Annotated in this window: 219 protein-coding genes, 4 tRNA genes and 7 pseudogenes (2 of these 230 running past the window's edge); 116 read left to right on the top strand and 114 right to left on the bottom strand. The window is 63.2% G+C overall.

The window, feature by feature from the left end:
• From mdoH to BHD08_RS07180, 6 genes are all read right to left on the bottom strand, one after another.
• Window positions 1-1720: the 5' portion of a glucans biosynthesis glucosyltransferase MdoH gene (gene mdoH, locus BHD08_RS07205; RefSeq protein ID WP_125021510.1), read on the bottom strand. Its footprint begins 839 nt before the window's first position; 1720 of the gene's 2559 nt are visible here — the first part of the coding sequence; it begins with the start codon at window positions 1718-1720; its stop codon lies off the left edge, out of view.
• A gap of 10 nt (window positions 1721-1730) precedes the next feature.
• Entirely contained in the window at window positions 1731-3257 is a 1527-nt protein-coding gene (locus tag BHD08_RS07200) for a glucan biosynthesis protein G (protein ID WP_041756540.1), read from the bottom strand.
• Between the two features lie 174 nt (window positions 3258-3431).
• Entirely contained in the window at window positions 3432-5723 is a 2292-nt protein-coding gene (gene bglX / locus BHD08_RS07195; protein ID WP_125021508.1) for a beta-glucosidase BglX, read from the bottom strand.
• 100 nt (window positions 5724-5823) lie between these two features.
• A complete protein-coding gene (locus tag BHD08_RS07190) occupies window positions 5824-6603 on the bottom strand; it encodes a PhzF family phenazine biosynthesis protein (protein WP_125021506.1) in 780 nt (259 codons plus the stop codon).
• Window positions 6604-6747: 144 nt separating this feature from the next.
• Window positions 6748-7458: an LrgB family protein gene (locus tag BHD08_RS07185; RefSeq protein WP_125021305.1), complete on the bottom strand. Its 711-nt coding sequence runs from the start codon at window positions 7456-7458 to the stop codon at window positions 6748-6750.
• Window positions 7455-7820 carry a CidA/LrgA family protein gene (locus BHD08_RS07180; RefSeq protein ID WP_125021304.1) on the bottom strand — a complete coding sequence of 122 codons (366 nt, stop codon included), beginning with the start codon at window positions 7818-7820 and terminating at the stop codon, window positions 7455-7457. Before BHD08_RS07180 ends, BHD08_RS07185 begins: the two co-directional genes overlap by 4 nt.
• Before the next feature lie 300 nt (window positions 7821-8120).
• On the opposite strand from BHD08_RS07180, the gene ccoG reads away from it, so the two are divergent.
• Both ccoG and mapR read left to right on the top strand, forming a co-directional pair.
• Window positions 8121-9539 (top strand): cytochrome c oxidase accessory protein CcoG, encoded by a 1419-nt coding sequence (ccoG, locus tag BHD08_RS07175; RefSeq protein WP_125021303.1) that lies wholly within the window; start codon window positions 8121-8123, stop codon window positions 9537-9539.
• 34 nt (window positions 9540-9573) lie between these two features.
• The gene (mapR, locus tag BHD08_RS07170) at window positions 9574-10983 is read left to right on the top strand and encodes a GntR family transcriptional regulator MpaR (RefSeq protein ID WP_125021504.1); all 1410 of its coding nucleotides are present in this window, start codon (window positions 9574-9576) and stop codon (window positions 10981-10983) included.
• 13 nt (window positions 10984-10996) lie between these two features.
• Here the strand turns inward: mapR and BHD08_RS07165 are convergent, their stop codons facing one another.
• The gene (locus BHD08_RS07165) at window positions 10997-12337 is read right to left on the bottom strand and encodes a bifunctional diguanylate cyclase/phosphodiesterase (RefSeq protein ID WP_125021302.1); all 1341 of its coding nucleotides are present in this window, start codon (window positions 12335-12337) and stop codon (window positions 10997-10999) included.
• A gap of 146 nt (window positions 12338-12483) precedes the next feature.
• Window positions 12484-13293 (bottom strand): Zn-dependent hydrolase, encoded by an 810-nt coding sequence (locus BHD08_RS07160; protein ID WP_125021502.1) that lies wholly within the window; start codon window positions 13291-13293, stop codon window positions 12484-12486.
• A gap of 237 nt (window positions 13294-13530) precedes the next feature.
• On the opposite strand from BHD08_RS07160, the gene BHD08_RS07155 reads away from it, so the two are divergent.
• Window positions 13531-14091, top strand: coding sequence for a TetR/AcrR family transcriptional regulator (locus tag BHD08_RS07155; protein WP_125021301.1), 561 nt, complete (start codon window positions 13531-13533; stop codon window positions 14089-14091).
• Window positions 14092-14123: 32 nt separating this feature from the next.
• Here BHD08_RS07155 and BHD08_RS07150 read toward each other — a convergent pair whose 3' ends face one another.
• Together BHD08_RS07150 and BHD08_RS07145 are read right to left on the bottom strand one after the other, a co-directional pair.
• Complete coding sequence (locus BHD08_RS07150) at window positions 14124-17204, bottom strand: efflux RND transporter permease subunit (RefSeq protein ID WP_125021300.1); 3081 nt, start codon at window positions 17202-17204, stop codon at window positions 14124-14126.
• 5 nt (window positions 17205-17209) lie between these two features.
• Window positions 17210-18310: an efflux RND transporter periplasmic adaptor subunit gene (locus BHD08_RS07145; RefSeq protein WP_125021299.1), complete on the bottom strand. Its 1101-nt coding sequence runs from the start codon at window positions 18308-18310 to the stop codon at window positions 17210-17212.
• A gap of 93 nt (window positions 18311-18403) precedes the next feature.
• Between BHD08_RS07145 and BHD08_RS07140 the strand changes: the two genes are divergently transcribed.
• A complete protein-coding gene (locus tag BHD08_RS07140) occupies window positions 18404-19039 on the top strand; it encodes a TetR/AcrR family transcriptional regulator (RefSeq protein WP_125021298.1) in 636 nt (211 codons plus the stop codon).
• Between the two features lie 33 nt (window positions 19040-19072).
• On the opposite strand, the gene BHD08_RS07135 is transcribed toward BHD08_RS07140, so the two are convergent.
• The 7 genes from BHD08_RS07135 to ppc form a co-directional block, all read right to left on the bottom strand.
• Window positions 19073-19849, bottom strand: coding sequence for a class I SAM-dependent methyltransferase (locus tag BHD08_RS07135; RefSeq protein ID WP_125021297.1), 777 nt, complete (start codon window positions 19847-19849; stop codon window positions 19073-19075).
• Between the two features lie 63 nt (window positions 19850-19912).
• A complete protein-coding gene (locus BHD08_RS07130) occupies window positions 19913-20605 on the bottom strand; it encodes an extensin family protein (RefSeq protein ID WP_125021296.1) in 693 nt (230 codons plus the stop codon).
• Between the two features lie 73 nt (window positions 20606-20678).
• A complete protein-coding gene (locus BHD08_RS07125) occupies window positions 20679-21476 on the bottom strand; it encodes a DUF72 domain-containing protein (protein ID WP_125021500.1) in 798 nt (265 codons plus the stop codon).
• Window positions 21477-21550: 74 nt separating this feature from the next.
• The gene (locus BHD08_RS07120; RefSeq protein WP_125021498.1) at window positions 21551-21895 is read right to left on the bottom strand and encodes a hypothetical protein; all 345 of its coding nucleotides are present in this window, start codon (window positions 21893-21895) and stop codon (window positions 21551-21553) included.
• A gap of 64 nt (window positions 21896-21959) precedes the next feature.
• On the bottom strand, window positions 21960-22637 hold the full coding sequence (tsaB, locus tag BHD08_RS07115) for a tRNA (adenosine(37)-N6)-threonylcarbamoyltransferase complex dimerization subunit type 1 TsaB (RefSeq protein ID WP_015276417.1): 678 nt from the start codon (window positions 22635-22637) through the stop codon (window positions 21960-21962).
• A 144-nt stretch (window positions 22638-22781) separates the two neighbouring features.
• Entirely contained in the window at window positions 22782-23429 is a 648-nt protein-coding gene (gene adk / locus BHD08_RS07110; RefSeq protein ID WP_015276416.1) for an adenylate kinase, read from the bottom strand.
• A gap of 245 nt (window positions 23430-23674) precedes the next feature.
• Window positions 23675-26314, bottom strand: a complete 2640-nt coding sequence (ppc, locus tag BHD08_RS07105) for a phosphoenolpyruvate carboxylase (RefSeq protein WP_015276415.1) — start codon at window positions 26312-26314, stop codon at window positions 23675-23677.
• Between the two features lie 250 nt (window positions 26315-26564).
• Between ppc and BHD08_RS07100 the strand changes: the two genes are divergently transcribed.
• The 3 genes from BHD08_RS07100 to BHD08_RS07090 all read left to right on the top strand — a co-directional run bounded on the left by BHD08_RS07100 (window position 26565) and on the right by BHD08_RS07090 (window position 28412).
• Complete coding sequence (locus BHD08_RS07100) at window positions 26565-26915, top strand: pilin assembly protein (RefSeq protein ID WP_125021295.1); 351 nt, start codon at window positions 26565-26567, stop codon at window positions 26913-26915.
• Window positions 26916-27190: 275 nt separating this feature from the next.
• On the top strand, window positions 27191-27583 hold the full coding sequence (locus BHD08_RS07095) for a DUF4398 domain-containing protein (RefSeq protein WP_125021294.1): 393 nt from the start codon (window positions 27191-27193) through the stop codon (window positions 27581-27583).
• Between the two features lie 46 nt (window positions 27584-27629).
• Window positions 27630-28412 (top strand): OmpA family protein, encoded by a 783-nt coding sequence (locus BHD08_RS07090; RefSeq protein ID WP_015276412.1) that lies wholly within the window; start codon window positions 27630-27632, stop codon window positions 28410-28412.
• Window positions 28413-28500: 88 nt separating this feature from the next.
• Here the strand turns inward: BHD08_RS07090 and BHD08_RS07085 are convergent, their stop codons facing one another.
• The 11 genes from BHD08_RS07085 to BHD08_RS07035 all read right to left on the bottom strand — a co-directional run bounded on the left by BHD08_RS07085 (window position 28501) and on the right by BHD08_RS07035 (window position 41017).
• Window positions 28501-28827, bottom strand: a complete 327-nt coding sequence (locus BHD08_RS07085; RefSeq protein ID WP_015276411.1) for a hypothetical protein — start codon at window positions 28825-28827, stop codon at window positions 28501-28503.
• A 59-nt stretch (window positions 28828-28886) separates the two neighbouring features.
• Complete coding sequence (locus BHD08_RS07080; protein ID WP_125021293.1) at window positions 28887-29633, bottom strand: TIGR00266 family protein; 747 nt, start codon at window positions 29631-29633, stop codon at window positions 28887-28889.
• A gap of 56 nt (window positions 29634-29689) precedes the next feature.
• Window positions 29690-30349: a Bax inhibitor-1 family protein gene (locus tag BHD08_RS07075; RefSeq protein WP_125021292.1), complete on the bottom strand. Its 660-nt coding sequence runs from the start codon at window positions 30347-30349 to the stop codon at window positions 29690-29692.
• A 43-nt stretch (window positions 30350-30392) separates the two neighbouring features.
• On the bottom strand, window positions 30393-31688 hold the full coding sequence (locus BHD08_RS07070; protein WP_125021291.1) for a flavohemoglobin expression-modulating QEGLA motif protein: 1296 nt from the start codon (window positions 31686-31688) through the stop codon (window positions 30393-30395).
• A 95-nt stretch (window positions 31689-31783) separates the two neighbouring features.
• Complete coding sequence (gene lysS, locus BHD08_RS07065) at window positions 31784-33286, bottom strand: lysine--tRNA ligase (protein ID WP_125021290.1); 1503 nt, start codon at window positions 33284-33286, stop codon at window positions 31784-31786.
• A 64-nt stretch (window positions 33287-33350) separates the two neighbouring features.
• Window positions 33351-34446 (bottom strand): peptide chain release factor 2 gene (prfB, locus tag BHD08_RS07060; RefSeq protein WP_125021289.1). Its coding sequence is split into 2 segments (ribosomal slippage): window positions 33351-34373 and window positions 34375-34446, totalling 1095 coding nucleotides; the frame shifts between segments, so codons are not numbered across the junction.
• Window positions 34447-34571: 125 nt separating this feature from the next.
• Entirely contained in the window at window positions 34572-35288 is a 717-nt protein-coding gene (locus BHD08_RS07055) for a tellurite resistance TerB family protein (RefSeq protein ID WP_015276405.1), read from the bottom strand.
• Window positions 35289-35320: 32 nt separating this feature from the next.
• Window positions 35321-36430, bottom strand: coding sequence for an NADH:flavin oxidoreductase/NADH oxidase (locus BHD08_RS07050; protein WP_125021288.1), 1110 nt, complete (start codon window positions 36428-36430; stop codon window positions 35321-35323).
• Window positions 36431-36525: 95 nt separating this feature from the next.
• On the bottom strand, window positions 36526-38619 hold the full coding sequence (locus BHD08_RS07045) for a molybdopterin oxidoreductase family protein (protein ID WP_125021287.1): 2094 nt from the start codon (window positions 38617-38619) through the stop codon (window positions 36526-36528).
• 128 nt (window positions 38620-38747) lie between these two features.
• A complete protein-coding gene (gene recJ / locus BHD08_RS07040) occupies window positions 38748-40463 on the bottom strand; it encodes a single-stranded-DNA-specific exonuclease RecJ (protein WP_125021286.1) in 1716 nt (571 codons plus the stop codon).
• Between the two features lie 26 nt (window positions 40464-40489).
• Window positions 40490-41017 carry a winged helix DNA-binding protein gene (locus BHD08_RS07035; RefSeq protein WP_015276401.1) on the bottom strand — a complete coding sequence of 176 codons (528 nt, stop codon included), beginning with the start codon at window positions 41015-41017 and terminating at the stop codon, window positions 40490-40492.
• Between the two features lie 179 nt (window positions 41018-41196).
• On the opposite strand from BHD08_RS07035, the gene BHD08_RS07030 reads away from it, so the two are divergent.
• The 4 genes from BHD08_RS07030 to BHD08_RS07015 all read left to right on the top strand — a co-directional run bounded on the left by BHD08_RS07030 (window position 41197) and on the right by BHD08_RS07015 (window position 44899).
• Window positions 41197-41946 (top strand): 5-oxoprolinase subunit PxpA, encoded by a 750-nt coding sequence (locus tag BHD08_RS07030; protein WP_125021285.1) that lies wholly within the window; start codon window positions 41197-41199, stop codon window positions 41944-41946.
• Window positions 41943-42650, top strand: a complete 708-nt coding sequence (pxpB, locus tag BHD08_RS07025; RefSeq protein ID WP_125021284.1) for a 5-oxoprolinase subunit PxpB — start codon at window positions 41943-41945, stop codon at window positions 42648-42650. The genes BHD08_RS07030 and pxpB overlap by 4 nt, the downstream gene beginning before the upstream one ends.
• The gene (locus tag BHD08_RS07020) at window positions 42647-43558 is read left to right on the top strand and encodes a biotin-dependent carboxyltransferase family protein (protein ID WP_125021283.1); all 912 of its coding nucleotides are present in this window, start codon (window positions 42647-42649) and stop codon (window positions 43556-43558) included. Before pxpB ends, BHD08_RS07020 begins: the two co-directional genes overlap by 4 nt.
• A 120-nt stretch (window positions 43559-43678) precedes the next feature.
• On the top strand, window positions 43679-44899 hold the full coding sequence (locus tag BHD08_RS07015; protein WP_125021282.1) for an NRAMP family divalent metal transporter: 1221 nt from the start codon (window positions 43679-43681) through the stop codon (window positions 44897-44899).
• 42 nt (window positions 44900-44941) lie between these two features.
• On the opposite strand, the gene BHD08_RS07010 is transcribed toward BHD08_RS07015, so the two are convergent.
• Window positions 44942-45484, bottom strand: coding sequence for a YaeQ family protein (locus BHD08_RS07010; protein ID WP_125021281.1), 543 nt, complete (start codon window positions 45482-45484; stop codon window positions 44942-44944).
• Between the two features lie 201 nt (window positions 45485-45685).
• Between BHD08_RS07010 and BHD08_RS07005 the strand changes: the two genes are divergently transcribed.
• Window positions 45686-45904: a bacterioferritin-associated ferredoxin gene (locus tag BHD08_RS07005; protein ID WP_125021280.1), complete on the top strand. Its 219-nt coding sequence runs from the start codon at window positions 45686-45688 to the stop codon at window positions 45902-45904.
• A gap of 191 nt (window positions 45905-46095) precedes the next feature.
• On the top strand, window positions 46096-46566 hold the full coding sequence (gene bfr, locus BHD08_RS07000; RefSeq protein WP_015276394.1) for a bacterioferritin: 471 nt from the start codon (window positions 46096-46098) through the stop codon (window positions 46564-46566).
• Window positions 46567-46637: 71 nt separating this feature from the next.
• Here bfr and BHD08_RS06995 read toward each other — a convergent pair whose 3' ends face one another.
• The 3 genes from BHD08_RS06995 to BHD08_RS06985 all read right to left on the bottom strand — a co-directional run bounded on the left by BHD08_RS06995 (window position 46638) and on the right by BHD08_RS06985 (window position 47803).
• Window positions 46638-47375: an FKBP-type peptidyl-prolyl cis-trans isomerase gene (locus BHD08_RS06995; RefSeq protein ID WP_177412654.1), complete on the bottom strand. Its 738-nt coding sequence runs from the start codon at window positions 47373-47375 to the stop codon at window positions 46638-46640.
• A gap of 262 nt (window positions 47376-47637) precedes the next feature.
• Window positions 47638-47714: transfer RNA gene (locus BHD08_RS06990), tRNA-Asp, on the bottom strand.
• A 13-nt stretch (window positions 47715-47727) separates the two neighbouring features.
• Window positions 47728-47803: transfer RNA gene (locus BHD08_RS06985), tRNA-Val, on the bottom strand.
• 214 nt (window positions 47804-48017) lie between these two features.
• Between BHD08_RS06985 and rdgC the strand changes: the two genes are divergently transcribed.
• Window positions 48018-48938 carry a recombination-associated protein RdgC gene (gene rdgC, locus BHD08_RS06980; protein WP_015276392.1) on the top strand — a complete coding sequence of 307 codons (921 nt, stop codon included), beginning with the start codon at window positions 48018-48020 and terminating at the stop codon, window positions 48936-48938.
• 43 nt (window positions 48939-48981) lie between these two features.
• Here rdgC and BHD08_RS06975 read toward each other — a convergent pair whose 3' ends face one another.
• From BHD08_RS06975 to BHD08_RS06960, 4 genes are all read right to left on the bottom strand, one after another.
• Window positions 48982-50394 carry an MFS transporter gene (locus BHD08_RS06975; protein ID WP_125021278.1) on the bottom strand — a complete coding sequence of 471 codons (1413 nt, stop codon included), beginning with the start codon at window positions 50392-50394 and terminating at the stop codon, window positions 48982-48984.
• The gene (locus BHD08_RS06970) at window positions 50391-50717 is read right to left on the bottom strand and encodes an AzlD domain-containing protein (RefSeq protein ID WP_125021277.1); all 327 of its coding nucleotides are present in this window, start codon (window positions 50715-50717) and stop codon (window positions 50391-50393) included. The genes BHD08_RS06975 and BHD08_RS06970 overlap by 4 nt, the downstream gene beginning before the upstream one ends.
• Window positions 50714-51430 (bottom strand): AzlC family ABC transporter permease, encoded by a 717-nt coding sequence (locus BHD08_RS06965; protein WP_015276389.1) that lies wholly within the window; start codon window positions 51428-51430, stop codon window positions 50714-50716. Before BHD08_RS06965 ends, BHD08_RS06970 begins: the two co-directional genes overlap by 4 nt.
• Window positions 51431-51587: 157 nt before the next feature.
• On the bottom strand, window positions 51588-52148 hold the full coding sequence (locus tag BHD08_RS06960; RefSeq protein WP_125021276.1) for a GNAT family N-acetyltransferase: 561 nt from the start codon (window positions 52146-52148) through the stop codon (window positions 51588-51590).
• 278 nt (window positions 52149-52426) lie between these two features.
• Between BHD08_RS06960 and BHD08_RS06955 the strand changes: the two genes are divergently transcribed.
• Both BHD08_RS06955 and BHD08_RS06950 read left to right on the top strand, forming a co-directional pair.
• Window positions 52427-55894: a PAS domain-containing hybrid sensor histidine kinase/response regulator gene (locus BHD08_RS06955; protein WP_125021275.1), complete on the top strand. Its 3468-nt coding sequence runs from the start codon at window positions 52427-52429 to the stop codon at window positions 55892-55894.
• A gap of 106 nt (window positions 55895-56000) precedes the next feature.
• A complete protein-coding gene (locus BHD08_RS06950) occupies window positions 56001-57248 on the top strand; it encodes an MgtC/SapB family protein (RefSeq protein WP_125021274.1) in 1248 nt (415 codons plus the stop codon).
• Window positions 57249-57257: 9 nt separating this feature from the next.
• On the opposite strand, the gene rmuC is transcribed toward BHD08_RS06950, so the two are convergent.
• The 3 genes from rmuC to BHD08_RS23160 form a co-directional block, all read right to left on the bottom strand.
• The gene (gene rmuC / locus BHD08_RS06945; protein WP_015276385.1) at window positions 57258-58730 is read right to left on the bottom strand and encodes a DNA recombination protein RmuC; all 1473 of its coding nucleotides are present in this window, start codon (window positions 58728-58730) and stop codon (window positions 57258-57260) included.
• A 62-nt stretch (window positions 58731-58792) separates the two neighbouring features.
• Entirely contained in the window at window positions 58793-59140 is a 348-nt protein-coding gene (locus BHD08_RS06940; RefSeq protein ID WP_125021495.1) for a tetratricopeptide repeat protein, read from the bottom strand.
• A 588-nt stretch (window positions 59141-59728) separates the two neighbouring features.
• Window positions 59729-60160: a hypothetical protein gene (locus BHD08_RS23160; protein WP_256678601.1), complete on the bottom strand. Its 432-nt coding sequence runs from the start codon at window positions 60158-60160 to the stop codon at window positions 59729-59731.
• Between the two features lie 69 nt (window positions 60161-60229).
• Here BHD08_RS23160 and BHD08_RS06935 point away from each other — a divergent pair, with 69 nt between their 5' ends.
• From BHD08_RS06935 to BHD08_RS06925, 3 genes are read left to right on the top strand one after another with little or no spacing between them, the layout of a single operon-like run.
• On the top strand, window positions 60230-62248 hold the full coding sequence (locus BHD08_RS06935) for a YdbH domain-containing protein (protein WP_256678600.1): 2019 nt from the start codon (window positions 60230-60232) through the stop codon (window positions 62246-62248).
• Between the two features lie 37 nt (window positions 62249-62285).
• Window positions 62286-62477, top strand: coding sequence for a YnbE family lipoprotein (locus BHD08_RS06930; RefSeq protein ID WP_003282484.1), 192 nt, complete (start codon window positions 62286-62288; stop codon window positions 62475-62477).
• An 8-nt stretch (window positions 62478-62485) separates the two neighbouring features.
• A complete protein-coding gene (locus BHD08_RS06925) occupies window positions 62486-62830 on the top strand; it encodes a YdbL family protein (RefSeq protein WP_125021272.1) in 345 nt (114 codons plus the stop codon).
• Between the two features lie 57 nt (window positions 62831-62887).
• On the opposite strand, the gene BHD08_RS06920 is transcribed toward BHD08_RS06925, so the two are convergent.
• The 6 genes from BHD08_RS06920 to dapA form a co-directional block, all read right to left on the bottom strand.
• Entirely contained in the window at window positions 62888-63196 is a 309-nt protein-coding gene (locus tag BHD08_RS06920; protein ID WP_125021271.1) for a hypothetical protein, read from the bottom strand.
• Between the two features lie 70 nt (window positions 63197-63266).
• A complete protein-coding gene (locus tag BHD08_RS06915; protein ID WP_125021270.1) occupies window positions 63267-65630 on the bottom strand; it encodes a DNA polymerase II in 2364 nt (787 codons plus the stop codon).
• Between the two features lie 178 nt (window positions 65631-65808).
• Window positions 65809-65898: transfer RNA gene (locus tag BHD08_RS06910), tRNA-Ser, on the bottom strand.
• A gap of 127 nt (window positions 65899-66025) precedes the next feature.
• Complete coding sequence (locus BHD08_RS06905) at window positions 66026-66895, bottom strand: phosphoribosylaminoimidazolesuccinocarboxamide synthase (protein ID WP_015276379.1); 870 nt, start codon at window positions 66893-66895, stop codon at window positions 66026-66028.
• Between the two features lie 95 nt (window positions 66896-66990).
• A complete protein-coding gene (gene bamC, locus BHD08_RS06900) occupies window positions 66991-68088 on the bottom strand; it encodes an outer membrane protein assembly factor BamC (RefSeq protein WP_125021269.1) in 1098 nt (365 codons plus the stop codon).
• A 16-nt stretch (window positions 68089-68104) separates the two neighbouring features.
• The gene (gene dapA / locus BHD08_RS06895; protein WP_015276377.1) at window positions 68105-68983 is read right to left on the bottom strand and encodes a 4-hydroxy-tetrahydrodipicolinate synthase; all 879 of its coding nucleotides are present in this window, start codon (window positions 68981-68983) and stop codon (window positions 68105-68107) included.
• A gap of 227 nt (window positions 68984-69210) precedes the next feature.
• On the opposite strand from dapA, the gene BHD08_RS06890 reads away from it, so the two are divergent.
• Together BHD08_RS06890 and BHD08_RS06885 are read left to right on the top strand one after the other, a co-directional pair.
• The gene (locus BHD08_RS06890; RefSeq protein WP_125021268.1) at window positions 69211-69771 is read left to right on the top strand and encodes a glycine cleavage system protein R; all 561 of its coding nucleotides are present in this window, start codon (window positions 69211-69213) and stop codon (window positions 69769-69771) included.
• A gap of 21 nt (window positions 69772-69792) precedes the next feature.
• Window positions 69793-70266 (top strand): peroxiredoxin, encoded by a 474-nt coding sequence (locus tag BHD08_RS06885; RefSeq protein ID WP_125021267.1) that lies wholly within the window; start codon window positions 69793-69795, stop codon window positions 70264-70266.
• Between the two features lie 33 nt (window positions 70267-70299).
• Here the strand turns inward: BHD08_RS06885 and BHD08_RS06880 are convergent, their stop codons facing one another.
• Together BHD08_RS06880 and BHD08_RS06875 are read right to left on the bottom strand one after the other, a co-directional pair.
• Window positions 70300-71376 carry an AI-2E family transporter gene (locus BHD08_RS06880; protein ID WP_015276374.1) on the bottom strand — a complete coding sequence of 359 codons (1077 nt, stop codon included), beginning with the start codon at window positions 71374-71376 and terminating at the stop codon, window positions 70300-70302.
• 21 nt (window positions 71377-71397) lie between these two features.
• The gene (locus BHD08_RS06875; protein WP_015276373.1) at window positions 71398-71649 is read right to left on the bottom strand and encodes a sulfurtransferase TusA family protein; all 252 of its coding nucleotides are present in this window, start codon (window positions 71647-71649) and stop codon (window positions 71398-71400) included.
• Window positions 71650-71759: 110 nt separating this feature from the next.
• Here BHD08_RS06875 and BHD08_RS06870 point away from each other — a divergent pair, with 110 nt between their 5' ends.
• Window positions 71760-73190: a M48 family metalloprotease gene (locus tag BHD08_RS06870; protein WP_125021266.1), complete on the top strand. Its 1431-nt coding sequence runs from the start codon at window positions 71760-71762 to the stop codon at window positions 73188-73190.
• Between the two features lie 41 nt (window positions 73191-73231).
• Here the strand turns inward: BHD08_RS06870 and nadA are convergent, their stop codons facing one another.
• The 17 genes from nadA to aspS form a co-directional block, all read right to left on the bottom strand.
• Window positions 73232-74290, bottom strand: a complete 1059-nt coding sequence (nadA, locus tag BHD08_RS06865; protein WP_015276371.1) for a quinolinate synthase NadA — start codon at window positions 74288-74290, stop codon at window positions 73232-73234.
• Between the two features lie 244 nt (window positions 74291-74534).
• Complete coding sequence (locus BHD08_RS06860) at window positions 74535-76031, bottom strand: acetyl-CoA hydrolase/transferase family protein (protein ID WP_125021265.1); 1497 nt, start codon at window positions 76029-76031, stop codon at window positions 74535-74537.
• Window positions 76032-76231: 200 nt separating this feature from the next.
• A tRNA-Lys gene (locus BHD08_RS06855) sits at window positions 76232-76307 on the bottom strand.
• A gap of 95 nt (window positions 76308-76402) precedes the next feature.
• Complete coding sequence (gene queC, locus BHD08_RS06850) at window positions 76403-77077, bottom strand: 7-cyano-7-deazaguanine synthase QueC (RefSeq protein ID WP_125021264.1); 675 nt, start codon at window positions 77075-77077, stop codon at window positions 76403-76405.
• Between the two features lie 51 nt (window positions 77078-77128).
• Complete coding sequence (queE, locus tag BHD08_RS06845) at window positions 77129-77770, bottom strand: 7-carboxy-7-deazaguanine synthase QueE (protein WP_041756942.1); 642 nt, start codon at window positions 77768-77770, stop codon at window positions 77129-77131.
• 122 nt (window positions 77771-77892) lie between these two features.
• Window positions 77893-78708 (bottom strand): tol-pal system protein YbgF, encoded by an 816-nt coding sequence (gene ybgF / locus BHD08_RS06840; RefSeq protein ID WP_125021263.1) that lies wholly within the window; start codon window positions 78706-78708, stop codon window positions 77893-77895.
• Between the two features lie 6 nt (window positions 78709-78714).
• A complete protein-coding gene (pal, locus tag BHD08_RS06835; protein ID WP_011913905.1) occupies window positions 78715-79218 on the bottom strand; it encodes a peptidoglycan-associated lipoprotein Pal in 504 nt (167 codons plus the stop codon).
• Between the two features lie 48 nt (window positions 79219-79266).
• Window positions 79267-80568 (bottom strand): Tol-Pal system beta propeller repeat protein TolB, encoded by a 1302-nt coding sequence (gene tolB / locus BHD08_RS06830; protein ID WP_125021262.1) that lies wholly within the window; start codon window positions 80566-80568, stop codon window positions 79267-79269.
• Window positions 80565-81566, bottom strand: a complete 1002-nt coding sequence (tolA, locus tag BHD08_RS06825) for a cell envelope integrity protein TolA (protein WP_125021261.1) — start codon at window positions 81564-81566, stop codon at window positions 80565-80567. Before tolA ends, tolB begins: the two co-directional genes overlap by 4 nt.
• Window positions 81566-82006, bottom strand: coding sequence for a protein TolR (gene tolR / locus BHD08_RS06820; protein ID WP_015276364.1), 441 nt, complete (start codon window positions 82004-82006; stop codon window positions 81566-81568). Before tolR ends, tolA begins: the two co-directional genes overlap by 1 nt.
• A gap of 11 nt (window positions 82007-82017) precedes the next feature.
• Window positions 82018-82710 carry a protein TolQ gene (tolQ, locus tag BHD08_RS06815; RefSeq protein WP_015276363.1) on the bottom strand — a complete coding sequence of 231 codons (693 nt, stop codon included), beginning with the start codon at window positions 82708-82710 and terminating at the stop codon, window positions 82018-82020.
• Between the two features lie 2 nt (window positions 82711-82712).
• A complete protein-coding gene (gene ybgC / locus BHD08_RS06810; RefSeq protein WP_125021260.1) occupies window positions 82713-83156 on the bottom strand; it encodes a tol-pal system-associated acyl-CoA thioesterase in 444 nt (147 codons plus the stop codon).
• Window positions 83157-83207: 51 nt separating this feature from the next.
• A complete protein-coding gene (gene ruvB / locus BHD08_RS06805; protein WP_015276361.1) occupies window positions 83208-84260 on the bottom strand; it encodes a Holliday junction branch migration DNA helicase RuvB in 1053 nt (350 codons plus the stop codon).
• Between the two features lie 3 nt (window positions 84261-84263).
• Window positions 84264-84869 (bottom strand): Holliday junction branch migration protein RuvA, encoded by a 606-nt coding sequence (ruvA, locus tag BHD08_RS06800; RefSeq protein ID WP_125021259.1) that lies wholly within the window; start codon window positions 84867-84869, stop codon window positions 84264-84266.
• A gap of 72 nt (window positions 84870-84941) precedes the next feature.
• Window positions 84942-85466, bottom strand: coding sequence for a crossover junction endodeoxyribonuclease RuvC (gene ruvC, locus BHD08_RS06795; RefSeq protein ID WP_015276359.1), 525 nt, complete (start codon window positions 85464-85466; stop codon window positions 84942-84944).
• A gap of 155 nt (window positions 85467-85621) precedes the next feature.
• The gene (locus tag BHD08_RS06790) at window positions 85622-86371 is read right to left on the bottom strand and encodes a YebC/PmpR family DNA-binding transcriptional regulator (RefSeq protein ID WP_015276358.1); all 750 of its coding nucleotides are present in this window, start codon (window positions 86369-86371) and stop codon (window positions 85622-85624) included.
• A 150-nt stretch (window positions 86372-86521) separates the two neighbouring features.
• A complete protein-coding gene (gene aspS, locus BHD08_RS06785) occupies window positions 86522-88297 on the bottom strand; it encodes an aspartate--tRNA ligase (RefSeq protein WP_015276357.1) in 1776 nt (591 codons plus the stop codon).
• 345 nt (window positions 88298-88642) lie between these two features.
• Here aspS and BHD08_RS06780 point away from each other — a divergent pair, with 345 nt between their 5' ends.
• From BHD08_RS06780 to BHD08_RS23055, 3 genes and pseudogenes are all read left to right on the top strand, one after another.
• Window positions 88643-89113 (top strand): Dps family protein, encoded by a 471-nt coding sequence (locus BHD08_RS06780; RefSeq protein ID WP_125021258.1) that lies wholly within the window; start codon window positions 88643-88645, stop codon window positions 89111-89113.
• Between the two features lie 264 nt (window positions 89114-89377).
• A pseudogene (locus tag BHD08_RS23330) lies at window positions 89378-89692 on the top strand (cold shock domain-containing protein membrane protein); the annotation flags it as partial.
• An 81-nt stretch (window positions 89693-89773) separates the two neighbouring features.
• Window positions 89774-89992 (top strand): annotated as a pseudogene (locus BHD08_RS23055) (cold-shock protein); the annotation flags it as partial.
• A 48-nt stretch (window positions 89993-90040) separates the two neighbouring features.
• Here BHD08_RS23055 and BHD08_RS06770 read toward each other — a convergent pair.
• Window positions 90041-90247 carry a SlyX family protein gene (locus tag BHD08_RS06770; protein WP_125021257.1) on the bottom strand — a complete coding sequence of 69 codons (207 nt, stop codon included), beginning with the start codon at window positions 90245-90247 and terminating at the stop codon, window positions 90041-90043.
• Between the two features lie 2 nt (window positions 90248-90249).
• On the bottom strand, window positions 90250-90672 hold the full coding sequence (locus BHD08_RS06765; RefSeq protein ID WP_125021256.1) for an HIT domain-containing protein: 423 nt from the start codon (window positions 90670-90672) through the stop codon (window positions 90250-90252).
• Window positions 90673-91101: 429 nt separating this feature from the next.
• On the opposite strand from BHD08_RS06765, the gene BHD08_RS06760 reads away from it, so the two are divergent.
• The 4 genes from BHD08_RS06760 (at window position 91102) to BHD08_RS06745 (ending at window position 95754) form a co-directional block, all read left to right on the top strand.
• Window positions 91102-92358: an OprD family porin gene (locus tag BHD08_RS06760; RefSeq protein WP_125021255.1), complete on the top strand. Its 1257-nt coding sequence runs from the start codon at window positions 91102-91104 to the stop codon at window positions 92356-92358.
• Window positions 92359-92518: 160 nt separating this feature from the next.
• Entirely contained in the window at window positions 92519-94234 is a 1716-nt protein-coding gene (locus tag BHD08_RS06755; RefSeq protein ID WP_125021254.1) for a proline--tRNA ligase, read from the top strand.
• 9 nt (window positions 94235-94243) lie between these two features.
• Entirely contained in the window at window positions 94244-95176 is a 933-nt protein-coding gene (locus BHD08_RS06750; RefSeq protein WP_125021253.1) for a hypothetical protein, read from the top strand.
• 5 nt (window positions 95177-95181) lie between these two features.
• Window positions 95182-95754, top strand: a complete 573-nt coding sequence (locus BHD08_RS06745) for a lytic transglycosylase domain-containing protein (RefSeq protein WP_015276349.1) — start codon at window positions 95182-95184, stop codon at window positions 95752-95754.
• Between the two features lie 10 nt (window positions 95755-95764).
• On the opposite strand, the gene BHD08_RS06740 is transcribed toward BHD08_RS06745, so the two are convergent.
• Window positions 95765-96223 (bottom strand): TlpA disulfide reductase family protein, encoded by a 459-nt coding sequence (locus tag BHD08_RS06740; protein WP_015276348.1) that lies wholly within the window; start codon window positions 96221-96223, stop codon window positions 95765-95767.
• Window positions 96224-96444: 221 nt separating this feature from the next.
• Here BHD08_RS06740 and BHD08_RS06735 point away from each other — a divergent pair, with 221 nt between their 5' ends.
• Window positions 96445-96837 (top strand): hypothetical protein, encoded by a 393-nt coding sequence (locus tag BHD08_RS06735; RefSeq protein WP_125021252.1) that lies wholly within the window; start codon window positions 96445-96447, stop codon window positions 96835-96837.
• A gap of 2 nt (window positions 96838-96839) precedes the next feature.
• On the opposite strand, the gene BHD08_RS06730 is transcribed toward BHD08_RS06735, so the two are convergent.
• Complete coding sequence (locus BHD08_RS06730; protein ID WP_015276346.1) at window positions 96840-97037, bottom strand: hypothetical protein; 198 nt, start codon at window positions 97035-97037, stop codon at window positions 96840-96842.
• A 139-nt stretch (window positions 97038-97176) separates the two neighbouring features.
• The gene (locus tag BHD08_RS06725; RefSeq protein ID WP_125021251.1) at window positions 97177-98409 is read right to left on the bottom strand and encodes a YihY family inner membrane protein; all 1233 of its coding nucleotides are present in this window, start codon (window positions 98407-98409) and stop codon (window positions 97177-97179) included.
• A gap of 160 nt (window positions 98410-98569) precedes the next feature.
• On the opposite strand from BHD08_RS06725, the gene arsC reads away from it, so the two are divergent.
• The 3 genes from arsC to BHD08_RS06710 are packed head-to-tail and all read left to right on the top strand — an operon-like array spanning window position 98570 to window position 99928.
• Window positions 98570-98923: an arsenate reductase (glutaredoxin) gene (arsC, locus tag BHD08_RS06720; protein ID WP_041756940.1), complete on the top strand. Its 354-nt coding sequence runs from the start codon at window positions 98570-98572 to the stop codon at window positions 98921-98923.
• Window positions 98920-99525 carry an NAD(P)H:quinone oxidoreductase gene (gene wrbA / locus BHD08_RS06715; protein ID WP_125021250.1) on the top strand — a complete coding sequence of 202 codons (606 nt, stop codon included), beginning with the start codon at window positions 98920-98922 and terminating at the stop codon, window positions 99523-99525. Before arsC ends, wrbA begins: the two co-directional genes overlap by 4 nt.
• Window positions 99518-99928 (top strand): DUF2069 domain-containing protein, encoded by a 411-nt coding sequence (locus tag BHD08_RS06710; protein WP_125021249.1) that lies wholly within the window; start codon window positions 99518-99520, stop codon window positions 99926-99928. The genes wrbA and BHD08_RS06710 overlap by 8 nt, the downstream gene beginning before the upstream one ends.
• 50 nt (window positions 99929-99978) lie before the next feature.
• Here BHD08_RS06710 and hda read toward each other — a convergent pair whose 3' ends face one another.
• Genes hda through BHD08_RS06695 form a run of 3 tightly spaced genes read right to left on the bottom strand, consistent with a single transcriptional unit; the run spans window position 99979 to window position 102880 of the window.
• Window positions 99979-100683, bottom strand: coding sequence for a DnaA regulatory inactivator Hda (gene hda / locus BHD08_RS06705; protein ID WP_125021248.1), 705 nt, complete (start codon window positions 100681-100683; stop codon window positions 99979-99981).
• On the bottom strand, window positions 100680-101777 hold the full coding sequence (locus tag BHD08_RS06700; protein ID WP_015276340.1) for an AI-2E family transporter: 1098 nt from the start codon (window positions 101775-101777) through the stop codon (window positions 100680-100682). Before BHD08_RS06700 ends, hda begins: the two co-directional genes overlap by 4 nt.
• A 53-nt stretch (window positions 101778-101830) precedes the next feature.
• Window positions 101831-102880, bottom strand: a complete 1050-nt coding sequence (locus BHD08_RS06695; protein ID WP_125021247.1) for a DUF2066 domain-containing protein — start codon at window positions 102878-102880, stop codon at window positions 101831-101833.
• A gap of 370 nt (window positions 102881-103250) precedes the next feature.
• On the opposite strand from BHD08_RS06695, the gene purM reads away from it, so the two are divergent.
• From purM to dapC, 5 genes are read left to right on the top strand one after another with little or no spacing between them, the layout of a single operon-like run.
• A complete protein-coding gene (purM, locus tag BHD08_RS06690) occupies window positions 103251-104309 on the top strand; it encodes a phosphoribosylformylglycinamidine cyclo-ligase (protein WP_125021246.1) in 1059 nt (352 codons plus the stop codon).
• Window positions 104309-104956, top strand: a complete 648-nt coding sequence (gene purN / locus BHD08_RS06685; RefSeq protein ID WP_125021245.1) for a phosphoribosylglycinamide formyltransferase — start codon at window positions 104309-104311, stop codon at window positions 104954-104956. Before purM ends, purN begins: the two co-directional genes overlap by 1 nt.
• A gap of 8 nt (window positions 104957-104964) precedes the next feature.
• Window positions 104965-105675, top strand: coding sequence for a DUF3108 domain-containing protein (locus tag BHD08_RS06680; protein ID WP_125021244.1), 711 nt, complete (start codon window positions 104965-104967; stop codon window positions 105673-105675).
• Between the two features lie 58 nt (window positions 105676-105733).
• Window positions 105734-106399, top strand: a complete 666-nt coding sequence (locus tag BHD08_RS06675) for a COG3650 family protein (RefSeq protein WP_125021243.1) — start codon at window positions 105734-105736, stop codon at window positions 106397-106399.
• 50 nt (window positions 106400-106449) lie between these two features.
• Window positions 106450-107646, top strand: a complete 1197-nt coding sequence (dapC, locus tag BHD08_RS06670; RefSeq protein ID WP_125021242.1) for a succinyldiaminopimelate transaminase — start codon at window positions 106450-106452, stop codon at window positions 107644-107646.
• Between the two features lie 38 nt (window positions 107647-107684).
• On the opposite strand, the gene BHD08_RS23050 is transcribed toward dapC, so the two are convergent.
• Together BHD08_RS23050 and BHD08_RS06665 are read right to left on the bottom strand one after the other, a co-directional pair.
• Window positions 107685-107846: a hypothetical protein gene (locus BHD08_RS23050; RefSeq protein ID WP_177412644.1), complete on the bottom strand. Its 162-nt coding sequence runs from the start codon at window positions 107844-107846 to the stop codon at window positions 107685-107687.
• 14 nt (window positions 107847-107860) lie between these two features.
• On the bottom strand, window positions 107861-108106 hold the full coding sequence (locus tag BHD08_RS06665; RefSeq protein WP_015276332.1) for a hypothetical protein: 246 nt from the start codon (window positions 108104-108106) through the stop codon (window positions 107861-107863).
• A gap of 128 nt (window positions 108107-108234) precedes the next feature.
• On the opposite strand from BHD08_RS06665, the gene BHD08_RS06660 reads away from it, so the two are divergent.
• The 5 genes from BHD08_RS06660 to BHD08_RS06640 all read left to right on the top strand — a co-directional run bounded on the left by BHD08_RS06660 (window position 108235) and on the right by BHD08_RS06640 (window position 111844).
• A complete protein-coding gene (locus BHD08_RS06660; protein ID WP_125021241.1) occupies window positions 108235-108564 on the top strand; it encodes a thioredoxin family protein in 330 nt (109 codons plus the stop codon).
• A 130-nt stretch (window positions 108565-108694) separates the two neighbouring features.
• On the top strand, window positions 108695-109066 hold the full coding sequence (locus BHD08_RS06655) for an ArsC family reductase (RefSeq protein WP_015276330.1): 372 nt from the start codon (window positions 108695-108697) through the stop codon (window positions 109064-109066).
• A 43-nt stretch (window positions 109067-109109) separates the two neighbouring features.
• Complete coding sequence (gene dapD / locus BHD08_RS06650; RefSeq protein ID WP_125021240.1) at window positions 109110-110144, top strand: 2,3,4,5-tetrahydropyridine-2,6-dicarboxylate N-succinyltransferase; 1035 nt, start codon at window positions 109110-109112, stop codon at window positions 110142-110144.
• A gap of 75 nt (window positions 110145-110219) precedes the next feature.
• Window positions 110220-111425, top strand: coding sequence for an aminotransferase class V-fold PLP-dependent enzyme (locus BHD08_RS06645; protein WP_125021239.1), 1206 nt, complete (start codon window positions 110220-110222; stop codon window positions 111423-111425).
• Window positions 111422-111844, top strand: a complete 423-nt coding sequence (locus BHD08_RS06640; RefSeq protein WP_015276327.1) for a SufE family protein — start codon at window positions 111422-111424, stop codon at window positions 111842-111844. Before BHD08_RS06645 ends, BHD08_RS06640 begins: the two co-directional genes overlap by 4 nt.
• 3 nt (window positions 111845-111847) lie before the next feature.
• Here BHD08_RS06640 and BHD08_RS06635 read toward each other — a convergent pair whose 3' ends face one another.
• The 3 genes from BHD08_RS06635 to BHD08_RS06625 all read right to left on the bottom strand — a co-directional run bounded on the left by BHD08_RS06635 (window position 111848) and on the right by BHD08_RS06625 (window position 114794).
• Window positions 111848-112969 carry a beta-ketoacyl-ACP synthase III gene (locus BHD08_RS06635; RefSeq protein ID WP_125021238.1) on the bottom strand — a complete coding sequence of 374 codons (1122 nt, stop codon included), beginning with the start codon at window positions 112967-112969 and terminating at the stop codon, window positions 111848-111850.
• A gap of 254 nt (window positions 112970-113223) precedes the next feature.
• Window positions 113224-114147 (bottom strand): c-type cytochrome, encoded by a 924-nt coding sequence (locus BHD08_RS06630; RefSeq protein WP_125021237.1) that lies wholly within the window; start codon window positions 114145-114147, stop codon window positions 113224-113226.
• Entirely contained in the window at window positions 114144-114794 is a 651-nt protein-coding gene (locus BHD08_RS06625) for a cytochrome c (RefSeq protein ID WP_125021236.1), read from the bottom strand. Before BHD08_RS06625 ends, BHD08_RS06630 begins: the two co-directional genes overlap by 4 nt.
• Before the next feature lie 247 nt (window positions 114795-115041).
• Between BHD08_RS06625 and BHD08_RS06620 the strand changes: the two genes are divergently transcribed.
• Window positions 115042-115572 carry a hypothetical protein gene (locus tag BHD08_RS06620; RefSeq protein WP_125021235.1) on the top strand — a complete coding sequence of 177 codons (531 nt, stop codon included), beginning with the start codon at window positions 115042-115044 and terminating at the stop codon, window positions 115570-115572.
• 25 nt (window positions 115573-115597) lie between these two features.
• Here the strand turns inward: BHD08_RS06620 and BHD08_RS06615 are convergent, their stop codons facing one another.
• Window positions 115598-115816 carry a DUF3820 family protein gene (locus BHD08_RS06615; protein ID WP_015276322.1) on the bottom strand — a complete coding sequence of 73 codons (219 nt, stop codon included), beginning with the start codon at window positions 115814-115816 and terminating at the stop codon, window positions 115598-115600.
• Window positions 115817-116118: 302 nt separating this feature from the next.
• Between BHD08_RS06615 and BHD08_RS06610 the strand changes: the two genes are divergently transcribed.
• Window positions 116119-116643, top strand: coding sequence for an ankyrin repeat domain-containing protein (locus BHD08_RS06610; protein WP_125021234.1), 525 nt, complete (start codon window positions 116119-116121; stop codon window positions 116641-116643).
• Window positions 116644-116724: 81 nt separating this feature from the next.
• Window positions 116725-117117 (top strand): DUF2892 domain-containing protein, encoded by a 393-nt coding sequence (locus BHD08_RS06605; RefSeq protein ID WP_125021233.1) that lies wholly within the window; start codon window positions 116725-116727, stop codon window positions 117115-117117.
• A 39-nt stretch (window positions 117118-117156) separates the two neighbouring features.
• On the opposite strand, the gene BHD08_RS06600 is transcribed toward BHD08_RS06605, so the two are convergent.
• Entirely contained in the window at window positions 117157-118245 is a 1089-nt protein-coding gene (locus tag BHD08_RS06600; protein WP_125021232.1) for a diguanylate cyclase, read from the bottom strand.
• Between the two features lie 126 nt (window positions 118246-118371).
• Window positions 118372-118842 carry a Cys-tRNA(Pro) deacylase gene (ybaK, locus tag BHD08_RS06595; protein WP_015276318.1) on the bottom strand — a complete coding sequence of 157 codons (471 nt, stop codon included), beginning with the start codon at window positions 118840-118842 and terminating at the stop codon, window positions 118372-118374.
• A 72-nt stretch (window positions 118843-118914) separates the two neighbouring features.
• Here ybaK and glpD point away from each other — a divergent pair, with 72 nt between their 5' ends.
• On the top strand, window positions 118915-120459 hold the full coding sequence (gene glpD / locus BHD08_RS06590) for a glycerol-3-phosphate dehydrogenase (RefSeq protein ID WP_125021231.1): 1545 nt from the start codon (window positions 118915-118917) through the stop codon (window positions 120457-120459).
• A gap of 48 nt (window positions 120460-120507) precedes the next feature.
• On the opposite strand, the gene metE is transcribed toward glpD, so the two are convergent.
• Complete coding sequence (metE, locus tag BHD08_RS06585; protein WP_125021230.1) at window positions 120508-122817, bottom strand: 5-methyltetrahydropteroyltriglutamate--homocysteine S-methyltransferase; 2310 nt, start codon at window positions 122815-122817, stop codon at window positions 120508-120510.
• A gap of 160 nt (window positions 122818-122977) precedes the next feature.
• Between metE and BHD08_RS06580 the strand changes: the two genes are divergently transcribed.
• Complete coding sequence (locus tag BHD08_RS06580) at window positions 122978-123568, top strand: exopolysaccharide biosynthesis protein (protein WP_125021229.1); 591 nt, start codon at window positions 122978-122980, stop codon at window positions 123566-123568.
• A gap of 155 nt (window positions 123569-123723) precedes the next feature.
• Window positions 123724-124650, top strand: coding sequence for a transcriptional regulator MetR (gene metR, locus BHD08_RS06575; protein ID WP_014821082.1), 927 nt, complete (start codon window positions 123724-123726; stop codon window positions 124648-124650).
• A gap of 8 nt (window positions 124651-124658) precedes the next feature.
• Here metR and BHD08_RS06570 read toward each other — a convergent pair whose 3' ends face one another.
• The 3 genes from BHD08_RS06570 to BHD08_RS06560 form a co-directional block, all read right to left on the bottom strand.
• Entirely contained in the window at window positions 124659-125633 is a 975-nt protein-coding gene (locus BHD08_RS06570; protein ID WP_015276313.1) for an SDR family oxidoreductase, read from the bottom strand.
• A gap of 80 nt (window positions 125634-125713) precedes the next feature.
• Window positions 125714-126169: a VOC family protein gene (locus tag BHD08_RS06565; protein ID WP_125021228.1), complete on the bottom strand. Its 456-nt coding sequence runs from the start codon at window positions 126167-126169 to the stop codon at window positions 125714-125716.
• Window positions 126170-126244: 75 nt separating this feature from the next.
• The gene (locus BHD08_RS06560; protein ID WP_125021227.1) at window positions 126245-126880 is read right to left on the bottom strand and encodes a LysE family translocator; all 636 of its coding nucleotides are present in this window, start codon (window positions 126878-126880) and stop codon (window positions 126245-126247) included.
• A 245-nt stretch (window positions 126881-127125) separates the two neighbouring features.
• Here BHD08_RS06560 and BHD08_RS06555 point away from each other — a divergent pair, with 245 nt between their 5' ends.
• From BHD08_RS06555 to BHD08_RS06505, 11 genes are all read left to right on the top strand, one after another.
• Entirely contained in the window at window positions 127126-127776 is a 651-nt protein-coding gene (locus BHD08_RS06555) for a response regulator transcription factor (protein ID WP_125021226.1), read from the top strand.
• Window positions 127773-128156: a curli production assembly/transport protein CsgE gene (gene csgE, locus BHD08_RS06550; RefSeq protein ID WP_015276309.1), complete on the top strand. Its 384-nt coding sequence runs from the start codon at window positions 127773-127775 to the stop codon at window positions 128154-128156. The genes BHD08_RS06555 and csgE overlap by 4 nt, the downstream gene beginning before the upstream one ends.
• Window positions 128153-128566, top strand: coding sequence for a curli assembly protein CsgF (locus BHD08_RS06545; RefSeq protein ID WP_015276308.1), 414 nt, complete (start codon window positions 128153-128155; stop codon window positions 128564-128566). The genes csgE and BHD08_RS06545 overlap by 4 nt, the downstream gene beginning before the upstream one ends.
• 21 nt (window positions 128567-128587) lie before the next feature.
• Entirely contained in the window at window positions 128588-129418 is an 831-nt protein-coding gene (locus BHD08_RS06540; RefSeq protein WP_125021225.1) for a CsgG/HfaB family protein, read from the top strand.
• Between the two features lie 230 nt (window positions 129419-129648).
• Window positions 129649-130146 (top strand): curlin associated repeat-containing protein, encoded by a 498-nt coding sequence (locus BHD08_RS06535; RefSeq protein WP_015276306.1) that lies wholly within the window; start codon window positions 129649-129651, stop codon window positions 130144-130146.
• Between the two features lie 47 nt (window positions 130147-130193).
• A complete protein-coding gene (locus BHD08_RS06530) occupies window positions 130194-131480 on the top strand; it encodes a hypothetical protein (RefSeq protein ID WP_125021224.1) in 1287 nt (428 codons plus the stop codon).
• Window positions 131481-131847: 367 nt separating this feature from the next.
• The gene (locus tag BHD08_RS06525; protein WP_125021223.1) at window positions 131848-132645 is read left to right on the top strand and encodes an outer membrane protein OmpK; all 798 of its coding nucleotides are present in this window, start codon (window positions 131848-131850) and stop codon (window positions 132643-132645) included.
• 260 nt (window positions 132646-132905) lie between these two features.
• On the top strand, window positions 132906-133577 hold the full coding sequence (locus tag BHD08_RS06520) for a TetR/AcrR family transcriptional regulator (RefSeq protein WP_125021222.1): 672 nt from the start codon (window positions 132906-132908) through the stop codon (window positions 133575-133577).
• 4 nt (window positions 133578-133581) lie between these two features.
• Entirely contained in the window at window positions 133582-134541 is a 960-nt protein-coding gene (locus tag BHD08_RS06515; protein WP_125021221.1) for a LysR family transcriptional regulator, read from the top strand.
• A 56-nt stretch (window positions 134542-134597) separates the two neighbouring features.
• Complete coding sequence (locus tag BHD08_RS06510) at window positions 134598-135116, top strand: RimK/LysX family protein (RefSeq protein ID WP_125021220.1); 519 nt, start codon at window positions 134598-134600, stop codon at window positions 135114-135116.
• Between the two features lie 135 nt (window positions 135117-135251).
• Window positions 135252-135704 (top strand): DUF305 domain-containing protein, encoded by a 453-nt coding sequence (locus BHD08_RS06505; RefSeq protein WP_125021219.1) that lies wholly within the window; start codon window positions 135252-135254, stop codon window positions 135702-135704.
• 3 nt (window positions 135705-135707) lie between these two features.
• Here the strand turns inward: BHD08_RS06505 and BHD08_RS06500 are convergent, their stop codons facing one another.
• Together BHD08_RS06500 and BHD08_RS06495 are read right to left on the bottom strand one after the other, a co-directional pair.
• On the bottom strand, window positions 135708-136646 hold the full coding sequence (locus BHD08_RS06500) for a class I SAM-dependent methyltransferase (RefSeq protein WP_125021218.1): 939 nt from the start codon (window positions 136644-136646) through the stop codon (window positions 135708-135710).
• Between the two features lie 62 nt (window positions 136647-136708).
• Entirely contained in the window at window positions 136709-137719 is a 1011-nt protein-coding gene (locus BHD08_RS06495) for an NAD(P)-dependent alcohol dehydrogenase (RefSeq protein WP_125021217.1), read from the bottom strand.
• A 253-nt stretch (window positions 137720-137972) separates the two neighbouring features.
• On the opposite strand from BHD08_RS06495, the gene BHD08_RS06490 reads away from it, so the two are divergent.
• Window positions 137973-139505 carry a phosphate ABC transporter substrate-binding protein gene (locus tag BHD08_RS06490; protein ID WP_125021216.1) on the top strand — a complete coding sequence of 511 codons (1533 nt, stop codon included), beginning with the start codon at window positions 137973-137975 and terminating at the stop codon, window positions 139503-139505.
• Window positions 139506-139519: 14 nt separating this feature from the next.
• Here the strand turns inward: BHD08_RS06490 and BHD08_RS06485 are convergent, their stop codons facing one another.
• Complete coding sequence (locus BHD08_RS06485; protein WP_125021215.1) at window positions 139520-141451, bottom strand: sigma-54-dependent Fis family transcriptional regulator; 1932 nt, start codon at window positions 141449-141451, stop codon at window positions 139520-139522.
• 396 nt (window positions 141452-141847) lie between these two features.
• Between BHD08_RS06485 and BHD08_RS06480 the strand changes: the two genes are divergently transcribed.
• The 10 genes from BHD08_RS06480 to BHD08_RS06435 all read left to right on the top strand — a co-directional run bounded on the left by BHD08_RS06480 (window position 141848) and on the right by BHD08_RS06435 (window position 152807).
• On the top strand, window positions 141848-142351 hold the full coding sequence (locus BHD08_RS06480) for a gluconate 2-dehydrogenase subunit 3 family protein (protein WP_125021214.1): 504 nt from the start codon (window positions 141848-141850) through the stop codon (window positions 142349-142351).
• A 49-nt stretch (window positions 142352-142400) separates the two neighbouring features.
• Window positions 142401-143978 carry a GMC family oxidoreductase gene (locus BHD08_RS06475; protein WP_125021213.1) on the top strand — a complete coding sequence of 526 codons (1578 nt, stop codon included), beginning with the start codon at window positions 142401-142403 and terminating at the stop codon, window positions 143976-143978.
• Window positions 143979-144002: 24 nt separating this feature from the next.
• The gene (locus BHD08_RS06470; RefSeq protein ID WP_125021212.1) at window positions 144003-144992 is read left to right on the top strand and encodes a thiamine pyrophosphate-dependent dehydrogenase E1 component subunit alpha; all 990 of its coding nucleotides are present in this window, start codon (window positions 144003-144005) and stop codon (window positions 144990-144992) included.
• 49 nt (window positions 144993-145041) lie between these two features.
• Window positions 145042-146112, top strand: coding sequence for a 2,3-butanediol dehydrogenase (locus tag BHD08_RS06465; RefSeq protein WP_125021493.1), 1071 nt, complete (start codon window positions 145042-145044; stop codon window positions 146110-146112).
• A 13-nt stretch (window positions 146113-146125) separates the two neighbouring features.
• Window positions 146126-147148, top strand: a complete 1023-nt coding sequence (locus BHD08_RS06460) for an alpha-ketoacid dehydrogenase subunit beta (protein ID WP_125021211.1) — start codon at window positions 146126-146128, stop codon at window positions 147146-147148.
• A gap of 5 nt (window positions 147149-147153) precedes the next feature.
• Entirely contained in the window at window positions 147154-147387 is a 234-nt protein-coding gene (locus tag BHD08_RS06455) for a lipoyl domain-containing protein (RefSeq protein WP_023444395.1), read from the top strand.
• Between the two features lie 2 nt (window positions 147388-147389).
• Window positions 147390-148091, top strand: a complete 702-nt coding sequence (locus tag BHD08_RS06450) for a 2-oxo acid dehydrogenase subunit E2 (protein ID WP_125021210.1) — start codon at window positions 147390-147392, stop codon at window positions 148089-148091.
• Window positions 148088-148855 carry a lipoate--protein ligase A gene (locus BHD08_RS06445; RefSeq protein WP_015276288.1) on the top strand — a complete coding sequence of 256 codons (768 nt, stop codon included), beginning with the start codon at window positions 148088-148090 and terminating at the stop codon, window positions 148853-148855. The genes BHD08_RS06450 and BHD08_RS06445 overlap by 4 nt, the downstream gene beginning before the upstream one ends.
• Before the next feature lie 381 nt (window positions 148856-149236).
• Window positions 149237-151369, top strand: coding sequence for a PQQ-dependent dehydrogenase, methanol/ethanol family (locus tag BHD08_RS06440; RefSeq protein ID WP_125021209.1), 2133 nt, complete (start codon window positions 149237-149239; stop codon window positions 151367-151369).
• Between the two features lie 169 nt (window positions 151370-151538).
• Entirely contained in the window at window positions 151539-152807 is a 1269-nt protein-coding gene (locus BHD08_RS06435; protein ID WP_125021208.1) for a carbohydrate porin, read from the top strand.
• A gap of 61 nt (window positions 152808-152868) precedes the next feature.
• Here the strand turns inward: BHD08_RS06435 and BHD08_RS06430 are convergent, their stop codons facing one another.
• Window positions 152869-153456 (bottom strand): glutathione S-transferase family protein, encoded by a 588-nt coding sequence (locus tag BHD08_RS06430; protein WP_125021207.1) that lies wholly within the window; start codon window positions 153454-153456, stop codon window positions 152869-152871.
• On the bottom strand, window positions 153453-153881 hold the full coding sequence (locus tag BHD08_RS06425; protein WP_125021206.1) for a VOC family protein: 429 nt from the start codon (window positions 153879-153881) through the stop codon (window positions 153453-153455). Before BHD08_RS06425 ends, BHD08_RS06430 begins: the two co-directional genes overlap by 4 nt.
• A gap of 113 nt (window positions 153882-153994) precedes the next feature.
• Here BHD08_RS06425 and BHD08_RS06420 point away from each other — a divergent pair, with 113 nt between their 5' ends.
• Window positions 153995-154891, top strand: coding sequence for a LysR family transcriptional regulator (locus BHD08_RS06420; RefSeq protein WP_125021205.1), 897 nt, complete (start codon window positions 153995-153997; stop codon window positions 154889-154891).
• Window positions 154892-154994: 103 nt separating this feature from the next.
• Here the strand turns inward: BHD08_RS06420 and BHD08_RS06415 are convergent, their stop codons facing one another.
• Together BHD08_RS06415 and BHD08_RS23155 are read right to left on the bottom strand one after the other, a co-directional pair.
• Window positions 154995-156002, bottom strand: a complete 1008-nt coding sequence (locus BHD08_RS06415) for a DUF262 domain-containing protein (protein ID WP_125021204.1) — start codon at window positions 156000-156002, stop codon at window positions 154995-154997.
• Complete coding sequence (locus BHD08_RS23155) at window positions 156002-156877, bottom strand: hypothetical protein (RefSeq protein ID WP_256678599.1); 876 nt, start codon at window positions 156875-156877, stop codon at window positions 156002-156004. Before BHD08_RS23155 ends, BHD08_RS06415 begins: the two co-directional genes overlap by 1 nt.
• On the opposite strand from BHD08_RS23155, the gene BHD08_RS06405 reads away from it, so the two are divergent.
• On the top strand, window positions 156876-157268 hold the full coding sequence (locus BHD08_RS06405; RefSeq protein ID WP_106158052.1) for a VOC family protein: 393 nt from the start codon (window positions 156876-156878) through the stop codon (window positions 157266-157268). The two genes, BHD08_RS23155 and BHD08_RS06405, sit on opposite strands and share 2 nt — an antisense overlap.
• A 131-nt stretch (window positions 157269-157399) precedes the next feature.
• Here the strand turns inward: BHD08_RS06405 and ggt are convergent, their stop codons facing one another.
• The 3 genes from ggt to BHD08_RS06390 all read right to left on the bottom strand — a co-directional run bounded on the left by ggt (window position 157400) and on the right by BHD08_RS06390 (window position 161275).
• Window positions 157400-159073, bottom strand: a complete 1674-nt coding sequence (gene ggt / locus BHD08_RS06400) for a gamma-glutamyltransferase (RefSeq protein ID WP_125021203.1) — start codon at window positions 159071-159073, stop codon at window positions 157400-157402.
• Window positions 159074-159251: 178 nt separating this feature from the next.
• The gene (locus BHD08_RS06395) at window positions 159252-159953 is read right to left on the bottom strand and encodes an SDR family NAD(P)-dependent oxidoreductase (protein WP_125021202.1); all 702 of its coding nucleotides are present in this window, start codon (window positions 159951-159953) and stop codon (window positions 159252-159254) included.
• Window positions 159954-159967: 14 nt separating this feature from the next.
• Window positions 159968-161275: an AarF/ABC1/UbiB kinase family protein gene (locus tag BHD08_RS06390; protein WP_125021201.1), complete on the bottom strand. Its 1308-nt coding sequence runs from the start codon at window positions 161273-161275 to the stop codon at window positions 159968-159970.
• Window positions 161276-161699: 424 nt separating this feature from the next.
• On the opposite strand from BHD08_RS06390, the gene BHD08_RS06385 reads away from it, so the two are divergent.
• The 11 genes from BHD08_RS06385 (at window position 161700) to BHD08_RS06335 (ending at window position 173803) form a co-directional block, all read left to right on the top strand.
• On the top strand, window positions 161700-163226 hold the full coding sequence (locus BHD08_RS06385; RefSeq protein WP_125021200.1) for an ATPase domain-containing protein: 1527 nt from the start codon (window positions 161700-161702) through the stop codon (window positions 163224-163226).
• A complete protein-coding gene (locus tag BHD08_RS06380; protein WP_177412642.1) occupies window positions 163210-164895 on the top strand; it encodes an ATP-binding protein in 1686 nt (561 codons plus the stop codon). Before BHD08_RS06385 ends, BHD08_RS06380 begins: the two co-directional genes overlap by 17 nt.
• A 224-nt stretch (window positions 164896-165119) precedes the next feature.
• Complete coding sequence (locus BHD08_RS06375) at window positions 165120-167327, top strand: ATP-binding protein (protein ID WP_125021199.1); 2208 nt, start codon at window positions 165120-165122, stop codon at window positions 167325-167327.
• Window positions 167328-167646: 319 nt separating this feature from the next.
• Window positions 167647-168627 carry an isopenicillin N synthase family oxygenase gene (locus BHD08_RS06370; protein ID WP_125021198.1) on the top strand — a complete coding sequence of 327 codons (981 nt, stop codon included), beginning with the start codon at window positions 167647-167649 and terminating at the stop codon, window positions 168625-168627.
• On the top strand, window positions 168620-169369 hold the full coding sequence (locus tag BHD08_RS06365; protein ID WP_125021197.1) for an alpha/beta fold hydrolase: 750 nt from the start codon (window positions 168620-168622) through the stop codon (window positions 169367-169369). Before BHD08_RS06370 ends, BHD08_RS06365 begins: the two co-directional genes overlap by 8 nt.
• A 49-nt stretch (window positions 169370-169418) precedes the next feature.
• Window positions 169419-170396 (top strand): ABC transporter substrate-binding protein, encoded by a 978-nt coding sequence (locus tag BHD08_RS06360; protein ID WP_125021196.1) that lies wholly within the window; start codon window positions 169419-169421, stop codon window positions 170394-170396.
• Window positions 170397-170400: 4 nt separating this feature from the next.
• Window positions 170401-171204, top strand: a complete 804-nt coding sequence (locus BHD08_RS06355) for an ABC transporter ATP-binding protein (RefSeq protein WP_125021195.1) — start codon at window positions 170401-170403, stop codon at window positions 171202-171204.
• Entirely contained in the window at window positions 171191-171985 is a 795-nt protein-coding gene (locus tag BHD08_RS06350) for an ABC transporter permease (protein ID WP_125021194.1), read from the top strand. Before BHD08_RS06355 ends, BHD08_RS06350 begins: the two co-directional genes overlap by 14 nt.
• 36 nt (window positions 171986-172021) lie before the next feature.
• Window positions 172022-172492 carry a nucleoside deaminase gene (locus BHD08_RS06345; protein ID WP_125021193.1) on the top strand — a complete coding sequence of 157 codons (471 nt, stop codon included), beginning with the start codon at window positions 172022-172024 and terminating at the stop codon, window positions 172490-172492.
• Between the two features lie 122 nt (window positions 172493-172614).
• Window positions 172615-173352 (top strand): SDR family oxidoreductase, encoded by a 738-nt coding sequence (locus BHD08_RS06340; protein ID WP_125021192.1) that lies wholly within the window; start codon window positions 172615-172617, stop codon window positions 173350-173352.
• Between the two features lie 10 nt (window positions 173353-173362).
• A complete protein-coding gene (locus BHD08_RS06335) occupies window positions 173363-173803 on the top strand; it encodes a carboxymuconolactone decarboxylase family protein (RefSeq protein ID WP_125021191.1) in 441 nt (146 codons plus the stop codon).
• 144 nt (window positions 173804-173947) lie between these two features.
• On the opposite strand, the gene BHD08_RS06330 is transcribed toward BHD08_RS06335, so the two are convergent.
• Window positions 173948-174868 (bottom strand): AraC family transcriptional regulator, encoded by a 921-nt coding sequence (locus BHD08_RS06330; RefSeq protein WP_125021190.1) that lies wholly within the window; start codon window positions 174866-174868, stop codon window positions 173948-173950.
• A gap of 248 nt (window positions 174869-175116) precedes the next feature.
• On the opposite strand from BHD08_RS06330, the gene BHD08_RS06325 reads away from it, so the two are divergent.
• The 3 genes from BHD08_RS06325 to BHD08_RS06315 all read left to right on the top strand — a co-directional run bounded on the left by BHD08_RS06325 (window position 175117) and on the right by BHD08_RS06315 (window position 178784).
• Window positions 175117-176673, top strand: coding sequence for an ABC transporter ATP-binding protein (locus BHD08_RS06325; protein ID WP_125021189.1), 1557 nt, complete (start codon window positions 175117-175119; stop codon window positions 176671-176673).
• A gap of 12 nt (window positions 176674-176685) precedes the next feature.
• The gene (locus BHD08_RS06320; RefSeq protein ID WP_125021188.1) at window positions 176686-177792 is read left to right on the top strand and encodes an ABC transporter permease; all 1107 of its coding nucleotides are present in this window, start codon (window positions 176686-176688) and stop codon (window positions 177790-177792) included.
• Window positions 177793-177857: 65 nt separating this feature from the next.
• Window positions 177858-178784 carry an ABC transporter permease gene (locus BHD08_RS06315; protein WP_011914010.1) on the top strand — a complete coding sequence of 309 codons (927 nt, stop codon included), beginning with the start codon at window positions 177858-177860 and terminating at the stop codon, window positions 178782-178784.
• Between the two features lie 728 nt (window positions 178785-179512).
• On the opposite strand, the gene BHD08_RS06305 is transcribed toward BHD08_RS06315, so the two are convergent.
• Window positions 179513-180238: an SIMPL domain-containing protein gene (locus tag BHD08_RS06305; protein WP_125021187.1), complete on the bottom strand. Its 726-nt coding sequence runs from the start codon at window positions 180236-180238 to the stop codon at window positions 179513-179515.
• 70 nt (window positions 180239-180308) lie between these two features.
• A complete protein-coding gene (locus BHD08_RS06300) occupies window positions 180309-180632 on the bottom strand; it encodes a hypothetical protein (protein ID WP_125021186.1) in 324 nt (107 codons plus the stop codon).
• A 193-nt stretch (window positions 180633-180825) separates the two neighbouring features.
• Between BHD08_RS06300 and BHD08_RS06295 the strand changes: the two genes are divergently transcribed.
• Window positions 180826-182055, top strand: coding sequence for a dicarboxylate/amino acid:cation symporter (locus tag BHD08_RS06295; protein ID WP_125021185.1), 1230 nt, complete (start codon window positions 180826-180828; stop codon window positions 182053-182055).
• A gap of 19 nt (window positions 182056-182074) precedes the next feature.
• Here the strand turns inward: BHD08_RS06295 and BHD08_RS06290 are convergent, their stop codons facing one another.
• Entirely contained in the window at window positions 182075-182287 is a 213-nt protein-coding gene (locus tag BHD08_RS06290) for a DUF3079 domain-containing protein (protein ID WP_003283903.1), read from the bottom strand.
• 188 nt (window positions 182288-182475) lie between these two features.
• Here BHD08_RS06290 and BHD08_RS06285 point away from each other — a divergent pair, with 188 nt between their 5' ends.
• Entirely contained in the window at window positions 182476-184416 is a 1941-nt protein-coding gene (locus BHD08_RS06285; RefSeq protein ID WP_125021184.1) for a DNA topoisomerase III, read from the top strand.
• 103 nt (window positions 184417-184519) lie between these two features.
• On the opposite strand, the gene BHD08_RS06280 is transcribed toward BHD08_RS06285, so the two are convergent.
• Together BHD08_RS06280 and BHD08_RS06275 are read right to left on the bottom strand one after the other, a co-directional pair.
• On the bottom strand, window positions 184520-184996 hold the full coding sequence (locus tag BHD08_RS06280; RefSeq protein WP_125021183.1) for a GreA/GreB family elongation factor: 477 nt from the start codon (window positions 184994-184996) through the stop codon (window positions 184520-184522).
• Window positions 184993-185949, bottom strand: coding sequence for an alpha/beta fold hydrolase (locus BHD08_RS06275; protein ID WP_125021182.1), 957 nt, complete (start codon window positions 185947-185949; stop codon window positions 184993-184995). The genes BHD08_RS06280 and BHD08_RS06275 overlap by 4 nt, the downstream gene beginning before the upstream one ends.
• A 228-nt stretch (window positions 185950-186177) precedes the next feature.
• On the opposite strand from BHD08_RS06275, the gene BHD08_RS06270 reads away from it, so the two are divergent.
• The 5 genes from BHD08_RS06270 to BHD08_RS06250 all read left to right on the top strand — a co-directional run bounded on the left by BHD08_RS06270 (window position 186178) and on the right by BHD08_RS06250 (window position 190498).
• Window positions 186178-188025: an SLC13 family permease gene (locus BHD08_RS06270; protein ID WP_125021181.1), complete on the top strand. Its 1848-nt coding sequence runs from the start codon at window positions 186178-186180 to the stop codon at window positions 188023-188025.
• 214 nt (window positions 188026-188239) lie between these two features.
• A complete protein-coding gene (locus BHD08_RS06265) occupies window positions 188240-188596 on the top strand; it encodes a hypothetical protein (protein ID WP_125021180.1) in 357 nt (118 codons plus the stop codon).
• A 58-nt stretch (window positions 188597-188654) separates the two neighbouring features.
• Complete coding sequence (locus BHD08_RS06260) at window positions 188655-189386, top strand: HupE/UreJ family protein (RefSeq protein WP_125021179.1); 732 nt, start codon at window positions 188655-188657, stop codon at window positions 189384-189386.
• Between the two features lie 12 nt (window positions 189387-189398).
• Window positions 189399-190079 carry a transmembrane anchor protein gene (locus BHD08_RS06255; RefSeq protein WP_125021178.1) on the top strand — a complete coding sequence of 227 codons (681 nt, stop codon included), beginning with the start codon at window positions 189399-189401 and terminating at the stop codon, window positions 190077-190079.
• Between the two features lie 68 nt (window positions 190080-190147).
• Window positions 190148-190498, top strand: a complete 351-nt coding sequence (locus tag BHD08_RS06250; RefSeq protein WP_015276244.1) for a DUF3147 family protein — start codon at window positions 190148-190150, stop codon at window positions 190496-190498.
• 51 nt (window positions 190499-190549) lie between these two features.
• Here the strand turns inward: BHD08_RS06250 and BHD08_RS23460 are convergent, their stop codons facing one another.
• Together BHD08_RS23460 and BHD08_RS23455 are read right to left on the bottom strand one after the other, a co-directional pair.
• On the bottom strand, window positions 190550-191257 hold the full coding sequence (locus BHD08_RS23460; RefSeq protein ID WP_375708242.1) for a methyl-accepting chemotaxis protein: 708 nt from the start codon (window positions 191255-191257) through the stop codon (window positions 190550-190552).
• 198 nt (window positions 191258-191455) lie between these two features.
• Window positions 191456-191536: pseudogene (locus tag BHD08_RS23455) on the bottom strand (hypothetical protein); the annotation flags it as partial.
• 1387 nt (window positions 191537-192923) lie between these two features.
• On the opposite strand from BHD08_RS23455, the gene BHD08_RS06240 reads away from it, so the two are divergent.
• Together BHD08_RS06240 and BHD08_RS06235 are read left to right on the top strand one after the other, a co-directional pair.
• Complete coding sequence (locus BHD08_RS06240; RefSeq protein WP_125021176.1) at window positions 192924-194150, top strand: MFS transporter; 1227 nt, start codon at window positions 192924-192926, stop codon at window positions 194148-194150.
• A gap of 129 nt (window positions 194151-194279) precedes the next feature.
• Window positions 194280-195227, top strand: coding sequence for an alpha/beta hydrolase (locus BHD08_RS06235; RefSeq protein ID WP_125021175.1), 948 nt, complete (start codon window positions 194280-194282; stop codon window positions 195225-195227).
• 107 nt (window positions 195228-195334) lie between these two features.
• Here the strand turns inward: BHD08_RS06235 and BHD08_RS23450 are convergent.
• A pseudogene (locus BHD08_RS23450) lies at window positions 195335-196333 on the bottom strand (methyl-accepting chemotaxis protein); the annotation flags it as partial.
• A 132-nt stretch (window positions 196334-196465) separates the two neighbouring features.
• Window positions 196466-196903 (bottom strand): annotated as a pseudogene (locus tag BHD08_RS23445) (methyl-accepting chemotaxis protein); the annotation flags it as partial.
• Window positions 196904-197424: 521 nt separating this feature from the next.
• Between BHD08_RS23445 and BHD08_RS06225 the strand changes: the two are divergent.
• Window positions 197425-197775, top strand: a complete 351-nt coding sequence (locus BHD08_RS06225; RefSeq protein WP_125021173.1) for a DUF6746 family protein — start codon at window positions 197425-197427, stop codon at window positions 197773-197775.
• 11 nt (window positions 197776-197786) lie between these two features.
• Here BHD08_RS06225 and BHD08_RS06220 read toward each other — a convergent pair whose 3' ends face one another.
• The gene (locus tag BHD08_RS06220) at window positions 197787-198212 is read right to left on the bottom strand and encodes a 3-isopropylmalate dehydratase (RefSeq protein WP_125021172.1); all 426 of its coding nucleotides are present in this window, start codon (window positions 198210-198212) and stop codon (window positions 197787-197789) included.
• Between the two features lie 109 nt (window positions 198213-198321).
• On the opposite strand from BHD08_RS06220, the gene BHD08_RS06215 reads away from it, so the two are divergent.
• Window positions 198322-199161 (top strand): AraC family transcriptional regulator, encoded by an 840-nt coding sequence (locus BHD08_RS06215; RefSeq protein WP_125021171.1) that lies wholly within the window; start codon window positions 198322-198324, stop codon window positions 199159-199161.
• Here the strand turns inward: BHD08_RS06215 and BHD08_RS06210 are convergent.
• The 3 genes from BHD08_RS06210 to BHD08_RS06200 all read right to left on the bottom strand — a co-directional run bounded on the left by BHD08_RS06210 (window position 199158) and on the right by BHD08_RS06200 (window position 200299).
• The gene (locus BHD08_RS06210) at window positions 199158-199745 is read right to left on the bottom strand and encodes a LysE family translocator (RefSeq protein WP_015276236.1); all 588 of its coding nucleotides are present in this window, start codon (window positions 199743-199745) and stop codon (window positions 199158-199160) included. The genes BHD08_RS06215 and BHD08_RS06210 overlap by 4 nt on opposite strands.
• Window positions 199746-199824: 79 nt before the next feature.
• Complete coding sequence (locus BHD08_RS06205) at window positions 199825-200034, bottom strand: hypothetical protein (RefSeq protein ID WP_015276235.1); 210 nt, start codon at window positions 200032-200034, stop codon at window positions 199825-199827.
• 55 nt (window positions 200035-200089) lie between these two features.
• On the bottom strand, window positions 200090-200299 hold the full coding sequence (locus BHD08_RS06200) for a hypothetical protein (RefSeq protein WP_015276234.1): 210 nt from the start codon (window positions 200297-200299) through the stop codon (window positions 200090-200092).
• A gap of 170 nt (window positions 200300-200469) precedes the next feature.
• Between BHD08_RS06200 and BHD08_RS23440 the strand changes: the two are divergent.
• The 4 genes and pseudogenes from BHD08_RS23440 to BHD08_RS06185 all read left to right on the top strand — a co-directional run.
• Window positions 200470-201594 (top strand): annotated as a pseudogene (locus BHD08_RS23440) (Cache 3/Cache 2 fusion domain-containing protein); the annotation flags it as partial.
• A 42-nt stretch (window positions 201595-201636) separates the two neighbouring features.
• Window positions 201637-202500: a methyl-accepting chemotaxis protein gene (locus BHD08_RS23435; protein ID WP_375708241.1), complete on the top strand. Its 864-nt coding sequence runs from the start codon at window positions 201637-201639 to the stop codon at window positions 202498-202500.
• Between the two features lie 144 nt (window positions 202501-202644).
• The gene (locus tag BHD08_RS06190; RefSeq protein WP_015276232.1) at window positions 202645-203046 is read left to right on the top strand and encodes a hypothetical protein; all 402 of its coding nucleotides are present in this window, start codon (window positions 202645-202647) and stop codon (window positions 203044-203046) included.
• A 281-nt stretch (window positions 203047-203327) separates the two neighbouring features.
• A complete protein-coding gene (locus BHD08_RS06185) occupies window positions 203328-204593 on the top strand; it encodes a DUF445 domain-containing protein (protein ID WP_125021169.1) in 1266 nt (421 codons plus the stop codon).
• A gap of 7 nt (window positions 204594-204600) precedes the next feature.
• Here BHD08_RS06185 and BHD08_RS06180 read toward each other — a convergent pair whose 3' ends face one another.
• The 4 genes from BHD08_RS06180 to BHD08_RS06165 all read right to left on the bottom strand — a co-directional run bounded on the left by BHD08_RS06180 (window position 204601) and on the right by BHD08_RS06165 (window position 207522).
• Complete coding sequence (locus BHD08_RS06180; RefSeq protein ID WP_125021168.1) at window positions 204601-205239, bottom strand: ABC transporter ATP-binding protein; 639 nt, start codon at window positions 205237-205239, stop codon at window positions 204601-204603.
• Complete coding sequence (locus BHD08_RS06175) at window positions 205232-205993, bottom strand: ABC transporter permease (RefSeq protein ID WP_125021167.1); 762 nt, start codon at window positions 205991-205993, stop codon at window positions 205232-205234. Before BHD08_RS06175 ends, BHD08_RS06180 begins: the two co-directional genes overlap by 8 nt.
• On the bottom strand, window positions 205990-206970 hold the full coding sequence (locus tag BHD08_RS06170) for an ABC transporter substrate-binding protein (protein ID WP_177412641.1): 981 nt from the start codon (window positions 206968-206970) through the stop codon (window positions 205990-205992). The genes BHD08_RS06175 and BHD08_RS06170 overlap by 4 nt, the downstream gene beginning before the upstream one ends.
• A gap of 108 nt (window positions 206971-207078) precedes the next feature.
• Window positions 207079-207522 carry an HIT family protein gene (locus tag BHD08_RS06165; RefSeq protein WP_125021166.1) on the bottom strand — a complete coding sequence of 148 codons (444 nt, stop codon included), beginning with the start codon at window positions 207520-207522 and terminating at the stop codon, window positions 207079-207081.
• A gap of 134 nt (window positions 207523-207656) precedes the next feature.
• Here BHD08_RS06165 and BHD08_RS06160 point away from each other — a divergent pair, with 134 nt between their 5' ends.
• The 10 genes and pseudogenes from BHD08_RS06160 to BHD08_RS06115 all read left to right on the top strand — a co-directional run bounded on the left by BHD08_RS06160 (window position 207657) and on the right by BHD08_RS06115 (window position 217365).
• Complete coding sequence (locus BHD08_RS06160) at window positions 207657-208904, top strand: M20/M25/M40 family metallo-hydrolase (protein ID WP_125021165.1); 1248 nt, start codon at window positions 207657-207659, stop codon at window positions 208902-208904.
• Window positions 208905-208991: 87 nt separating this feature from the next.
• Window positions 208992-209684: an MOSC domain-containing protein gene (locus BHD08_RS06155; protein ID WP_125021164.1), complete on the top strand. Its 693-nt coding sequence runs from the start codon at window positions 208992-208994 to the stop codon at window positions 209682-209684.
• A gap of 114 nt (window positions 209685-209798) precedes the next feature.
• Window positions 209799-210353 carry a hypothetical protein gene (locus BHD08_RS06150; RefSeq protein WP_125021163.1) on the top strand — a complete coding sequence of 185 codons (555 nt, stop codon included), beginning with the start codon at window positions 209799-209801 and terminating at the stop codon, window positions 210351-210353.
• Between the two features lies 1 nt (window position 210354).
• Window positions 210355-211104 (top strand): CPBP family intramembrane glutamic endopeptidase, encoded by a 750-nt coding sequence (locus BHD08_RS06145; RefSeq protein WP_125021162.1) that lies wholly within the window; start codon window positions 210355-210357, stop codon window positions 211102-211104.
• Window positions 211105-211223: 119 nt separating this feature from the next.
• Window positions 211224-211643 (top strand): annotated as a pseudogene (locus BHD08_RS06140) (YciI family protein).
• Window positions 211644-211659: 16 nt separating this feature from the next.
• Window positions 211660-212079 (top strand): VOC family protein, encoded by a 420-nt coding sequence (locus BHD08_RS06135; protein ID WP_015276221.1) that lies wholly within the window; start codon window positions 211660-211662, stop codon window positions 212077-212079.
• Between the two features lie 144 nt (window positions 212080-212223).
• Window positions 212224-213387 carry a DUF1624 domain-containing protein gene (locus tag BHD08_RS06130; RefSeq protein ID WP_125021161.1) on the top strand — a complete coding sequence of 388 codons (1164 nt, stop codon included), beginning with the start codon at window positions 212224-212226 and terminating at the stop codon, window positions 213385-213387.
• 253 nt (window positions 213388-213640) lie between these two features.
• Window positions 213641-215239, top strand: a complete 1599-nt coding sequence (locus BHD08_RS06125) for a FimV family protein (RefSeq protein ID WP_125021160.1) — start codon at window positions 213641-213643, stop codon at window positions 215237-215239.
• A gap of 131 nt (window positions 215240-215370) precedes the next feature.
• Complete coding sequence (locus tag BHD08_RS06120) at window positions 215371-216363, top strand: ribonuclease Z (protein ID WP_125021159.1); 993 nt, start codon at window positions 215371-215373, stop codon at window positions 216361-216363.
• Window positions 216364-216549: 186 nt separating this feature from the next.
• Window positions 216550-217365, top strand: a complete 816-nt coding sequence (locus tag BHD08_RS06115; protein WP_125021158.1) for an alpha/beta fold hydrolase — start codon at window positions 216550-216552, stop codon at window positions 217363-217365.
• An 86-nt stretch (window positions 217366-217451) separates the two neighbouring features.
• On the opposite strand, the gene BHD08_RS06110 is transcribed toward BHD08_RS06115, so the two are convergent.
• The gene (locus BHD08_RS06110) at window positions 217452-218291 is read right to left on the bottom strand and encodes a bifunctional allantoicase/(S)-ureidoglycine aminohydrolase (protein ID WP_125021157.1); all 840 of its coding nucleotides are present in this window, start codon (window positions 218289-218291) and stop codon (window positions 217452-217454) included.
• A gap of 455 nt (window positions 218292-218746) precedes the next feature.
• Window positions 218747-219367, bottom strand: coding sequence for a 23S rRNA (uridine(2552)-2'-O)-methyltransferase RlmE (gene rlmE, locus BHD08_RS06105; RefSeq protein WP_013983571.1), 621 nt, complete (start codon window positions 219365-219367; stop codon window positions 218747-218749).
• 246 nt (window positions 219368-219613) lie between these two features.
• On the opposite strand from rlmE, the gene BHD08_RS06100 reads away from it, so the two are divergent.
• From BHD08_RS06100 to BHD08_RS06085, 4 genes are all read left to right on the top strand, one after another.
• Entirely contained in the window at window positions 219614-221251 is a 1638-nt protein-coding gene (locus BHD08_RS06100) for an NAD(P)/FAD-dependent oxidoreductase (RefSeq protein ID WP_125021156.1), read from the top strand.
• A gap of 11 nt (window positions 221252-221262) precedes the next feature.
• On the top strand, window positions 221263-221994 hold the full coding sequence (locus BHD08_RS06095; protein ID WP_125021155.1) for an RNA methyltransferase: 732 nt from the start codon (window positions 221263-221265) through the stop codon (window positions 221992-221994).
• A 230-nt stretch (window positions 221995-222224) separates the two neighbouring features.
• Window positions 222225-223001: a PP2C family serine/threonine-protein phosphatase gene (locus BHD08_RS06090; protein ID WP_125021154.1), complete on the top strand. Its 777-nt coding sequence runs from the start codon at window positions 222225-222227 to the stop codon at window positions 222999-223001.
• 16 nt (window positions 223002-223017) lie between these two features.
• A protein-coding gene (locus BHD08_RS06085) for a serine/threonine-protein kinase (RefSeq protein ID WP_125021153.1) crosses the window boundary here: on the top strand, window positions 223018-223743 show its 5' end (the start). It continues 828 nt past the right edge of the window; the window shows 726 of its 1554 coding nt (coding positions 1-726); it begins with the start codon at window positions 223018-223020; the stop codon falls past the right edge of the window.

The following is a 223743-nucleotide window of genomic DNA, read 5'->3' as shown; positions in this document are numbered from 1 at the left end:
CGATGGCTTCTTCCGGATGCCAGCGTGGCCACAACGGATAGAGCTGGTTGGGCTGCAGGAAATACTCCGGCTCCATCAGCGTATGGATCGCCAGCAGACCGGTGGATAGCAGCAGGAAGAGGAACCACAACGGCGCGGACAAGTAGGACATCACGCCGGTGAGGAACACCAGGCGATGCACCGTATGCACGCCGCGAACCATGAACAGGCGGAAGTTCATCAGGTTGCCGTGACACCAGCGCCGGTCCCGCTTGAGCTCGTCGAGCAGGTTGGGCGGCAGCGCCTCATAGCTTCCCGGCAGGTCATAAGCGATCCACACACCCCACCCGGCCCGGCGCATCAGCGCCGCTTCGACGAAGTCATGGGAAAGGATCGCACCGGCAAAGGAGCCGGTTCCCGGCAGCGGCGCCAGCGCGCAATGCTCGATGAAGGGTTTGACCCGGATGATCGCGTTATGGCCCCAATAATGCGATTCGCCCAGCTGCCAGAAGTTGAGCCCGGCGGTGAACAGCGGACCATAGACGCGCGTGGCGAACTGCTGCATCCGCGCATAGAGGGTGTCCATGCCGGAAGCCTTGGGCGCACTCTGGATGATGCCGGCGTTGGGGTTGGCTTCCATCAGCCGCACCAGACTGGTCAGGCATTCACCGCTCATGACGCTGTCGGCGTCCAGCACCACCATGTAGCGGTAGCTGCTGCCCCAGCGACGGCAGAAGTCGTCGATATTGCCGCTCTTGCGCTTCACCCGACGCCGGCGACGGCGATAGAAGATGTGGCCGAAGCCATCCACCGCCCGGCACAGCTCGACCCAAGCTTTCTGTTCGGCGACGCAGGTATCCGGGTCGTTGCTGTCGCTGAGCACGAAGATGTCGAAGTGCTCCAGCTCACCGGTCGCCTTGAGCGACTCGTAGGTCGCCCGCAGGCCAGCGAACACCCGCGGCACGTCCTCGTTGGCGATCGGCATCACCAGCGCCGTGCGCGCCTCGGCCGGAATCGTTTCGGTGCCGGTGCTGCTGGCGGAGATGCTGTAACGATCCTTGCCGCGCAACAGCTGGAAGAAGCCCATCAGCGCCGTCCAGAAGCCTACCGATACCCAGCAGAACAGCAGCGCGAAGAGCAGCAGGATGCTGGTCTGCACCACATACGGCAGGATCTGCCGTGCCGACTCGGCCAGCGGCTGCACATAGACGTCCTGCAGGTCCACCAGGAACCAGCCCTGGTAAGGCAGCACCGCCTTCATCTGCCAGGTAGCGAAGGCAGTCTGGCCCAGCATCAGCAACAGCAGAGCCGAGCGACGCAGGGCCGCCACGCGCCGCCAGCGCGCTTCATCGAGCGGCTGCGGGCTGGGCTCGAACTGCCGGCGAGGCGGCGTGCGACCCAGCATTCGACGCCAGCCACGGCGCAGGATGTTGGTGTGCCAGGGCTCCGGCACCATGCGCGTACGCACGATTGGCGGGGTCGACTGCACGTAGGCGCGCCCCTGATGATCTTCGGCGATCACCCCGGCGCGGTCGAACAGGTCGCCCCAGCCCAGCCGTAGCCGCGCCACCACCGAATCGAGCAGGCGGCGCGAAGAGCCGCGCCCCTCACGCACGTCCTCGGACAGCTCATCGTGTAGCGCAAGCAGGCCGCCCTGCTCCGCCGTCCGCCGATATCTGGCGGGGTCTTCGACGTCCTGCAACGCCAGGCCATCGCAATAGCCTTCAGCCACGCCGTTCATTGCAGCCTGCTCATTCATGGGGAGGAATCTGGTAGGTCCAGGTTTCGGAAAGGGTCTTTTCACCATCGACCAGTGCTGCGCGCATTTCCACCGGTCGCGCAGGGTCGCGCACCTTCAGTCGCAACGTCAGGCGCCAGCCCTTGGTGACGGTGTTGTAGCGCAGATTGTTTTCCACCAGTTCGGCGTTGTCGTCGATGCTGACGCGGGTGGTCACCGGCGCGTCCTCGGCCAGCTGCTCAAGCACCGGACCGACGAAGTCCACGATCAGTGCGGTACTGCCGTCCGGCTGGCGGATCAGGTTGGCCTGCTTGACGTCGCCTGCCGAAACGCGGGTCTGCTGCACCCAGGCCAGCTTCGGGTCGTGCAGGCTGGGTTCGTCCATGGAGAAGTGCAGGCGATACTCCAGATCCAGCGATTGGCCGGGCTCCGGCTGCTTCTCGGGGGACCAGAAGGCGACGATATTGTCATTGGTTTCGTCAGGCGTCGGGATTTCCACCAGCTCTACGTGGCCCTTGCCCCAGTCGCCACGGGTCTCGACCCAGCCGCTCGGGCGCAGCTCATAGCGGTCGTCCAGATCTTCGTAGCGGTTGAAATCGCGAGTGCGCTGCATCAGCCCAAAACCACGCGGGTTTTCCACGCTGAAGGCACTCACCGCCAGACGCTTCGGATTGTTCAGCGGACGCCAGAGCCATTCGCCATTGCCGGCATGGATCGCCAGACCCTCGGAATCATGCAGTTGTGGCCGGAAGTTCAGCGAATCGCTGGGCTGATTGGCGCCGAACAGAAACATGCTGGTCAGCGGCGCAATACCGAGCTTGCCGACCGGCTCGCGGAGATACACCTTGGCCTGCACATCCAGCGTGCTGTCCTTGCCCGGCGTCAGCACCATGCGATAGGCACCGGTGGCGCGCGGCGAGTCGAGCAGCGCGTAGATCACCAGATTGCGCCGATCAGCCTGCGGCCGTTCGACCCAGAACTCACGAAAGCGCGGGAACTCCTCGCCCACCGGCAGTGCCGTATCGATCGCCAGCCCACGCGCGGACAGCCCGTACCACTGGCCCTTGCCGATGATGCGGAAGTAGCTGGCGCCGAGCAGGGTCATCACCTCGTCCTGCTTGTCCTTCTTGTTCAGCGGATAGAGCACCTTGAAGCCGGCGAAACCGAGCCCTTCCAGGGCGGCAGGATCGATCTCGACGCCATCGAACTGGAACATTGCCGGGTCGTAGCGGATCTCGCGAACGTCCGTGGCGGTGATTTCGTTGATCCGCACCGGCGTGTCGAAATGCATGCCCTGGTGATAGAACTGCAGATGGAATGGCGTCTCGGCATCCTTCCAGTAGGCATGCTCGGGGTTGAAGCGCAGCCGCTGGTAATCGGCGAATGCCATCTTGCGCAGCTCAGCGGGCAGGTTGCTGACCGGCTCTTCGTAACCGCTGGCAGCCAGCGCCTGTGCCCGTTCGGCTACATCATCGAGCCCGAATGCCAGCGCGTTGCCGGCCAGCAGCATGCACAATCCGCCGGCCAGCCCCGCCAGCATGCGGGCCGACTGCGATCCCGTCTTCCACTGAAAAATGCGTAACACACCGCCTCCGAATTACAGGTTTGTGCAGAGTCCGCTCTGCTTCGCTGTGGTTTGGCTGCATACAGCCTAGCCGGTCACACCGTTGCGCCAACAAACGCACCGGCAGGCACGCTGCATACAGGATATTTCTTACAACAATTCAAAACGCTCGCTGAGCACCGACTGTGAATCGAGCCCCAGCTGGACTTCGAACTCGCCTGGCTCTGCCACATGGTCGAGTCGCGCGTCATAGAACTTCAGATCCTCCTCGCCGAGCACGAAGCGCACCGGCTGCGTCTCACCAGGCTCCAGCATGAGCTTCCGGAAGCCCTTGAGTTCCTTGACCGGGCGAACGCTGGAGCCGACCAGATCCTGCAGATAAAGCTGCACCACCGTTGCGCCGGCTCGCGCGCCTGTGTTCTTCACCGTTACGCTGACCTCCAGCTTCTGCCCCCGGTTCAGCGTGCGGCGTGAAAGCTGCGGTTTTGACAGCTCGAAATCGGTGTAGCTCAGGCCATAACCGAAGGGGTAAAGCGCACCGTTGGGCTCCTCGAAATACTGCGAGGTGTAGTTGCCTGGGCGCCCTTCGACATAGGGACGGCCCAACCGCGGGTGGTTGTAATAGGTCGGGATCTGGCCGACCGAGCGTGGGAAGGAGATCGGCAGCTTGCCGGACGGGTTGTGCGCGCCGAACAGCACATCGGCGATGGCATGGCCGCCCTCGGTGCCGGCGAACCAGGTTTCCAACACCGCATCGGCGTGCTCCTTGACCCAGCCAAGCTGCAACGGCCGCCCGTTCATCAGCACCACCACCAACGGTTTGCCGGTGGCGACCAGTGCTTCGAGCAACGCCTGCTGGCTGGCTGGCAGCGCAAGGCTGGTGCGGCTGGACGATTCGTGGGACATGCCTCGCGCTTCGCCCACTGCGGCAACGATGACATCGGCCTCGCGCGCGGCGCGTACCGCCTCGTCGATCATCGCCTGCGGCGTGCGCGGGTCCAGCGAGACTTCCGGGCGGTCCCAGTTGAGGAAGTTCAGGTACTTGATCATGCCGACATCGTCGGTGACGTTCGCTCCGCGGGCATGGATGATCTGGCCACCCTTGCCGACAGCGGCTTCCAGCCCCTGGCGCAGGGTCACCGTCTGCGCCGCGACCCCGGCGGCCGACCAGCTGCCGAGCATGTCGACGTGGGAATCGGCCAGCGGCCCGACCAGCGCAATGGTCGCGTTCTTGCGCAATGGCAGCGTCTGCTCGCGGTTCTCCAGCAGGACCAGCGAATCGCGCGCCACTCGCCTCGCCGCCTGGCGATGCAGGCGGCTTTCGGCATTGACCTCGACCGGGTCGTCCGCTTCCTGGCCGATGCGGCGATAGGGATCATGGAACAGCCCGAGGTCGTACTTGGCGCCGAGCACCCGGCCCACGGCCTGGTCGATCAGCTCGATCGGCACCTCGCCGCGCTCGACCAGCCCCGGCAGTTCCTGCAAGTAAAGCGAGTCGTGCATGCTCAGGTCGATGCCCGCCTCGATCGCCAGGCGCGCGGCCTCGCGACCATCGCGAGCCACACCGTGGCGCAGCAGTTCGTCGATTGCGCCGTGATCGCTGATGCTCAGCCCGCGGAAGCCCCAGTCATCCCGCAGTAGATCACGCAACAGCCAGCGGTTGGCACTGGCCGGCATGCCGTTGACGGTATTCAGCGCCACCATCACGCCGCCAGCGCCGGCGTCCACCGCCGCACGGTATGGCGGCAGATAATCCTGATGCATGCGCTGCGGGCTCATATCGACCACGTTGTAGTCGCGGCCGCCTTCCACAGCGCCATACAGGGCGAAGTGCTTGACGCTGGCCATCACGCTGTCTGCAGCGGAGAGACGCTCGCCCTGATAGGCGCGCACCAGCGTGCCGGCAATCTGCGAGACCAGGTAGGGATCTTCGCCGAAGCCTTCCGAGGTCCGCCCCCAGCGTGGATCACGGGTGATGTCGACCATCGGCGCAAAGGTCAGGTCCAGGCCATCGGCGCTGGCTTCGATGGCCGATACGCGACCGCTCAGGGCAATCGCCTCGAGGTCCCAGCTGGACGCCAGGGCCAGGCTGATCGGGAAGATGGTGCGGTGGCCGTGAATGACGTCATAGGCGAAGAAGATCGGGATGCCCAGACGACTGCGCAGCGCGGCATCCTGCATCGGGCGGTTATCGGCGCGGGTGACGGAATTGAAGGTGGCGCCGATACGTCCGGCGGAGATTTCCTCGGCGATTCGTTCGCGCGGCATGTCGCCACCGATGCTGATCAGGCGCAGCTGGCCGATCTTCTCCGCCAGGGTCATACGTTCGAGCAGGGCTTCGATCAGCGCCTGGCGGTCGTCCAGCGGCAATGCCGGCGGCGCCGCAAAGGCGAACGGGCTCATCGCACCGGCAAGCAGGACAAACGGCAGCAGCCTTTTCATCATCACGTTTCGCAATCTCATAGGTTGGACCGATCAGCCACACACAGGCACACCCATCACGCCGGCCTCGGGCCGCCCGCAATGCATGAAAAATAGTTGTTTAAAGTTCGATGGTGCCGTCGAGAAAGAGCACGGCCTGCCCGGCCACCATCACACGATCCGCCTCGACCCGACAGTGCAGGATGCCGGTACGCGCCGAGGCCTGCAGAGCCACCAGTTCATTGCGCCCCAGCTGCCCTGCCCAGTACGGCGCGAGTCCGGCGTGAATGGAACCGGTCACCGGATCTTCGGCGCCACCATTGGCTGGCCAGAAGTAGCGCGAGACGAAATCCTGTTCGCGCCCTGGTGCGGTCACCACTACATCCAGCGGCGCCAGGGTGCGCAGCGCATCGAGGTCAGGCGTCAACATGCGCACCTGCTGTTCGTCGCGGTAGACGGCGAACCAGGCCTGCTGGTTGCGCAGCACTGCGTCTGGCTCGCATCCAAGCCCCTGCAACAATGCCGCTGGCGGTTCGGCAACCGGATCTGGCGCGCGGTTGGGGAAGCTCATTTCCAGCAGACCGTCAGCCCGCCGCTGCACGCTCAGATCGCCCACGGCCGCAGCGCGGAAAACCAGCGGCGCCTGTGCCAGGTCCTGCTCCAGCAGCACGAAGGCGCTGGCGAGGGTGGCGTGCCCGCAGAAATCGATCTCGGTAAGCGGCGAAAACCAGCGGATGTGAAACGCCCCGTCCGCTTCACGGACGAAGAAGGCGGTTTCGGAAAGGTTGTTTTCGGCGGCGATGGCTTGCATCAACTCGTCCGACAGCCAGGCTTGCAGGGGGATCACCGCCGCGGGATTGCCCCGGAAACGTTCAGCGGTGAAAGCATCGACCTGGAACATCCGCAATTTCATGGTTTGCACCCTGTGCACGGTCAAGCGACCGCCGCCTACTTTAACGGGTCGGACCGGGCGCTAGCCAGTGCCACGTGAGGGCTGAAGCGCCCGTATTTCGCGCGCTTGGTCAGCAACACCGATGGCAGCGACTCAACCCAGGGCGAAAGGCAGCAGCAATGCGATCAGAATGCCCAGCAGGCTCATCCCCAGTGCCGCGAAAGCGCCGCATTCGTCGCCCTCCTCCAACGCCCGTGCCGTACCGATGGCGTGCGCATTAATGCCATAACTCAGACCCCGTGCAGCGGGATGATCGACACCGGCCCAGCGCAGCAACAGCGGCCCCAGCGCCGTGCCGATAACGCCAGTAAGCATGACGAATACCGCCGCCAGCGACGCCAGGCCGCCGAGCTGCTCGGCCACCAGCATGGCAATCGGCATGGTCGCCGACTTCGGCGCCAGGCTCATCAGCACCGGCATCTGTGCGCCCAGCGCCCAGGCGATCGCCAACGTCAGCACCACGCTGAGCATGCCGCCGACGGCCAGGGTGATGACAATCGGCCAGAACAATTGCTGAATCCGCTTGAGGTGACGATGCAGCGGCACCGCCAGCGCCACGGTCGCCGGGCCGAGGAGCATGGCGACCAGCGTGGCGCCCTCGCGGTAGCGGGCATAGTCCAGGTCCACCAGGGTCAGCGTGCCGACCACCAGCAGCATGCCGACCATCACCGGCTGCAGCACCAGCCAGCCGCTGCGCCGATAGAGCATCAGCGCCAGCTGGAAGGCGATCAGGGTCAGCGCCACGGAGAACAGCGGGTGCACCACGACGGCCGCCCAGGCCGTGGACCAGTCAAGCACGGTCATGCCTGGTTCTCCGATTTGCGATCGAGCCGGCGAATCAGCCGCTGCATCAGCCAGCCGCAGAACGGCACGGTGATCAGCAGGGACAGCACCAGCCCGGCGGCGATGGCCGGAAGATCATCCAGTAGCGCGGAGCCACTGGTCATGATTCCGGCTGCGGGCACGATCAGCAGCAGCGGCAGATACTGCAGCAGCAGCGCCGCGGTTTTCTCCAGCGACTCGGGAATGCTGCGGCGCAGCAGCAACAAGCCGAACAGCAACAGCATGCCGATGATCGGCCCCGGCAATGCCGGCAGCAGCACCAGATTGATCAGATTGCCGAGCAGTTGCAGCAGTACCAGCCAGGTCAGGCCCTTGAGAATCATCGACGGTGCTCCATCGGCGGCAGGTCAGACATCATGACGCTAGCTCCTCATTGCTTGGCAAAAGGTCTCGACTATGACTGCCCGGGCCGCGACAGAACAGGTGCAGATAGGCCCAAAAAAAGCGGATCAGCTGATTGCGATACGACCCACTGACACAGGTCAAGCCGTGGCGGCACAAGGCCTGAAGACGCACACAGGGGATTCATCTGATCCGTATTTCCTCGGTCCATCTGAGTCTGTTATGCGCTCCCCTTCGCACGGATCATCGCCTCGCCTGAAAAGCCTATGGGGCGAAGCCTAATGACCGACCGCATACCCGCGCAGATCATCGATACCGTTGATCCCAGCCGACCGATCCGCCTGACACCCGCGCAAAGCGGCGGGCCCATTCATACACGCAGTTTCAGCGGCCGCTTCCGAAACCTGCGCCTGTTGGGCGGCGCCCTGCTGATGCTGCTCTACTTCGGCACCGTCTGGCTGAACTGGAACGGCCGCCAGGCGGTGCTCTGGGATCTGGACCGGCAACAGTTCCATATCTTCGGCGCCACCTTCTGGCCGCAGGATTTCATCCTGCTTTCGGCGATTCTGATCATCGCTGCGTTCGGCCTGTTCTTCATCACCGTGCTGGCCGGGCGCATCTGGTGCGGCTACGCCTGCCCGCAGAGCACCTGGACCTGGATGTTCATGTGGGTGGAAAAGCTAACCGAGGGTGATCGCCTGCAGCGCATCAAGCTCGACGCCGCTCCCTGGTCGCCTGCCAAGCTGCTGCGCCGTGCCGCCAAGCACACGCTGTGGCTGGCGATCAGCCTGGCCACGGCCCTGGCTTTCGTCGGCTACTTCACGCCGGTGCGCGAGCTGGTGGCCGACCTCGGCCGTTTCGACGCCGGTGCCACCACTACCTTCTGGCTGCTGTTCTTCACCGCCGCGACCTACATCAATGCCGGCTGGCTGCGCGAGCAGGTGTGCCTGCATATGTGTCCCTACTCGCGCTTCCAGAGCGTGATGTTCGATGCCGACACCCTGCTGGTTTCCTACGTTACCGCCCGTGGCGAGAACCGCGGTGCGCGGCGCAAGGGCGCCGATCCGCGGGCACAGGGCCTTGGCGATTGCGTCGACTGCACGCTGTGCGTGCAGGTCTGCCCCACCGGCATCGACATTCGCGACGGCCTGCAGCTGGATTGCATCAGCTGCGGCGCCTGCATCGATGTCTGCGACAGCGTCATGGATCGGATGGGTTACGCCCGCGGCCTGCTGCGCTACAGCTCCGAACGCGCGCTCAAAGGCGGCGCCACCCGCCTCTTGCGTCCGCGCCTGATCGGTTATGCCGTGGCGATGACGGCGATGATCGCCGCCTTCATCTGGGCACTAGACGCGCGGCCGCAGCTGCAGCTGGACGTCATCCGCGATCGCACGCTGTACCGCGAGAACATGCAGGGCCAGATCGAGAACATGTATCGCCTCAAGCTGATCAACAAGACGCAGCAGCCGCGCCGCTATGCGCTCGGGCTTGAGGGTGGGCCGTTCGCGCTGCAGGGACCGCGCGAGATCGTCCTGGCCCCGGGCGAGATCGCCGATCTGCCGGTCAGCGTCGCGCTGCTCGACAACGCCCGGGACTTCAGCCGCGAGCTGCGCTTCGAGGTCAGCGACATCGCCGAGCCGAGCAGTCGGGTGAGCACACCGAGCACCTTCGTCGCCCCCATCGCGGCGCTGCGCCAGTAAACTGGCCATGCCCAACCGCCTCGGCCCGGACACGATGAAGCGCTACGAGAAATTCGCCGACGAGATTGCCGAACTGATCCGCAGCGGCGTGCTCGCGCCGGGAGAAAAGGTGCCCTCGGTGCGCCACGCCAGCCGCACCTACGGCGTCAGTCCGTCCACCGTGTTCCAGGCGTACTACCTATTGGAAGACCGCGGGCTGATCCAGGCGCGGGCGCGTTCGGGCTATTTCGTCCGCGAACATGCCAAGCGCCCGTTGCACGAACCGGACATCAGCAGCCGCCCGGCAGAGACTACCGACGTCGGCGTCAGCGAGCTGGTGTTCTCGGTGCTCGCCTCGCTGCGCGACCCGGCCACGGTGCCCTTCGGTTCGGCCTTCCCCAGCCCCGAGCTGTTTCCCCTGCAGCGCCTGGCGCGCTCGATGGCGCAGAGCGTGCGCGACATGCCGGCACGCGAAGTGATCGCCGAGATGACCGCGGGGAACCCTGATTTGCGCCGACAGATCGCCCTGCGCTACATGGTCAGCGGCGTGATGCTGCCGATGGACGAACTGGTGATCACCACCGGTGCGATGGAGGCACTCAATCTGTGCCTGCAGGTGGTGACCGAACCGGGCGATCTGGTAGCGATCGAGGCGCCAGCGTTCTATGCCACGCTGCAGGTGCTGGAACGGCTCAAGCTCAAGGCGGTGGAGATCCCGGTGCACCCGCGCGAAGGCATCGACCTGGACATCCTCGCCGATCGCCTCGCGCACCTGCCGATCAAGGCCTGCTGGTTCATGAGCAGTCTGCAGAACCCGCTGGGTGCGAGCATGGGCGAGGCGAAGAAGCAGCAGCTCTATGAGCTGTTGCAGCGCCATCAGGTGCCGCTGATCGAGGATGATGTCTACGCCGAGCTGTACTTCACCCGCGAGCCGCCCAAGCCGGTGAAAAGCCATGATCGCGAAGGTCTGGTGATGCACTGCGGCTCGTTCTCCAAGAGCCTGGCGCCCGGCTACCGGGTCGGCTGGGTCGCCGGCGGTCGCTATGCCGAACAGATCGCCCGGCTCAAGCTGATGACCACCATCTCGCCATCCGTGCCGGCCCAGGCCGCCATCGCTGACTATCTGCAGCATGGCGGCTACGACCGTCACCTGCGCAAGCTACGTCACGCATTGGAGATGCAACAGGGCGCAATGCTCGCCTCCGCCGCCCGCCATTTCCCAGCCAGCACACGGGTCACGCGGCCCAGCGGTGGGTATTTTCTCTGGTTCGAATTCCCTGAGCAGGTGGATTCGCTGCAGCTGCTGCAACTGGCGCTGGCCCAGGGCATCAGCCTGGCGCCAGGGCCGATCTTTTCGGCGACCCAGCGCTTTCGCAACTGCGCGCGGCTGAATCACGGCCACCCATGGGACACGCGCAGCGAGCAGGCGATGGAGTTGCTGGGCAGGATGCTGAAGTCGTTCTGACGAAAGCCCGATATCAGTCGCAGTCCACCGATTGCTGGCCGCCGCGGGCCTTCATCAGGTACATGCGATCGTCGGCCTGCTTGAGCAGCTGCGTCTCAGCCTCGCCGTCCTCCGGGTACAACGCGATGCCGATGCTCATGCCAATCTCCAGGCTGTGCCCGGTGATGCTCAGTGGCTGCTCAAAGGCGCTACGCACCTTCTCGACCACGCGCTGGGCATCCTCCGGTTCGGCGATGCTTTCCAGCAGTACGACGAACTCGTCGCCACCCAGACGCGCTACGGTATCGGTGTCGCGCACGCAGGCGGTCAGGCGATCGGCAACGGCACGCAGCAGCTGATCACCACCGCCGTGGCCGTAGGTATCGTTGACCTGCTTGAAACGGTCCAGGTCCACATAGAGCAAGGCGATACGCCCGCCGTTGCGCCGCACGCGCGCAAGTGCCGTGCTCAGGCGGTCACGGAAGCACGCGCGATTTGGCAGCCCGGTGAGTTCGTCGTACTGCGCCATACGATGCAGCCTCGCATACAGCTGCTGGCGTTCAATGGCCGTGACCACCTGGGTCGAGACGAACTGCAACAGCTCCTGATCCTTTTCGGTGTAGGGCACCGCTGTGCTCTTGAGCAACAGCACGCCGATCACGCCCTCGCTCGAGTTGAGCGGCACACCCAGCCACCAGGCACGGATATCCCCGTCACCGAGCGGGAGCGCCAGAGCACGCATCGAGTCAGCATTGAAGCGCAACGGCTGTGCGCCATGCAGAACGGAAAAGCACAGAGACGCCGCGGGCTCCGCTGGCAGACCGGTCGAATCGAGCGCCAGCGCCTGGTAGGGATAAGTCAGCTCGCCGCTGGCAGCATTGCGGATGGCGACGATGAAATCGTCCACCGGCAGCAGACGGGCAATGGTCAGATGAATCTGCTGATAGAGAGCGGCGAGATCCTTGGCTCCGTGCGCAGCTTCGGAAATCGAATAGAGCGCCGCCTGCATGGCTTCGGACTGCTTGCGCTGGGTAATGTCGCGCGCCACGCCGATACGCAGCTTGTTGTCTGTTGACCAGCAGGCAGACCACATGATGTGCGCCACGCTGCCGTCCTTGCGCACATAACGATTTTCGAAGTGCAGCAGCGGCTGGCTGGCCATGACTTCGTGAGCGGCGGCCACGGTGCGGGCACGGTCTTCGGGATAGACCATTTCGAGCATCCGCCTGCCCACCATTTCCTCCGGCGTATAACCGAAGATGCGCTCACAGGCGGCATTTACGTAGACGATGTTGCCCTGCGCATCGACAACGCAAATGGCATCCAGCAACAGATCGATGACACTCGCCAGGGGCGCGCAGCTATCCGTCTTCACAGCGGCAGACCTACTTCGGCCATAGGGCACGGGCCGGACAATCGAGGCCGGCGCTTGCGCGCGGTGCGATCTGTCCAGCCCTTGCGTCCTAGCATCGCCTATATCCGATCCTGCCGCGCGGTATTTTTTTATCCTCCTTTGTCGGCTCACTGCACCCAGCGTGGGTAATAGCCGAGCGCGGTCTGTGTGCCGGCATCCTGCAACGTTGCGACGCCTTCCGGCACGCCATCCGCGCTGTGCTCCGGGCGGTCGCCGCGGAAGAAGAAGCGACGCCCATCGTCGAGAGTCAGATAAAGGCCGACGGCCCCATGGCCGGAGAGCGGAACCAGGACCAGCTTCCCATCCCCATAGAGGTCCAGGCTTCGTGCATGCCCCAGATACGGCCGGGAGCGGAAGTCCAGCGACTGCCAGCGCACCGGATGGCGAAACTGGCTGGCAAGCACAGCCGGCGCTGTCGCCGCTTCCAGGTAGTCAAGCGTCTCCGAACTGGCCAGTACTGGCACCTCGGGATAATCGGCCAGGCCCGAGGCGTGCTCCCAGCGCACGCAACCCAGCACGATGCGATCGACCGTCAGCCGATCCTTTTCCAGCTGATCGCGCACCGGTTGTACAGTCCCGTAACGCTTGGTCCGCCACGGCAACTCGGCATTCCACTGTGTCTCGATCTGCCGTCCCAGGCCGGTACCGAACAGCAACCGATGGCCGCGATGCTCGATAAGCACCGCGATGTGCTGAGTTGGGGGCACCTCTTGCCAACCGCCCCGGCGCAGCAGGAAATCGCCACTTTCGCTCTGTGCTGTCTTCACCAGGCTGAAACGCAGCCCCTCTGCTGCCTGCGTGTCATCGGCAGAGCCGGACAGCGGCAGCAACAGAGCGACAGCCAACAACAGCCACACTCCGCTCCGCTTGCCCGGCGACCAGCGACCATTGGCCAGCGTTCTGTTCTGTGCGGTCATCACGGCTACAGCCCCGAAATGCCGGTACAGCCCAGCAACGCGCGAATGAGCCTGGATCGGTAGTGCAGCGCCGGGATAGGACGCCCGCTCATGGCGCTTCATGGTATCTGCCCTCACTGGTGGGTGTGACTGGATAATAGACAGACCTGTCTGTATACTTCAAGCACCAATGAGAAAATGGTCAGCTGGAGCGAACGGCTAGCGCTCCCGCATAATGTCGAACCACAGGAGGTATCCATGGCATCGAACAAGCGCGACCAGTTGCTCAACACCGCAGAGGATCTGTTCTATCGCGAGGGTTATCACGCCACGGGTATCGACCGCATCCTGGCCGAATCCGGCGTGGCCAAGATGACCCTGTACAAGCACTTCAAGTCCAAGGACGAGCTGATCCTCGCCGTGCTCGAGGCGCGTCACGAGCTGATGCTGACGCGCCTGCGCGAGCGGGCCAGCAAGATGCCGCCACGCGAAGCGCTACTGCGCGTGTTCGATGGCCTGCACGGGATGATCCATGGTGGCGAGCAGTTCTGCGGCTGCCTGTTCATCAACGCAGCGGCCGAGTATCAGGACCGTGAGCATCCCATCCATCAGCGCTCGGCGGCTTACAAGGCCGAGCTGCAGGCCTACTTGCGCGAACTGCTGGATCGCATGAGTGCACCTAACGCGACGCAGCTGGCGCGGCAGCTGCAGTACCTGCTCGAAGGGGCGTTGAGCATGGCGCATATCGAAGGGCCAGGCGAGCAGGCGCTGGACGCCAAGGCCGCCGCCGAATGCCTGCTGAACGCCGCAGGCATCTGAGCGCGCCGTTCAGACGCGCCTGATAAGCACCGTCAGCGGGCGCTCGCCTCATCTTCGCGAACGCGGAACCAGGCCGCGTACAGCGCCGGCAGGAACAGCAGCGTCAGCGCCGTGGCGACGATCAGGCCACCCATGATCGCCACCGCCATCGGACCGAAGAAGATGCTGCGCGACAGCGGAATCATCGCCAGTACCGACGCCAGCGCGGTGAGCACGATGGGCCGGAAGCGCCGCACGGTGGCCTCGACGATGGCGCTGAAACGCGCCTGACCTGCACCGATGTCCTGCTCGATCTGGTCTACCAGAATCACCGAGTTGCGCATGATCATCCCCGACAAGGCGATGGTGCCAAGCATGGCGACGAAGCCGAACGGCTGGCCGAACAACAGCAGGAACAGCGCCACACCGATGATCCCCAGCGGTGCAGTGAGAAACACCATGGCCGAGCGCGAGAAGCTCTTGAGCTGCGCCATCAGCAAGGTCAGCACGACGATGACGAACAGCGGCATACCGGCATTAACCGAACGCTGACCGCGCTCGGAATCCTCGACAGTGCCGCCCACCTCGAGCAGATAGCCGCCGGGCAGCTGAGCACGGATTTCCGCCAGCGTCGGCTCGATCTCCCGCACCAGCGCGGCTGGCTGCTGCTCTCCGTAAACGTCGGCGCGCACGGTAACCGTCGGCAGACGGTTGCGATGCCAGATCACGCCCTCCTCGAAGCCGTATTCGAGCGTCGCCACCTGCGACAGCGGCACGCTGCGCCCGCTCTCGGTGGGAATGGCCAGGCTCGGCAGCATCGACAGCTCAAGCCGCTCACGCTCGGTGCCGCGCAAGAGGATCTCAATCAGTTCATTGTCTTCGCGGAACTGGCTGACGCTGCTGCCGGTGAAGGTGCGTCGCAGGAAGCCGGACAGCTCGGCGGTGGTCACGCCCAGCGCGCGGGCGCGATCCTGATCGACGTTGAGCCGAACCATCTTGCTCGGCTCCTGCCAGTCCAGATGAACGTTGGCCACGTGCGGGTTCTCATTGACCTTGGCAGCGACCTGGCGAGCCAGCCCACGCACCACGTCGATGTGCTCGCCGGTAACGCGGAACTGCACCGGATAGCCCACCGGCGGGCCGTTCTCCAGTCGTGTCACGCGGCCGCGCAGGCTGGGGAAATCCTCGCGCATGCGCTCGATCAGCCAGCTGCGCAGGGCTTCACGGGATTCGATGCTTTCCGCCAGCACGACGAACTGGGCGAAGCTGGTCGCCGGCAGCTGCTGGTCCAGCGGCAGGTAGAAACGCGGCGAGCCGGTGCCGACGTAGGCCACGTAGTTGTCGATGCCGGCCCGCTCCTTGAGCAGCTCCTCAAGGCGCCGAACCTCGGCCTCGGTGGCCTTGAGCGAAGCGCCTTCAGCCAGTTTGAGATCGACCATCAGCTCCAAACGGCCGGACGCCGGGAAGAACTGTTGCGGCACCAGACGGAACAGCACCACCGCGGCGGCGAAAATCGCCAGGGTGAGCAGGATGACAGTCTTGCGCCGGCGCACGCAGAAGGTCACCACGCGACGCACGCGCTGGTAGAACGGCGTGGCATAGGGATCGTGACCTTCGCTGCTCGTGCCGTGCTTGTGTGCGGATTTCTTGGCCAGGTCGGGCAGCAGCTTCTCGCCGATCAACGGCACGAACATCACCGCGGCGATCCAGGACGCGATCAGCGAGATGGCCACCACCTGGAAGATCGAACGGGTGTATTCACCGGTACTGGAGTTCGCGGTGGCGATGGGCAGAAAGCCGGCGGCGGTAATCAGTGTGCCGGTCAGCATCGGGAACGCCGTACTGGTCCAGGCGAAGCTGGCGGCCTTGAGGCGGTCGTAGCCCTGTTCCATCTTGATCGCCATCATCTCCACCGCAATGATCGCGTCGTCCACCATCAGCCCGAGGGCCAGTACCAGGGCACCGAGGGAGATCTTGTGCAGGCCGATGTCCAGATAGCTCATGGCGGCAAAGGTCATCGCCAGCACCAGCGGAATCGATAGCGCCACCACCAGACCGGTGCGCACGCCGAGCGAGAAGAAGCTCACCAGCAGCACGATCACCAGCGCTTCGATCAGCACCTTGACGAACTCACCGACGCCGGTCTTCACCGCAGCCGGCTGATCCGACACCTTGCGCAGCTGCATCCCCGCCGGCAACTCCTGCTGCAGGCGCGCGAACTCCTGCTCCAGTGCCTGGCCCAGTACCAGGATGTCGCCACCGCTTTTCATCGATACCGCCAGCCCCAGCGCCGGCTCACCCATGAAGCGCATACGCGGCGCGGGCGGGTCGTTGAAGCCGCGATGTACCTCGGCAACATCGCCGATACGGAAGGTGCGGCCGGCCACGCGGATGGGGAAATCGCGAATCTGCTTGACCGTCTCGAAGCTGCCGGTGACGCGCAACTGCACCCGATCGCTGATGGTCTCGACGAAACCGGCGGCAGTCACCGCGTTCTGCGCCTCCAGCGCCTGACGCACGGCCTCCAGCGGAACGCCGAGCGTGGCCAGTTTGACGTTGGACAGCTCGATCCAGATCTTCTCGTCCTGCAGGCCGATCAGCTCGACCTTGCCGACGCTTTTCACTCGCTGCAGCTGCAACTGGATGCGATCGGCGTAGTCCTTGAGGATCGCGTAGTCGAAACCGCTGCCGGTCAGGGCGTAGATGTTGCCGAAGGTGGTGCCGAACTCGTCGTTGAAGAACGGTCCGCGCACTCCCGGTGGAAAGGTGTGCTGGATGTCGCCGATCTTCTTGCGAATCTGGTACCAGAGGTCAGGGATGTCCTTCGAGCGCATCGAGTCGCGCGCCATGAACGTCACGTTGGATTCGCCCGGCCTGGAGAACGAGACGATGCGCTCGTACTCGCCGGTTTCCATCAGTTTCTTCTCGATGCGCTCAGTGACCTGGCGCGACATTTCCTCGGCGGTAGCGCCCGGCCACTGGGTCTGGATGACCATCGCCTTGAAGGTGAATGGCGGGTCCTCGCTCTGGCCGAGCTTGCTGTAGGACAGCGCTCCGACGATCGCCAGCAGCAGCATCAGGTAAACGACGATCTGCCGGTTCTGCAGCGCCCATGCGGAAAGATTGAAGCGCATCGCGATTACTCCTGGGCGGCCAGCTCGACGGGGCGATTGTGGCGATCCACCGGGCGAACCGACTGGTTATCGCTGAGCATCTGCACCCCGGCCAGGACGATCCAGTCGTCGGCCTCCAGCCCCTCGAGTACCGGCACCAGTTGCTCACCGAACGGCCCGGTCCGCACTTCCACCCGCTCCACAGTAGAATCGGCCTTCAGCCGCCAGACATGCGCCCTGCCCTGCTCGGCACTCAGCGCCGAGAGCGGCACCGCCAGCGCCACCTCGCCAGCACGGCGAATGCTCACCAGCGCGCTCTGCCCAAGCTCCGCTGGCACCTCCTGCTCGCTGAAGGCGACGCGGGCGGAATAGGTCCGCGACTGCGCATCGGCCGCCGGAGAGAGCTCGCGAATTTTGCCGAGATAGTGGCGCCCCGGCTGCGACCAGAGTTCGACCTCGACATCCTGGCCAACCCGGTAGCGCTCCAGCGACTGCTCCGGCAGATCGATGGCGACTTCGCGCTCGCCATCGGCGGCGAGCACGAAGGCGGTCTGTCCAGCGGCGACCACCTGACCGACCTCGATGCGGCGCTGCGCGATCAAACCATCACTGGTGGCGCGCAGCACGGCGTAGTCGACCTGGTTGCTGGCCACATCGAACTCGGCCCGTGCCTGCTGCAAACGGGCAGCCGCGGCGCGATAGGCGTTGTCGGCATTGTCGAACTGCGACTGGCTGACCAGCTGGCGACCAAGCAACGCCTTGTAGCGGTCATGTTCCGCCTTGGCAACGCGCAGATTGGCTTCCGCTGCCGCCACCTGCGCACGCATGCCATCCAGCTGCAGCCGCACGTCCTGCGGATCGAGCCGCGCCAGAGGTTGATCCTTGCGTACGCGGTCACCCGCCTCTACCAGCCGCTCGACGACCTTGCCACCGATGCGGAAGGCCAGCTCAGGCTCATAGCGCGCGTGCACCTCACCGGGATAGCTTTCGCGCGCTTCGCTGGCAGGCTGCGGCTGCACCACCATGACCGGACGAGGCAGCTGCTGCGGCGGTTCGCCGTTGCCGCAGGCGACCAGGGCAAGGGCACAACCGAACATGGAGGCAAGGGACAAGGCATGTCGGAACACGATGAAGTCTCTCTGTCGCGAAGCGGATTGGAATACTTATACTGCGCGGTATAGTAAAAATACCGTACCAGCCAGTCCACTATTAAAACGTTCATGACAGAAAACCACTCCGTATCACCCGGCCCAGGTCGCCCGAAGGACCCAGCCAAGCGCGAGGCAATCCTCGGTGCCGCGCAAGTGCTGTTTCTTGGCAACGGCTACGAAGGCAGCAGCATGGAGGCCATCGCCGCTGAAGCCGGCGTTTCCAAGCTCACGCTTTACAGCCACTTCAAGGACAAGGAAGCGTTATTCAGCGCAGCCGTGAAGACCACCTGCGAAACGCGCCTGCCGAGGCGGCTGTTTCAGGTGGAGGCGGATTGCGACATCGAGACGGTGCTGCTGGCGATCGGCGGCGCCTTCAATGAGCTGGTCAACAGCCCCGAGTCCATCGGCCTGCATCGGGTGATGGTGGCGATGGCGACGCACAATCCGGGACTGGTGAAGATGTTCTTCGATGCCGGCCCGCAGCAGCTGCTGTGCGATCTGCAACAGCTGTTCACCACGGCCAACACGCTGGGCCTGCTGGAAGTCGACGATCCGCTGCGGGCCGCTGAGCATTTCTGCTCGCTGATCAAGGGTGCCCAGCACTTCCGCCTGCTGGTCGGTTATGCCGAGGCGCCAACCGATGAGGAAGGCAGCCTGCACGTACGGGATGCGGTGAGCGTATTTCTGCGCGCCTATCGCCGCTGACCTGACCAAACGGGAGGTTGCAGGCTGGTGAATTCAGCCCTGCAGCTTCTTTTTCGGATAGATGTCGTAGCGGCTGGATTTGCCTTCCAGGCTGTAGCCGGGCTTGCTGCCTTCGATTGCCGGCGCCTTGCGCGGGCGCTTGACCACCACCCGATGGCTGGCCAGTTCCAGCGCGGCGGCGAGCAGCGCGGGGGCATCCATATCGTCGCCCACGAAGGGCCGAAACAGGCGCATCTCCTTCTTCACCAGCGCGCTCTTGTCACGGTGTGGGAACATCGGGTCGAGGTAGATGACCTGCGGCGGCTCGACCTGCCACTGGCTCATCAACTCGATGGCATTGCCTTTGAGCAGCGTCATCCGCGCGGCGATCGCGCCGACCTCGGAGTCCGCTGCCGCGCGACTCAGGCCATCCTCCAGCAGCGCGGCGATCAGCGGCTGGCGTTCGATCAGGCTAACCTCGCAGCCCAGCGTCGCCAGCACGAACGCATCGCGCCCCAGCCCTGCGGTGGCATCCAGCACCCGTGGCCGGACGCCGGGCTGGATACCCACGGCCTTGGCGATCATCTGACCGCTGCCACCGCCGAACTGACGTCGATGCGCGGCAGCACCCTCGACGAAGTCCACACGCACCGGCCCCGGAGCCTGTGCCTCAAGCAGCTGCAACTGCAGACCGGCCTCACCTACCTGCAGCGCAAATTCGGCCCCTTCCAGCTCCTGCGGTAACCCCAGGCGCAGCGCCCAATCATGGGCTGCGGCAGCAAATTGCGCAGCGAGCGGCTCGACCCGAACCAGAGGATTGCTTGCAGACATGGGGCACCAGCAACGATGAAAACGGCGCATTGTGCCAGAGCATTCCCGGCAGCGCCCGAATGGTCAGCGGCACATGCCGAAACCGCCCATGTCGACATGAAAGTGGTCGTGATGGGCCGCGTTGTACTCCGGCCCGAGCGTGACGTTGAACGCATCGCAGGCTGCGTCACGGACCAGACGCAGAAAGCGCGCCTTGTCGCCGTCGCCCTGCCAGTCACGCGCCACGGTGATACGGGTGCCGTTTTTCAAGTGAAAGCCGGCCAGATCCAGTGCGTTGGCGCTGGCGTGCTGGCTGCGCCTATTACTGCGGGCAATGTTGCGGCAGGCGAAGCTGCCGAAATGATCGATGCGCACCACGGGCTGGCCGAACACCGCCTGCGCGGCCGGTTGCAGACCGTGCAGCTCGAACATCGCATAAGCCGCCGCCAGCGGGCAGGTGGCGAGAAAAGGTCCGTTGAAGCGCACGTCCGAACCCTGGACCCGCACGCTGTTCTCCACCGGACAGCCGGGCTCCGGGGTGCTGTCCGGCACGACGCCATAGCGCAGCGGCGCCGTAGCGAGCGCCTGTTCGCAGAGCGTTCGATCCTGCTGCAGGCGCCTGAGTTTGAGGGGCGTCAACAGATTCGGCGGCTCACGGATGTCCAGCGGCGCCCAGGGATTCCAGCGCGGCGGGATGTCGATCAGTTGCTGCCGGACCGCCAGGGCGAAGCCGGCAAGCAGCAACAACAGGAGCAGAAAGAAGCGGCCAGAGGTCATTCCTTATGGGCAACGCCAGGCGCGCGAAGTTGGGGGCAGTGTTTTACAAAAGTGGTCGGGCCGCAGAGTTGACTCAATCGGCGAGCAAGGGCAGTTGCGGCGCGACCTGCAGCGAAGGCAGGGCCGGCAGGCCGGGCAAGCGCTCGCTCAGCAACCGATGAAAACGCATCGCCAGTTCGGGTGCGCGGTGATTGTCTGGCGTATGCAGATAGACGTGCGGCGCCTTGCCCGCCTCGATCCAGCCAGCCACCTTGTCCAGCCAGGGCGCCATGAACACATCGTTCGCTGTCAGCTGCGGGTGGCCGACGAAGCGCAGCTGCGGCGAGTCGCTGAATGCTACCGGGCGCACCGGCAGGCGCGGCTTCTTGCTCTGCGCATGCAACAGCGCCGGATCAGCGGACTGGCAACTGAACAACGCACGGGTATCTAGGCAGATGCGCTCGACGCCGCGATCACGCAGCAGTCGATTCAACGCACGTTCGCCCTCGCCCTTGTCGAAGAACGCCGGGTGTCGCACCTCGATTGCCAGCGGGTCGACGAAACCGTCGATAAATGCGGCAAGCTCGCCCAGTCTGGATGGCCCCACGCTGGCCGGCAACTGCAGCCAGAAGGGCGTTACCCTTCGCCCCAACGGCAGCAACAGCTGCCGGAACGCGCGTGCCTGCTCCAGCGCCGCGTGCAGATCGCTGGCTTGACTGATTTCACGGGGGAACTTGGCGCAGAAGCGAAAGCCTGCTGGCATCTGGCTGGCCCAGCGCCTGACCTTCTCCTCAGAGGGCCAAGCATAGAGTGTGGTGTTGCCCTCGACCGAGTTGAAGACCGAACAGTAACTGGCGAGGAAATCGGAAGCGGACGTGCCCGTCGGATACAAGGCACCCAACCAGGCACTCTCATTCCAGGAGGGGCAACCGAGGTAATAGGGAAGCTCTGGCAGATCGAACCGCCTCAGGCGTACAGGTCGAGTCCGAGCACTTCGGTGCCGTCGAAATCGACTCGGAAACTCGCCGTGCTGGTATAGCTGGCCAACGCCTGGGCGACCCGGCTGGACAATGGGCGCTCCGGCTGCGGCTCGTCATAGCGGAAGGCTGAGTAGCGCTCGACCAGAGCGCTGGAGTTGACCCGCTGCTGCGGACGATCAGCCTGAGGCTGGTAGTCCTGCCCGGAGCGGCTGCCGACCCCGCGCTGCGCCTGCGCGGCTCGCTGCGTTTCCCCATAGCTATCCGCCGCCCTGCCGGTACGGGCAGAACGATCCGTTGAATAGGGAACAGGAAAGGAGCTTTCGACGCGCATCATTTGACTCGATCAGAGGCCCGGCGACTCTAACGGGCAGTCAGGACTTTGGCAACGCCCCTCGTCATTTGATCCCTTTCGGTGTTGCGACGTTGTCGCGCAGATACACCGGCTGAGCCTGATCGGCCTCCAGCGCCTCGCCACGCTGCCAGGCGAAGGTCGCCAGATGCAGGAGATCCTCGGCGTGCGGCAACATGCCCGCGTCGCTTGCTCGCACGGCTGACGGAATCCGCTCGGCATAGCCCCAGCCGGTGCCGGCGCCGAACCATTCGCCGTCAGCAGCGCGTGGCAGAACGGCCTGCTCGGGCGGCAACACGGCCTCGCTACCGAGTAGCTGCATCTCCCCGCCCTGCTCGCGGTAACAGCCCCAGTAAACCTCGTCCATGCGCGCGTCGATGGCAGCCGCGACTTGTGCAGCGCCGTGCTCGCGCCAGGCGCGTTGGGCAATGGTCGCGAGAGTCGAAACCGGCAGCACCGGCCGCTGCAGCGCGAACGCCAGCCCTTGCACCACACCGATGGCGATCCGCACGCCGGTGAACGCCCCCGGGCCCCGCCCGAAGGCGATGGCATCCACCGCGGACAGTGCAACGCCGGCCTCGCCAAGCAGCGTCTGCACCATCGGCAGCAGTCGCTGCGCATGCAGACGCGGAATCACCTCGTAGTGGCTCAGCACCTTGCCGTCATGCAGCAGGGCGACTGAACAGGCTTCGGTGGCGGTATCCAGGGCCAGCAAGGTAGTCATCGGGTTGGTCCGGTCGGTGAAAAGGCGCCGATTCTAGCGTATTCGCAGTGCCGGTTCTTTCGTTGTTGCCCAGAGCCTCGGGCAAAAAAATGCCCGTATCGTTGGATACGGGCATCTTCATCGAACCGTGCAGCGCGGGTGCGATCAGCTCAGCGCGGCGAACACCTTGGCGGTGATCTCGTCTACCGAACCGACACCCTCGATACGGGCGTACTTCGGCGTGCCTTCGGCAGCGGCCAGGCTCTGGTAGAAATCCACCAGCGGCTTGGTCTGCGCATGGTAGACCGACAGGCGATGGCGCACGGTCTCTTCCTTGTCGTCGTCGCGCTGGATCAGCTCCTCGCCGGTTTCATCGTCCTGACCGGCAACCTTCGGCGGGTTGTGCTCGGTGTGGTAGACGCGACCAGAGGCCGGGTGCACGCGGCGACCAGCGATGCGACCGACGATTTCCTCGTCGTCCACGGCGATCTCGATCACGTTGTCGATACGCACGCCGGCTTCCTTCAGCGCTTCGGCCTGAGGAATGGTGCGTGGGAAGCCGTCGAACAGGAAACCGTTGGCGCAATCGGGTTGAGCGATGCGCTCCTTGACCAGATTGATGATCAGATCATCGGAAACCAGGCCACCGGCATCCATCACGCTCTTGGCTTTCAGACCCAGCTCGGTGCCTGCCTTGACTGCCGCACGCAGCATGTCGCCCGTGGAGATCTGCGGAATACCGAATTTTTTGGTAATGAAGCCAGCCTGAGTACCTTTTCCGGCACCGGGCGCTCCCAGCAGAATCACACGCATGATGAGTCCTCGAGTTTCTTAGAAGGGGGGTGACCCTGCCAGCGGTCCGGTACGGCTCGTCGCTGACGAATCAAAAATTCTGGTTTGCCGCCATGCGACAAAAGGTTGAACACGATACACAGCGCACCGGGACCGCACAAGCCGTCCCGAAAACGTCTATCGAACCTGATAAATGTCACGATTCGACGCAACTGGCAGCCAACGGCGGCGCCAGCTGACGCCGCCGGGCAGTGCGTCTCGCAGCCTCAACCGGTATTACGCAAACCTGCCGCGATACCTGCCACGCTGACCAACAAGGCCTGCTCGAGCGGGCTTTCCGCCGGGTTCTGCTGCTGCCTGGAACGGGCCAGCAGTTCGATCTGCAGCAGGTGCAACGGATCGAGATAGGTATTGCGCAGGCTGAACGCCTCCTGGGTCTTCGGGCTATGGTCGAGCAGATCGACCTGGCCGGTCACGCGGAGTACGGCACCGACCACCTGCGACAATCGGTCACGCAGATCGCTACCGAGCGAAAGCAGTTCCGGCTGTACCAGGCGCTCATCGTAACGCCGCGCGATATCGGCATCGGCCTTGGCCAGCACCATTTCCAACATGTCGATGCGCGTGGTGAAGAACGGCCAGCGCGCGCGCATCTCCGCCAGACAATCGCCCTCCCCGCGCTGCAGCGCGTTGTGCAATGCCTGTTCCCAGCCGAGCCAGGCGGGCAGCATCAGTCGCGTCTGGGTCCAGGCGAAAATCCAGGGTATGGCCCGCAAGCTTTCCACCCCGCCCTCCCGGCGTTTTGACGGCCGGCTGCCCAACGGCAGGCGTCCGAGCTCGAGCTCCGGTGTCGCCTGGCGGAAGTAGTCGACGAACAGCGGATGCTCGCGCACCACCCCCCGATAGGCCGCCACACCCTCGGCGGCTAGGCGATCCATGGTTTCGCGCCAGCCAGGTTCGGGCATCGGCGGTGGCAGCAGCGTCGCTTCGAGCACTGCCGCGAGATAGAGGTTGAGGTTCTGCTCGGCGATATCCGGCAAGCCGAACTTGAAGCGGATCATCTCGCCCTGTTCGGTGGTGCGGAAACGCCCGGCCACCGAACCCGGCGGCTGCGAGAGGATTGCCGCATGCGCCGGACCGCCGCCGCGCCCTACGGTGCCGCCACGGCCATGGAACAGCAGCAGTTCGACATCGTGCTCCCGACAAACCTCCACCAGCTGCTCCTGGGCACGGTACTGGGCCCAGGCGGCGGCCGTGGTACCGGCGTCCTTCGCTGAGTCCGAGTAGCCGATCATCACCTCCTGCGGCCCGTGCAGACGCTGGCGGTACCCTGGCAAGGCAAGCAGACGATCGATGATCGGCGCGGCATGGTTCAGGTCATCCAGGGTTTCGAACAGCGGCACCACGCGCATTGGCCGCTGCAGGCCGGCTTCCTTGAGCAACAGCTGCACAGCGAGTACGTCGGACGCCGCATGCGCCATGGAGATGACGTAGGAGCCCAGCGAGGCCGCGGGTGCTTCGGCGATCACCGCACAAGTGGCCAACACCTCCGCGGTATCGGCGGATGGGTGATAGTGCGCCGGCAACAGCGGACGGCGATTGCTCAGCTCATGCTGAAGCCAGTCCAGGCGCTTCTGTTCATCCCACTGCTGATAATCGCCGAGGCCGAGGTAATCGGTAATCTCGGAGAGCGCGGCGGCATGGCGCGCGGCGTCCTGGCGGATATCGAGACGCACCAGGAACAGCCCGAACACTGCCAGGCGCCGCAGACAGTCGAGCAGTGCGCCGTCGGCGATCATGCCCATGCCACAGGCATGCAGCGAGCGATAGCAGAGCTCCAGCGGCCGGCGCAGCTCGGCGCAATCCTGCAGCACCTCGATCGGTGCCGGCTGACCATGTTCGATAGCTGCGCGCGCCCATTCGCGGGTCGCACGCAAGCGTTGCCGCAACGGTTTGAGCAGTACCCGATATGGCTCGGCCGAATCGCCGCTCTGCCGCAGCAGTTCATCGCTGGCCTCGCGCATGGACAACGCGGTGATCAGCCCTTCGATCTCGCGCAGGTAAAGGTCGGCAGCCATCCAGCGTGCCGTCAGTAGCACCTCGCGAGACACCATTGCGGTCACGTTCGGGTTGCCATCGCGGTCACCGCCCATCCAGGAAGCGAAGCGGATTGGCGCAGCCTCCAACGGTAGATGCAGCCCCGTCGAACGCCTGAGGGTCGCATCGGCCTGGCGCAGCACATTGGGTATGGCCTTCCACAGCGAATTTTCGATCGCAGCGAAGCCCCAACGGGCTTCTTCCACCGGGGTCGGCCGGTTACGACGAATTTCCTCGGTGTGCCAGACCTCGGCGATCAGGCGCTGCAACTGCAAGGCGATCTTCGCCTGCTCGTCTTCGGAAAGGTCGGTGTGGTCGCGTGCCGCCAGCTGTTCGGCGATCGCGTCATACTTCTGGATCAGCGTGCGGCGTGACACCTCGGTGGGATGCGCGGTCAGTACCAGCTCGATCTCCAGACGACTGACCTGTCGCGCAATGAACTCGTCGCCGTGCCCAGCTGCTTTGAGGCGCTCGATAAGATCGGCAAAAACGCCTGTCTCGAAGGGTGCAGGCTCACCTGCCTTGCGGCGGCGTACCTGATGGTACTGCTCGGCGATATTGGCCAGATTGAGGAACTGGTTGAACGCCCGAGTCATCGGCAGCAGTTCGTTCTCATCCAGGCTGTCCAGCGTCTCGGCCAGCAGCTTGGCCCCATCGGCCGACCCTTTGCGTGCCGCCTTGGCACCCTTGCGGATGCGTTCGATCTTGTCGAAAAACTGGTCGCCATGCTGCGCACGGATGGTGTTGCCGAGCAATTCGCCGAGCAGGTGTACGTTGTCGCGCAGGCGTGCATCGATGATTTTCGCCATGACCTTCTTGCTCCTCCCGCCAATACGGCCAAATGAGTTTCGCGAGCCTCGTCCGAACTATGCGACCGGTGCGCCGCATTGCATCAGACGCTCCGCTGGGAAAACGATCCTGAACGGCTACGCTGAAAATATCTCCAACCAGAGTGCCCACCACGCCGGGCCATGACAAGACGTCAGTGTTGGCAACGTTGGGCAGCGGCATGAAAGCTACGTTTCATTACCGCTCGTAAGCGCGGGCAAAGGAGTAATCATGAGAATTTCCGAGCTTGTCAGCCATTGGGAACGGGACGCCAAAGGCCACATGAGTCAGACCACTTACAGCATTCCGCTGGACGTCGAAAGCGCGGCGCGGCTTGCGGCGCTTGCCGAGATGTACCCCAAGCGCAGTACCGAGGCGCTGCTCGGCGAACTGGTCGGCGCGGCACTTGAAGCCGTTGAAACCAGCCTGCCCTACGTGCGCGGCACGCAGGTGATCGCCACTGACGAACAGGGTGATCCGGTCTACGAGGACGTCGGCCCCACCCCTCGTTTCCTCGAGCTTTCGCGCAAGCACCTCAAGCGCATGCTCGACGAAGAGGCCTCGCCCACATCGTCTAGCTGAGCGGTAAGCACAGCCCTTGCCGCGCCGGCGCCCTGCCTGGGCGCCTCGCCTCCCCACCGCTGCGTAACCATTCCCAGCCTCCCGTACGGCAGGTCCCCGGCTGCTCATCCGTACCGACATCCTTCGTGACAGCCGCTCTAGCTCGGCAATTTGGACTGAACGATTGGCGCCGCCAGGCCTCACAAAAATATGTCCCGACATCGGTAGTGACCTAATCAGCACTGCCCAGCCAGGGACGGTAGCTATCCGTATGCCATTCGAACTGGAGACTGACCATGAACAAAGCTGTCGCAACCCACGCTTCGAGATTTCAGCTACCCAAGCTGGCAGCCATTGCCCTTGGTGGCCTGCTGCTGACGGCGTGTGCAGGCAACCCGCCGACCGAGCAGTTCGCCGTGACTGAATCAGCGGTGCGCAGCGCCGTGAGTGCCGGCGGCCCAGAGTACGCAGCGGTCGAAATGCGTGCCGCGCAGGAGAAGTGGAAGCAGGCTGAAATGGCCATGCAGAAGGAAAACTACGAAGAAGCCCGCAAGCTGGCCGAACAGGCCGAATGGGATGCCCGTGTCGCCGAACGCAAGACTGAAGCGGCCAAGGCTCAGAAAGCCGTCGACGACGCGCAGCAGGGAATCCAGGAACTACGCGAAGAAGGTATGCGTAACGTTCGCTGATTTCGCCAAGCCGCCATTCCATTTATAGCCATAGGATGAACTCGTCATGCACAAGCTCGTAACTCTACCTACCATGTTGGCCCTGAGCATCGGCCTGGTGGCCTGCGCCAACCAGCCCAACGAGAACCTGGAAGAAGCCCGCAGCAGCTTCTCTGCACTGCAAAGCGACTCGCGAGCCAGCAAAGTCGCCGCTCTGGAAACCCAGGACGCCAGCAACATGCTGGACAAGGCGAACAAGGCCTATCTCAACGATGCCGACAGGGAAACGGTCGATCAGCTGGCCTACCTGACCAAGCGTCGCATCGAACTCGCCGAGCAGACGATCGCTCTGCGTGCTGCCGAAGATAATCTGGGCAAGGCCTCCGCCCAGCGCGCCGAAGCGCGTCTGGAAGCCCGCGATGCTCAGATCCGCAAGCTCCAGGAAGACATGCAGGCCAAGCAGACCGAGCGCGGTACGCTGGTGACCTTCGGTGACGTGCTGTTCGATCTTGACCGCGCCGAGCTTAAGCCGGGTGGCATGCGCAGCGTGCAGAAACTGGCTGATTTCCTCAACGACAACGCCGAGCGCAAGGTGATCGTCGAGGGCTACACCGACAGCACCGGTTCCGCCGAATACAATCAGCGCCTCTCGGAACGCCGGGCCAACTCGGTGCGCGCCGCGCTGGTGAAGATGGGCGTCGACCCACAGCGCATCGTGTCGCAGGGTTATGGCAAGGAATACCCGGTAGCAAGCAACAGCGACTCGGCCGGCCGTGCCATGAATCGTCGCGTGGAAGTGACGATCTCCGACGACAACAAGCCGGTGGCACCTCGCTCGTCGATGCGCTGATCCAGCACAGTACCGGCTGAACGAACGCTCCCGACGCCATAACTCGCGTCGGGAGCGTTTTCGTTTCAGGTCGCGGCGCAGCCAGCCCTCAGCGCAGCAGGCCCGCCGGAACCTGTTCTTCCATACAGCGCACGGCGCGCTTCTTGTTGTCCACCAGCACACCGGTCAGGCCCTTCTGCTCGGTATCGAACAGCACCAGCACGCCATCGATGCACTGCGCCACCTGCGAGGCCGGCTTCAGCGATACCCGGTAGTCTTCGCCAGGAACGGTCTTGAGCATGGTGTAGTCCGCCAACAGCAGTGCGTCTTCAGGCTTGGCGATATGCACATAGCCGTAGTAGGTCAGCACGGCGACGGTGCCGACCACGCTGCCGATGGCGGTGAGGATCAGCGGAATGGGATTGCGTTCGGACATGGACGATCTCAGCGGGCCAAAGCGCGCATTGTGGCAAATTCGAGTGCTCCGGCGTCAGCTCATTTGCCGCCGGCACGGGTTTCGCCACGCGCCTGATAGGTGGCCTCATAGACCCGCTCGGCCAACCGCGAGAACGGCAAGCTCTGGATCCAGACGCTGCCGGTGCCCTTGAGCGTAGTCAGCAGCAGCCCTTCACCACCGAACAGCATGCTGCGCAGCCCACCAGCCAGCTGGATGTCGTAGTCGATGCCCGGCGTGAAAGCCACCAGACAACCCGTATCCAGGCGCAGGGTTTCGTTGTTCAGCTCCTTGCGGATCACCGTACCGCCGGCGTGAACGAAGGCCAGCCCGTCGCCATCCAGGCGCTGCAGAATGAAGCCCTCGCCGCCGAAGAAGCCGGCACCGATACGCTTGCTGAAGCTGATGCCGATCCGCGTGCCATAGGCCGCACAGAGAAAAGCGTCCTTCTGGCAGATCAATTGACCACCCAGCGCCGCAAGGTCTACCGGCACCACCGTACCCGGATACGGCGCTGCGAAGGCAACCCGTGCCTGTCCCTTGCCCTGATTGGTGAAATGGGTGAGGAACAGCGACTCGCCGGTGATCATCCGCTTGCCCATGCCCCACAGCTTGCCGAGCACACCGCTCGCCGAGCCATCGCCCATGCGTGCCTCGAAGCGCACGGCATCGGTCATGTAGTTCATCGCGCCGGCCTCGGCGATCACCGTCTCGCCGGGATCGAGGATGATTTCCACGCTCTGCGCGGACTGCCCGAGAATTTCGTATTCGAGTTCGTGACTGGCCACGGCGAGCTCCTGATCCTGTGATTGCAGCGCGGCGCGAGCGGCTTGGCTGCCCCTGCCTACTTGCGCCCGAGAATGCGCAGGATACGCAGGAACAGGTTGATGATGTCCATATAGAGCGCGGCCGCACTGTCGATGGCGTTGTCCAGCGTCTTGGGAATCTGGTTAGCCCGCCCCCAGTCGACGCCGACATATCCGCAGAAGATCAGCACGACGATCCAGTCGATCACGCCATGGTGGATGCCGAGGATGAACAGCTCGACCAGCTCGACGACGATCACCAGCAGCAGCGCCACTGTGAGCGCACCGGCAATGCTGGCAAAGAACCTCGGAAACAGCGTGCCCAGCAACATCATGCCCAGGGTTACCAGCGCGGTGATGCGGATCGCCTCATGCACCAGCGCGCTGTCGTAGCGGCTGACTACCAGGTTGACGACCAACCCGAACGGCACCACCACCAGGTTGTAACCAAGGAAGCTCACCCAGGGCTTGTTCGAGCGATGGAACAGCCAGGCACCGGTCAGGCAGCTGGCGAAGTAGCCGCCAACGAACAACCAGGGATGGATGCTGCGAATGGACTCGACGGGGATGTTGCCCACCATCCACCAGTTGACCCAGAAGCCCCAGCAAAGGGTCAGGCCAATGACGAGGTTGTAGGCGCCAGCCGAGAGGGTGCGGTCCAGCGGGCTGGACCGACGGGCAAAGACGGGGTTTTCCATGTCGTTACGCTTCCTTGCGTGAGGTGTATCCGGTTGTTCGGGATCAGAGAATGTTGGCGTAGTCGGCTTCGATACGATCCAGACTCAGGTGATTGAGGAAGTTCGAGAAACACATCCAGGCCGATAGTGCGTTGAGATCCTGGAACTGCTGCGGCAGGTACTTGGGCGGCACCACCATGCCTTCGTCCACCAGCTGGCGCAGCGTGCGCATGTCCTCCAGCGTGGTCTTGCCGCAGAACAGCAACGGGATCTGCTCGAGCTGGCCCTTGCGCACGGCGAGCTGGATGTAGTTGTAGATCATGATGAAGCCCTTCAGATAGGACAGGTCCTTGGTGAAGGGCAAGCCATCCGGCGTCGAGCCACGGAACACGCGGCTGGCGTTGCTGTAGCTCTCGTCGTCGCCATAGCCCTGCTCGCGGAAGAAGGCGAACACGTCGAGAAAGTCGGCCCCCTCCTCGGCCATGTGAATGGCGCGGGTGCGGTTGGTCAGCTTGCGCAGGCGCGTCGGGTAGGAGGCGAAGGCGATCACCTCCATCAGGATTGCCAGACCTTCCTGAGTCACCGTGGAAGACGGCGGCCCCTTGGCGAGGAAGGTGCAGATCGGCTGGTTCTGCCCGTTGAGTGTGGTGCCGACATGCACCAGCCCTTCGTGCACTTCCAGCGCGCGCACATCACGCTCGTTGAACAGCGCATCGCTGCGGATCTTGATGTAGTCGGCGCCAGCCGCGGCATCGGCGAGGATGCCGTCGGATTCGAAGACACGGATCACGCCCTCGCCTTCGCCGAACACCACATCCAACCGCTTCTGCAGCAGCTCGACGGCCTGCGGCGCGGTTAGATTCTTCGGCTCGTCACGCAGGTCGCCGCGATCAGCGATGTTGTTCAGGTAGTCGGAGAGCATCAGGCCGAGGTCGGCCAGGGTTGGATCGCCCGCGTGGAAGGCATCGGATGCCGCGCCGTAGAGCTCCTGGGAGATCATGCCGAAGTCCGGCGTGCCCCGCGCTTCGAGCATGCGGATGACCATGCGGTATTCCTTGCACATGCGCCGCATGATCTGCCCGACCGGGTTGAACTGGCCGAGCTGACGGGTAATGTCGCGCTCGATGTCCTGGAATTCCTGCTTCTTCGCGCTGGAATCGAAGGCCAGTGGCCGACCCTCGTAGTAGCCGCGATCGATCTTCGGCAGCTCACGGCCCTTGGCGGCGAAAAAACCCTGGCGGGTACTCTCGTCCCACTTGACCGCGTCCAGCACGCGCACCGGGGTTTGCGCCTCGACGATGCGGTCGGAGAGCGCACGCACGATGCTCTGGTATTCGTCCAGGTTGTTACGGGTGTTCATCACTACCTCTTCACGGATGATCCGTACCGTTGAGGTTATACCCGCAGATGCCTGCGCCAGCACACTGCGGGTTGGTGACCTTCGCAGTCAGTGGATCAGACTTCCGGTCGCATGTGCGGGAAGAGGATCACGTCGCGGATCGACGGCGAGTTGGTCAGCAGCATCACCAGGCGGTCGATACCGATGCCCTCGCCGGCAGTCGGCGGCATGCCGTATTCCAGTGCACGAACGAAGTCGGCGTCGAAGTGCATGGCTTCGTCATCGCCGGCATCCTTGTCCGCTACCTGGGCATGGAAGCGCTCGGCCTGATCCTCGGCGTCGTTGAGCTCGGAATAGGCGTTGGCGATTTCACGACCACCGATGAACAGCTCGAAGCGATCGGTAACATTGGGGTTGCGGTCGTTGCGGCGCGCCAGCGGCGAAACCTCGAACGGGTACTCGGTGATGAAATGCGGCTGCTCCAGCTTGTGCTCGACCAGCTCCTCGAAAATCATCACCTGCAGCTTGCCCAGCCCTTCGTGGCCGAGCAGCTTGGCGCCGGCCTTCTTGGCGATGGCACGAGCCTTCTCGACGTCGTTCAGGTCATCCGCGGAGATTTCCGGGTTGTACTTGAGGATCGAGTCGAACACAGACAGCCGCGCGAACGGCTCGCCGAAGTGGAAGACCTTGTCGCCATAGGGCACGTCGGTGCTGCCGAGCACGGCCTGGGCCAGCTCGCGGAACAGCTCCTCGGTGAGGTCCATGTTGTCCTCGTAGTCGGCGTAGGCCTGGTAGAACTCGAGCATGGTGAACTCGGGGTTGTGCCGGGTCGAGACGCCTTCGTTACGGAAGTTGCGGTTGATCTCGAACACGCGCTCGAAGCCGCCCACTACCAGACGCTTCAAGTACAGCTCCGGCGCGATACGCAGGAACATCGGCATGTCCAGCGCATTGTGGTGCGTCTCGAACGGCTTGGCCGCGGCGCCGCCGGGGATGGTCTGCAGCATCGGCGTTTCGACTTCGAGGAAGTCACGCTCGGCGAGAAATTTGCGGATATGCGAGATGACCTGGGAGCGCACGCGGAATGTTTCGCGGACTTCCTCATTGACCATCAGATCGACGTAGCGCTGGCGATAGCGCTGCTCGGTGTCGGTCAGGCCGTGGAACTTGTCCGGCAGCGGACGCAGCGACTTGGTCAGCAGACGCACGCTGTTCATGTAGACGTACAGGTCGCCCTTGCCGGAGCGCGCCAGTGTGCCCTCGGCGGCAATGATGTCGCCCAGGTCGAAGTGCTTGACCGCCTCGACCTGCTCGGCCGGCAGCGTCTTGCGATCGACATAGACCTGGATGCGCCCGCTCATATCCTGCAGCACCATGAACGGCCCGCGGTTGAGCATGATGCGCCCGGCGACCTTGACCGGAATGGCCGCCGCCTCCAGCTCCTCCTTGGTCTTCTCGGCGTACTGTTTCTGCAGGTCGCCTGCATAGCTGTCGCGACGGAAGTCATTGGGGAAGGCATTGCCCTGCTCGCGCACGGCAGCAAGCTTTTCCTTGCGCTGGGCGATCAGCTTGTTTTCTTCCTCTTGGATGGCGTGCTGGTTCAGCGGTTGTTCGCTCATTGCGGGTCGTCCCGGTCAAATCGTTTCAATGGGGGTGCTTGCGGCTTGAGGCTTGCAGCTGCTCTCAGAGCCCCTGTTTCAGGCTGGCTTCGAGGTACCCGTCGAGGTCGCCGTCGAGCACCTTCTGGCAATCGCTGCGCTCCACACCGGTACGCAGATCCTTGATGCGCGAGTCATCAAGCACATACGAGCGGATCTGATGGCCCCAGCCGATATCGGACTTGGTGTCTTCCAGCGCCTGGGACGCCGCATTGCGCTTCTGCATTTCCTGCTCGTACAACCGGGCCCGCAGCATCTTCATGGCGGTGTCCTTGTTGGCGTGCTGGGAACGTTCGTTCTGGCAGGCCACCACGGTATTGGTCGGCACGTGGGTGATACGCACGGCCGAATCGGTGGTGTTGACGTGCTGACCACCAGCGCCGGAGGAACGGTAGGTGTCGATGCGCAGGTCGGCCGGGTTGATCTCGATCTCCACCTTGTCGTCGATCTCGGGCGATACGAATACCGCTGAGAACGAGGTGTGGCGACGGGCGCCGGAGTCGAACGGGCTCTTGCGCACCAGGCGGTGCACGCCGATCTCGGTGCGCAGCCAGCCGAAGGCGTATTCGCCCTTGATGTGCACCGTGGCACCCTTGATGCCGGCAACTTCGCCCTCGGACAGCTCGACGATCTCGGCAGTGAAACCGCGCTTGTCGGCCCAGCGCAGGTACATACGCAGCAGGATGTTGGCCCAGTCCTGGGCCTCGGTACCGCCGGAGCCAGCCTGGATATCGAGGTAGCAGTTGTTGGGGTCCATCTCATGGCTGAACATGCGGCGGAACTCGAGCTTCTCGAGAATTTCGCGCAGGCGCTCGACTTCGGCCACGATATCGCTCACCGCGCCTTCGTCGTTTTCTTCGGCGGCCATGTCGAGCAGGTCGCGCGAATCGGCCAGGCTACCGGTCAGATCGTCGATGGTTTCGACAATCTGCGCCAGGGTGGCGCGTTCACGGCCCAGGCTCTGGGCGTATTCGGGCTTGTTCCAGACGTTGGGGTCTTCGAGTTCGCGGTTTACTTCGACGAGACGATCATGCTTCTGATCGTAGTCAAAGATACCCCCGAATTGACAGGGTGCGCTCGGACAGGTCCTTGATGCTGTTAAGGATCGGGTTGATTTCCATAGGTAGGCAGCTCTCAATCGGACGGTGCAAAAGCCGGCGATTATAACTCAGCCAACCCGTGCTGACAGCCCGCCAGGCGTGCCGGCGGACGGTCAGAAAAACGGATTTGCACTCGTAATGCTTGATCAGGCGCTCACGCCGCGTACCTGGCTTTCCAGTTCGGCTTTGAGGTCTGGGTCGAGTTGCAGGCAGCGCGCCAGTTCGTCGAGGTAGGCGCGCTCCATGAAATGCTCCTCGTCGACCATCAGCACGCTGGCCAGGTACATCTCCGCAGCCAGCTCCGGCGTACTGGCGCTACTGGCCACATCGGCCGGGTCCAGCGGCTTGTTCAGCTCAGCCTCCAGCCAGTGCTGCAGATCAGCATCGGCCAATTTGCCCAGCTCTGCCTCGATCAGCTGGCGCTCACGGGCATCGACATGGCCGTCGGCCTTGGCCGCTGCCACCAGTGCCTTGAGAATGCCCTGACTGTGCACCTCGACCTCTGCCGGCGGCAGGCGATCGATTGTCTGTGGCGTCTGCTGCTGCGTCCCGCCCTGCTGCGCCTGCCAGTTGCTGTAGGCCTTGTAGGCCAGCACGCCAAGCGCCGCCAAACCGCCATAGGTCACCGCCTTGCCGCCCATCTTGCGCACCTTGCGGTTGCCCAGCAGCAGGCCCATGGCACCGGCGGCCAGCGCGCTGTTGCCACTGCCGGAAAGCACCTTGCCGAGCGAACCGCCACCGACACCGGAGAGCAGGTCGCTCAAACCACCACCGCCGGGTTTGCCGCCCATGCCGGATTGCTGCTTCTGCAACAGGTCCTGCCCGGACTTGAGCAGTTGATCGAGAAGGCCACTGGTTTTCATCGGATTCTCCGCGTGAATGACGTAAAGGATTGCTAGTCGAACGATTCGGGCACCTGCCGAATCGGCGTGTCGCGATGGGCGGCGCGCACGTATTGCGCCGGCCAGGCCACGGAACCGTCGCGCAGGTCCTCGGCGGCATGCAGTGGCCAGTAGGGATCGCGCAGCAGTTCGCGGGCGAGCAGAATCAGATCGGCCTGGCCGGTGCGCAGGATGTGCTCGGCCTGCACCGCCTCGGTAATCATGCCAACCGTGCCGGTGGCGATGCCCGCCTCCTTGCGCACGCGCTCGGCGAACTGGGTCTGGTAGCCCGGCCCGACTGGAATATCGGCGTTGGCCGCGGTGCCGCCCGACGACACATCGATCAGGTCGACGCCAATTTCCCTGAGCCGCCGTGCAAGCTCGACCGTTTCGTCTGCGTTCCAGCCGTCATCGACCCAGTCGGTCGCCGAAAGACGGACGAACAGCGGCAATTCCTCGGGCCAGATCTGACGAACGGCTGCCGTAACCTCCAGCAGCAAGCGGATACGGTTGTCGAACGAGCCGCCATAACGATCCTGCCGCTGGTTGGACAAGGGCGAAAGGAACTGATGCAGCAGGTAGCCGTGGGCCGCATGTACCTCAGCCACCTTGAAGCCGGCCGCCAATGAGCGCTCGGCCGCCTCGACGAAGGCCTGCACGACGCCCGCGATGCCGGCGTCGTCCAGCGCCGTCGGCACGGCATGTTCAGGCGAGAAAGCAATGGTCGAAGGACCGACCGGGGTCCAGCCCCCAGCGGCGATCGGCACGCTGCCGTGCTTGCCGAGCCAGGGCCGCCAGGTGCTCGCCTTGCGCCCGGCATGGGCCAGCTGCACGCCGGCGAATGCGCCCTGCGCCTCGATGAAGCGGGTGATCCGCCGCAATGGCTCGACATGCTCATCGGACCAGATGCCGAGGTCGTCCGGCGAAATACGCCCCTCGGGGCTGATCGCCGTCGCTTCGATGATCACCAGCCCGGCGCCACCGACGGCCCGACTGCCCAGATGCACCAGATGCCAGTCGTTGGCCATCCCGGCCTTCGCCGAGTACTGGCACATGGGCGATACGGCAATCCGGTTGGGCAGTTTGAGCTGGCGCAGGGTAAGCGGCTGGAAAAGCTGGGACATGTCGGCCTCTACTGTCGGGAATGCGGATTTGACACCCGTCAGTAGAGACCGTTTCGCCGCTCATGCCCAGCCCGACATCGGTGGAACTGTCCGCCTCAGGCAGCGCTGACCTGCACCGGCACACCGTTGAGCGCGGCATTGCCGGATACATCCAACTGGCGCTCGTCGGTCAGGTCGTTACTGCTGGCGCCCGGTTGCTGCCGGGCGATATCCATTTGCACGCCAGGACGGGCGTGGCCCCAGCCATGCGGCAGGCTGACCACGCCGGGCATCATCTCCTCGCTGGCCAGCGCCTCTACCTCGACCACCCCGACCCGCGAATGCACACGCACACGCTGGCCATCCTGCAAAGTCCGAGCAGCCATGTCCGCAGGGTGCATCAGCAGCTGATGACGCGGCTTACCCTTCACCAGGCGCTGGTAGTTGTGCATCCAGGAATTGTTGCTGCGTACATGCCGGCGACCGATCAGCAGCAGCTCGTCGCTCTTGGTCTGCGGCTCGGCGGCGAAGCGCTGCAGATCGTCCAGCATCAGTGTCGGCGCGGCCTGGATGCGCTGGTTCGGCGTTTTCAGGCGCCGCGCCAAGTTTGGCGTGAGCGGCCCGAGATCCAGCCCGTGGGGATAATCCTCCAGCGCTGCCAGGCTCAGCTTGCGCTCGGACTTGTCACCGTACGGCCCATGGCGCAGCGCCAGGTCCATCATCTGCTGCGGCGGCATGGTGGGCTTCAGCTCGACGCCCACCCGCGCTGCGTAGGCCTTGGCCAGCCCGATGAAGATTTCCCAGTCGTGCAGCGCACCCTCTGGCTTGGGCAGCACCGGCTGGTTGAAGCGGGTGACGTTACGCACCGCCAGCAGGTTGAAGGTGGCGTCGTAATGGTCGTGCTCCAGCGGCGCGGTCGGCGGCAGGATCACGTCGGCATAGCGAGTGGTTTCGTTGATGTAGAAGTCCACGCTGAGCATGAACTCCAGGCCATCCAGCGCCTGCTCCAGCTTGCGCCCGTTGGGTGTGGAGAGCACCGGGTTGCCAGCCACGGTGATCAGGGCACGCACCTGCCCTTCCCCGGGCTCGAGCATCTCTTCGGCCAGTGCCGCGACCGGCAGTTCGCCGCCGTACTCCGGCAGTTGCGAGACCCGGCTGCGCCAGGCGGCGAAATGGCCGCCGGAGGTGGTTTCCACCAGATCCACCGCAGGCTCAGTACACAGCGCGCCGCCGGCTCGATCGAGGTTGCCGGTGACCAGGTTGATCAGCTGCACCAGCCACTGGCAGAGCGTGCCGAAGGCCTGGGTCGAGACGCCCATGCGCCCGTAGCAGACCGCCTTGTCCGCCGCCGCGAAATCCCGCGCCAGCTGGCGGATCTGCTCGGCCGGAACCCCGCAACGAGCGCTCATCGCCTCGGCGGTAAACTTGGCGATCGCCGTGCGCACCTCCTCGATGCCGTCCAGCGGGAGCTCGCTGGCGCGCGTCAGGCCTTCCTCGAACAGGGTATTGAGCAGGCCAAACAGCAGCGCCGCGTCTTGTCCCGGCCGCACGAACAGGTGCTGGTCGGCGATGGCCGCAGTCTCGCTGCGGCGCGGGTCGACCACCACCAGCTTGCCGCCGCGGGCGCGGATCGCTTTCAGCCGCTTTTCCACGTCAGGCACGGTCATGATGCTGCCGTTGGACGCCAACGGATTGCCGCCGAGGATCAGCATGAAATCGGTGTGATCGATGTCCGGCACCGGCAGCAACAGGCCGTGGCCGTACATCAGATGGCTGGTCAGGTGATGGGGCAGCTGGTCGACCGAGGTCGCGGAAAAGCGATTGCGCGTCTTCAGCAGCCCAAGGAAGTAGTTGCTGTGGGTCATCAGCCCGTAGTTGTGCACACTCGGGTTGCCCTGGTAGATGGCCACGGCATTGCCGCCGTGGCGCTCGCGGATGTCGGCCAGGCGATCGGCAACCAGTTCGTAAGCCTCGTCCCAGCTAATCGCCTGCCACTCATCGCCGCAACGGCGCATCGGGTGGCGCAGGCGATCGGGGTCGTTCTGGATGTCCTGCAGGGCGACAGCCTTGGGACAGATATGGCCGCGGCTGAAGCTGTCGAGGGGGTCGCCCTTGATCGAAAGGATGCGCTCGCCTTCGGTCTGGATGGTCAAGCCGCAGATGGCTTCGCACAGGTGACAGGCACGGTGATGGACGCTGATGTCGCTCATTTCGGATTCCCGCATGGCGCTGTTGTTGTCCAGCCACTCTAGGCGCCACGGCCATGGGCAACAATCAGACGTCTTGACGGGGAATGCCGCTGGATTCAGCCGGCCTATCGTCGGCCGGCATGCTGCGGTCAGCGCGGAGCGATATGCGCCACCATCAGCTGCACGCTTTCCTGGCCGCGATACTCGTTGACGTCCAGCTTGTAGGCCAGCTCCGCCCAGCGCACCGTCGGATTCGGCCAGATTTCGCGGTCCACGTTGAAGGCGATGCCATCGAGGGTCAGCGAGCCGCATTCGCTCTTCAGCACCAGCTTCAAATGGCGCTCGCCGACGATACGCTGCTGCACCAGCTGGAACACCCCATGGAACATCGGCTCGGGAAAATGCTGGCCCCAGGGCCCGGCGTTGCGCAGGGCACGCGCCAGCTCCAGATGAAACTCTTCAACGCTGAGCTGGCCGTCGGTGAGCAACCGGCCGGTGAGATCGTCCTCGCACAGCTGGCGACGCACTTCGGCATCGAAGGCGGCGGCGAAAGCGCCGAAGTTGGCTTGCGGCAGCGAAAGCCCGGCCGCCATGGCGTGCCCGCCGAACTTGCTGATCAGGCCGGGATGCTTGGCGGCAACCGCATCCAGCGCATCGCGGATATGAAAGCCCGGCACCGAGCGCGCCGAGCCCTTGAGCAGCCCATCGCCAGCATCGGCGAAGGCGATGGTCGGGCGGTGGTAGCGCTCCTTCAGGCGCGAGGCGAGGATGCCGATCACGCCCTGGTGCCAGTCCGCCTCGAACAGGCACAGGCCGAACGGCAGGTCTTCCAGGGGCAGATCCTTGAGCTGCGCCAGCGCCTCGCGCTGCATGCCCTGCTCGATGCTCTTGCGGTCCTTGTTCAGCTCATCGAGCTGGACCGCCATATCGCGCGCCAGCGCCTCGTCCTCGCAGAGCAGGCATTCGATGCCCAGCGACATGTCGTCCAGCCGCCCGGCCGCGTTGAGTCGCGGTCCGAGAATGAAGCCCAGATCGGTGGAGGTGATGCGTCGATGATCGCGCCTGGCCACCTCGAGAATTGCCCGCAGCCCTGCCCTCGCCCGCCCGGCGCGAATCCGCGCCAAACCCTGATGCACCAGGATGCGGTTGTTGGCATCCAGCGGCACCACGTCGGCGACGCTGCCCAGCGCTACCAAGTCGAGCAGCTCGGCGAGGTTCGGCTCGGCCCAGCCCTGCCGGACGAACCAGTCCAGCTCACGCAGACGCGCGCGCAACGCCAGCAGCACATAGAAGATGACCCCGACCCCGGCGATGCACTTGCTCGGAAAGGCACACTCAGGCTGGTTGGGATTGACGATGGCATCCGCCGCCGGCAGTTCGTGACCCGGCAGGTGATGGTCCGTGACCAGCACCTTGAGCCCTGCGGCCTTGGCGGCCGCCACGCCGTCGACACTGGAGATGCCGTTGTCCACCGTCACCAGCAGATCGGGCTCGCGCTGCAAGGCGACCGCAACGATTTCCGGGGTCAGGCCATAGCCATATTCGAAGCGATTGGGCACCAGGTAATCGACATGCGCCGCCCCCAGCTGACGCAGACCAAGTACACCTACGGTGCTGGCCGTGGCGCCATCGGCATCGAAATCGCCGACGAACAGGATGCGCTGGCGCTTTTCCAGCGCCTCGACCAGCAGCTCCACCGCCGCATCGATGCCCTTGAGCTGCTTATAAGGAATCAACCGCGCCAGCCCCTTGTCCAGCTCCTCTGCGCAGGTCACGCCACGGGCCGCGTAGAGGCGCTGCAGCAGCGGCGGCAGTTCGCCAAGGTCGGGCAGCTGCTCGGGCAGGGGGCGGGGTTCGATACGCATGGAATTTTGGGCTCGATGCAGGTCGTTTACAGGGAGGTGGCGGCGCGTGCCGCCTGGTCGTACAGGCCCGACATGGCGCGCAGCATGCCGGCCAGGCGGTGGATCTCATCGGGATCGATATTGAGGTTCTCGAACGAAGCGATCAGGCATTCACGGCGGATATCGGCGTACTCCTGACAGAGCGCGCGGCCCTTTTCGGTGGTGCGATAGAACATTTCCTTGCCCTGCTTGGCACCTTCCACCAGGCCCAGCTTGCTCAGCTTCTTCAGCGCATAGGTCACGGTGTGCGTGTCTTCCACATTGAGCAGCAGGCAGATGTCCGCCTGTCGCTTGGCGCGGCCGCGGCTGGTGAGGTTGTGCAGCACCATGACGTCCAGCGCGTTCATTTCCACCGTACCGCAGGCCTGCATGCAGCGCTCCATCCAGCGCATCAGCGCGGCGCTGGCGACGATGATGCCGTACTCGAGCTCGGACAGCTCCTGGGACTGCTCGGCGAGATGCGCCGAAGCGACGATCGAGGATCGCAACGGGCGGGAGCTTTTGGCGTCAACCATTCTGAATTCCTGATTGAAGAAGCGACGGTCGATCGTATCGAGGTGGCCGGAAAGGATACAGCAATGCCAGCGAGGCTAATACTTTCGACAAAGAACACCAAAAACATATTGATAATTTATCATCGATTTATCATTGTCTAACCACCGGGATCGACCAACCACCCCTCGAGGACAAGAAAATGGGTCGCTTGCTACTCAACTGCGACATCGGCGAAAGCTTCGGCGCCTGGACCATGGGCCTGGATGCCGAGGTGATGCCCTTCATCGACTGCGCCAACATTGCCTGTGGCTTCCACGCCTCCGACCCGCAGATCATGCGCCGCACCGTCGCACTGGCGCGGCAGCATGATGTGCTTATCGGTGCGCACCCGGCCTATCCGGATCTGGTCGGCTTCGGCCGCCGTTCCATGGCCTGCAGCCCGGCCGAAGTGGAGAACATGCTGCTCTACCAGATTGGCGCACTCGACGGCCTCTGCCGCGCCGAAGGCACGCAGGTCCGCTACGTCAAACCTCACGGTGCGCTGTACAACGACATGATGCGCCAGCCGGAACTGCTGCGAGCCGTGATGAGCGCCATCAAGGCCTACGCCCCCAGCCTGCCGCTGATGCTGATGTCCACCCGCGACAACAACGCGAGCCAGGCGCTGGCGGCGGAAATCGGCATCACCCTGTGGTTCGAAGTATTTGCCGACCGCGCCTACGACGCCGCTGGCATGCTGGTCTCACGCAACCTGCCGGGTGCCGTGCATCACGACGCCGAAACGGTGGCCGATCAGGCCCTGCGCCTGGCCAAGGGTGAAGCGTTGACGGCCAGCGATGGCAGTGCGCTGATCCTGCAGGCCGATACCCTCTGCGTGCACGGCGACAACGCCGGCTCCATCGCCGCCGTGCAGCGCATTCGTCAAGCACTGCAGGCGCTTCCCGCATGACGCCGCGGATCGAAGTGGTCGGTATCGATAGCCTGCTGCTGCGCCTGTTCGACCAGATCGACGAAGACAATATGCCGTGGATGCTGGCCGCTACCCAGCGTGTGCGGGATGCGTTGGGCGGTGCACTCATCGATCTGGTGCCCTCCTACACCACCCTGCTGGTGCATTACGACCTGAGGCAACTGGACGATCATCAGGCCCGCGAGTACTTGTGGCAGGCCCTCGATGGGCTGGAACCGGCCGCGGCGGCGAGCGCCCGTCAACACAACATTCCGGTGTGGTACGACCCGAGCATCGGCCCGGAACTTCAAGCGCTGGGCGAGCGCAGCGGCCTCGGTGTCGCGGGGGTCATCGAGCGACACAGTGCACACATCTATCAGGTCTTCGCCCTCGGCTTCGCCCCCGGCTTCGCCTTTCTCGGACTGGTCGACGAGCGTCTCGCCAGCCCACGTCTGGCGACGCCGCGCAAGCAGGTGCCGGCCGGCAGCCTGGGCATCGCCGATCGGCAGACCGCCATCTATCCGCTGGTATCACCAGGTGGCTGGAACCTGATAGGTCGCAGCCCGGTTCGCCTGTTCGACCGCGAACTGGACGGCTTCAGCCTCTGGCAACCCGGCGACCGCGTGCGCTTCGTGCCCATCGAGCGGGCCGAGTTCATCCGTCTCGGCGGCGACGACAGCCCATTCCAGGAGACCGCCGCATGAGCCTGCTGATCGAACAGGCCGGGGCCCTGGCCACTCTGCAGGACGCCGGCCGCACCGGCGTCCGCCAACTCGGCGTGACCCAGGGCGGTGCCGTGGACTGGCTATCCCACGGCTGGGCCAACTGGCTGCTGGGCAATCCGCAGCAGGCCTCCACGGTGGAGATCACCCTGGGCAATTTCAGCCTGCGCGCTCAGACCGACACCTGCCTCGCACTCTGCGGCGCCGATCTCGGCGCGACGCTCGATGGCGAGCCTCTCATGCCCGGACGCGCCTTTCGCATCCGGGAAGGTCAGACACTGATCTTCAGTCAACCGCGCCAGGGTGTTCGCGCCTATCTCGCCGCACCCGGCGGTTTCAGCGCACCAGAGGTGCTGGGCAGCTCTGCCACCGTACGCCGGGAGCAGCTCGGCGGGCTGAACGGAGACGGCCAGCCGCTGGCCAAGGGCGACCTTCTGCACTGGCGCGGCCACGCCACGACGATGCGTACCCTGCCCGAGCTGCCGCTGGTGCCGCCACCCGGCATCGGGCTATCGGTCGTACTGGGGGCGCAGATCGGCGACTTCACCGGGCAGAGCCTGTTCGATGCGTTCAACAGCGACTGGACGGTCGACCAGCGCGCCGACCGGATGGGTGTTCGCCTGCTGGGCCCGCCCCTGCGCTGCGCACGCTCGAGCATGATCTCCGAAGGCGTGCCGCTGGGCGCGATCCAGGTTCCGGCGGACGGTCAGCCGATCGTCCTGCTCAATGACCGACAGACCATCGGCGGTTACCCGCGCCTTGGCGCCCTTACGCCACAGGCAGTCGCCCAGCTGGCGCAGTGCCTGCCCGGCACTACGCTCAGGCTCAAGCCCATTGCGCTGGAAGCTGCACAGCGTCAACACAAAGCGCTGCTCGGTCAGTGGCAATAGCTATCGAAGGAGCCGACGGACACGACTGCAAGCTCCGCAGCCGCACAACAAGAACAGCTCAGCCGGGCACGCCCGGACGCATTCCTACCTGCCCTAACGCCAAGAAAAAGAAGGTACTCAATGCAATCCACACAAGCCGAACGCGGCACACCCGCACAGCGTAACGTCCTTCGCGGCGCCATCTTCATCATGGCGACATCGTCCATCGGTCCGGCATTTCTGACCCAGACGTCGCTGTTTACCGAGAAGTATCTGGCGAGTTTCGCCTTCGCGATCCTGATCTCATTGCTCATCGACATCGGTGCCCAGCTCAATATCTGGCGCGTGATCACCGTCGCCAATCTGCGCGGGCAGGACGTCGCCAATCGAGTAATACCCGGCGTCGGCCACCTGATTTCGGCCCTCATCGTGCTCGGCGGTATTGCCTTCAATATCGGCAACATCGGCGGTGCCGGGTTGGCGATGAACGTGATCTTCGGCATCCCGCCGCTGATCGGTTCGCTGATCGCCGCCGTGCTGATCATCGGCATCTTCCTGCTACGCAACGCCAAGGGCGTGATGGATTCGGTGATGCAGGTGCTTGGGCTGGTGATGCTGTGCATGATCGGCTACGCCATGCTGCAGTCGAACCCGCCACTGCTGGAGGCCATGAGCCGCAGCTTCAACCCCGACGACCCGCTGATCCTGCTGTTGCCGATCGTGACACTGGTCGGCGGAACGGTCGGCGGATACATCTCGTTCTCCGGAGGCCATCGCCTGGTCGAGGCTGGTATTACGGGCATCGAGAACGTCAAGCTGGTGTCCCGCGCCGCAGTGATCGGCATCGCCACCACCGGAGTCGTGCGCATCTGCCTGTTCCTCGCGGCGCTCGGTGTCGTCAGCCAAGGGCTGAGCCTCGATCCGAGCAATCCCGCTGCATCGGTGTTTTCCCACTCGATGGGCACCATCGGCTACAAGATTTTTGGCGTAGTGCTGCTGGCTGCCTCGGTGTCATCGGTGATCGGCGCCGCTTACACCAGTGTGACCTTCATGTACTCGCTGCATGACAGCATCCAGCGCCACAACCAGCGGATGGTCATCGCCTTTATCGCCTGCTCGACGCTGATCTACAGTCTGGTTGGGCAACCGGTGAAGGTTCTGGTGGTGGCCGGAACGCTGAATGCCTTGGTACTGCCGTTAGCGCTGGGCTGCATACTGCTCGCCTCGCGCAAAGCGAACATCGTCGGCGACGCCTACCGTCACCCCACCTGGATGCTGGTGTTCGGCATATTGGCCATGCTGGCCACGGCGGTTGGGGTGGTGATGTCGTTCAATGCGTTCGTGCAGTTCTGGCAGTCTTGATCGAGAAATCGTAGCGCCCGGCGGGGCTGATCGGCGAGCGCCTCAGCCGCGTTCGCCGATCAACCATTCCAGGGGTATCTCATGCTGGCCGCGCTCATCGGTGATGAACATCGACCCTTCGCTGATCATTACGCTCCAGCTGATCGACCGCGGCAGATCACGCGAGACTGACTCCAGCGCCTCCTGCCCCACCGCTACGACGTTGATCTTCTTCAGGCTGCGGACACTATCGAGCACCTTGGTCTGCCAAACGCGCAGGTTGCCATAGGCCACGAGGCTGAAGCGCTCGGCACGGCGCGAGCACCAAGTGATCCGCTCAGCGTCAGGCTGGCCCACTTCGATCCAGTGCAGCACGCGGTCGTCCAGACTCTTTTCCCACAACGCCGGCTCATCAACGTCCGAAAGCCCGCGGCCAAAGGCCAACTGCTCGTCGTACCAAAGGATATAAGCGATCAGCCGCGCCACCATCCGCTCCTCGGTTTCCGACGGATGACGAGCCACGGTGAAGCGCAGATCCTGATAAACGTGGCGATCGAGATCGGTGAGATTGATTTCGACTTTGTAAGGCGTGGCTTGCAGCGCCATGACTGGGCTCCGATTTCTGAAAGGGGCGCAGTTTACCGCAACGACAGTGCACCCGCCGGGCTGCGCTAACTCAATTAGCGGCCCATCAATTAGGGCCTGAAAAAACGCAATCTTTTGTAGATCGCCGACAGCCGGACTTTGACAATTATTCTCATTCTGATTAGCATCCCAACCATCAACGAAATGAACGGGTAGTGCTTTATGTACGTCTGTCTTTGCCAGGGTGTCACCGACGGCCAGATTCGCGATGCTATCTATGAAGGCTGCTGCAGCTATCGTGAGGTGCGCGAAGCGACCGGCGTCGCAACCCAGTGCGGCAAGTGTGCCTGCGTCGCCAAACAGGTCGTTCGCGAGACGCTGAGCAATGTACAGAATGCCCAGACAGCCCTCGCCTACCCTGCGAGTTTCGTTCAGGCTTGACAGACTGAAGCCGTACAGCCGGGCCATGCCCGGCTTTTTTTTGCCTGCAAATCAGCCGCTTGCCGGCCTGGATGCGGAACGCAACCATTCTCTCTAGCTTTTAGCTTTTGCATTCAAGGACTTAGGTTTGACAGGTCACCTTACCGTGGCCAGACTGGTTCTACTTTCACCGCTCCAGGCAGGCTAACTACATGAAAGGCGACAAGCTGGTCATTCAGCACCTCAACAAGATCCTCGGCAACGAGCTGGTAGCCATCAACCAGTACTTCCTGCACGCGCGCATGTATGAGGACTGGGGTCTCGGCAAGCTCGGCAAGCATGAGTACGAAGAATCCATCGACGAGATGAAGCATGCGGACAAGCTGATCAAGCGCATCCTCTTCCTCGAAGGCCTGCCGAACCTGCAGGATCTGGGCAAGCTGCAGATCGGGGAGAACACGCGCGAGATGCTCGAATGCGACCTCCGCCTGGAGCAAGGTGGCGTCCAGGACCTGAAGGTTGCCATTGCCTATTGCGAGAGCGTCGGCGACTACGGCAGCAGGGAACTGCTGGAAGACATCCTCGAGGCCGAAGAAGAGCACATCGACTGGCTGGAAACCCAGCTGAGCCTGATCGACAAGGTTGGAATGGAAAACTACCTGCAGTCGCAGATGGACGACTAATCCGCTCGAGCACTAACAAAAACGCCCCGGTCAAATCGGGGCGTTTTTGTTTCGGGCAATGCAGCGCTCGCTTATTGCTGTTCTGCTGCTTCGGCAGCCTGCTCGGCTGACGGCTGCTCGTCACCCTTGATATCCAGCAGCTCGAGATCGAACACCAGCACCGAATTGGCCGGGATCAGCGGGCTCGGGCTCTGCTCGCCATAAGCCAGTTCGCTCGGGATGTAGAGCTTGAACTTCTCGCCGACGTGCATCAGCTGCAGGCCCTCGACCCAACCCGGAATAACGCCGCCAACCGGCAGGTCGATCGGGCTGCCGCGCTTGATGGAACTGTCGAAGACGGTGCCGTCGGTCAGGCTGCCCTCGTAGTGCACGGTCACCACGTCGTTTTCGGTCGGCTGACGACCTTCGGCGGACTTGACGACCTCGTACTGCAGGCCCGACTCGGTGGTCTTCACGCCGTCACGCTTGGCGTTGTCTTCGAGGAACTTCTTGCCAGCCTCGACCGCCTTGGCATTCATCTCGGTCATGCGCTCTTCGGCGCGCGTCTGCAGGAAGGTGAACGCTTCCATCAGCTGCTCATCGGTGAGCTTCTGCTCTTTATTGCCGATGGCGTCTTCGATGCCCTGCGCCACAGCCTGGGAATCGAGATCGTCCATACCCTCCTGCGCGAGGCTCTTGCCCATGTTCAGGCCGATGCCGTAGGACGCCTTCTGCGCCGGAGTGTCGAGTTTGACACTGGTCTGCGAGTCGCAGCCGGCCAATACCAGGCCAACCAGCGCAACCGCAGGTGCCAAACGATGGTGTCTCAGTCTCATGCTGTTTCCTTAAGCGCTGTGGGCATTTCAAAAAATCAGTGCCCGAGCTTAGCAGTGCATCCAGGCACTGGCTACCGCGCCTCCGGGCAAGCACGGTAAAGAGATGGCAAAGAAAGGAAGCGCGTAGCATTTCTGCTGAAGGGAAGCCGGAGCAGACCGGTTACATCGGCCCATAAAAAAATGGGCAAAAAAAAACGGCCTTGATGGCCGTTTTTTCTGTTGCTCCAGGGCGTTCAGTGGACCCATGAAGCGAATATGGCGCAGCGGACGGGACTCGAACCCGCGACCCCCGGCGTGACAGGCCGGTATTCTAACCGACTGAACTACCGCTGCGCTAAACCTCGAGTGGTGGGTGATGACGGGATCGAACCGCCGACCCTCTGCTTGTAAGGCAGATGCTCTCCCAGCTGAGCTAATCACCCGTTTGCTCTCGAAGTGGGGCGCATTCTAGAGAGGGTTCCTGACCTTGGCAACCCCCTTTCGAAAAAAAAATTGCAGAAGTTCCAAAGACTTAGGAAATCCCTTTTTAAAGCGGCGTTTTTTCCTGCCCGCAGCCCGTTCACTTCATCAAGGGTTGGCCTTAAGTAGCCAGGCGGGAATAATGCACCCCTTTGCTTTCCGGAGATTTACCTCGCCATGTGGTTTCGTAACCTGCTCGTTTACCGTCTCACCCAAAATGTCGCTCTGGATGCCGAGACACTCGAAGCCGCACTGGCCGCCAAATCCGCCCGTCCCTGCGCCAGCCAGGAACTGAGCACCTATGGCTTCGTCGCACCTTTCGGCAAGGGTGAAGACGCACCGTTGGTACATGTCAGCCAGGGTTTCCTGCTGATCGCCACGCGCAAGGAAGAACGCATCCTTCCTGGCAGCGTGGTCAAGGACGCAGTAAAGGAGAAGATCGACGAGATCGAAGCGGAGCAGATGCGCAAGGTCTACAAGAAGGAACGCGATCAGATCAAGGACGAGATCATCCAGGCCTTCCTGCCGCGCGCCTTTATTCGCAAGTCCGGTACCTTCGCCGCGATCGACGCCGAGCGCGGGCTGATTCTGGTGAATTCGGCCAGTGCGAAGAAAGCCGAAGACCTGCTCTCCACCCTGCGCGAAGCCATCGGCTCTCTGCCGGTGCGCCCGCTGACGGTGAAAATCGCCCCAAGCGCCACCCTCACCGACTGGGTGAAGACGCAGAAGTCTGCGGCCGACTTCTTCGTGCTCGACGAATGCGAGCTGCGTGACACCCACGAAGATGGCGGCGTGGTGCGCTGCAAGCGCCAGGATCTGACCAGCGATGAGATCCAGCAGCATATGGAAGCCGGCAAGCAGGTCACCCAGCTGTCCCTGGCCTGGCAGGACAAGCTCTCGTTCGTACTGGACGACAAGCTGATCATCAAGCGCCTGCGCTTCGAGGAACTGCTGCAGGACCAGGCCGAACAGGATGGCGGTGACGATGCTCTCGCTCAGCAGGACGCCAGCTTCCTGCTGATGATGATGACCTTCCGCGAGTTTCTGCCGGCGCTGTTCGAAGCGTTCGGCGGCGAGGAGACCCCGCAAGGCGTCTGATGCCATTCGGGGCGCTATTCAGCGCCCCGACCTCTCCCCCTCATCAACGCAACCTCAGCTGCGCCAGCAGCACCCCGCCCAGCCGCTCCCCCAGCGACCAAAGCAGAAACCGCTCGATGAACTCCGGGACATCGATGAACAGCGCGCCACAGACCAGCACACTGAGCAGCGAGACCACGAGGAAAAGCTGAGGAATCGTCAGGTTCAGCAACACCAGCAGCACGATCGCGATGATGGCTGACACGACCATGAACAGGGCATTGAGGATGTTGTTTGCCGCGACCACCCGCGAGCGTTCATGAACCACGCTGCGCGACTGGATCAGCGCGTACAGCGGCACGATGTACAGCCCGCCGAAAATGCCCAACCCCAGAATGTCCGCCAGTACCCACCAGGCCGAGGGTTCGCCGAGCAATGCCAGCCAGCTGACGGTTGCCGCGGAAGTCATATGATCCCCCGCGTGCCACCACAACAGAACTCCGCAGAGGCTAAGGCCGATCGCCCCGAAGGGCACCAGCCCTATCTCCACATGGTGCCGCGACAGCCGTTCGCACAACAGTGAACCCAGCGCGATGCCCACCGAGAACAGCGTAAGGATCAGCGTCACCACACCTTCATCGCCCCGCAGGTAGTCCTTGGCAAAGGCCGGAATCTGCGTCAGATAGGTCGCACCGAGAAACCAGAACCAGGAGTTGCCGAGCATTGCCCGCGACACGGCACGCTGCTGACCGAACCCGAGCCGCAGGATTCGCCATGACTGACGTAGCACGTGCCAATCCATATGCAGGGTCGGCAGAGCCGCCGTTCCGCCAGGAATAGCGAGGCTTGCCAGATACCCGGCCAGCGCGATCAGCACCACGCTGACCGCCACCAGTTCGGCGTAGGCTTCGTTCGCCATCAGCACGCCGGCGCCGATGGTGCCGCCGAGAATCGCCAGAAAGGTGCCCATTTCCACTAGCGCGTTGCCACCGACCAGCTCATCTTCGGCAAGCTGCTGCGGCAGGATCGCATACTTGACCGGCCCAAACAGTGCCGATTGCGTGCCCATGCAGAACAGCACCACCAGCAGCAACGGCAGGTTGCCGAGCAACATGCCGAGCGCACCGGCCAGCATTATCAGGATCTCGGCGAACTTGATCCGACGAATCAGCCAGGCCTTCTCGAAACGCTCGCCGAATTGCCCTCCCAATGCGGAGAACAGGAAGAACGGCAGAATGAACAACAACGCGCAGAGGTTGATCAGCAAACTCGTATCCGCGGCCGTGCCGAGCTTGAACAGAATCGCCAGGATCAATGCCTGCTTGAACACGTTGTCATTGAATGCGCCGAGCAGCTGCGTGCAGAAGAACGGCAAGAAACGCCGCTTGCCCAGCAGGCGGAATTGCGAATGCGTGGCGACCGGCCCGTCAGTCGTTGACGATCGCGGCGAACCGGTACCGGGAGAGATCCGGCTCATATCGGCAACTGCCCGAGCGCCCAGCGCAGCAGGAAGAAACTGAGCAGCCCGCCAGCGATCGTCGCCAGCAGGTTGCGGGTGAACGCGGCGATGGCGATAGCCAGCAGGCCGGCCAGCAGATAGGCGTTGTCCCAGTGCAGCGCCCAGGTCCCCTCCGGCATCAGCATGCCCGGTACCACGATGGCAGTGAGTACCGCCACCGGCACGTAATGCAGCCCCTGCTCGATGGCCCGGGGGAAGCGCAGGTTGGGCCAGGCAAAGAAGCTGTAGCGAGTCACGAAGGTGATCGCCAGCATGCCAAAGATAAGCAACCAGGTACTCATAGCGCCCCCTCCAGGCGAGCGGCGGCTTCGGCACGGCGCTCCAGCCAGACGCCGACGACGATACCGGCCATCGCGGCGGCAAGCAGCCCGAGCTTGTATGGCAAGTCCCAGGTCAGCAATGCGACGGCGCCCGCCACCAGTGCGGAGGCGACCTGCGGGCGAGTGCGCATCATCGGCACGGCAATGCCGATAAAAGTGGCGATCATGGCGAAGTCCAATCCCCAGCTGGCAAGATCCGGAACGGCCCGACCAAAGGCGACTCCGGCCAGGGTTGCCAGCTGCCAACTGATGTACATGGTCAGCGCGGCACCGAGGAAGAACCAGTGCTTGTAGGGCGAGCCATCATCACGGGCGTAGCGGTTCTGTACCACGGCGAAAGCCTCGTCGGTCAGCCAGAAGGCCAACGGTACTCGCCAGCGCCCGGGCAAATGACGAACGAACGGCTGCAGCGCAGCGCTATACAAGGCATGACGCAGGTTCACGACAAAGGTCGTCAGCAACACCACCGCGGCCCCTACCCCGCCCGTGATCAGCGTGACGGCGATGAACTGCGCGGAGCCGGCGAACACCAGCGATGACATGCCCATGGTCTGCCACCCGGACAACCCGGCCGCGACCGCCAGCGTGCCGAAGATCACCCCGAAGGGGATCGCACCGAGGATCAACGGCAGAATGTCACGGCAACCGTGGGCAAACTCTTGCGAGCGGGACATCGAAACTCCTTGTAAGCGTCATCGCGACGACCGGACCAGCCTCACCAACATACGGCCTGGCAGCATCGGTGATGAATCGAGCGGGCTGCGCGACAAAGCACCGCACGATAACCGAAGTGGTTGTATCAGGCGATGCGTAGCGCAGCTTCGGCGACAGTCACTCGGCAGCGAGGCATTGTCTGACTTGCGGCCAGTCCCGGTCGGTGATGCTGTACAGCACGGTATCGTCGAGTCGACCGTCCGCCAGCCTCCGGTGGTTGCGCAATACACCCTCGCGCTGCGCACCGAGCTTCTCGATCGCCCGCTGCGAGCGCAGGTTGCTGGCGGCAGTTTTAAGTTGCAGCCGCACCAGCTGCCATTCCTCGAACGCGTGGCGCAGCAACAGGAACTTGATCGAGGCATTGAGGCCGCTGCCATGTTCTGCCTGATCCAGCCAGGTCCAGCCGAGTTCGGCGGCAGGCAGGCTACTGACGAAATCGGCGAAGCGGGTAGTACCGATCAACCGCTCTGCCATTCGTATGCTGAATACTACCGCGCGACCGTCTCGCTGCTCCGCCAGTGCATGGCGATACCAATCGGGACGCAGCGGCCCGTTCATGAAGGTCAGCTCGGCACGGTTTCGTTCCGCCAGGGCCACCAGCTCCGGAATGTCCGCCTCCATCAGCGGCGCCAGGCGCAGCGCTCCGCGCTGCAGGGTTACCGGATGCGGGCTGAACATGACATTCTCCTGTTAGGAAAGACGGGTGAACTGACGAATGCCGAGACAGTAACCCATGGCGAAGGCGACGGACTATTGCACAGACGACCGGCGTCGCTGCTGCAGCCCCGTGCTAGACACATGCGACCTTGGTCGCAACCCAGCACACGGGGCGCAGCAATGCTGCGAAACTTCGCGGATTGAGCCTATAAATGGGCCGTCAGGGCTGAATGAATGCGGCGTACCTCTGGGCCCGCCGAAACCGATCTGACGCCTACCCCTCGCTTTCTGGAGTTTGCATGAAGCTGTCAGGCGGGCTGATCGCCGCGGTCGCCCTCGTCTATATGGCCATCCTGTTTGCCATCGCCTTCTACGGTGACCGCAACCGCGATTCCATGTCGCCGCGTTTGCGGCCCTGGGTTTACAGCCTGTCGCTGGCGGTGTACTGCACCAGCTGGACGTTCTTCGGAGCAGTCGGACAGTCCACCGAGCAACTGTGGGCATTCCTGCCGATCTATCTGGGTCCGATCCTGCTGATGCTGTTCGCACCGCACGTGATCCAGAAGATGATCATGATCAGCAAGCAGGAGAACATCACCTCGATTGCCGACTTCATCGCCGCACGCTACGGCAAGTCACAGGTGCTCGCGGTGGTGGTCACCCTGATCTGCCTGGTCGGCGTGCTGCCCTATATCGCCCTGCAGCTCAAAGGCATCGTGCTCGGCGTGAATGTGCTGAGTGGCATCAATGTCGAGGCGGCCGGCACCGGCACCCGCGACACCGCATTGATCGTGTCCATCGTCCTGGCGCTGTTCACCATACTCTTCGGTACCCGCAACCTCGACGTCACCGAGCACCACCGTGGCATGGTCCTGGCGATCGCCTTCGAGTCGCTGGTCAAGCTCCTCGCATTCCTGGCGGTCGGGGCGTTCGTCACCTTCGGCCTGTACAACGGCTTCGGCGACCTGTTCAACCGGGCCCACGACGCACCGGAGCTCGCCGACTTCTGGAGCGAGAACGTCAACTGGGCAGCGATGCTGGTACAGACCACCGTGGCGATGATGGCGATCGTCTGCCTGCCGCGGCAGTTTCACGTTTCGGTGGTGGAAAACATCGAACCACGGGACTTCCGCCTGGCCCGCTGGGTGTTCCCGCTCTACCTGGTGCTGGCTGCCGTGTTCGTCGTGCCGATCGCCCTCGCCGGACAGATGCTGCTGCCGGCCGGTGTCACCCCGGACTCCTTCGTCATCAGCCTGCCGCTGGCCGAGCTGCATCCGTGGCTCGCGCTGCTGGCCTTTATCGGTGGCGCTTCGGCGGCCACCGGCATGGTGATCGTCGCCAGCGTGGCGCTTTCCACCATGGTTTCCAACGACATGCTGCTGCCATGGCTGCTGCGCCGCCAGGAGGCCGAGCGCCCCTTCGAGGCCTTCCGCCACTGGATGCTCTCGGTACGCCGCATCACCATTGTGGCGATTCTGCTGCTGGCCTATGTCAGCTACCGTCTGCTCGGCTCCACCGCCTCGCTGGCCACCATCGGCCAGATCGCCTTCGCCGCCATTACCCAGCTGGCGCCGGCCATGGTCGGCGCGCTGTACTGGAAGCAGGCCAACCGCCGCGGCGTGTTCGCCGGCCTCACCGCCGGTGCGGCGATCTGGTTCTACACGCTGATCCTGCCATTGCTGGGCTGGCCGCTGGACATGTTCCCGGGCCTGAGCTGGATGTACAACGGCGGCCTCGGATTCGGCCTCAGCGGCTTGACCCTGGGCGTCACCCTGTCGCTGATCGGCAATGCCACGCTGTTCTTCTGGGTATCAATCCTGACTCAGACTCATGTAGCCGAGCACTGGCAGGCCAGCCGCTTCATCGGCCAGGAAATCACCTCGCCGACCGGCGCGCGGCGCCTGCTCGCCGTGCGCGTCGAGGACCTGCTGACCCTGGCATCGCGCTTCGTCGGTGCCGAACGCGCCGAACAGAGCTTCCAGCGCTTCGCCCGCCGCCACGGCCAGGACTTCTCGCCCAAACTGCAGGCCGACGGCCAGTGGATCGCACATACCGAGCGCCTGCTCGCTGGCGTGCTCGGCGCGTCCTCCACGCGCGCGGTGGTCAAGGCGGCGCTGGAAGGCCGCGACATGCAGGTCGACGACGTGGTGCGCATCGTCGGCGAAGCCTCCGAGGTACTGCAGTTCAACCGCGCGCTGCTGCAAGGTGCGATCGAGAACATCACCCAGGGCATCAGCGTGGTCGACCAGTCGCTGCGCCTGGTAGCCTGGAACCACCGTTACCTCGAACTCTTCGAGTATCCGGACGGGCTGGTCTACATCGGCCGCCCGATCGCCGACATCATCCGCTACAACGCCGAACGCGGCCTGTGCGGCCCGGGCGATCCCGACACCCATGTAGCCAAGCGCCTGTACTGGATGCGCCAGGGCCGCGCGCATACCTCCGAGCGGCTGTTCCCCAATGGCCGAGTGGTCGAGCTGATCGGCAACCCGATGCCGGGCGGCGGCTTCGTCATGAGCTTCAGTGACATCACCGCCTACCGTGAGGCCGAACGCGCGCTGAAAGACGCCAATGAAGGCCTCGAGCAGCGGGTCAGCGAGCGCACCCAGGAACTGTCGCAGCTCAACCAGGCATTGATCGAAGCCAAGAGCACGGCGGAAGCCGCCAATCAGTCGAAGACGCGCTTCCTCGCGGCTGTCAGCCACGACCTGATGCAGCCGCTCAACGCAGCGCGCCTGTTCTCCGCGGCGCTGTCGCACCAGCAAAGCGCTTTGCCCAAGGAAGCCCAGGAACTGGTACAGCATCTGGACAGCTCGCTCCGCTCGGCCGAGGACCTGATCACCGACCTGCTGGATATCTCACGCCTGGAAAGCGGCCGGGTCACGCCGGATCGCAACCCCTTCCCGTTGGCCACGCTGTTCGACACGCTCAGCACCGAGTTCACCGTACTGGCCCGTGAACAGGGCGTGAATTTCCGCGTGCACGGCAGCAAGTTGCGCGTCGACAGTGACATTCGCCTGCTTCGCCGGGTGCTGCAGAACTTCCTCACCAACGCGTTCCGCTACGCGAAGGGCCGGGTGGTGCTCGGCGTGCGGCGGCAAGGCGCCTCCCTGCGGCTCGAGGTTTGGGACCGCGGACCGGGCATTCCGCAGGACAAGCTGAAGGTGATCTTCGAAGAGTTCAAACGCCTGGACAGCCACCAGACACGCGCAGAAAAGGGGCTTGGCCTGGGACTGGCCATCGCTGACGGCCTCTGCCATGTACTTGAGCATCCCCTCGAGGTGCGCTCCTGGCCAGGCAAGGGCAGCGTGTTCAGCGTCACCGTACCGATTGCCCGCGCGCTCAGCCAGCCACGGCCGGTGGTAAAACGCGGGGAACCGCAGCACAGCGCGCTGACCGGTACCCAGGTGCTGTGCATCGACAATGAAGACAGCATTCTGGTCGGCATGAGCAGCCTGCTCACACGCTGGGGCTGCCAGGTATGGACCGCCAGCAACCGCGACGAATGCGAAGCCCTGCTGGCCGAGGATATTCGCCCGCAACTGGTGTTGGTCGACTATCACCTGGACGAGGGCCAGACCGGCACCGAGCTAATGGCCTGGCTACGCACTCGCCTCGGCGAGCCGGTGCCGGGTGTGGTGATCAGTGCCGACGGCCGCCCGGAGCTGATCGCGGCGATTCATGCCAGCGGGCTGGACTTTCTTGCCAAGCCGGTCAAACCAGCCGCACTGCGCGCCCTGATGAGCCGGCATCTGACCTTGCGATAAGGGTGCGCAGCCTGCGGGCGCCCCGCTCCTGCCGAACCGTGACGATGCCCCGATTCGCGGGCGGTTACACTGATGGCTATCTGCACTGCCGTCAGCGAGGCGAACGATGACGCTCGAGTTGTTTCTTAACCTCGCTACGGCGCTTGCCGTTGGCCTGCTGATCGGGACCGAACGCACCTGGAGCGGTCGGGACAATGCGGGCCAGGAGCTCGTCGCCGGCATTCGCACGTTCGGCCTGGCGGGCCTGTTCGGCGGGCTGGCAGCCGTCAGCATCAACCATCTGGGCGCGCTTGCCTGGGTAGCGATGTTCGGCATGCTCGCTCTGCTGGTAATTGCCGGCTACGTCATCGACGCGCACCGCAGTGGCGATTACGGCATGACCACCGAAGTCGCCCTGCTGCTGACCTTCGTTCTCGGCAGCCTGGCAGTCGCTGAAAGCCGCGAGCTGGCTGCCGCCTGCGCCATCGTGGTGGCGCTGTTGCTGAGCCTCAAGGCACGCCTGCATCAGGCGCTGAAGCGGCTCAGCGAGGCCGAACTGGCGGGCGCGCTGAAGATGCTGTTCATCTCCGTGGTGCTGCTGCCCGCGCTGCCGAACCAGGGCTATGGCCCCTGGCAGGCGCTCAACCCCTACACCACCTGGATGATGGTGGTGCTGATTGCCGGCATCGGCTTCGCCGCCTACGTGGCCATCCGATTCCTTGGGGCGCGGCACGGGCTGCTGTTGACCGCGCTACTTGGCGGCATCGTCTCGTCCACCGCAATGACCATCACGCTGGCTCGGCTCAATGCACCGCGACTGCGCGCGGCGCTGGCAGCCGGTCTGCTGGCGACTTCCGCGCTGATGTTTCCCCGCGTGTTGCTGGAAGTCGGCCTGGTCAATCCGGCCCTGCTGCCCGGCCTCGCCTTGCCGCTGGCCTGTGCCGGCGCCATCTATGCGGCTGGCGCGCTGTTCTACTATCTGCGTGCAGGCGAGACGCCCGATGACAATCCCGAACCGCTGCTGAAGAACCCGTTCGAACTGGGCCCGGCATTACGCTTCGCCGCCCTGCTGGTACTGATTCTTTTGCTGGTGGAAGGCGCCCGCCACTGGCTGGGTGACGCCGGCATCTATTTGGTGTCGCTGGTGGCAGGTTTGACCGATGTCGACGCAATCACCCTCTCGCTCGCCAGCAAGGCGCACGATGGGTTGAGCCATGAGGTCGCGATACGCGGCATTGTGTTCGCCGCACTGAGCAACAGCCTGGTCAAGGCCATGCTGATCGTCCTGATCGGCGGCCGCGAGCTGGCGTTACGCACCCTGCCGATCATGTTCGCCGGCCTGCTGACCGGCCTTGCGGTGCTGTTGTTGCGCTGAGGCCCTCGCCTAGTCACCAACCTCACTGAGCTCTTCAGCACCGGCGCGTTCCAGCCAGTCTCCCGGCAAGCGCTTGCTGGCACGCGCACCGAGCGACTTCAATTGCTCGGCACGACCAACGAGGTTGCCGCGCCCATCGCTGAGCTTGTTGCGTGCAGCAAGGTAGGCGCGATCCACTTGCTGCAGCCTGCTGCCAATCTCGTCGAGATCCTGAATGAAGGCGACGAACTTGTCGTACAGCCCACCGGCCTTCTCGGCGATCTCGCGGGCGTTCTGGCTTTGTCGCTCCTGGCGCCACAGGCTGTCGATTACCCGCAGCGTGGCCAGCAAGGTAGTCGGACTGACAATCACGATGTGTCGCCCATAGGCCTCCTGAAACAGATCCGGGTCCGCCTGCAGCGCAGCCGCGAAGGCCGCTTCGATCGGGACGAAGAGCAATACGAAGTCGAGACTTTGCAATCCGTCCAGGCGCTGATAGTCCTTGAGGGAGAGGCCCTTGAGATGGCTGCGCAGCGATTGAACGTGCTGCTTGAGTGCCAGTGCCCTGCTGCTATCGTCCTCGGCGCAGGTCAGCGCCTGATAAGCGGTCAGGCTGACCTTGGCATCTACCACCACCTGCTTGTCACCCGGTAGGTGAATGAGCACATCCGGCTGGAAACGCTCACCATCCGGGCTCTTCAGGCTGACCTGCGTATGGTACTCACGGCCCTTTTCCAGCCCCGCGTGTTCCAGCACCTTCTCCAGCACCAGCTCGCCCCAGTTGCCCTGCGTCTTCTGGCCTTGCAGCGCGCGGGTCAGGTTGGTGGCCTCATCACCCAGGCGTTGATTCAGCTGCTGCAGCCGCTCCAGCTCACGGGCCAGGGAAAACCGCTCACGCGCCTCGTTCTGGTAGCTTTCCTCGACACGCTTCTCGAACGACTGGATACGCTCTTTCAGCGGCTCGAGCAGCTGGCCGAGACGCTCGTGACTGGATTCGCTGAAGCGCTGCTCGCGCTCATCGAAGATCTTCCCGGCCAGCTCGGCGAACTGCGCGCGCAGCTCGTCACGTGCAGCCTGCAGGTCAGCCAGGCGCTGCTGATGAGCATTGTGCTGTTCGCGCAATTCGGCTTCGAGCGCTGCATGCGCTGCGCTCAGCCGGCGCAACTCTCCCATCTGAGCGTCACGCTCGGCCTGCAGGTCGGCGATGGTTTCGATGTTGCCGTCACGCTGTGTGCACAGCAGCTCGGTCTCCCGGCGCAACGCGGCTAGCTCGGCCTGCTGCGCGGACTTTATGCCATTCACTTCGGCGAGTTCGATCCGGCAGCCATCCAGCTGCGCGGCCAGCCCTTCCTGGGCCAGCGCGGCTTGCCTGAGCCTTTCGTCGAGCATCGCCTGCTCGGCTTCGCTGGACGACAGACGGCGCTGCAGATAAACGCTCAACGCGGCCAGAGCGACCACACCGAGCGCCAGACCGATCAATAGATGAAGAGGATCAAAGGACATGAAGGGCTCCGGCGAAATTGCCGGGCAGTATAGCGACCCGCAGGGAGACGGGGCTGACCCGCTTAGGCCTTGACCCGTTGCAGGAAGCGCACCGCTTCCTGCGAGCCTTGCGCTGCAGCCTGCTCGAGCCAGAGGCGCGCCTTGGCCGGCTCGGGGTGGTCCGGCTCGCCATACAGACGGCCTAGCTCCAGCTGTGCCTGGCAGTCACCGGCGCGTGCGGCCTGACGCAGCAGTTCGAAACCAATGCGGCGGTCACGCTGACTTTCGCACTCGCAGCAGAGCAGGCGCCCGAGGCGGCTCTGCGCCTCTACCACGCCCTCACGCGCGGGCTGCTTGAGCAGACGACCGGCGATTCGCTTGACGCCCTGGTTGCTGCCCAGGTGCTGGCTGTCGAGCAACCACAGCGCCATACGCAGCGGCAGACGTGCCGATGGAGTGGAGGTAGTGAAGGAAGCGGGAGCGGAGGTACGCGTTCTCATGCACATCAGGGGGCTGGATGGATAAGGTCGCGCACTCTACTCCTTTTTTCCGAGAGTTAAAGTCTTGTCAAAAGCGAAAAAATTAGATCCGGATCACAGCTGTTTTTAATCCACAGAAGCTGTGGATAACTCAGTGGACAAACAGCAGACAAATCGTCGAACGCCACGTGTCATGGGGGCTGCGCTTAAACTGGCGTTTTTTTCGCCAACGAAAAAAACGCTTATTTTTCAATTGGTTATTAACGTTCTATGGATTCCGCCGATTTGCGACAGTTTGTCATAAGCCCTTGACAGGGCCGGCGAGCAAATGTGCACAAGTTCGGCGCACGGCGCTCAAACGCCCTTGGCGCAAGGGCTGCCGCGGCCTCCGACTGAACTTCGTGCACATCCGATTGTCGCGTCTTGCACCTCGCCAGAGCACAGGCCGCTGCGCCTGTTATGCAGCTATGCTGTATCCCTCGCCTATTGGAAGTGCCGATGACAAAACCGTCGAGAATCCTGCTCTGGCTGTTATCAGCCTTACTGGTATCGGCACTGCTCGCTGGCGGTTTCGCCTGGTATCAGTGGAACCTGTTTAAGCGTGCGCAAGGTGTCGAGCGACTCGAGTGGCAGGGCTTGCGCCTTTCTAGCCAAGGCGTGTTTATCGACCGGTTGGACTATGTTCAAAAGACAGCCGACGGTCTGGACGTAGCTGCGCAGATAGACGCAGTTAACCTGCAGATAGCCAGTTTTTTCCGCCCTTTGCCGCCACAGTCCTTGGCCATTGAGCGCGCCCGAGTCACATTGTTTGCGCTGCCAGAAGCCTCTGACGAACCCTCGCCGCCAGACCTCGAACGATACGAACAATGGGTTGCCTGGCTGCCGCAGCGATTGACCATAGTCGATCTGCAGATGGAGCTGCCGTGCGCCAAGGGGCGTTGCGACGAACGGGGGTCGTTGCAGCTGCAACATTCCGGCGAATCGTTGCTGCCGCTTCAGGCCCGCCTTGATCTGCGACGCAATCAGCGGCAGCTATCGGTCATGATCGACGCTCAGCGTTCCGATGAACTGCACAGCCTGATCGAGGCAAAGCTGCTGATCGACGAGCAGCCGCGCCTGGAAACCCGCCAGCAGCTGACGCGTGCCGATGAACGGATGCTATGGAACGGCACCCTGTCGATGGGCAACCTGCCGGAAGCGCCCTGGCTGCTGGAATGGCTCGGGGACTGGGCAAGCTATCAACCCACCGCGCTGCCTGACATGCCTACGGACATGCGCCTCGGCGCTGGCTGGTCATTAGCCCTGCCACAAAGGCCGGGCGGCACGCTCGACTGGCGCGATGCTGCCGGTGACCTGCGTCTCTCCGCCCACCTGCCGGCCTTCTGGCCGGTCATCGGCCTTGGCGAGTTGCAGGGTGAGATCGATCTCGCGGCAAATGGAAAGAACGGCCTGTGGCTGCCCACCGAGCTGAAAGCCAACCTCCAACTGCACCCCGAGCCAGCGCTGGTCGCCGAACTGCCAAAAAGCCTGCGCCCCACCCTTCTGAAAATCGACATCAGCCCTGCGGAAGGGGCAACGGTTCAAGGGCGCCTGCCACTACAGCTTAGGCTCGAAGTCCAGGGCAATTCCCCCGCAACGCTGCAGGCTCGCGCGCAGCTGGCGACAACCGCGCCTTACGCATTGGATATCGAACAGGCACGCCTGCACGTACGCAGCAGCAAGCTGCAACTTGATTCGCTTGCGCTACAAGGCCTGGATGCCGCGCTGAACCTCTCCGGCCGAGCCGATCTCGAGCGGATCGACTTGCAACTGCACAAGGCTTCGCGTGTAACCCTCGCTCGACTGACCAGTGCTGAACTTGCGGCCAGTCAGCTGCGCGCCGAGCTGCCGCAGCCGCTCAGTCTGCAGATCGAGCGCAGCGGGGCCAAAGCTAGCGCGTGGCGCGTCCGCGGCCCCGTGGAGCTGCGCCTGGGCGCACTGGAGCATCCGCAGCTGATCGCCCAAGGCTGGCGTTGGAGCAGCCAGCTGGACATCGACACAACGCGGCTGAGCGCAACCGGACCGCTGAGCAATGACGCCGGCCTGGCACTGGCAGCCAATCTAAACAAGGTCTGGAACGGTCCTCTACAAGTGAATGGCAAGTTGCAAGAGGTGTTCCTGCGGGCTGGCAACCCACTGGCCCGCAGCTTCACCGCCTGGCCGGCGGCACTCGAGCTGAACAGTGGGCGACTGCTGGGCGACGGCAAGCTTTCATTGCCGGCGGATGGCAGTGCGCCGTCAGCCAGCCTTACCCTGGAAGCCCGGGGTCTGGCGGGCACCTACGATCGCACAGAGATATCCGGGCTCGATGCGCGCTTTGCCGGAAACCTGCAGCGCAATCGTTTGCAGATGGATATCACCGAATTGCGCCTGGCGCAGCTCAACCCCGGCTTCACCTTCGGCCCGCTGCTGCTGCGCGGTGCGTACAGCGCCAGCCTCGATCAGCCAGCACAAGGGCGCCTGAGTTGGCTGACTGCCGAAACGCACATCCTCGGCGGCCGGTTCTGGCTGGAGCCCGCAACCATCGACCTGGCCGTTGCGCATCAGCAGCTCAACGCCCGGGTGCAAGGTGTGCAGCTGGGAGAGGTGCTGGCGGCCTATCCAACCGAAGGGCTCAGCGGCAGCGGACTGATCGACGGCAGCTTCGAGGTTCACCGCAGCACCACGGGCCTGAGCGTGGATCAGGGGCAGCTTGCCGCCCGCGCACCCGGCGGCGTATTGCGCTTTCGCTCACCCAAGATCGAAGCCCTCGGCCAGGCAAATCCGGCCATGAGAATCGTCAGCGAGGCCTTGCACGATTTTCATTATGATTTGCTGAGCAGCGACGTCCGCTATGATGAGAGCGGCAAGCTGAACCTCGGGCTACGTCTGAATGGCCGCAACCCGGCTCTGGAAGGTGGCAGACCGATCAATTTCTCGATCAACCTTGAAGAGGACATTCCGGCGCTGCTGACCAGCTTGCAGCTAAGCGACCGGGTAAGCGAAACCATTCAACGGCGGGTGCAGGAACGGCTTCGCTGAGGCCATGCAACCGCAAGCCGACACAGGAGAGACCGCCATGCGGTTGCGCCAATCGCTGACCATTCTGCTGCTGGCCCTGTTCGCCAGCGCCTGTACGCCGCGGGTGGAACTGGCCGTACCGAACGAGCCGATCAACATCAACCTGAACGTGAAGATCGAACACGAGATTTACATCCGGGTAGACAAGCAGCTCGACTCGATCATTAACCAAGACAGCGGACTGTTCTGAGGACGACGATGAAAACCTACCTGAAATTGGCGAGCCTGCTGTTTGCGCTGATGCTCGCCGTGCCCGCAGCGGCCATGACCCTCAACGAAGCCATGTCGGCGCTGGGGGACGCCAAGGCCAGCGGCCTGCTTGGCGAGAAGCCCGACGGCTACCTGGGCGTGGTTCGCTCCAGCAAGAATGCCGAGGAGATCGCCAGCCAGATCAATCAGGCCCGCCGCGCGGAATACCACCGTGTTGCCAAGCAGAACGGCATCAGCGTCAGCGACGTCGAAGCCATCGCCGGCAAGAAGGCCATCGAGAAGACACCGTCCGGCCAGATCATCCAGCTCAACGGTAACTGGGTCCGCAAGTGACCCAGCCACGATGGCCGGGTCAGCCGGCCATCGTTCTCCACAGCCGCCTGCAGACGCTTACAGCAGCGTCAGGCTGTGCGCCCTGACCACCAGTGCCTTCTGCCGAAACCTGCACTCCAGCTCGGCGCGATACTCTGCCCACCATTTCCTGTCCAGCGCCTCGGTCATGACTTCATAGACCACCGATTCATCGTGGACGGGATTGTCGCCATCCTCCAGCCAGTAACCGCTCGCCGGCGCACGCGAATAGGTGGTCAGGCCGCCGAACTGCTCGATGAGCTCCTCGCTCACACTACCAAACAGCGCTTTCGGCAGCGCTCGCTGATCGTTGTCATAGAGCGGTAGCAGCAGCTGAACCAGGTACATGTCGGAGCCCCATCATTCGTCACTCCACATGAGACCAGGCCAGCTCGCGTTTGACGCCGAACCGCCGAAATCAGAAAAGCCCGAGCTGTCCGTCGACCAGCGAAGCGAAATCGTCGCCAACGAACGGCAGGATTGCATCCGCTACCGGTTGCAGCTGCCGCGTCACGTAGTGGTCGTAATCGATAACCGATGACCGCGTCTCCAACGGCTCCGGCCCCGCAACCGTGATCAGGTAACTGATCCAACCGCCGTTCTGGTACTGCCTCGGCCGTCCCTGGCGGTCGTTGAACTCATCGGCCAGGCGCGCCGCACGCACATGTGGCGGCACGTTGCGCTGGTAGTCATCCAGCCTGCGCCGCAGGCGTTTGCGATAGATCAGCAAGTCGTCCAGCTCGCCAGCCAGCGTGCGCCGCACGTAGTCACGGACGTAATCGCGATGCGGCTGGCGGTGGAAGATGCGCTGGTAGAGCTCCTGCTGAAAGCGCTGAGCCAACGGTGACCAATCCGTGCGCACTGTCTCCAGGCCCTTGAAGACCATGCCATCGCTGCCGTCCGGATGGGTAACCAGGCCGGCATAGCGCTTCTTGCTGCCCTCCTCCGCACCGCGGATGGTCGGCATCAGGAAGCGGCGGAAATGCGTTTCGTATTGCAGCTCCAGCGCGCTGGCAAGGCCGTACTCGACCTGTAGATGCTCACGCCACCAGTCGTTGATGTGCTGCACCAGCGCGCGACCGATGCATGCCGCCTCGCCATCGGAATGCGCCTTGCGCAGCCAGACGAAAGTGGAGTCGGTATCGCCATAAATCACGGCGTGGCCCTGCGCCTCGATCAGTTCCCGCGTACGCCGCATGATTTCATGGCCACGCAGCGTAATAGACGAGGCCAGCCGCGTATCGAAGAAACGGCAGCCGCTGGAGCCAAGTACGCCGTAAAAGGCATTCATGATGATCTTCAGCGCTTGTGACAGCGGCTTGTTGTGCTCGCGTTTCGCTGTCTCGCGCCCTTCCCAGACACGCTCCACGATCGCCGGCAGGCAGTGCCGGGTACGCGAGAAACGCGCGCCGCGAAAGCCGGGAATCGACGCCTCATCGGTGGGGTGACGCAGCCCCTCGATCAACCCCACTGGATCGATGAGAAAGGTGCGGATGATCGACGGGTACAGGCTCTTGTAGTCCAGCACCAGCACCGATTCGTACAAACCCGGCTGCGAATTCATCACGAAGCCACCCGGGCTGGCCTCGGCCTGACGCTCACCGAGATTCGGCGCAACGAAGCCCTGGCGGTGCATCAACGGCATGTACAGATGCTCGAACGCAGCAACCGACCCGCCACTGCGATCCGCCGCGAGCCCCGTCACCGTGGCGCGCTCCAGCAGGAAGGTCAGCAGCTCGGTGTGGGCAAAGATCCGGGTGACCAGCTCGCAGTCCTTGAGGTTGTATCGCGCCAGAGCCGGCTTGTCCTCGGCGAACATGCGATCGATTTCCGCCATGCGCTGATAGGGGTTGTCGATCGCCTTGCCTTCGCCCAAAAGAGTCTGGGCGACATTCTCCAGACTGAACGAGGGGAAACTCCAGGTCGCTGAACGCAGCGCCTCGATGCCATCGATGATCAACCGCCCGGCAGTCGCCGCGAAGAAATGGTTACCGCGGCCGCCGTGCTCTCGCCACTCCATCTCCGTCCCCCCGCGCCCCAGGCGCAGCGGAACCTGCAGACGCTGCGAATGCTCCTGCAATACGCGCAAATCGAACTGCACCAGGTTCCAGCCGATGATTGCATCAGGATCGTGCTCGGCGAACCAGGCGTTCAGGCGCTCGAGTAACTCGCGTCGGCTTTCACAATACTCCAGCGCAAAGTCGACGGCCGCGCCCTGCGCGTTTTCCGGCCCAAGCATATAGACCTGGCGCTGGCCACACCCCTCAAGCGCAATGGAATAGAGATCGCCGCGAGCGGTGGTTTCGATATCCAGAGAAACCAGCCTGAGCTGCGGCCGATAGTCCGACGCTGGCTTGAGCTGGGCATCGACCTGCTTGTTACCCGCGGGCGCGGCAGAGAAACACACCGGCGCAGTAATGAAGCGCTCCATCAGATAGCGCTCGGGCGGTCGAATGTCCGCCTCGTAGACATCAACCCCGGCGTCTCGCAACAACCGCGCGCAATCCAGCAGGCGACGATACGAACGGCAGTAAAGCCCCATCACCGGCCGATGCCGGAAGTCGCGCAAGGCCAGCGGCCGCAACTCGGCATCACGTTCACGACGCAGCAAAGGCTCGGCGAGCGCACGCTGCTCCTCGGGAACGAACGCGACCGAATGCTGATGCGGAACACACACCTGCCGTGGCCCGTCATCAGTGGCAAGCCAGAAACTGATCTCGGTGCCACCTGGCGTATCGCGCCAGTGCCGGGTCAGTATGAAGCCTCGCTGTTGCTGCGACATCACCCTCCCCATCGCTTCGCACCGCGCCGTAGTCGCCAGCGCTGCCAGCAGCCCCGGCACCTTGCGCACTCTTCGAGCACAGCGCTGAGGCAAGCCAGGGCATTGCCTGGCAATTGACAATGCCTGAAAGCAAAAACCCCCGAACTCTGGCGAGTTCGAGGGTTCAGGCTACATGTAGTGGCGGAGAGATAGGGATTTGAACCCTAGGTACCCGCGAGGGTACAACGGATTTCGAATCCGTCCCGTTCGGCCACTCCGGCATCTCTCCAGCGGCGCGCATCATAGCAGCTGGATCGGGTTTGTCGAACCCCAACTGCACAGATTTTTTACCGTTTTCAGCCTCTTGCGGCTGAAGCTGAGCAGACTCTGCCCAGCCTAGCCGGGCCGCTTGTCGCTCAGGCCGTCAGACGGGTAAGTGCCTCGCGGTACTTGTCCGCAGTCTTCTGCGCGACGTCTGCCGGAACGGCTGGCGCCGGCGGCTGCTTGTTCCAGCCGGTGGATTCCAGCCAGTCACGAACGAACTGCTTGTCGAAGCTCGGCGGGTTCTTGCCTTCCTCGTAGCTATCGGCTGGCCAGAAGCGGCTGGAGTCGGGGGTCAAGACTTCGTCCATCAGCGTCAGCGTGCCATCTTCATCCAGACCGAATTCGAACTTGGTGTCGGCGATGATGATGCCGCGTGTGGCTGCGTATTCGACCGCTGCGCTGTAGAGCGCAATGGAAACGTCGCGCACCTGGGCGGCCAGCTCGCTACCGATGATGGCTTGGCATTGCTCGAATGAGATGTTCTCGTCGTGATCGCCCACAGCAGCCTTGGTCGAGGGCGTGAAGATCGGCTGCGGCAGCTTGGCAGCTTCCTTAAGGCCGGCCGGCAGCTGGATGCCACAGACGGTGCCGCTCTTCTGGTACTCCTTCCAACCGGAACCGACGATATAGCCGCGCACGATGGCCTCTACCGCGACCGGCTTGAGGCGCTTGGCGACGACGGCACGCCCTTCTACCAGCGCCAGCTCGTCAGCCGGTACCACGTCCTCGACCTTGTCGCCGGTGAAGTGATTGGGAATCAGACCCTTGAGCTTGTCGAACCAGAAGTTGGAAATGGCGGTAAGGATCTTGCCCTTCTCCGGGATCGGCTCGGCAAGGATCACGTCGAACGCCGACAGGCGATCGGTGGCGACCATGAGCATGCGTTTGTCGTCGATCTCGTAGAGGTCGCGAACCTTGCCCGAGTAGATCTTCTTCAGGCTGAGGGCGGTGGGAGTGGTCATACGCAAAACTTCCGCAGTTGGCAGGTCGGCAGAAACGAAACAGGCGAAACCATGGGTTTCGCCTATCCGTGTTCGTGTAACGGGGCAGCTCGCAGTCAGCCCAGGTTGTCTTTGATCAGACTGAGCACACGACGGGCGACGTCCGCTGGCGCGACAGTGTCGATGCTCTTGTCCAGCGTTACCTGGACGCCATTACCGGCACGTGTCAGGCGCACCTGATAACGCTCGGCCCGCGCCTCGATCTCATCCTTGTCATCACCGCCGAACAGACGACTGAAGAAGCCGGGCTTGTCAGCCGGATCGTTGGCGCGCTCGCTGAGGTTCACGTAGTAAACACCCAGACTGCGATCCAGATCGTCGACCCGGACGTCTGCGGCCTGCAGCGCCCGGCCTACGCTCGACCAGGCGCGGTCGAAATCGCTATCGAGCTGCAACAGCGGATTGCCACTGCCGTCCTGGGTCAGATTCACGCGGCTTGGCGCGTCGAAGTCGCGCTCGGCCAGCAGCGATACGGAGCCGCCTTGACGGGCACTACGGTTCAGACTGGCCTGCAGCTCGTCGAGCAGTACCCGATCGAGCTCCTTGTTGCTGGAGGTTTCCGGCCATGCCACATCGGCAGTGCTCCCGGTAGGACGCTTGACGCTGACCACGAAGATTTCGCTGGTGTTGCGCTGCACGCCGGGCTCGACACGAACCCGCACGCGGGTTTCGCCATCCTGGATACCCAGATTGCGCACCAGCGCTTCGTCCAGCTGAGCTGCGGTCTGCCATGCGGTGGCGAACTCGCCGGTCTGGCGACGCTCGTCGGCGATGCTGAAGCCCTTGTCGGTGAAGAACTGCCGCGCCGCGATCCACACCTGAGCGGGAGCGTATTGCGCTACCAGCCAGCGGGAATCGCCAGAGGACTGCACGCTGAAATCACTGATGTCCGCCGCCACCTGCAGGCGCTGCGGGCGTGGCACCTCGTACTTGCCGGAGTGGCTGCTGTCGGCAACCTGACGTGGGACCGGCAGCAGCGGGTCGAGCGGACGGATCTCACCATCGACGGCAACCTGCATCGGTGCAGTCTGGCGGGCGGAAAGGTAATCACTGCCGCGGTCGCGGAAATATCCATCGTCGCCCCACAGCCAGCCGCAGCCACTGGTTGCAGAGATCATCAGGGCAAGGGTCGAGAATCCGGCCAGTCGCTTCATGCGTATTCCTTTGTTGTTAAGCCAGCACGCCGGTTTGGCGCATCGCCTGGCGCAGCGGTTCCTGGTAGCTCTGACTCAGCCAGGTCAGCGGCAGACGGATGCCATTGCCCATCAGGCCCATCTCGTGCAATGCCCACTTGACCGGGATCGGGTTGGCTTCCAGGAACAGGGCGCGATGCAGCGGCATCAAACGCTCGTTGATCGCACGGGCAGTGGCAGCATCGCCAGCCATCGCCGCAGCGCAGAGGTCGCTCATGGCGCGCGGCGCCACGTTCGCCGTGACGGAAATGTTGCCCTTGCCACCCATCAGCATCAGCTCGACAGCGGTGGGATCGTCGCCCGAATAGACGAGGAAATCCCCGCTGACGCGGTCCAGCACTTCCTGGCCGCGCTTGAGGTCACCGGTGGCCTCTTTGATACCGATGATGTTGGAGATCTTCGACAGTCGCTCGACCGTATCCGGCAGCATGTCGCATACGGTCCGACCGGGTACGTTGTAGAGAATCTGCGGGATCGCCACGGCCTCGGCGATATGCTTGAAGTGCAGGTACAGGCCTTCCTGGGTCGGCTTGTTGTAGTACGGGGTAACCAGCAGGCAGGCATCTGCGCCAGCAGTCTTGGCATTTTCGGTCAGTTCGACGGCTTCGCTGGTGGAGTTGGCGCCCGTGCCGGCGATGACCGGGATACGACCGTTGACCTGATCGACGACGCGCCGGATCACCTCGATGTGTTCGGCAACGCTCAGCGTGGCCGACTCACCCGTGGTTCCGACAGCAACGATTGCATTGGTGCCTTCCTGCAAATGGAAATCCACCAGCTTGCTCAGGCTGTCCCAGTCCAGACCGCCCTGCGCATCCATGGGCGTGACCAGCGCCACCATACTGCCCGCAATCATGCAACCACTCCTGCCGGATAAATAAAAAGAGGCGTAATGGTACAAGGCTCCCCAGCGCTTTGCGAGTAGCGTGAAGCACGCCGCACGAAGCATGCCGACGTTGCCCGAAACGCACACGACAACGACCTCCATCGGGCAGCGCGCATTCCCTCCGCCCTCGCTTTTCGCTACCCTTAGCCGTTTTCGGCTTGGCTGGCCGACCGATTCACCACCGCCAGGAATGCTGCATGTCCACCCCCCCTGTACCCCGCGAACAATTTCTCGTCATCAGCGCTCTCGGCGCCAACCCGATGGAGCTGACCAATGTGCTCTGCCGGGCCGCGAACGAGAACCGCTGCGCAGTCGTCAGCACACGACTGACCCGTCACGGCGAATGCAGTGCGCTGGTTCTGGAAGTCACTGGCAGCTGGGACGCATTGGCCCGGATGGAAACCACCCTTCCCGGCCTGGCAAAGAAGCACGCCTTCACGTCCAACGTGGTACGCAGCGAAGCGCTGGAAATCCGTCCGCAAGCACTACCTTACGTGGCGTATGTGAGCGCGGCCTTTCGCCCGGACATTCTCAATGAACTGTGCCAGTTCTTCATCGACCACCGCGTCGAGCTGGAGAGCCTGACTTGCGACACCTATCAGGCCCCTCAGACTGGCGGGACCATGCTCAACGCCACACTGACCGTCACGCTGCCGGCTGGCACGCAGATCAGCTGGTTGCGCGACCAGTTCCTCGACTTCGCCGATGCGCTCAATCTCGATGCACTGATCGAGCCTTGGCGCCCGCAGAATCCTTAAGACCCGATATCAGGAATCAACATGGCCGTTGAAATCGACCGTCCCGTTCCTCCCTTCCAGGCCCAGGCCACGAGCAGCCAGCTGGTCGATCTCGAGTCGCTGGCCGGCAAGCAGGTGGTGCTGTATTTCTACCCGAAGGACAACACGCCCGGCTGTACGACCCAGGGGCAGGGTTTTCGCGATCAGCACCCTGCCTTTCTCGCCGCCAACACGCTGGTTTTTGGCGTCTCGCGCGACAGCCTGAAAACCCACGAGAACTTCCGCGCCAAGCAAGGCTTCCCATTCGAGCTGATCAGCGACAAGGACGAGCAGCTGTGCCAGCTGTTCGACGTGATCAAGCTGAAGAAGCTGTATGGCAAGGAGTATCTCGGCGTGGACCGCAGCACCTTTCTCATCGACCGCAGCGGCGTACTGCGCCAGGAATGGCGTGGGGTGAAGGTGCCGGGCCACGTGGAAGCTGTTCTTCAAGCGGCACAAGCATTGAACGACGCATGAAAAAAGGGCTGGCAATGCCAGCCCTTCCCCGGCTCATTCACTTGGGGCAACCACCACCGCGGCGGGCTCTCGCGGCCAGGCATACAGAACAGCCTTGAACAGCGTTGCCAACGGGATCGCGAAGAACACCCCCCAGAAACCCCAGAGACCACCGAACAACAGCACCGCGCATATGATCGCGACCGGATGCAGGTTCACCGCCTCGGAGAACAGCAGCGGCACGAGCACGTTGCCATCCAGGGTCTGGATGATCGCGTAGGCCACCATCAGATAGAAGAACTGGTCGCCCAACCCCCATTGGAATATTCCGATCAGCGCGATAGGGATGGTGACAACGGTAGCGCCGATATACGGCACCACGACGGAAATCCCCACCAACATCGCCATCAGCGCCGCATAGTTGAGCCCCAACGCGGCGAAGACCGCGTAGGACACGACGGCCACGATCAGGATCTCGATCACCTTGCCACGGATGTAGTTGGCGATCTGCAGATTCATTTCCTGGGAAACCTGGGTGATCAGGCCACGCTCGCGCGGCAGGTAGCCCTTGATCCAGTCACTGATCTGCTGCCGATCCTTGAGGAAGAAGAAAACCAGGATCGGCACCAGCACCAGATAGATCATCAATCCGATCAGCAACGGCAGGCTGGACAGTGAGGATGTCAGTACCACCTGGCCATAGCGTCCGATCTCGCCGCGCATGAAATCGATGCCGCGCAATACCTGCTCTTCGGTGACCAGCTGCGGATAGCGCTCTGGCAGTAGCAGCAACAAGGACTGCCACTCGACCAGCATACGCGGCAACTCGTTGAACAAGGTCAACAGCTGCTGCCACAGCAAAGGCACGATAAACAGCGTGCACACGACCATGACCCCGATGAACATCAGGAACACCAGCCAGACCGCCACCAGATGCGGCACGCGCAGCCGCTCCAGCGTGCCGACCAACCCTTGCATCAGGAACGCCAGCACCAGCCCGGCCAACACCGGCGCAAGCATCTTGCCCAGGGTCAGTACGGCTGCAAAGGCAAGGAACAGCAGGACCGCGAGAACAACCGCCTCCTCATCGGAGAAGTAACGCTGCATCCAACCGCGAAGTACCTTGATCATGTATTTCCTCGAAGCGAATCGTCAGGCCTTGCGCAGCCAGTAGCGATAAACACCATCCTCGGTCTCCTCACGCAGCAGCGCATGACCGGCCAACTTGGCAAAACTGCGAAAGTCCCGCTGCGAGCCAGGATCACTGGCAATGACCTTGAGCACCGCACCACTGGCCAAGCGGTTGAGCTCCAGCTTGGCCTTGAGCAATGGCATCGGACAGTCGAGGCCCACGGCATCTACTTCAGCATCGTGTACGAGCGACTGCGATTGTTCGTCAGTCATGGTTCGCCTCCACAGAAAAGCCTCGCAGCATACCTAGCACACCAGGGCTCTGGCCAGCCGGCCAAGGTCAAGGCTACAGTAGCCGTTCTCACTTCAACGAGCCTGTCTGGATGAAACTGCTGCGCCCTGCCCTGCTCACGCTCACCTGCCTGTTTGTCCAGCCGGCATTGACCAATGATCTGCCATCGCTCGGCGATGCCAGTTCGGGCATCGTTTCACCGGAACAGGAGCATCTACTCGGGCGCGCCTGGCTCAGCCTGCTCCGCGGCCAGGTCAGGCAGCTTTCCGATCCGCAGCTCAAGGATTACGTCGAGAACAGCGTTTATCGCCTGGCCGAGACCAGCCAGCTACAGGACCGCCGCCTGGAATTCGTTCTGCTGGACAGCCCTCAATTGAACGCCTTTGCCGCGCCAGGGGGCATTATCGGAGTCAACGGCGGCCTGTTCATCCACGCCCAGACCGAGGCCGAGTACGCCTCGGTCATGGCACACGAACTGGCTCACCTTTCGCAACGTCACTTCGCCCGAGGCCTGGAAGCGCAGCAGCGCATGCAGCTGCCGCTGATGGCCGCCATGCTGGCGGGCGTCGTCGCCGCGGCAGCTGGTGCAGGCGATGCCGGCATTGCGGCCATCGTATCGACCCAGGCCGCTGCGATTCAGGCACAGCGCCGTTTCTCCCGACAGAATGAACAAGAAGCAGACCGCATCGGCATCGTCAACCTGGAGCGGGCCGGTTACGACCCACGCGCGATGCCATCCATGTTCGGCCGACTCATGCGCCAGTATCGCTACGATCAGAAGCCGCCAGAGTTCCTGCTGACCCACCCCGTCAGCGAATCGCGCATTGCCGACACCACCAACCGCGCGGAGCAATACCCGCAGGGCGGCGCGCAGGACAGCGTGCGCTACCAGCTGATGCGTGCTCGCACGCAACTGAAGTTCGAAAGCACCCCCGGTGTCGAAGCAAAACGCTTCCGCGCAATGCTCAACGAAAACCCGGAAATAGACGCAGCCCGTTATGGTCTGGCGCTGGCGCAGATCAAGGCAGGCCAGCTGGCTGAGGCCAGCAGCAGCCTCGCGCCGCTGCTGACCAAGGCGCCGGACGACCTCACCTACAACCTCGCCCAGGTCGAGCTGGACATCACCTCCAATCGCCTGCAGCAGGCACAGACCCGCTTGCAGCGGCTACTGCAGCTGTATCCGGGAAATTACCCGGTGCGCCAGATGCATATCGATCTACTGATGGAACAAGGGGAGACGCAGCAGGCCGAACGCGAACTGGACAAGCTTGCAGAACAGCGTCGCCGAGACCCCGACATCTGGTATCAGGTCGCCGAAGTGCGCGGGCTGAGTGGCAATATCGTCGGCCTGCACCAGGCCCGAGCCGAGTACTTCGCACTGGTCGGCGATTACGATCAGGGCATCGAGCAGCTCAACCTGGCCAAACGCCGCGCCAGCAACTTCCAGATTTCCGCACGAATAGACGCACGGCAGAAGCAGCTGATGGACGAGAAGCGCATGGTCGAGGAAATGCTGCGCTGAATCGACGGAGGCGCTGAAGGTCGATCAGCGCCGTGCCAACCTCAGGCGTTGCCAGCCTGCTTGAGTCGAGCAGCCTGAGTGAAATCGAGCATCCGCTTGAGCGGCTTGACGGCCCGGGGTATGAGCGCCGGGTCGACGAAAATCTCGTTGCTTCCCGCGCGCAGACACTCCAGGGTTCGCTCGAGGGTGTTCATCGCCATCCACGGGCAATGCGCGCAGCTACGGCAGCTCGCACCCTGCCCGGCGGTGGGCGCCTCGATGAACGTTTTCTCCGGGCAAAGCTGCTGCATCTTGTAGAAGATGCCACGATCGGTCGCGACGATGAGCGTCTGCTGCGGCAATGTCTGCGCCGCCTTGATGAGCTGACTTGTCGAACCCACTGCGTCGGCAAGCTCGACTACTGCTTGCGGTGACTCAGGATGCACGAGTATCGCCGCATCCGGATACAGCGCCTTCATATCGGCCAGCTGCTTGGCCTTGAACTCCTCGTGGACAATGCAAGCGCCATCCCAGAGCAGGATGTCGGCACCGGTCTCGCGCTGCACGTAATTGCCAAGATGCTTGTCCGGCGCCCAGATGATCTTCTCGCCGTTATCCATCAGGCTCTCGACGATCTCCAGTGCGCAGCTGGATGTCACCACCCAATCAGCACGCGCCTTCACCGCCGCCGAGGTGTTGGCGTAGACCACCACTGTGCGCTCGGGATGCTGATCGCAGAAAGCCGAGAACTCATCGACCGGGCAGCCCAGATCGAGCGAGCAGGTGGCTTCGAGCGTCGGCATCAGCACGCGCTTCTCGGGGTTGAGGATCTTCGCCGTCTCCCCCATGAACTTCACGCCGGCGACCAGCACCGTCTGCGCCGGATGCTCATTGCCGAAGCGCGCCATTTCCAGGGAATCGGATACGCAGCCGCCGGTTTCTTCCGCCAGCGCCTGGATTACCGGATCGGTGTAGTAATGCGCGACCAGAACTGCGTTCTGACGCTTCAATTCCACAGCGATTTCACTGCGCAACTGCGCTTCTTGCTCAGGAGTGAGCGGCTTGGGTTGCTTGGCCGCCAGATGAGCCTGCACGAGGATGCGTTCGGGTATCTGCGTCATGGTCGCGGGTCCTGCCAGCACGGGATTGCACGAAGCGCCGAAGGTATGGCGGCCTGAGCCAGCCTGCTCGACTTGTCGTTAAGGACGGAAGGTGCAGGATTCAGACACGACTCCTGCCGTTCAACGGGGCAGGAATACTAGCCGAAGCCTTTGGAAAAGGGAAAGCGTGGCGGGATTCGAGCGAAGCAGGGCATTGCACCCCATAAATGAAACCGCCGGCTGAAAAGCCGGCGGTTCTGTTGGATCACTCGCCCTTGAGCATGTGTCCACGTTCTTCCAGATTGATGTGCCACTGCATGGCTTCACCCAGCAGGTGCGGTGTCTGACCACCCTTCTTGCAGGCGTCCTCGAAGTACTTGTTGAGCACGTCGCGGTAGGACGGATGCACGCAATTGTCGATGATGACGCGCGCACGCTCACGCGGAGCCAGACCACGCAGGTCAGCCAGGCCTTGCTCGGTAACCAGAATCTCGACGTCATGCTCGGTGTGGTCAACGTGAGCGACCATCGGCACGACGCTGGAGATGTTGCCACCCTTGGCGATCGACTTGGTCACGAAGATGGCCATGTGAGCGTTACGCGCGAAATCGCCCGAACCGCCGATACCGTTCATCATCTTGGTGCCGCCCACGTGGGTGGAGTTGACGTTGCCGTAGATGTCGAACTCGAGCGCGGTGTTGATGCCGATGATGCCAAGACGACGCACCAGCTCCGGATGGTTGGAGATCTCCTGCGGACGCAGCACCAGCTTGTCCTTGTACTTCTCCAGGTTGCCGAATACGCGATCATTGCAACGCTCGGAAAGAGTGATCGAGCAGCCGGAAGCAAAGGTCATCTTGCCGGCGTCGATCAGCTCGAAGGTGCAGTCCTGCAGCACTTCGGAGTACATGACCAGGTCTTCGAACGGCGAGTCGATCAGACCGCACATTACGGCGTTGGCGATATTGCCGATGCCGACCTGCATCGGACCGAGGTTCTTCGCCATGCGGCCAGCAGCCACTTCACTCTTGAAGAACTCGACCAGGTGATTGGCGATGGCCTGGGTTTCTTCGTCCGGCGGCGTGACGGTGGAGTAGGAATCCGGCTGGTTGGTGATCACGATCGCTGCGATCTTGGCCGGATCGACCGGAATTGCGGCGGTGCCGATACGGTCGTCAACCTGGGTCAGCGGAATCGGACCGCGATTCGGACGCTCGCCCGGGAAGTAGATGTCGTGCAAGCCTTCGAGGTTGAGGTTGTGTGCCAGATTCAGCTCGATGATCACTTGGTCGGCGAACATGGCCAGATTGGCCGAGTTGCCCACGGAGGTGGTCGGAACGATGTGGCCCTGCTCGGTAATGCACAGCGCCTCGATGATGGTGACATCCGGACGCTTGATCTGATGGTTGCGCATCTGCTCGACGGTATGCGACAGGTGCTGGTCGATGAACATGACCTCGCCCGCGTTGATCGCCTTGCGCAGTACCGGATCTGCCTGGAACGGCATGCGTCGCGCCAGCAAGCCGGCCGAAGCCATTTTGCCGTCGAGATCATTGCCCAGGCTGGCACCCGTCACCAGGCTGATCTGTAGCTTCTCGTCCTTGGCGCGATCAATAAGCGCCAGAGGCACGGCTTTGGCTTCGCCAGCACGGGTAAAACCACTCATGCCAACGGTCATGCCGTCGCGAATAAGGGCAGCGGCCTCGTGGGCGCTCATGACCTTGTTCTGCAGAGAGGACAAGCGGATACGATCAGAATACATTTGAGCCTCGAACCAACGGAAAATCGGAAGGGGCCGCAGTCTATTACGTTTAAAAACGCTTGAGCCACCTACTAAGGTCGTAGAGAAAAACGCTTCTTATGACCGAACGTAGCAGCGCGCGGCAACGCAAAACTGCGGCCATTAAAAAAGCCGGATGCCCTTGCGGGTATCCGGCTTCTTGTGCTCTCTCGGGAGCAATTTGGTGGGTCGTGTAGGATTCGAACCTACGACCAATTGGTTAAAAGCCAACTGCTCTACCAACTGAGCTAACGACCCAATGCGGGGCGCATGATACTGATTTGATTGATGAAAACAAACTTTTTTTTAAAAAAAATTCGCCCGCTCTTGCGCGCATCCATCAGTCTGTCGCGTTAGAAATAGCGCGTGGGATCGGCCACTCCGGCCTCCGCAAAACCGGCGGCACGCAGCCGACAGCTGTCGCACTTACCGCAAGCGCGCCCGTCAGCGTCCGCCTGATAGCACGACACCGTCATCGCATAATCGACACCCAGGCGAACCCCCTCCTGGACGATCTTCGCTTTGCTGAGCTGCTGCAGCGGAGCCTGGATGCGAAACCCCTGCCCTTCAACGCCGGCCTTGGTGGCCAGATTCGCCATATGCTCGAAGGCGGCCACGAACTCCGGCCGACAGTCCGGATAACCGGAATAGTCCACTGCGTTGACGCCGATGAAGATATCACGAGCACCAAGGACCTCCGCCCACCCAAGCGCCAGCGAAAGGAAAACGGTATTGCGTGCAGGGACATAGGTGACAGGAATTCCCTCACCGGGAACCTCAGGCACGTCGATGCTATCGTCGGTCAGCGCTGAACCACCGATGCCATTCAGGTTAAGCCCGATAACCTTGTGCTCGACCACACCTAACTGCGCGGCAACTCGCTCGGCAGCCTGCAGTTCGGCACGATGACGCTGCCCGTAGTCGAAGCTCATCGTATAGCAGGCATAACCCTGATCACGGGCCATCGCCACGACCGTGGCCGAATCAAGCCCGCCCGACAATAGGATGACTGCTTTCTGCTCACTCATTTCACGATACCCTCGAGCTGAATAGGCGAACCCGCCTCCGACCCAACATGCTCAGTGGCCAGGTGCGTCGTTCCAGATGATCTTGTGCAGCTGCAGCTGCAAGCGTACCGGCAGGTTGTCGGCGACGATCCAGTCAGCCAGTGCACGGACATCAACCTGACCGTGACTTGGGGAAAACAGAACCTCGCCGGCGCGTCGATCCAGACCATATTCGATCAGCTTGCTAACCGCCCAGTCATAGTCTTCGCGCGAGCAGATGACGAACTTCACCTGATCGTTTTGCGTGAGAGACGCGATATTCTCATAGCGATTGCGCGCAACCTCGGCGGAACCCGGTGTTTTCAGATCAACCACGCGGCTGACTCGCTCATCCACCACAGAAATGTCGAGCGCACCGCTGGTTTCGAGCGACACCTCATATCCCGCATCGCACAAACGCTGCAGCAAGGGCACACAATTGGGCTGCGCCAGTGGCTCACCACCCGTCACGCAGACGTAACGGGGATTGTAGGCGGCAACACGCTCGACGATTGCGTCGATGCTCATCAGCTCGCCGCCGCTGAAGGCATAGGCGGTATCGCAATATTGACAGCGCAGGGGACAGCCGGTCAGGCGAACGAACACAGTAGGCAGGCCACTGGTTCGCGTCTCCCCCTGCAGCGAGTAGAAAATCTCAGTAATTCGCAGGGTCATATCAGCCACGGGCGTGACGGCTAAACAGGCCATCCGCCTCCGTTGCGGGAAATAGGGGCGGCGATTCTAACGAAAAAACCCGCCCAATGGGCGGGTTTAGTTCGTGAATGCCAAGCTGAGGCTCAGCGATTGAGCTGCCGCTGGGCCAATTGTGCTGCCGAGGTGTTCGGGTATTGGGCGATAACCTGCCGCAAAATACCCTGAGCCTTGTCCCGGTTACCCAGGCGGATCTCGACATCGGCCAGCTTATAGAGCGAATCCGGCACCTTGTTGTGCTGCGGATAAGCCTGACTGACCCGAGCAAAGGCCTGACCGGCACCTTGCAGATCGCCTTTGGCCAAATTCACCTCACCAAGCCAATACTGCGCGTTACCCGCGTACTGACTGTCAGGGTACTTTCGCAGGAATGCCGCGAAAGCCTGGCTCGCCTTATCGAAGTCTTTCGCTTTGATAAGGTCGAAAGCGGCATCGTAGTAGAGCTTCTCTTGAGCAGGATCGCTGGACCCGCCCTGTGTCTGGCCTGGGCTAGCTGCGGGCGCGCCGGTGTTTCCAGCTATGGATGGCAAATCCCGTGAAGGCGCAGACTGATTACTCCCAGCCGCGGACCCGCTCGACAAGCGTCGATCCAGATCCTGATAACGTTCCAGCCCCTCTTGTTGCAGGCGCTGGATCTGATTCTGTTGTTCCTCAAGCATGCCGCGCAATTGGGCGATCTCTTCCTGCATCTGCTGTAACTGCATGAAGAGCATGCCCTGCGCCGAAGATGGAGCAGCAGCCCCACCTCCGGCATAGGCACCGTCACCGCTCGGCGCGGCCGTGGAGTAACCAGAGTTGCCGCTAGCGGCACCCTGCTCATAATCCACAACCGGCACCTGGGCCACCGCATAGAGCGGGAGGCCGAGCACTGTAAAAGTCAGAGCGTGGCGGTACTTGCGCATATCGAATTACTTACGCAGTTCGACGCGACGGTTCTGAGCCCAGGACTGCTCGTCGTTGCCCATGGCAACCGGACGCTCTTCGCCGTAGGAAACCAGCTCCAGCTGAGCCGGGGAAACGCCCTGCAGTACCAGGTAACGCTGTACAGCCTTGGAACGACGCTCACCCAGAGCCATGTTGTACTCGCGAGTACCACGCTCGTCGGTGTGGCCTTCCAGAACGACGCGAGCGCCGTTGCCTTTCAGGTCCTTGGCATGAACGTCCAGAGCGCGCATGGCTTCCGGCTTCAGGTCGGAACTGTCGTACTCGAAGTAGAAGGTAGTGATGGCGCGCAGAGCGGCTTCTTCGCTCATGCTGCCGTCGATGGCGCCCGAATCAGCACCGTAACCGGCATTCGGATCGATCGCGCCCGAGCCTTCGCCAGAATCGTCGCCGCCCTTGGAGGAACAACCGACAGCAACAGCCATGGCCAGAGCCAGAGCGGTGAACTTACCGAATTTCAGCATTTCCATGTGTAACAACCCCAGGTGTGTTTTTGGTTAAAAAGCGTTGATACCGCATCAGTTCAGGTAAGGGGACCAGGACGGCTCTCGGACTTCGCCTTGAGCTGTTGGAAGCGGGAGCCTAACGCGTCCATTGATGGACACGAGCATCAAGACTCCCCGGCCCTGCTGGCGGGTGGCGTAGATTAGCATGGTGCCATTAGGCGCAACAGTGGGAGACTCATCCAGACTGGTATCCGAAAGTATCCGCAGGTTGCCGCGCTGTAGATCCTGCGCAGCGACCTTGAAGTTGGTATAGCCGTCCTGACGGTGAATCATCACCAGCGTTTTCTCGTCAGCTGACAGCTTCGGGTTAGCGTTGTAGTTACCAACGAACGTCACTCGCTCAGCCGAGTTGCTGCCCAGCCGCTGCTTGTACACCTGCGGCTTGCCAGCGCGATCGGAGGTGAAGTAGATCGTTTGACCATCCGCGCCCCAGAAGGGTTCGGTGTCGATTGCATAGTGATTGGTCAGGCGCTGCAACTGACGCGAGCCGAGGTCCATGACGTAGATCTCGGGGTTGCCATCTTTGGACAGCACGAATGCGAGGCGATTGCCCTCAGGCGAGAATGCCGGAGCGCCGTTCAGCCCCTCGAAGTTGGTGATCTGCTCGCGGCGGCCAGTGTCGATATGCTGAACGAAGATCCGCGGGCGCTTTTGCTCGAACGAAACGTAGGCAATACGACGACCGTCCGGCGAATAGCGCGGCGAGAGAATCGGCTCGCGCGATTGCAGCAAGGTTACGGCGCGCGCACCGTCATAATCGGAGCGCTGCAGCGTGTAGCGGGTGTTCGCACCGCCCAGCCGCTCGACGGTGACATAAAGCAGGCGGGTGGAAAACGCACCCTTGATGCCGGTCAGCTTCTCGAAAGACTGGTCGGCCGCATGGTGGGCCATGTCGCGCAGCTGGTCCGGCGAGCCACCGACCGTTCCGGTCATGACCTGCTGTTCAGTGGTCACGTTGAATACTTCGTAACGAACCTGCAGTCGGCCACCGGCCGGCTCGATGTTGCCGACCATCACGTACTGGGCGCCAAGGGCTTTCCAGTCGCGATAGATGATCTCGCTGCCGCGTGTCGGCATGCTGATCATGTTCTGTCGCGGAATCGGCTGAAAGATGCCGGAATTGCGCAAGTCGTTGCCTACGATTTCCGCCATGTCTTCTGGCAACACCGTACCGCCCTGCCAGCCGAATGGCACGACGGCGATCGGGATCGCCCGATCGGCACCACTGGTCACGACGATATTTTTTTCCTGCGCCACCGCTATTCCCGCCAGGCAGCAAAGCAGGACAAGTAGACCTCGAATGGAATTGATCACAACGCAAGATCCTCAGGCGTAAATGTCATTTTGAATGACCGGTAAGGCTGGAAGTCCTGCGGGCTCAGGCCCTGCATTTCAGTCAGCCGACCGATGTTCTTAACTGCGGCAACCGCAGAGTTATCGAATGGCACGTCACCGCTGGAGCGCGAGACACTGACGTTGGTAATGGTGCCATCTGGAAGCATGTTTACCTGAAGCTGCACGGTCATGTTGTTACGCGCCGACGGCGGACGGGTCCAACCTTCTGCCGCACGCAGCCGAATCAGATCGTCGAAGTTACCGGCTACCTGATCGCCGTGGGTATCGGCCAACGCCTGCTGACGCTCGGTGGTATCAGACAGCAGCTCGGCAAGCGCCTGGGCCTTCTTGTCTTCCACCGCCTTGCGCGCTGCATCCGCCGCCGCTTTCTTCTTCGCGTCTTCCGCTGCCTTTTTCTTTGCCGCTTCGGCTGCCGCTTTTTTCTTGGCTTCTTCGGCCGCCTTGCGCTTGGCTTCTTCGGCGGCTTTCTTCTTCGCTTCCTCTGCAGCCTTTTGCTTGGCTAGCTCTTCGGCAGCCTTCTTCTTGGCGATCTCGGTCTGTTTCTGTTGCTCGACCTTCTTGGCCTCCTCCGCCTTCTTAGCCGCCGCGGCCTTCTCGACTGCAGCTTTCGCCGCATCGGCCTTTCGAGCCTCTTCGGCCTTCTTTTGTTCCGCAGCACGAGCGGCAGCAGCCTGCTTCTCCTGCTCCACCTTGCGCTGCTCCATCTGCTCGCTTTCGAACTGTTTGGCGGCGGTCTTCTTCGCTTCGCCCGCGATCTTCTGATTGGTCTGAGTAGTTGCCTGACTCTGGGACTTCAACTGGTACAGGGTTGCCTGCACGATCGGCTTGGAAGGGGGCAGCTCGGGTGCCATTGAGAAGCTGACGAACAACATGCCGAAGATAATGATGTGCAGGCCGACCGCCAGCACAGTCGGCCAGAAATAACTCTGCGAAGGCGACGAGTCACGCTGCTGCATCAAGGTGCCTCGGTGATCAGGCCGACATTACCGACGCCGGCTTCCTGCAAACCACCCATGGCAGCCATGACCGAGCCGTAATCCACGGCCCGGTCGCCACGGATGAACACCTGGGTATCCGGGCGCTGACGCATGATCGCGACCACGGCCTGCGTCATGTCGGCCAATGCGACAGCCTCGTTGCCCTTGCTTTCGGTATCGACCTCGCTGCCAACGTTCCAGTAGTAGGTCTTGTCTGCCTTGATGGAGATCGTCAGCACTTGCTTGTCGTTGTCCTGCGGCAGGGCTTCACTGCTGACCTTGGGCAGATCGACCTTGACGCCCTGATTGAGCATCGGCGCCGTCACCATGAAGATAACCAGCAGTACCAGCATCACATCGATGTAAGGCACCACGTTCATCTCGGCGACGGGCTTGCGTCTGTTGCGGATTCTGGCCATGGCCGTGGGCCTCAGTCTTCGGTGGTGTGAACTTTGCGGTGGAGGATGGCCTGGAACTCATCGGCGAAGGTGTAGTAACGACCGATGAGCATCTCGCCGCGAGCAGCGAAACGGTTGTAGGCGATAACCGCAGGAATCGCGGCGAACAGACCGATCGCAGTGGCAATCAGCGCTTCGGCGATACCAGGCGCTACGGTTGCCAGCGTTGCCTGCTGAACCTGGGCCAGGCCACGAAACGAGTTCATGATCCCCCAAACGGTGCCAAACAGGCCGATGTAAGGGCTGGTGGAACCAACGGTCGCCAGGAACGGCAAGCTTTGCTCGAGTTTTTCCTCTTCACGGGAAATCGCCACGCGCATGGCGCGGTTGACGCCGTCCATCACTGCATCAGGATCGACGCCCTGCTGCTGGCGGAGACGGGAAAACTCCTTGAAGCCGGCGCGAAAGATCTGCTCGACGCCCGAGTCCGGGTCAGGATTGCTGCCCGCCTGACGATACAGCTTGGACAGATCGATACCCGACCAGAAGCGCTCTTCGAAGGTATCGAGCGCTCGTTTCGCTGCGCGCAACATATTGCCGCGCTGAAAAATCAGAATCCATGAGGTCACCGAAGCGCCTACAAGTATCAGCATAACCAGCTGCACCACGAAGCTGGCGTTGCTGATCAGGCTCCACATGGACATATGGTCGACGTTGGCTTCCACGCTTACTCTCCTGCAGGGGATAGACCCGAACCGGCGAAGGCGACACGCAGCGCTTCGGGAATGGCTCGGGGTTTCAAACTTTCGGCACGCACGCAGGCCACCAGCACCTGCCCCTCACAAAGCAGAACATCATCTACCGCACGCCGGACCTGCTGGCGAAAACGCAGGCTGGCTCGATTCAACTCAGTCACCTCGGCCGTAACCAGCAATTCATCGTCCAGTCGTGCCGGAGCGCGGTACCGCGCCTCGACCGAATGCACGACGAACAGCAAGTCTTCACCGGCCAGCTGCGACTGGGCAAATCCCAGACTGCGCAACCGCTCGGTACGAGCTCGCTCCATGAATTTGAGGTAATTGACGTAATAGACAATGCCGCCCGCATCGGTGTCCTCGTAATAGACTCGACAGCGGTGGGTGAAGATTTCAGCTCCGGCTTGCGCGCGCATACTAGTGCTCGGCCCTGTAAATGCCAATCGGGTAAGACAACAATATTTTCGTCAAACTATGTCGCCATCGAACAGATCCGGGGTCGGCGCGTCGCCCATGCGTTTAGGCAGGTTGAGGCCGAAATGGAGATAGGCGTGACGAGTGACGACCCGGCCGCGCGGCGTGCGCATGATGTAGCCCTGCTGGATGAGGTAGGGCTCAAGGACGTCCTCGATGGTATGCCGCTCTTCGCTGATCGCGGCGGCCAAACTGTCGATTCCCACCGGGCCGCCATCGAACTTCTCGATCAGCGTCAGCAGCAACCGGCGGTCCTGATGATCGAAGCCTCGCTCGTCGACGTCGAGCATGTTCAGTGCGAGGTCGGCGATCTGCCGGGTGATCTCACCGCGACCGCGCACCTCGGCGAAATCGCGCACGCGGCGTAACAATCGGTTGGCGATTCGCGGAGTCCCACGCGCTCTTCGAGCGATCTCGAACGCACCTTCGGGCTCGGTTGGCAGACCCAGAATGCTGGCCGAGCGGCTGACGATGGTCGCCAGGTCCTCGGTGGAGTAGAACTCCAGCCGCTGGACGATACCGAAGCGATCGCGCAACGGATTGGTCAGCATGCCGGCACGGGTGGTGGCACCCACGAGGGTGAATGGCGGCAAATCCAGTTTGATCGAACGCGCCGCCGGCCCCTCGCCGATCATGATGTCCAGCTGAAAATCTTCCATCGCCGGATACAGCACTTCCTCAACGATGGGCGAGAGCCGGTGGATTTCGTCGACGAACAGCACGTCGCCAGCTTCCAGATTGGTCAGCAATGCGGCCAGGTCACCCGGCCGCTCGAGCACCGGCCCGGATGTGCTCTTGATCGACACACCCATCTCTTCGGCGATGATGTTCGCCAACGTGGTCTTGCCCAGCCCCGGCGGACCAAAGATGAGCGTGTGATCGAGCGCTTCCTGGCGGCCCTTGGCGGCACGGATGAAGAGGTCCATCTGCTCGCGAACGACCGGCTGCCCGATGTACTCGGCCAGTTTGAGTGGCCGAATCGCGCGATCCAGTTGTTCGTCGCGATCGCGACTGCCTGCAGTGACGATACGATCCGCTTCGATCATGGCTTACACCATGCCCTTGAGGGCGCGACGGATCATTTCTTCACTGCTCAAATCATCTTCCTGTATGGCGGACACTGCACGACTGGCTTCCTGCGGCTTGAAGCCCAGGGAGATCAACGCGCTGACCGCATCATTCTCGGCGCTTGTGACTGCCGTTTTGCTCCCAGGTTCAACCACGAAGGTCGCTATCGCAGGCATGGCTTCCCACGCCTTGAAGCGATCCTTCAGCTCGACCAGGAGCCGCTCGGCGGTTTTCTTGCCGACGCCTGGTATGCGTACCAGCACCGAAGTGTCCTGCGCCTGCACGCAACGCACCAGCTCATCAACCTCCAACCCGGACATCAATGCCAGCGCCAGCTTGGGACCAACGCCGTTCAAACGGATCAGCTCGCGGAAAAGTTCGCGCTCGCGCTTTTCGGAGAAGCCATAAAGTAGTTGTGCATCTTCGCGCACGACGAGGTGCGTATGCAGCGTCACCGGCTCACCAACCGCTGGCAGGCGGTACAACGTCGTCATCGGCACCTCGACCTCATAGCCAATGCCGTTTACGTCGAGAATCAGATGCGGCGGTTGCTTTTCCGCCAGCGTGCCGCGCAAACGTCCGATCAATCTGTGTCCTCCATGGCCATCCCATTTCTGGCGACCAGTCGATTATTCGTCCAACCCACAAGCTTGCGCCGACTACAGACGCAACCGCCCGCCTCGCCGTTTGGCGCCGACCAGGCCGTGTGGAATCAGGCTCTGCCGGTGATGGGCGTGACACAGCGCAATCGCCAGCGCATCAGACGCATCGATCTGTGGTTTTTCCAGAAGCTTGAGTAGGTGCATGACCATCATCTGCACCTGCTGCTTGTCCGCACCGCCGGTTCCAGCGATCGCCTGCTTGACCTGCGTCGCGGTGTATTCGGCGATCTGCAGCCCCGCTTCGGCACCGGCGACGATGGCCGCCCCACGGGCCTGGCCGAGCTTCAGCGCCGAGTCGGCATTGCGCGCCATGAACACCTGCTCGATGCCCATGGTCACCGGGCCGTAGGTTCGAATGACCTCGCTGACTCCACTGAATACGGCACGAAGCCGCTCGGGCAATTCGCCAGTGCCGGTACGAATGCAGCCGGACGCGACATATTCACACCCGCGGCCAGTGTCGCGCACAACACCGTAACCGGTAATCCGAGAGCCGGGGTCGATACCCAAAATCAGCGTCATGCCTTGGCCGTGCTGTCTATTTATCCAGTGGCGAGTATACGGAGCCGCTGCCTGATCCGCCACCGAGCACTAGGGCGGCACCCCGCTAAATGCGCTAGCCGTAAAAAAGCCGGGAGCACATTTATGCGACTCCCGGCTACGAATGGCGTTGTCGCTCACCCCAACTGCTGCATGATCTCGTCGGAGATCTCCGCGTTGTGGTAGACGTTCTGCACGTCATCCAGATCTTCCAGCGCATCGATCAGACGCAGAACCTTTTGCGCCGTCTCGACATCGGTGATGGGCGCCATGATGGAGGGGATCATCGCCACTTCCGCCTCGTCACCCTTGAAGCCAGCCTGCGTCAGCGCCTCGTTGACCGAGAGGAAATCGGCAAAGCTGGTATAGATTTCGACCGAGCCATCCTCCTGACTGACGACATCGTCCGCCCCCGCCTCCAGCGCCGCCTCCATCAATGCATCTTCATCGACACCAGGCGCATAGCTGATCTGACCCTTGCGATCGAACATATAGGCGACTGAGCCATCAGTACCGAGGTTGCCGCCGTTCTTGCTGAAGGCGTGGCGCACTTCGGCCGCAGTACGGTTGCGATTGTCGGTCATGGCCTCGATGATGATGGCCACGCCGCTTGGCGCGTAACCCTCGTAGCTCAGCTCGGTCATGTTGTCCGCCTCGCTGGAGCCTGCCCCCCGTGCGATGGCGCGATCGATGACGTCACGCGACATGTTGGCCGTCAGCGCCTTGTCGACAGCCAGACGCAGACGCGGGTTATCCGCCGGCACGCCGCCGCCATGCTTGGCCGCCACGGTCAGCTCACGGATCAACTTAGTGAAAATCTTGCCCCGCTTGGCGTCCTGGCGCTCTTTGCGGTGCTTGATATTGGCCCATTTGGAATGACCAGCCATAACTCACTCCATTCTTCGACTGAATCGGATATCTCGATAACCGCCCCGCCTGCAGCTAGCCATCAGGGCGAAGCGGCCATCACCGTAACGCCTGTACGGCTCGAGGCCGCAAGACGAAGAAGCCTGGCAGAGCCAGGCTTCGGGTAGCGCTTATTCCGCCTTCGGCTGCTCGCGCAGACGGATATGCAGATCGCGTAGCGCCTTGTTGTCCACCGCACCCGGTGCCTGGGTCATCACGTCCGCAGCACTCTGGGTTTTCGGGAAGGCGATCACTTCACGAATGGACTGCGCACCGGTCATCAGCATCACCAGGCGATCGAGACCGAAGGCCAGACCACCGTGAGGCGGCGCGCCAAATTTCAGCGCATCGAGGAGGAAGCCGAACTTCTCTTCCTGCTCGGCTTCATCGATGCCAAGAATGCGGAACACGGTCTGCTGCATTTCCTTGCGATGAATACGGATCGAACCGCCACCCAGTTCGGTACCATTGAGGACCATGTCGTAGGCACGCGACAGAGCGGCAGCCGGGTTGGCCTCCAGCTCCTGCGGCGTGCACTTCGGCGCGGTAAACGGGTGGTGCAGCGCGCTCAGCGAGCCGTCATCGTTCTCCTCGAACATCGGGAAGTCGACCACCCACAGCGGCGCCCAGTCACAGGTCAGCAGCTTGAGGTCGTGACCGATCTTGATACGCAGCGCGCCCAGCGCTTCGGAGACGATCTTCGCCTTGTCGGCACCGAAGAAGACGATGTCGCCATCGACCGCACCCACACGATCGAGGATCACGTTGAGATTGTCTTCCGGGATGAACTTGACGATCGGCGACTGCAGACCTTCGACACCCTTGGCGCGCTCGTTGACCTTGATGTAGGCCAGGCCCTTAGCGCCATAGATGCCGACGAACTTGGTGTAGTCGTCGATCTGGCTGCGCGGCATGCTCGCCGCACCCGGAACGCGCAGGGCAGCGACGCGCCCCTTCGGATCATTGGCCGGCCCGGAGAACACCTTGAACTCGACGGCGTTGAGCTGATCGGCCACATCCACCAATTCAAGCGGAATGCGCAGGTCGGGCTTGTCCGAGCCGTAACGACGCATGGCCTCTTCGAACGGCATGTGCGGGAACTCACCAAACTCCAGATCCAGCACTTCCTTGAACAGCTTACGGATCATGCCTTCGGTGATATCGATGATGTCCGCTTCGTCGAGGAAGCTGGTCTCGATGTCGATCTGGGTGAACTCGGGCTGGCGATCAGCGCGCAGGTCTTCGTCGCGGAAGCACTTGGCGATCTGGTAGTAGCGGTCGAAACCGGCAACCATCAGCAGCTGCTTGAACAGCTGCGGCGACTGCGGCAGAGCGAAGAAGTTACCAGCATGGGTACGGCTGGGTACCAGATAGTCACGGGCGCCTTCGGGCGTCGGGCGGCCCAGGATCGGGGTTTCCACATCCAGGAAACCATTTTCATCCAGGTAGCGGCGAATGCTGGCGGTGATACGCGAACGCAGCTTGAGCTTCTCGGCCATTTCCGGACGACGCAGGTCGATGAAGCGATAGCGCAGCCGCGTCTCTTCGCCAACATCGCTGTACTCGTTGAGCGGGAACGGCGGCGTCTCCGCATCGTTGAGCACGTCCAGCTCGTAACCGAGGACTTCGATGGCACCAGAAGCGATGTTCGGGTTCACCGCACCAGCCGGGCGCAGGCGCACCTTGCCGGTGATCTTCACCACATACTCGCTACGCACCTTGTCCGCAGTGGCGAAGGTTTCCGCGCGATCGGGATCGAAGACCACCTGAGCCAGGCCCTCACGATCACGCACGTCGAGGAAGATCACCCCGCCATGGTCACGACGGCGATGTACCCAGCCGCAAAGAGTGATTTCCTGGCCGTCCAGGCTTTCGTTCAGTTGGCCGCAATAGTGGCTGCGCATCATGGTGGAGTTCGCTTCTCGTATCTTGAATTCGATGGGGCGCTAGAGCCGCGACAGGCTGACAGCCCCGTTGCTGCTCTGAGCAAGCGGCGCTTGCCGCAAGCGTTACCGCAGATGACACCAGGCGCTGCGGCTTGCGCAGAGGCCGCCGGGCATAAGCGCGAGATTATATCTACATAATTACCTCGGCGCAGCCGTTGCCCCGGGGATTCGAATTCTTGCGGACGGAACCCCTCATCCATCCAGGCCTTCCAAAACCACGAGTGTTGAGCCAGAGGCGCATCGCTTCACAAAGCCATGCAGTTTTCTGGCATAACTAATAACTGAACCATCCATCAGGAGAAAAACATGGAAATCAACATTGGCATCGCTGAACAGGACCGGGCAGCCATCGCCGAGGGCCTGTCTCGCCTGCTCGCCGACACCTATACCTTGTACTTGAAGACCCACAACTTCCACTGGAACGTTACCGGGCCGATGTTCAACACGCTGCATACCATGTTCGAAACCCAGTACACCGAACTCGCCCTCGCGGTGGACGATATTGCCGAACGCATCCGGACCCTGGGCTTCCCGGCACCGGGCACTTACGCAGCCTATGCGCGCCTGAGCTCAATCAAGGAAGAAGAAGGCGTCCCTTCGACTGAAGAGATGATCAAACTGCTGGTAGAAGGCCAGGAGGCGGTCGTACGCACCGCTCGCGGCATCTTCCCGCTGCTGGACAAGGTCAATGACGAACCAACCGCAGACCTGCTGACCCAGCGCATGCAAAGCCATGAAAAGACCGCCTGGATGCTGCGCAGCCTGCTGTCCGCCTAAGCTGCCCCCTGGAAGGGGCGCCGTTACGCGCCCCGCCCAGCCTTGCGACCAATAAAGCACCGCCACGCTCTATTCCATAGAACTCAGCCAGAGCAGCGGAACACACATTTGAGCACCCTCCTTCTTTACTGTTAAATACGCCGCGCTGCAGCCCGGACCCGCGCGGTTTTTCGAACAGTGTTCAGCCCTGCCCGACTAACGTTTTCACGAGCTCCCGGCCTTGCGGCTTCTTCTGTCGTGTTATCAACCGTGAGTCATACAAGAATGCTTAAGATCGTCCATGTTTTGGCGGGTGTCATTGCCCTGTTACTGTCCTTTGTTCCCAGCCTGCGCGGCGCCATGCCTCTGCTTCTGCAGCCTGAAGCCCTCTGCTTACTGATGCTTGGTCTGCTGAACGTGCAATTTGCGCCATCCGCTCAACTGATAGACGCCCGGACCCGCCCCACACTGATCGCAGCGTCCGTACTGCTGCTGATCTCCATCGCACTGCAATCCTTTATCGTCCTCGTATCGCTCCCCGAGATCGCAGGACAGCCCGCTACGCTGGCCAGCCTGCTGCTTGCCTTCATTGCAGTACTGCTGCACCTGGCCACGCCTCAAGCACAGCGCGCGCAGCCCAAACCGGCCCGCAAGCCCGCTGGCACGAGCGCACCGTCAGCGGCAGGTCGCGAGGCTGGCACCGTCAAGTGGTTCAACACTTCCAAGGGTTTCGGTTTTATCTCGCGAGACAGCGGAGATGACGTGTTTGTGCATTTCCGTGCGATTCGCGGAGAGGGGCACCGCGTCCTGGTCGAAGGGCAACGGGTGGAGTTCAGCATCATGATGCGCGACAAAGGCCTTCAGGCAGAGGACGTCGTCCCGGTTGAATCGGATCGATAAGCGCTCAATGGCGGGGAGCGTCAGCCCACCTCCCCACCACATCAATCTTCAATAGTGCGGTGGCGGGGCTTCATCCTCGCCAGCGTCCAGCGGCACCTGCATCTCCTCCTGACGCTTCGCCAACGCGCGCAGCTGCAGCTGCATCCGTTGCATGGCCCGCTGCTGCTCGACGAGCACATCATTCAGCGCCTGGATCGTATCGTCCTGAAATGCCAGGCGCGTCTCCAGATCCGTAACACGCGACTCCAGATCCATCGTCATTCTCCAAATCGGAAGTGATCGGTCAGCACCAGCTTGAGCTTGTTCCTGATCGCAGCAACCTGTTCGGCGCTGTATGGCTGTGCCGGATGCTTACCCCAGACCGGTCCCGGCCAAGCGGGATCATCGCGGCGCCTTGCAATGACGTGAACGTGCAGCTGGCTGACCACATTACCAAGAGTGGCAACGTTCATCTTGTCCGCCCCAAAAGTGTCTTTCACCGTCTCGGCCAGCGACGTAGCCTCTTGCCACAGTGCTTGTTGATCCGCAGTGTCAAGCTGGAACAACTCACTAACCTCTTCACGACGCGGCACCAAGATGAACCACGGATACTGCGCATCGTTCATCAACAACAACCGGCAGAGCGGGAAGTCACCAAGCAGCAACGTATCCTGCTCCAGACGCGAATCGAGTACGAACATATAACTCCCCTGCGAACCGAAAATGAAAGTGCGTACTGCTGCACTGGGATCGAAAAAGGATACTCCATGCACACCGCACAACAAGCTCTACGGCGCACAGCAACGGTGCCTGGCTGCAGTGACACCGCGCGTTCCTGGTGCATATTCGAAGGAAAAGCGGCGGCGAGGCAACGAATGAGCGCAGAGCGAATTTGAGTACGCTTTTTGCTAGCAGAGTGCACGGGAACCTGAAAGAGGCTTGAAGCACCGCAAAGAAACACACATTGCTTGCTCTAGCGCACCACTAGAGCTAAACAGTAAAGTCTCTGGATGGCTTTATTCGCGACAGCGGCCATGACTGGCAAAGCCCGATGCAGGACTAAAAAGTTGCACCCTTTCCGCGCAACCGCGGAAGGTAAGCACCGTTTTTAAACCAAAGGAGCAATCACAATGAAAGTGATGAAGTGGAGCGTAATCGCCCTAGCCGTAGCGGCGGGCACCTCCCAGATGGCGCTGGCCAGCCAGCAATCGGAGTCCAAGGGTTTCGTCGAGGACGCGAGCCTCGATCTGTTGCTGCGCAACACGTACTTCAATCGCGACTACAAAGACGGGCGAGGCGACGCACGCAGCTGGGGCCAAGGCTTCATCACCACGTTCGAGTCCGGCTTCACCCAAGGCACCATCGGTGTAGGTGTTGATGCCTACGGCATCCTTGGCGTTCGCCTCGATGGCGGTCGCGGCCACACCTATGGCGCGATGTTCGAGCGCGACTCCAATGGCGACCCGGAGCGCGACCTCTCGCAGGCCGGCGCAGCCATCAAGGCACAGTTCTCCAACACAGTGATCAAGTACGGCAACCAGTTCCCGTCCATGCCAGTTCTGGCATATGACGATTCGCGCCTGCTGCCTGAGTCATTCACCGGCACACTGATCACCAGTAACGAGATCGAAGGCTTGGAGCTGAATGCTGGCCGCTTCACTGCGGACAGCGCGATGCAAACCTCTAGCCGCGACTCGCTTAACTACCTAGACCGGACTCTCAAGAGCATTGACGTCATAGGTGGCACCTATGCAATCAATGACAACCTGAGCGCCTCCCTGTATTACGCAGACAACGAAGATGTCGCCAAGAAGAAGTACGCCAATATCAACTACGTCATGCCTTTCGCTGACGCTCAGTCTTTGGCTTTCGACTTCAACATTTACGACAATAAATACGACAAGCAAGCCTTCGACGAGACTCAAGACACCACGATCTGGAGCCTTGCAGCCAAGTATTCTGTCGGCTCACACGCTTTCATCCTCGCCCACCAGCGCGTGACTGGCGACGGCAACTACGAATACGACATCGGCGACGGCGGCGGCTCGATCTGGGTAGCCAACTCGTACTACTCCGACTTCAACTCCAAGGATGAGCGCTCCTGGCAGGCCAGCTATGAGCTGGACTTCAGTGGCTATGGTGTTCCCGGCCTGTTCTGGAAAACCGCCTATGTATACGGCGACAACGTAGACACCGGCACCGGCGAAGGTAAGGAGCGTGAGTTCTTCAACCAGGTCCAGTACGTCGTACAGAGCGGCCCGGCCAAGGATCTCTCCCTGAAGCTGCGCAACTCGATCTACCGCTCCAACAGCGACATGCGCAACTATTACAGCCAAGACCTGAACGAGATCCGCGCATTCGTCGAATACCCGCTGAGCATCCTGTAACCCAGGTGCACAGTTGATTCGATGCAAAACTGAGCCCGGCGAAAGCCGGGCTCTTCGTTTCTACGCCCAGCCCAGCGGCCATGTCGATCCTATACGCAGCACCACGCGCGCCGTACAATGCCGAGCTAAATTTCAGCCTCTGCAAGGACATAACGGCCACATGCGCACCAGTCAGTTCCTGCTCTCGACCCTCAAAGAAACCCCATCCGATGCAGTGGTTATCAGCCATCAACTGATGCTGCGCGCCGGAATGATCCGCAAGCTGGCCTCGGGACTGTACACCTGGATGCCGATGGGACTGCGTGCACTGCGCAAGGCCGAGGCCATCGTTCGCGAGGAGATGAACAAAGCTGGTGCCCTGGAAGTGCTGATGCCCGCTATCCAGCCGGCTGAGCTTTGGCAGGAATCCGGTCGTTGGGAACAGTACGGCCCGGAGCTGCTGCGACTGAAGGATCGCCATAACCGCGAGTTCTGCGTCGGCCCAACCCATGAAGAGGTCATTACCGACCTGGCACGCAATGAGCTCCACAGCTACAAGCAGCTGCCGATCAACTTCTACCAGATCCAGACCAAATTCCGCGACGAGATACGCCCGCGTTTCGGTCTGATGCGTGGCCGCGAATTCCTGATGAAGGACGCCTACTCCTTCCATCTGACTCAGGAGTCGCTGCAGGACACCTACGACCGCATGCATCAGGCGTACTGCAACGTGTTCACTCGCCTCGGCCTCGACTTCCGTCCCGTGCAGGCGGACACCGGCTCCATTGGCGGAACCGGCTCCCATGAGTTTCACGTATTGGCAGAGTCTGGTGAGGATGATATCGCCTTCAGCGACACCTCCGACTACGCCGCCAATATCGAGAAGGCCGAAGCCATTCCGCGCGAAACCGAACGTGGAGCGGCCAGCGAAGAGCTGCGTCTGGTCGACACACCTAACGCCAAGACAATCATCGAGCTGGTTGAACAGTTTGACCTGGCAATCGAGAAGACCGTTAAGACGCTGGTCGTCCATGGCATCGAAAAAGGCCAACTAATCGCCCTGATCGTGCGCGGCGACCATGAGCTCAATGAAATCAAGGCTGCGAACCTCGAGCAGGTTGCCAGCCCACTTGTATTCGCCACCGAAGCAGAAATCCGCGCAGCCATCGGTGCCGGCCCCGGCTCGCTAGGCCCGCTGAGTCTGCCGATCCCATGCGTGATTGATCGCTCTGTCGCACTGATGAGCGATTTCGGCGCCGGCGCCAATATCGACGACAAACACTACTTTGGCCTGAACTGGGAGCGCGACCTGCCGCTGCCGCAGATCGCCGACCTGCGCAACGTCGTCGCTGGCGATCCGAGCCCGGATGGTCAGGGCAAACTGGTCATCAAGCGCGGCATCGAAGTCGGACACATCTTCCAGCTCGGCACGAAATACAGCGAAGCCATGAACTGCCAGGTGATGGGCGAGAACGGCAAGCCGGCCACTCTGATCATGGGCTGCTACGGCATCGGCGTATCCCGTGTGGTAGCCGCTGCGATCGAGCAGAACTACGATGATCGCGGCATCCTCTGGCCGGACGCACTCGCCCCCTTCCAGATCGCCCTGGTGCCGATGAAGTACGAGAACGAGGTGGTGAAAGAGGCGACTGACAAGCTATACGCCGAACTCATCGCGGCCGGCTACGAAGTGCTGCTCGACGACCGTGACAAAAAGACCAGTCCCGGCGTCAAATTCGCCGACATGGAGCTGATCGGCATTCCGCATCGGATCGTAATCAGCGATCGCGGGTTGGCTGACGGCACCCTGGAATACAAACACCGCCGTGACGCCCAACCTCAGCCGGTCGCGGCAGCTGAAATCCTGTCTTTCATCAACTCGCGTGCTAATCGCTGATCGGAAACCATGTTCAACCGACGTGTTGTCGTTTCAACCAGCGTCGCCATTGGTGCGGCGCTGCTCCTTGGTGGCTGCGCTAACCACTTGCCGCAACGCAGCGAGCATGAGGCGCGCACCGAGCGCAAGCTGCTCGACCATAGCCTGCGCATCGAGCTTGGTGAGCCTCAGGTACTGGAGCTGCCGCAACGGCGCATCCGTGTGCAGGAGCAGAAGACCTTCGAAGTCACTGACTTCGAGGTCACGCGTCGTTACGATCGCTACACACCCTACCAACCTTGGCGCGAGCTGTACGAAATCCCTATGGGTATCGTCGCAGTAGTCGCCGGCGTAGGCGCCAACGTGCTCAACGTAGTGATGCTCGGCAACGTTCCAGAACGCGCCACCCGCGGCTGGATCAGCTACGGGTTCGCCGGCATCAACCCGTTCATGAACGTCGAGTCGAATGGGCGCTCGCAACAGAACCTGGCCAGCCTCAATGAGCAGCGCCGGGATGCGCGACTCGAATACACCAGCCTGCCTTGGGCCGAGCGGCCGGTGACAGTCATTGCCGGGCCGGACACCCATGAACTGTCCACCGATCGCCACGGCGTTCTGCGCCTCAATCTGCTGGATGGCCCTTTCGCCGATCAGGATGTTGCGCAGATCGGCAAGCTGCAGTTGTCGGTCGAAGATAGCCAGGACGGCACGCGAGCAGATGCGACCCTGCTGGTCAGCCACAAGCTGCGCGGCAAGTTGCAGGAAGCGCACGACCTGATTTTCAACGATCTCGAGGGCGACGATGTAGCGCAATGGGTGCACCGCGTTCGACGCCTGTCTGAATTGGGTCTGGAAGAGGAAGCGAGCGAGCTTGAGCAGAGCCTGATCGAGCTGACACGCAACGACCCCGAGCTGCAGCAAGAGTTTCTGCAGAGCCTGATCGAAGGCAGCAGCGGGAACTGAGACCAATGAAGACGTCCGCTCTTCTGCTCGCCCTGCTGCTTGCGTGCGCCCTGCCGGCAACCGCCAACATCCGCCAGGCTCCAGAGCCGGAGCTGCGCGATCTCATGCAACGGACCGTGGCCGAGGCGGACAGCTTTCAGGATCGCTTCGATGCGGAAGTCTGGCTGGTAGACATGTCCGGGCGGCTCAAGCGCTACGTGCCGGATGCCGAGGAAAGGCTGTCGATTCTCCGGCTGGTGCATCGCGAGGCAAGCAAGGCGGGCCTGAAGCCTGAACTGGTGCTGGCGTTGATCCATGCCGAAAGCCTCTTCGACCGCTTCGCCATTTCCAGTGTCGGAGCCCAAGGCATGATGCAGGTCATGCCTTTCTGGAAAGCCGAACTAGGACGACCTCAGGATAACCTTACCGACAACGCCACCAATCTTCGCTATGGCTGCACCATCCTCAGTTATTACCTGAAGAAGGAAAACGGCGACATCAATCGAGCGCTGGCGCGCTATAACGGAAGCCTGGGCAAGAACCGCTACCCCGCCAAGGTGATCGGATTCTGGCAGGACTTCTGGTACGTCAAACCATGACGCGCCCGCGCTACTCGCCTCTCAATCTCTCCAGATGCGCGAGTATCCCGGCAGCGCTTTGCTCGCCGATCAGACGCTCTCGAACAGCGCCTTTATCGTCGACAAGGTAGGTCACTGGCAGCACTTCGCTGCGTGACAATTTCAGCCGCTCGGCGGGGTCGTCGCTGAGCACGCGAAAGCGAATCCCCAGCGCCTCGGCAGCTTCTGCAAGTTCCTCACCACGCAGCTCATCGAAGTTGACCCCGAGCACCTCCAGATTGTGCTCAGACATAGCCAAGGTATTAAGTTCTGGTATCTCGGTACGACAGGGCCCGCACCATTCGGCCCAGTAATTGATCAACAACCACTTGCCCTGCAAATGCGCAGCGGTGATCTCCTGCCCGTGCTGATCGACGCCCCAATCCTTTTCGCAGGCGGACAGCAACAGGCAGGCAAGCAGAAGCAAGGATGTGACAAAAGGCTTGGTCATAAGAGGCTCTCTTGCGTAGGCACCCGGAGGATACAGCGTCCATGCCGCCAGAGGCAGTCAGGCGGACCGTTACCTGACACCAAAGCTGGTGGCGCCAAGTAACCGTCGCGTTTTTGCCGTTCTGCGATTCCGGTCACGCACCCCGACGCTCAAGTGCACAGTTTTGCCCGACTGGCACTGCCTATAATTCCGCACCTTCACCGTCTGCCAGTAGCGAAACCATGTCCCAACTTCACGACAAACTGATCGGAACAGTTCCCTCGCGGATCGTCGAAAAAGCCGCCATCGCCCTAACCACATACGACGGCCGCGTCGCCGAATTCAACGTTGCGAGCTGGTTGCAGCTGCAAGGGCACGCAGGGCTGGCGGTGTCGCTTGTCGCCAAGTATCGCGACGGCCAGCAACAGCGAGAAGCGGCCGTTGATCACGGGCGAACCGATGGCGCGGGAAAGATACTGCTATCAGGCGTTGCGCGACTGCCGGTTCGTCACAAGATCGAGGACCTGCAGATGCATCTGCGGCCGGCGGCAGCGGTTGCAGCGGTTACGGTCGAAGAGCTGTTCGTCCATCCCGTCGAGCCTGTCGCCGCTGAAATGAAAGCCGTACAGGCCTGATATCAACCGTTGACCTTTTGGGCCTCGATCAGTGGAGCTCCTGACACATCGCGTGCAGGGCTCAGCTGCGTGCGAGACCGATCCACGAGCGACTCGGGCCACTGCGTAAAGCGCAGACCGGTCAGGCGGTTCAATGCTTCGAGCGCTGCGTCTGGCGCTCGCTGATGCATATATAGAATTGTGCTGCGCTTGCCGTTCATCACGCGCTCCTCTCAGCCACCGAAGTAATAGCCAAAACCGTGCCACTACGCTAACGGACGTCGACGCGCCTGATATCCGTGCCTTTGCGAGCCCTCAGTGGAAGCAGCGGTTGAGAACGACTCTCGCGCAATCACTCCCTTACTGACGTTTTTTGTCACCACCGGCTTGCAGCCAGTCCGCGAGACTGCCACCGAACAGATTGCCCTGTTCCTGCTGCAGCAGTTCGAGCGATCGGCGTAGCGTTGGGTACCAGGGCTCGTCGAGTTGCTCGGGTAACTCGACCCGCGCCGACAAAGGCCAGGGATTGCACCGCAGCAGCTGGTCCAGGCTGTAATGGCTCAAGTCACGGCAGAGCACCCAGCCTCCCGATCCGGTGCGGCAGACCAGCTGCTCCTGTTCGAAGAACCCAAGTATTTCGTCCCACTCATCTTCCGGCAGGCGTAGGCCAGCTTTGTGCAAATCGCGCAGATGCATCTCACGTCCGTCCTGCTGGCGCTGATGTAGATTGCGCAGGAGCATCAGCATTACCAACAAACGTGGCAGTGGCCGCCGACGCCATTGCTGAGATGAAGATAGGCCGCATACGAGCTCCGCACCGAAGAGCACGATCATCCAGGACAGGTAGACCCACAGCAGGAACAACGGAACGGCAGCGAAGGCCCCGTAGATCAGCTGATAACTGGGGAAATAACTGACATACACACCGAACAGCTGCTTCGCGGCCTCGAACAGCACGGCAGTGAAAACCCCGCCGACAATGGCATGCTGCAGCGGAACGCGGGTATTGGGCACAGCAGCATAGATCAGGGTGAAAGCCGCCACGCTGAGCAGCAAAGGCATCACCTTTATCAGCGTGCCGACACCGATCAGTGCGTAAGGCCCTGAAATCAACGAGAGCGAAGCGATGTAGGTGCTGGTAGCAAACCCGGCGCCCAGCAGCAGCGGCCCCAGACTGAGAATTGCCCAGTACAGCAGAAAGCTCGACACCCCCCTGCGCGGCTGACGAACGCGCCAGATAGTGTTGAATGCCTTCTCGATGGTCAGCAGCATCATCAACGCGGTGGCCATGAGAAAGCCGACACCGAACCAGGTGAGCTGCCGCGCCTGGCTGGTAAAGGCCAGCAGATATTCCTGAATCGTCGCACCGGTAGACGGAATGAAATTGTTGAAGATGTAGAACTGGATCTGCTCGCCGACCCCCTTGAACGCGGGAATCGCCGACAGCATGGCGAAGGTGACGGTCATCATCGGCACCACGGCGAACAGCGTGGTGTAGGTCAAGGCCGCTGCGCTGTGAGGCCCTTGGTCCGCCAGGAAACGCCTGACGAGAAAGCGGCCGAACTCAAGCATGTTGTCGATGCGCTGATGCATCCCCTCTCCTTTCAGCACTGCCTTTGGCCACTGGCTCGACAGCTTTAACGATCTAAGAACCCGGACCGGGCGCAGGCACGAATCACCGGAGCAGCTCATTTCGGCCAGTGCCCCGATGAGGGTTAGAATGGCCACCTCATCCGGCGAGACGCAACTACAAATGACCGAACTTACCCTCTACCACAATCCCCGCTGCTCGAAATCACGCGGAGCGCTGGAACTGCTCGAAGCCCGCGGCCTGTCGCCTGAAATCGTGCGCTATCTGGAAACGCCGCCAAGCGCCGCTGAACTCTGCGCCCTGCTGGATAAGCTGGGGCTCACCGCCAGGCAATTGCTGCGCACCGGTGAAGAAGAGTACAAGAGCCTCAACCTGGCCAACCCCGAGCTCAGCGAAGCCGAGCTTATCGACGCCATGATCGAACACCCACGCTTGATCGAACGCCCGATCCTGATCGCCGGGAACAAGGCGATCATCGGCCGACCACCGGAGAAAGTGCTGGAGATCCTACCGTGAGCACGCCCTATATCCTTGTGCTGTATTACAGCCGCCACGGCGCCACAGCGGAAATGGCCCGGCAGATCGCCCGCGGCGTGGAGATGGCAGGGCTGGAAGCGCGTCTGCGCACGGTCCCGCCCGTTTCCGCCGAATGCGAAGCGGTTGCGCCGTCCATTCCGGACTCCGGTGCTCTGTATGCGACCCTCGAAGACCTGAAGAATTGCGCCGGCCTCGCACTTGGCAGCCCGACTCGCTTCGGCAACATGGCGGCGCCAATGAAATACTTTCTCGACGGCACCAGCAGCCTGTGGCTGACCGGCGAGTTGGTCGGCAAGCCAGCCGGCGTGTTCACTTCGACCTCCAGCCTGCACGGCGGCCAAGAAAGCACCCTGCTGTCGATGCTGCTGCCGCTGTTGCATCACGGCATGCTGGTACTCGGCCTGCCCTATAGCGAGAACGCACTGCTGGAAACCCATGGCGGCGGTACGCCGTACGGTCCCAGCCATCATGCCGGCGCCGACGGCAAGCGCTTGCTGGACGAACATGAAATCGCTCTGTGTCGCGCCCTTGGGCAGCGCCTGGCGCGCACCGCACAGCAGCTGGAGACATCTCGTGGCTAAGAAACGTAAACCGCTGCCATCCCTGGACTGGCTAACCCCCCGGGTAAAAGCCAGCCGTGCGATCAGCCTGGCCAGCTTCTTCGGCCTTGCGGCGCTGTTGACCGTGTGGAACCTCGTATTCGCCGATCTGCACGGCGCGCGGACCTGGGTTGTGGTCAGCATCCAGCTCATCCCACTGCTGCTGGTCGCCCCCGGCATGGTCACCGGCAGTCCGCGCGCGCACGCCTGGCTCTGCTTTATCGTCAACCTGTATTTCATCCAGGGCGTGCTGGCAGCTATCGACCCGGCACGGATGATCTACGGCTTGCTGGAAGCAGCGATCAGCATGACGCTGTTCGTTGCGGCGCTGTTGTATACCCGCTGGAGTTACCAATACGAGCGCAAGGCGATGGGCGAAGCCTGAGAACGCACTCGATGGGAGCGCGCAGCGGCGCTTCCATCGCAACCGGCCGACTACCAGCCGAGCGTTTCCTTGAGAAAGGGAATGGTCAGCTTGCGCTGTGCCTGCAGCGACGCCTGATCCAACTGGTCGAGCAGTTCAAACAGAGCATTCATGCTGCGCGAGCCGCGGGTCAGGATGAAGCGGCCTACGTCATCCGGCAGGTTCAGTCCCCGACGTGAAGCACGCAGTTGCAGAGCTCGCAATTTGTCCTCGTCGGACAGCTGCTGCAGCAGGAACACCAGAGCCAGACTCAGGCGCGACTTGAGGTCAGGCAACTTCACTGGCAGCTCCCTCGGCGAACCGTTCGCAGCCAGCAGCAACCGCCTACCGGCGTCACGCAGCCGGTTGAACAGATGGAACAGCGCCTCCTCCCAAACCGCATCTCCCGCTACCGCATCGAGATCGTCCAGGCAGACCAGTTCGCATTGCTCGAGATTGTCCAGCAGGGCCGGACCGTACTCGACCACTTCGGCCAAAGGCAGATAAACGGCCTGCTCGCCGCGCTCCTCCACCCGCAGGCAGGCCGCCTGCAGCAAGTGGCTGCGGCCAACACCCGCCTGCCCCCAGAGATAGATCAGCTCATCGGACCAGCCGGCGGCCGGCGAGCATAGCCGTTCCACATAGCCGAGCGCCGCGGCATTGGCGCCCGGATAGAAGTTGGCGAAGGTGGCGTCGTCGCGCAGGCGGACGCCAAGGGGAAGCTGGATGGGTTTCATGGCTGGCTGGGTGGTTCGGCCGGTGCACCGGCGGGCTCGGCGTAAAGGTCCGAGAGTTTATAGAGATCGTGAACATGGCGCAGCAGAACCATGATCACGGCCGCCACCGGAAGCGCCAGCAGAACGCCGGTAAAACCGAACAGCTGCCCGCCGGCGAGCACCGCAAAAATCACCGCGACCGGGTGCAGTCCGATTCGATCGCCCACCAGCAGCGGAGTCAGCAGCATGCCTTCGAGCATCTGCCCGACGGTAAATACTGCCGCCACGCCCAGCAGTGGATAAGGCGCCAGACCGAACTGGAACAGCACAGCCACTACGGCCGCGCCGATCCCGACGACGAAGCCCATGTAGGGCACGATGCTGGCAAGCCCGGCGAGCACGCCGATCAGCAGTCCCAGCTCAAGCCCTACCAGCATAAGACCGGAGGCATAGATGATGGCCAGCGCCAGCATCACCAGCAGCTGACCACGCAGAAATGCGCCGATCACCTCGTGGCATTCACTCATCAGCCGCACCACCATGCCCTCACGCTTGCGCGGCAGCAGGCTACGCAGCTTGAGCATGATCAGATCCCAGTCGCGCAGCAGATAGAAACTGACCACTGGAATGAGCAACAGATTACCGATCCAGGCCAGCAGTGCCAGGCTGGACGCCGTGGCTCGACTCAGGATTATGCCGAGCACATCGGTAGTACTGCCCAGATGGGCGGAGAAAGCGGCCTTGAGCTGGTCGAGGCGCCAGAAGTTTTCCTCCAGACCAAACTGCAGCTGCACCCACGGCAAGGCTTGGTGCTGCAACCAGTCCAGGGTCAGCGGCGCCAGTTGATAGAGCCTCACCAGCTGCTTGCCCAGCATGGGCAGCAGGACCAGCAGCATCAGCAACATCAGCAGACTGAACAGAGCGAATACGGCAATCACCCCCCAGGTCCGGGACAGCCCCCAGCGCTCCAGACGATCGACCAGCGGGTCGCCCAGATAGGCGAGCAGAATGCCGATCAGAAACGGCGTAAGGATTGGCGTAAGCAGGTAGACCAGCCAGGCGCATAGCAGCAGGCCCGCCAGCCCCAGCCAACGGTTCGAATCATTCATAGTCATTAATGCCTTCCCTGCAGGACGATCACAAAAACACTGAAGTACCGAGTGCTGTACTACCAGCGAAAACGCAGCACTGTACCGCCCTGAGGCGCCGCAGACGCACCTGCCCCATCGCCGGGCTCAACCACGGGCTGACTGGCATCCAGCGGCGGCTCATCCTCTGGAACTTCTTGCAGGCGTGCCAGCGACAACTGCGCGCGCAGCTGCTCCGGGCTGGCGTTGACCCGATAAACCAGGCGATCGCTCTCCACCCTCAACAGGCTGCCACCGAAAGGCTCCAGCAACCGATCCAGTTCGGCGAAGCGCGCAACGTCGGCTCCGATGATTTCCAGGGTGATATCCGACGCGGCGCCCGGGGCGACCACATAGCGCGGCGCCAGATATTGACTGACCGCCAGCAGCACCGCATCAGCCAATCCCTCGAGGGAATCGGCCTTGGCCTTGCCGTCGTGCGCCTCGTCATCGAGCCAGACCTTCCAATCACCCTGCCAGGCGGAGTCGGCCTCGCGGGCATGGACGGCCAGCAGCACATCGGCGTCATAACGCTCGGAGGCGTCGCCCAACACCTGGCGGCTATTCGCACCGAACGCGTCTGGCGTGGCCAGCAGCTGCTCGGACAGGTCGGCCAGCGGCAGACGCACCGGCAGACCACGATGCTGCGCTGCAGCGCGCAACGGCGCTGCACCGTCTTGCCCATCGCCCAGAAGCTGGGTGCCCTCGACCCGCTCGTTCAACCACCAAACCAGAAGCGTCGGCCGATTGGAGCCCCACAGGGACACGCCGGCACGCCGCAGGCTTCGCTCGGTCGTGCCCGGATCGAAGTCGACAACGATATGCTCGCCCTCGTAGCCATATTTACTGATCAGTTGTTGCGGGTCCTCCCGTAGCGCAGCAACTTCCTGGCGCTTGGCCACTTGCGCATCGCCGGTTAGCCTGAGTAACAGGGTATCGAAGGCACGTTGCAATGCGGCGGCACGCTCCTCGGCCTGTTGGCCGGAAACAGCCTCGCGCACCTGATAGAGGCCTCTGAGCTGTTCGGCTTGGCTGGGCAAGGCCGCGCCCAGCGCAAGGCACAGGACGATTAGGCGATAGATAAGGCGCATGATTGTTTCTCGCAGGCCACCAGGGCAGGAAGTAAGGAGGGACGGGACGCTACACCTTAAACAGCCGTCCCGGAGGCGGCAACCGCCGACCGCACAGTTGCGTAAGCAAACAACAGCCAAACCCATTGGGTCACCGCTATCGGGATGGCCGCTGTGCGGCAAGCCTGATAAAATCGCGCGCTTTCCGCAGACCGGTTCCGGCGCTCCTCGAGCCCGGTATCCAGCGCCAGTGGCAAACGCGGTGCAGGGGGCAAGCCCTGCGTTCACTCGGCCGCACTGGTGGCAACACCAGATGCCCGAAATCGTTTGCAAGGCCTGGATGCAGAACCGACCGGTCGACACCCGCACTCCTTTTACAGGTCCGGACTCTATGAGCAAGCAACCCTCCCTCAGCTACAAGGACGCAGGCGTCGACATCGATGCAGGCGAAGCGCTGGTCGAACGCATCAAAGGCGTGGCCAAGCGCACCGCTCGACCTGAGGTTATGGGCGGCCTGGGCGGCTTCGGCGCCCTATGCGAAATTCCGGCTGGCTACAAGCAGCCCGTGCTGGTTTCCGGCACCGACGGCGTCGGTACCAAGCTGCGCCTGGCGCTGAACCTAAACAAGCACGACAGCATCGGCCAGGATCTGGTCGCCATGTGCGTCAACGACCTGGTGGTCTGTGGTGCTGAGCCGCTGTTCTTCCTCGACTACTACGCCACCGGCAAACTCAACGTGGACGTGGCCGCCACCGTGGTCACAGGCATCGGCGCCGGTTGCGAACTGGCTGGCTGCTCGCTGGTGGGCGGCGAAACCGCTGAAATGCCGGGGATGTACGAAGGCGAGGACTACGACCTGGCCGGTTTCTGCGTTGGCGTAGTGGAGAAGGCCGAGATCATCGACGGCTCCAAGGTTGCCGCTGACGACGCGCTGATCGCACTGCCCTCTTCCGGCCCGCACTCCAACGGCTATTCGCTGATCCGCAAGATCATCGAAGTGTCCGGCACCGGCATCGACAGCACCCAGGTCGACGGCAAGCCGCTGGCTGACTTGCTGATGGCCCCGACGCGTATCTATGTCAAGCCGCTGCTCAAGCTGATCAAGGACACCGGCGCGGTCAAGGCCATGGCGCATATCACTGGCGGTGGTCTGCTGGACAACATTCCACGCGTTCTGCCGGACGGTGCCCAGGCGATCATCGACGTGGCTAGCTGGACCCGCCCGGCGGTATTCGACTGGCTGCAGGAGAAGGGCAACGTCGACGAGCACGAGATGCACCGCGTGCTTAACTGTGGCGTTGGCATGGTTATCTGCATCGCTCAGGACCAGGTCGAATCCGCGCTGGCCAACCTGCGCGCGTCTGGCGAATCGCCATGGATCATCGGCCAGATCGCCAACGCCGCGGAAGGCGCCGAACGCGTCGTGCTGAACAATCTGAAACAGCACTGATGACCGCGACCTGCAATGTAGTGGTACTGATTTCAGGGTCTGGCAGCAACCTGCAGGCCCTGATCGACAGCCAGGCCGATGGCAATCCCGCGTGCATTCGTGCCGTGATTGCCAACCGCGCCGATGCGTTCGGTCTGATCCGTGCGCAGGGCGCGGGCATCCCAACCGCCGTACTGGATCACAAGGCGTTCGGTAGCCGCGAGGCGTTCGACGCCGCGCTGATGGAGATGATCGACGGCTATGCGCCGGATCTGGTGATTCTGGCCGGATTCATGCGCATCCTCACGCCCGGTTTCGTCCGCCACTACCAGGGTCGCCTGCTGAACATCCACCCGTCGCTGCTGCCCAAATACAAGGGCCTGGATACCCATCGAAGGGCACTCGAAGCGGGCGATAGCGAACACGGCTGCAGCGTGCACTTCGTCACCGAGGAACTGGACGGCGGGCCCGTAGCGATCCAGGCAGCGTTGTCGGTCGCAGCGGGCGAAAACGTCGACGAGCTGACTCAGCGGGTGCATACGGCAGAGCATCAGATCTACCCGCTGGCGATGCGCTGGTTCGCCGAGGGGCGCTTGCGCCTTGCCGAACAAGGCGCGATGCTGGATGGCGTCACCCTGCCGGCCTCCGGCTATCAGATCAGAATCTAGGAGATAACATGCGTCGCGCCTTGCTGCTTGCTTTCGCCGTGCTGGCCCTGCCGGTCCAAGCTCTGGAGCTCAAGCCCTTCTCCGCAACCTATACCGCCGACTGGAAACAGGTGCCGGTCAGCGGCACTGCCCAGCGCAGCCTCGAGCAACTGGATGATGAAAGCTGGCGACTGGATTTCGACGCATCCATGCTGGTCGCCAGCCTCAACGAACGCAGCACCTTCCGTATCGAGGGCGACACCTTCCTGCCGCTGAGCTATCGCCTCAAGCGCAGCGGCCTGGGTAAAGGCAAGCGCGTCGAGCATCGATTCAACTGGGACAACAAGCAGGTCGAGGGCAGTGATCGCGGCGATCCGGTGAAGCTGCCGCTGCATCGCGGATTGTTGGACAAGTCCACCTATCAATTGGCTCTGCAGCACGAAGTGGCGGCCGGCAAGAAAAGCATGAGCTATCAGGTCGTCGATGGCGATGAGATCGAAACCTACGATTTCCGCGTACTTGGCGAAGAGAAGGTCAGCACCAAGGCCGGTCAGGTCGATGCGATCAAGGTCGAGCGCGTGCGGGACCCGACCCAGAGCAAGCGCGAAACCATCCTCTGGTTCGCCAAGGACTGGGACTATCTGCTGGTTCGCCTGCATCAGGTCGAAACCGATGGCAAGGAATACCAGATCATGCTCGAAGAAGGCCGCGTCGGCGGCAAGGCCGTCAAAGGCAACTGAATCCTCTCCGCGGCAGCCGCAGGGCTGCCGTCCCTTCGAAACATGCCGGGCCTCCTGAATGATCGCTTCCCGCCTGCTACTGGCTGTACTGCTCCTGCCCCTGGCGGGTTGCCAGTCCTTTTTCGCTGATCGCAGCCCGGCACAACCGGCAACCGAACGCCTGCAAGGCGAGGTTCGGCAGATCGATGGTCATCTGCAACTGCAGAGCTGCCAGGGGCAACGGACGCTGACGCTGCTGGACGCAAATACGGGATTTGAGGAAGAAGCGCAGACGCTGATGACCCATGCGCAGGACCGACTGTTCGCCGACCTGCGTGGGACGCTCAGCCAGGCGAAGCCGGGCGTCGAAGGCCAGCTCTCTATCACTCGTATCTACCGGCTGCAGCGAGAAGGTCACGGCTGCGACGAGGATAACTTCAAGCAGCTAATCCTTCGCGCCAGCGGACATGAACCCGGCTGGACGGTCACAGTGACCACGCGCGGTATGTTGCTGGTGCGCCAAGGGGAGTCGCCCATTGCTCTGCCCTATCTTGAGGAGCAGTTGCCTGGCGGCCAGCTCAGTTTTACCAGTGAGGCCAATGAGCATCGGCTCGACCTCTGGGTTGCGCCGCAGCGCTGCGTCGACAGTGCCAGCGGCACCGTCAGCCATCTGAGCGCCGAACTTCGCCTGGACGGGCAGACCTTGCGTGGCTGCGCCTACTACGGTGGCGGGCGCAACGACTGACATCACGAATGCGGGGCGTTCGCCGCGCACACTCTGAAAGAACTGCACCCATGAACAACGCCCTGAATCTGCTGCATCCCTACCCGTTCGAAAAGCTGCGCGGCCTGCTCGCCGGTGCCGAAGCGCCGACTGACAAGCGCCACATCGCCCTATCGATCGGTGAACCCAAGCATCGCTCGCCGGACTTCGTTGCCCAGGCGCTGGCGGACAATCTCGATCAGCTGGCGGTATACCCGACCACGCTTGGCATTCCTGCGCTACGTGAAACCATTGCCCGGTGGTGCGAGCGGCGCTTCGGTCTCGCAGCCGATGCCCTGGATCCTGCACGGCATGTGCTGCCGGTGAACGGTACGCGGGAAGCCTTGTTTGCATTCACGCAGGCCGTGGTCGACCGCGAAACGGACGGCCTGGTGGTCAGCCCCAACCCGTTCTATCAGATCTACGAAGGCGCAGCGTTGCTGGCAGGCGCCACGCCGCACTATCTGCCGTGCCTGGAGCAGAACGGCTTCAACCCGGACTTCGCTGCAGTACCGGCAGAAGTCTGGCAACGCTGCCAGATCCTCTTTCTCTGCTCGCCGGGCAACCCGACCGGCGCCCTCGTACCGCTCGAAACGCTGAAGAAGCTGATCGCCTTGGCCGACCAGTACGACTTCGTCATCGCGGCGGATGAGTGCTACAGCGAACTGTATTTCGATGAAGCCAATCCCCCAGCAGGCCTGCTGACCGCCTGCGCCGCCCTCGGGCGTAATGACTACCAGCGCTGCGTGGTTTTCCACAGCCTGTCCAAGCGGTCGAACCTCCCTGGGCTGCGCTCAGGCTTCGTCGCCGGTGACGCCGAAATCCTCAAGGCCTTCCTGCTCTACCGGACCTACCACGGCTGCGCGATGCCGGTGCAAACCCAGCTGGCGAGCATTGCCGCCTGGAATGACGAAATCCACGTGCGGGCAAACCGCGAGCTGTATCGCGCCAAGTTCGATGCGGTGCTTGAGATCCTCGCGCCGGTCATGGACGTGCAACGCCCGGACGGTGGCTTCTATCTCTGGCCGAAAACGCCGATGGATGACCAGCAATTCACCCGTGAGCTCTTCGCCCGCGAGCACGTCACCGTAGTGCCCGGCTCGTACCTGTCACGCGAGGTGGATGGTGCTTCGCCAGGGGCTGGGCGCGTTCGCATGGCACTGGTCGCACCGCTAGCCGAATGCATCGAAGCAGCCCAGCGAATTCGCCACTTCATCGAAACGCTCTGACAGCGCACCGGGCGGTCCAGCCGCCCGGTCATCGACCTTCAAGCCACGCCAGGCGGGATCATGTCCTTGCCGTAGTCGCGCAGCTTTTCCAGGTTTTCCGGCTTCATGTGCTCAGGAATATCCGCCGTCGGATGCTCCTCATGCCGATCGGCATCCGCCGGCTCATGCGCATGCTCGGTACGCTCGTCGTGATCACTCATACAACGCCTCCGGTTCAGATTGCGTGCTCTTCCCAGATCAGCTCGCCGTCGTCGCTGACCTCTATCACTTTAGTCAACGCTGCCTCGGCAATCGCATCGGCTTCGGATGCCAAGTCGTAGCGACGACCATCGGCGATCTTGAATACCTGCACATGCTCGTCGCTGTCGCGTCGTTTGATGGCAATCACCGCCTCGAAAGCATCCTCGGCAGGCACCGCCGAAGAAATCGCTTCGAAATTCTCGAAATGCTTGCGCGCCATTACTTGTCACCTCACCGTTGCGATTGTCATCAATGGACAACACCATCGCTGTAAAAGGTCGAGAGCGGTGGCTGAACGACCGTCTGGTGGCAGGCTCGAACCTGAATGGATATGTGGAGGACCTCGCCATGAACATAACTGAACACTATGCGCAGACCGAACCCAGCCGCGCCGAAGTCGATGCCATGCACGGGCCGGTACTGCTGGAATTCGGCACTGCATGGTGCGGACATTGCCGTGCCGCGCAGGCGGGGATTGCCAAGGCGCTGGCCGACCGGGAGGGCATCAATCACCTGAAGATCGAGGACGGTCCGGGCCGACCGTTGGGGCGTTCGTTTCGCGTCAAACTCTGGCCGACCCTGATCCTGCTGGAGAACGGTCAGGAGCTGGGGCGCGTGGTACGGCCGCAGAATGCCCAGGCAATCGATCAGGTGCTGGGCGAGATGGGCAAGGACTGAGGCTCGCAACAATCGAGCATGACTTCGATCCGAACGCACGGCATGTGTGCTGACGCTCCGCCATCCATCGCTCGGCCAGGCATGGCATAATCCGCCGTCCAGTTTTGCAGGAGCCTTTGGAGAGTCGTTTATGTCCGGATCAGATCAGCGCTTGTGCCTATACGGAATCAAAGCCTGCGACACCATGAAAAAGGCCCGTACCTGGCTCGACGAACACGGACTGAGCTACGACTTCCATGACTACAAGAGCGCCGGCATAGACCGCGCCCATCTGGAAGCCTGGTGCAACGAACACGGCTGGCAAACCGTTCTCAACCGTGCAGGCACCACCTTCCGCAAGCTGGACGACGCTGCAAAGGCCGATCTTGACCAGGCCCGGGCCATCGAGCTGATGTTGGCCCAACCGTCGATGATAAAACGCCCTGTACTCGACCTGGGCGGTAGAACCCTGATCGGCTTCAAGCCCGATCTTTACGCTGCCGCAGTGGCAGCGCCGAACTGATAGCCGCCCACCAGACGGCGCGGCCGACAAAAAAGGAAATCCTATGTCCGCAACCCTATTCAGCCTCGCCTTTGGCGTAGGCACCCAGAACCGCCAGGGCGACTGGCTGGAAGTCTTCTACGCGCAGCCGCTGCTGAAGCCGGCCGGCGAGCTGGTAGCCGCCGTTGCCCCGCTGCTCGGCTACGCCGGTGGTAATCAGGCGATCACCATCACGACCAGCCAGGCCGCCCAACTGGCCGATGCACTCAAGCCGCTCGATGCGACGCAGTACGCCTTGCTGACCCGCCTGGCCGAAAGCCAGCGTCCGCTGGTCGCGACGCTGCTGGCCGAAGACGCGTCGCTGAGCTCGACGCCCGAGGCGTACCTCAAGCTGCACCTGCTCTCCCACCGTCTGGCCAAGCCGCATGGTCTGAACCTGACCGGCATCTTCCCGCTGCTGCCGAACGTCGCCTGGACCAACCAGGGCGCCGTGGACCTTGGCGAGCTTGCCGAGCGCCAACTGGAAGCGCGCCTGAAGGGCGACCTGCTGGAAGTCTTCTCGGTAGACAAGTTCCCGAAGATGACCGACTACGTGGTGCCGGCCGGCGTGCGTATCGCCGACACCGCCCGCGTACGCCTCGGCGCCTATGTGGGTGAAGGCACCACCGTGATGCACGAAGGCTTCATCAACTTCAATGCCGGCACCCAGGGTCCAGGCATGATCGAAGGCCGCGTCTCGGCTGGCGTGTTCGTCGGCAAGGGCTCGGACCTCGGCGGCGGCTGCTCGACCATGGGCACGCTTTCCGGTGGCGGCAACATCGTCATTTCCGTCGGCGAGGGCTGCCTGATCGGCGCGAATGCCGGCATCGGCATTCCGCTGGGCGACCGCAACACCGTGGAATCCGGTCTGTATATCACCGCCGGAACCAAGGTCAGCCTGCTCGATGAGAACGATCAGCTGGTGAAGGTGGTCAAGGCCCGCGAACTAGCCGGCCAGAGCGACCTGCTGTTCCGTCGCAACTCACAGACCGGTGCAGTGGAGTGCAAGACCCACAAGTCGGCCATCGAGTTGAACGAGGCGCTGCACGCGCATAACTGACGCAGGAGCAGCGGCAAGCTGCGAGCCATAAGCGCCTGCCTTGCCGCATCCCCTGCAGCTGGAGGTTTGCCGCTTATGGCCCTGCTCTCTCCCTGGCGTGCCGACTTCCCCGCTCTGGCGGTACTCGAAGCACAAGGCCAGACCTACCTCGACAGCGCCGCCACGGCTCAGAAACCGCAGGCGCTGATCGATGCCCTCAGCGGCTATTACACCTGCGGCGCTGCCAATGTGCATCGAGCCCAGCATCAGCCGGCCGAACGTGCCACCCGCGCCTACGAAGACGCCCGCATCAAGGTGGCGAAGTGGCTGAATGCTGCCTGCCCGACCGAAATCGTCTTTACCCGTGGCGCGACCGAAGCACTGAATCTGCTCGCCTACGGACTGGAACATCTGATCGAGGCCGACGATGAAATCGTCATCAGCGCCCTCGAACATCACGCCAATCTGCTGCCCTGGCAACAGCTGGCCAAACGTCGCAATGCCAGGTTGCAGGTGCTGCCAATCGATGCCTCAGGGCGTATCGACCTCGCCGCGGCGGCTGCGCTGATCGGGCCGCGCACGCGCTTGCTGGCGGTGAGTCAACTGTCCAACGTGCTCGGCTGCTGGCAGCCGCTCGACCAGCTGCTGCGCCTGGCCAAAGCACAGGGCGCGCTGACTGTCGTCGACGGTGCGCAAGGCGTGGTTCATGGTCGCCATGACATGACCACGCTGGGCTGCGACTTCTATGTGCTGTCCAGCCACAAGCTCTACGGGCCGGACGGCGTCGGTGCGCTCTATGGCCGCGGCGAATCACTACTGCAGCTGCGTCACTGGCAGTTTGGCGGCGAGATGGTGCGGATCGCCGACTACCAGAGTGCTGAATTCCACGCCGCGCCACTGGGTTTCGAGGCGGGAACACCACCGATCTCTGGCGTCATTGGCCTCGGTGCCACGCTGGACTATCTGGCCGGGCTCGACCTCACCGCCGTCGACCGTCATGAACAGGCGCTGCACGCTCAGCTGCTCGCCGGGCTTTCCGCACGCGACGGCATCCACCTGCTCGGCTCGCCGCAGCTCGCCCTCGCCAGCTTCGTCGTCGAAGGCGTGCATCACGCCGATCTGGGTCACCTGCTCACCGAACAGGGCATCGCCGTGCGCAGCGGCAATCACTGCGCCATGCCGCTGATGAAGCATCTCGGCCTGGATGGCGCCACGCGCGTCTCGCTAGGGCTATACAACGATGAAGCCGACCTGGAACGCTTCTTCAGCGCGCTGGATCAGTCCTTGGAGCTGTTGCAATGACTGGTCTGCCGCAAACCGCCGCCGAGGCACTGAACGCCTTCACCCAGGCAGCCGGCTGGGAGCAGCGCGCACGCCTGCTGATGCAGTGGGGCGAACGGCTGGAACCGCTGGACGACAGTGAGCGTAGCGAAGCCAATCTGGTATCAGGCTGCGAAAGTCACGTGTGGCTGATCGGTACGCCACATGCGGGCCGATGGCATTTTCGCGCGTCCAGTGATGCCCGACTCATCCGAGGGCTGTTGGCCGTACTGCTGGCCAGGGTGAACGGTCTGGATGCGGGCGAGCTGGCGGCGGTGGACATGGCTGAATGGTTCAACAGCCTCGGCCTTTCGCGGCAACTGTCGCCGTCACGCAGCAACGGCATGACCGCCGTGCTGCGTCGTATGCGGGAGCTGACCGGCTGCTGCGGCCAGCGCTGACGATCAGCGCTTGCGCAGGATCACGCTGCCGATCGAATAGCCGGCGCCGAACGAGCTGAGCACGCCAAGGCTGCCGCTGGGCAGGTCGTCCTGATGCTTGTGGAAGGCGATCACCGAGCCGGCCGAACTGGTGTTGGCGTAAGTGTCGAGGATCACCGGCGCCTCTTGCTCGGTAGCGTCACGGCCGAGCAGCTTGCGCACGATCAGATGGTTCATGTTCAGGTTGGCCTGGTGCAGCCAGAAGCGCTTCACCGATTCCACCGCAATGCCGTTCTCGCCCAGGTGCTCGCCGATCAGCTCCGCCACCATCGGGCAGACTTCCTTGAACACCTTGCGACCTTCCTGGATGAACAGCTTGTCCGGATCGTTCATGTGCTCTTCGGCAGCACGGTTGAGGAAGCCGAAGTTGTTGCGGATGTTGTTCGAGAATTCGGTTACCAGCTTGGTGCTCAGCACTTCCCACTGATGCTCGGAAGTAGCCAGATCTTCGCGCTCGATGATCACCGCAGTACAGGCATCGCCAAAGATGAAGTGGCTATCGCGGTCGCGGAAGTTCATGTGTCCGGTGCAGATTTCCGGGTTGACCATGAGAATCGCGCGCGCCTGCCCCAGCTTGATGCTGTTCACCGCGTTCTGAATACCGAAGGTCGCGGACGAGCAGGCGACGTTCATGTCGAAGCCGAAGCCCTTGATACCGAGCGCGGCCTGCACTTCGATGGCGATGGCCGGATAGGCGCGTTGCAGATTCGAACAGGCGACGATCACGCCATCGATGTCGGCCGCCGTCTTGCCGGCGCGGGCCAGTGCTTCTTCGGCCGCTTTGACCGACATCTCGCAGAGGATCGACCACTGGTCATTGCTGCGCTCGGGAATGCGCGGAACCATGCGCTCAGGATCGAGGATGCCGGCCTTGTCGGTGACATACCGGCTTTTGATCCCGGAGGCTTTCTCGATAAAGGCGGAACTGGACTCCGGCAGCGGCTGGATCTCGCCGGCCTCGATGGCAGCGGCATTCTCGCTGTTGAAGCGCTGCACGTAGATGTTGAAGGACTCCACCAGTTCGTCGTTGGAGATACTGCTGGCAGGGGTGTAAAGGCCGGTACCGCTGATGACGACGTTGTACACAGTCGTTCCTCTCGAATAGGGCTTGATCGTACTGACGGTGGGACGGTACGGCGGCTAGCCTTGGCCAACCACGATCATTCCAGCGCCTCTTATGGCGGCTATTGTGCATGAAAAGCTGAAAGAATCCGTAACATTGCGCAGGTTCCAGGGGCAGGAATTAAGCCATTTGGCGCATCAACCCGTGACCGTATAGTCCGGATATGAAGAGGGCGCCAGATGGCGCCCTCTTTGGTTCCACAACACACTTGCCAGTTCTACTTTATGCCCTGCCCAAGCACGACGCCGCCGACCTCCTGGCCGTATAGATTGACGCCGTCGTTGGCGTGATAGCGCACGCGCGTCTTCTCCACCGAGCCTTCGACCAGGCGCGGATCCTGCGGCCGCTCATGGCTGTTCATGTAGGCGGCGACATGCCAGGCGTCGTCGTCACTGAGCGAACCACCCTTGCCCAGCGGCATGCTCTCCTTGATGAACGCCGCCGCGGTATTGATCCGATGCATGCCGGCACCCCAGTTGAACGAGTCCTTGCCCCATAGCGGTGGGAAGACATAACCGTCGCCAGCCTTCTGGCCCTGGCCATTGTCACCGTGGCAGATCGCACACTGTTCGGCATAGACCTGCTTGCCCTTGGCAACGTCGAATCCCGCCTTGGGCTGCGGAACCTCTGGGTAGGCACGCCCCGGCAGTTCCTGGCCGGTCGGCGCTCCGGTCGACAGCCAGTAGGAATAGGCCGTCAATGCATTGATCACGTGACTATCGGCGGCCGGCGGCTTGCCGTTCATGCTGAACTGGAAGCAGCCCTGCACCCGCTCGGCGTAGCTGTTGACCTTGTCATTCTTCTTCCGGTAGGCCGGATACATCGGATAGGCGCCCCACAGGGGAGCGGAATTGGCCTTGCGACCTTGTTCGATGTGGCAATTGGTGCAGTTCATGCCATTGCCGACGTATTCGGCTGCATATTTCTGGGTGTCGACGAAAATCGCCCGCCCCTGCTGAACAAGCTCGCCGTAGGCATTGGCGGGCAGCTCGCTCTCCTTGGGAGGCTGAAAATACTGCTCGCCGGATTCATTCGACGTCTGCTGAGTCAGCTGCGACTGGTCGTCCATCTTGATTTCGGCAGCATGTAGCGGGCTGCCGACAGCCATGGCCAGCAGGCCGAGCATCAGGTGCGCTCTCATTGGCTGATCTCCTTGAGTCCCACACTGGCGAAGTATTCCGATACCGCCTGGACCTCGGCATCGGTCATGGAGCGGGCGATATGCCCCATCAGGTCATTCGGATCATTCTTGCGCGTACCCTGACGCCAGGCGTTGAGCTGCGCACTGAGATACTGCGCCGACTGCCCAGCCAGCGGCGGAAAGCTCTCGCCGACGCCCACGCCGCCCGGCCCATGGCATGCCACGCACTCGGGAATGTTGCGCCCCCAGGCGCCTCGCAATGCCAGCGTGGCGCCGGCACCTTCGGCTTTCTCCGCACGGCCGATTGCGGCGTACGACGGTGCTGGCATTGCCTCCAGGGTCGCAGCGATGGCCTGGATCTCGTCATCGCTCAGCGCAGCAGCGATTGGCTGCATGATCGGATTGGCTCGGCTACCCGAGCGGAAATCAGCAAGCTGCTTGCGCGTGTAGGCAGCATCAATTCCCGCAAGGCGCGGAAAGCCTGCAGCCGCCATTCCCATGCCATCGGCGCCGTGGCAGGTGCCACATGCCATCGCGGCAGGATTAGCGCCCCCTTGCGCATAGATCTTTTGCCCGTCGGCAGCCTGTGCCTGCATTGTCAGCAACAACGCAGCCACACCGGCCAAGGGCCAGCGAGTTAGTTTCATGAAAGGCCTCATCAGCTGTTGTAGTTATGCTGTCGCGCCACCGGCATCGTGATCCCGACGCTCTCTTATGTGTGCGGCAGCTTGTCGCAGACGGACGCTAACACAGCGCAGCGGCAGTCCTCCAGAAACAGAATAAGCTTAGAACTGCTTTGCATATGCCTAACGCAACGATGCTCCCGCCTGGCAAGGATGCGCACGAACCGATGAGCTTGGTTATCCTTGCGCGCTCACTACCGCAGGACTGCCCATGAAAGAACAACTTGCCGAACTGATCACCCTCATCAGCTCCGGCTGCATGACTGACGAGGAAATCGCCCGCGTCGCCGATGAGGCCGCCCAGGCCTACGCCGATCCGCAAGCCTTTCTGAAGGCCAACCCCGACATCAATTACGACGACAGCTTCCCTATCCCGCTGGGTGAATGGGTGGTAGTGGGCAGCCTTCCGGAAACGGTGCTGTTCCAGGCCGATGATTACCAGACGCTCTTCAGCGAGATCGTCGCCTCCTTCGGCGACAGCGTGACCTTCGTTCTGAAGCCCAAGCAGCTCGCCAAGACCGAGCCGTTGACGGCGCTGAATCGCATCCAGGTACAGCTGAGCAGCCTCTATCCCGAGAAAGGCGGCTACGTGCTGGTGGACTTCAGCGAACCACTGGATGACGAGCTGCAGGCAGTGCTGATCTATACCTGCGACGTGCCGCGGCTGATGGAGCTGGCGGTGGAAGTGGGCATCTATGCCGCACCTGCATTGGAAGCGCTGCGCCAGGAACTCGAGCAATAGCGGCCAGCCGCGCCGCGACCACCCACTATGCGTTGCGCCGGCGTAGCGGTTCGAGCAGGGCTGAGAGCCCGTTGTGATCGATCTCGTGCATCAGCGCGAGCAGCTGGCCGAGGCTGCCAGGCGGGAAGCCAACGCGCGCGAACCAGTTGAGGTAATGGCCGGGCAGGTCGGCGATCAACCGGCCTTTGTATTTGCCGTAGGGCATCGTCTGCGTTACCAGACGTTCGAGATCTTCAGGCTTCATGATGGAGGCAGTCGGGGGACACAGGCGCCTGATACTGCCATAGCCGGACCGTCTTGGTGCTGGGGCGTGGCGGCGAACCTGACTGATGGGCTGCCGATCCGCCGCTCTCGGAACATCAGACCAGAACCGCAGAATGCCGGGTTGTGATAGCGCACCGGCTTGTCTCCGCATCGTTGCTGCATGACATACAGCTCCACTATCCGTCACATAGAAAGCCTTGCCTGGCACAGCCCGGCCGGCGGCTGGACAATCGGCTACAACTCAGCAAACGCAGCCGCCCTACAGTCGAACGGAGAACCGTCATGTCGCAAGCACCCAAGCCGCTACCGGAGCTGGATGACGCCACCCTGGCCTTTGCCGAGCAGGTGTTCGATAGCGCCCGTGGCGGCGACAGCGCCCGCCTCGGTGAACTGCTCGTCCAGGGCATGCCTGCCAACCTGTGCAACCACGCTGGCGACAGCCTGCTGATGCTTGCCAGCTACCACGGCCACCTCGACGCCAGCCGGTTACTGCTGCAACACGGCGCCGATCCGCAGCTGCGTAACCGTCGCGGACACACACCGCTTGCCGGCGCTGCGTTCAAGGGTGACCTGGCGATGGTCAAACTGTTGCTCGAGCACGGCGCCGACGTCGAAAGCCGCTGTGAGGATGGCAAGACCGCGCTGATGATGGCCGCAATGTTCAACCGCGTGGCAATTGTCGAGTACCTGGCGACGCAGGGCGCCGATCCGCGGGCCAGCGATAGCAACGGCGCAACGGCGCTGGCTGCCGCACGCATGATGGGTGCAGCCGACACCGAGGCTTTGCTGCAGCGCCTTGATGCATGATTCGCACTGAACCTGCCGGGACTATCGCCTACCTAATGCAGTGAGGTCATCCCAGACAACTGCAGAAAGGAGGCGACTCCCATGGCACTTCCCTCGACCGTGAACAGGGTTCCTGCGCACACCGCCGAACACGTCAACCAGCAGATTCGACGGCGCACCGAGCGCTCGGTGGAGTACTACCGACAACACCCGCAACAGATCGGCCGTCGGCTGCGCGAGCTGGAACGGGAATGGGACATCGAGCGCACTCTTGAAGCGAATGCGGCAACACTGGTCGTAGCCGGCGCTGTGCTGGGCCTGACCGTCGACCGCAAATTCCTCGGCATTCCGCTGGTAGTGGGCGGCTTTCTGCTGCAGCACGCGCTGCAGGGCTGGTGTCCACCGCTACCGGTGTTTCGCCGCCTGGGGCTGCGCACCGCCGCGGAAATCCAGGCCGAGCGCTCGGCGCTCGAGGCCATCCGCAGCCACTCCTGACCGGGGAGACCACCTTGGCCGGCCGTTCTGCTGAATCAGTCAGTCGGCAGCGAGTGCCACCGCAGCATCCTCACGCTGCAGCGGCTGCGCCAAGGAAATGCGATTTCGCCCGAGGCGTTTGGCGTCGTACAACGCCGAATCGGCGGCATGTACCCAAGCGAGCACATCACTCATGCGCGGGTCGCACTCGGCAATGCCGATGCTCAGGCTGGCGCTCAGCATGGGCGCCAGCGGGAAGTCCAACGCAGCAATTTCGGTGCGCAGCCGCTCGAGCACTTCCCAGGCGTCCTGCGCACGCGCACCCGGCAGCACGACGCAGAATTCATCCCCGCCGTAACGCCCGGGCATGTCCTCGGCACGCAGGTTGCGCCGGATGCACTGGCCGACCTGACGCAGCAGCTCGTCCCCAATGACATGGCCGTGCCGGTCATTGACCAGCTTGAAATTGTCCAGATCGATCAGTGCCAGGCTGGCGACGCCGCGGGTCGCCCTGCAGTGGGAAAACTCCAGCTGCAGCAACTCGTTCCAGTAGCCACGATTGAACAGGCCGGTGAGGCTGTCGGTGCGGCTCAGGCTGCGCAGCGCCCGCTTGTTTTCACCGAGCTGAGACGCCAGCCGATAGAGCACCATGCCGATGGTCAGCGGATGCACTACCAGCATGGGCAGACACGCATACATCTGCAGCTGACTGGTATACGGGGAAAATTCAAAGCCCAGTACCAGCACCGAAAGCCCCGCGCCGATCAGCTGCGCCAACAGCCCCTGCAAGACGAATCGCGCACCGCCGGTGGCGGTGTTGTTCATCGCCATCATCGACACCAGCATGGCCGAAGGCAGCACGTTGAACCCCATCGTGCCGACCCAGAAACCGCCCATCAGCGAGTCGAACAGCACGAATCGGCGTTCGCTGATGGTTGCCGAACGGGCCCGCTGGGACAGGCTCAGCGCCAAGGATGGCCAGATGAAGCAGAAGCCGACCAGCAACCCCCATACCCACCCGGGCGTTTGTCTGTCCAGCAAGACGACGGCCACACAGATGAAACCGACCGCCAGTCCTATGGCCCGGGGAAAGAAGGCGCGCACCGCGAAGGAAGGTCCTGGCCTCGTAGCCACGGCGGATAAATTCAAAAGGATCTCGTTCTGGCAGCCAGCGGAGCACTCAATATAGCTCGACGCCATCACGCTATGGAAAGAAAGCGCTTGCCTTTTTCAGTAGAAAAAAACCGACATCAAAAAAGGCAGCGTGACGGATCTCTAGGCACGCCCGATTGCAGCGAACATGGCCTTCGTATGCTCGGCGAGCACAGCCGGCGCCAGCTCCACTTCCAGTCCGCGACGACCGGCGCTGACATAGATGGTGGCGTGCGCCTGCGCAGAGCTGTCGAGAAAGGTGCGCAGGCGCTTCTTCTGCCCCAGCGGACTGATACCACCAACCAGGTAACCGGTGGCACGCTGGGCCGCCATAGGGTCTGCCATCTCGACCTTTTTCACGCCGGCCGCCTGAGCCAGCGCCTTGAGATCCAGGGTGCCGGCGACAGGCACCACGGCGACCAGCAGCTCGTTCTTCTCGCTGCAAGCGAGCAGCGTCTTGAATACCCGTGCCGGCTCCAACCCGAGCTTTTCGGCTGCTTCCAGACCATAGGAGGCGGATTTCGGATCGTGCTCGTAGCTGTGTACGGCGTGCTCGGCTCGGGCTTTTTTCAACAGGTCGATGGCTGGTGTCATGGCTTGGTAGTGCTATTGGTTAATGAATGGCGGTAACGTAACGCAACAAAGAATCGGTAGTTATAAGCGCCCATGAATCATCCTCTTCTTGCACCGCTCGCGGAAGTCTACGACCTGGCCGTGGTGGGCGGCGGCATCAATGGCGCAGGGATTGCCGCGGATGCCGCCGGGCGCGGCCTGTCGGTGTTCCTCTGCGAACAGGGCGACCTGGCCGAACACACCTCCTCCGCCAGCAGTAAGCTGGTGCACGGGGGCCTGCGCTATCTCGAACATTACGAGCTGCGCCTGGTCCGCGAGGCGCTGGCCGAGCGCGAAGTGCTGCTGGCCAAGGCGCCGCACATCGTCACCCCGCTACGCTTCGTGCTGCCCTACCGTCCGCATCTACGCCCGTCATGGATGATCCGCACCGGCCTGTTTCTTTACGATCACCTCGGCAAACGCGAGAAGCTCGGTGGTTCGCGCAGCCTGCGTTTCGGCGCCGATAGCCCACTGAAGGATGAGATCACCCACGGCTTCGAATATGCCGATTGCTGGGTCGACGATGCGCGCCTCGTTGTACTCAACGCGATGGCCGCACGCGAGCTGGGTGCCCATATCCACCCCCGCACTCGCTGCGTCAGTGCACGCAGCAGCAAGGCGCTCTGGCACCTGCATCTGGAGCGCCAGGATGGCAGCCGCTTTTCGATCCGCGCCCGCGCGCTGGTCAACGCCACGGGTCCTTGGGTAGCCTCGTTCATCGAAGAGCAACTGCGGCAGACTTCGCCTCACGGCATGCGCCTGATCCAGGGCAGCCATATCGTCGTGCCGAAACTCTATGAGGGTGACCACGCCTACATCCTGCAGAACGAAGACCGGCGCATCGTGTTCATTACGCCGTACCTCGGCCAGTTCAGTCTGATCGGCACCACCGACCACGAGTACCACGGCGATCCGACACAGGTGCGGATCACCGACGCGGAGATCGATTACCTGCTGGCCATCGTCAACGCGCACTTCAAGCATCAGCTGAGCCGCGCCGACATCCGCTACAGCTATGCCGGGGTCAGACCGCTGTGCGATGACGAGTCCGACCAGCCCTCGGCGATCACCCGCGATTACACGCTGACGCTCAGCGACAGCGCCGGCGAGGGGCCGCTGCTCTCGGTATTCGGCGGCAAGCTGACCACCTATCGCAAGCTCGCCGAAGCGGCACTGGCGCAGCTGGCGCCGCTGTTTCCCGAAATGAAAAGACCCTGGACGCACGACGCGGCGCTGCCTGGCGGTGAGCATCTGGACGAACCATCGGCGCTGGCCCACGCACTCTGCGCCAGTTATCCGTGGCTGCCCGGTCCGATTGCCCGACGCTGGGCACGCACCTACGGCAGCCGCAGCTGGCTGCTGCTCAAGGGCACCGATTCACTGCAGGACCTTGGCGAGTGTTTTGGCGCCGGCCTGCACGCGCGCGAGGTGGACTACCTGATGGTCGAGGAATGGGCGCAGACGGCAGAAGACATCCTCTGGCGCCGCACCAAGCTCGGCCTGTTCATGCTGCCCGCGGAGGTCGCACTTGTGCAGCGCTATCTGGACAGCCGGACAGCCGAGCGACTGACCCACTTCGACCACGTCGCCCAGGGCTGACGCACCACGGCGCAGCGCCCGCACTGGAGCGCTGCGCCCGCGTCGACCTCAGGCGACCTTGGCGTTGCGCGACGCACGCAGCTGACGGGCCGCGGCCACCATGTTCACCAGCGCTGCCTCGGTCTCCGGCCAGGCGCGGGTCTTCAACCCGCAATCCGGATTGACCCAGAGCCGCTCGGCCGGGATGCGCTCGGCGGCCTTGTCCAGCAGCTGCACCATTTCTGCGGTGTCCGGAACGCGTGGCGAGTGGATGTCGTAGACCCCCGGGCCGATGTCATTGGGATAGTCGAAGGCGCGGAAGGCTTCGAGCAGCTCCATCTGCGAACGCGAGGTCTCGATGGTGATGACATCGGCATCCATCGCCGCGATGGACTCGATGACGTCGTTGAACTCGCTGTAGCACATGTGCGTGTGGATCTGCGTCTCGTCACGCACGCCGCTGGCACACAGACGGAACGCCTCGACCGCCCAGTCCAGATAGTGCTGCCACTGCGCGCGACGCAACGGCAAGCCCTCGCGGAACGCCGCCTCGTCGATCTGGATGATGCGGATGCCGGCGGCTTCCAGATCGCAGACCTCGTCGCGGATCGCCAGCGCCAGCTGCCGTGCCTGCACCTCACGCGACACGTCCTCGCGAGAGAACGACCACATCAGCATGGTCACCGGGCCGGTGAGCATGCCCTTCATCACGCGGTCGGTCTGCTGCTGGGCGTAGCGAATCCAGTCGACGGTCATCGGCTGCGGACGGCTGAGGTCGCCGTAGATCACCGCCGGTTTCACGCAACGCGAGCCATAGCTCTGCACCCAGCCGAAACGGGTAAAGGCATAGCCATCGAGCTGCTCGGCGAAGTACTCGACCATGTCGTTGCGCTCCGCTTCGCCATGCACCAGCACATCGAGACCGATCTGCTCCTGCACCGCCACCGCATGGCGGATCTCGGCCTGCATCGCCTCGGTGTAATCGCCAAGCGACAACCTGCCCTGCTTATAGGCCTGGCGCGCCAGGCGGATCGCCGGCGTCTGCGGGAACGAGCCAATGGTCGTGGTCGGGAACGCCGGCAGGTCGAGCCGCGCGCGCTGCTGTTCGATTCGCGCAGCGAACACCGACGTGCGCTGGCTGTCCTGCGGCTGGATTGCACTCAGGCGTGCCTGGACCTGTGGCTTGTGGATGCGCGGCGAGTGCTGACGTGCCGCCTGCACCGCACGGCTGCGCGCCAGCTCGACCACCACATCCTCATTCGTCGGCTCATTGATGGAACGGGCCAGCGTCGCCACTTCGGCGCACTTCTGCACGGCAAAGGCCAGCCAGCCTTTCAGTTCATGATCGAGCCGGTCTTCGCGCTCAAGGTCCACCGGGCTGTGCAGCAGCGAGCAGGAAGGCGCCAGCCAGAGGCGGTCACCCAGCCGCTCGGCGGCATGCCGCGCCACTTCCAGGGCCTTGTCCAGATCGCAGCGCCAGACGTTGCGCCCATTGACCAACCCCAGTGACAGCACCTTGTAGGTCGGCAACCAGTCGAGAATCAGCGGGTACTGCTCCGGCGCACGCACCAGATCGATATGCAGGCCATCCACCGGCAGCGCGGCGGCCAGGCTGAGGTTGTCTTCCAGTCCGCCAAAATAGGTGGCGACCAGCTTCTTCAGCGGGGCGCGCTGCAACAGGTTGTAGGCGCGCTCGAAGGCGTTCTTCCAGTCCTGCGGCAAGTCGAGAGCGAGGATCGGCTCGTCGATCTGCACCCACTCGATGCCCTGCGCCGCCAGCCGGTCGAGCACCTCACCATAGACCGGCAGGAGTCGCTCGAGCAGTTCCAGCTTGTTGAAGCCCTCGGCATCTTCGCCCTTGAGCTTACCCAACCAGAGATAGGTCAGCGGTCCGACCAGCACCGGCTTGATCGCGTGACCCAGCGCCTGCGCCTCCTCGACTTCCTCGAACAGTTGCGACCAGGACAGCTGGAACTGCTGATCGACGGTGAACTCCGGCACCAGGTAGTGATAGTTGGTATCGAACCACTTGGTCATCTCCTGTGCCTGGCCGCCACCGCAGCAGCTATTGGTCACGCCCCGGGCCATGGCGAACAGTGTGTCCAGCGTCGGTTGGCCATCGGCCGGGCGGAAGCGCTGCGGCACCACGCCGAACATCAGCGAATGCGTAAGAACCTGGTCATACCAGGCGAAGTCGCCCACCGGCAGCAACTGGATGCCAGCGTCGGCCTGGGCTTGCCAGTGTTGTGCACGCAGCTGACGACCAACCTGGAGCAACCCCAGCTCGTCCAGCTCACCCTTCCAATATGCCTCCAGGGCCTTCTTCAGCTCGCGGTCCGCACCAATGCGTGGAAAACCGAGGTTATGCGCTACAGCCATTTCTCACTCCGAATGTCGTTCTGCATGAATGGGCTGATTGTCCGCGCCATGATCACGTGAAACAAACTCACGTAATTACATTTGAAATATAGAAATATTCATGCAGGAGCATTTCGGTCAGACAGGCCTCTAACGAAGACCTCCTTTATCAGGCTCATTCATGAACCCGGATCAGCCACCGCAAAATCTCGAAAGCCTGCTGCAGCGTCTCGAACAGGCCGGCGAAGCCGACCAGCCGGTGAGTATCGAGTGCATGCTGCAAGCCACCGATGAGCGCAGCTTCGGTGCCCTGTTGCTGGTGCCAGGCTTGCTGGTGTTCTCGCCGCTGTCGGGAATTCCCGGATTGCCCAGCGTGTTCGCGGTGATGGTTTCACTGATCGCGATTCAGCTGCTGATCGGGCGCAAGCACTTCTGGCTACCCAAATGGCTGCTGCGGCGTAGCACCTCGCGCAGCAAGTACGACAAGGCCATAGCCTTTCTGCATCACATCGCTGGCTTCGTCGACCGCCTGCTCAAGCGGCGGCTGACCTTCCTTACCAACGGCCTGGCGAATCGCTTGAATGCCGTGCTGTGCCTGGCAATCGCGGCCACCATGCCGCCGCTGGAGCTGATCCCGTTCGGCAACTCCACTGCCGGTGCGGCATTGAGCGTGCTCGGGCTGGGCATGATGGCCCGCGACGGCGCGATGATCGTCGCTGCGCTGCTGTTCTTCTTTGGCCTGGCCTATATGGTTTCGCGGCTCTGGTTCTAGAAGGGACCAGGCACCAACGCATAGCGGCGACTCGACAGCATCGGGATGCTAAGACACACTTGCGGCAGATGAGCGTTGCTCATTTGCATATCCATTCCGGGGCGCCGCGCCTGTCATTCAGCTGCGCAACGTCCCGCTTCGCAAGGTAGTTCGGCATGCTGGAAATTCGTCACCTGAAGACGCTTCATGCACTTCGGGAAACCGACAGTCTCGTTGAAGCCGCCGAACGCCTGCACCTGACGCAATCGGCGCTGTCGCATCAATTCAAGGAACTGGAAGAACGCCTCGGCCTGCAGCTGTTCGTGCGCAAGACCCGCCCGGTACGCTTCACCAGCGCGGGCCTGCGTCTGCTGCAACTGGCGGATCTGATGCTGCCGCAGCTACGCAGCGCGGAGCGTGATCTTGCACGGCTGGCTGGTGGCACAGCCGGGCGGCTGCACATGGCGATCGAATGCCACAGCTGCTTCCAGTGGCTGATGCCGACCATCGACCAGTTCCGCGATGCCTGGCCCGAAGTCGAGCTGGATCTGGCCTCGGGTTTCTCCTTCGCCCCGCTGCCAGCCCTGGCGCGCGGTGATCTGGATCTGGTGGTCACCTCCGATCCACTGGAGCTGCCTGGCATCACCTATGTGCCGCTGTTCACCTACGAGGCGCTGCTGGCGGTGGCGAACCAGCATGCACTCGCCGCGCGGCCGTATATCCGCCCGGAAGATCTGGCCAGTGAAACGCTGATCACCTACCCCATCGAACGCGACCGCCTGGATATCTTCACCCGGTTCCTCGAACCCGCCGACATCGAGCCGGCGCAGGTGCGCACCTCGGAACTCACGGTGATGATGATGCAGCTGGTGGCATCCGGGCGCGGTGTCTGCTCACTGCCGAACTGGGCACTGCACGAGTACAGCTCGCGCGGCTACGTCACCGCCAAACGGCTGGGCGACAAGGGGCTGTTCGCCACGCTGTACGCCGGCATCCGCGCCGACATGCTCGATTCACCTTTCATGCGCGACTTCCTGCTGACGGCCAAGGACACCTCCTTCGCCACGCTCGAAGGTGTCAGTGCCGCGCCGAAGGTGCGCTGACAGCGCGCTCAGCGGCGCCGCGCCAGGCGCACGCCAAGGCCGATCAATCCCACAGCGATGCCGCCAATCAATAGCCAGCGCTTGTCATCGTCCGGTGAAGAGCGCCAACCACCGTCGATGCGCCGCTGGCCCAGCGGCGGATGAAAGAGATTGCCTGACGAAGGCGCGACCCGCTGCGCACGACCGAGGGCGAAACCGGTCAGCAGGCCATTGAGGCGATCGAAGCCAGGCGTGAGGAAATGCGCCAGCCGCAGCAATGTCGCGGTCGCCCCGACCGAGGTGGTATGCCGCGGGTGCAGCGCCAGGCTGACCATCGCGTTCGCCACGTCGCGGGGATCGAGCAACGGTGGCGGTGGCTGCAGCGAGCGCCCAGCATAGTTACCGCCGTCACGAAAACCGGGGGTATCGACAATACCGGGGTACACATCGCAGATATGAATGCCCGGCCAGGCACCCAGCTCGCCACGCAGCGCCTGGGAAAGGCCGCGCAGGCCAAACTTGCTAGCCGAATAGGCCGCCGCGAACGGTTGCGCCACCCAGCTGCCGACCGACAGCGTATTGATCAACACACCGCTCTGCTGCTGCTTGAAATACGGCAGCACGACATGGGCGCCGCGCAGGTAGCCGAGCAGATCGGTCTGCACCACCTGCTCGTGAGCGTCCAGGGGCGTCTCGTCGAACGCGCCGACCGCACCGATGCCGGCATTGTTGATCCACACATCGATGCGCCCCTGCCCGAACTCCGCCGCGGCGCTGGCCAGCGCTTCGACCTCGTCGCTGTGGGTAACGTCGGTGGGCACAACCAGAACCTCGCCGCCAAGCGCGCGGCATTCATCGGCGGTTTCCGCCAACGCCTCGGCGTCGCGAGCGGCAAGCACCAGCCGCGCGCCCTGACGGGCAAACGCCTGCGCCGCCGCGCGGCCAATGCCGCTCGAAGCGCCGGTGAGTACCACCAGGGCGCCGTAGAGATTTCCGTGGGCCATCGTCGTTCCTCCTCAGTCTGCTGTCGTAGTTAAGGTGACAGCGACAACGGCGAGATCATTCCCCCCGATGGTCGGCGCGCTCAGGCCTGGGCGACCGTCCCGGCGGCCTCGTCAGCCCAGGGATCGTAGGTACCGAAGCTCCACAGATGCCCTTCGATATCGCGGCAGGTGAAACCGCGACCGCCGTAATCTTCGTCCTTGAGCTCGACGACGATCTGCGCCCCGGCGGCCTTGGCCTGGGCGTAGAGCGCATCGGCGCTGTTGACGATCACATAGATGCCCTGGGTCGACGCGCCACCGATTTCATCGGGCTGGCGTAGCTGACGACCATATTCGGAATCCACTACCGGCCCGACCATCAGCATGCCGTTGCCAAAGGCAAGTTGCGCGTGGGTGATGCCGACCTGCTCGTCGCGGTACTGGCGCTGGCACTCGAAACCAAAGGCGTGACGAAGCCAGTCGATGGCCTTGGCCACGTCGCGATAGCGCAGGCAGGGGATCAGGCTGGCCGAGGTGTTCTTGCTCTGCTGTGACATACGCAGCTCCCATCATGGACGGCCGGTTGCCGGCCCTCCCCTGTTGAGAGCCGCGCAGAGCGGATCAAATTCCCTTCAGATGCGCTCGCTCAACCCCAGACGGATGCCAAGCGCGATGAGCACCGAGCCCAGCGCCCGGTCGAGCCACTGGCTGACGGCCGGGTTGTTGCGCAGCGTCTGCGTGGCACGCGCCGCCAGCAAAACCAACGCGCTTTCGACAATGATCGCCACCACGACCACCAGCACACCGAGCACCAGCAACTGCAGCGCCACCGCACCATGCTCGGGACGAACGAACTGCGGCAGGAACGCCATAAAGAAGATCGCCGCCTTGGGATTGAGCAGATCGACCAGCACACCCTGGCGATAGGCCTTCCAGGCGGACACTCGCGGCGCTGCCTTGAGGGCCGGCGCCGTCCCGCTACCGGCCGAGCGCAGCGCCTGATAGCCGAGATACAGCAGATAGGCAGCCCCCACGTACTTGACCGCCGTAAAGGCGAGCGCCGAGGTGGCAAGAATGGCCGAGATGCCCAACGCGGCGAACGCCACGTGCACCAGTGCCCCGCTGCATACACCGCATGCGGAAATGATGCCGATGCGGCGGCCGCCGCTCAGCGTTCGCGAAATCACGTAGAGCAGATCCGGCCCGGGCGAAAGATTCAGTGCCAGCGCGGCCGAAAAGAACACCAGCCAGAAAAGCGGATCACCCATTTGCCAATCTCCTTGTCCATAGGCCGCATGAGCGGCTTCCGTTCAGAACACAGACTGTAGGAGCAACGCTGAGGCGCGGCCAGCAGAACTTCCCAATCACGCTTCGTCGGCAATCTGACACCAAATTCATCTTTTGACTTTTTTTTGTCGCATAGCTGAACTACTTTCAAGTGCGCTCCGTAACGCACCACTGTCGAGTACGACAAATCACGGATTCCCACCCACATTCAGCAAAGGACATGCGAATGAACGATCACGCTGTGTCGGCTTTCCAGCCCGCCCAACCTCGCGTAATGCTGCTTTCCGCCAGCAGACTTCTCCACAGCACACTGCGCCAGCACCTCCACGACGGCCCCGACTGCACGCTCGTCCACATGACCGCCCCACGACCGGAACAGGCGGATGCTGCGTTGATCCTGCTCGACGTCGCCAGCTTCGACCGCGACGAATCCATCCATCTGCTGCGGCAGGTCGGCGACGCTCCGGTAGCGCTGATCAACGCCCAGCCGGATCAGGCGCGGCGATTGGTCGAAACGCACCCATGGATCCGCGGCGTGTTCTACCGCGCAACCCCACGCAACATCTTCGTGCGCGGCGTCCAGGCCATGCTTGCGGGGGGTGACTGGCTGCCCAGGCAGCTGATGGAAACGCTGCTGTGCCGCTACCGTCAGCTCAGCAACTCGCATCAGGTGATCGACGAACTGACGCTGCGGGAAAAGCAGATCCTCGCCCTCGCCGGGCAAGGCCTGTCCAACGCAGCCATCGGTGAAAAGCTGCACCTGAGCATCCACACCATCAAGAGCCACGTGCACAACGCGCTGCGCAAGCTCGGCGCCAGTAATCGCGCGCAGGGGGCATCACTGGTGCTGGCCCACGTCGGCGAGGCGGTGTCGTGAAACGCACCGCCGGACTGCTTCTGCTGCTGTTGGGTCTGAGCGCCCACGGCGACGAAGCCGAGCTGCAGGGGTTCATCACCGACAACACCATCTCCCGCTCCGGACACGAATTCTACGTGCGCTTCTGCGAACGCCTGAACGACATCAGCGGCCTGGACTTCAACCTTGCGGTCAAGGAAAGGCCCTCGGCGCGCTGGGGGGTTCTGGTCTGGGTCGAGCACGAGAACCAGACGCTGTATCGGCGCTTCCTGCAGCCCAACGTGGCGGACATGAAGGAGCCGGCCTACGAGGCGGCCGACTTCGTGGTGGAGGAGATCAATCGGCGCAAGATCGAAGCGCTGTTCGAAGACAACATAGACATGGCCAAGGACGAGTTATGAAACAGCACACCCGCAAGACTCTCGGCGCGCTGCTCGGCAGCCTGCTGCTCAGTGCCGGCGCCAGCGCCACCGAACTGGTCTACACCCCGATCAATCCATCCTTCGGCGGCAGCCCGCTCAACGGTGCCTGGCTGCTGGGCAACGCGCAGGCGCAGAACAGCAAGAAGGACCCGGACGCGCTGGATCGCTCCTCGCTGCTGGGCAACCAGTCGACACTGGATCGCTTCACCAGCCAACTCGAATCACGCCTGTTGAATGATCTGCTCAACGACGCAAGAGACGGCAAGACCGGCGCGATAACCACCGACGACTTCTTCGTACGCGTCTACAACGGCGACGCCGGCATGCTGATCGTCGAAATCACCGACCGGCTCACCGGCGAAATGTCCGAAATCATCATCGGCAAATGACCCCAAGGAGAAACAAAGGCCATGAGAAGCCTATTCGTAGCCATAGGGATGATGGCTGTACTGCAGGGTTGCGCCGTACGCGAACCCATGTCTGCCGATCAGCATCCACCAACTCTCACCCCGCGCACCTCGACCTATCAGGATCTGCTCGCGCTGCCACGCCCGAAAGGTCCGCTGGTGGCCGCGGTGTACGGTTTTCGCGACCAGACCGGCCAGTACAAGCCGACACCGGCCAGCTCATTCTCCACCGCCGTGACCCAGGGCGCAGCCAGCATGCTGGTCGATGCCATGCAGGCCAGCGGCTGGTTCGTGGTGCTCGAACGCGAAGGCCTGCAGAACGTGCTGACCGAACGCAAGATCATCCGCGCCTCCCAGGCCAAGCCGGATGTCGCGCCTAACATCCAGTCCGAGCTGCCCTCGCTGCTGGCGGCGAACATCATCATGGAAGGCGCCATCGTCGCCTACGAGACCAACGTGCGCAGTGGCGGCCAGGGGGCGCGCTACCTTGGTATCGGCCTGTCCCAGGAATACCGCGTCGATCAGGTCACGGTGAACCTGCGGGCCATCGATGTGCGCAGTGGCCGGGTGCTGTCGAACGTGATGACCACCAAGACGATTTTCTCTATCGGCCGTAGCGCCAACGTCTACAAGTTCATCGAGTTCAAGGAGCTGCTCGAAGCCGAAGCCGGTTACACCACCAACGAGCCGGCGCAGCTCTGCGTGCTTTCGGCGATCGAGGCCGCCGTGGCACACCTGATCGCTCAGGGCGTCGATCGGCGCCTTTGGCAAACAGCCGAAGGCCACGGCAGCGAGCACCCGGAGCTGAGCAAGTACCTGAGCAGGCTGAACTGACCCAACTCGTCGGTGCAACGCCGACGAGGCTTCATACCGCACAACCATCCAACCAAAGGTCCGTCGAACGGCCGTCGGCGGTTCCGCCCGGCGGCTGACCGCGCGGCCGCTGTCGTCGCGAACTTGCCTGCATCGCACCAGATCGCAGCACTTTCAATCATTGGATGGATGTTCGCCGTCCCGATTGAGGGCAAGTATGTCGACACATGAGCTTAATCAGGAACGGACCCATGACCCGCTCGCAACGGATTGCGTATGAGCTGCTGCTACCCGTAATTCTGCTACTGGCTTCCTGCAGTTACGCCGAAAGCGCCCCCCTTTCCGACCTCGCCCCCACCGAATTGTCCGGCATAAGCAGGGACCTTTCCGTGCTCGGCCAGAACGCGGTCAGCGCTCAGGGCGCGATGGCAGTCGTTCAGCAGTCCGGCCAGGACATGGCCGGCCGCATCGTGCAAAGAGGTGCGGAGCTGGAGGCATACATCATCCAGAGCGGCTACGCCAATAGCGCATCCATCGAGCAGATCGGCCTAGGCAATGCCGCGCTGATCAGCCAGTACGGCTTCGACAACGACGCCCACATCGAACAATTCGGCGCGGACAACCGCGCCGCCATCGCACAGCAGGGCTCGAGCAATCGCGCCCTCATCGAACAGACCGGCAGCGGGCACAGCAGCAATGTCAGCCAGAGCGGCCGAGGTCTGACGGTAGTGGTTCGCCAGTACCGCTAATCCCAGGGAAATACCGCTGTACTTAAAACATCCATGGAGTGACAAAAATGTTTAAGTTCAAACCTCTTGTAGCAGCCATTCTGACTGTCGCCACTGCCCAGGCTTTCGCGGCCAACAACACCTCGGAGCAGAACCAGCTGGGCATCAACAACGTCGCAGAAGTGCTGCAAAGTGGCGGTTCGGGCAACCTGGCCCAGCAGGGCCAGAGCGGCTTCGCCAACAATGCGCTGATTGAGCAGCACGGCGCGCGGGACACCACCGCAGCGCAGTCTCAGGCAGGCAACTTCAACGTCGCCAACTCGCACCAGAGCACCACCGTGATGACCGGCTCGACGCAGAACCAGCGCGGCTGGGGCAACGATGCGCTGGTAGAACAGGACAACACCTACAAGACCGGCGCCTCGCAGACCCAGAATGGCATCCGGAACGTCGCCGAAACCTTCCAGACCGTCACGACGATGACCAACGCCACCACCAACCAGACCGGTAAGGACAACTACGGCCTGATCACCCAAACTGCCAGCTACGGCAGCCAGGCCACGTTGACCCAGAACGGCGACCTGAACAATGGCAGCATCACCCAAGCCGCCAGCATGACCGACCGCGCAACCATCGATCAGCAGGGCACCGACAACGACGCGCACATCACGCAACTCGCCAGCAGCGGTTCCATTGCCGAAGTTGAACAGTTCGGCTGGCGCAACGACGCCATGGTTTCGCAGACCGGCCTGAAGCACGAGGCTTACGTCATGTCCGACGGCAGCTACAACACTGTCGAGGTGAACCAGACCGGCAACGCGCAGAACGCATTCGTCCTGCAGAACGGCACCGGTAACGACTCCAGCATCGTGCAGACCAATGGCTGGTTCGGCGGCAACAATACCGCCACCACCGAGCAATTCGGTACTGGCAACGAAGCCGACGTTTACCAGAACGGCCGCAACCAGACCGCCAAGACCATTCAGGAAGGCCACTACAACGTTGCGTCCGTCGACCAGCAGGGCCGCGGCAATCACCTGCACTTCCATCAGGACGGCACTGGCAACGAGCTGAACGCTGTGCAGAACGGCACCGATAACGAAATCATCGGGGTCAGCTATGGCTGGGCCAACAGCAGCGATATCGAACAGAACGGCCGTGACAACCTGGCGACTGTCCGCCAGGAAGGTTCGCTGAACGACGTGATGCTGAGCCAGAGCGGCGCCGATCACCTGATAAAAGTGACTCAACACGGCGTCGGCAACGAGGCGATCGCCAGCCAGGCAGGCTATGGCAACGCCGCCTACATCACCCAGAACGGCCTGAACAACAGCGCCCTGGTCACCCAGCACTAAGCTTCTTCGCTCCACCGACTGCCGGCCACGTGCCGGCAGTTGCGTTTTTGCATTGCCATCTGCTTACCGGCCGTTGCCGGCCCGCGCACCGTTTCGGTGGCGAGCCTGGCAATCAGCCATCCACCGCGCCCCAAACTGAAGCAAGCTGACGCATCGGTCAGATCCCCTAGATCTGTGCTTCGGCGTTCGTCGTCGCAAAACGCAGTCCCCCAACACTAAAGCCGATAAATAACTCGCCTTAAATCAATCAGTTAAGTTGAACCTACAGACTCACCCGCGTATTGGCGCGGCGCTTGCTATGGGACCAAAGCCTGACCGCTTGGACAACTTAGAAGCTCATTCAAATGCCAATACGGAGACACACTCAATGAAGCGCAGCCTGACCACCGCAGCCCTCGCGGCCGGGTTCATCCTCAGCAGCCAAGCCATGGCCAGCCCCATGCTCTGGCAGAACAACAGCCTGACCTACCTTTATGGCAAGAACTTCGCTGTCGACTCCGCAGGCGGCAAGGAAGGCGATATCCAGCAAACCATCACCTTCGAACATGCCAGCGGCTGGACCTGGGGCGACATGTTCCTGTTCGTCGATAACAAGTGGTACAACGGCATCTCCGGCAGCGATGGCCACACCTACTACGGTGAATTCAGCCCGCGCCTGTCGCTGGGCAAGACAACTGGCGCCGATCTCTCCTTTGGCCCGATCAAGGATGTGCTCATAGCGGCGACCTACGAACGTGGCGAAGGTCGCAATCGCAACTATCTGCTCGGCCCGGCGGTTGACCTCGCCATCCCCGGCTTCGATCGCTTCGCGCTGAACACCTACTACCGCAAGCCCGACGGTATCACCGGCAAACCGAGCGGCCAGTGGCAGATCACCCCGACCTGGGCCATGACCTTCCCGGTGGGCAAGTCGGACATTCTCTTCGACGGCTATATCGACTGGGTCGTCAACGACAAGAAGAACGGCAACACCGAGCTGAAGAAGAACTTCCACTTCAACCCGCAGGTCAAGTACGACCTCGGCAAGGCTCTGGATTACACCCCCGGCAAGTTGTATGTCGGTATCGAATACGACTACTGGTCGAACAAATACGGCATCGAGGACAGCGACAACTTCAACACCGACAACAACGTCACCAACTTCATCGTCAAAGCGCATTTCTGATGTCCTCGCCGCCCGCACGCCGGGCGGCGCTTCCCGCGACCTGCCCACCAAACGCATCCACGCAAGCGCAACGACTGCAACGATCAGTGAATCTCGTGCAGAATCAGCCTGCTTCGGCAATCACCCTGCGGCGACTCGACGGCCCAGCCACCGGCTCTGCGTCCACCGCACGACCACCCCGAAGACGCCATCATCAACCCAGCATCGGCTTGTCCCACCCAGGGAGCAGGCCAACCGCCAGCGCGCCAACGGACAGGACCATGGACAAGAACAACGCACCGCAGCCGCTCTACACCGCCCACGGCAAACCCGCTGGCCGCATTCGCCAGAAGAACGAGGAAACCATCCTCGCCGCGGCCGCCGAGGAGTTCGCCCGTTACGGCTTCAAGGGCACCAGCATGAACGCCATCGCCAACCGCGCCGGCCTGCCCAAGGCCAACGTGCATTACTACTTCAACAGCAAGCTGGGGCTGTACGTGGAGGTGATGCGGCACATCCTCGAACTCTGGGACACCGCTTTCGATGACATGACCGTCGACGACGACCCGGCCATCGCCCTGGCCGACTACATCCGCATCAAGATGGAATTCTCGCGCCGCCATCCGCAAGCCTCGAAGATCTTCGCCATGGAGGTCATCAGCGGCTGCGAATGCCTGTCCGAACACTTCAACCAGGACTATCGCAACTGGTTCCGCGGCCGCGCCGCGGTGTTCGACGCCTGGATCGCCGCTGGCAAGATGGACCCGGTCGACCCGATGCATCTGATCTTTCTGATCTGGAGCGGCACCCAGCATTACGCCGATTTCTCCGACCAGATCCGCCGTATCAACGGCAAGCGCATGACCCGCGCAGACTTCGCCCATGCCAGCGACAACCTGATCGCCATCATCCTCAAGGGCTGCGGGCTCAAGCCACCTGCCGTGGAGCGCTGAACGCTTGGCCAGCAAACTGCGCATCCACTCGCCGGCCATCCATTACTTCGACATGGTGCGCCGCTGCCAGTCGATCCGCGAGGCTTCGCGGCGGCTGAACGTTGCCTCGTCGGCGGTGAACCGACAGATCCTCAAGCTCGAGGACGAAATCGGCACCCCGCTGTTCGAACGTCTGCCCGGCGGACTGCGGCTGACCGCCGCTGGCGAGATCTTCGCCCGCCACGTCATCGTCGTACTGCAGGACGCCGAGCGCGTGCGCTCCGAGCTGGACGCACTACAGGGTCTGCGCACCGGCCATGTGGAAATCGCCACGGTATCCGGCGTCACCACCGACCTGCTGCCCGGCGTGCTGGAGCAGCTGCGCGAGCGCTATCCGCGGGTCACCGTAGGCGTCACCAGCCTTGGCTCGCAGGCGATTCCCGAGGCTGTCATCAGCGGCCAGGCGGATATCGGCCTGGCCTTTGCCCTGCCGCGCACCACAGATCTTCAGCAGTTGGGCGTCGGGCATTTCCGCCTCGGCGCCATCGTGCATCCCGCACACCCGCTGGCCGAACGAAGCGAGGTGAGCTTCGCCACCTGCGCCGAATACCCGCTGATCCTCGCCAAGAGCGACCTGTCCATCCATCACCTGCTGGCACCGCTGCTCGCGCGTACCCGTCCACGGCACAAGGCACCACTGGAAACCAGTTCGGTAGAGCTGGCCCTGCAGATGGCCAAGCGAGGCGCCGGCGTTGCCTTCCAGACACGCATCGGCATCGAGGCCGAACTGGCCAGCGGTACGCTCGTGCATGTGCCATTGAATGACAGCGGCTCGGTATTCAGTGACCTCGGCGTCTACGTGCGCAGCTCACGCTATCTGCCGGTCGCGGTGGATGCCTTCGTTCGCGCGCTTGCCGAAGAAATCGCCACCCGCGAAGCAGCGCAGGATGCCGACCTGCCCGCCACGATGCCGAAGCGACGCTGAACGTCCGCCGCGGATATCGCTCTATTGAGCGAACCCAACGCTCAGGAGCGTCATTGATGGCATCACGTCTGCTCGCCTTACCGGCCGCCTTGCTACTTTCACTGACCACCCTCCCATCGCTTGCGGCAGAAGGCACCCCGCTGGGCTGGGTGGAGCGCGGCCTGATTCTTCCTGAACAGGTCACGGTGAAGTTCAAGCTCGACACCGGCGCCCTGACGTCGTCCATGCACGCCGAGGACGTCGACTACTTCGAGAAGGATGGCGACAAGTGGGTGCGCTTCGACCTCGACCTCAAGGACGTTGAGCACGACAAGCTGGTCAAGTCGCGCATCGAGCGCAAACTGCAGCGTGAGTTGACCGTGCGTGGCGCCGGCGGCAAGGAAGACCGGCCGGTGGTGCTGATGAAGGTCTGCGTCGGTGATCGCCTGCTCGAAGAGGAGTTCTCGCTTCGCGACCGCGACGAGATGAACTACCCCGTCCTGCTCGGCCGCCGCACCCTGGAAAAGCTCGGCCCGGTGGATTCGGCGCGCACCTTTACCATCGAGCCCAACTGCTCCGAGCTGGCCAATCGCTGAAAGACACTGGTTAGGCGGGCAGACGTAACAGCCTTGCGGGTGGCCTGGTCCTTGGGAAACCGCGGAGACTCGCTACGGTCGAGATGACCAAGGGGTTGGCCGTTGTCGCCCCAATGTCACCGCAGGAGCCCGCCTATGCAGCCCTACGCCAAATTCGGCGCAATGATTGCCACCTCGACGCTGGTCATGTTCGGTCTGATGTACCTGAACGTGTTCCAGATCGACCACATCCTGTTCAGCGAAACCCGCGCCTACATGGCGCTGGTCATGGGCGCGAGCATGGCGATCGTCATGCTCGCGTTCATGCTGAAGATGTATCCGCGACGTGGCGTGAACATCGCCATCTTCGCCGGCAGCGCGCTGGTGTTCGTAGTGTCGTTGTGGCTGGTGCGCAGCCAGGCGACGGTGGACCAGGTGTCGTGGATGAAGGCGATGATTCCTCACCACTCCATCGCCATCCTCACCAGCGAGCGGGCCGATCTCCAAGACCCAAGGGTACGCGAGCTAGCGGACAGCATCATCGAGGCGCAACGCAGGGAAATCGACGAGATGAAAGCGCTGATCAACGAGTTGGAAGCTAGCCGATAACGGTCAACCCATCACGAACAGCAACGCCTTGAGCCCGCTCTCGGAGCTGATGTCGGGAAACTCCGGCGGGTTTTCCAGGCGCTGCTCGAAGCGCAGCTGCGGCGCCTCGGCAGCCATACCCTGGATCAGGAAGTCCGCGCCGATATCCGGGTCGTTCACACAGGCCAGCACCTGGCCGCCGGCATTCAGCAGTTCCGGCAGCTTGCGCAGGATCTTCTGGTAATCGCGGGTCAGGGCGAAGCTGCCCTTCTGGAAGGACGGCGGGTCGATGATGATCAGGTCATAGGGCCCGAGCCTGCGCACCTTGCCCCAGGACTTGAACAGCTCGTGGCCGAGAAAGCTCACCCGGCTGAGATCGTGCTCATTCAGACGATGATTCTCCCGTCCACGGGTCAACGCCGCGCTCGCCATGTCCAGATTCACCACATGCTCGGCGCCACCAGCGATAGCCGCGACGGAGAACCCGCAGGTGTAGGCGAACAGGTTGAGCACCCGCTTGCCCTGCGCCTTTTTCTGCACCCAGCGTCGGCCGTAGCGCATGTCGAGAAACAGGCCGTTGTTCTGCTTGCGCCCGAGATCGAGCTTGTAGCGCAGGCCGTTCTCGCTGATCTGCCATTCGGCGGGCACATCGCCCAGCAACGCTTCGGTCGGCGCATCCGGCAGATAGCGATGCTGCAGCAGCAAGCGCTGCGCCTGGCTCTGCTGCCAGGCCGGGGATTCGGTCAGCGCCATGAGCATCTGCTCTAGCGCCGCCCGTTCCGCCTCGCCGGGATCACGGAACAGCGCCACCAGCACCACACCCTGCAGCCAGTCGACGGTGAGTTGTTCGAGCCCCGGATAGCAGCGGCCGCGGCCGTGAAACAACCGCCGCGTCTCGTCGGGCACGTTGGCCAACGCGTCGAGCAGGTGATCTTGCAGGGTGGAGAGGTGTTCGGGCGTCATGGGCGGGCATCGTCGGCAGCGTGGCCGCGCATTCTAAACGCAGCCGCCGCCGACGCCAGGCTTCAGATATCCAGGCAGATCTTGCCGAAGTGCTGGTTGGTTTCCTGGTAGCGGAACGCCTCGACGATATCGTCCACGGCGAAGTGCTTGTCGATCACCGGGCGGATGCCGTTGGCGTCGATGGCGCGGATCATGTCCTGCTGCTGAGCGCGACTGCCGACCAGCACACCCTGCAGACGCAGCTGGCGCACCAGCGCCGGTACCAGCGGCAGCTCGCCGGCAACGCCAGTGAGAATGCCGATCACCGAGATATGCCCGCCGATGCGCGCCGCGACCATCGATTGCTCCAGCGTTGCCGGCCCACCGACTTCGATCACATGGTCGACCCCGCGGCCATCGGTGAGCTGACGCACCGTCTCACCCCAGGCTGGCGTGCTGCGGTAGTTGATCAGGTGATCGGCGCCCATCTCGCGCAGGCGCTCAAGCTTGGCGTCGCTGGACGAGGTGGCGATAACCGTGGCACCGGCCATCTTGGCGAACTGCAGAGCAAAGATGGAAACGCCGCCGGTGCCCTGGATCAGCACGCTGTCGCCGGGCTTGAGCTTGCCGTCGGCCATCAGCGCACGCCAGGCAGTGAGGCCGGCGGTGGTCAGGGTTGACGCCTCGGCATGGCTGTAACCCTTGGGTGCATGGGTGAACGAGGTGGCGCGGGCGGTGACCATTTCCCGTGCGTAACCATCGACGCCATCGCCCGGCACCGTGGCGAAACCTTCGATCAGCGGCTCACCGGCCAGCCAGTCGGGGAAGAAGGTGCTGACCACCGCATCGCCGACCGCAAATTCGGTCACGCCTGCGCCCACCGCCACCACTTCACCGGCACCATCGGCCATGGGAATGCGCGGCTCGCTCGGCCCCCACATGCCGCTGACCACCGCGAAGTCGTGATAGTTGAGCGAGTTCGCGCGCAGGCGCACGGTGATCTCGCCGGCCTCCGGCCTGGCGGCCTCGCTGCTGCCAACGATGACCCGGTCGTAGCCGCCACCGGGCTGCACGAATATGGCTTTATGGCTCATGGCGTTCTCCTCTGCTAATGGAATGACCTGCATGGGAGCGGACGGCAACGACATCGTTCGACCTGCCAAAGCCTGCTGCGCATCGCTGCACGAGCGCCGCTCGAATGCGCGACAGCATAGCCAATCCGCCATCGACGTGGCTGCCGCGAACTTACGTCCTTTAGTACCGTCGAAAGCGCGTCCGCCAATACCTACGGCTCGCTTGCAACCTGCCGTACACGATGATCCAGTGCCGTCCCGGAACCGCAATCTCATGCTCGAGCTTCGCCATCGCCCCCAACAGCTGACTACTCCACGTCTGCGCACAGCCATCGCCGTAGCCCTGCTGACCATCACCGCGCCTGCCCTGGCCGCCCTGTCGGACAGCGAAATGGCTGCCCGCGACGCCGAGAACAAGCGCCTGACCGCTGAGCTCATGGCCAAGCCGAACGAGCTGACGCAGCCGCTGCAGAGCAAGTACAACCACGTCATCACCTATGGCCAGTCGCTGGCATCGGCGGCCGAAGGCTGGCCGGCGCTGTCCGTCGCGCCGCGTTACGACAACCTGATGCTCGGCGATTCGCCGCGATCGGCCGCCTTCAGCGGTGCAACGTTCAAACCGGTCGGTGGCGCCGCGTTCACACCGCTGCGCGCCGTGGTGCAGCAGAAGAGCAATGCGGCGGTGCTGCTCGACGCGGAAAAGGTCGCCAAACTCGACCCGAAGGCGCAGGAAGAAGGCGAATCTGTGGAAGTCGGCGCGCTGAACATGGCGCGGCGGCTGTATCTGCATCACCTGGGCCGAGACACCGACCCCGATCACCTGCTCGTCGCCAGCAACGCGTCGACCTCCGGCCGCTCCGTCGCACAGCTGTCGAAAAGCGGCGGCACCAACGAGTATCGCCGTGTGACCCAGGCCGTCGACCAGGCCAAGGCACTGGCCGACGCGCAGCAGGCCAGTTACAGCATCAGCGCGTTCTTCTGGCTGCAGGGCGAGTTCGACTATTCCCACACCAACGGCGGCAAGAACGACAAGGATTACTACAAGGCCAAACTGCGCCAGCTGCGCGACGACCTCTACGCCGACACCGCCAAGGCCATCGCCGGGCAGGAAAAGATGCCCGCCTTCTTCAGCTACCAGACCGACGCCAAGTCCTCGGTCAAGGACGGCTCGCTGGCCATCGGCATGGCGCAGTGGGAACTGGCCCAGGAAGAACCCGGCTGGTACCTGGTCGGGCCGGTCTACCCCTACACCGACAAGGGCGTGCACCTGTCGTCGAACGGCTATCGCTGGTTCGGCCAGATGCTCGGCAAGGTCTACCATCACGTCGTCGTCGAGCGTAAAGGCTGGACCCCACTCGCACCGCGCCAGGCCACGCTGAACGGCCGCGATGTACTGATCGACTTCTACGTGCCGCACCCGCCCCTGGCGTTCGACCAGCCCTACATCGGCCACCAGGCGCGCGATGTGAAGGACAAGGGTTTCGTGCTGCGTGACGACCAGGGCGAAGTGCCCATCGACGCTGTCGACATCGTCGCCGATACCATCGTGCGCCTGCGCGCCGGTCGCGACCTCAGCGGCCAGCCACGCATCAGCTACGCCAGCCACCAGGTCGGCGGCGCCGGCCAGCTACGCGACAGCGACCCGATGCGCGCCGACGCCACCTACGAATACCTCCCCGACCTCATGCCTGCCGAAGCCAACATCAAGGCACTGGTGCACCAGCCCTACCCGCTGCACAACTGGAGCATCGCCTTCGATATCGCCGCTGAAAAAGGCACGCCGCCACACCAGCCGGTCAGCGAGTAACACCACGGCGCCGGTCACACCGGCGCTTCGATCCCCAGCACGCGCATGCGCCGGTACACCGTCGGGCGCGACACGCCAAGCTCCCGCGCGACGGCGCTGACGTTCCAGCGATGCCGCCGCAGCTGCTCGCGCAGAGCCGTCGCAGACTCGGGTTCGACCGCGGCGGCCGACTGACGACAGCGCGCCAGAATCGGTGGCAGGCATTCGTCCGGCAGATCCTGCACGGTGATCTCGTCACCCTCACAGGTCGCCAGCGCGTACTGCAGTACGTTGCGCAGCTCGCGGATGTTGCCCGGCCAGGGATAGGCCAGCAGCGCACTCATGGCATCGCCACGCAGGTGCGGATTGCCCGGCCGGCCCTCGGCGAGTTCGGCGAACACCCGCTCGATGAGAAAGCCCTTGTCGGCGCGCTCGCGCAGCGGCGGCAGCTTCAGCGAGGCGCCGTTCAGGCGGTAGAACAGGTCCTCGCGAAACGCCCCGCTTTCGACCATCTGCCGCAGGTCGCGGTGACTGGCGGCCACCACGCGGATATCTACCTTCACCGGTTTCTCGGCACCCAGCGGCATCACTTCCTGCTCGGCCAGCACCCGTAACAGCCGGGTCTGCAAGTGCAGCGGCATGTCGCCGATTTCATCGAGGAACAGCGTGCCGCCGTCGGCCTGCTGGATCAGACCGCGCATGCCCTTGCTGCGCGCGCCGGTAAAAGTGCCGGGGGCGTAGCCGAACAGCTCGCTTTCGATCAGCGACTCGGGCATCGCGCCGCAGTTGATCGCCACGAAGGGTTTGCTGCGCCGGCAGCCACTCTCATGCAGCGCCTTGGCCAGGCGTTCCTTGCCGGTCCCGGTCTCGCCATTGAGCAGCACGTTCAGCGGCTCGCTGCACAGGCGTCTGGCGCGCGCCAGCATCTTGCGCATCACCGGGTCGTCGTCAGCCAGCGCATCGAGCGCGGAATGCCCGCCGGGCGCGCTGCGTTCGGCCGGCTCCGGCGCACGGCGACGCGGCTCCATCAAGGCGGCGAAGAACAGCTGGTGGCGATGGGTGCGAAAGGCGCGGACCTGGTCATGACTGGCGTAGGGAATGCTCAGCACATCGCCCAGCTCGCAATCGAACAGCTGATCGATGCGCGCCTGCGCCGGGGTGCCAAAGGGGCCCGGCATCATCAGCCCGTGTTCGGCCAGCAGACCCCGAGCGGCGGTATTGCCGGCGAGCAGCTCGCCATCGTCTCCCAGTGCCAGCAGGTAGCGGCGGTTGATCAGGACAAACTCGCGGGAGCCGTCGAAACAGAGGATCGGCCGCTCGCGGTAGACGCGCATGAAATAGGCATCCTCGATCATCCGCGCGTACTGCTTGACCAGCTGCAGGGCAAAGGTCTGGGAATCCTTGGTCGGTGGCGAATGCAGCGCGGAGATATCCAGCACCGCCAGCAACTGGCCGTGCGGGTTGAACATGGGCACGGCGGTACAGGTGAGGTTGGTGTGCCAGACGCTGAAGTGATCGTGCTGGTGACAGGTGAGCGCCTGCTGTTCCTTGATGCAGGTGCCGACTGCGCAGGTGCCGGCGTGGTCTTCGCCCCAGTCCGAACCGAGGAACAGGCCGGTCTTGCGGTGCGCCTTTTCGTCTGCCGGGTCGCCGAGAAATTGCACGGCGATGCCGCGGTTGTCGGTCAGCAGGATCACGTAACCCAGCTCGGCGATCTGCCGGTACAGCTGCTCGACCCCGGCGCGGGCGACATTGATCAGCTCGTCGGCCTGATCCTGATGCTCGCGCAGCACCTGCCGCGGGACGAAACGGGCCTCGGCAGGTCGCGCCGGGTCCAGGCCGTAGTCGTGCACGCAGCGGCGCCAGGAGCGCGCGATGATCGGGTCGCGATCACCGGGCAGGTGCGGCGCATTGGCCAGCGATAGCACCGCGTCGATATGGCTGACCGGACCGGATAGCAGATTCATGCCTCCTCCTCGAAGCGCTCGCGCCAGACTGACGCGGGCTACTCCAGCGAAACGCTTTATTGTTATTGCAATAAACGAAGGATAAACCATTGAACCGCACAGACCAGCCTGAACTTTAGAAGCACTTTGCCTGCACATATTGTTTCTCGCAGCACTGTAAAGCGCTTTACAGCCCTTTACAGGTGTAACGTTCAAAGCGCTTTACACATTAAACAAAGCAGCACCATCAAGTTACCTAAAAACCATATGCATCAATCACTTATCCAAAGATAAAGCCACAACTAAAAGTTGGCATGACACCTGCTCCTACTGTTTTGCGGAACAAACTCTTCGCATAACAAGATCGCCAGCATTCCGATCACCACGGAACTGCCGGTAATAATCAGGAGCCATGTCATGCACGATTCAGCTCGCCCGCAGGGCACGCTAAACCGGCGACGCTTTCTTTCCATTTCCGGCCAGTCCTTGCTGGCACTCAGCCTGTCGCAACTGATCCCGGTGAACCTGCTCGCCGAGGAACGCCTGCCAGACCTGCCCGATGGCCTGCTGCGCATGGGCCGCGACGTCTTTCCCCACGATTTCATCAGCGATCGCCACTACGTACAGCCCTTGCTCGGCCTGATGGACGAGCAGCCCGCGCTGGTCGCTCGCGGCCTGGACGACCTGCAGCAGCAGGCGCGCCAGGCCCATGGCTCGCCATTCGAACAACTCGACGAGGCCGAGCGGGTGGCCCTGCTGACCGACATCGAGAACACCCCCTTCTTCAAGGCCGTGCGCAGCAGCCTGATGTTCGGCCTGTACGACAACAAGGCGCTGTTCCCGCTGTTCGGCTACGAGGGTTCGTCCTGGGAGTACGGCGGCTACGTCAACCGCGGCTTCAACGATCTGAACTGGCTCTGAGCACCCCGCCCACGCGGGATAACAACAAGAACAAGATGAGGAATACCCCATGGCAACTTTTGCCCAGGATGACGATGGCGTCGTGGTGATCATCGGCTCCGGTGCCGGCGGCGGGACGCTCGCCAACGCGCTGGCCAAGCAGAAGATTCGCAGCGTGGTGCTGGAAGCCGGCAAGCGCCACTCGCTGGAGGACATCGAGAACGACGAGTGGGCGATGTTCAAGAAGATCTCCTGGCTCGACAAACGCCAGGCCGCCGGTGGCTGGCACCTGACCGAAAACAATCCGACCCTGCCCGCCTGGATCGTCAAGGGCGTTGGCGGCAGCACGGTGCACTGGGCCGGCATCGCCCTGCGCTTTCGTGACTTCGAATTCAGGATGCAGAGCATCAACGGCGACATCGCCGGCGCGAACCTGCTCGACTGGCCGGTGACGCTGGAGGAAATGGCGCCCTGGTACGAAAAAGCCGAAAAGCACATGGGCGTGACCGGGCCGAGCACCGGCATGGCCTATCACCCGTGGCACAACTCCTTCAAGGTGCTGGCCACCGGCGCCAAGCGGGTCGGCTACAAGGAGATCCTCTCCGGGCCGATGGCGATCAACACCGAGCCCTACGACGAGCGCGCCGCCTGCCAGCAGCTCGGCTTCTGCATGCAGGGCTGCAAGATGGGGGCGAAGTGGTCGACGCTCTACACCGACATCCCCCGCGCCGAAGCCAGCGGCTACTGCGAAGTACGCCCGCAGTCGATGGTCCTGCGCATCGAGCATGACGCCAAGGGCCGCGCCAATGCCGTGGTCTACGCCGATGCCAGCGGCGCCATCCAGCGGCAGAAGGCCCGGGTGGTCTGCGTGGCGGGCAATTCCATCGAGTCGCCGCGGCTGTTGCTCAACTCCGCCTCGGCAATGTTCCCCGACGGGCTGGCCAACTCCTCCGGCCAGGTCGGGCGCAACTACATGACCCACACCACCGCCGGCATCTTCGCGGTGATGCCCAAGCCGGTGAACATGCACCGCGGCACCACCTGCGCCGGGGTGATCTCCGACGAGTCCTACAACGATCCGTCGCGCGGCTTCGTCGGTGGCTACCGGCTGGAAATCCTCGCCCTCGGCCTGCCCTTCCTCTCCGCGTTCCTCGACCCGACACCCAAGGGCTGGGGCAAGCAGTTCACCTCGCGGATGGAAAAGTACAACCACATGTCCGGCGTCTGGCTGTGCGGCGAAGACCTGCCGCTGGAGAACAACCGCATCACCCTGCATGACAGCGAGAAGGATCAGTACGGCCTGCCGATTCCGGTGGTGACCAAGAGCGACCACCCGATGGATGCCGCCATGCGCAAGCACGGCGTTGCCGCCACCGCCAGGTGCTACGAGGCCGCCGGTGCCACCGACATCATCGAGCTGCCGCCCTACCCCGCCAGCCACAACATGGGCACCAACCGCATGAGCGCGAAGGCCCGTGACGGCGTGGTGAACAAGTGGGGCCAGAGCCATGACATCCCCAACCTGTTCGTCTCCGATGGCAGCCAGTTCACCACCAGCGGCGGCCAGAACCCCACCCTCACCATCGTCGCGCTGGCCCTGCGCCAGGCCGAGCAGATCGGCCGTCTGCTCAACGAACGCGCGATCTGACCATTACCTCAAGGGAGTCCACCCATGACCCAGCCCAACAACTCGCAGCGCCTGTGGATGTACGAGCAGATGCTGACCAGCCGCTACATGGAGGAATCCATCGAGCGCATCTACATGGAAGGCAAGACGCCGGTGTTCAACATGGCCAAGGGGCCGATTCCCGGCGAGATGCACCTTTCCAACGGCCAGGAACCCTGCGCGGTAGGCGTCTGTGCGCACCTCGAGGCCGCAGACATCGTCACCGCCACCCACCGCCCGCACCACATCGCCGTGGCCAAGGGCGTCGACCTCAACGAAATGATGGCCGAGATCTTCGGCAAGGCCACCGGCCTGTCCGGCGGCCGCGGCGGCCACATGCACCTGTTCGATGGCCGGGTGAATTTCTCCTGCTCGGGGATCATCGCCGAGGGCATGGGCCCGGCCGTGGGTGCGGCGCTGTCGCGGCAGATGCAGGGCAAGCCCGGTGTGGCCGTGTCCTTTATCGGCGAGGGCGCGGCCAACCAGGGCGCCTTCCACGAAACGCTGAACCTCGCGGCGCTGTGGCAGCTGCCGGTGGTGTTCGTCATCGAGGACAACGCCTGGGGCATCTCGGTGGCCAAGGCCAGCGCCACCTGCATCGCGCAGCACCACGTACGCGCCGCGGCCTACGGCATGCCCGGTGTGTTCGTCGAGAACAACGACCCGGACGGCGTGTTCCGCGCCGCCGGGGAAGCCATCGAGCGCGCCCGCGCCGGGGGCGGCCCGACCCTGATCGAGATCGAGACCTACCGGCTGGCCGGCCACTTCATGGGCGATGGCGAAACCTACCGCCCCGAGGGCGAGAAGGACGGCCTGATGAAAAAGGACCCGATTCCCGGCTACCGCCAGCGCCTGATCGACGAAGGCGTGATGACGGAGGCCCAGGCCGAGGACATCGCGGCGCGTGCCCGCGGGCGCATCGATGAAGCCGTGCAGTTCGCCCGCGAAAGCCCGTACCCGCGGCCGGAAGAAGCGCTGGAACAGGTCTTCGTGTGAGCCCATCCGAAAACAACAAGAGGAACGCCCGATGAACAGCCAAGCCACCATGACCGCCGCCGTCTGGCACGGTCGCAAGGACATCCGCCTGGAACAGGTGCCACTGCCCGGCGCGCCGCAACCGGGCTGGGTACAGATTCGCGTGCACTGGTGCGGCATCTGCGGTTCCGACCTGCACGAATACCTCGCCGGCCCGGTGTTCATTCCGGTGGATGCGCCGCACCCGCTCACCGGCATCAAGGGCCAGTGCATCCTCGGCCACGAGTTCTGCGGCGAGATCGTCGCCACCGGTGAAGGTGTCGAAGGCTACGCACCGGGCGACAAGGTCGCCGCCGATGCCTGCCAGCATTGCGGTCAGTGCCGCTTCTGCAAGACCGGCCAGTACAATCTCTGCGAACAGCTGGCCTTCACCGGCTTGATGAACAACGGCGCCTTCGCCGAATTCGTCAACGTGCCGGCCGAACTGCTCTACCGCCTGCCCGAAGGCTTTCCGCTGGAGGCCGGTGCGCTGATCGAGCCGCTGGCCGTCGGCATGCACGCGGTGAAGAAGGCCGGCAGCCTGCTCGGCGAAACGGTGGTGGTGGTCGGCGCCGGCACCATCGGCCTGTGCACCATCATGTGCGCCAAGGCTGCGGGCGCCGGCCAGGTGATCGCCCTGGAGATGTCCGCCGCACGCAAGGCCAAGGCGCTGGAAGTCGGTGCCAACCGGGTCATCGACCCTAGCGAGTGCGACGCCATCGCCGAAATCAAGGCGCTCACCGGCGGCTACGGTGCCGGCGTCTCCTTCGAGTGCATCGGCCACAAGGCCACCGCCAAGCTCGCCATCGACGTGATCCGCAAGGCCGGGCGTTGCGTGATGGTCGGCATCTTCGAGGAACCCTCGGAATTCAACTTCTTCGAGATCGTCGCCACTGAAAAACAGGTGATCGGCTCGCTCGCCTATGCCGGCGAATTCGCCGATGTCATCGCCCTGATCGACGACGGGCGCATCGACGTCACCCCGCTGATCACCGGCCGCATCGGCCTGGACAACATCCTCGAACAGGGCTTCGAGGAGCTGGCCAACCACAAGGACCGCAACGTCAAGATCATCGTCAGTCCCGGCGCGCTGGCCGGCTGAGCAGGAGAACCCCATGACCACAGCAGTAAAAGAAAGAAAGCTCACCGTCGCCCGCGCCATGGCCGAAGCCGTGGCGCAGGAGATGCGCCTGGACCCGAAGGTGTTCGTGATGGGCGAGGACATCGGCCAGCTCGGCGGCGTATTCGGCAACACCCGCGGGCTGTATGACGAGTTCGGCAAGACGCGCATCCGCGACACGCCGATTTCCGAGACCGCCTTTATCGGCGCTGCGGTGGGCGCCGCCTCGGACGGCATGCGGCCGATCGTCGAGCTGATGTTCGTCGACTTTTTCGGTGTCTGCATGGACGCCATCTACAACCTGATGGCCAAGAACACCTACTTCTCCGGCGGCAAGGTGCCGGTGCCGATGGTGCTGATGGCCTCCACCGGCGCCGGCTACTCGGACGCCGCCCAGCACTCGCAATGCCTCTACGGCACCTTCGCCCACCTGCCGGGCATGAAGGTGGTGGTGCCGAGCAACGCCTACGACGCCAAGGGTCTGATGACCGCGGCGATCCGCGACGAAAACCCGGTGGTCTACCTCTTCCACAAGTCGCTGCAGGGCATGGGCTGGCTGGGCACCGAGAAAGGCGCCACGGTGCCGGTGCCGGAAGAGCCCTACATCGTCGAGATCGGCAAGGCCAAGACCGTACGCGAGGGTCGCGACGTCAGCCTGGTCAGCCTCGGCGCCGGCGTGCACCACGCCCTGCGCGCCGCCGCGCAGCTGGAGAAGGACGGCGTCAGCGCCGAGGTCATCGACCTGCGCAGCCTGGTGCCGCTGGACCGCGAGCACGTCATCTCTTCGGTACGCAAAACCGGCCGGCTGATTGTCATCGACGAGGACTATCACAGCTTCGGCGTCAGCGGCGAAATCATCGCCAGCGTCGTCGAGCACGACATCGGCATGCTCAAGGCGCGCCCGCAGCGGGTGGCCTTCCCCGACATCCCCATCCCCTTCACCCCGGTCATGGAGCAATGGGCCCTGCCCAACGCCGACAAGATCGTGGCCGCCTACCACGCCATGCATAAGGAATGACGTTTATGAGTACCCCCATCGTGATTGCAGACGACCTCTGGGAAGGCGACGCCGAAGCGGTGATCACCTCCTGGCTGGTCAGCGACGGCGCCGAAGTGGCCGCCGGTGACCTGGTCGCCGAGGTCATGTCGGAAAAGGCCCAGTTCGAGATTGAAGCGCCGGCTGCCGGCGTGCTGAAGATCATCGAGGAAGAAGACGCGGTGATCGCCAAGGGTGCGGTCATCGGCCAGGTGGAATAGCCATGACTCGACTGGAGATCCTGCCCGAGCGCGCGCCCGAACGGGTGCCGCTCAAGGGTATGCGCAAGATGATCGCGGCGAAGATGCACGAAAGCCTGCAGACCACCGCGCAGCTGACTCACCACAGCGAATGCCGGCTGGATGCGCTGAAAACCCGTCGCGCCGAACTGAAGGCCGAGGGCAGCGCGGTGTCCGTGCAGGACCTGTTGCTGCTCAAGGTGATCGAGACGCTCAAGGCCCATCCCGGGCTCAATGCCACGCTCGAGGACGAGGTGATCCACCAGCACGCGGCGGTGCACCTGGGTCTCGCCATTCCGCTTCCGGGCGATCTGCTGGTCGCCCCGGCGCTGTTCGACGCCGAGCAGCTGGACGGCGAAAGCCTGTGCCAGGCGCGCAAGGCGCTGGTGGACAAGGCCCTGGCCGGCAAGCTGTCGGTCAAGGAACTGACCGGCGCCACCTTTACCGTGTCCAATCTGGGGCTGTCGCGGGTGCACCACTTCACGCCGATCCTCAACCCGCCGCAGGTGGCGATCCTGGGTGTCGGCGGCCTTCAGCGGCGGCTGGAACTCGGGTCCAGCGGCGAACTGGTGGAAGTCGAGTGGATGGGCCTGTCGCTGACCTTCGACCATCGCGCCGTCAACGGCTCGCCCGCGGCGGAGTTTCTCGATGATCTGTGCCGGCGTATCGAGGAGTACGCGGCATGAACGGAATCGCCCGGTTCAGCGTGGGCGCCGGCCTGAATGCCGAGCGGGCCTTGTTGCAGCGCGTCTGCGACGGCCTGTTCGACTGCCAGCTGCTGCTCTGGCGCCCCACCGGTCAGGCGCTGGTGATGCCCGGCAGCTTCGAGCGCCGGCCCGGTTTCGCCCTGGCCAGCCAACGCTGCGCGGCGCAGGGCTGGCCGATCCTGCTGCGCGACACTGGCGGCGAGCCGGTGCCGCAATCCTCTGCCGTGCTCAATATCGCCCTGGCCTGCGCGCTGCCTAGCGGCGACGAGGTCGGCAAGCGCATCGACATCGCCTATGAACGGCTGCTCGAACCCCTGGCGCTGTGGCTGGCGGAGAACGGCCTCAAGGCCGGTGTAGGCGCGGTGCCGGGTGCATTTTGCGACGGCCGCTTCAACCTCACCCTGGAGGGCCGCAAGCTGGCCGGCACCGCCCAGCGCTGGCGGCGCAGCCGTGACGGTCGCCCGGTGGTGCTGGCGCATGCCGCGCTGCTGATCGAGGACTGGCGCGAGCCGATGGCCGACGTGGTGAACCGCTTCTATCACGCCTGCGCCAGCGACCTGCGCTGCCAGGCCGAAAGCCATCTGGCGCTCGCCGAGCGGCTGGCCGATGCCTGGGCCACCGCCACATCCCTGCCCGAATGCTATCAGCGCGTCCTCGCCTGGCAGGGCCTGGAACTCGGCGCCCGCGCCAGCACTTATCCGCCCGAAGGCCTCGCCGCCGGACGGCACTCCCCCTTGCTTTGAATAACAACAACACGGCAGGCCATTCGGCCCGCCATGCATCGGAGGAAACACCATGAGGTATCCCACCCCTTCCCCGCCCCAAGGCAGCAGCACCCTGTTAGGACGACGTACTGCGACTCTTTGCGGAGCGTTACCGCAGCGACGCTACCGTCATTAGCGCACGCAACCCAAACGCAACAAAACCGGATTTCTAGTTATAGACGTTTAAATAACTAATCCAAAAAACAGTGACATATGCACACCCATGTTGCTCGCCATTACAGCGCGCAGCAGTGGAAGCCGCTTTGCCAATAAAACAAATATCAGAAAAGTTTTAACAGCGGATGCTCGTTTGAGGCGTGCCTGAAGCGAGAAAAAACCCTAAACAAGGAAATAATAAAAATGAACTTCAAACAGTCAAACCTAAGGGTTCAAATGATCATGGCGGCCTCGCTTCTTGCGATCACGCCACTGCACGCATCAGACAGAGTCATTACGGACAAGGAATTGTCTGACGAGTCGAATACTACTGATTGGCTGGCTTACGGACGAACACACTCCGAACAGCGATTCAGCCCTCTCAAAGACATCAACGTAGAGAACGTCAGCGGGCTCAAGCCTGAATGGTACGCGCCGCTGCCGGATCGCTCCGATATCGTCGGAACACCTTTGGTTGTCGATGGCGTCATGTATTACGTTGGTGAAATGAACAGAACACGTGCGTTCGATGCTCGCACGGGCAAGATGCTTTGGGAATACGATCCACAAGTTTCCAAAGAGATCGTCGACAACAACATGAAGAAGGTCTTCTGGAAGCATAACCGCGGCCTTTCAACCTATGGCGACAAGCTATTCATCACGACCTGGGACGGCCGCCTGATTGCGATTACCCGAAAAGACGGCAAGGAAGTCTGGCAGACCCGAACATTCGATCACGACCAGCCGTTGAACATTACCGGCCATCCCAAGGCCTTCGACGGGAAAGTATTCGTAGGTAATGGCGGTACGGAACTTGGTCCGATGCGCGGTTATGTAACCGCTTACGATACTGAGACAGGCAAACAGGTCTGGCGCTTTTATATCGTCCCTGGCAACCCTGCCGATGGCTTCGAGGATGCCGCTCAGGAAATGGCGGCCAAGACCTGGACTGGCCGCTGGTGGGAAAACGGCGGCGGCGGCAATGCCTGGCATGGCTGGACTTACGACGAGAAATACAACCAGCTCATCTTCGGTACCGGTAACGGTGGGCCATGGAATATCAAGGTGCGTAGCCCGGACGGCGGCGACAACCTGTTTCTGTGTTCGGTCGTGGCTGTAGATGCGGATACGGGCGAATACAAATGGCATGTCCAGACTGCACCAGGCGACACTTGGGACTACAACTCGAACATGGACATCGTGCTGGCCGATCTGAAAATCGATGGCAAGGATGTTGATGCGGTATTGCATGCGCCGAAGAACGGCTTCTTCTATACGATCGACCGCTCGAACGGCAAGGTACTGTCTGCTGAAAAATTCGCAGACGCCAACTGGTCAACCAAGTACGACCTGAAAGAGCAGCGCCATATTGTTGCGGACGATGCCCGGTATCCCGATGGCGAGAAGAATATCTATCCGTCGGCATTCGGCGCTCACTCGTGGCATGCAATGTCCTATAACCCCGAGTTGAATCTTGCCTTTATCCCCACCAACCATTTAGGCAACACCTTCAAGGACGACGGCAAGAAAACCAAGCCTGGCCACAAGATGGCAAGCCACAAACTTTACCTGGGGCTGACCGGTTGGGAACTGACCAAGGACCCACATGAGTCACGCGGTTCCCTGCAGGCCTGGGATCCGGTCAGGAACAAGCGCGTGTGGCAAGTAAACCAGAAGAGCCCATGGGGTGGCGGAACCTTGACCACGGCCGGCAACCTGGTTTTTCAGGGCCAGCCTGATGGCATGTTGAAAGCCTACGATGCCCGCACTGGTGACGAGCTTTGGTCCTATGACGTGGGCCTCGGCATCTCTGCGCCACCGATTACCTACAAGCTGGATGGCAAGCAGATGGTTTCCCTGCTGGTGGGTCCTGGTGGTGCATTGGCCTCCAACTTCGGCGGCTCCGGGGAACTGGGATTTGAAAGTCACGGCTGGAAATATGGTGTGCACGAACGCCGCATCATGACGTTCTCGCTAGATGGAAAAGCGGTTGTTCCAGAACAGCCTGCACCGCAACTTGCCAAGCCAATTATTGATGAGAAGTTCGAGGTCGACGCCAAAAAGGCAGAGGCCGGCGCGGGTGTCTTTGCGGAAAACCTCTGTGTTGGCTGTCATGGCGCCGGAGCTGTTGCGGGTATGAAAGCACCCGATCTGCGGGAGTCGCCGATATTGCTCAAAGGCAGTGAGAAAGCGTTTGAGAGTGTTGTGCGCGGTGGCGCGTTACTTGCCAACGGCATGCCCAAGTTTCCAGATTTGACAGATGCAGAGCTGGAAAGCATTCGCCATTTTGTTCGTCGGCAAGCGCGCGATGGTGCGAAGTCTGGCGGCGGACATTAAGCCGGCCACGTTCAATCGCCAACCACACCGTTGAACCGGTAACGCCTACGAGAGATGTAGCCAGGCGTTACCAATGAGCAGAAACGCACGCGAATATCGTTCATGTAACTGGCCTTCCAACTAACGATATTCGCTGCACCCGCACCGTTACATCCGAAGGATCAGAACAATGACAACAAGCCTGCGCTTCGGCAGCGGCGTTCTCGCCGCCTGCCTGTTCACTTCTGCCCACGCGGCCGAGTATTCACCCGATCAGTTCCTCTTCGGCGACTGGAACGGCAGCCGCACCCGCCTGCATGAGGCCGGCGTCGACCTGCAGATCACCTACGTCAACGAACTGGCCTGGAATACCCAGGGCGGCGATGACCACACCGGCACCTACTCCGATCAGCTGATGTTCGATGCCGCGCTGGACCTGGAGAAACTGCTCGGGTGGTCCGGCGCCGGTTTCCGCTTCAGCGTGGTCAACCGCAACGGCGAGAACCTCAACGCCGAGGCCGATCTCGGCGTCCTGCTGCAACCCCAGGAAATTCACGGCTACGGCAGCGTCACCCGACTGGTGCAGTTCTACTACCAGCAAGCACTGCTGGACGACCGCCTGCTGGTCAAGCTCGGCCGCCTGCCCATGAGCGGCGAGATCTACCCCTTCGCCTGCCCGTTCCAGAATCTCGGCTTCTGCGGCACCGTGCCCGGCTACATCACGCCCAACTGGTACACCTGGCCGATTAGCCAGTGGGGCGCCACCGCGCGTTACCAGCTGGATCAAGAATGGTCGCTGCAGACCGCGCTTTATCAGGTCAATCCGCGTTTCACCGAGCGCGAGCAGGGCCTGAATTTCGGCAGTCCGTCAGGGACCACCGGCTACCACGCGGTCGCCGAACTGGGCTGGACGCCGACCTTCGCTGGCCAGCCCGGCGCCTACCGTCTGGGCCTCTGGCGCAATACCGGCGACTTCGAGGACATCTACCGTGACGCTGCCGGCCGGCCGATGGCGCTTTCCGGGGCGCCAGCCGCCGAACACGACAAGGCCACTGGCGGCTACCTGATGGCCGAACAACAGCTCTGGCAGAGCAGCGCGGTGGCCGAGCGACGCTTGAAGCTGTTCGCCAATTTCATCCAGTCCGACCCGGACGTGACCTATATCGAGCGCATCTGGCAGGTTGGCGGCATCCTCTCCGCCCCCTTCGCCTCGCGCCCGAATGACGAGCTCGGCCTGGGCATCGGTCGCCTGGAAATCAACGACGACGCCCGCAAGCACCTGCGCGAACAGGGCGAGCCGGTGCCGGACGTGGAATACCCCGCCGAACTCTACTACCGCGTCGCCCTGACGCCGGCCATCTCGCTGACGCCGAACGTCCAGTACTTCCACCGGCCCGGCGGCTTCGACGAGGCGGAGGACGTGGTGGTCGTAGGGCTGAAGACGGTGGTCAGCTTCTGACAACGCAACAAGGGGCGGCCCGGCTTACCGGGTCGCCTGTCGGCAGCGAGCGCCTGCGGATTCAGGGCTTGGGCAGATAACCCGGCAACGCTTCCAGCCGCTCCATCCAGCGGGCGACGTGGCGGTACGGGGTGAGATCCACATCGCCCTCTGGCGCCAGCACCACGTAGGGGTAGACCGCGCAATCGGCGATGGTCGGCCGGTCGATCGCCAGCCAGTCGTGGCGCTGCAGATGATCGTCCAGCAGCTTGAGCACCGCCGGTGCCTTCGCCAGCGCCGCGGCCTTGTCCAGCGGGTAGCCGAACTTCTGCACCAGCCGCGCCGCATTCAGGCTCTGCTGGATCTCGTTCGCAGTGAAGGACAGCCACTGCACGATCTCCGCCTGCCCGCGCGGATTGTCCGGCCACCACGCCAGGCCGCCGTAGGTCCCTGCGAGGTAAACCAGAATGGCCTGCGAGTCGCGGACGATATGCCCGCCATCGTCCAGAATCGGCAACTGCCCCAGCGGGTTCAGCTCGGACAGCGGCGGCTTCTTGTGCGCGCCATTGGCGAAATCCACGGCTACCAGTTCAAGGTCGATATTTGCCAGCGCAGCGAACAGCCGCACCTTGTAGCAGTTGCCGGATGGACCCAGGTCGTACAGTTTCATTGCGCACCTCCTCTGATGAGCTGATTGAATTCGAGAACGTTGCCGTCCGGGTCGCGGATAAACAGCGCGATCCGTCGCGGGCCGATGGGATGCGGTCCCTCGGTGATGACGATGCCCTGCGCCTCGAGCCAATGTTGGAGCGTCCCGAGGTCATCGACGATAAAGGCCGGATGGGTCATGCCGGGCCGCTTGACCGGCGCATCCAGCAGCACGTTGTGCGCATCAGCTGCACGCGCACCGTTGAAGATCAAGTTGATGCGCACGCCGTCCGAGCTGAGCATCTCGTTCGCCTCGAACAGCGGGAAGCTGGCGCTCTCGACGAAGCCCAGCGCCTGGTAGAAGGCCATCGCCCGCGGCCTGTCGCTGACACGAATACCGATGTGATCGTAGGCGAGAATGCGGGCGGGGCTGGCTGATTGATTCATGTGCGAAACTCCAAAAGACCTCAGTCCCTGAAGTGTCAGCCGCCCTGCGGGTTTCACCTATGCCGCGGGCCTGACAACATCTATGCAGCAATCGCACAAATCCCGGGGTGGCAATGGACAAGCTCAAGGCAATGGCCAACTTCGTTCGCATCGTCGACAACGGCAGCCTGAGCTCGGCCGCCGATGCCACCGGGCAGTCCGTGGCGTCGGTGGTGCGCTCACTGGCCGCGCTGGAACGCCACCTCGGCGTGCGCCTGCTGAACCGCAGCACTCGGCGCATGGCGCTGACCGACGAAGGCGCGGAATACCTGGCCTGGAGCCGGCGCATGCTGGCGGACTTCGCCGACATGGAGCAGCGCCTGGAGGCCAGCGACGGCGCCGTCCGCGGTCTGCTGCGCATCACCGCGCCAGTGGAATTCGGCCAGCGTTACGTCGCGCCGTTGGTGAACGAATTTCTCAAGGGACATGCCGAGATCCGGGTGGAGCTGAACCTGAGCGACCAGATCGTCCCGCTGCTCGATGAACGCCTCGACCTCGCCCTGCGCATCGGCCACCTCCCCGACTCGGCAATGGTCGCCCGACAGATCGGCAGCACCCGGCTGGTCACCTGCGCCAGCCCCGACTACCTGAGCACCGCTCCCACCATCGACACCCCCGCAGCACTGGAGGACCACGCCTGCATCCTTTTCGCCGCTCAGGGCCGCCACTGGTACTACCGCCACGGCGACAAAGAGCAGGCTGAAGAAATCACCCCACGCCTGACCTGCAACCAGATCCGCACCGCCAGCCTGGCCTGCGTGAAAGGACTAGGCATCACGCGGCTGATGCACTATCAGGTCGCCGATGAACTGGCTGATGGTCGTCTGGTAAGGGTGCTCAGGGATTACGAACCAAAGGGCCTGCCGATCCAACTCGTCTACCCGCACGCCTTGCAGCTATCGCCAAGGGTGCGGGCATTTGTGGAGTGGGCTTGTCTGAGGTTGGAAAGGGGGTTGCCGGGGTTGGGTTAGGGTGGTGACTGGCTGCTATCGGCCAGAAGCGGCCGCTCGAAGATGCATACGAAACTAAGGAGCGATTCACATATAGGGCGGTGAAACGCCCCATGCCCACGGCTCAAATAGCCTTTCGAAGAAGCTTATTGACCACCTCACCTCGAACTATACGATTGCCTCTGTCATTGCTGGCTTGTAACGCAGCTTTGTAATAGCGCTCTGCATCCACGTCGCTGGTAGAAACTCCTGCCCCTACGAGATCCACAACAGAAAAGAAGTTATCTAGCTCTTGTCGTACTTGGGGAATAGGTAGGACGACCTTGCATTCTATTAAAAGCTTATAAAGCTCGACAAACAACGTGAAAAAGTCTGTTTTTTTGTATATACGAGATTTTGGTGGGAAGTTTAGCCGCTCAACGAATGAAAAGACGACTTCAAAATTCGAAAATATTTCATCTTTTCGCGGCAGTGACTCATTGAACATTTCAAGGTAAGTTTCAACTTCGCTATCTCGATTAAAATATGTGCTCATTACTGTCGCCACAAGACTTGCACAGTACATTGTATCGTTCATGCGCTTTACATCAGTCGACGTAAAGATTCGATGCTCGTCAAAAAATTCATGCTGTGCAATATACTCGGAGAATTTCTTGAATTCACCGCCATATCTAGCGTTATGAATCTCCATTGCATTTAAACCGTAGCTGGTGGAGTTAATGCGCTGGAATACTTGTTTAATTTGCTCGATCGACATGTTGCCTAAATCTCGAACAACGACCTTGTATTCGAGAAATTTTACTTGCTCCTCTTGGCTTAGGTCGTTGTAAGCGGGAAAATTTGCTGGCAGGCGCAGATCCGCAGCCCCTTTGAAGTATTGATATAGGGTCGTGATGCGCTGTTGTCCGTCTACCAACATCTCAGCACCTTCTCCTGTTTTTGTGTCTACATCTCCCGCCGCAATATAAATCTCGGGGAAGGGGTAACCTTCAATAACAGTTCTGATAAACTCTACTTTATCCTTATTTATCCAAACTAATCGTCGCTGGAACTCTGGTTGCGGCAACAATGAACCGTTGCCAATCGCAGTCAATAGTACACGAAGCCGACGATTAGATGCTGAAGTATCCATTAGACTAGTTCCTTGCACTGCTCGATGCAGATTTTTTGATATTCTTCAAAGAAAAAACTTGAATGATATAATCCCGCCCGGATCTTGTATGGTCCATATTGACCACTTCTCGTCAGAGCATTAAAAAAGTCCCACCAGGTTGATGTAAACTGAAAATATTCATTCCGCGGGAGTTTGTCTGGCCTGATCCAACCTTCCGATAGGTACCTGAAAAATTCTCCTGCGTCAGGCCAATACGCCCCACCCTTTTTGAATAAATAGGCTTCTTTCCAAACATTCTCGAACAGCTTTGGTGATACAACTGCAATATCTATGTCTGATTTGTCATTGAACAATTTAAATCTTCTGGCCGGCTTAATGCTGAAGCCTAACTTCCCTGAACCCACCATTATGATTTCATTGTAGCCAACTTGAAAATGCTCACATACTTGTTCTCTTAGCTGGTAGTGCTGAACTGCGCTCAGCACCTGACTCTCAGCTCCCAATATATATTTCCTAAGTATTTGTACACTTGAAAGCTTAGCTAAGTCTTGTTTGAATTCGTCGATCATTTTTACGGTCCGACCTGATTGGAGTGGCTCCACCCATACCGTTGCTCCGTAAGCGAGACCGAAATGCATGTCCGTATGGTGGCTCAGCGCTATCCGTATACCACCACAATCGAAATCATGCACCTCACTCACATCTAAGCTCGTGTGAATCGCCCCGGATATATTCGATAGTGAGCGTCCACTTTTGCCGAAAGCGGCCGCTAATCTTTGGTTGAACATCCAGGCCCGCCACCCAACCCACCATTGCCCGCCCCCTCTTCCTCCCAATGCTAGAGTGCTCGCTCCATAGCCGCACAACTCCAAATCACCTAGCGAGGCCCCCATGCTCAACCATGTAATGGTCGGTTCGAATGATATTGAACGGTCGAAGCGGTTCTACGATGCCGTGCTCGGCGTACTCGGTGCAGGCGAGCCGCTGCGCAATGTGGCGCCGTCCGGGCACACCCGCCTGTTCTACCGCCACGATGGCAGCCTGTTCGGTGTCACCGAGCCCATCAACGGTGAGGAAGCAACCGTCGGCAACGGCGGCACGATTGGTTTCAAGTGCAACTCGGCCGAGCAGGTCAAGGCCTTTCACGATGTAGGCGTCGCCCATGGCGGCACCACCTGCGAGGAGCCGCCAGGACTGCGCGAATCCAGCCTCGGCGCGATGCACCTCAGCTACGTGCGCGACCCTGACGGCAACAAGCTGTGCGCCATCTACCGCCCGCAGTAAGCGTCCCGCTCGATGCCGCATAGCCCATGTGCGGCGTTGAAAGCTGAGCCTCATGCGTCGCAGCCCGCTGCGGCGCATGACGCTTCACAAGACCGCAGCGATTCCCTCCGTTTGCTCTCCCCCCTCGCCCATCAGGGTTTAATGACCATCCCGACGCCACGCCCACGCGGGTCTGACCCGGTCTGCAAGCGGGTGCCGTCGACGCGTATCGCCTGGATATCACCCATCAGCCAGCCCTGATCCTCCAGCGTGTAGCCCATGGCTTTCAGCTCGTCGGCGACCTTGCCGGTCAACGGCGCGTGGGCGTCGTAGTAGATGGTGTCCTTCGGCAGCAGCTGATGGTGCACGCGTTGCGCCGCCACGGCTTTTTCCAGCGGCATGTCGAAGTCGTAGACGTTGTTCAGCACCTGGAAGATCGAGGTGAAGATGCGCGAACCGCCCGGCGTACCGAGCACCAGGCTGACCTTGCCGTCGCGCGTGACGATGCTCGGGCTCATGGAGGACAGCATGCGCTTGCCCGGTTCGATGGCGTTGGCGTCGCTGCCGACCACGCCGAAAGCATTGGCGACGCCCGGCTTGGCACTGAAGTCGTCCATCTCGTCGTTGAGCAGGAAGCCGGCGCCCTTGACCACCACACCGCTGCCGTAGTCCAGATTGAGGGTGTAGGTGTTGCTGACTGCATTACCGTCGGCATCGACGATGGAGAAGTGGGTCGTCTGCCGCGGTTCGAGGCCCGGGCGCACCTTCTCGGTCTCCGAGATGGCCGTTGGATTGATCTCGGCCGCACGCTGCTTCAGGTACTCGGGCGATGTCAGCTTCGCGACCGGCACGTCGGAATAGTCCGGGTCGCCTAGGTAGTCGGCACGGTCGGCAAAGACGCGCTTCTCGATCTCGGCCAGCAGGTGGATGTAGCGTGCCGAGTTCAGCTCGACGCCCTTGAAGTCGGCGGCGCGCTGCTGCTTCATGCCGATCAGCTGCGCCAGGGCGATGCCACCGGAGCTGGGCAGTGGCGCGGTGTAGAGGCTGTTGCCCTGCCAGTCGACGCGCATCGGCTCACGCCATTTGACGCGGTAGTCGGCCAGGTCCTCCTTGCTGATCAGCCCGTCGTCACGCTGCATCTGCGCAACCAGCAGCTCAGCGGTCTTACCTTTGTAGAAGTCGTCAGGCCCCTTGTCGGCGATGCGCTCCAGGGTCTCGGCCAGTTCCGGCTGGCGGAAGGTGGAACCCGCCTTCATGGCGCCGAAGTAGTCCTCGAAGTTGGTCGTACCGTTGAACAGCCCGATGGCGTCCTCGCGGTACTGGAACTGCTGGTCAGCCACCGTGAAGCCCTCACGGGCATAGCCGACCGCCGGGGTGATGAGTTCGCTCCAGGGCAACTTGCCGAAGCGCCGGTGCGCCTCCCACATGCCCAACACGGTGCCAGGCACGCCGGACGCCTTGGCGCCAACCAGGCTCAGGTTCTCGATCACCTCGCCCTTGTCGTCGAGGTACATGGTCTTGCTGGCGGCCTTGGGCGCGACCTCCCGGTAGTCCAGAAAGTACGGCTTGCCCTCGATATACAGCGTCATGAAGCCACCACCGCCGATATTGCCCGCCTCGGGGTAGGTGACGGCCAAGGTGAAGGCGGTCGCCACTGCGGCATCCACCGCGTTGCCGCCGGCCTTGAGCACCTGGGCGGCCACCTTGGCGCTGTACTCGTCGGGTGCGGCGACCGCCCCGCCTTCCAGAAGCGCGCCGTGGGCGATGTGGCCCGTGGCGACGATCGCCACGCCAAGGGTCAACCTGCTGATCTGAAGCAAACGCATCGTGCTCATCCTTATTCTTGTGGTCACCGCCGCCCCGCGATGGCTGGGCGGGTATCACCAACATAGACAATAGGGACGAGGCGTAGGTGCGCAGCGGGGCGTTTGCGGGTCACGCGGGATGGCTGTAGCGGTGTCTAGCTGCGCGCTGAACGCCGTTTCCTGCCCGGCAGGCCCGTCGCTACCACGGCAACCCCTCCCCGCTATAGGCATAGAACCCACCACTGGCCTCCGGCCCCAGGCTACCGATCACCCGCAACAAATCCTGCGCTGCGTCGGCTGCTGGCCGGCCGATCTCCGCACCGCGGAATGGTTGTGACAGCCGTGAGTTAACCGTGCCCGGATGCAGCGCCAGCAGCACCGCATTCGGTTGGCTACGGCGCACTTCGATGGAAGCAGTCTTGAGCAGCATGTTCAGCGCGGCCTTGGAGGCGCGGTAGCTGTACCAGCCGCCGAGGCGGTTATCGCCGATGCTGCCGACCTTGGCCGAGAGCATGGCGAGCACGCCGCGCTGACGGTCGAGCAGGCCGCTGAAGTGACGCAGCAGCATGGCCGGGCCGAAGGTGTTGATCTGGAAGGTGGCGAGCAGCTGCGCCTGGTTGAGATCGGCCAGGCGCTTCTCTGGCATGAAGTCGCCACCGTGCAGCACGCCGGCGGCGTTGATGATCAGGTGAAACGGCCCCTGCCCCGCCACGCTGGCCGCGGCCTGTTCGATGCTGGCGGGATCGCTCAGGTCGATTACCGGCTCGGACGAGCGACTCAAGGCGATAACCGACGCGCAGCGCGGATCGCTGCGCAAGGCATCGACCAGCGCGGCGCCGATGCCACCGGATGCGCCGATGACCAGCGCGCGAAACCCTTCGGGGAATGAGTCCAACGGCATAGCGATCTCCAGCTTTAAGGTCGACGAACACCGGCTTCGCCGCGCCAGCGCTCGATATGCTCGGCAAGCAGATCGGCGATGGGCAGGCAGGCGCCGAGCCGGTAGAGGTTCCAGTAATGGCCTTCCAGGGTGCGATTGATCAGCAAGGTGCCGGAGGCCGGTTGCAGACTGCCGAGTGCGGACATCATCAGGGGGAACAGCTCGGACAGCCGTTGATGCAGCGCCGCCTCGCGGAAATCCCATTGCGCGCCGGGTTGCAGCAGCGGATGCAGCATCAGGTGGATGCGCCGGTACAGCCCATGGGGCGGCGCACTGCCCGGCTGGCGACCGCCGAGCATCTGGAAGCCGGACTCCAACGCCTCGCTGGAGCTGCTGCGCAACGCTTCGAATATCTGCACGTAGCCGGCCAGCAAGCGTGGCTCCAGACGCAGCACGCTGCCGAAATCGTAGACCACCAGCTCGCCAGACTCGGTCCAGGCCAGGTTGCCGGGATGCGGATCGGTGTGCAGCCGTTGCAGGCCGAAAGCCTGCTCGGCCAGCCATTCGCAGAGGGTTTCGGCCAGGCGCTGACGCACCTCCGCCGGGGCCTGCTCGACCTCGGCCATGGAGCGGCCCGGCAGATCTTCCAGCACCAGCACACCGGGCCGGCAAAGTTCGCCCGCGGCATAGGGTATGCGGATGCCCGGCCAGCTTTCGAAGTGTTCACGAAAGGCTTCGAGATTGGCGCGCTCTGCGTCGTAGTCGAGCTCCTCGGCGATCGCCCGTTGCAGCTCGATATAGACCGCATCGAGGCGCGCGGGCGGCGTACCGAACAGACGGCCAAGCGGCATCAAGCGGCGCAGCTGGCGCAGATCGGCATCGCAGATGGCGCGGATGCCGGGGTACTGGACCTTCATGATCAGCGCCCGGCCCTGGCGATCCCGGGCGCGATGAACCTGACCCAGTGAGGCGGCCGCCGATGGCTCCGGGTCGATGGATTCGAACAGTTCGTAGAGCTTGCCGTCGTAGACGCGCTGCAGATTGGCTTGCAGTGCGTCGAACGGCAGCGAGGGCACCTGGTTCTGCAAACGCGCCAACGCGGCGCTGATCGGATCAGGCAGCAGGTCCTGCCATTGCGAGGCCTGCTGACCGAGCTTCAGCACCGGGCCTTTCATCTGCCCCAGCGCATCACCGAGCAGTTCGCCGACCGGTACCCAGTCGATACCTGCCTTGCCCGGCGTGATGCGCTGCACCAGCAGGTTGCCGGCAATGCGCGCGCCGGTGCCGCCCAGTTGCAGAAAGCGGCCTAGCGCCGAAGCCGATGGACGAGAGAATCGAGACATGCAGGCGACCCGCGAAGGCAAAGGCTGATCATGGGCCAGCCCGCCGTGTGATCCAAGGTGCAATGGTTGCAGTCTGTTGCGCAACCTGGGGTTCAGAGCAGAACCGACACAACAAGCGAAGCGTCGGTTGGAGCGGGTTTGCAGCCAGTCGTTGCAGCTGAATGCAGTGTCCGCTCCGGCGTGGCGGGTTGGCGTATTTGGAACGGGCAGCAAGCCGGAGAGTCGGATTAAATGACTGCGCCCCTTGAGAATCGCCCGGCAAACGCGGAATTTTCCGCGTATCGGAAGCCCATCAGACGATGACTCGAGCGGCATCCAGCCCGGCCTGTCCGCAGGCGAGAACGGGCGTGTTCCCCCGACCGTTTGACATAAACAATGGCGCGGGAACGAAGTACGCAGCGGAGTCTGCGTTAAGGAGAACGGAATGACCGATTTCACCAATCCTTCCTTCCAACCAGACAATGAAGCCCCACGCATATCAACCGGCAGCGAAGGGCTCGATGACATCCTCGGCGGCGGCCTCGACCCTAACCGCATGTACCTCTATGAAGGCAGCCCGGGCTCGGGCAAGACCACCATCGCCCTGCAGTTTTTGCTCGAAGGTGTACGCCAGGGCGAGCGCGTGCTTTACGTAACCCTGTCGGAAACCAAGGACGAACTGGAACTGGTGGCCAAGCGTCATGGCTGGACGCTCGAGGGCATCGATGTTTTCGAACTGATTTCACCAGAGACCAGCCTCGATCCTGAGCTGGAACTGACCGTACTGCATCCGGCGGAAATGGAGCTGAGCGAAACTACCCAGCAGGTGTTCAACCGTGTCAGCGAAACAAATCCGACGCGGGTGATCTTCGACAGCCTCTCGGAAATGCGCCTGCTGGCGCAAAGCCCGTTGCGCTACCGCCGGCAGGTATTGGCGCTCAAGCACTTCTTTACCACCCGCAACTGCACGGTGATTCTGCTCGACGACCAGACCTCGGAAGTGGGCGACTTGCAACTGCATTCCATCTCACACGGCGTAGTCATGCTGGAGCAGCTGGCCATCGACTACGGGGCCGAGCGCAGGCGCCTGCGCGTGATCAAGATGCGCGGCATTCAGTTCCGCGGCGGCTATCACGACTTCGTGATCCGCAATGGGGGCCTGCAGATCTACCCTCGGCTCATCGCTGCGGAACATCACTCTCGGTTTACCGGTGCGCAGGCCTCCTCCGGCAACGCGGAGCTGGACAAGATGCTCGGCGGCGGGCTGGAGCGCGGCGCCAATGCTCTTCTGGTAGGTGCAGCGGGTGTCGGCAAATCCTCACTGGCATTGAGCTACGCGGTAGCGGCATGCGAGCGCGGCGAGCAGGTGGCTTTCTTCGTCTTCGACGAAAACATCAGCACCCTGCTGGCGCGTGGCCGTGCGCTGGGCGTGCCGATGGAGCCGTGGATCGACAAGGGCCTGCTGCGCCTGCAACAGGTCGACCCTGCCGAGCTGTCCCCCGGCGAGTTCACCGCCGCGGTACGCCAGAGCGTCGAAACGCAGGGTGCCAAGCTGGTGATTCTGGACAGCCTCAACGGCTACCTGCACGCGATGCCTGACGGCAAATTCCTGATCCTGCAGATGCATGAACTGCTCAGCTATCTGGGGCAGAAAGGGGTCGTCAGCATCATGATATTGGCCCAGCATGGTCTGGTCGGGCCGATGGATACCCCAGTGGATATCAGCTACCTCAGCGATGCGGTTATCATGCAGCGCTACTTCGAGCACTCCGGCGTCGTTCGCCGGGCCTTGTCAGTAGTGAAGAAGCGCAGCGGGCGGCATGAAAACACCGTGCGGGAATATCGCCTCAGTAGCGCCGGCCTCCAGGTCGGACCGCCGCTAAAAAACTTCAGCGGCATACTATCGGGCACACCGGAATACACCGGTGATGCGACTCAGCTACTGACAGACGAGCATGACGGCGCCCACTAAGCGAGAAAGCCCCACCGTAATCGTCTATGCCCCCATCGGCCGGGACGGTCCCGCCTCGGCCGAGCTGCTCAGCCGCAGCGGCATGGATGCCGTCGTCTGCCACAGCGTCGATGAAGTCTTGCGCCGCGCTGAAACCGACGCCGATGCGGTCTTCATTGCCGAAGAGGGCCTCTTCGGCCACGACCTCGAAGCGCTGGCCGGCTGGGTCGACCAGCAACCGGCGTGGTCCGATTTCCCGTTCGTCGTCCTTACCAGCAAGCACCAGCAGCCTGCAGTCGCCGCATGGCGTCAGCGCATGGTTGCCGCATTGCGCAACGTCTCGCTGCTTGAGCGCCCGGTACAGAGCATTACCCTGACCAGTGCCCTGAAAACGGCACTGCGCGGGCGGCATCGCCAGTACGAAGTCAGAGCGCTGCTCGAAGCGCGCGAACGTGCGTCCAATCAACTCGAAGCGCTGGTCGTCGAGCGCACCAGCGAGCTGGAAAAGGCCAATCTGGAACTGCGCGCGCAAATGGCCGAGCGCGCGCATATCGAGGAAACCTTGCGCCAGACGCAGAAGATCGAAGCCATCGGCCAGCTTACCGGCGGCATCGCCCACGACTTCAACAACCTGCTCATGGTCATCACTGGCGGACTCGACATGCTCGACCGCCGCGCCGATCCTGAGCGTCGCAAGCGCCTGATGGATGGCATGCGCCAGGCCGCGCAGCGCGGGACCGCCCTCACCCGGCAGCTGCTTGCCTTCTCCCGGCGCCAGTCCCTGGCGCCGGAGTCGGTGGATCTGGTGCTGCGCATCGGCCGCATGCGCGAGTTGCTCGACCGCAGCCTGAGCGGCGACGTGCATGTGGAAGTGCAGTTCGAGCTGAATCTCTGGCCGGTCGAAGTGGACCCGGGCGAGCTGGAGCTGGTCATCCTCAACCTGGCGGTGAATGCCCGCGACGCCATGCCCGAAGGCGGCTCGATCCTTATCGAGGCAAGCAATGCACCGGGCGAAGCGGTGCTTGGCATTACCGGCGACTTCGTCCGCCTCACGGTGACCGATTCGGGCACCGGCATTCCGGAGGAAGTTCGCACTCGCGTGTTCGACCCCTTCTTCACCACCAAGGAAATCGGCAAAGGCTCAGGGCTCGGCCTCGCGCAGGTCTACGGCTTCGCCCGGCAATCCGGTGGCACGGTCTGGATCGAGAGTGAATGCGGACGCGGCACCAGCGTGATCATGCTGCTACCGCGCTCTGCGCGTGTCCCCGATCAGCCAGACGGCGAACGGCTTGCCGAAGACGATAGCTCCGATGCCTCAGTCGGAACCGTCCTGCTGGTGGACGACGATGAAGAAGTCGCCGCCCTGGTCGGCGAGATGCTCGAACACCTTGGCTATCGCGTCACCCATGCAGCCAGTGCCGCAAACGCGTTGACTGCGCTACAGAACGGTTGTCGGGTGGATATCGTGTTCTCCGACGTCATGATGCCGGGCGGCATGAATGGCGTTGAGCTGGCCCGCGAAATCCGCACCCGCGACCTCGGCGTCCCCGTGCTGCTTACCAGCGGCTACGCCGAGGCGGCACAGCAATCGGCTGCCGCCGAGGGCGTACACGTATTGGCCAAGCCCTACCGCCTGGAAGAACTGGCAATCTCGTTGCGCACCGCCATTGATGGTGTGGAAATTCACTGATCCACACTCTCCTGAGTGGGCGTTCCAGGCAGCGCCCAATCCGTCAGCCGAGGCGACGCGCGAGTGTTCCCGCTGAAGTTCGATTGGCTCGATGCCGTCATTGGTCTGTAACGTCGTAACAAGCCGGCGCGCCTGCGGTCTTCTGACTAGGCCCGACGAAAGCAACGGGCTCATACATGATGCCGAACCCGCATTGACTCTTGCTCCGATCAGGAACTTGCTTCGTGTCGATACGCGCCCGTCTCATCTGGCTGGTCATCGCCGTCATCGCACCGGCGCTGGCCTTCGCGCTGTTTGCAACCTATTCGGTTTACCGAGCGCAGTCACAGCAGATCGACCAAGGTATGTACGAGACCACTCGTGGCGTGAGTCTTGCCGTCGAGCGCGAGCTTGATCGTTTCGGCGCTGTGGTCACGACGCTGGCCGCTTCGCCAACACTGGTGAGTGGCGATCTGCGTGCGTTTCATGAACGTCTACAGCAGACCGTTCAACCGATAGCCACTGGCGTAACCATATTCGACCCGAACGGCGTGCCCCTGGCTGATACGGACTACCCTTTTGGTGCGCCGTTGCCGATGCCGCCAAGCCTGCCAGGCTTCGAGAACGCCCCGCAGCTAGACGTCAGTCCGATGTTTCGCGACCCGTTGACGCGCGTGCACAGCGTCGCCATTCACCGCCCGGTGATGCGTGACGGCCGAGTCGTCTACTACCTGACCATGAAGTTTCCGGTCAGCCGCATCGAAGCCCTGCTGCAAGCTCAGGAGCTTCCCGAGCGCTGGCTTGGTGCGGTTCTGGACCAGACACACACTATCGTTGCGCGCACTCGGGACCCCGGCAGACATGTAGGTGAAGCCGCGGACGACAGCTTCGTCGCCGGTTTGCGCGGGCTAGCCACTCGCCAAGGCAAGCTGATTTCCGTCACCCGCGACAATCAACGCGTGGTTTCTTTTATCAGCCGTGGTGAAAGTTCAGGCTGGACGGTACTGATCGGTATCCCCCGTGAGGACCTGCTCGCCAGCGTATTGAAGCCCATCGGAACCGCGGCCATCGGCATCCTGCTGGTGCTCGCGCTGGCGATCGGACTCGCCATTGCGCTCGGCCGCACCATCACCCGCCCCCTGACGCAACTGGACCAGGCAGCCGGTGCCTTGGCCCGAGGGGAAGTCTTCGAGGCACCTCGGACCGGCATGGACGAGACCGACCGGACCGCGCAGGTACTTGCCCAGGCCAGCAAGACCATTCACCGCTCGAGCCAGGAAATGGCAGAGCGGGTCGAGGAAGCTGTCGCCCAGGCCGAACGCTCGCATCGGGCGCTGCTGCAGGGCCAGAAACTTGAAGCGCTGGGCAACCTCACCGCGGGTATATCGCACGAGTTCAATAACCTTCTGCAAAGCATGACCGTCGGCTTGCAGCTGGCCGACATGCTGAGTCCAAACCCCCGAGCCAAGCGCGCGATCGAGGCATGCCAGCGTTCGGCTCAACGGGCTACCCGCCTTACGCGGCACCTGATGACCTTCAGTCGAAACCGCACCGGAGATGTCGAGCAGGTCGACTTGCGCGCATTGATTCTCGGCATGCACGAACTGCTGACCGGCGCCTTGCCGAATAACGTCGTTCTACAGCTCGACTTGCCGGACCGCGCCTGGCCGGCGGCGCTGGACCCGGTGCAATGCGAGCTGGCCATCCTCAACCTGGCGATCAATGCACGGGACGCCATGCCAGACGGCGGTCCGTTGAGCATCAGCCTGCACGACGTGGCGCATGGAGACATCGCCCTGCCAAGCCTGGGAGCAAGGACTTATCTCGCCGTCGACGTCCTCGACACCGGTTGTGGGATGAGTAAGGAGGTTCAGGCGCGGGCATTCGAGCCTTTCTTCACAACCAAGGCCATCGGCGAGGGAACGGGCCTCGGTCTGGCGCAGGTCTATGGCTTCGCGCACCAATCAGGCGGCGCGGTAGCGATCGACAGCGAAGTCGGCACGGGCACCCGTGTCCGCCTCCTGCTGCCACGCGTCGAACACCGCAGCAAACCGGCTGGCCCGGTAGAGAAGGCACCGGAACGTGCCAACCGAACCACACGCGTACTTCTGGTCGATGACGACACCGAGGTACGCGAGGTGGTGATGTCGATGCTCGAGGAACTGGGCTATCTGGTCGACGAAGCGCAGGACGCGGATTCAGCCCTGGCCAGGCTCGCCGACGGCACGCGGCCACCTATCGATGTGCTTCTTTCGGATATCGTCATGCCCGGACGGCTGGACGGAGTTGGTCTTGCGGCGGAAACCCAAAGCCAATATCCCGAACTGCCCATCATCCTCGCGACGGGCTACACCGAGCGTCTCGCCGCCGAGCACGGGCTGCGTGTGCTAGCCAAACCCTTCACCAGCCAGACCCTGGCCGAGGCCCTCCTCGACGCGGTCAACACACCCTAGAGCGAGGGGGACGGCGCTCATGACTGACGTCTTCCTGTTTGGCCCGAAAAAAAATAATTGCCTTTCTGCAAGCGGGATAACCGCACCGATATAGTGCGCGAACGTCGCATAATTTCTGCGTCAGATTTGAAAACGACACAGCGCCGGCCCCTTGCAGTGCACCTTTCAGAAACACCTTCCGCCTCCTTTTGAAGCACCGGAAGGTGCTGCCGAAACGGCATCGGCTTGCTCGATAATCTCTGCTTCTGCGCACAGCCGACTCGGTTCGATACTGCGCTCGCCGACCGCCATTCCGCGGCCGGCAGAGCAGGATCGCGCCATGAACGAATCCCTTTGTGCCCGCCATCTCGAAGCCGCCGCGCTGCCGCTGATCGATATCGCCGGGCTGTTTTCTCCCGACCTTGCCGAGCGCAGCGCCGTCGCCGAACGCATCGGCGCGGCCTGTCGCGAGGTCGGTTTCTTCTGCATCGCCAACCATGGCGTCGACCCGGCGCTGCAGCAGGCAGTGTTCGAGCAGGCGCGGGCCTTCTTTGCCCAGCCGGAAGCGAGCAAGCGCGCGCTGGACAAGGCTTTCTCAAAGGCGAATCGCGGCTACGAGCCGCTGCGCGGACAGGTGCTGGAAGCCGGGGCGCCGGCCGATCTCAAGGAAGGCTTCTACATTGGCGAGGAGCTGGCCGAGGACGACCCGCGGGTACTGGCCGGTCGCTTCAACCACGGCGCCAACCAGTGGCCGAGCGGGCTCGCAGACTTTCGCCCGACCATGGAGCGCTATCGCGATGCGATGAATGCCCTGGCGACACGGCTGATGGGTGCGATCGCGCTGTCGCTGCAGTTGCCCGAAGAACATTTCGCCGGCTTCTGCCGCGACTCCATGAGCACCCTGCGCCTGCTGCACTATCCGCCGCAGCCGGCGAATGCCGCGCCCGGTGAGAAGGGCTGTGGCGCGCATACCGATTTCGGTGGGCTGACGCTCTTGCTGCAGGACGAGAACCCAGGCCTGCAGGTCTGGGATCGCCACAGTGACAGCTGGATTCACGCGGTTCCTGTGCCGGGCACCTATGTGGTCAATCTGGGCGACATGATCGCCCGCTGGACCAACGACCAGTACCGCTCGACGTTGCACCGGGTGGTCAACATGTCCGGCCGCGAGCGCTACAGCGTGCCGTTCTTCTTCAGCGGCAACCCGGACCATCTGGTCGAGTGCCTGCCGACCTGCCTCGCGCCCGGCGAGGCGCCGCGCTACCCCGCCGTGACAGTGGAGGAACACCACCGCGAGATGTACCGGAGGACCTATGGCTGACATCGTCCTCATCCACGGGGCCTGGGCCGGTAGCTGGGTCTGGGATTCGCTGCTCGAAGGCCTGCACAGCGCCGGGCACAGGCCCCACGCGATCGATCTGCCGGGCAACGGCCATGACGACACGCCACTCGCCGAGGTCTCGCTGCAGCGCTATGTCGAGCACGTCGGCGCACTGATCGAGACGCTGCCCGGCCCGATCCAGCTGGTGGCGCATTCCGGCGGCGGCGTCACTGCCACTGCCGTGGCCGAGGCTTATGCCGAGCGCATCGCGGGGGTTGCCTATGTCGCCGGCATGATGCTGCCCAGCGGCATGGGCTTCGGCGAACTCTGTGCCGAACTCGCCCGCGACTTTCCCGAGGTCAGCGGCATCGGTCCCTATCTCGAAGCCGCGCCCGGTGGCAGTCGCGTACCCAGCGATGCCGCCTGCGCGGTGTTCTTTCACGATGCACCGGCACAGGCCGCCATCGCTGCCGCACGCCGCTTGACGGTGCAGCCCGACGGCGGACGCGACATCGCCGCGCAGTGGAGCGCCGAGCGTTTCGGCCGCTTGCCGCGGCTGTATATCGAAGCCGCGCAGGACCGTTCCGTGCTGCCACTGGTGCAGCAGCGCATGCAGCAACTGGTGCCCGGCGCCGAGCGGGTGCTGCTCGATTGCGGCCATGCGCCGCAACTGGCCATGCCCGGCGCGCTGCTCGCCGCCCTGCTGGATTTCTTCGCTCGCCACCCACGCCCCGTGCACTGACCCGTTTATTGCATCGTGCTCAACACGCCGTACTTCAAGGAGCTTCCCCATGTTCAAGAAAACCCTGCTCGCCAGCGCCCTGCTCGCGCTGTTCAGCCAAACCGCGCTGGCCGCCGACAAGGTGCGCTGGCTCAACGACTGGCTGCCGGCCGGCGACAAGGCGGCGATCTATCTCGGCGTCGAACAGGGCCTGTTCGCTGCCGAAGGCATCGAAGTGGAAATCGCCAGTGCCCGTGGTGGTAGCGACGTGGTGACCAAGCTGGCCACCAACAGCGCGGACTTCGGCTCTGCCGGCCTGGCCTCGCTGCTGCAGGCCAAGGCCCAGGGCGAGGTGCCGGTGGTCGCCGTCGCGCCGATCTACAACAAGCAACCGGACGCCTTCTTCACCACCGAAGGCTCGGGCATCAAAAGCTTCAAGGACATCGTCGGCAAGACGGTGGCCACGCCGACCTTCTCTGCCTCCAACGTGGTCTGGCCGCTGCTGCTGGAGCGCAACGGCATCGACCCGGCCAGCGTCAAGCTGCTCAAGCTAGACCCCGGCGCACTGGCGCCGATGCTCGCCACCGGCAAGGTGGATGCCACCATCAACTGGCTGACCGTCGCGCCCGGCTTCGTCCGTGCCCTCGGCGAAGCGGACAAGACACTGAAAACCATCCCCTGGTCGGAATACGGCTTCGAAGGCTACGGCCTGTCGCTGGTGGCGTCGCAGCGCTTCGTACAGCGCAATCCCGAGGTCGCGAAGAAGTTCGTCAAGGCCTACCAGCAGGCGCAGAAGAACGCCATCGCCGACCCGGCTGCCGCAGCCGGCGCACTGAAGAAGATGGTTGCCGAAGTCGACGAGCAGCAGGCCGAAGAGCAGTTCGCCGCTTCGGTGCCGTTGATGCAGAACGAGATCAGCGATGCCGAAGGCCCGGGCTTCGACGCCAAGCGCCTGGCCACCACCTGGGAGTGGGTCGCCAAGGCGCAGGGCATGCAGGTCGACGCCCTCGACCCGGCCAGCGCCATCGACAGCAGCCTGAGCGAGTGATGCGATGAACGCCGCCGCCCTGCCCGCCACGCCGCGCCCCAACATCAGCTTCGACCGGGTCAGCCAGGTCTTCACCTCCTCCGATGGCAGCGAGGTGGTGGCGCTGGACAACGTCAGTTTCGATATAGGCCGCCACGAGTTCATCGCCGTGCTCGGCCCGTCGGGCTGCGGCAAGTCCACGCTGCTGCGCATCCTCGCCGGGCTGGTGCGACCGACCCACGGCCAGGTCAGCATCTACGGCAGCCCGGTGGATGGCCCGCGCGACGAGATCGGCATCGTCTTCCAGCGACCGACCCTGCTGCCCTGGCTGAACATCCGCGACAACCTGACCTTTCCCATGCGCCACAAGTACGGTCGCGTTACCGCGCAGGAAATCACCCGCGGCGAGGAGCTGCTGGAACTGGTGGGACTGAAGGACTTCGGCAACAAGCGTCCGGACGAACTCTCCGGCGGCATGCAGCAGCGCGCGGCGATTGCCCGGGCGCTGCTGCACGACCCGGAAATCCTGCTGATGGATGAGCCGTTCTCGGCGCTCGATGCGCTGACCCGCGACGAGCTGAGCCTGGAGCTGCTGAACATCTGGACCCAGCGTCCGAAGACGGTGCTGTTCATCACCCACTCGATTCCCGAAGCGCTGCTGCTGGCCGACCGCATCCTGGTGATGTCGGCGCGCCCCGGCTGCGTGCAGGAAATCATCGATGTCGACCTGCCGCGCCCGCGGTCCATGGAAACCCTCACGGAGCCCCGTTTCAATGAGCTCGCCAACCATATCCGCCGCAAAGTCTTCTCGCGCCATGACGCCCATTAAGCCCAAGGCACTGCGCCTGAAGGCGCAGGCCGACCGCTTCGCGCCCTGGCTCGCCCTGCTCGTTCTGCTGCTGGTCTGGGAAGCGGCCTGCCGCCTGCTCAAACTGCCGAGCTTCGTGTTGCCTTCACCCAGTGCCATATTCGCGGCGACGCAAAAGGTCGGTCTCGGCACCTGGGCCGAGCATATTTTCGCCACCCTGCGGGTGACGCTGATGGGTTACGGCCTGTCGATTCTGATCGGCATTCCTCTGGCCATCGCCCTGGCCTCTTCGCGAGTGATGTCGCGCACGCTGTATCCGCTACTAGTGATCGTGCAGTCCACGCCCATCGTCGCGGTAGCACCGATCATCGTGGTGGTGATGGGCGCTGGTGATCTGCCGCGGGTGTTCATCACCTTCCTCATCGCCTTCTTCCCAATCGTGGTGTCCTGCGTCACTGGCTTGCTGGCGACACCGGAGGAGCTAGTGGAGCTGTCACGCTCCCTAGGCGCTTCCAAAGCCCGTGAGTACCGCAACATCCGCCTGCCCTATGCGATTCCGCACCTGTTCTCGGCGCTGCGCATTTCCATCACCCTGGCGGTGATCGGCGCGGTGGTCGCCGAGTTCGTCGCGGCGGAAAAAGGACTGGGCTATTTCATCAACTTCTCCACCTCGATGTTCCAGGTGCCGCAGGCGTTCGCTGCGCTGATGATGCTGGTGGTAATCAGCCTGCTGCTGTTCCACCTGATCGGGTTGCTGCAAAAGATCTGCTTTCCCTGGAGCTTGCCCAAGGGTGGGCATTGAAACCCACCACATCATCATCTCAGTCTGGATAACGCCATGCCTCTCGACGATCTCGCGCTGCTGCGCAAAAGCTTCGACGTCGCCCGCCGCGCACTGGAAAACGGCACCCACCCGTTCGGCGCCATTCTGGTCGGGCCGGACGGTGAAGTGCTGCTGGAACAGCGCAACGCCTACATGCCCGACCACGACATGACCGGCCACGCCGAGCGTGTACTGATGACCCGCGCCTCGACCCGCTACACGCCGGAATTCCTCTCGCGCTGCAGCATGTACACCTCAACCGAACCCTGCGCCATGTGCGCCGGGGCCGCCTACTGGGTCGGCCTGGGTCGCGTGGTCTATGGCCTTTCCGAGCGCAGCCTGAAGGACATCACCGGCAACCATCCGGAGAACCCGACGCTGGACCTGCCGTGCCGCATCGTCTTCGACGCCGGCCAGCGCAAGGTCGAGGTGCTCGGCCCGCTGCTGGAAGACGAGGCTGCCGCCCTGCACGAAGGCATCTGGTAGGCAACGCCAGAATCAGGCAAGCGCCCGGCAGGATCGCCATAACGCCGGCACCGCCCTCCGTCGCAACATTCGAACCACGGCGTCACCGACGTCGCCCGAATCCACCTGCGGAGGACAAACCCATGTCGAACATCAGCGGCAAAGTCGTACTCATCACCGGCGCCAGCAGCGGCATCGGCGAAGCCACGGCGCGCCTGCTGGCGGCCCAGGGCGCAACAGTAGTGCTGGGCGCGCGACGCCTGGATCGGCTGGAAAAGCTCGTCGCCGAGATCGACGAAAGCGGTGGTATCGCCGCCTGCCGTGCGCTGGACGTGACCAGCCGCGAAGACACCCAGGCCTTCGTCGACTTCGCCGAACAGCGCTTCGGCCGCGTCGATGTGATCGTCAACAATGCCGGGGTGATGCCGCTGTCCCCGCTGGACGCGCTGAAGGTCGACGAGTGGAACCGCATGATCGACGTGAACATCCGCGGCGTGCTGCACGGCATCGCCGCCGGCCTGCCGCTGATGCAGCGCCAGCGCGCCGGCCAGTTCGTCAACATCGCGTCCATCGGCGCCTACGCGGTGAGCCCGACCGCAGCGGTGTACTGCGCCACCAAGTACGCGGTGCGCGCCATCTCCGAAGGCCTGCGCCAGGAGGTCGGCGGCGATATCCGCGTGACCCTGGTATCCCCGGGCGTCACCGAATCGGAACTGGCCGAGAGCATTTCCGATGACAGCGCCCGCTCGGCGATGGACGACTTCCGCCGCATCGCCATTCCGGCCGAAGCCATCGCCCGCGCCATCGCCTATGCCATCGACCAGCCGGCCGATGTCGACGTCAGCGAGTTGGTGGTGCGCCCCACCGCCAGCCTCTACTGAGGACGCCGCCATGACCCTTCGTACAGGCAACACTCTGGCCGTGTTCGGCTCGCTGACCTTCGCCTCGCTGGAAGCAGCCGGCAACGAGCGCCACGAACGTGGCGTCGAGGTGATGGATCACTTGTCCGGCGGCGCCGGGCAACCGGTGCTCGAAGCGTTGCGCGAGGACTATCTCTTTCTCGCCGAGGGCATCACCCAGTACGCCTTGGGCGATGTCTGGGGGCGCAGCGAGCTGGATGATCGCACCCGTCAGCTGGCCGTGATCGCCGCCTTCGCCGCCCAGGGCAATCTGCAGTACATGAAGGTGCACGCCGGCTACGCGATGCGTCTGGGCGTCACCCGTGAGGAGCTGAAGGAGGTGGTCTACCTGACCACCGTGACCGCCGGCTTTCCCAGCGCCATCGATGCCGCTCAGGCATTGCGCGAGGTGCCGGACCCGGCGTCGCGCTGAATTTTAGAGCCTGTCTACGATCTAGCGAGCTAGAGTCCTGCAAGGCAAAAACAGGCGAGGACGCGGAGTTTACTGATGTAAATGAGCATCCGAGCCTGTTTTTAACGCAGCAGGGCCGACGCGCAGCAGATCGTAAACAGGCTCTCAGGCCGTGCTGCGCAGCCGCGCCAGATCCTTCACCGGCGAGGCGCCGAACAGCCGGCTGTACTCGCGGCTGAACTGCGAGGGGCTTTCGTAGCCGACCCGGTAGCCGGCGCTGGACACATCGAGCCCCTCGGCGATCAGCAGCCGCCGCGCCTCCTGCAAGCGCAGCTGCTTCTGGTATTGCAGCGGGCTCATCGCGGTAAGCGCCTTGAAGCGGTGATGCAGCGTCGAGCTGCTGAGGTTGACCCGTTGCGCCAGTTCGTCGATGCGCAGCGGTTCGACATAGTTGCGGTTCAGCCATTCGATGGCGCGGGTGACACGATGGCCTTGGCTGTCGCGTACCGCGATCTCGTGCAGATGGCGCCCCTGCCGACCGCAGAGCAGGCGGTAGAAAATCTCGCGCATGGCCAGCGGCGCCAGCACCGGGATGTCCTGCGGGCTGGCCAAGAGCCGCACCAGACGCAGCGTGGCATCCAGCAACGGCGCATCGATGCGGTCCAGATACACGCCGCGCGCCGGCCCTTCCACGGGCTGGCTCAACGGCGCGCTTTCGGCGACCAGGGTGGCGACCATTGCCGGATCGATATCCAGGCGGATGCACAGGTACGGCTCGCCGCACGAAGCCTCCAGCACACGGCCAGCCACCGGCACGGTGACCGAGACCACCAGATAGTGCAGCGCATCGTAGGTGTACAGCTCGTCGCCCAGGCGCACCTCCTTGCTGCCCTGCACGATGATGCACAGCGCCGGCTTGTGCAGCCCGTGCACCAGCTCGCTCGGCGCACTGCAACGGATCAGAAAGAGATCGTCGATGGCGGTGGGATGCATGCCGTCGTCGCGCACAAGGCCATCGATCAGCCGCGCCAGGGCGGCGCGCTGAGCAATCGTTTCCTCGGCGGAATCAAGGTCCATCTGGTTCATGCAGGCAACCGGTGGAAGCGGAAAGGACGGTTAGCTTAGCAGCCCATCCGGCCCGCGGTCGTCCCGCCCCATGGCAGTGCATCGACACGACGGTGTTACCGAGTGAAGCACCAAAGCGATGCACCGGCTAACATCGTCGCATGGCCAACCGGTGGCGCAGCTGCCGTGGCCGCGTCGCATCTCAATTCCTGACTGCCTGGCCAGCTTTTTGCTACACCCTGGTCATGAAAAACCCAGCGGACGCCTCCATGCCCGATTCCCAGACCGCACGCCTCAAGCTCTGCGGCATCACCAAACAGTACCCAGGCTGCCTGGCCAACGACCGTATCGACCTGTCGATCCAGCCGGGCGAGATCCACGCCCTGCTCGGCGAGAACGGCGCCGGCAAGAGCACCCTGATGAAGATCATCTATGGCGTGACCCAGCCCGACGCAGGCGAAATCCACTGGCAAGGCGAACGGGTGACGATGCGCGACCCGGCCCAGGCCCGCGAACGCGGCATCGGCATGGTGTTCCAGCATTTCTCACTGTTCGAAACGCTGTCGGTGGCGGAGAACATCGCTCTCGCCCTGGGCGCCAAGGCCGGTACGCCGAAGCAGCTGGAGCCGAAGATCCGCGAGGTCTCGCAGCGCTACGGCATGCCGCTGGAGCCACAACGGCTGGTGCACAGCCTGTCCATCGGCGAGCGCCAGCGGGTGGAGATCATCCGCTGCCTGATGCAGGACATCCGCCTGCTGATCCTCGACGAACCGACCTCGGTGCTCACCCCGCAGGAGGCCGACGAGTTGTTCGTCACCCTGCGCCGGCTGGCCGCCGAGGGCTGCAGCATCCTGTTCATCAGCCACAAGCTCAACGAGGTGCGTGCGCTGTGCCAGAGCGCCACGGTGCTGCGCGCCGGCCGCGTGTCCGGCGAGTGCGTGCCGGCCGAATGCTCGGACCTGGAGCTGGCACGACTGATGGTCGGCGATGCCGAGGGGCTGGAAGCCGAATACCCGAAGAGTGAGGGCCGCGCACCGTTCCTGCGCGTGGAGCAACTGTCCTGGCACAACGCCGATCCGTTCGGTGTTTCCCTCGAAGAAGTGGACCTGGAAGTACGCGCCGGCGAGATCGTCGGCATCGCCGGGGTCGCCGGCAACGGCCAGGACGAACTGCTCGCCCTGCTCAGTGGCGAACAGCGCCTGCCCGCCGCACAGGCCATGCGCATTCGTTTTCTCGGTGACGACGTCGCCCACCTGCGCCCCGACGCCCGCCGTCGCCATGGTATGGCCTTCGTGCCGGCCGAACGTCTCGGTCACGGCGCGGTGCCGAGCATGAGCCTGGCCGACAACGGCCTGCTCACCGCCTATCAGCAGACCGGCATGGTCGAGCAGGGCCTGATCCGCCGCGGCAAGGTGCGCGCCTTCGCCGAACAGGTCATCCAGCGTTTCGCCGTGAAGACGCCCGATGCTCAGACCCCGGCGGCGAGCCTGTCTGGCGGCAACCTGCAGAAATTCATCCTTGGTCGCGAAATCCTGCAACAGCCGAAGCTCTTGATCGCCGCGCACCCGACCTGGGGCGTGGATGTTGGCGCGGCGGCGGCGATCCACCGCGCGCTGATCGAACTGCGCGATGCCGGCGCGGCGATCCTGGTGATCTCCGAAGACCTCGAAGAGCTGTTCCAGATCAGCGACCGTATCGCCGCACTGAGCGACGGTCGGCTGTCGCCACAGCGCGCCACCGCCAGCACCTGCCCGGTCGAAGTCGGCCGCTGGATGGCCGGCCAGTTCGATACCAGCGACACCCCCGTTTCCACCTCTGCCGCCTGACGAGAATCCATCATGCTGTTATCCCTGCAACCCCGCGGCGAGGCTTCACGGGCCATGCTCTGGTTCTCGCCATTGCTGGCGGCGCTGCTGACGCTGCTGAGCGGCGCCCTGCTGTTCGCCCTGCTCGGCCACCCTCCGCTGGAAACCCTCAAGGTGCTGCTGATCGACCCGCTCGGCGATCTCTACGGCGTCTCCGAACTGCTGGTCAAGGCGCTGCCGATCCTGCTTTGCGCCCTCGGCCTGGCGGTGGTCTACAACGCGCGCATCTGGAACATCGGCGCAGAAGGCCAGCTGCTGATCGGCGCCCTGGCCGGCAGCGCGCTGGCAGTCAACATCATCGACTGGGATTCGCGCTGGGCAGTGGTGCTGACCCTGCTGCTCGGCACCCTTGGCGGCGCCGCCTGGGCCGGGCTCTGCGCCTGGCTGAAGACGGCATTCAACGCCAACGAAATCCTCACCAGCATCATGCTCAACTACATTGCGCTGAACCTGCTGCTGTTCGCCGTGCACGGCCCACTGAAGGACCCTGAAGGCTTCAACTTCCCTGAGTCGGCGATGTTCGGCGACGCCACCCGGCTGCCCGAACTGATCGAAGGCCTGCGTGTGCATGGCGGTTTCTACTTCGCCCTGCTGGCGCTGGTGGTGGTCTGGGTGCTCCTGCAAAAGAGTTTTCTCGGCTTCCAGATCAAGGTGCTCGGCCTGGACAAGCGCGCCGCCGGCTTTGTCGGTTTCCGCGACAAGAAGCTGGTGTGGATCGCCCTACTGATCAGCGGCGGGCTGGCCGGACTGGCCGGTGTCGCCGAAGTCACCGGACCGATCGGCCAGCTGGTGCCACAGGTGTCGCCGGGCTATGGCTACGCGGCGATCACCGTGGCCTTCCTCGGTCGTCTCAACCCCATCGGTATCGTCTTCGCCAGTCTGCTGATGGCGCTGCTCTACCTCGGTGGCGAGAACGCGCAGATGGCCGCCAACCTGCCGCAGTCCATCACTCAGCTGTTCCAGGGCATGGTGCTGTTCTTCCTGCTCGCCTGCGACGTGCTGATCCTCTATCGCCCGCGGCTGAAACTGTGGACACGCAAACCGGCGCTCGTCAGCGCCAAAGAGGAGCCGGCCACATGATCGCGCTCGCCCGCTTGCTTACCCTTTCACCCACTGCCTGCCGCTTGAAGTTCGAGGCCTGACCGATGGACATGGATCTGCTGACCAATATCTTCTACGCCATGATCCGCACCGGCACGCCGCTGCTGCTGGTCGCCCTCGGCGAGCTGGTGTGCGAGAAGACCGGCGTACTCAACCTCGGCCAGGAGGGCATGATGCTGTTCGGCGCGGTGATCGGCTTCATTGTCGCCTTCGCCAGCGGCAACCTCTGGCTCGGCGTGCTGTTCGCCTGCCTGGCCGGCGTGCTGCTCTCGCTGCTGTTCGCCATGGTGGCGCTGGGCTTCAACGCCAATCAGGTCGCCACCGGCCTGGCGCTGACCATCTTCGGCGTCGGCCTGTCGTCCTTCGTCGGTGCCAGCTGGGTCGGCAAGCCGCTGGCCGGCTTCGAGCCAATCGCCATTCCGCTGCTCAGCGAGATCCCCGTGATCGGCCGCATGCTGTTCGCCCAGGATCTGCTGGTCTACCTATCCTTCGCCCTGTTCGCGCTGGTGGCCTGGGTGCTGCTGAAAAGCCGCATCGGCCTGATCATCCAGGCCGTCGGCGAAAACCCCAACGCCGCCAGCGCCATGGGCCTGCCGGTGCTGCGCGTGCGCACCCTGGCGGTGATGTTCGGCGGCGCCATGGCCGGACTCGCCGGCGGCTACATGTCGCTGGCGTACACGCCGATGTGGGCGGAAAACATGACCGCTGGCCGCGGCTGGATCGCCCTGGCCCTGGTGGTGTTCGCCAGCTGGCGGGTGAGCCGCGTCCTGCTCGGCGCCTACCTGTTTGGCCTGGCCAGCATCCTCCACCTGGTGGCGCAGGGCCTCGGCCTGGCGATCCCCGGCAACCTGCTGGCGATGCTGCCGTATGTGGCGACCATCCTGGTGCTGGTGCTGCTGTCGAGGGATGCGATCCGTACACGGCTGTACGCGCCGGTGTCGCTGGGGCAGCCTTGGCAGCCGGGGCATTGATTTGTAGGGCCGGTTGACTACGCGGAACCAGCCCGGTTGGCGAGTTGCTTGAGAGCTTGGTTTCGCCCTGCTGGGCGAGTTCCTTTTGGCAGTCGCCCCAAAAGGAACCAAAAAGTCTTGCCCCAGCCATCCGGGTCTCGCTACGCGAGACTTCCCTCATGCCATCACTGCTCCGAGGGTCGCCGCGCAAGGGCCATCCATGGCCCTTTACGGGGGGACGCCTAGTTCTCTCGCGGCATCCATGCCGCTCGCCCCTCTACGCAGCGATTCCATTCGGCCTCCTGAAAGGGGCGTTTGGTATCGCCTGATGGTTTGTGCAAAAAAAGAAAAACCAAAACAAACCGCGAGATCTTCCAGGCAACTCGGTCTACGTGCCCGTCAGGAGGCCGAGTGGAGGCGTTGCGCAGGGGGACGCGAGGCAGGACGCCGAGCGAGGAACGAAGGGGCAGGGACGCCCCTTCGTGACGGCCCGCGGAGCAACGCCGGAAGGAGGGAACCCCGGCGCAGCCGGGGCCGGATGTCGGGCGCGCTTTCTCTTTGGTTACTTTCTCTTTCGCGCGAGCAAAGAGAAAGTGACTCGGCCGAGGGGCCGAAACCAAAAGTGTCAGCACACTCGGTAATTGTCCTGAATCGAACCGTCAAAGCGCCCGTATCCGCTGTGAACCACTGGCAGCCACGCTCGACATGCCAGCAACGACACCCAGCGCTCAGCAGCGCTCAGCCGCTTCTCAATCCAAGGTGTACTCAAACGTACTCACCACCCGCAGCCGTTTCCCCACGGTCCGCCCACTGTCCATATCACTACCATCATCATCGATAACCCGAATCACCCCCTGGTTGGCATTCTTCAACCGCCCCAGCGTGGCGCCAGCATCATCGGCAAAACGAGTCGCCTGCTCACGGGCATTGCTGGTGGCCGCTTCCAACAGTTGAGGCTTCAGTTCGTTGAAGCCGCGCAGCTGGTAGCGCGGCCCGGCGAAGCCGTTCACCTCGGTATCCAGCTGAACACCGGCCAAGATCAGCGGATCGATGGCATTGGCCGCCTTGCCCACCGCATCGACGCGCTCGGACTTGACCAGTACCTGACCCTGGCCATTGAAGCGCAGCGCCACATCGCGCGAGGCCCATTCACGCGCCAGCAGATCCTGTACCTGCAACGGCCGCACCTCGAGCTCCTCCTCGCTGAAGCCCTGCTCGCGGAGGAAGTCCAGCACCCGCTGGCGATCCTCGCTCAGTCCCTTCTGCACCTCGGCGAACTGATCGCCACCACGGCGAAAACCCAGCGTCCACACCGCGAAGTCGCTCTTCACGTCCATCTCCGCCAGCCCCTTGACCGTCACCGTGCGGTCGGCCATGCGGAAACGCTCAACGCCCTGCCCCACCGACCAGCCGGCGAAGGCCACTGCCGCGGCGATCAACGCCGCCGGCAGAAATCCGATTCGTGCTGTAGCCACGTGCTTCTCCCTATAGGAATAGACCGAATGCGCATGCTACTCCTGCCATGGGCGAACGCCAGTGAGGCGCTCAACCGCGGCCCAGGCGCTGCAACGCCTCCAGCCGGAAGGCGATGTGCTGCTCCAGTTCGCTCAGCTCGTACTCCAGCCGCGCGCGCTGTTGGGTATCGGTGCAGGCATCCAGTCGTTCGCGCAACGCGGCACGTTGCGCCAGCAACTCCACCTCCCGTGGCGGCACCCCGGCGCTCTTCAGCACCGAGAACGGCAAGCGCAAGCCCGGCGGCGTCTGCAGCCAGCCTTCGTCCATCACCAGCGGTTCGCCTTTTTCCTGCACGCCGCGCTGCCATCTGGCGATATCGCGGGCGATGCGTTGTTCGATGTCCTGATCGCTCATGACTCGCGCCCTCTTCTACCCGCCCCGTCATGAAAACCCAGCTGCGAGGCTTTGTCAGCGGCCGGCCGACGCCAGGTCATTGGCACGTCGGTTGCGTCGCGTCTGTATGATTGCGCCGCGCGATGCGAACTTTTTACCGCAGCGTTCATTCTTTTGCTTAGCGCCACCGCTACCGATCCGAGGAGCCACCCCTTTGCCCAGTCTCAACCTGCAGATTCTTATCGCGGCCTGCCTGGGTGTCGCCATCGGCTGGCTGACCGGCACGCTGCCGACCGACGCGCCGGTACGCGAGGGCGTGCTCTACGCCAGCACCCTGCTTGGCAGCATCTTCATCGGCCTGCTGAAGATGGTGCTGATCCCGCTGATCTTCACCTCCATCGTGGTCGGCGTGGCCAACCTGCAGGCGCACCATCAGGTGCACCGGGTGTGGGGCGGCGCGCTGGTCTACTTCACCCTCACCACCAGTGCGGCGATGCTGGTGGCGCTGGTCGCGGCGAACCTGTTCAAGCCGGGCGCGGGGCTGTCGCTGGACCTGTTCGCCGAGGCGATGAACGACTTCGAGGCGCGCCAGCTGACGCTGCCGGAGTTCTTCCTGCACTTCTTCGCCAACCTGTTCCAGAACCCCTTCGCCGCGCTGGCCAACGGCAGCATCCTGGCCGTCGTGGTGTTCGCCATGTTCATCGGCATCGCCCTGGTGGCCGGCGGCGACCGCTACCGGAATATCCTCGTGGTACTGCAGGAATTTCTCGAGCTGATGATGCGCATCATCAGCTGGATCATGCGCCTGGCGCCGCTCGGCATCCTTGCCCTGCTGATCAAGCTTGTGGCCGAGCAGGATGTGGCGCTGCTCAGTGCCGTCGGCGGCTTTATCGCTCTGGTGTTCGCCACCACGCTGTTCCACGGCATCGTGGTGCTGCCGGGCATTCTCTTCCTGGCCACCGGCAAATCGCCACTGTGGTTCTTCCGCGGTACCCGCGAGGCGCTGATCACCGCGTTCGCCACCAGCTCCAGCGCGGCGACGCTGCCGATATCCCTGCGTTGCGCGGAGGACAACCTCAAGGTGCGCCCTGGCATCGCCGGCTTCGTGTTGCCGCTGGGCGCGACCATGAACATGGACGGCACCGCGCTCTACGAAGCGGCAGCTGCGCTGTTCGTCGCCAATCTGATGGGTATCGAGCTGAGCCTGGCGCAGCAGGCGGTGGTGTTCTTCACGGCGATGATCGCCTCGACTGGCGCGCCAGGTATTCCCAGCGCCGGCATGGTGACCATGGTGATGGTGCTGCAGGCGGTCGGCCTGCCGGCTGAAGCGGTGGCGATCCTGCTGCCCATTGACCGTTTGCTGGATACCGTGCGCACGGCGGTCAACGTCGAGGGCGACATCATCGGCAGTGTGGTAGTGCAGCGTTTCGCTGATCGCGCCTAGCGCAGGACCCGGCACAGCATCAGGTCGACGACTCCTTGCGGGTCTTGGCGATCAGCTCCGGGTCGATGCCCCAGCATTCGTCCAGATACCAGTCCTCGCCGAACATTTCTGCCGGATGCTGGGTGCGGCCCGCGCCGTTGCCACAGGCCATCGATGTTGCCGGGCAATAGCGGTCGCAGCCCCAGCACACACGTTCGGGGTGGGAAGGTTCTAGGGGAAATTTCTTGGCCATTGCGGGTGCCTTTTCTGGCGTTGTTGCAGTGGCCACAGGCTAAGCCTCCTCGCCGCCGCCAGACTTGATCACACTCAAGAACGACCGGCATCGACCCGCAACAACTGTATGCACATACAGATAAAGATTGCCTGAAGCGCCGTTTGTGCACATGCTTCGCGCCATCGACCGTTGCCGTCACAGCCTCCATGCAACTCTATCTCTGCGAAAAACCTTCCCAGGCCCGCGACATCGCCAAGGTGCTCGGCGCCAACCGGCGTGGCGACGGCTGCCTGCAGGGCGCCGGGGTGACGGTGACCTGGTGCATCGGCCATCTGCTGGAAACCGCCCCGCCGGACGCCTACGACCCGCGCTACAAGCGCTGGGTGCTGGCCGACCTGCCGATCGTGCCGGAGCGCTGGAGGATGCTGGTCAAGCCGAAGACCGCCAGCCAGTTCAAGGCGGTCAAGCGCCTGCTCGGCGAATGCAGCGAACTGGTGATCGCCACCGACGCCGACCGCGAAGGCGAGATGATCGCCCGCGAGCTGGTCGAGCATTGCCGCTATCGCGGGCCGATCCGCCGGTTATGGCTGTCGGCGCTGGACGACGCCTCGATCCGCAAGGCGCTGGCCGCGCTCAAGCCCGGCGCCGAGACCTTCAACCTCTACCACGCCGCCCTTGGCCGCTCGCGTGCCGACTGGCTGATCGGCATGAACATGAGCCGGCTGTTCACCCTGCTCGGCCGCCAGTCCGGCTACCAGGGCGTGTTGCCGGTGGGCCGGGTACAGACGCCGACGCTGCGCCTGGTAGTCGATCGCGATCGCAGCATCGCCGACTTCGTCCCGGTGCCCTTCTGGGCCATCGACGTGCAGCTGCTGACCGATGGCACCGCCTTCACCGCGCAGTGGCAGGCGCCGGATGACTATTGCGATGATCAGGGCCGCTGCCTCGATCAGGCCCGAGCACAACAGGCCGCGGATGCCATGCGCGACTCTGCCGCCGCCCGGCTGGTGAAACTGAAGACCGAACGCCAGCGCGAGGCTGCACCCTTGCCGTTCGATCTCGGCACGCTGCAGGAAGTCTGCTCGAAGAAGCTCGGCCTCGGCGCTCAGGAAACCCTCGATATCGCCCAGGCGTTGTACGAAACCCACAAGCTGATCACCTACCCGCGCAGCGACTGCGGCTACCTGCCGCTGAGCCAGCACGGCGAAGCGCGAGCCATCGTCGCGGCGCTGGGGCAGGCCGATCCGACGCTCGCGGCGCTTGAGCCACATCTGGACCTGTCGCGCCGCTCACGGGCCTGGAACGACGCCAAGGTCGGCGCTCACCACGGCATCATTCCCACCGCAGCAGTGCGGGGTCTGGAACGTCTGTCCGGGCGACCGCGTGCGGTGTACGAGTTGATCCGCGCGCGCTATCTGGCGCAGTTTCTGCCCAACCACGAGTACGACCGCACCCAGGCCGACTTCGACTGCGCCGGCCAGGCGCTACGCGCGGTGGGCAAGCGCATCGTCGAACCGGGCTGGAAACGCGCCATGCCCGAAGCGTTGGCGCCGGCACGGGGCAATCGCGAGGCGCCCGCGCCGCAAAGCCTGCCGGCCCTGCAACAGGGCCAGGATTACGCGGTGGGCGAGATCAACCTCAAGGACCAGCAGACCCAGCCGCCGAAACCCTTCACCGAAGGCGACCTGATCAAGGCGATGAAGAACGTCGCCAAGCTGGTGGACGACCCGCGGCTGAAGCAGAAGCTCAAGGACACCACCGGCATCGGCACCGAAGCGACCCGCGCCGGGATCATCCAGGGCCTGCTCGACCGCGGCTATCTGCTTCGTCAGGGCAAGGCGCTGGCGGCGACACCGGCGGCGTTCAGCCTGATCGATGCCGTGCCGCGGCCAATCGCCGACCCCGGGACCACGGCGATCTGGGAACAGGCGCTGGACATGGTGCAGAGCGGCGAGATGCCGCTGGAAGAATTCGTCGCCAAACAGTCGGCGTGGATGAGCAAGCTGGTCGAACGCTGCGCCGGGCTGCGCATGACCATCAGCGGCCCGCCGATGGCCGCGGGCCGAGGGGGAAAACCGTGGAAAAAGAAACGCAGCGCCGCGCCGCGCAAACCGGCTCGGCGACGCAAGCCGGCCGCTGCGGACTGAGCAGCGGCTAGCCCGTCATTCAGCCCTGGCTCAGTGGGGGTGGCGTGGGAGCGGTTTAAACCGCGAATGCCTTCGCCGAGCCAGACCGATACGAGCAGCAGCGCTAGTGAACCTCCAGCACCTCATAGCTCTGTCGTTGGCCATTGACCTGCAGTTCCACCTCAGCGCCCACCTGACGCCCCAACAGCCCGTGACCCAATGGCGAACGCGGCGAGATCACCAGAATCTCGCGGCCTTCATGCTGCAGCTTCAGCCCCGCGGCATCCGGGCCGAGGAAGAACCAGCGTTCGGCGCCATCGTGTTCAAGACAAAGCAGCGCACCGACCCGCACGCACTCGTCCGAGCCGATGGTCGGCTGCAGGTTGCGGTAAGCGGCAAGCGCCGTCTCGATCTCGTGCAGGCGCCGTCTTTGCCCGTCAGCGAGGTAGGCGGCTTCCAGGCCACGGGTGTCGTACTTGTTCTCGGCCTTGCTCTCGGCATGGGTGGCGGCCTCGTGGGTCGCGGCCAGCACAGCCTTGGCGACGTCGCGGTCGGCTTCGAGGGTGGCGATGATCTGCTGCTGCAGGGCGGTCTTGTTCATGGGCCAGGCTTATAGCCGGATGGCGCGCCGAAGGGAATGGCGGCGTCGCTGTTCAGCGCTGCTCCTGCCTCGATGACCTCATCGGCGAGCCAGGGATTGCGGCCCTCGGCGATCCACTCCAGCGTGTCGCGCCAGAAACCGTTGCGGTGCCGGTCATGGAACAGGCCGAAATGGCCGATGCGCTCGAAGCCCATCGCGCGTGGATTGAGCTGCACCAGCTGACGCGGGCTGTTGCGAAAGTAACCCAAGCCCCGACGCATGGCCGCTGGCGTGGCGAACTCGTCATCGCTGGTGCTTACTGCGAGGATCGGCGCGCGGATCGCGGCGAAACGGCTGAACAGCAGCTCGTGCTCGGTGGATGAATAACTGTCTTCCAGCCGCGCGCCGCGCCGCGCCCATTCCAGCGCGACACCCGCCGGCAGGTCTTCCAGCCAGCCGAAGCGGCGTCCGGGAAAATAGCCAACCAGGCGGGTCACCGCGGGCATGAACAGATGCCACTTGGCGTACATGCGCAGGCGCTGCTGGGCGGCGTAGTCGCGCCAATAGGCGTACTGTCCGGCAACGTTCAGATATCGATCCACCTCGCTGGCGGCTTCGGCAAAGCCCGGCATGAAGCCGCCAGCGCTATGCCCCACTGCGACCAGCAGCCCGTGTGGATCACGCTCACGCATGTAGCGCACCGCGGCATCGAAGTCGTATTCACCCCAGTCGCGCCAACGCATCCGCATGTCGCGCAGGCGCTGCGGCCGCGAGCCACCGATGCCGCGAAAATCGTAGGTCAGTGCAGTAAAACCGTGCTCAGTGAGAAAGCTCGCGTAGCGCGCGTAATAGCGCGACAGCACCCCGGTCGCGCAGCTGATGATCACCGCGCCGCGCGCCGGACCGTGCGGACTCCACAGCTGCGCAGACAGCGTATAACCGTCGCGGCAACGCAGGGAAACGGATTCAGGCATGGCAAGGACCTTTCGAATTGTTGTGCCGCCACCTTGCCGTGCAACGCGCATTTTTGCCATAACCTGCCGGCACCTTTGCGCAGCGGCCGCAGTCTGTTTATGACAGCCGCATTACCACTGCAGCCAGGTGGGCTGCAGCGCAATACCTCATCTGGTTTCCACTGACATTACCGCCCCGAACGACGGCGCCGACGCGCTGCGAATCGCTGGCGGCGCGGAGAAAAATGCATGACCGGCGAACAGCTGATCGTCTTTGGCGTACTGGCGGCAACGCTGGTGCTGTTCGTCTGGAATCGCTGGCGCTACGACCTGGTCGCCCTCGGCGCGCTGCTCGCCTGTGCGCTGACCGGCGTGGTGCCGGCTGACGAGGTGTTCTCCGGGATCGGCCATCCCGCGGTGATCTCGGTGGCCGCGGTGCTGGTACTCAGCCGCGGACTGCTCAATGCCGGCGTGGTGGACTCGGTGGCGCGGCGCCTGATGCAGGTCGGCGATCGGCCATGGGCGCAGGTCGCCGCGCTGACTGGAATCGTCGCGCTGAGCTCGGGCTTCATGAACAACGTCGGCGCGCTGGCGCTGTTCATGCCGGTGGCGATCTGGATGTCGCGCCAGAGCGGCCGTTCACCCTCGTATCTGCTGATGCCGCTGGCGTTCGGTTCGCTGCTGGGCGGCACCCTGACGCTGATCGGCACCCCGCCGAACCTGATCATCGCCGGTTACCGCGCCGAAGCAGGCGAGGCCCCTTTCGGCATGTTCGCCTTTCTTCCGGTGGGCGCCGCGGTGACGGTCGCCGGCGTGCTGTTCATCGCGGTGCTCGGCTGGCGGCTGGTGCCGCGGCGGCAGGAACAGGAAGGCAACGGCGATCTGTTCGAGATCAGCGCCTACCTCACCGAAGTGCGCGTGCCGGAAAGCTGCAAATACGCCGGGCGCACCCTGCACGCACTGATCAATGCGGTGAAGGACGAGGCCGATGTGCAGGTGATTGCTCTGGTACGCGGCGACGAACGCCAGCGCATGCCGTCCACCTACGAGGTGCTGCGCGAGGGTGACATCCTGCTGGTGGAAGCCGACTCGGACAGCCTCAAGGCGCTGCTCGACGTCACCGGTGTCGAGCTGGCGGCCAATGTTGACGAGCAGGAGAAAAAGGCACAGAACGAGCAGGAGGCCACCGAACAGGCGCTCGAAGACGAGAAGACCGAAAAGAATCACAAGAGTAGGCACGGCGAGCTGACCTTGGCCGAAGCCATCATTTCACCCGGCTCGATACTGGTCGGCACGACCGCCAGCGGCCTCGACCTGCGTGAGCGCCACGGCGTCAACGTGCTGGCCGTCGCCCGTCAGGGACAGCGGCTGCGCCAGCGGCTCGGCCAGATCCGCTTCGCCGCCGGCGACATCCTGCTGCTGCAGGCCCGCGAAAACGCGCTGCAATCAAGCCTGAACAGCCTGGGCTGCCTGCCGCTGGCCTCCCGCGGACTGAGCATCACCACCCCGCGCAATGTACTGCTGGCCAGCGCCATCTTCGCCATCACCCTGGCGGCCATCGCCTTCGGCCTGGTTCCCGCCGCCACCGCGCTAGTTACCGGGGCGTTGGTGATGATCCTGGTCGGGCTGATTCCTCTGGGCGGCATCTACGAAAGTATCGACATGCCCGTCATCGTACTGGTCGCGGCCATGCTGCCGGTCGGCCAGGCGCTGGAAACCAGCGGGGGCTCGCAGCTGATCGCCGAAGCCCTGCTGGGACTGGGCCAGTCGCTGCCGCCAGCCGGGACGCTGGCGCTGCTGATGGTGGCGGTAATGCTGATCTCCAATGTGGTCAACAACGCCGCAGCGGCGGTGCTCGCGGCGCCGGTGGCGATCAGCCTGGCGCGCGGCATGGACGTGTCGGTCGATCCCTTTCTGATGGCCGTGGCGATCGGCGCGTCCTGTGCCTTTCTCACGCCCATCGGCCATCAGTCCAACACGCTGGTGATGGCGCCGGGCGGCTATCGCTTCGGTGACTATTGGCGGCTTGGGCTGCCGCTGTCGATTCTGGTGGTGCTCTGCGCCGTGCCGACGATCCTCTGGATCTGGCCGCTATGAGCAACCGCGGGAATCCCGGTCGTCGAGCGTCTGGTGGGTTCTCAGACTACTACCAAGGCGGAGGGGAAATTCGCCCATTGAGCAATGGCGGCAGATGCAGACAGGCCCGACGATGGCTGCCAGAATCGCGTCGTCCTGACCATGCGCGGCGCGCAATGTCAGGCGAAACGGCATGCCCTGCTCTGCGAGCGACGTCTGCAACACGAGATCGCTGATGATCCGCCCACGCCCCAAGACCCCGCTGGTATCCGCTCTGCTCATCGCCATCCTGATGGGCTGGGGCAGCCACGCACTGTCCTGGCTCAACAGCGTGGCTCAGCATGGTTCCGAGGCCCACTGGCATGACGATCACCAGCATCACACTGCCGGCCATGAGCGGCAGCCCGGCAACTGCACGCTGTGCCAACTGCAGCATGTGCACGTACTGGACGATCACATCCACGAAACCCCTCATCCCGTGTTGTTGCTGAGCCTGTCCGCGCAACCCGAGCGTGCAGACGTGCCGGCCTGGCCGCGCCCTGCGCTACCGGAAAGCCCGGTGTCGCGCATCGAGCGCCCTCCTCGGGCCTAGCCTCGCTCTGATGGCGGTCACCTGCGGTGACCTGTTCTCACCAGCTCAGGACAATTTCATGCATTCGCAATCCTTGCGCGGGCTCGCTGCGTTCTACGCACGCCTGCGCCACTCGCTGCTGCCGGTTTTCGGCATGCTGCTGTTCTTCCTCGCGTCCGACGCACTCGCCCATGGCGTGGCCGAAGGCGACAAGGGCTTCATCCAGGAAAGCTCGGGCGTGATGCTGCTGCCGTTCATTTACATGGGCGCCAAGCACATGATCACCGGCTACGATCACCTGCTGTTTCTCTTCGGGGTGATTTTCTTTCTCTACCGGCTCAAGGATGTCGCGCTCTACGTCACCCTGTTCGCGGTCGGCCACTCGGTCACGCTGCTGTTGGGCGTACTGACCGAGATCAGCGTCAGTGCCTACCTGATCGACGCCATCATCGGCTTTTCGGTCGTCTACAAGGCCCTGGACAACCTTGGCGCCTTCGAGCGCTGGTTCGGCTATCAGCCTGATACACGGGCGGCCACGCTGGTGTTCGGCCTGATCCATGGCTTCGGCCTCGCGACCAAGATTCTCGAGTACGAGATTGCCGCCGATGGCCTGATCCCGAACCTGATCGCCTTCAACGTCGGCGTCGAGATCGGCCAGCTACTGGCGCTGAGCGCCATTCTCATTGCCATGGGTTATTGGCGGCGCACCGCCGGCTTCTGGCGCCATGCCTATACCGCCAACGTCGCCATGATGAGCGCCGGTTTCCTCTTGATGGGTTACCAGCTCACCGGCCTGATCGTGTCCCAGTAAGGAATTTTTCGTATGTACAACAACCATCGACCCGACCTGACCGAACTGCCCAGCAGCGGTCAGCTATTGCGCTCCACCATCATTGCCCTGATCGCCGCCGGCGTGCTGCTGGTAACCGTGGTGATGCCCGCCGAGTACGCCATCGACCCGACCGGTGCCGGCCGCCTTCTGGGCCTTACCCAGATGGGTGAGCTGAAACACACCCTGGCCGAGGAGGCTGCCGCTGAAGCGCGACCACCGGCCGTCGCGGCACCGGCTGGATCTGCCGAGGCTACACCCGCCGAAGAAACGCCCGCAGTGGCACAGGCCGAGCCGGCTTCAGCTGCAGCACCGGTACCTGCCAAACCGGAACAGCCAAAAGTGGCCACCCAGCAGCATGAGGTGAATCTGACCCTGAAGCCCAACCAGGCCACCGAAATCAAGCTGGAGATGAAGGAAGGCGCCAAGGCGAACTTCCACTGGACGGCCAACGGTGGACGCCTCAACTACGACACCCACGGCGATCCCTACAAGGCGCCGAAGGGCTTCTACCACGGCTATGGCAAGGGCAAGAACACACCGGAACAGAAGGGTGAACTGGTCGCCGCGTTCGACGGCAAGCACGGCTGGTTCTGGCGAAACCGCACCAATGAGACGGTGAAACTCACCCTGCGCACCGACGGTGAGTACATCACCATCGAACAGGTGTTCTGAGCTCAGCGCAAAACAGCGCAGCACCGACCAAGCACGGCCGGTGCTGCGGCTTTGTACGGGAGAAACTCATGTCCTGGATCATCACCAAGTACGCGCTGACCGCCGCCATGGTGGTACTGGTTTCGGAAGCGGCCAAGCGCAGCGACAAGTTCGGCGGTTTCATCGCCGCCCTGCCGCTCATTACCATTCTTACGCTGATCTGGCTGTACCTGGAAAATCAGTCGCCGGAGAAGATCGCCAACCACGCCCGGTATACCTTCTGGTATGTCCTGCCGACCTTGCCGATGTTCCTGGCGTTTCCGCTGCTGCTTCCGCGGCTGGGCTTCTGGTTGGCGTTGCTGACAAGCGCTGTCATCACCGTCGTCTGCTTTGGTCTGTTCACGCTGCTCATGCGCCCGTTTGGGGTGGAGCTGCTGTAACAGCCCAGTGACCTCGACGGCACCAGGCGGCGCCGTCGAACAGGCTGGTGCTCAGCCAGCCTTGAAGCGGCTGACATTGTCCAGCAGGGTGCCGGCCAGATCACTGAGACGGCTGGCGGTGTGGTGGTTGGTGCCCACCGCCTCGCCATTCTCCTCGGCCATGCGCGCGATGGTCGTCACCTGCTGAGCGATTTCGGCGGATGCCGCGCTCTGCTCACGCAGCGCATTGGAAATCTCCGCGACAGTGGACAGTACCTGGTTGGCCGCCTCACGAATGCCACCCATGGCCTCGCCGGCGCGCTGCGCGCGGGCGACACCCTCGTTGACCTTGGCAACGCCCTGCTCCATGCCCTGCACCGCACCTTCGGTGCCCTGCTGAATGGCCGAAACCATCTGCGCGATTTCCTTGGTGGAATTGGCGGTACGCTCGGCCAGCTTGCGCACCTCGTCAGCCACCACGGCAAAACCACGCCCCTGATCGCCCGCCCGCGCGGCCTCGATCGCCGCGTTCAGCGCCAGCAGGTTGGTCTGTGCGGCGATATCGCCGATCACCCCGACGATGGCGGAGATCTGCCCGGAACGCTCGCCCAGCTCGGCGACGGTGCGCGCCGAGTCGCCTACCGATATGGCGATCTGGCTGATTTCCTCGACTACGGCCGCAACGATTTCGCCGCCCTGGCGTGACAGTTCACCGGAGCGATTGGCCAGTGCATCGGCCTCACCGGCGTTGCGCGCGATGCTCTCGATGCCAACGGTCATCTGCTCCACTGCAGCCGCCATGCTCGATGCCGCATCGCTCTGGCACTGCGAGGCGACATGAATCTGCCCCGAAGCGGTCGCCAGGCTGCGCGCCGAGTCGGCGACGTGGTCGGAGTTGCTCTTGATGCTGCCGATCAACTGGCGCATCGCCTCGGCCATGTCATTGAAACTTCCAGCCACGTAACGCAGCTCGTCCCGCGCGGCCAGCTGGATGTGCGCAGTGAGATCGCCGGCGGCGAGCCGCTCGCTGCCGTCGCGCAGGCTGCGAATGCTGGTCATCACCGACAGGTAGGCGCCCACCGAGAGATAGCCGATCACCGCCAGTACCACCAGCAGCATGGCGAGGTTGCCGAGCAGCATCTGCCGCGCGTCGTCGATGCGCTGCTGCAGCAATTGGTCCAGGCTCGGCAGCAGCACGTCGTACATCTGCGTGTAGCCGATGCCGATCGCTTCGGTGGTCATGTCGAAGAACTGCGCCGACGAGGTGCTGCTGAAATCGCCACGCACCACCATGCCCTGCACCACCCGGTCGACCGCTTCGCCGCGCTCACGCAGGGTCGCCACCGCGCGGTTGAGCTGCGTCTGCAGCTCCGGTCGCTGGGCGATGACCTTTTCCATACTGCGTTCCATCTCCACCGTGGCCGAACGGATCTCCTCGGTCACGACGATCAACGCCGTGCGCTGCTCATCGCTGATTTCGCCCCGGGCCAGCATGGCCGACGCACTGCCGCGCAGACGGCCCAAGCGTTCGATGAGAAACGGCAGGCGGTTGACCGCGGTGGTCATGAGGTAATAGGTCTGCGGCTCCGGATCGAAAGTCAGGCCGTAAGCATCGGAGAGCAGCGTCTGAAAATTCAGCAGCTCGCCGATCAGTGCGGTATGCGCCTGATAGCTCTGCAGCTGCGACCAACCCTGCACGCTGCGCTTGATCTCGTCCCAGCCGCGGCTGATGTCCTGCCATTCGCGCATGGCGCGCTTGTCCTCGGCCAAGGTGCGGTTCATTTCCGCGACGGCCGCATCGACGCTGGCTTGCAGGGCGGTTCGGCGATCGGCCATGGCCACATTGCCGCCCAACAATATCGCCGATACGCCGCGATGCTGCTGGGTCAACTCGACGAGCTTGGACAGCGGCCGCGCCAGGGCGGACGCCACCAGTTCGTTCTCGGCACGCTCGATGGTGCGGTTGAGCTGACTGGCGATGGTCCACATCAGGCTGGCGAAGGCGAGAAACACCAACAAGCCGATCAAAGCGAACTTGCTCGGATAGTTGAGACGGTTCATCAGCAGTTCAGCTGGGGAAAACAGGAGTTTCATCGGACATTCCTGAATGATGCGAGGTGCTGCAGAGGCCGATCGACTTCATGGCGCCCAGATGCGGGACGGAGGCTGGCGCGCGATCAAATCGATATGAGATGTGCCGCGCAAAATACGGATCCGACCCGACGGTCACCCTGACCATAATCAAGATCGGAGGCCAAAAAATCGACGCCACCCAGCCGCCTATCAATTCAACTGCCGAAGCGCTCGACGCTTTTCTTCATGGCAGACGAACTCCGCTGCTTCGACGCAATCCCACCTCCCTGTGTTTGTCCTTCTTCTGCGGTAGGGCTTTACCAATTCCCGCAAGCGTGAATAATGCCGCCCCTTTTGACGAGATGAGGTAACCATGACGGCGCCAGCCACTGCAGCGACTCCGCCCCTTTCTGCTCGCGCCGTGCTGTTGCTCGAACTGGCACTGGCCATGGGCGGTTTTGCCATCGGCACCGGCGAGTTCGCCATCATGGGCCTGATGCCTGACGTGGCCGAAGGCCTAGGCATCAGCGAGCCCCAGGTCGGCAACGTCATCAGCACCTATGCGCTGGGCGTAGTGGTGGGCGCACCGTTGCTGGCGATCCTCGGTTCACGGCTGTTTCGCCGGCACCTGCTGTTGCTGCTGATGGGCTTCTTCGCCCTGGGCAATTTCGCCAGCGCACTGGCGCCGGACTACTCGACGCTGATGATCTTCCGCTTCATCACCGGCCTGCCCCACGGTGCCTATTTCGGCGTGGCGATGCTGGTGGCCGCGTCCATGGTGCCGCCGGACAAGCGCGCCCAGGCCGTGGCCCGCGTGCTGATGGGCCTGACCGTGGCAATCCTGATCGGCAACCCGCTGGCCACCTGGCTCGGCCAATGGGCGAGCTGGCGCTATGCGTTCGCCCTGGTCGGCGCCATCGCCCTGCTTACGGTGCTGTTGGTGGCGCTATTCCTGCCGCTGAACCGCGACGAGCCACGCAACAGCCCATTGCACGAAATCCGCGCCTTCAACCGGCCGCAGGTCTGGCTGGCGCTGGCAATCAGCTCGATCGGTTTCGCCGGGATGTTCTGCGTGTTCAGCTACATGGCACCCACGCTGCTGGAAGTAACCGGCGTCAGTGCCGGCTGGATACCTTTTGCCCTTGCCGCGTTCGGCCTCGGCGGCATCGTCGGCAACCTGGTTGGCGGCTGGCTGTTCGATCGGCTGCGCTTCAAGGCGGTCGCCTGGCTGCTGCTGTGGAGCGCGCTGGTGCTATTGGTATTCCCGCTGGCCGCGCACTCGGTGTGGACGATCTTTCCGGCGGTGTTTGCGGTGGGCACCATGGTCTCGCTGTCGCCCGCGCTGCAGACCCATCTGATGGATGTCGCCGCGGATGCCCAGACCCTGGCAGCCGCCTCCAATCACGCCGCCTTCAATGTCGCCAATGCGCTTGGGCCCTGGCTCGGCGGGCTGGCGATCACCGCCGGTTTCGGCTGGACGTCCACCGGCTATATCGGTGCCGCCACTGCCGTGGGCGGCCTGCTGGTGTTCGCCTGGGCCTGGAAGATCGAGCGCACCGTGCGGGAAGCCGAGGCAGGTCCGGCCGCCTGCTGCTCCTGATGAAATGCTGGCCATCCGCTGACCGCTGCCGTGGCGCGCAACATGCAGTAATCAGACAGGCGAGGAGTCGTCTTGCAGATCATTCGGCAAGCGGGTCCTATTCATAGCCCCTGATTCGAGACCCTGACCTTGCAGCGCTTCTTCCTGTTTCGCAGCAAAGCCCGCCGGCTCTGCCTGTTGCTCATCGCCCTGTTCGCCGTTGGCCTGCCGGTGGGTTGCTCGGTGCTCGAACAGAAAGAACGCGAGCTGGTGTTCCGCATCGAACCGGGCACCGCGTCCTGGTTCAGCGGCCTGCCGCGCGGCATCGAAGAGTTGCAGCTGACTGACTCGGCGTTCGGCGACCAGCAGAACATCCACGCCTGGTGGTGGCCGGCCGCCGAAGCCGATGCGCCCGCCCTGCTCTACCTGCACGGCGTGCGCTGGAACCTCACCGGCCATCTGTTCCGCCTGGAGCAGCTGCGCGCACTGGGCTTTTCAGTGCTGGCCATCGACTACCGCGGCTTTGGCCAGAGCCTTGGCGACCTGCCGTCGGAACGCAGCGTGTATGCCGACGCGCGCATCGGCTGGGAACGCCTGAAGGAATTGCAGCCGGACGCCAGCAAGCGCTTCATCTACGGGCATTCCCTCGGTGGCGCGGTGGCCGTCGACCTGGCAGCGGAGCTGGGCCAGCAGGCCGAACGCGACGATGCACCGGCCGAGGCGCGCGCGCTGATCATCGAGTCGACCTTCACCTCGCTGGCCGACGTAGCGACGGTGGTATCGGATACCACGCTGCCGGTGCGCTGGCTGCTGTCGCAGAAATTCGATTCGCTGGAGAAGATCGACCGCATCGGCATGCCACTACTGGTGGTGCACGGCACCGATGATCGCTATGTGCCGCCGCGTTTCAGCGAGCAGCTGTATGAGGCCGCGCGCCAGCCCAAGCAATTGCTGCTGGTCGAGGGTGCCACCCACAACAACAGCCTGCGCGTGGCACTCGGCGCCTATGGTCGTGCGTTGCAGGCCCTGCTGGAAGCCGGCGAGCAGCAGCTGGGCGCCGCACAACCGGCCCGAGAGGACATTGCCGAGCGCGGTTAACGGACGTCAGCGCTGCGCTTCCAGGCCCACGAACAGCGCCCGGTAAGACTCGTTCGCCGCCCCACCTGGGTGAGTGGCCCAGGTCGGGGGAGGCAACCTCTCTTCGCTTACAGACGGAAGCGCCCGACCAGCTGGTTGAGCTGCGTGGCCAGGCGCGCCAGTTCGTCGCTGGCCACCGAGGTCTGCTGCGCACCGGTGGCGCTCTGCTCGGAGATGTCGCGGATGGCCACCAGGTTGCGATCCACCTCCCGCGCGACCTGCGCCTGTTCCTCGGCGGCGCTGGCAATTACCAGGTTCATCTCGTTGATCTGCCCGACGCGCTCGGCGATCAGCCCCAGCGCCTGATCCGCTTCGCCGGCCATGGTCTGGCTGCGCGAGGCGAATTCGCTGCTCTGCTGCATGTCGCGCACCGATTGATCGGTAGCGCTCTGAATCGCGCCGATCATGCGTTCGATCTCCTGGGTCGAGCTCTGGGTGCGCTGCGCGAGGTTGCGTACCTCGTCGGCGACCACCGCGAAGCCACGTCCGGCCTCACCAGCCCGCGCCGCCTCGATGGCGGCATTGAGGGCGAGCAGATTGGTCTGGTCGGCGATCGCACGAATCACATCCACCACCTGGCCGATGCTCGCCGCCTCCTCGGCCAGCCGGGTCACTGTGCCGGCAGTCTGCTGCAGCTTTTCACTCAGCTGGTCGATGGTCTGCCGCGTGGCGGTCACCTGCCGGCGGCCGTCGTCGGCTACCGTCTCGGCATCGCGCGAGGCATCCGAGGTGCGGTTGGCGTTGCCCGCCACTTCATCCACCGCAGCCGACATCTCGGTGACCGCAGTAGCGGCCATCTGCACTTCTTCGTTCTGCTGATGGATGCCCTGCGCAGTGTGCTGGGTAACCGCGTGCAGCTCTTCGGCGGCGGACGCCAGCTGGGTGGCCGAGCCCTGGATATCCTGCAGCGTATCGCGCAGGGTTTGCTGCATCTGGCGGATCGATTGCTGCACTTCGGTGATCTCGTCCTTGCCGCGACACGCGATGGTGCGGCTCAGATCGCCGGCGGCCACCGATGCGGCGGCCTGCTTCAGCTCCTCCAGCGGCCGGCTGATGCTGCGCAGCAACACCATGGCGAACAGGCCGCCACCAATCAGCAGCGCCAGCAACAGGCCGATATTCAGCACCCGGTTGCGCTCGTACAGTGCCAACGCCTCGTCGTATTCGGCTTTGGCTTCGCCAAGCTGCAGATGAATCAGCTCGCTGAAGCCTTCGGAGATCGGGTCGATCAGCGGGTACAGATCATTGACGACGAACGCGGCCAGGCGCTTCTCGCTGTGACGGTCGAGAATGCGCTCAAGATCGTCGAGCGGAGCGTCGGCAGCTTTCATCAAACCCTCCAGGCGCGTCGCCACCCGGCGTTCGGCTTCGATCAGCTTGGTGCTCATGAAGTCACCCCAGAGACGACGAATCTCGCCGCGCGCATTACGCACATCATCACGAGCCTGTCCGTAGGTGAGCATGCCGCTTCGCGTCTTGTGCGTGGTATCGACGATCTTCACCGCATACAGATCGGCGATCAGCTTGAGGTCGCGCAGCGGTACGACACGGTCGAGATAGACAGTGTTGAGGCCAGCGACGCTGCGCTGCTGTGCATTCAGCCCGGTCAGGCCGATCACCAAGCAGGCGGTCAGCATCGCCCCGACCAGAATCAACAGGCGGGCTCGGATAGTCAGTTGCTGCATCATTCGTTCTTTTCCATATGGCGTGCCGACCCCGGGGCCGGCAAATTGGCAAGTAAGGCATCAATCTCGAATGGTTCATGCCGACGTTGGCTCGCCGGTCTGTAGTTCCTTTGCGGAACCTGCATGCAATGAGATAACGAGGTGCTTTGTTGTTGAATCCCCCGAACGCCTGGTCATCCAATAAAGGCCAGATGCCAGCGCCCCTCAGCTATCGGCTGTGACAGTCGCCTCTTTAGCGAAACCGTTCTGAAACACCTATCCCAGAGCGGTTATTTCAAGAACAGGGACGACCGTAGCAGCGGTCTGGCGGTCGCATAGGAAGACGATCTACGGGCTGGAAAACATTCGGCGATGACCAGTTCCACCCGGCCGCTATGCGACTAATGGCGCAGCGCAGACTGTGCGCTGCTGCACAGCGTCCCGACGAACTGGTGGTACCTTCGCGCCCCACAATTTCCAGCTAGGGACCTGTCGTGAAAACGCTTATTCAGAGCGCCATTCTGGCGCTGACCACCATCGTTGCCGGCCATGCCCTGGCCGACGCCCAGCCATCACGCAACCTGGCCGAGGCGGTGAAGAACTTTTCCGACTACAACAGCCGCCTCGAACAGGCCATGGCGCAGGGCCTGACGCCCGAAAGCATGGCGCAGATCCACGAGCTGACCTACACGCTCAAGGACGCCCTGGAGAAGATCAACGAAGAGATGGATGGCCTGACCGACACCCTCGAGGAGATTCACATCGCCTCGGAAGCCAAGGACGCGGACGAAGTGAAAAGCTACACCAGCGAATACCTGAAGACCGCGCGGACAGTGATCAAGTAATTCGCCGACCATCACGGCTCGACTGGCAGGATGTCGAAGCCGATGCGATTGTCGCTGATCACGCGAAACTCCAGCGTCTGCCCCGCCTGCACCTGCGCCAGCTTCTCGCGGCGCAGGCTGAGCTTGCCGCACAGCGTGTCATCCAGCGGATCGGTGCCGATGCTGACGATGCGCGCGCCGGCCGGCACCTGAAAACGCACCACCTCGCCGACATGAATGCGCGCCGCCAGCTGGCGGTCGATCAGCACGGCGATATAGCAGCCGCCGCCACGCAAGCCGTAATCGCGTGTCACCACCACCTCACCCGCATTCTCCAGCGCCTGCTGATAGGCCAGCACCCGCTCGGCCGGCACCGGAACGATATCCTCGGCATCGGGCTGCCAGGACGAGCAGCCGGCCAGCGAAAGCAGTGCGGCGAAGGCAACGATTGGGCGCATGGGGAACTCCTGTTCGGAAGACGAAACGGCGAGCCGGACGATCGAGCATGCCAGAGCGACGGATGATTGCTAGAGTCAGGTTCCAGTTTTTGACCACGGCGCTCTCAACGTGAACGGTTCGGACGATAGCCAACCCCGCTTCTGGCGCGATGCTGCGCTGCCCTTCCTCGAGGCACGTGCCGTCGCGGACGGGCGCAAGGTCTGCTATGCGCCGCATTGCCATGAGACCTTTTCCATCGGCGCTATCACCGCAGGCGCCAGCACCTACTTCAACGACGACGCCCAGGAACGAATCGCCCGCGGCACGCTGGTGCTGATCAATCCACAGACCGTGCACGCCTGTAACCCCATCGATGGTCGGCCCTGGTCATACCTGATGTTCTACGTCGACGCACGCTGGCTGGGCGCGTTGCAGCATGAGCTGGGCGTCAGTAGCGCCGGTCACTTCATTCCCTACGCATCGATCCAGAGCCTCGACCAGGCGCTGTTCAACGGGCTGACCCAGCTATACGCCACGCTGCACGATCCGCAGGCGGACACGCTGCACAAACAGAGCGCCGCGGTGGAATATTTCACGCTACTGCAGCAGACGCTGGCGCCCGCCCCAACTCAGCCACATGCCGAACCGTTGCAGCAGCTGAGCCGCGCTGCCGACTACATCGCCGAACATTGCACCGAGGCGCTGCGCCTGGAAGACATCTGCCAGGCCGCGGAGCTTTCGCCGTCCTACTTCATCCGCACGTTCAAGCAGCACTACGGCATGACCCCGCATGCTTATCTGCTCAACCGCCGCATCCAGCGCAGCCAGCACTGGCTGCGCGAGGGCCTGGACCTCGCCGAGATCGCGCTGGCTGCAGGCTTTGCCGACCAGGCGCACTTCCAGCGCACCTTCAAGCGCCAGCTGGCCGCAACGCCCGGCCAGTACCGCGACCGGACTGCCCGCAACTAGCCCAGCACGAGATAAAGCGCGCTGCCGGCCAGCAACAACGCCATCGTCCGGTTCAACCAGCGCACCCGCGCAGGCTCCTGCAGGTAGCGACTCAGAAAAGCGCCGGCACCGGCCCAGCAAGCGATCGAGGCATAACAGATCAGGAAGTACAGGGCTGCGAACAGCCAGACCCGCTGCACCTCGCCGTTCGCCGCGAACAGCCCCATGCCGGCAACGGAAGCCAGCCACGCCTTGGGGTTGAGCCATTGCATCAACGCACCCTGCAACAGCGAAGGCCCACTCGCGGCGCCTTCAGGCTGCAGTCGTCCGTCATCGGTCGCCAGCCGCCAGGCCATATACAGCAGGAACGCCACCCCGCCCCACTGGATACCGCGCAGCAATACCGGTGCGCGCTCCAGCAGCTCGTACAAGCCGAGGCCGATGAGCAACAGCAACAGGGTGAAGCCGATGGTTGCGCCGGCAATGTGCCGCCCGCTGGCACGAAAGCCGAAGCGTGCTCCACAGTTCAGCGCCACCAGATTGACCGGCCCCGGAGTGATCGAAGAGGCCAGCGCGAACGCGGCCATCGACAGATAGAGTTCCATAAGTGCTCTGCTCGCCAGTCGAAGGAGGCAGCAGACTAGCGGCGCGCGGCAGTCGCCTTATTGAAGGAAATTGCCCTGGCTACAGATGATGACTGCCGGGGTACGGCCGCTCTTCCTCCAGTTCACCGTCGCGGCCGATGACTTCGACCGATGCCGTACGCCCCTCCATGAAGGCGTCGAGGGCGCTGTACATCTCGTCCTTGGTGAGCGTGCGCAGCACGGTTTCCTGCGATTGCTGGTCTTCCAGCTCCCAGCCCATGTCGGTGGGCCTGACTTGATAGATGTTCATGGCGATTCCTATGGCGCGAGTAGCCCGCTGGCGACGCGGGTCCGAATGGGGATGGCTAGCCCGGCTGGCTGGAGCCGTCGCGCCCCTGGATATCCGGGTCGTCCGGCAGCACTTCTGGCTCGTCGGGGTCATCCAGCGACGATGACTGATCGTCGTCACCGGCGGCCTGGTCGTCGAAATCCGGATCTTCACCGGCATTCTTTTCGCCGCCATCGGTCATGGTTACATCAGGCTCATCGCCTGCTTGCTGATCATCTGGCTTCATGGTCGCCTCGGCTGTCGCGGGTGGGTGACTGATACCGATTGGAGGCGACAAACCACGCAGCGTTCGAATCGCGCGGCACCGGCGGTCTGAAGGTTGCGAACGGCCATTCGGCGACGCTTCACGCTGGCGCCGGCCGCTAAAGCTCCTGGGCAGTTCGCTGATACCCCCTAATGTATCGAGCAGCGTCGTCCCGTCCTTATCAGCTCGGTCAGGAGATCATCTTGCAACAGCCCCGTGCTCAGATCGCCACGCAACTTGGCGTGGCACTTGCGCTCATCCTCGCCGTCGTCATCACCGGCAGCACGCTCTTCGCCCTTCGCTCACTAAACGCGGCCAACCTCAATACCCGCGAACAACATCTAGCCAGCGAAGCTCGGCTACTGGCCGATCAGCTGGCCACCTTCCATGGCACGCTGCGCGAAAATACCCAGCGTCTCAGCGGGCTTTTCGAGAAGCGCTTTACCGATGGATTGCAGCTCGACTCCGAGCAGCGCATCGAGGTCGGCGGCGTCATGACACCAGCGCTCATGCATGAGGGCGCGCCGCTGAACAATGATTTCAGCGTGGTCGACGACTTTCGTGAGATGACCGCCGGTGTCGCCACCGTCTTCGCACGCGACAACGATGACTTCGTGCGGGTCAGCACCTCAGTCACCAAACAGGACGGCAGCCGTGCCATCGGAACCCTGCTGGACCGCCAGCACCCGGCCTATCCGCTACTGCTGAGCGGCAAGCAATACATCGGCCGCGCGTTTCTGTTCGATCGCCACTACATGACCCAGTACACCCCGGTCAAAGACGCCACGGGCCAGGTGACGGCGGTACTTTTCGTCGGTTTCGACTACACCGAGGCACAGCGCGCGCAGTTCGATGGCCTGGCACGCTTTCGCATCGGCGAAAGCGGCTCGCTCGCCCTGCTCGACGAGAAAAAGCAGTGGCTGGTGGCACCGCCGAACCTGAGCCAGCCGGACCAGGCGGCCAACCAGGTCGCCGAGCTGGGCAGCCAGAGCGGCAAGGGCGCTTACTGGACGGATGGCAGCTCCGATATCTACAGCGTCGCGACCCTTTTCGAGGGCGGCCCGTGGACGGTGTTGGCCAGCATGCCTGCCGCAGAAATCCAGGACGTAACCTGGAGCATCGGTTCGCGTCTGGCCATCGGCAACCTGCTGGCGATGATCCTTGCGGTCGCCGCCACCATCTGGCTGCTGCGCCATAAGCTCAAGCCCCTGGCGGCAGTCGTAGAGCAGGCGCAGGCGCTCGGTGCCGGTGATCTCAGCGTGCGTTCGCAGGTACGTAGCAATGACGAGATCGGTCAGCTGGCGGCCAGCTTCAACCGGATGGGTGAAGCGCTATCGGAGATGGTCGCGCGCATCCGCAATGCATCAGGCGAAGTCAGCCAACGTGCGCAACTGCTGGCCGGGCTCTCCAGCGGTGCCAACGAAGGCATGGAGCAGCAGTCCGGTGAAATCACCAGCATGGCCGGTGCGGTCGAAGAGTTCAGTGCCACTTCACTGAACATCGCCGACAACATGCGCGACACCCAGCGCGTGGCCCGCGCCAATGCCGAGCAGACCAGCGTCGGCCGCACCGCCATGGACGAGGCATCCGACGCACTGGCACAGATCGCTACGGCGTTGAGCGGCACGGCCCGCGTGGTAGGGAGCCTCGATCAGCGCTCGCAGGAAATCGGCAGCATCGTTGGCGTGATCACTGCCATTGCCGAGCAAACCAATCTGCTCGCACTCAATGCTGCGATCGAGGCGGCCCGCGCCGGTGAACAGGGCCGTGGCTTTGCCGTGGTCGCCGACGAGGTTCGCAGCCTCGCTTCGCGCACTCGCGAAGCCACCGATCGCATTACCGGAATGATCAGCCAGATCCAGGCGGAAACCGGTAACGCCATGAGCACCATGGAACTCGGCCAACGCCTGATGGATGACGGTCTCGAGCGCAATGCCAAGGTGGCCGCAGCCCTGGCACTTATCGACGAGCAGAGTCGCAGCGCGGACGAGCAATTCAGTGCCATCAGTACCGCCACCCAGGAGCAGAGCAGCACCGCGACCCTGCTGAGCAGCAACCTGCAGAGCATCGCCCTGGCGAATCAGGAACAGCGCGAAGTGGTCGCCAACCTGGCTGGAACCGCCAGCGAGCTGGACAGGTTGGCAGCGGAACTGCGCACGCAGGTCGATCGCTTCCGCGCCTGATGTAGAACCAGGCAACTCAGCCTGTGGCGCCAGCCCTGAGCGGCGCCACAGCTGACGCGCAGGCCTGCGACTACGCTTCCGATTGCACTGCCCGGGCGGCTCAACCACACTGCCCACTCACACCCAACCGCAGTCGGAGATTCCATGCAGACACTCACCCCACAATCCCGCGCGGCCATTCTCGAAAACCCGGAAGCCCTGGAATGCACCCTGTACCGCCCCGACGAATATGACGAGGAAGCGGAAGAGCAGGACCTGGGCGACGCGCGCATCATCATCAGCGGCCCCTTCGAGGCGCCCGCCGAATGGGACGCCAAGGACCGTGACGACTACTTCGACGGCACCGCGCCGGAAGCCTTCGTCGTCGCCCGCATCGCCTGCCAGGCAGCACCTGATTCCGGCGTTTACTTCACTGCCGTGCCCGGCGACTACGCCGCCGTCACGGAGAGCCCGGGCCAGGTATCGATGTTCTACGTCTGGGACTGCCTGAACGATGCCGAAGGCCAGTACGTGCTGATCCGCGAGGAAGAGGACGACGAGGTCTGACACGCCTCGACTGTCACATCCACCGGGCGGTCCGGTGGATGTGGCAATCCCCCTGTCGGATCTGACATGCAAGGGTGGACGACGGCACAGTCCTTTCCACGCGGGCTGCACCGCCAGCGCCGCCAGGTCGCCGAGCGATGCCTTTCGGCAGACCTGCCCCGCCGGCTCGACCGCTTCTCTGCGCCGCACCACGCTTTCGCGCAGGTATCGACTTCTTTACCTTGCTTAGCTGTCTACCTCAAAGACGCAACACTCGCCCACCTTCAACGACGAGGCCCCGCATGCGTTCCATGATCAGCGCCTGGCAGTCACCGGTTTCGCGGATGAAGCTGGTCGCCGGCCTACTGCTGCTGCTGGCCGCCCTGCTCTACATCGTCGCGACACGCTTCGAAGCCAGCCACACGGCGTGGGGCTACGTCGCCTCGTTCGCCGAAGCCGCCATGATCGGCGCGATTGCCGACTGGTTTGCCGTCACCGCTTTGTTTCGCCATCCGCTGGGCCTGCCGATTCCGCACACGGCAATCATCCCGCGTAGCAAGGCACGCATCGGGCAGAACCTGTCCAGCTTTATCACCACGCATTTCCTCGCCACGCCACTGGTGTTGGCCAAGCTGCAGGAACTCGATATCGCCTCGCGCCTGGCCGGCTGGCTACGTCATCCGAGCAATGCCGAAGCGGTCGGCCGCCGGCTCACCGGCATCGCCCATTTCGGCATCGCCGCGCTGCATGACGAGCGCGTACGCGCCTTCGTCGAAGCCAAGGTGACCACGCGGCTGCGCAAGTTCGACCTCTCCACACCGCTGGCCCAGGCCTTGCGCGTATTGACCAGCCAGGGCCGGCATCAGGCGATGCTCGACGAGTTGCTGATCCGCCTCGATTCGATCATGCAGGACGAGGAAACCCGCGCCCTTGTGGCCGATGCCATCAGCCGGGAAATCCGCACTCTGCGTTATCTGGGCCTGAGCCGGCCGGTGAGCGGCTGGTCGGCGAACAAGTTCGTCGACGGTCTGTCCGCGCTGATCGCCGAGATCGCTGCCGACCCCGAGCACCTGATCCGCCAGCGCTTCGACGAGCATGTCAGCGAATACATCGAGCGCCTCGAACAGGACCCGCAATACGCCCTGGAGGTCGAACGCATCCTCGCGCAGCTCTTGGAGCACCCGGCCACCAGCGCCTATTTCGGCAACCTCTGGCAGGAACTCACCGCCTGGCTGGAGAGCGATCTGGCCAGCGACGACTCGCGCATTGGCCGGCGCATCGTCAGCCTCTGCCGCGGCCTCGGTGACGGCCTGGCGGCGGACGAATCCATGCGCAACTGGATCAACGAGCAATTGCTGGCCGCCGCGCCCGGCCTGCTGGAGCGCTATCGCGGGCAGATCGGCGCCTATATCGCGCAGCGGGTGGAGAACTGGGAAAGCCGCGAGATGGTCGAGCAGCTGGAACAGAGCGTCGGCAAGGACCTGCAGTACATCCGCATCAACGGCACCCTGGTTGGCGGGCTGGTCGGTTTGGCGCTGCATGCGCTGACGCAGCTGCTGGCCGGCTGAATGCCGCTCAGGCGCGGCGCTCGCTCAGCTGACTGAGACTGACGGCGCTGCCGAGCGGCTCATCGCCGCGCAAGGTCGCCGGGGCGCCGCTCAGGTACCACAAACGATTGGCCAGATCGTCGGCATCACGCGGATCGTGGGTCACGCAGATCATCGCCATGCCCGGGTGCCGGTCCAGCAGGCGGGCGATCAGGCCGCGCAGCTCGGCGGCGCGCTCGGCATCCAGCGAGGCGAAGGGTTCGTCGAGCAGCAACAGATCCGGCTTGATCGCCAGGCAGCGCGCCAGTGCCGCCCTGCGCGCCATGCCCAGCGAGAGCTGATCCGGCAGGCTGTCAGCCGCACCACTCAGCCCGACCTCGGCCAGCAGCCGCTCGATCTCCGCTGCGTCCGCGCCGACCAGCGCCAGGTTCTGCCGCACCGTGCGCCACGGCAGCAGACGATGCTCCTGAAACAGGTAGCCGACGCGCAAACCGGCGCGCAGCTCGATCATCGGCTGCAGCTGCGGATCGAGTCCGGCGATGCCGTTGAGCAGCGTGGTCTTGCCGACACCGGACGGCCCGAGCAGACAGATGCGATCGCCTTCGCGCACCTGCACATCGATCACGCCCAGCACGGGATGACGGCCATCCAGGCGCAGCTCAAGCATGGCGTACACCCGCTTCGCGCCAGGACGATGCGCGCCGCTCCAGCGGCTGCAACAGCGCCAGTTCGATCAGCTGGACTACGGCGATGAACGCCAGGCTGTAGGCGAGGATGCTCGCCACGTCGAACACCTGAAAGGCCATATGCAGTTGAAAGCCGATGCCATCCGAGCGACCGAGCAGCTCGACCACCAGCACGATCTTCCAGATCAGCGCCAGCCCACCGCGGGTGGCGGCCATCAGGTAAGGAAACAGCTGCGGCAGCCAGACATGGCTGATCCGCTGCCAGCGGGTGAAGCGGTAGACCAGGGCCATCTGTTCCAGCTTGGGATCGATACTGCGGGCGCCCTCGCGCACGGTGACGGCCACGTTCGGCACCTTGTTGATCACCACCGCCAGCACCGCCGCGGCTTCGACCAGGCCGAACCAGACATAGAGCAGGATGATGGTGACCAGCGCCGGCAGGTTGAGAAACAGCACCAGCAGCGGATCGAGCACGGCATTGGCCAGCCGCGAGCGGCCCATCCACACGCCGAGCAACGTGCCCAGCGCCATCGCCAGCACGAAGGCGAACAGCACTCGGCGCAGGGTAACCAGCAGATGTTCCGGCAGCTCGCCGCTCCGTGTGGCCTGCCAGAAGGTGTCGAGCACGGCGGCCGGGCTCGGCAGCAGCGGCGTCTGCACCACCAGCGCAATCAGCGTCCAGAGCGCCACCGCGCATGGCAGGGCGATCCAGCAGGCCCAGCGCGAGCCGTTCATGGCGTGCTCTGGAACGACGCGGCCGGCATCAGTTTCGCCGGATCGGCACCGGTGAGAGTCAGCAGCCGCTGCAGGTCGGCGATACGCGGCTCATCCAGCGGCTGCGGGATGCCGGCAACGAAACTGTCGCGCAGCGCGGCGAACACGCCATCCTCGTCGGCGCGCATCAGCGGCCGCAGCGCCTGCCAGTGCGCGGGCTCGCTGGCGAGCTGGTGCTTGGTCTGGCCCAACGCCGTGGCGAAGCGCTGTACCAGCTCTTCATGCTCGACAGCCCAGGTTTCCGGGAACAGATAGCCGAGCACCGGCAGGTGGGGATCAAGCTCCAATGATCGGAGCAGATCATCGAGACCGAACGCCACCTGCACTCCACCCTCGCCACGCATACGCGCGGAGAAGTGCCAGAAGGTCAGCAGCGCATCCACCTGATCGCGGCGCAGGGCCTGGCTGAGCAGAGGCGGCGCGGCGTATTGAACAGTCGCCTGTCTGGCCAGATCGATTCCGCTCTTGGCCGCGGCATGCTGCAGCAGCAGCCAACCCAGCCCGTCCGGCCCGCCGGCGACGCCGATGCGTTTGCCGCGCAGGTCGTTGAGGGTGCGGATGGCGCTGCCTTCGGGCACCAGCACTTCGCCGATCTGCGAGGAAAACGGCAGGTAGCGGTAGGCCGTGCCAGCCTGATAGCGCGCCTGTGCCCAGAGCAGATCGCTCACCGCGCCGTCAACGCTGCCACTGGTCAGCGCCAGTCGCGAGGCCGGCACATCCGCCACCAGCCGCACCTTCAGCTCAAAGCCGTTGGCGCGGTCCAGCCCCTGACGCTTTAGATGTTCCAACTCCCAGTGCGGCGTGCCGAACTGCAGCACGCTGAGGGTCAGCACCGGCAGCTCCTGCGCCTGCGCCCACAGGGGCAGCAGCACAAGCGCCAATAGCGCACGGCGAGTACGCAGAATGAACGGGGTGAGGAAGGGCAATGAAAGCATCATGCCCGCAGGGTACGAAGCCCCCAGGCGGGCACGAATTGTACTTTGGTGTCTGTTGATTGCTGCGATGGTCGCAGCAGGCTTGACCCCGCCACGACATCGCAGCCTGGTTCAGCCTTGCGTGGCGATCCGCTGCTGCAAGCGCGCCTGGAGCTTTTCCAGATCGGCCGGATCGGCCTTGCCGGCGGCGTGGATACCGAGCCCTTCGCCCGAGTAGCGCGGCACGATATGCACGTGGATGTGGAACACCGTCTGCCCCGCCGGCGCGCCATTGAACTGCGCGACCTGCACACCATCCGGCTGCAATTCGTCGACGAGCACCCGAGTGAGCTTCTGCACCACGGCCATGACCTTGGCCAGCGCTTCGGTATCCACATCGAGGATGTTGCAGGCCGCCGAGCGCTTGGGGATTACCAGCGTGTGGCCGAAGGACTGCGGGAACAGATCGAGGAAGGCCAGTACATCGTCATCCTCGTAGAGCTTGTAGCAGGGCGCATCGCCACGAATGATCTGGGCGAAGATGTTCTGCGGGTCATAGGACGTAGTCAGGGACACCTGGAGTTCTCCGGCAAGTGGAAAAGGCAACCTTAGCATTCTCCGCACGGCTGCGACCGGTGCAGCGATGCTTCGGAACGTTGCGGGCCTGGCGGCGCTCTCAAGCTCATCACCCCCGAGCAGAGGTTGTTCCGATGCCCATCCGCGCCGTCGCCCCGATTGCCGCCGCAGTCGCGCTTTGTCTTTCATCGCTGTCCGCCATGGCTGCCGAGCTCAAACCTGCCGAGCTGCTCGAACAGGCCAAAGCCGCACAGAGCGCCTATATCGAAACCGTGAAACAGCTGGTGGCTGTGGATACCGGCACCGGTCAGGCGGCGGGCTTGGCCACGGTCAGCCAGATGCTGGTCGAGCGCCTGCAGGCGCTTGGCGCGCAGGTCAGCACCAGCCCGGCGACGCCATCGGCCGGTGACAACATCGTCGGCACCCTCAAGGGCACTGGCAGCAAGGACTTCCTGCTGATGGTGCATTACGACACAGTGTTCGCCGAAGGCACCGCCGCGGAGCGACCGTTCCGCATGGACGAGCAGCGCGCCTACGGCCCCGGCGTGGCCGATGCCAAGGGTGGCGTGGCGATGATTCTGCACGCGCTGGAGCTGCTCAAGGCGCAGCAGTTCGACGACTACGGCACGATCACCGTGCTGTTGAATCCGGATGAGGAAATGGGTTCGGCCGGCTCGAAGAAAATCATCGCCGAGCTGGCCCGCAAGCACGACTACGTCTTTTCCTACGAGCCGCCGGACAGCGATGCGGTGACCACCGCCACCAATGGCATCAATGCGGTGATGCTGGAGGTGAAGGGCAAATCTTCTCACGCCGGCTCCGCGCCAGAGGACGGTCGCAACGCCGTGATGGAGCTGGCGCATCAACTGGTGCAGCTCAAGGATCTGGGCGACCCGGACAAGGGCACCACGGTGAACTGGACCATGATCGCCGGCGGCGAGAAGCGCAACATCATCCCGAACAAGGCGACCGCCGAGGCGGACATGCGCTATTCCGATATCAGCGAAACCGACCGCGTGCTCACCGATGCGCAGAAGATCATCGGGAACAAGCTGATCGACGACACCCGCGTCGAGCTGCGCGTCGACAAGGGCCGTCCACCGCTGGCGAAAAACCCGGCATCGGAGCGCCTGGCCGAGACCGCGCAGCGCCTGTATAGCGAAATCGACCAGCGTATCGAGCCGATCGCCATGCGCTTCGGCACCGACGCCGGCTACGCCTACGTGCCGGACAGCGACAAGCCAGCCGTGCTGGAAACCATGGGCGTGGTCGGTGCCGGGCTGCATTCGGAAGAGGAATACATCGAGCTGTCGAGCATCGCGCCGCGGCTGTATCTCACCACGGCGATGATTCGCGCGCTGTCCGCCGAGCAAGCGCCCTGACCAACCAGTGCTATGCACGGAACGCACGGCCTCCCCTCCGATGCGGCACAATCGCGCCTTCGCGAGCCGCCATCCGGAGGGAGCATCATGCAGCTGGCCAGGATCGAACAATTGCTCGTCGGCAAGGCCGTAGCCTTCAGCCGTCCCGGCAGCCGCAGCGCCATCGCCAAACAGCCGGCTGAAGGCGCCGTCGCGGTTGGCGTCGAGGGGCTGGCCGGCGACGAACAGGGTGATCGCCGCGTTCACGGCGGCCCGTACAAGGCGGTTCACCATTACCCGTTCGAGCACTATCGCAATTGGCGCGAACAACTCGGCGACTCGCCGCTGCTGCAGCAACCCGGCGCCTTCGGCGAAAACATCAGCACCCGTGGACTCGTCGAGGCCGATCTGTGCCTGGGTGATGTGCTGCGTTGTGGCGATGCGTTGCTGCAAGTCGCCCAGAGCCGGCAGCCGTGCTGGAAGCTCAATGATCGGTTCGGCGTCGCGGACATGTCCCTGCGCGTGCAGCAGAGCGGCATGACCGGCTGGTACTACCAGGTACTGCAGCCTGGCCAGTTGCAGGTCGGCCAGGTGCTGGTGCTGGAGCAGAGGCCGTTTCCGCGCTGGCCGCTGACGCGGGTAATGGATGTGCTTTACCGGCGCACACTCGAGCGGGACGCGCTGCTGGAACTGGCCGAGCTGCCGCTGGTGCCGAACTGGCGCACGCTGGTGGAGCGTCGGCTGCAAGCGAACACCGTCGAGGACTGGAACAAGCGCCTGTACGGCGCGACCGATGCCTGAGCAATAGCGACGTCATCAGCAACCCGAATCGCCGACCGTCCGGCTGCAATGCAGTAGGCGAAACGCCGTGCTGCGGGTATCTTCGCCACCTCTCATCACAGGACCACCCGCTCGATGCTTCGCCTTCTCACGCTCTGCGCACTGGCGCTGTTCGCCTGCACCGCCCACGCCAAGGTCGAGGTATTGCTGCTGGAGCATGAAGGCCAGGGGCAGGTGCTGGTCGCACGGGTTACCGAACAGATCGCGCCGGGTGACTACGAGGCGCTGCTCAAGGGCATCATGGCCCACCCTGGCAAACACGCGCGCAAGCTGCTGATCCTCGACAACATCGGCGGCAGCGCAGCGGAAGCCATGCGCATGGGCTATCTGCTGCGCGAGACGGGCTTCGACGTGCTGCTACCAGAGGCGGCGGTCTGCCAGGGCAGCTGCATCTACCTGCTGGCGGCGGGACGGCAGCGCACGGTGCGCGGCCATGTCGGCCTGCACCGGCCCTACATCGCCAACGGCGAGTCGGCGCTGTCCATCGGACAGCGACCACACCGCGCGCCGCGCATCTATTTTCGGGACATGGGCGTCAACACGCGGCTGGCGGACGACATGCAGCTGATCGAACCGTGGCGCATGCGCGTGCTCACGCAACGAGAACTGGCGCGCTATCGGCTGCGCTGACGTGCGTCATGCACTGCACTACGGCACTCCCCTCCTCGCGCTGCTGGCGGGACTGGCAGCAGGATTGATCGATGCCTCCGCTGCGCTGGCGACTCTGGCATTTGCCGGGTGGCTGACAGTGCAGCCGCGCTTGCCTGGACCGTTGTGGTTGATCGGCGCACTGCTCGGCTCCCTGTTGCTCGCTGCGCATCTGCTGCCCGGCTTCACGCCATTGCCGATCGGGCCGCCGCAGGACCTCGGCGGCGCAGCGCCCTGGCAATTGCGCATCAGCCCGGACAAGGCAATGGTCGCGGCACTGCTGCTGGCCTGGTGGCTGGGCCAGCCACGAACGGCTTGGCGCTCGATCAGACTCACCCTGCTTGCGTCAGGCGCCTGCCTGATTCTCATCCCACTGCTCGCGCTGGCCTTTGGCGTGCTGGACTGGCAGCCGAAATGGCCGGCGCTGTTCCTGCCTTGGCTGCTGATCAACCTGGGCATCACCTGCCTGGCCGAAGAGCTGATCTTCCGCGGCCTGCTGCAGCGTGAACTGGTCCGCCGCTTCGGTGCGGCCATCGGCATCGGCCTGGCGACCGTGCTGTTCGGCGCCGCGCACCTGCCGGCCGGGGCGGGTTTCGCCGGACTCGCCACACTGGCAGGGCTCAGCTATGGCCTGGCCTTCCACTACGCCGGTGATCGGCTGTGGGTGGCGGTGCTGCTGCATGGTGCGGTCAACAGCCTGCATATCCTTCTGCTGACCTATCCGCTGCGCTGATACAAAAAATTTCATCGCCCTGTCGATTTCCCCCGCGCCCGTTCGACCAATGATCGGAGCCGGCGGAAATTGCCGTATGCCCGTCTAGGCTCTTTCCATTCCACTGAAGGAGTCCACCGATGCGTTTCATGGTGATGATCAAGGCCACCCCGCAAACCGAAGCCGGCGAGATGCCCAGCGAGGACGTTCTCACGGCGATGGGCCGCTACAACGAAGAACTGGCCAGTGCTGGCGTACTGCTCGGCGGCGAGGGTCTGCAACCCAGTCGCAAAGGCGCGCGCGTGCGTTTCAGCGACGGCCAGTGCAGCGTGGTCGACGGCCCGTTCGCCGAAACCCGCGAGCTGATTGCCGGCTACTAGCTGTTCCAGACCGCCTCGCTGCAGGAGACCATCGACTGGATCAAGCGCTGCCCGCAATCAGCCATCGGCGACGCGGAAATCGAGATTCGCCAGATATTCGAAGCCGAAGACTTCGGCGCCGAGTTCACCCCCGAACTGCGCGAGCAGGAAGAGCGCCTGCGCGCACAACTCAACCACTGACCGCAAGGAGCAAGCCATGAAGATCACCACCTACCTGACCCTCGACGGCACCACCGGCGAGGCGTTTACCTTTTATAAGGACGTGCTGGGCGGCACGCTGGAAATGATGACCTTTGCCCAGGCACCCGATGCCGAGCAGTTTCCCGCCGAGTATCGCGAACGAATCATGCACGCCTGCCTGAATCTCGGCGACGGCGTGCTGATGGCTTCCGATACCTTGCCCGGCACCTGCAGCGGCGGACCGTACGAAGGCATCAAGGGGTGCTCGGTTTCCCTGCATCCGACCAGCGTTGACGAAAGCGAAAAGCTGTTCGCCGCACTGGCCGAGGGCGGCACGGTGGTCATGCCGCTGGAGAAGACCTTCTGGGCCGAGCGTTTCGGCATGCTGACCGACCGTTTCGGCGTGTCGTGGATGGTCAACTGCGAGCAGGGCTGAAGCGATCGGCCTTTTTCACACAGGGTGACCATCGTGGTTGATTCACATTTGGAGAGGCAGCGACTTTTGTTATAACGTATCGCACCTTTCGGCGGGCGCAGCGAGTCTGCGCCCGCATTGCGATCATCCTGCTGTGAGCCGTTAATGCCCTCCCCCGATCTCACTTCGCCAGCCACGGCGCGTCTGCAATCCATCGACGCGCTGCGCGGCCTGGTGATCCTGTTCATGCTGCTGGATCATGTTCGCGAAACCTTCCTGCTGCATATGCAGGTGCCCGACCCGATGGACGTGGCGGTCACCGAGCCGGCGTTATTCTTCAGCCGCACCCTGGCGCATCTCTGCGCGCCGGTGTTCATCTTCCTGACCGGGCTCTCGGCATTCCTTTATGGCGAAAAGCACCAGGACCGCCGTGCCGTATCGAGCTTTCTGCTCAAGCGCGGGCTGTTCCTGGTGGCGCTCGAATTCACCCTGGTCAACTTCGCCTGGACGTTCCAGTTCCCGCCTCAGGTGATCTATCTGCAGGTGATCTGGGCGATCGGTCTGAGCATGCTGGCGCTCTCGGCGCTGCTCTGGCTGCCGCGTCCTGCGCTGATCATGCTGGGGCTGGTGATCATCGGCGGGCATAACCTGCTCGATTCGCTGCAGTTCGCCGCAGACTCTGCGCTGCATGTGCCATGGGCGATCCTGCACGATCGCGGCTGGATCGAGGTTGCGGAAAACCTGCGCCTGCGCACCTCCTACCCGCTGCTGCCGTGGATCGGCGTGATCGCCCTCGGCTATGCCGCGGGCCCCTGGTTCGGCCGAAATGCCGACCCCGAGCGACGGCAGCGCTACCTCGGCGGCTGGGCTCAAGGCGCCCTGCTGACCTTTGTTCTGCTGCGGCTGATCAACAGCTACGGTGAGCAGCCCTGGGTCGTCGGCGAGGACGGCCTGCGTACGCTGATGAGCCTGTTCAACGTCACCAAATACCCGCCGTCGCTGCTGTTCCTCTGCCTGACGCTGGGTTGCGGCCTGCTTCTGCTGCGTTACTTCGAACGCAAGCAGGGCCGCGCCTGGCTGCGACCGCTCAGCGTATTCGGTGCCGCACCGATGTTCTTCTACCTTCTGCATCTGTACGTGCTGAAGCTGCTCTACGTCGCCGCCGTGGCGATCTGGGGTTTGAACCATGGCAATCACTTCGGCTTCGACGCCGTATGGCCGCTATGGCTGTGCACCGTGGCGCTGGCGGTGGTGCTGTTCCCGGCGGTGCGCTGGTTCGCCGAACTCAAGGCTCGCCGCAGGGATATCACCTGGCTGAAATACCTCTGAAACCGGCCTAGCCCCCGGTCCCGCAAAATTGAGATTCAGCACAGGGCACCAGTAGCTTTCCCTGGTAGAAGCGCCCCCGCCGGGTAGCCGTCGATCCGGGAAAATGTGAACGACTTGGCAAAGTGCCATCATTGCATGATCATAGCCACCTCACGCTCACCTCGGGGGAGTCGGCCGCACGCCATCGCCGCCTGCCCGGCCCGGTTCAGCACGGCCGGCCCGCCCCCCAGCTACCTGATGGCACGAGAACACTATGTCGCCCTTTCGTCTCGCTGTTTGGCCATTCGCGCTGATCGCTGCCGTTTTCACGCCATTCGCCTGCGCACTCGGGCTGGGAGAAATCAGCCTGCATTCAGCGCTGGCCGAGCCGCTGAAGGCCGACATCGAGCTGCTCGATGCACGCAACCTGAACAGCGATGAAATCAAGGTACGCCTCGCCCCAAGTGATGTCTTCGCTCGCGCTGGCGTCGAGCGCCCAGCCTTTCTGGCAGGTTTGAGCTTCCTGCCGGTGCTCGAGCAGGGCCGGCACCGTATCCGTGTAACCTCCACTGCCCCGGTGAAAGAGCCGTACCTGAATTTCATCATCGAGCTGACGCTACCGGGCGGCCAGCTATTGCGCGAGTACACGCTGCTGCTCGATCCGCCGCTGTATCAGCCGGCGCTTTCGGCGCAACCACAAGTCCGACCAGAGGCGCCGCGAGTCACCCTTACCCAGCCCGCACGGACGGAAGCCATCGAGCCGCTGCCCGTGGCCGCGCAAGGCAAACGCTATCGGATCATGCCGGGCGACAGCCTGTGGAGCATCTCGGGACGGGTAGAGGTTTCCCCGTCGACCTCTCGTGAAGCACTGATGGCCGACCTGTATCGACTCAATCCTGCAGCGTTCATCAATGGGGACCGCAATCGTCTGCGTGTCGGTGCCGAGCTGCTTCTGCCCGATAGCGCAGAGTCCGGCGCATCGGCGGTATCCACCGCAGCGAAGCCCGCTGCGCCGGCGCAGGATCGCGTGGAGCAACCGCAAGCCCTGTCTCAAGCCGAATTACCCGCGGCGCTCGCCGAAGCGCCTGCTGGACAGGACCAGAGCCTGGTCGATGTGCTCAGGCAACTCGAAGCCCAGGTGCTGAGCCTGCAGGCACAGATGGACGAACAGAATCGCCTGCTCGCCGAAGCGCAGAGCACCCTCGCCCAACGGCAGGCAGCCGCGGCCGTCGTAGAAGCCACCGTAGAGGAAGCCACAGCCGTAACCGGTCATGCCGAACAGCCTGCGCAGCCGAAGCCGCAGACGGTGCCTGTACAGCCAGTAGCAATGTCACCGCCAATGCATGAGCCAAGCGCCGGCAGCTCCTGGCTGATTCCACTGCTGGGGTTACTGAGCCTGCTGGTCGCCCTGCTGTGGTATCGCCGTCGCGCAGTCGCTGTAACCAGCATCAGCGAGCCCCGCCAGGCTCAGGCGAAGCGGGCTGAAGCATCCTTCCCGGATATCAACCCCTTCCAGCGAGACGTGCCGGTTGTAACGGAGATGTCGCTCGACGAGTACCTCGACCGCGCGCCTGCTGCGCCTGCTGCTAGCGTGGCGCTGGTCGCAGCGCAGCCGCAAGCCGCACCACAGCCACAGCCAGCGCAGTTGCTGGATGACATGCTCGCCAGCCTGCCGGATGATCTCGATGCACTGACCATCACGCCCCCCGTCGCGGCTGTCGAGGCTGATCTGCGCGAGCGGCTCAACGAAGCACTCGCCAGTATCGACCGCGGCGAGGTCGAGCAGGCAACTCGCCTGCTGATCAGCCTGCTCGACCAGAGCGACAGCGATGACCGTCGCTTCATTGGCGAGCAACTGGCACGCATCGCCTGATGCACTGGCTGGTTTTTCGCCCCTCCAGGCCCCCGGTGGATGGCTGAGCGAATTCGCTTCCGACGACGGGCCGGCGGCCGTCAACCGCGAGGTACGGCATACTAGCCAGCCCAACCAGGAGAGCATGCCCCGTGGATCTTCTCTTTCTCGGCACCTCATCCGGTACGCCCACCCGGGCCCGCAATGTCACAGCTCTCGCGCTGCTGGAGGACACTGGCAAGAGCTGGTACCTGATCGATTGCGGCGAAGGCACCCAGCACCGACTGCTGCGCACGCCACTTTCGCTGCATGACCTGCGCGCCATCTGCATAACCCATGTACATGGCGACCACTGCTATGGCCTGCCCGGCCTGCTGGCCAGCGCCGGGATGATGGGGCGCAAGGCCACACTGACGATCATCGCGCCGCAGGGCATCGAAACCTGGGTACGCACGACGCTGGACATGAGCCAGAGCTGGCTGGGTTACGAGCTCGACTTCCGCGCTGTCGAGTCGCTGGATGAGTGGCGCAGCCCAAACATGCGTATCGAAGCAACCGCCCTGTCCCACCGCGTACCCTGCTATGGCTACAGCTTCACCGAGACCCGGCCCGATCCGCGCCTGGACATCGAGCGCCTCGAACGCGACGGCGTGCCCCGCGGCCCGCTATGGGGCCAATTGGCGCGCGGCTTCGACATCGAGCACGAAGGCCGCGTGCTGCGCAGCGACGACTACCTGAGTTTCAGCCGCGCGCCGCAACGCATCGTCATCGGCGGCGACAATGACCGCGCCGACCTGCTCGCCGATGCCTGTCGCGGTGCTCAGTTGCTGGTGCACGAAGCGACCTACACCGAGGCGGTCGCCAACGATGCGCGCAACGATTTCGGTCACAGCACCGCGGCCTCGGTGGCGCGCTTTGCGCAAGCGGTCGGCCTGCCGAATCTGGTGTTGACCCACTTCAGCGCGCGCTATCAGAAGCACCCCGGGCGGGGTCACTCAATCGAAGACCTACGCGCCGAAGCCAACGCGCTCTACTCCGGCCAACTGTTGCTTGCCGAAGACTTCATGCGTTTGCACCTGGGCAAGGACGGCCAGCTGATAACTATTGAGGCATCCGACCCACGGACCCCGCGCTCACTGCGATAACGATCGTCGGCAACCCCAGCTTTTCCCGCCCTGCTGACTACTGTTCGCCAACGCCTCGCAGCCCGCTCAACGACCGGCACTTCTCGATCAAGGCGCCGCCCGGCGATACATCCGCCACTGCATGTTGACGTTTACGTAAAAGAACAGTACTGCTATGCCGTTCGCAACGTTCAGGAATCTCCGTCCATGACCCTCAGTGCAACGCTCGATGACCGCCTGGCCGATCTCTGGATAGAGGACGCCCATGGTCGGACCTTCGTCCGCAGCTGGATCCCCGACGCCGATGCGCTTCGGCCGGACCGGGCACCGATACTGCTGCTGCATGAGTCGCTCGGTTGTGTCGAGCAATGGAAAGATTTTCCCGCCGCCCTCGCCAATGCCACCGGCCGAACGGTGGTCGCCTATGACCGGCTGGGTTTCGGCCGCTCCGACCGGTTGACCACTCCGCCGGCACCGACCTTCGTCGAAGACGAAGCCGCGCAAGGCTTCGCCCGCGTGCTGGCGCACCTGGGGATCGAGCGCTTCGTGGTACTTGGACACAGCGTCGGCGGCAGCATGGCTGTGCATTGTGCTGCGCAATATCCCGAGGCCTGTCAGGCGATGATCACGATGTCGGCGGTCACCTTCGTCGAGGCGCGTACCCTCGCGGGAATCCGAGAGGCCAAAGCCTGGTTCGCCGACCCGGCGCAACGCGAGCGCCTGCACCGCTATCACGGCGATCGCAGTGACTGGGTGCTGAGCGCGTGGATCGATACCTGGCTGGCGCCGGATTTCGCCGCATGGACGCTTGCCCATGCCCTGCCCGCAGTCGGCTGCCCGAGTCTTGCCATCCATGGCGGGAACGATGAGTTCGGCTCCGAACGCCACCCCCAGCTGATCGCTGAACACGCCAGCGGCAAGGTCGAACAGGCGCTGCTCCCCGGTGTGGGGCATGTACCGCATCGCGAGGAACCGGAACAGGTGCTGGAGCGGATCGGCCGGTTCCTGCAGCGGATCGACTAACTCGCTGCGCGGACAGACGCTGCAGAGCAGCTCATGCCTGCTCTGGACGCAGTGCCTTCGCAGCTAGCGAAGGCACTTCTTGAAAGTCAGGCCCGCTGGTTGAACCGGCCCAGATCCATGTGACGGTTCACGTCCTTGTACAGCAGGTAGCGGAACTTGCCCGGGCCGCCGGAATAGCAGGCCTGCGGACAGAACGCGCGCAGCCACATGTAGTCGCCCGCCTCGACCTCGACCCAATCCTGATTCAGGCGATACACCGCCTTGCCTTCCAAGACGTAGAGGCCGTGTTCCATCACGTGGGTTTCGGCAAAGGGAATGACCGCACCCGGCTCGAAGGTGACGATGTTGACGTGCATGTCGTGGCGCATGTCGCTCATGTCGACGAAGCGCGTGGTCACCCATTTGCCATCGGTACCCGGCATGGGGATCGGCTCGATATCGTTCTCGTTGGTCACGAAGGCCTCCGGGTAGGGCAAGCCCTCGACGGCCTGATAGCCCTTGCGGATCCAGTGGAAACGTACCGCCGTCGCCCCGGTGTTGCGCACGCTCCACTTCGCCGCTGGCGGTATGAACGCATAGCTGCCGGGACGCATGGCATAGAGGGCCCCCTCGATCGTCAGCGAGAACTCGCCATCGACGACGAACAGTACGCCTTCGGCGTTCGGGTCCTGCTCGGGCCGGTCACTGCCGCCGCCGGCGCCAAGCTCCACGATGTACTGGGAAAAGGTTTCGGCAAAGCCCGAGAGCGGCCGGGACAGCACCCACATGCGCATGTTGTCCCAGAAGGGCAAATGGCTGGTGACGATGTCGCGCAGCACCCCCTTGGGAATGACTGCGTAGGCTTCGGTGAACATTGCACGGTCGGTCAGCAGTTGAGTCTGCTCGGGATGTCCGCCCTTGGGGACGTAGTACGTTGTGCTTGCCATGGTTCTCCAGGTGCATGGAGGGCTTGCCGAACAGCCGCAAGCCAGGTGGATGGAGAGCCAACTGTATACAAGAAACATGTGAATGGTCAAAGATTGTATACAATCCTTTCTGCGCCCATGCCCGCGAGCAGCGCGGCATGGCGGACGGGCGCGCGGAGCTCACCGCGGCGCTGGTAGGGAAGTCATCTGGCTGGATGGGAAAGCCAACTGAGCGGCTTCGAAGTTGCTGGCATCATGGCCAAGGAAGACGTGTCAGGTGGTAATAAAGCTGCGCCGCATGCCGGGCGCGATTCGACGCCATCGGCCCTGTGGCGCTGACACGCGAGGAGCTGAAGAAGTATGTCGATGAGAAGGGAATCAGCGAGCGCGTCCGCATGCCTGAAGACGGTGCATCGCTAGAACTCTGAACATGTACCGGCTGGCCTTCGGGCCAGCCTTCCTGCCGCACCGAATCGCTAGCCCTTGAAGCCCTTCGCCACCAGATAGACCTCCCGCGAACGCGGGCGCGAGGCTTCCGGCTTGCGGATCACCACCTTCTCGAACGAGCTGCGCACGTCCTTGAGGAACTCGTCCGAGCCTTCGCCCTGGAACACCTTGACCACATAGTTGCCACCGGGTTTGAGCACCTGGCGAACCATGTCGAGGGTGAGTTCCACCAGATACATCGATGCAGCCTGGTCGGCGGCGGCGACGCCGCTGATGTTCGGCGCGATGTCGGAGACGATCAGGTCGGGCTGCCGGCCGTCGAGCATGTCGAGGATCTGCTGGAACACGGCATCCTCGGTGAAGTCGCCCTGCACGAAATCGACGTTGTCCAGCCCGCCCATTGGCAGGATGTCGGTGGCCAGCACCCTGCCCTTTTCACCGACGATGCCGCCGGCCACCTGCGACCAGCCACCGGGGGCGGAGCCTAGGTCCATGACCAGCATGCCGGGGCGTATCAGTTTGTCCTTCTCGTTCAGCTCGATCAGCTTGTAGCTGGAGCGCGAGCGCAAGCCATCCTTCTGCGCGCGTTTGACGAAGGGATCGTTGACGTGTTCATCCAGCCAACGACGGCTGCTTTTGGATCGTTTCATGTTAGAGCCAACCACGGAGAATCAAGGTAAGACGTGCGCCAACAGGCAGGACCCTGCGCAACTGTCGGGCAAATTGGCGGCGATTATAAGCCGATAATGCCGGCCCGCGGGCGCCGGGCGCAGCACCTGCCCCTGAAGGACAGCCAGCGCCGCCTGACAGGCGTGCGCGTCGCCGGTACAATCCGCGCCTCATTCTCCCCTCTCAAGTTGCTTCCTCTGCCGGAGTCACCGGCCAGGATTACCGCCATGATTCGCATCACCGAACTGTCCCTGCCCCTCGAGCATCCCGCCGATGCGCTGCGCGAGGCCATCGTCAAGCGTCTGAACATCAGCGACGCCGACCTGCTGGACTTCACCGTGTTCAAGCGCAGCTACGATGCGCGCAAGAAGAACAGCGTCATCCTGTTCATCTACATCGTCGACGTTGAGGTTCGTGACGAGGCGGCGGTCCTGGCGCGCTTCGCCGACGACAACCACGTGCGTCCGGCGCCCGACACATGCTACTACCCGGTCGGCCAGGCCCCGGCCAATCTGACCGAGCGGCCGCTGGTGGTGGGCTTCGGCCCCTGTGGGCTGTTCGCCGCGCTGCTGCTCGCACAGATGGGCTTCAAGCCCATCGTGCTCGAGCGCGGCAAGGATGTGCGCAGCCGCACCAAGGACACCTGGGCCCTGTGGCGCAAGAAGACCCTCACGCCGGAATCCAACGTGCAGTTCGGCGAAGGCGGCGCCGGGCTGTTCTCCGACGGCAAGCTCTACAGCCAGATCAAGGACCCCAAGTTCTACGCCCGCAAGGTGATGCACGAGTTCGTCCGCGCCGGCGCGCCGGAAGAGATCATGTATGTCAGCAAGCCGCACATCGGTACCTTCCGCCTGACCGGCGTGGTTGCGGCGATGCGCGAGGAAATCATCGCCCTCGGTGGCGAGGTGCGCTTCGAAAGCAAGGTCACGGATCTCGTGATCGACGATGGTCAGCTCGAAGGCGTGGTGCTGGCCAGTGGCGAGACACTGCGCAGCCGCCACGTAGTGCTGGCGCTGGGCCACAGCTCGCGCGACACCTTCCGTATGCTGCACCGCCACGGCGTGTATATCGAGGCCAAGCCATTTGCCATCGGTTTCCGTATCGAGCACCCGCAGGGCATGATCGACCAGGCCCGTCTGGGCAAGTACGCCGGCCATCCGGAGCTAGGCGCCGCGGACTACAAACTGGTCTACCACGCCAAGAACGGCCGTGCCGTCTACAGCTTCTGCATGTGCCCCGGCGGCACCGTGGTGGCCGCCACATCCGAGCCGGGGCGCGTGGTAACCAACGGCATGAGCCAGTATTCGCGTAACGAGCGCAATGCCAACGCCGGCATTGTGGTTGGCATCAACCCCGAGCAGGACTTCCCCGGCGACGCGCTGGCCGGCGTGGAGCTGCAGGAGCGCCTGGAATCGCGCGCCTACGAGCTGGGCGGCAGCGACTACTGCGCACCGGCGCAACTGGTCGGCGACTTCATCCGCGGTGTGCCGTCGACCGCGTTCGGCGAGGTCGAGCCCTCCTACAAGCCGGGCGTATGCCTGGGCGATCTGGCGCCGTCGCTGCCGGAGTATGCGATCGAGGCCATCCGCGAGGCGCTGCCGGCATTCGGCAAGCAGATCCGCGGGTTCGATCGCGCTGACGCGGTGCTCACCGGCATCGAAACCCGAACCTCGTCGCCGGTGCGCATCACCCGCGATAACGAGACGCTGCAAAGCCTCAACCTGCGCGGCCTGTATCCGGCCGGTGAAGGTGCGGGTTACGCCGGCGGCATTCTCTCGGCGGGCGTGGATGGCATTAAGGTCGCCGAAGCCCTGGCTAAGGCGATGCTGGCTGACGCGGGCCAGTCCGAAGTGCAGAGCAACTGAGCGCCGCCTTGATGAAATTCGACGACATCAAAAAGCTGCACCAGAAGAAATACCGGGCCGAGTTCGGACATTTCCTGGTGGAGGGCGAACATCTGCTGCTGGAGCTGCAGAAAGCGGCGCTGCATAACCCACTGCTGCAACGCAGCGAGTTGTATGTGACCAGCACCTACGAGCACTGGCAAAGCCCGTTCAAGACCCACCTGATCAGCGACCGCCAGATGGCGCAGATCGCCGACACCAAGACCCCGCAGGGCATCGTTGCGCTGGTACCGATGCCGGCGACAGGCGCGTCGCTTGCTGCGCCCGTCGCAGGCGAGCGCGCCATCTACCTGCATGAAATCCAGGACCCAGGCAACCTCGGTACCATCCTGCGCACCCTGGCCTGGTTCGGCAATTTTCGCTGCCTGCTCAGCCCCGGCAGCGTCGACCCGTACAACCCGAAAGTCGTGCGTTCGAGCATGGGCGCGATCTTTCATGCGCCGATGGAGCTGGATGTGGAGTTGGACTCCTTGCGCACGCGCTTCGAGCGCATCGCCTGCCTGGATATGCACGGCGAGCCCGTGCAATCGGCGGGTTTCAGGGCTTTCGATTGCTACCTGTTCGGCAATGAAGCCCGCGGCGTACCCCGTGACCAGCTGAACGCACTCGACGCTCAGCCATTCACCATCCCCGGTTGCGGCGCCATCGAGTCGCTGAACCTGGCCGCCACGGTCAACATGTGTGCGTACGAACTCAGCAGATAGCCCTCCCAGGCGTTGAATGCCTGCTCCCGGAAACGCCTTCATGGCATCCCGCAGCGATCTGGCAGTGCGATTGCGAGCCCGCGAGTCACCGCGCATGGAGTACGAGACTCGGAATAATTCCACCCGTTTGCACGAGTTAACAGTTTTGCGCTTGCTCCGGCGCCAATCGATGACAGTCGCACACGCCCAACGCATCATGCCCGCTCGACGCCGTGCCGCAGGGCCCACGCATGCAACCGACCCTTTCTGACTCATTGCTGGACTACGCAGGGCAAAGCTCGCCCGGACGCAGGCGCAACCATAATGAAGATGCGCTGCTCTGCGCGCCGCAGCTCGGGCTTTGGGCAATCGCCGACGGCATGGGCGGGCACCAGTGCGGAGAGATCGCAAGCAGCCTGGCACTGTCTGCATTGCACAAAGCGATTGAAGATGGCGAGCCGCTGCAGGTTGCGGTCCAGCAGGCCAACCAGGCGGTAGTGGAAGAAGCCGTAGACGATGGCATGGGTACCACCCTGGTGGCTGCGCAGTTCAATGGCGCGGACTTCGAGCTAACCTGGGTCGGTGACAGCCGGGCCTATCTGGTCAGCGCCAACGGCATCGAACAGCTGACCCGGGACCACAGCTGGGTGCAGATGATGATCGATGCGGGCGAGCTGAAACCCGCCGAAGCCGAGGGCCACGCCTGGCGCAACATCATCCTGCGTTGCCTGGGACGCGAAGCACCGCTGGAGCTCGGTACCGGCAGCGGCACCTTGAAGCCCGACGAACTGCTTCTGCTGTGCAGCGATGGCCTGACCAACGAGCTGACCGACGCGCAGATCCACGCCACCTGCACCTTTGCCGACACGCTGGAAAATCTGGTCGAACAGCTGATCGACCAGGCGAACGCTCATGGCGGTCGCGACAACATCAGCTGCATCGTGATCGGCCGAACCAGCCCGCCGCCTGCAGCCGAGTCCCGCGGGCGCCGCTTCATCAACATGCTGCTCAAACCCCTCAAGTCGTAAGTACGCGCGAGTTTCTATGACGCATCGGATGCTGGAAATACCGGGCTATCGCCTGCACAAGCGACTCGGGAAAGGCGGGATGGCCGAAGTCTACCTGGCCACCCAGCTATCGCTGGATCGCGAGGTAGCCGTCAAGGTACTGCTGCGCACCGAGGACGCAGCGTTCACCGAACGCTTTATCCAGGAAGGCCATATCGTCGCCTCGCTGCGCCATCCGGCCATCATCACCATTCACGACATCGGCCAGATCGCCGATGGCCGGCACTACCTGGCCATGGAGTACATCGGTGGTGGCGATCTGGCGCAGCACCGCGGCATCGTTTTCTCACCGTCCCGGGCGCTGGACATCATCCGCCAACTGGCCGGTGGCCTGGCGGTGGTGCACGACGGCGGGTTGGTTCATCGCGACGTAAAGCCGGCCAACATCCTCTTTCGCGACGATGGCAGCGTCGTGCTCACCGATTTCGGCGTGGCCAAGTCGGTCGAACTGGACAACGAGCTCACGCATTTCGGCATTGCCGTCGGCAGCCCGGCGTATAGCAGTCCGGAACAGGCGCAGTGCCAGCCACTGGACGCGCGCAGCGACATCTACAGCCTCGGGGTGATCCTTGCCGAGATGCTCAGCGGCACCAATCCCTTCCGCGCCAGCAGCTATCCGCAGACGGTGCTCAACCACCTGCAGATGCCCATCCCCTTGCTGCCGCCCGCGCTGGCACCCTATCAGCCGCTGCTCGACCGCATG

Source organism: Pseudomonas sp. SCT, assembly GCF_003864275.1.
GTDB lineage: Bacteria > Pseudomonadota > Gammaproteobacteria > Pseudomonadales > Pseudomonadaceae > Stutzerimonas > Stutzerimonas stutzeri_AE.
Note: the sequence above shows the minus strand (reverse complement) of the source record. Positions and strands in the feature narration are given on the sequence as shown.

What these genes read in the sequence shown, in the direction of transcription:
- BHD08_RS06920 (WP_125021271.1), bottom strand. Translation starts at nt 63,196, where the DNA reads ATGTACCTGGTTCAGCTGCTGCTACCGCTCTATGACAACGATCAGCGA.
- BHD08_RS06170 (WP_177412641.1), bottom strand. Translation starts at nt 206,970, where the DNA reads ATGATGCTTTCATTGCCCTTCCTCACCCCGTTCATTCTGCGTACTCGC.
- BHD08_RS07120 (WP_125021498.1), bottom strand. Translation starts at nt 21,895, where the DNA reads ATGCGCGTCGAAAGCTCCTTTCCTGTTCCCTATTCAACGGATCGTTCT.
- metR (WP_014821082.1), top strand. Translation starts at nt 123,724, where the DNA reads ATGCTGGAAATTCGTCACCTGAAGACGCTTCATGCACTTCGGGAAACC.
- BHD08_RS06540 (WP_125021225.1), top strand. Translation starts at nt 128,588, where the DNA reads ATGAGAAGCCTATTCGTAGCCATAGGGATGATGGCTGTACTGCAGGGT.
- BHD08_RS06360 (WP_125021196.1), top strand. Translation starts at nt 169,419, where the DNA reads ATGTTCAAGAAAACCCTGCTCGCCAGCGCCCTGCTCGCGCTGTTCAGC.
- lysS (WP_125021290.1), bottom strand. Translation starts at nt 33,286, where the DNA reads ATGAGCGAACAACCGCTGAACCAGCACGCCATCCAAGAGGAAGAAAAC.
- BHD08_RS06675 (WP_125021243.1), top strand. Translation starts at nt 105,734, where the DNA reads ATGATCGCTTCCCGCCTGCTACTGGCTGTACTGCTCCTGCCCCTGGCG.
- BHD08_RS06110 (WP_125021157.1), bottom strand. Translation starts at nt 218,291, where the DNA reads ATGGCAAGCACAACGTACTACGTCCCCAAGGGCGGACATCCCGAGCAG.
- BHD08_RS06315 (WP_011914010.1), top strand. Translation starts at nt 177,858, where the DNA reads ATGGACATGGATCTGCTGACCAATATCTTCTACGCCATGATCCGCACC.
- BHD08_RS06925 (WP_125021272.1), top strand. Translation starts at nt 62,486, where the DNA reads ATGAAAACCTACCTGAAATTGGCGAGCCTGCTGTTTGCGCTGATGCTC.
- BHD08_RS06755 (WP_125021254.1), top strand. Translation starts at nt 92,519, where the DNA reads ATGCGCACCAGTCAGTTCCTGCTCTCGACCCTCAAAGAAACCCCATCC.
- BHD08_RS06210 (WP_015276236.1), bottom strand. Translation starts at nt 199,745, where the DNA reads ATGGAACTCTATCTGTCGATGGCCGCGTTCGCGCTGGCCTCTTCGATC.
- BHD08_RS06350 (WP_125021194.1), top strand. Translation starts at nt 171,191, where the DNA reads ATGACGCCCATTAAGCCCAAGGCACTGCGCCTGAAGGCGCAGGCCGAC.
- BHD08_RS06435 (WP_125021208.1), top strand. Translation starts at nt 151,539, where the DNA reads ATGACAACAAGCCTGCGCTTCGGCAGCGGCGTTCTCGCCGCCTGCCTG.
- BHD08_RS06405 (WP_106158052.1), top strand. Translation starts at nt 156,876, where the DNA reads ATGCTCAACCATGTAATGGTCGGTTCGAATGATATTGAACGGTCGAAG.
- BHD08_RS06340 (WP_125021192.1), top strand. Translation starts at nt 172,615, where the DNA reads ATGTCGAACATCAGCGGCAAAGTCGTACTCATCACCGGCGCCAGCAGC.
- BHD08_RS23435 (WP_375708241.1), top strand. Translation starts at nt 201,637, where the DNA reads ATGGGTGAAGCGCTATCGGAGATGGTCGCGCGCATCCGCAATGCATCA.
- BHD08_RS06880 (WP_015276374.1), bottom strand. Translation starts at nt 71,376, where the DNA reads ATGATCAAGGTACTTCGCGGTTGGATGCAGCGTTACTTCTCCGATGAG.
- BHD08_RS06745 (WP_015276349.1), top strand. Translation starts at nt 95,182, where the DNA reads ATGAAGACGTCCGCTCTTCTGCTCGCCCTGCTGCTTGCGTGCGCCCTG.
- BHD08_RS06285 (WP_125021184.1), top strand. Translation starts at nt 182,476, where the DNA reads ATGCAACTCTATCTCTGCGAAAAACCTTCCCAGGCCCGCGACATCGCC.
- queE (WP_041756942.1), bottom strand. Translation starts at nt 77,770, where the DNA reads ATGACCCTGCGAATTACTGAGATTTTCTACTCGCTGCAGGGGGAGACG.
- glpD (WP_125021231.1), top strand. Translation starts at nt 118,915, where the DNA reads ATGAATCATCCTCTTCTTGCACCGCTCGCGGAAGTCTACGACCTGGCC.
- BHD08_RS06630 (WP_125021237.1), bottom strand. Translation starts at nt 114,147, where the DNA reads ATGAGAGCGCACCTGATGCTCGGCCTGCTGGCCATGGCTGTCGGCAGC.
- BHD08_RS06265 (WP_125021180.1), top strand. Translation starts at nt 188,240, where the DNA reads ATGATCCGCCCACGCCCCAAGACCCCGCTGGTATCCGCTCTGCTCATC.
- BHD08_RS06645 (WP_125021239.1), top strand. Translation starts at nt 110,220, where the DNA reads ATGGCCCTGCTCTCTCCCTGGCGTGCCGACTTCCCCGCTCTGGCGGTA.
- dapA (WP_015276377.1), bottom strand. Translation starts at nt 68,983, where the DNA reads ATGATTGCGGGCAGTATGGTGGCGCTGGTCACGCCCATGGATGCGCAG.
- rdgC (WP_015276392.1), top strand. Translation starts at nt 48,018, where the DNA reads ATGTGGTTTCGTAACCTGCTCGTTTACCGTCTCACCCAAAATGTCGCT.
- BHD08_RS07100 (WP_125021295.1), top strand. Translation starts at nt 26,565, where the DNA reads ATGAGAATTTCCGAGCTTGTCAGCCATTGGGAACGGGACGCCAAAGGC.
- BHD08_RS06090 (WP_125021154.1), top strand. Translation starts at nt 222,225, where the DNA reads ATGCAACCGACCCTTTCTGACTCATTGCTGGACTACGCAGGGCAAAGC.
- dapD (WP_125021240.1), top strand. Translation starts at nt 109,110, where the DNA reads ATGTCCGCAACCCTATTCAGCCTCGCCTTTGGCGTAGGCACCCAGAAC.
- BHD08_RS06255 (WP_125021178.1), top strand. Translation starts at nt 189,399, where the DNA reads ATGTACAACAACCATCGACCCGACCTGACCGAACTGCCCAGCAGCGGT.
- BHD08_RS06290 (WP_003283903.1), bottom strand. Translation starts at nt 182,287, where the DNA reads ATGGCCAAGAAATTTCCCCTAGAACCTTCCCACCCCGAACGTGTGTGC.
- BHD08_RS06765 (WP_125021256.1), bottom strand. Translation starts at nt 90,672, where the DNA reads ATGTTCGTACTCGATTCGCGTCTGGAGCAGGATACGTTGCTGCTTGGT.
- BHD08_RS06570 (WP_015276313.1), bottom strand. Translation starts at nt 125,633, where the DNA reads ATGGCCCACGGAAATCTCTACGGCGCCCTGGTGGTACTCACCGGCGCT.
- BHD08_RS07090 (WP_015276412.1), top strand. Translation starts at nt 27,630, where the DNA reads ATGCACAAGCTCGTAACTCTACCTACCATGTTGGCCCTGAGCATCGGC.
- BHD08_RS07075 (WP_125021292.1), bottom strand. Translation starts at nt 30,349, where the DNA reads ATGGAAAACCCCGTCTTTGCCCGTCGGTCCAGCCCGCTGGACCGCACC.
- BHD08_RS07140 (WP_125021298.1), top strand. Translation starts at nt 18,404, where the DNA reads ATGACAGAAAACCACTCCGTATCACCCGGCCCAGGTCGCCCGAAGGAC.
- BHD08_RS23160 (WP_256678601.1), bottom strand. Translation starts at nt 60,160, where the DNA reads ATGTTGCAGCTGCAACGACCCCCGTTCGTCGCAACGCCCCTTGGCGCA.
- BHD08_RS06680 (WP_125021244.1), top strand. Translation starts at nt 104,965, where the DNA reads ATGCGTCGCGCCTTGCTGCTTGCTTTCGCCGTGCTGGCCCTGCCGGTC.
- BHD08_RS06335 (WP_125021191.1), top strand. Translation starts at nt 173,363, where the DNA reads ATGACCCTTCGTACAGGCAACACTCTGGCCGTGTTCGGCTCGCTGACC.
- BHD08_RS23460 (WP_375708242.1), bottom strand. Translation starts at nt 191,257, where the DNA reads ATGACCGTTGGCATCGAGAGCATCGCGCGCAACGCCGGTGAGGCCGAT.
- BHD08_RS07030 (WP_125021285.1), top strand. Translation starts at nt 41,197, where the DNA reads ATGGGTCGCTTGCTACTCAACTGCGACATCGGCGAAAGCTTCGGCGCC.
- BHD08_RS06760 (WP_125021255.1), top strand. Translation starts at nt 91,102, where the DNA reads ATGAAAGTGATGAAGTGGAGCGTAATCGCCCTAGCCGTAGCGGCGGGC.
- BHD08_RS07015 (WP_125021282.1), top strand. Translation starts at nt 43,679, where the DNA reads ATGCAATCCACACAAGCCGAACGCGGCACACCCGCACAGCGTAACGTC.
- BHD08_RS06870 (WP_125021266.1), top strand. Translation starts at nt 71,760, where the DNA reads ATGAAACTGCTGCGCCCTGCCCTGCTCACGCTCACCTGCCTGTTTGTC.
- BHD08_RS06620 (WP_125021235.1), top strand. Translation starts at nt 115,042, where the DNA reads ATGAAAGAACAACTTGCCGAACTGATCACCCTCATCAGCTCCGGCTGC.
- BHD08_RS06175 (WP_125021167.1), bottom strand. Translation starts at nt 205,993, where the DNA reads ATGAACGGCTCGCGCTGGGCCTGCTGGATCGCCCTGCCATGCGCGGTG.
- purM (WP_125021246.1), top strand. Translation starts at nt 103,251, where the DNA reads ATGAGCAAGCAACCCTCCCTCAGCTACAAGGACGCAGGCGTCGACATC.
- BHD08_RS23155 (WP_256678599.1), bottom strand. Translation starts at nt 156,877, where the DNA reads ATGGGGGCCTCGCTAGGTGATTTGGAGTTGTGCGGCTATGGAGCGAGC.
- BHD08_RS06665 (WP_015276332.1), bottom strand. Translation starts at nt 108,106, where the DNA reads ATGGCGCGCAAGCATTTCGAGAATTTCGAAGCGATTTCTTCGGCGGTG.
- nadA (WP_015276371.1), bottom strand. Translation starts at nt 74,290, where the DNA reads ATGACGCAGATACCCGAACGCATCCTCGTGCAGGCTCATCTGGCGGCC.
- tsaB (WP_015276417.1), bottom strand. Translation starts at nt 22,637, where the DNA reads ATGACTACCTTGCTGGCCCTGGATACCGCCACCGAAGCCTGTTCAGTC.
- BHD08_RS07070 (WP_125021291.1), bottom strand. Translation starts at nt 31,688, where the DNA reads ATGAACACCCGTAACAACCTGGACGAATACCAGAGCATCGTGCGTGCG.
- BHD08_RS06640 (WP_015276327.1), top strand. Translation starts at nt 111,422, where the DNA reads ATGACTGGTCTGCCGCAAACCGCCGCCGAGGCACTGAACGCCTTCACC.
- BHD08_RS06695 (WP_125021247.1), bottom strand. Translation starts at nt 102,880, where the DNA reads ATGCGCCTTATCTATCGCCTAATCGTCCTGTGCCTTGCGCTGGGCGCG.
- BHD08_RS06425 (WP_125021206.1), bottom strand. Translation starts at nt 153,881, where the DNA reads ATGAATCAATCAGCCAGCCCCGCCCGCATTCTCGCCTACGATCACATC.
- BHD08_RS06535 (WP_015276306.1), top strand. Translation starts at nt 129,649, where the DNA reads ATGACCCGCTCGCAACGGATTGCGTATGAGCTGCTGCTACCCGTAATT.
- ppc (WP_015276415.1), bottom strand. Translation starts at nt 26,314, where the DNA reads ATGGCGAAAATCATCGATGCACGCCTGCGCGACAACGTACACCTGCTC.
- pxpB (WP_125021284.1), top strand. Translation starts at nt 41,943, where the DNA reads ATGACGCCGCGGATCGAAGTGGTCGGTATCGATAGCCTGCTGCTGCGC.
- BHD08_RS06440 (WP_125021209.1), top strand. Translation starts at nt 149,237, where the DNA reads ATGAACTTCAAACAGTCAAACCTAAGGGTTCAAATGATCATGGCGGCC.
- BHD08_RS06415 (WP_125021204.1), bottom strand. Translation starts at nt 156,002, where the DNA reads ATGGATACTTCAGCATCTAATCGTCGGCTTCGTGTACTATTGACTGCG.
- metE (WP_125021230.1), bottom strand. Translation starts at nt 122,817, where the DNA reads ATGGCTGTAGCGCATAACCTCGGTTTTCCACGCATTGGTGCGGACCGC.
- BHD08_RS07135 (WP_125021297.1), bottom strand. Translation starts at nt 19,849, where the DNA reads ATGTCTGCAAGCAATCCTCTGGTTCGGGTCGAGCCGCTCGCTGCGCAA.
- ccoG (WP_125021303.1), top strand. Translation starts at nt 8,121, where the DNA reads ATGACCGACCGCATACCCGCGCAGATCATCGATACCGTTGATCCCAGC.
- BHD08_RS06275 (WP_125021182.1), bottom strand. Translation starts at nt 185,949, where the DNA reads ATGCCTGAATCCGTTTCCCTGCGTTGCCGCGACGGTTATACGCTGTCT.
- BHD08_RS06885 (WP_125021267.1), top strand. Translation starts at nt 69,793, where the DNA reads ATGGCCGTTGAAATCGACCGTCCCGTTCCTCCCTTCCAGGCCCAGGCC.
- arsC (WP_041756940.1), top strand. Translation starts at nt 98,570, where the DNA reads ATGACCGAACTTACCCTCTACCACAATCCCCGCTGCTCGAAATCACGC.
- queC (WP_125021264.1), bottom strand. Translation starts at nt 77,077, where the DNA reads ATGAGTGAGCAGAAAGCAGTCATCCTATTGTCGGGCGGGCTTGATTCG.
- BHD08_RS06555 (WP_125021226.1), top strand. Translation starts at nt 127,126, where the DNA reads ATGAACGATCACGCTGTGTCGGCTTTCCAGCCCGCCCAACCTCGCGTA.
- BHD08_RS06160 (WP_125021165.1), top strand. Translation starts at nt 207,657, where the DNA reads ATGCCCATCCGCGCCGTCGCCCCGATTGCCGCCGCAGTCGCGCTTTGT.
- BHD08_RS06300 (WP_125021186.1), bottom strand. Translation starts at nt 180,632, where the DNA reads ATGAGCGATCAGGACATCGAACAACGCATCGCCCGCGATATCGCCAGA.
- BHD08_RS07035 (WP_015276401.1), bottom strand. Translation starts at nt 41,017, where the DNA reads ATGGTTGACGCCAAAAGCTCCCGCCCGTTGCGATCCTCGATCGTCGCT.
- BHD08_RS06580 (WP_125021229.1), top strand. Translation starts at nt 122,978, where the DNA reads ATGAACCCGGATCAGCCACCGCAAAATCTCGAAAGCCTGCTGCAGCGT.
- BHD08_RS06860 (WP_125021265.1), bottom strand. Translation starts at nt 76,031, where the DNA reads ATGTATTCTGATCGTATCCGCTTGTCCTCTCTGCAGAACAAGGTCATG.
- ybgC (WP_125021260.1), bottom strand. Translation starts at nt 83,156, where the DNA reads ATGCGCGCGCAAGCCGGAGCTGAAATCTTCACCCACCGCTGTCGAGTC.
- BHD08_RS06780 (WP_125021258.1), top strand. Translation starts at nt 88,643, where the DNA reads ATGGAAATCAACATTGGCATCGCTGAACAGGACCGGGCAGCCATCGCC.
- BHD08_RS06330 (WP_125021190.1), bottom strand. Translation starts at nt 174,868, where the DNA reads ATGAACCAGATGGACCTTGATTCCGCCGAGGAAACGATTGCTCAGCGC.
- BHD08_RS06935 (WP_256678600.1), top strand. Translation starts at nt 60,230, where the DNA reads ATGATCGACGCTCAGCGTTCCGATGAACTGCACAGCCTGATCGAGGCA.
- BHD08_RS06320 (WP_125021188.1), top strand. Translation starts at nt 176,686, where the DNA reads ATGCTGTTATCCCTGCAACCCCGCGGCGAGGCTTCACGGGCCATGCTC.
- BHD08_RS06965 (WP_015276389.1), bottom strand. Translation starts at nt 51,430, where the DNA reads ATGTCCCGCTCGCAAGAGTTTGCCCACGGTTGCCGTGACATTCTGCCG.
- BHD08_RS07150 (WP_125021300.1), bottom strand. Translation starts at nt 17,204, where the DNA reads ATGCGCTTCAATCTTTCCGCATGGGCGCTGCAGAACCGGCAGATCGTC.
- BHD08_RS06485 (WP_125021215.1), bottom strand. Translation starts at nt 141,451, where the DNA reads ATGAATCTGCTATCCGGTCCGGTCAGCCATATCGACGCGGTGCTATCG.
- BHD08_RS06490 (WP_125021216.1), top strand. Translation starts at nt 137,973, where the DNA reads ATGCTCGAGCTTCGCCATCGCCCCCAACAGCTGACTACTCCACGTCTG.
- BHD08_RS06730 (WP_015276346.1), bottom strand. Translation starts at nt 97,037, where the DNA reads ATGAACGGCAAGCGCAGCACAATTCTATATATGCATCAGCGAGCGCCA.
- bamC (WP_125021269.1), bottom strand. Translation starts at nt 68,088, where the DNA reads ATGAAGCGACTGGCCGGATTCTCGACCCTTGCCCTGATGATCTCTGCA.
- BHD08_RS06475 (WP_125021213.1), top strand. Translation starts at nt 142,401, where the DNA reads ATGGCAACTTTTGCCCAGGATGACGATGGCGTCGTGGTGATCATCGGC.
- BHD08_RS07190 (WP_125021506.1), bottom strand. Translation starts at nt 6,603, where the DNA reads ATGTTCCAGGTCGATGCTTTCACCGCTGAACGTTTCCGGGGCAATCCC.
- ybgF (WP_125021263.1), bottom strand. Translation starts at nt 78,708, where the DNA reads ATGCGCAAGTACCGCCACGCTCTGACTTTTACAGTGCTCGGCCTCCCG.
- BHD08_RS06370 (WP_125021198.1), top strand. Translation starts at nt 167,647, where the DNA reads ATGAACGAATCCCTTTGTGCCCGCCATCTCGAAGCCGCCGCGCTGCCG.
- BHD08_RS07095 (WP_125021294.1), top strand. Translation starts at nt 27,191, where the DNA reads ATGAACAAAGCTGTCGCAACCCACGCTTCGAGATTTCAGCTACCCAAG.
- BHD08_RS07010 (WP_125021281.1), bottom strand. Translation starts at nt 45,484, where the DNA reads ATGGCGCTGCAAGCCACGCCTTACAAAGTCGAAATCAATCTCACCGAT.
- BHD08_RS06205 (WP_015276235.1), bottom strand. Translation starts at nt 200,034, where the DNA reads ATGAACATCTATCAAGTCAGGCCCACCGACATGGGCTGGGAGCTGGAA.
- BHD08_RS06470 (WP_125021212.1), top strand. Translation starts at nt 144,003, where the DNA reads ATGACCCAGCCCAACAACTCGCAGCGCCTGTGGATGTACGAGCAGATG.
- BHD08_RS07050 (WP_125021288.1), bottom strand. Translation starts at nt 36,430, where the DNA reads ATGTCCCAGCTTTTCCAGCCGCTTACCCTGCGCCAGCTCAAACTGCCC.
- BHD08_RS06975 (WP_125021278.1), bottom strand. Translation starts at nt 50,394, where the DNA reads ATGAGCCGGATCTCTCCCGGTACCGGTTCGCCGCGATCGTCAACGACT.
- BHD08_RS06130 (WP_125021161.1), top strand. Translation starts at nt 212,224, where the DNA reads ATGCCCTCCCCCGATCTCACTTCGCCAGCCACGGCGCGTCTGCAATCC.
- BHD08_RS06505 (WP_125021219.1), top strand. Translation starts at nt 135,252, where the DNA reads ATGCAGCCCTACGCCAAATTCGGCGCAATGATTGCCACCTCGACGCTG.
- BHD08_RS06660 (WP_125021241.1), top strand. Translation starts at nt 108,235, where the DNA reads ATGAACATAACTGAACACTATGCGCAGACCGAACCCAGCCGCGCCGAA.
- BHD08_RS06430 (WP_125021207.1), bottom strand. Translation starts at nt 153,456, where the DNA reads ATGAAACTGTACGACCTGGGTCCATCCGGCAACTGCTACAAGGTGCGG.
- bglX (WP_125021508.1), bottom strand. Translation starts at nt 5,723, where the DNA reads ATGAAAAGGCTGCTGCCGTTTGTCCTGCTTGCCGGTGCGATGAGCCCG.
- bfr (WP_015276394.1), top strand. Translation starts at nt 46,096, where the DNA reads ATGAAAGGCGACAAGCTGGTCATTCAGCACCTCAACAAGATCCTCGGC.
- adk (WP_015276416.1), bottom strand. Translation starts at nt 23,429, where the DNA reads ATGCGTGTGATTCTGCTGGGAGCGCCCGGTGCCGGAAAAGGTACTCAG.
- BHD08_RS06905 (WP_015276379.1), bottom strand. Translation starts at nt 66,895, where the DNA reads ATGACCACTCCCACCGCCCTCAGCCTGAAGAAGATCTACTCGGGCAAG.
- BHD08_RS06890 (WP_125021268.1), top strand. Translation starts at nt 69,211, where the DNA reads ATGTCCACCCCCCCTGTACCCCGCGAACAATTTCTCGTCATCAGCGCT.
- BHD08_RS06095 (WP_125021155.1), top strand. Translation starts at nt 221,263, where the DNA reads ATGAAATTCGACGACATCAAAAAGCTGCACCAGAAGAAATACCGGGCC.
- BHD08_RS07160 (WP_125021502.1), bottom strand. Translation starts at nt 13,293, where the DNA reads ATGACCGCACAGAACAGAACGCTGGCCAATGGTCGCTGGTCGCCGGGC.
- BHD08_RS06495 (WP_125021217.1), bottom strand. Translation starts at nt 137,719, where the DNA reads ATGAGCCATAAAGCCATATTCGTGCAGCCCGGTGGCGGCTACGACCGG.
- ggt (WP_125021203.1), bottom strand. Translation starts at nt 159,073, where the DNA reads ATGCGTTTGCTTCAGATCAGCAGGTTGACCCTTGGCGTGGCGATCGTC.
- ruvC (WP_015276359.1), bottom strand. Translation starts at nt 85,466, where the DNA reads ATGACGCTGATTTTGGGTATCGACCCCGGCTCTCGGATTACCGGTTAC.
- BHD08_RS06380 (WP_177412642.1), top strand. Translation starts at nt 163,210, where the DNA reads ATGACGGCGCCCACTAAGCGAGAAAGCCCCACCGTAATCGTCTATGCC.
- BHD08_RS06155 (WP_125021164.1), top strand. Translation starts at nt 208,992, where the DNA reads ATGCAGCTGGCCAGGATCGAACAATTGCTCGTCGGCAAGGCCGTAGCC.
- BHD08_RS06525 (WP_125021223.1), top strand. Translation starts at nt 131,848, where the DNA reads ATGAAGCGCAGCCTGACCACCGCAGCCCTCGCGGCCGGGTTCATCCTC.
- BHD08_RS06180 (WP_125021168.1), bottom strand. Translation starts at nt 205,239, where the DNA reads ATGCTTGAGCTGCGCCTGGATGGCCGTCATCCCGTGCTGGGCGTGATC.
- BHD08_RS06450 (WP_125021210.1), top strand. Translation starts at nt 147,390, where the DNA reads ATGACTCGACTGGAGATCCTGCCCGAGCGCGCGCCCGAACGGGTGCCG.
- BHD08_RS06445 (WP_015276288.1), top strand. Translation starts at nt 148,088, where the DNA reads ATGAACGGAATCGCCCGGTTCAGCGTGGGCGCCGGCCTGAATGCCGAG.
- BHD08_RS06565 (WP_125021228.1), bottom strand. Translation starts at nt 126,169, where the DNA reads ATGTCACAGCAGAGCAAGAACACCTCGGCCAGCCTGATCCCCTGCCTG.
- BHD08_RS06625 (WP_125021236.1), bottom strand. Translation starts at nt 114,794, where the DNA reads ATGAAACTAACTCGCTGGCCCTTGGCCGGTGTGGCTGCGTTGTTGCTG.
- BHD08_RS06115 (WP_125021158.1), top strand. Translation starts at nt 216,550, where the DNA reads ATGACCCTCAGTGCAACGCTCGATGACCGCCTGGCCGATCTCTGGATA.
- BHD08_RS06615 (WP_015276322.1), bottom strand. Translation starts at nt 115,816, where the DNA reads ATGAAGCCTGAAGATCTCGAACGTCTGGTAACGCAGACGATGCCCTAC.
- BHD08_RS06465 (WP_125021493.1), top strand. Translation starts at nt 145,042, where the DNA reads ATGACCGCCGCCGTCTGGCACGGTCGCAAGGACATCCGCCTGGAACAG.
- BHD08_RS06520 (WP_125021222.1), top strand. Translation starts at nt 132,906, where the DNA reads ATGGACAAGAACAACGCACCGCAGCCGCTCTACACCGCCCACGGCAAA.
- BHD08_RS06185 (WP_125021169.1), top strand. Translation starts at nt 203,328, where the DNA reads ATGCGTTCCATGATCAGCGCCTGGCAGTCACCGGTTTCGCGGATGAAG.
- BHD08_RS07180 (WP_125021304.1), bottom strand. Translation starts at nt 7,820, where the DNA reads ATGATTCTCAAGGGCCTGACCTGGCTGGTACTGCTGCAACTGCTCGGC.
- ybaK (WP_015276318.1), bottom strand. Translation starts at nt 118,842, where the DNA reads ATGACACCAGCCATCGACCTGTTGAAAAAAGCCCGAGCCGAGCACGCC.
- BHD08_RS06740 (WP_015276348.1), bottom strand. Translation starts at nt 96,223, where the DNA reads ATGACCAAGCCTTTTGTCACATCCTTGCTTCTGCTTGCCTGCCTGTTG.
- BHD08_RS06530 (WP_125021224.1), top strand. Translation starts at nt 130,194, where the DNA reads ATGTTTAAGTTCAAACCTCTTGTAGCAGCCATTCTGACTGTCGCCACT.
- BHD08_RS06220 (WP_125021172.1), bottom strand. Translation starts at nt 198,212, where the DNA reads ATGCGCCCAATCGTTGCCTTCGCCGCACTGCTTTCGCTGGCCGGCTGC.
- BHD08_RS07005 (WP_125021280.1), top strand. Translation starts at nt 45,686, where the DNA reads ATGTACGTCTGTCTTTGCCAGGGTGTCACCGACGGCCAGATTCGCGAT.
- BHD08_RS06790 (WP_015276358.1), bottom strand. Translation starts at nt 86,371, where the DNA reads ATGGCTGGTCATTCCAAATGGGCCAATATCAAGCACCGCAAAGAGCGC.
- BHD08_RS06200 (WP_015276234.1), bottom strand. Translation starts at nt 200,299, where the DNA reads ATGAAGCCAGATGATCAGCAAGCAGGCGATGAGCCTGATGTAACCATG.
- BHD08_RS06875 (WP_015276373.1), bottom strand. Translation starts at nt 71,649, where the DNA reads ATGACTGACGAACAATCGCAGTCGCTCGTACACGATGCTGAAGTAGAT.
- BHD08_RS06950 (WP_125021274.1), top strand. Translation starts at nt 56,001, where the DNA reads ATGACGCTCGAGTTGTTTCTTAACCTCGCTACGGCGCTTGCCGTTGGC.
- BHD08_RS06930 (WP_003282484.1), top strand. Translation starts at nt 62,286, where the DNA reads ATGCGGTTGCGCCAATCGCTGACCATTCTGCTGCTGGCCCTGTTCGCC.
- ruvB (WP_015276361.1), bottom strand. Translation starts at nt 84,260, where the DNA reads ATGATCGAAGCGGATCGTATCGTCACTGCAGGCAGTCGCGATCGCGAC.
- BHD08_RS06365 (WP_125021197.1), top strand. Translation starts at nt 168,620, where the DNA reads ATGGCTGACATCGTCCTCATCCACGGGGCCTGGGCCGGTAGCTGGGTC.
- tolR (WP_015276364.1), bottom strand. Translation starts at nt 82,006, where the DNA reads ATGGCCAGAATCCGCAACAGACGCAAGCCCGTCGCCGAGATGAACGTG.
- BHD08_RS06500 (WP_125021218.1), bottom strand. Translation starts at nt 136,646, where the DNA reads ATGACGCCCGAACACCTCTCCACCCTGCAAGATCACCTGCTCGACGCG.
- BHD08_RS06605 (WP_125021233.1), top strand. Translation starts at nt 116,725, where the DNA reads ATGGCACTTCCCTCGACCGTGAACAGGGTTCCTGCGCACACCGCCGAA.
- BHD08_RS07155 (WP_125021301.1), top strand. Translation starts at nt 13,531, where the DNA reads ATGGCATCGAACAAGCGCGACCAGTTGCTCAACACCGCAGAGGATCTG.
- BHD08_RS06280 (WP_125021183.1), bottom strand. Translation starts at nt 184,996, where the DNA reads ATGAACAAGACCGCCCTGCAGCAGCAGATCATCGCCACCCTCGAAGCC.
- BHD08_RS06250 (WP_015276244.1), top strand. Translation starts at nt 190,148, where the DNA reads ATGTCCTGGATCATCACCAAGTACGCGCTGACCGCCGCCATGGTGGTA.
- BHD08_RS06420 (WP_125021205.1), top strand. Translation starts at nt 153,995, where the DNA reads ATGGACAAGCTCAAGGCAATGGCCAACTTCGTTCGCATCGTCGACAAC.
- BHD08_RS06125 (WP_125021160.1), top strand. Translation starts at nt 213,641, where the DNA reads ATGTCGCCCTTTCGTCTCGCTGTTTGGCCATTCGCGCTGATCGCTGCC.
- BHD08_RS06560 (WP_125021227.1), bottom strand. Translation starts at nt 126,880, where the DNA reads ATGGGTGATCCGCTTTTCTGGCTGGTGTTCTTTTCGGCCGCGCTGGCA.
- BHD08_RS07185 (WP_125021305.1), bottom strand. Translation starts at nt 7,458, where the DNA reads ATGACCGTGCTTGACTGGTCCACGGCCTGGGCGGCCGTCGTGGTGCAC.
- BHD08_RS07200 (WP_041756540.1), bottom strand. Translation starts at nt 3,257, where the DNA reads ATGCTGGCGGGGCTGGCCGGCGGATTGTGCATGCTGCTGGCCGGCAAC.
- BHD08_RS06700 (WP_015276340.1), bottom strand. Translation starts at nt 101,777, where the DNA reads ATGACTATGAATGATTCGAACCGTTGGCTGGGGCTGGCGGGCCTGCTG.
- dapC (WP_125021242.1), top strand. Translation starts at nt 106,450, where the DNA reads ATGAACAACGCCCTGAATCTGCTGCATCCCTACCCGTTCGAAAAGCTG.
- BHD08_RS06460 (WP_125021211.1), top strand. Translation starts at nt 146,126, where the DNA reads ATGACCACAGCAGTAAAAGAAAGAAAGCTCACCGTCGCCCGCGCCATG.
- rlmE (WP_013983571.1), bottom strand. Translation starts at nt 219,367, where the DNA reads ATGAAACGATCCAAAAGCAGCCGTCGTTGGCTGGATGAACACGTCAAC.
- BHD08_RS07055 (WP_015276405.1), bottom strand. Translation starts at nt 35,288, where the DNA reads ATGAAAACCAGTGGCCTTCTCGATCAACTGCTCAAGTCCGGGCAGGAC.
- BHD08_RS06150 (WP_125021163.1), top strand. Translation starts at nt 209,799, where the DNA reads ATGCTTCGCCTTCTCACGCTCTGCGCACTGGCGCTGTTCGCCTGCACC.
- BHD08_RS06240 (WP_125021176.1), top strand. Translation starts at nt 192,924, where the DNA reads ATGACGGCGCCAGCCACTGCAGCGACTCCGCCCCTTTCTGCTCGCGCC.
- BHD08_RS06915 (WP_125021270.1), bottom strand. Translation starts at nt 65,630, where the DNA reads ATGTCGCAGCAACAGCGAGGCTTCATACTGACCCGGCACTGGCGCGAT.
- mapR (WP_125021504.1), top strand. Translation starts at nt 9,574, where the DNA reads ATGAAGCGCTACGAGAAATTCGCCGACGAGATTGCCGAACTGATCCGC.
- recJ (WP_125021286.1), bottom strand. Translation starts at nt 40,463, where the DNA reads ATGCGTATCGAACCCCGCCCCCTGCCCGAGCAGCTGCCCGACCTTGGC.
- BHD08_RS07020 (WP_125021283.1), top strand. Translation starts at nt 42,647, where the DNA reads ATGAGCCTGCTGATCGAACAGGCCGGGGCCCTGGCCACTCTGCAGGAC.
- BHD08_RS06735 (WP_125021252.1), top strand. Translation starts at nt 96,445, where the DNA reads ATGTCCCAACTTCACGACAAACTGATCGGAACAGTTCCCTCGCGGATC.
- pal (WP_011913905.1), bottom strand. Translation starts at nt 79,218, where the DNA reads ATGGAAATGCTGAAATTCGGTAAGTTCACCGCTCTGGCTCTGGCCATG.
- BHD08_RS06135 (WP_015276221.1), top strand. Translation starts at nt 211,660, where the DNA reads ATGAAGATCACCACCTACCTGACCCTCGACGGCACCACCGGCGAGGCG.
- BHD08_RS06260 (WP_125021179.1), top strand. Translation starts at nt 188,655, where the DNA reads ATGCATTCGCAATCCTTGCGCGGGCTCGCTGCGTTCTACGCACGCCTG.
- BHD08_RS06455 (WP_023444395.1), top strand. Translation starts at nt 147,154, where the DNA reads ATGAGTACCCCCATCGTGATTGCAGACGACCTCTGGGAAGGCGACGCC.
- BHD08_RS06955 (WP_125021275.1), top strand. Translation starts at nt 52,427, where the DNA reads ATGAAGCTGTCAGGCGGGCTGATCGCCGCGGTCGCCCTCGTCTATATG.
- BHD08_RS06190 (WP_015276232.1), top strand. Translation starts at nt 202,645, where the DNA reads ATGCAGACACTCACCCCACAATCCCGCGCGGCCATTCTCGAAAACCCG.
- BHD08_RS06355 (WP_125021195.1), top strand. Translation starts at nt 170,401, where the DNA reads ATGAACGCCGCCGCCCTGCCCGCCACGCCGCGCCCCAACATCAGCTTC.
- BHD08_RS23050 (WP_177412644.1), bottom strand. Translation starts at nt 107,846, where the DNA reads ATGAGTGATCACGACGAGCGTACCGAGCATGCGCATGAGCCGGCGGAT.
- BHD08_RS06395 (WP_125021202.1), bottom strand. Translation starts at nt 159,953, where the DNA reads ATGCCGTTGGACTCATTCCCCGAAGGGTTTCGCGCGCTGGTCATCGGC.
- BHD08_RS06940 (WP_125021495.1), bottom strand. Translation starts at nt 59,140, where the DNA reads ATGGCGCTGTGGTTGCTCGACAGCCAGCACCTGGGCAGCAACCAGGGC.
- BHD08_RS06610 (WP_125021234.1), top strand. Translation starts at nt 116,119, where the DNA reads ATGTCGCAAGCACCCAAGCCGCTACCGGAGCTGGATGACGCCACCCTG.
- BHD08_RS07045 (WP_125021287.1), bottom strand. Translation starts at nt 38,619, where the DNA reads ATGAGCGACATCAGCGTCCATCACCGTGCCTGTCACCTGTGCGAAGCC.
- BHD08_RS07085 (WP_015276411.1), bottom strand. Translation starts at nt 28,827, where the DNA reads ATGTCCGAACGCAATCCCATTCCGCTGATCCTCACCGCCATCGGCAGC.
- purN (WP_125021245.1), top strand. Translation starts at nt 104,309, where the DNA reads ATGACCGCGACCTGCAATGTAGTGGTACTGATTTCAGGGTCTGGCAGC.
- BHD08_RS06345 (WP_125021193.1), top strand. Translation starts at nt 172,022, where the DNA reads ATGCCTCTCGACGATCTCGCGCTGCTGCGCAAAAGCTTCGACGTCGCC.
- aspS (WP_015276357.1), bottom strand. Translation starts at nt 88,297, where the DNA reads ATGATGCGCAGCCACTATTGCGGCCAACTGAACGAAAGCCTGGACGGC.
- BHD08_RS06270 (WP_125021181.1), top strand. Translation starts at nt 186,178, where the DNA reads ATGACCGGCGAACAGCTGATCGTCTTTGGCGTACTGGCGGCAACGCTG.
- rmuC (WP_015276385.1), bottom strand. Translation starts at nt 58,730, where the DNA reads ATGTCCTTTGATCCTCTTCATCTATTGATCGGTCTGGCGCTCGGTGTG.
- BHD08_RS06510 (WP_125021220.1), top strand. Translation starts at nt 134,598, where the DNA reads ATGGCATCACGTCTGCTCGCCTTACCGGCCGCCTTGCTACTTTCACTG.
- BHD08_RS06970 (WP_125021277.1), bottom strand. Translation starts at nt 50,717, where the DNA reads ATGAGTACCTGGTTGCTTATCTTTGGCATGCTGGCGATCACCTTCGTG.
- hda (WP_125021248.1), bottom strand. Translation starts at nt 100,683, where the DNA reads ATGAAACCCATCCAGCTTCCCCTTGGCGTCCGCCTGCGCGACGACGCC.
- BHD08_RS06325 (WP_125021189.1), top strand. Translation starts at nt 175,117, where the DNA reads ATGCCCGATTCCCAGACCGCACGCCTCAAGCTCTGCGGCATCACCAAA.
- BHD08_RS06725 (WP_125021251.1), bottom strand. Translation starts at nt 98,409, where the DNA reads ATGCATCAGCGCATCGACAACATGCTTGAGTTCGGCCGCTTTCTCGTC.
- BHD08_RS06385 (WP_125021200.1), top strand. Translation starts at nt 161,700, where the DNA reads ATGACCGATTTCACCAATCCTTCCTTCCAACCAGACAATGAAGCCCCA.
- BHD08_RS06545 (WP_015276308.1), top strand. Translation starts at nt 128,153, where the DNA reads ATGAAACAGCACACCCGCAAGACTCTCGGCGCGCTGCTCGGCAGCCTG.
- BHD08_RS06960 (WP_125021276.1), bottom strand. Translation starts at nt 52,148, where the DNA reads ATGTTCAGCCCGCATCCGGTAACCCTGCAGCGCGGAGCGCTGCGCCTG.
- BHD08_RS06770 (WP_125021257.1), bottom strand. Translation starts at nt 90,247, where the DNA reads ATGGATCTGGAGTCGCGTGTTACGGATCTGGAGACGCGCCTGGCATTT.
- BHD08_RS06480 (WP_125021214.1), top strand. Translation starts at nt 141,848, where the DNA reads ATGCACGATTCAGCTCGCCCGCAGGGCACGCTAAACCGGCGACGCTTT.
- BHD08_RS06750 (WP_125021253.1), top strand. Translation starts at nt 94,244, where the DNA reads ATGTTCAACCGACGTGTTGTCGTTTCAACCAGCGTCGCCATTGGTGCG.
- tolA (WP_125021261.1), bottom strand. Translation starts at nt 81,566, where the DNA reads ATGCAGCAGCGTGACTCGTCGCCTTCGCAGAGTTATTTCTGGCCGACT.
- BHD08_RS06655 (WP_015276330.1), top strand. Translation starts at nt 108,695, where the DNA reads ATGTCCGGATCAGATCAGCGCTTGTGCCTATACGGAATCAAAGCCTGC.
- BHD08_RS07130 (WP_125021296.1), bottom strand. Translation starts at nt 20,605, where the DNA reads ATGACCTCTGGCCGCTTCTTTCTGCTCCTGTTGTTGCTGCTTGCCGGC.
- BHD08_RS06100 (WP_125021156.1), top strand. Translation starts at nt 219,614, where the DNA reads ATGATTCGCATCACCGAACTGTCCCTGCCCCTCGAGCATCCCGCCGAT.
- BHD08_RS06390 (WP_125021201.1), bottom strand. Translation starts at nt 161,275, where the DNA reads ATGTCTCGATTCTCTCGTCCATCGGCTTCGGCGCTAGGCCGCTTTCTG.